Raw genomic sequence first — 230686 nt, forward strand, 5'->3', positions numbered from 1 at the left:
GGATATGGCTAGCGCAATAAAAAAAGCTGCTGCCCCATTTGCTTCCCAGCCAACTCGCCAATCACTACCATGAGCAATAACTTCACCGATTAATAGGCTTTTTAAGCCATATATGAAAATGATCAAACCCAATAGACCAACAAAAATAGTTTCCAACTTTTTATTCTTCGTTGATTTCATTTTGTTTTGATTGGTCTTGTTGGACGGTTTTTTGGATTTCGGTGTTCTCATTCATTTCCCTATGTGTTTTGTTAAGGATAATTTTATTGTTTCTTTCATCGCGGAGTGATTGAAAGCCTTCGCTTAACTCGCCGAACAGGTTGCGTTTCATTGGGCACCTCTGGCGCATCTTGAATATTTCAAAATATACGCGCGGTGCGTATACATGGCAAGGGTAGGTTGCGGCGGGCTGCGCAGGCTGAGGAACGAACCCCAACAGTGATTTTTCAGGGTGGCAATAAATTAAATTATTTATCCTTTGGTAGGTTGGGCGGTTATGCCCAACTTACGGACCTGTTCTTAAATTTCTTTTAATCCAAGAGCAATTGCGTTGAAATTAAAATAATTTTTCAACCAAGTTAGCTTCTGAACGATGGCCGTTTCAGAGGCTTTTCCAAGGTTTTGCATTAGCTCAGTTCTGCCATGTTCTAGGTTTATATGAGCATTAGGGTTGGATTGTCTCTCGTTCCAAGTTTGAATGAATTTTTTAACAGATGAATCAAATACATCTAAAAAGACTTGCCCGTCAAAATCAGTTTTTCGGGGGATGCTCATTTTAGAGTTGGATAGGTCTGAGTGAACGTTTTGAGCTAGTATTATGCGTGGATAAATAGCAACTTTTTGTTCCAAGGAATATGCTTGCACCAGTCCTTTGCCAAAAACAATATTATCACTGTGTGTTAAGAGGTCTTTTGTTATTGCTCCTCTAGCGTAAAAACCATAGGTAAATAAAATTCGGTAAATAAGTGCGCTTATTGCAGTAACAGCCATAAGGCCTATTGAGTTGCAGTTGGTAGAAATTACTATGCAGTCAGAAAATGCTTGAATTCGTAAGTCTTCTCTTTTTTCACGATCTTTAACAGCATTGGGGTCGCTCCTTTCAGAGCGGACTATTTGTGTTAGCTCGCGAATTGTGGATATGTTGGTCAGTGCGGTGACTATTTTTTCATATGAATCTGGTTCGTTTTTAATATTTAGAATTGATTTTTCAAATCCTAGTACATCGATAAACGCAATATATCTTTCTTTGTAATTTTGGTTGTTATCCATAAAAACCTCTAGAATTTATTGGGGCGGGTTGCAACGTGCGCAGCTAGCCCACCCAATAAAACTTCAAACTTACTCCCCAGCCCCCGGCTCATAAGCCAACACAGGACTCAACCATCTTTCCACTTCCTGCACACTCACACCCTTACGCTCGGCCAAGCTTTCTACCTGATCTTTTTCAATTTTATCGGTATTGAAATACACCGATTCAGGATGTGAGAAGTACCAACCGGATACAGCTGCCGTTGGCAGCATCGCAAAATGTTCGGTCAATGTAATCCCCGTATTTTTCTCGGCATCCAGCAATTTAAAGAGGGATGCTTTTTCGGTGTGATCCGGGCACGCGGGGTAGCCGGGGGCGGGGCGGATGCCTTTGTATTTTTCTTTGATGAGTTCTTCGTTATCCAAATTCTCATCGCGGTCGTAGCCCCAGAATTCTTTGCGCACGCGCAAATGCATATGCTCGGCAAAGGCTTCGGCTAAACGGTCGGCGAGTGCTTTGACCATAATGCTGTTGTAGTCATCGCCCGCGTTTTGATATTGCTTCGCTAATTCTTCTGCACCTATACCGGTAGTGACCGCAAAGCCGCCGATATAATCCTGCTTACCGGATTCTTTTGGCGCGACAAAATCTGCAAGTGAGTGGTGCGGTTTGCTTTCGTTGCCCTGTTTTAAGTGTTGTTGGCGAATGTGGTGCAGAGTGGAAATGTGTTTGCCGTCTGCGTTAAACACCGCTATGTCATCCGCATTCACAGTGTTGGCTGGCCAGAAACCGATCACACCATTGGCTCTAATTAATTTTTCATCGATCAATTTGCGCAGCATTTTTTGCGCATCGTCCCATAGCGCGCGCGCTGCTTCGCCGACGATTTCATCATCGAGGATACGTGGGAATTTTCCGGCGAGATCCCAACTGATAAAAAATGGAGTCCAATCGATAAAATCCACCAGCGTATTTAAATCATAATCTTCAAATACTTTTACGCCGGTAAACGCAGGCGTTGGCGGGGTGTAGTTTTCCCAATCCAGTTTTAGGCCTTTGGCGATGGCCTCAGGGTAAGTGCGCACAGTGCCGCGTGGTTTGCGGTTGGCGTTGCGTTCGCGAACCTCGATATATTCCTGCTTGAGATCTTCTACAAACTTGGGGCGCAACTCGTCAGAGAGCAGTGTGCTTGCCACACCAACTGCGCGCGAGGCATCGGCAACGTACACAACCTGGTTCAGTTTAAACACCGGGTCAATTTTTACTGCAGTGTGCGCTTTGGAGGTGGTTGCACCGCCAATCATCAATGGCTTGTTAATGCCACGGCGTTCCATTTCGCGCCCGACAAACACCATTTCATCCAGCGATGGCGTGATCAAACCCGAGAGGCCGATAATGTCGCAGTTTTGTTCGATGGCGGTATCGATAATTTTGTCGCAGGGCACCATTACGCCAAGATCAACCACTTCAAAGTTATTACATTGCAGTACCACGCCGACAATATTTTTACCGATGTCATGCACATCGCCTTTTACGGTGGCCATGAGAATTTTGCCGTTCGGTTTTGAGGCTTCGGTTTTTTCTGCTTCAATAAACGGCTGCAAATAAGCAACGGACTGTTTCATTACGCGCGCAGATTTCACTACTTGCGGCAAAAACATTTTGCCTGCGCCGAATAAATCACCTACCACGTTCATGCCATCCATGAGCGGGCCTTCAATCACATCGAGTGGGCGAGGGTAGTGTTTGCGCGCTTCTTCGGTGTCTTCCACAATGTGCGTGGAAATCCCTTTTACCAGTGCATGTTCAATGCGTTTTGCAATGGGCAGTGAACGCCATTCGGCATCTTCTTTTACTTCGCCGCCGCTGCCATCACCGCGATATTTTTCGGCGATGTCCAGCAGTGCTTCGGTGCCGCCTGCGTGACGGTTGAGAATCACGTCTTCCACTTTGTCTTTTAATTCTTGCGGTAAATCGTCATACACCGCCAACTGGCTGGCATTCACGATGCCCATGTTCATGCCCGCTTTAATCGCGTGATACAAAAATACCGAGTGGATGGCTTCACGCACCGGATTGTTGCCGCGGAACGAGAAAGATACGTTAGACACACCACCGCTCACACCTGCGTGCGGCAGGTTTTGGCGAATCCAGCGCGTGGCTTCAATAAAATCCACCGCGTAGTTGTTGTGCTCTTCAATACCGGTTGCGACTGCAAAAATATTCGGGTCGAAAATAATATCTTCCGGTGGAAAATTGAGTTTATCCACCAGTGTGCGATAAGAGCGCTCGCAAATTTCCTGTTTGCGTGCCATGGTGTCGGCTTGGCCGGTTTCATCAAATGCCATTACCACAACGGCAGCGCCGTAGCGCATACACAATTTTGCTTTTTGCAAAAACTCTTCTTCGCCTTCTTTGAGCGAAATGGAGTTCACAATCGGTTTGCCTTGAATGCATTTCAAACCGGCTTCAATCACTTCCCATTTGGAAGAGTCCACCATAATGGGTACGCGTGCGATGTCTGGCTCACCCGCGATTAAATTCAAAAACCGCACCATGGCTTTTTCGGCATCGAGCATGCCTTCGTCCATGTTGATGTCGATCACCTGCGCACCATTTTCAACTTGCTCTAACGCAACTTCCAATGCAGTGGAATAATCTTCTTCCACAATCAAACGTTTAAAGCGCGCAGAACCGGTCACGTTGCAGCGCTCGCCTACGTTTACGAATAACGAATCTTTGGTGATGTTAAATGGTTCAAGGCCAGACAAGCGACAGGCAGGTTCGATAACGGGAATTTGGCGCGGTGGGTATTTTGCCATTACATCGGCCAGCGCTTTAATGTGCGCCGGTGTAGTACCGCAGCAGCCGCCGATAATATTTAAAAATCCGCTCGCGGCAAATTCTTCAACAATCGCTACCATTTCTTGCGCGGTTTGGTCGTATTCACCAAATTCATTGGGCAAACCGGCGTTGGGGTGCGCGCTTACAAAACAGTTGGCCACGCGCGACATTTCTTGCACGTACTGGCGCAATTCTTTTGCACCCAGTGCGCAGTTCAAACCCATGCTCAGTGGGCGTGCGTGCGCAAGTGAATTGTAAAAAGCTTCTGTGGTTTGGCCGGAGAGTGTGCGGCCTGAGGCATCGGTAATGGTGCCGGAAATCATAATCGGCAATTCAAAACCGGCATCATCAAAATATTTTTGCACCGCAAATACTGCGGCTTTGGCGTTGAGTGTATCGAAAATAGTTTCGATCAAAATAATATCGGCACCGCCTTTCACCAGCGCATCTGTCGCTTCAACGTAATTTTCTACTAATTGATCAAAGGTCACATTGCGCGCGCCCGGATCATTTACATCGGGCGAAATAGAACAGGTGCGGCTGGTCGGCCCGAGCACACCGGCAACAAAGCGCGGTTTTGCAGGGTTGGCTGCGGTGAATTCATCGCAGAGTTCGCGCGCGAGTTTGGCGGCAGCGAAATTCAATTCCGGCACCAGATCTTCCATGTCGTAATCGGCCATGGAAATTCGCGTGGAGTTAAACGTATTGGTTTCAAGGATGTCTGCACCGGCTTCCAGATAGGCGCGTTGGATCTCGCGGATCACGTCCGGTTTGGTGATGCTGAGCAGGTCGTTATTGCCCGCGATATCCATGTGGTAATCCGCAAAGCGCGCACCGCGATAATCGGCCTCTTTGAGCTTGTAGCTCTGGATCATGGTGCCCATACCGCCATCGAGAATTAGGATGCGCTCTTTTATGGCTTGGTGGAGTGAGTCAATACGGGCTTGCAGGGCGGCGGGTGCAGTCATGGAAAACCTATCAGTGGAAATCTTGAGGGTGAAAATGAATGGCTATGCGATGCCAAAAATGGCGTGAATTCTAGCAGAAAAGCCTATCTGGAGGGCGCGTTATCGCCGTGCTGGGGTGATGCGTCTGAATAGTGGGCAATAAAAAGGGGATCTACTGATCCCCCTTTCCTGGTTGACGCTTGAGCGGTGGCTTACTGCTTTTCGGCTTCTTTAACGGTGATGGTAATCGTCTCTGAATACACCGGAGTGCTATGTGGACGGTGAAGGTGATCGCCCACTAACAGCTGCAATGTGTGTTTGCCCGGTGCCAGCTCCAGAGTGGTTTCGGTCTGGCCTTTACCAAAGTGCACATGCTGGGCATCGGCCGGAATAGGCAAACTCAGGTTGGCGGGCAGGGCGGTATCAATCAGCAAGTGATGATGGCCGCCATTAGGGTTTTCGGTGCCTGCAGGGGTGACTTCCATATTCTCCAGCCCGAACTTAACGGTCACCGGGCTGGTAACTGTGGCATTGTTGGCTGGTTCGATAATAAAGGCGCGTGGTGCTGCCTTGTCGTGATCATGAGCAAATGCCAATGAGCTGGTGATGGTGAGGGCTGCCAGTAGTAATGATGCTCTCATGTTTTACGTCTCCTTTTTAATAGTGCTTTGATGTAGTGGGTATAGCTACAGGTCTTACAAGCTATCAAATTGATTGTAAATTACTGATGCCATGGAACCCAGCTCTACAGTAGAATACCTGAGTGTTTTAATCAGGTATTGGGATCAATAGAAAGGTCATTATGGTTAACGTCGATATTACTGAGTCCGCCCAGACATATTTGAAAGAGCTGCTCGACAAGCAAAAAGACAATGAGGGGATCGGCATTCGTATGTTCGTCGCCAACCCCGGTACTCCAAACGCAGAGACTTGCATTGCCTATTGTCGCCCTGGCGAACAAAAAGAAGGTGATGTGGTTGTCCCGCTCAATGGTTTCAACGCCTATTTTGAAGAGCGCAGCCTGCCGTTTTTGGAAGATGCCAAAGTAGATTATTCGCCCGACCGCATGGGTGGCCAGCTCACCATTCGCGCTCCTAACTCCAAGATGCCACGTGTTACCGACGACAGCCCACTGGAAGACCGCATCAATTACGTCCTGTATAACGACGTAAATCCAAGCCTTGCCTCCCATGGCGGAAATGTGAGCTTGGTGGAAGTGACTGAGGATATGATCGCCGTACTCAAGTTTGGCGGCGGTTGCCAGGGTTGCGGTTCAGTCGCCATCACCCTGAAGCAGGGCATTGAAGTCCAGTTGCTGGATAAACTGCCGGAGCTGAAAGGTATCCGCGATGTGACTGACCATACGGATCGCTCCAACGCTTATATGTAATATCCTTTCTGCAACGCAAGGGCTCCTCCACATGTCCCACATTGGGGGAGCTTGTTGTGTGTATCGCAACATTTGTATGTGCTTATAACAATAAAAGTGCCCCGCCGTGTTAATGGCCAGAGTGAGGCACGTTTTCATACCACGCTTACAGCCTGTTTATTTATTGACAAGAGAACACAAGCTGCTCCGATCTTGGTCGGGGTGCCCTTTTCTTTGAATCATAATTAATCAGGACATTATCTATGAAAGGCATAGGATTAATTGCTGTAACTATGTTCCTGGGTGTTGTTTCATTCAATGCCCATGCAGTCAGTTGCGAGAATGTTCCCCAGTGGAACAGCAGTTCTGTTTACACCAGCGGCATGCAGGCTCAAGAAGCGCAAAAACTGTATAAAGCTAACTGGTGGTCACAAGGCCACAACCCTGCGAATTATTCCGGCCAATGGCAGGAATGGAGTTATCTGGGCGATTGCGATCCGGCAGGAAACCGCCCGCCGGTTGCGGTATTAACGGTTAGCCAGTCGTCTTCCAGTGGTTTTAGCTCATATCCCGTTAACTACACTTATACCTTCAATGGCTCTGGCTCTTATGACCTTGATGGCGATGCACTGACCTATTCTTTTGATGGCACCAACTTTTCCACTAATCCCGTCAAAACAATCAGCTTCGGTCAGTTTTATGATCTTTGCGAGGCTCGCTACACTACGGTGACCTTGACCGTTAAGGATTCAAACGGGGCAACGAGCACAGCATCCCAAACTGTGCGGGTTGGCGACCCTGCGCCGGGGAATCCGCGCTGCAGCTCCAGCGTGAGTTCTTACAGTTCTGTATCCAGCACAAGCTCCAGTGTGCGGAGTGTGTCTTCACGTTCAACCAGTTCACTTGGGCTGGATCCATGTATTCACCCTGCCTATGTTGCTGGCAGCACCTATAGTCAGAACTCAATCGTCACCAATGCGGGTAATGCGTATCGCTGTGATGTTCCGGGTTGGTGTAGCTCAACGGCTACCTGGGCTTACGCGCCCGGTACCGGTGCGCATTGGCAAATGGCGTGGACACCTATGGCAGTTTGTAGCGGTGGCAGCTCATCAGTGGCATCAACCAGCTCAAGCCGCTCATCCGTTTCAAGTGGTTCCTCGTCCTCTGTTGCGCCTGTGAACAACGGTTTGCCAAAGCATGCGTTGGTGGGCTACTGGCACAACTTCAATAATGGCAGCGGCGTAATCCGTCTGGCGGATGTGGATGCAGTGTGGGATGTGATCGTGATTGCATTTGCCGATGATGTCGGTAACGGCACGGTCGCGTTCAATCTTGACCCTGTACTGAACAAAGCCCAATTCATTGCCGATGTCGCGGCCAAACGCGCGCAAGGTAAGAAGGTGGTGCTGTCGTTCGGCGGCGAAAAAGGCACTGTCACCCTTAACAATGCCACCAACGTAACCAACTTTGTTAACAGCACCGCCGCGATCATCAATGAGTACGGCTTTGACGGTATTGATATCGATCTGGAAAGCGGTGCCAATGTTTCCTGGGGCGCGCCGGTGATCAACAATATGGTGACAGCGGTTAAACAACTGAAGCAGCAATTCCCGAACATGTACTTATCGATGGCACCTGAGCATCCTTACGTGCACGGCGGCATGATCGCTGCGACGGGCATTTGGGGCGCTTATTTGCCGATTATCGATGGCTTGCGCAATGACCTGGATCTGTTGCACGTGCAGTTGTACAACAACGGCAGTCTGGCGACCCCATACTCCAACCAACCGCTGCAAGCGGGCACGGTAGACTTTATGGTTGCATCGGTGAAAATGCTGGTAGAAGGCTTCCCGGTTGCTAACAACACTCAATTCGTCGGCCTGCGCCCTGATCAGGTAGCACTTGGTGTGCCTTCCGGTTCACGCTCTGCCGGTTCAGGGTTTGTAACCATCGCGAACTTGAATGCCGCAGTGAATTGCCTGGTCAAACTGCAAGGTTGCGGTTCCATCAAACCTAATCAGGCTTACCCTGATTTCCGCGGTGTAATGACCTGGTCGATCAACTGGGATGTCGCTGATGGCCGCCCATTCTCTATCCCGGTCAATGCCAATCTGGATGCGTTGCCCAAGTAATAGGCTTTACTTGAGTACTGCAGAGTTGTTCGCATAAAAAAATCCCCGGCAGTTATGAACTGCCGGGGATTTTTAATTTCAGTTACTGTTAAATCTCTTCACGCCAGGGTTTTTTGTTGGTGTAGCTGGCGAGTTGTTGCTCCAATATTGTGAGTGGTAGCTCCAGTTCAGATGCATCTTTCAATGCCTTTTTTTGCCATTGGATCGCTTTTTTGAAATCACCATTTTCGGCCGCGACGGCGGCTTGGGTTTTTAAGTAAGACTGTTGATCAAGATAATGTTCATCAATATTTGCAAGTTGTTTGCTGGCTAATTCTGCATTTCTACGCGATGCATCTGGGTGAGTAGCGAGTATCCATGCATAACGCAGTTGTGCAATTTGGCTGCTGGCTGCTGCCGTGGCTAACCAATAAAAACCTTTGTCCTGATTCTTTTCAAAACGCACGCCGCTGAACGACTCGATCGCCAACATATATTGCGCCTCTGCAATGCCTTCTCTGGCTGCTCTGAGTAACCAACCCATACTTTGGTTGTTGTCTTGCGCACACATATTGCCATACAAAATATTGCGCCCAAGAAAATAACTTGCTGCGCCGCTACCTTGAGTAGCTGCCTTTTCATACCACTCATTCGGGTTATCTTTCAGTTCATAGTCTTTAACAAACGAAGGAATTGATTCCAGAAAATAAGCAAAGCCGAGTTTATCGCTACCTGTACCTTTCTCCGCGGTCTCTCGTCGCTCTGTCACAATTTTTTCCAGTTTTTTGGTGTTGTATGTCGTGGTGCTCATTTCAAAAGTAAATCGGCGCTTAAAGCCGTTCACATCAACAGCAACCTGATTAACTTTGGTAGGCTCAAACTGAAACCGGCGCAGCACTTTCATGGTTTCGCGCGTAAATTCCGGAGACGATGAGTGGGTAACCACGTGATCGCGGGTAAGCCCATATTTATCGATGGTATAAATAACATCGACAAAACCAATTTTTCCTTGGCGAAGCATCGACGAGGGATATTTAGGTGGAGTCATTTTAAGCGGGCGTTGGTGCTGAGTGCCCATATTCGTTCCAGTGTAAATGGGCGTTAGTTTTTGGTTTATAGCCGCATCGCTGTATTGCGAGAGCAATTCTTTATAGGCGGCATCAGCGAGTTTTTTATCTGCATCGCTCATGCGTGAATACACTTTTTGATAAGGAGCGGGGGTACTGTCAGACTCCCCAGTATTAACGGTGGCCTGCGCAGCAAGTGCCATCCAAGCGTAAGCCGTCGGAATATTTTTTGGCACATGCTCACCGCGATAGTACATAACCCCTACATTATTTTGTGCGGCGTGATCACCGTATTGCGCTGCCTCAAAAAAAGCGTTGAACGCTTTTTCAAAATCCTTTTTTTCGTAATAGCTCATGCCCAACCCAAAATCTGCCAAGGCAGGTAGGGAAAGTAATCCGGTAATGATGGTTGCTACGAGTGATGATGTAAAAAAATTACGCATTACAGCTCCCTGTTTATTGTTGTGGTGTGTATTCAAAATGTTCGATAGTCATCGCCTCAAAGGAACTGGCGATCTTTAAGTGACGAAGTGTTGTAGGGGTATCAATGTGGATGATTTCCTCATTGAGGGTAATTGTCATTTTACGATCCGTGGTCCAGTTGAGCGTCAATGTATTGCTGTGATTCCACCGTGCCTCTTGTGAAAAATACTTAAACAGAAAATCTGATCCCTGCAGGTGGTTGACTGATACCAAATGCCCGAGCGTGCAATTTTCGTTATCCAGTGCGATACGAACGGGAGCCCCATACTTTATCCGTATGGGTTGGTCAGACAGATACAGTTCTGCAGCGGCCTGCTGCGGTAAGTTGAAAGTGATGTTCAGTGTGCCAGCGTAGCCGGAAAGGCGCGTCTCCCACTCAGATACTTGTGCCGGTGGGTGTGTGCTTTTGGGTGAGCTGCTTTTGGGCGAGGCACAGCCAAGTTGTAACAGGCAAATACAGCCAAGAAGGAAGAGGGTGGGCAAGCTGGTTTTCATCGTATGTCCTTGTTTGGGTGATGAATGAATATCCAAAGGTGGCGCATCATACCCCCGACTTTTCTTGCCAATCAATCTGCCCGTAAAAACAGCGATAAAAAACTATTTCATATGGATATGATAACTATTCTCATTGCAAATGATAATAATTCTCTTTAGTATGCCCTTCGCATTTTGAACCACTGCATCATCATTACAAGGGCTAGTTATGACCATACTGAAATCTTCCAAACACATTGTTTCCAAAAAGCGCGCAAGCTCGCTTGCGATGACAGCCACCGCGTTGTCGTCTGCGGTTCTGTTGGCGTCAACCGGCGTTATGGCGGCAGATGAAAGCCAGAGCACCAAAAAACTGAATACCGTTAAAGTCGAAGCTGACGCACTATCGGATTACAAAGCGGAAAAAGTCAGCTCGCCCAAATTTACCCAGCCATTGGTGGATACTCCGCAAACCATCGTGGTTGTGAAAAAAGAACTCTTTCAGCAGCAATCGGCCACTACTTTGAGTGAAGCGCTGCGCAATACTCCCGGCATCACCATGCTGATGGGCGAGAACGGCAACACCTCAACCGGTGACTCCATTTTTATGCGCGGCTTTGATACCCAAGGCAGTATTTATGTGGATGGTATCCGCGACCTTGGCAGTATCAGCCGCGATACCTTTAATACCGAGCAAGTGGAAATCGCCAAGGGCCCGGCGGGCGTGGATAACGGCCGCGGTGCGGCATCAGGTTATGTGAACCTCAGTTCCAAATTGGCCAATCAGGAAGATGCTATTTCAGGCACGGTGACCGGTGGCACCGCGGATTACAAACGTGCAACGGTCGATGTCAACCGCACCTTGGGTGAAAGCACCGCACTGCGCGTAAACCTGATGAAACAGGATGCCGGTGTGGATGGTCGCGATGAAGTAGAAAGTAATTTTCAGGGCCTTGCTGCATCGTTGGGTTTGGGCTTGGGTACCGATACCCGCACCTACATCAATATTTTGTCGATGGAGCAATCCGGCATTCCTGATGGTGGTATTCCCACGATCGGTCTGGATGGTTACTACAACGCGATTTTTGCAACGGGTGCGCTGAAAGGCCAAACACCGGAGCGCGTGGATAGCGAAAACTTCTACGGTTCCACCAGCGATTTCAACGATGTAAAAGCCAACATGGTGACCGTGCGTATCGAGCAGGATTTGGCAGAAGGCATCACCCTGCGCAACACTTCGCGTTACGGCCGTACCAATCAAGACCAGGTGTTGACGGGCGTTAACGCCATCACCTTTGCGACGCCTGCAAATTCCGAAAGCTGGACGATTTCGCGCTCGCGTCAAGGTAAAGACCAAACCAACCAAATCCTCACTAACCAAACCAATCTCACGGCCTCGTTTGATGCGGGTGGTGTGAAGCATGATCTGGTATCAGGCATCGAATTTATTTACGAAAGCCAATTGAATTACACCATGAGCATGCCGTTCACATCGTCAACCTCATCGACAACTGTGAGTCAGGTTAACGCCAATCTGTATAACCCGAGCACTCGCGATGTCTTCCAACCGGTGCGTCGCACTGGTGCAAAAACCGATGGTGAAACCACCACTTATGCATTCTATGCACAGGACACAATTACGCTGAACGACCAATGGGAATTGAGTGCGGGCGTGCGTGCAGACCGCTTCCATACCAAGACCGATGTTATTACTCGCCAAGCTGCTGTTACAGCGCCTGCTGTGCAAACCATTCCTGTGGGAACTTTGGTTGCGAGCGATGCGCAGCTCACCGATGAATTGTTCGGCTGGAAATTGGGTGGCGTGTACAAGCCAACGGCAAATGGATCGGTTTACGTCAGTTATGCAACGTCGGAATTACCACCGGGCGGCGCAAACTTCGCACTCAACACCACCAACGCCGCGAACAACATCAACAATCCGAATCTTGATCCGCAAAAAGGCACCAATGCCGAAGTGGGTACCAAGTGGAATGTATTGGACAATACATTATTCCTGACCGCAGCGTTATTCCGCAGCACTAATGAAAACGAAATTGCAACGAATCCAGATGGCTCTTCTGTCGCGATGGGTGAAAAACAAGTGGAAGGTTTGGAATTGGGCGCAGTGGGTTCATTAACCGACAAGTGGCAAATCAGTGCAGGTTTGGCATTTATGGATAATGAAATTACCCGCGGTAACCGCACGGTTGATGATCCAACTACTACAACCAATGAAGCATCAGGCAACAACGAAGGTGGTGCAATCCAATGGTCACCCGAGATGACATTTACGCTGTGGAATACCTACACCTTTGAGAGCGGTTTGCAAATTGGTGGCGGTGCGCGTTACGTCGATACCATGGTCAGTTCCAGCACTGTTAATCCGCTTGCGCAAAGCACACGCTCGATGTTGGAGTTTGGTGACTATTGGGTATTTGACGCAATGGCCTCCTACCCAATCAACAACAATCTGACTGTGCAGTTAAACGTGCTCAATATTACGGATGAAGATTATGTGGGCAGTTTGAATAACGGTGGTTCACGTTATTACCCAGGCCAGCCTTTGTCAGCGCGATTGGGAATTAATTTCTCTTTCTAAGCAGTTAAACCTTAGTAAAAAAAGCATAGAAAAAACAGGGCGCGATTTATCGCGCCCTTGTGCGTTGTGTCAATCAACAATTAAAAATCAGGGCAAAACCGTGTCAGCCCTTGTGAGGCAATATGTTAATTCACATACCCGAAATATTAACCAAACAGCAGGTTGCAGAATTTCGCGCACGTTTGCATCAAACCGATTGGGTTGATGGTAAAGCAACGGTAGGTGTGCAGGGAGCGCAGGTGAAACAAAATCGCCAGCTGCCTGTGGATGGTATTGTTGCCCGTGAGTTGGGTGAAATTATTTTAAAAGCGCTCTACAACAATCCGGTATTTATGTCGGCCGCCTTGCCTTTGCGAATTGTTCCGCCGCTGTTCAATGCCTACGCCGGGGGCGAGCATTACGGATTTCATGTTGATGGTGCGATCCGTTTGATTCCCGGTAGCAATTTGAGTTTGCGCACCGATGTGTCATCCACCTTATTTTTATCGGAACCGGAAGAATACGACGGTGGCGAATTAATCGTGCAAGACACCTACGGCAGCCACGAAGTGAAATTGCCCGCAGGTGATTTGATTTTATATCCCTCTACCAGTTTGCATCAGGTTCAACCCGTGACGCGTGGCGAACGCGTGTGCAGTTTTTTCTGGACGCAAAGCATGGTGCGTGACGATTGGCAGCGAAACCTGTTGTATGAATTGGATTGCAATATCCAATCGCTGCGCCAAAAAGTGGGTGATACCGAAGAGCTGGTTGGGCTTACTGGCCACTACCACAATTTATTGCGGCAATGGGCGCAGGTATAACCCTAAAAATAAAATGCCAGAAAAAAATTTGGTGAATAACTGTGTTGGCGGTGTGTGTTTTAAAAAGAGCAGATTGGTGAATTGTGAAAACATTATGCATTCATAATCGCTTAACTCATCCAAAAAATACGCTGGGATATACTTGCGCCCATAAAATCGTGGGCGAGAAAATATTATGCAATCAAGAAAAATCCGTTTCTTTTCATTAGCAAGACCACAGCGTCTTTTAATGGGTGTTTTTATATTGTTGGGCATTGTCGCACTCGTCTGGTTGTTTGTGATTCGCGAGGATGATAATCGCGTAATCTACACCACAGAAGCTGTCACTCGCGGCGATATTGAAAATTTGGTGACGGCGACAGGCACCTTGCAGCCGCAAGATTATGTCGATGTGGGTGCACAGGTGTCGGGGCAGTTAAAAAAATTACACGTAGATGTTGGCAGTGAAGTCAAAGCAGGTGATCTGCTCGCTGAAATTGATGCAACCGTGTATGCCGCACGTGTGGATGCAACGCGCGCATCCCTGCGCACCCAGCAGGCGCAATTGTTGGATCGCGAAGCACAGCTTACGCTGGCGAATATCCAATACGAACGTGAAAAAAATCTGTTTAAAGAGGAGGCGACCACGCGGGAGTCTGTGCAAACTGCTGAAGCCAGTTTGAAATCGGCGCAGGCGCAGCTTAAAGCCTTGCAAGCACAGATCGAACAAACGGAATCTACGCTGCGTGTGGAATCTGCCAATTTAAATTACGCAAAAATTTATGCGCCTATCGATGGCACTGTGGTGTCTATTACATCGCGTCAAGGACAAACGCTTAATACCAACCAGATGGCACCTACCATTATGCGCATTGCCGATTTGTCTACCATGACGGTGCAAACGCAAGTATCTGAAGCGGATATTGGAAAATTGCGCACGGGAATGGAAGTGTATTTCACCACACTAGGCAGTCAAGGTCGTCGCTGGTACAGCAAATTGAATCGTATCCAACCCACACCGGAAATTCTTAATAATGTGGTGTTGTATAACGCCTTGTTTGATGTGCCCAACGAACATCGCTTGCTCATGACACAAATGAGCACACAAGTCTTTTTTATTGAATCCCAAGCAAAAGATGTGTTGCTAGTGCCTATGTCGGCGGTCAGTTTTGCGCGTCCAACTGAAATGCGCCCACAAAACGATTCAGCCAACAGGACAGCACCGACAGAAGAGCAAAGAGCTGCATGGAAAAAACGCCGAAGTGAAATGAGCCAAGGAGATGATAAATCTTCACCCAGTGCGCGACCGGCAATCGTTAGAGTCATGAATGGTGATGGCGATATTGAAGAGCGAAAAGTATTGATAGGTGTTACCAATCGCGTACAAGCGCAAATTGTAGAAGGCTTGACTGAAGGTGAAAAAGTAGTGAGCGGAAGTTCGCGCTCGGGCCAGCAAAAACCGGTAGCAGGAATTGGCATGGGCGGCCCCGGTATGGGCATGGGTAGACGTTAATGAGCGCTGTCAATTCTATTCAGCCGTTGATCAAACTGGCGGGCGTTACCAAAACCTTTCGTAATGGTGAAATTACCACACAAGTGTTGCACGGAATTGATCTTGAAATTTACCCCGGTGAATTTGTAGCGATCATGGGGCAGTCAGGATCGGGCAAATCCACGTTAATGAATATTCTCGGTTGTCTTGATCGTGCCACAACGGGCGATTATTTTTTTAATGGAAAAAATGTAGCGCATTTGGATGCCGATGGCCTTGCGCAATTGCGCCGTGAAGCATTTGGTTTTGTGTTTCAAAGTTATAACTTGTTGGCGGGTGCGACTGCCTGCGAAAACGTGGAAATGCCCGCAACCTATTCAGGCATGACATCAGAGGCGCGCCGCGAGCGCTCTATTGAATTGTTGGGTTCGTTAGGTTTGCAGGAGCGATTGCATCATCGCCCTAATCAATTATCGGGCGGGCAACAGCAGCGTGTTTCTATTGCGCGGGCGCTGATGAACGGCGGCCAGATTATTTTGGCCGATGAGCCAACCGGTGCGCTGGATAGTCACAGCGGCAAAGAAGTGATGCGCTTGCTCAAGCAGTTATCAGAGCAAGGGCATACCATTATTCTGATTACCCACGATGCAGAAGTCGCGCAGCATGCTCATCGCTTAATTGAAATTCGCGATGGCAATATCATCGCTGACCCCGGTGCCATTGTTGCGGAAAAACGTTCACCGGAAAAACACGTATTACAGGGTGAGTCCCCGTTTAAAACAGAAATTTTTGAGGCGACCAAAACGGCATTTCGCTCGCTGCGCAGCAATGTGTTCCGCACTATTTTAACCTTGCTCGGCATTGTGATTGGTGTTGCATCGGTGATTGCGTTGATGGCTATTGGTGATGGTGCAAAAAAATCTGTTGTCGATAGCATCAGTGCGATGGGCAGTAATTTATTGTTGGTGCGGCCAGGTGGCCCCAATCAGCGTTGGCGTTGGGATTCTGTCACGCTAGTACCTGAAGATGTCGATGCGATTGCAAGCTTGCCGCATGTTGCCGCTGCACTGCCTGAACTCAACGGCAGCTTTACACTGCGCTACGGCAATGCGGATCACACGACTGAAATTAATGCCACCGCCGCACAATTTCCTATGGCTCGTAAATGGGATGTCGCGCAAGGCACGTTTTTTACCGATGAAGACAACACGCATTACGCCACTGTTGTGGTGTTGGGAAAAACCGTTGCGACCAAATTATTTTCCGATAAAAATCCAGTGGGCGAATTTATCATCATCAACAATGTGCTTTTTCAAGTAATTGGCGTGATGAGTGAGCGCGGTGCCGATCCGGGTGGGCAGGATCAGGACGATAAAGTGTTTGTGCCTTTTAATACCGGTAGTTTGCGTGTGATTGGTCAGCGCTTTTTGCGCAATATCACTATCTCTGTTGACGATGAAAAAAATATGGAAGAGGTGCAAACCCGCGTGCACGCCTTGTTGATGGAGCGTCACGGCACTGAAGATTTTCAAATCAGAAGCATGTCATCGTTAATCGATATGGTGTCTGAAACACAAAACACTATGACGTTCTTGCTGGGTTCTATCGCCGCGATTTCATTATTGGTGGGCGGTATAGGGGTAATGAATATTATGCTAGTGAGTGTGACCGAACGGACACGTGAAATTGGTGTGCGTATGGCGACGGGCGCACGCACGCGAAACATCATGCAACAATTTTTAATTGAGGCATTGGTAGTGTCAGCGCTTGGTGGAGTTATCGGTGTGGTTATAGGTCTTGGTACCGCGATGTTAATTGCGAATATTGGTACGCCCATCGCCTATTCATTTGGCCCGGTAGTGATGGCATTTAGCTGTGCATTTATGACGGGTTTGTTGTTTGGTTATTTACCTGCGCGCAAAGCGGCTCAGCTTGATCCCGTTACCGCTTTGGCGACGGAGTAACGATGATGAAAATACAAAAATGTGTGTCAGTAATAGGATTAATTTTCGTTATTACCGCCTGCACATCCGCGCCCGTACAACAACCGGATATCCATTATGCAGAACATTATTCGGTTGGGGCATCGCAGTCTGGTAGTGATAAAAATGTCGATGTAAAAAGTGTTGATGTAAATTGGTGGCAAGCATTTCAGTCGCCCGCATTAAATGAATTGATACTCGCTGCCCAGGTGCAAAGCCCTGATATATTAATGTCGGCCGAACGCGTCAAACAGGCTGAGTTACAAATGCAGATCGCAAATGCGAGTTTGTTTCCTTCACTAAGCGCCAGCGCATCCATCGGAGAGTCCCGTTCAAAACCGGATGGTGCCAATACTACGCGCAGTGAATCAACACGCGTGGGTGCGAGTATCAATTATGAGGTGGATTTGTGGGGCGGTATTGCGGCTGGGCGAGTGGCGGCAAAAGCAGGATATGACGCTATCCGATTTGATCAGGATGCTGCGCGCTTAAGCATCAAAGCGGCTATTGCTAGTGGTTGGTTCCAATGGTTGGCGCTGCAAGAGCGTATTGCGACAGCGAATAAAAATATTGCGATTGCCGAACGTGTGCAGAATATTGTCGATGCCCGTTATCAAAACGGTGTTGCAACAGCAGCCGATGTTGCGCAGCAAAAAACCAATTTATTAAATCAACAAGCTTCCCTTCTTCCTTTGCAATTGCAAGCGCGCCAAACACAATCAGCATTGGCAATTTTAGTGGGCAAAACGCCACAGGAATTTTCGCTCGCGGTTGAACAATTACTCGCGATACAGGTTCCGCAAATCGCGGCGGGCACACCGGCTGATGTGATCACGCGCAGGCCGGATCTGGCAGCGAGTGAGGCTGATTTACGTGCAGCCAGCGCGAACATTCAGGCTGCGCGCACAGCGCTATTGCCGGGTATTAGTCTGGGTGCCAACGCAGGAAAATCAGCGAGCGAATTATTGAGTATGAACCCGGTTACCCAGACCTCCGGCTGGACGCTATCACTTGCGCAATCGCTGTTTAATGGTGGGCGTTTAATCAATCAGAAAAAATTGAGCGAGGCGCGCCGCAGTGAATTGTTATTGCAGTATCACAAATCGATATTAATTGCGCTGCAAGAAGTGGATAACGCATTGGTTGCGGCCGATGTAAGCCAGCGCCAGGAAGTAAGCCAACAAAATATCGTTGCTAATGCCGAGCGCAGTTTGCGTCTGACGGAAGCGCGCTATCGTGCAGGCAGTGAAGATTTGCTATCGCTGCTGGATGCCCAACGCAGTTTTTTTCAAGCGCAGGATGCGTTGGTGCAACAGCGCCTCTCGCGTTTGAATGCTGCAGTGGATTTATATAAATCCTTGGGTGGCGGCTGGCAATTGGCGCAGCAAAGTAATCAATAAATTTTCTATAACAATATGACGGCCGTGTTGGATGTAAAAATCTATTCAACATTCACCTATTTTTTAACAGGCTTGGGGATATAAAGTGCGAAACGTGTTATTCCAGATTCACTGGTTTTTAGGTATTACTGCCGGTGTAGTATTAGCAGTTGTTGGTTTGACAGGCGCGTTGATGAGTTTTGAGCGGCCAATAATGGATGCTATTAGCCCGGATATTGTTTCAGTGCAGGTGGTAGGCGAACGGCTGACACCCGATGCCATTGCCGAACGTTTTCGCGCGCAGCGCGCAAATGCCCGCGTCGAACAAATCACACTATGGCCAGAAGCAGAGCGCAGCGCATTGGTTCGTGTTGCGCCGCCACCTGGCGAGCGCCGTGGCGATGCGGTATACATCAATCCTTACACTGGTGAGTTGCTCGGAAAAATCCGCGGCGAACAATTTTTTCGCACTGTGCGCTCGCTGCATCGCTGGTTATTAATTCCATCTGAACCCGATGGAATTAATATTGGCCGCCAAATTACCGGCTTCAGCGCGCTCGCACTGGTTTTTTTTGCGTTGTCTGGATTGTATTTACGCTGGCCGCGCCGCGCGTTGAATTGGCGCAATTGGTTTCGCATTGATTTTAGTTTAAAAGGGCGCAATTTTTATTGGGCATTGCACTCAGTCATTGGCACTTGGGTATTAGCCATTTATTTATTGTTGGCATTGACTGGCCTGACATGGTCGTACAGTTGGTTTAAAAATGGTGCATCGGTTTTATTAACCGGTGAGCCCGTGCAAGAGCGCCGTGGCTTTGGTGGGCCTGGTGGTGGTATGGGCGGGCGAGAAGGGCGCGGTGGCATGGGTGATTTGCATCAGGCGCATTCAACCCACATTGCTGTTGATGCTGTGTGGAAAAACTTTGCAATTAAGGCTGGCAGTAATTTTAAATTTGCGAGTATCAGCTTCCCCCGTTCGGAAAAAGAGCCAGTCACCATTAACTATGTCACGCCCGATGCAACTAATGACCGGCAGCGCAGTGTAATGAGTTTCAATGCGATAACAGGCGAATTGGTGAGCGATCAACCCTATACACCTCTTGAACCGCTCGGCAAGCGCATCATGCAGGGTATCTATGAATTGCATACGGGCGAGTGGTTTGGTACCACAGGATTAATCATTAATATGATTGCGTCGTTGTTGATGCCGTTGTTCACCATCACCGGATTCTTGCTGTATTTAGATCGTCGCAAAAAAAAGCGAAACAGTAAAAACGCTGCTGCAGGTGTTGGTGTTGTGCATACAGATGCCGACTACTGGATTGTGTATGCAAGCCAAACGGGCACTGCCGAACAGCTTGCATGGAATACGGCCACAATTTTGCAATCGGGCGGCATCAAAGCCAGTGTAAAAAATATTGCTGCGCTGGATAAAGCCACGCTTGAGTCGGCAAAGAAAATACTGTTTCTGGTTTCCACTTTTGGCGAAGGTGAAGCACCGGATGCTGCGCGAGCCTTTGCGCGAAAATTTCTGAAATCATCGTCACGATCATCATTGGCGTTATCGCAATTGCAGTTCGCGATTTTAGGGCTGGGCGACAAACGCTACAGGGATTATTGCGCATTCGCTGTACAAATCGAATCCTGGTTGTTATCAAATGGTGCAAGCCCGATTTTTGCGCGTATTGATGTTGATAACGGTAATGAACAGAGCATCTACCAATGGCAACAACAGATTGCTGATTTGAGCGGTGTGAAAAATGTTACGGCTTGGGCAGCGCCTGAATATGAACGCTGGCGATTGCAATCGCGCGAACTATTAAATGCAGGCAGTGTGGGTGCAGGCGTTTATCGCGTGAGTTTACAGCCATCCAAGCCGGGCAATACTCACTGGCAAGCGGGTGATATTTTGGAAATCAAACCTCACAACAATTTTGAATTGCCGCACCGTGAGTACTCCATTGCATCGCTTCCAACGGATGGTGTTGTTGATTTGGTTGTGCGTCAGGCGTTTAACGAGAAGGGTGAATTGGGTTTGGGTTCCGGCTGGTTAACAGCGCAGGCAGAAGAGGGTGGTGAGATTCTGGCGCGCATTCGTGTGAATCCATCGTTCCATGCACCACAATCCGATAGCCCTTTGAGCGATACCCCCATGATTTGCATCGGTGCGGGTACGGGCATCGCTGGATTGCGTGCACATCTGCATGAGCGCTACTTAAAAGACCAGCAACACAATTGGCTTATCTTTGGTGAGCGTCAACGCAACAACGACCGCCTTTTTGCGAATGAGTTGGATGTCTGGAAGGTGTCAGGTTTCCTCACCGAATTTGACGAGGTTTATTCGCGTGATGGTGAAGGTTATGTCCAGGATGTGCTGCGCACCAAGCAACAACAATTGAGCGAATGGTTGGATCGCGGTGCTGTCATTTATGTCTGCGGGAGCATGGCGATGGGTGCAGGTGTGCAGCAAGTATTGCTCGACATATTAGGTGAAACCGGATTGCAACAATTGATCGATAGCCGGCGTTACTGTCGCGATATTTATTAATTGGTTCGGGCGATCTCACGCTCAAGGTTGCCTCGGCTTCCCCAAGTCCCCTATACTCGCCAGCCGTTACAAGCCCCGCACACTCGTAAGTGCGGGCTTTTTTATTTGCGACTCCCGCTTTTTTATCACGTGACCTTTGGTAGGGGTCACCACTGACTGAGGTTTATCATGCCTGTAATTACGCTTCCCGACGGATCCAAACGTCCTTTCGAAAATCCTGTTACTGTCTATGAAGTTGCCACATCTATTGGCGCTGGTTTGGCCAAGGCGACTTTAGGTGGTCGCGTCTATTTAAGTGGTGATACCACAGGTCAACGTGTCGATGCGCATGACTTGATCACTGAAGATGCGAACCTGGTAATTTTTACCCCGAAAGACGAAGATGGTTTGGAAATCATCCGCCACTCTTGCGCGCACTTGCTCGGTCATGCAATTAAACAGCTGTTCCCCGATGTGAAAATGGCTATCGGCCCAACCATCGATAACGGCTTTTATTACGACATCGACCTTGAGCATAAGCTGACCGACGAGGATATCGCCCGTTTGGAAGCGCGCATGCTGGAATTGGCAAAAACTGAATACGATGTCGTGAAAAAGAAAGTCAGCTGGCAAGAAGCCTATGATGTTTTCACAGCGCGTGGCGAGACGTACAAGCTGGAAATCCTCGATCGCGATGTGCCGAAAGACGCAACGCCGGGTCTTTATCACCACGAAGAATATGTGGATATGTGCCGCGGCCCGCACGTGCCCAACATGCGTTTTTGCCTGAATTTTAAATTGATGCGCACCTCCGGCGCTTACTGGCGCGGCGACTCCAACAACAAAATGTTGCAGCGCATCTACGGCACTGCGTTTGCCGATGCCAAGCAGCTAAAAGCCTATTTAAATTTGCTCGAAGAAGCTGCCAAGCGCGACCATCGCAAACTGGCGAAGAAGTTTGATTTATTCCATCTGCAAGATGAAGCACCGGGCATGGTGTTCTGGCATCCGAAAGGCTGGACTCTGTGGCAACAGATCGAACAGTACATGCGTACCAAACAAAACGAGTGGGGTTATCAAGAGGTAAAAACCCCATTAATTATGGATCGCACTCTGTGGGAGAAGTCCGGTCACTGGGAAAACTATCGCGACAACATGTTTACCACTGAGTCAGAAAAACGCGATTTTGCGGTTAAGCCGATGAACTGCCCAGGCCATATCCAGATTTTTAATCACGGTTTACGTTCACACAAAGACTTGCCGTTGCGCTTGGCAGAATTTGGTTCGTGCCATCGCAATGAGGCGTCCGGTGCGTTGCACGGCATTATGCGTGTGCGCGGTTTTGTGCAGGACGATGCGCATATCTTCTGTACTGAGGAGCAAGTCGTTGCTGAGGTTGCTTCTTTTAACCAGATGCTCAAATCGATTTATGATGATTTTGGTTTTACCGATATCGCCGTAAAACTCTCGCTGCGCCCGGAAAAATATGCCGGTAGCCTGGAAACCTGGAATAAGGCGGAAGAAGGTTTGCGCACTGCGTTGCGCGCCGCTGGCTTGGAGTGGGAAGAGTTACCAGGCGAGGGTGCTTTCTATGGTCCCAAGATCGAATATCAAATTAAAGATGCACTTGGTCGTTCATGGCAATGTGGCACCATTCAGTTGGACTATGTACTGCCCGAGCGCCTGGATGCGGAATATGTTGCTGAAGATAACGTACGTAAGCGCCCGGTTATGCTGCATCGTGCTATCCTCGGCTCCTTCGAAAGGTTCCTCGGAATCCTGATCGAACATTACGAAGGTTCCTTTCCTGTATGGCTTGCACCTGCGCAAGTGGCGATCATGAATATCACAGATAGTCAGGCTGATTACGTCAAATTGGTTGAAAAAACCTTGCGTGATAAGGGTATCCGCGTAATTCCGGACTTGAGAAACGAGAAGATCGGCTTTAAAATCCGCGAGCACACAATTCAGCGGGTACCCTACCTGCTCGTCGTTGGCGATAAAGAGGTTGAAAATCAATCACTTGCGGTTCGCACACGGGACGGACAAGACTTGGGTGTAATGAGTCTGGAAGCTTTCATCGAGCACTTGACCGCCGATATAGCGCGTCGAGGCAGAAATATTTCTGCTTAAAAGTGAGTATTTGTACTCAGATGTAGAGAAAGTCAGAAAGATTCGTTCCTATTAATTATTTGGAGATACAACTATCAAACGAGATAACGCTCCCGCAGCCAAAGGCAACTCTAAAAAAGCGCGGATCAACGATCAGATCGAAGCCAAACAGGTTCGTTTAATTAATGCAGAAGGTGAGCAAGTTGGTATTGTTCCCCTGAGTGAAGCGCTTGCCCAAGCTCAGGCTGCCACGCTGGATTTGGTGGAGATCGTTGCTGATAGCGATCCAATAGTCTGTAAGATTATGGATTACGGCAAGCATCTGTTTGAGATCAAGAAAACCAAAGCGGCTGCTAAGAAAAAGCAAAAGCAGCAGCAAATCAAAGAAATGAAATTTCGCCCAGGGACGGAGGAAGCAGATTATCAGGTGAAGTTGAAAGCCGTAATCCGCTTCCTGGAGCATGGGGACAAGGCCAAGATAACGTTAAAGTTTCGTGGCCGCGAGCTTGCCCATCAAGAGTTAGGAATGGAAATGATGCAACGCATCGAGACCGACCTTACCGAGATAGGTACCGTAGAGCAGGCTGCCAAAATGGAAGGTAAGCAGCTCACCATGGTGCTCGCTCCCAAAAAGAGAAAATAGTCGGGCTTTTAGCTGCCTTGATTATTTATATTATTTACCTAAATGTGTGGAGTTCTATCACATGGCAACCAAAGCTAAAGTACACAGTGGCGCGTCAAAGCGCTTCAAAAAGACTGGCGCGGGCTTCAAGTTCAAGCACGCTAACAAAAGCCACATCCTGACCAAAATGACCACCAAACGTAAGCGCCAATTGCGCGGCACCAGCCTTGTTGATGCTGCCGATGTACCACGCGTAAAACGTTTGTTCCGTGCTAACTAATAGCGCTTTTTGAGAATTTTGTAGAGGATTGAATTATGGCCCGTGTTAAGCGTGGTGTAGAGGCGCGTCGTCGTCACAAGAAAGTTTTAAAAGCTGCTAAAGGTTACTACGGTGCACGTTCACGTGTGTTCCGTGTTGCTAAACAAGCGGTTATCAAGGCCGGTCAATATGCTTATCGCGATCGTCGCGTTAAAAAGCGTAATTTCCGCGCTCTGTGGATCACCCGTATCAACGCTCAATCTCGTGCTGAAGGTTTGACCTACAGCCAATTGATTGCCGGCTTGAAAAAGGCGAGCATCGTTCTCGACCGTCGTGTATTGGCTGATCTGGCTGTATACGATAAAGCAGCTTTTGCTGCTGTTGTTGCGAAGGCTAAATCAGCTCTGGCTGCTTAATCGTCCAGCAACCGGAAACCCGAAAGGGTTTTTTGTGACCGCGATGAAAGGGGAAGAGCTTTGTTCTTCCCCTTTTTTTATGCCCACAACTTTGTGTTCGCATATCGATATTTTTATTCATACCAAATTTAATTGGAAAAGCAGATGGAAAATCTCGCTGCGCTTACGCAAGAAGCGCTCAAATTGGTTAACGATGCCCAGGATCTTGCCGCGCTGGATTCTGTGCGTGTGGATTATCTCGGTAAAAATGGCAGCATTACTGCGCTGATGAAAACGCTTGGTAAATTATCACCAGAAGAAAGACCAGCGGCGGGTGCAGAAATCAATAAAGCGAAAGATGCAGTGCAAGAGGCACTGAATTTGCGCAAGCAGCTGCTGGAGCAAGCGGCGATTGATGCGAAACTCGCAAATGACGTGATTGATGTGACTTTGCCTGGTCGCGGTCAGCATACGGGCGGTTTACATCCCGTGACGCGCACTTTACAGCGCATTGAGGAAATTTTTGCTGCTGTTGGCTATAGCGTTGAAGTAGGTCCGGAGATTGAGGACGACTACCACAACTTTGAGGCACTCAATATTCCGTCTCATCATCCCGCACGTGCTATGCACGATACCTTTTATGTGGACGATACTCATGTTCTGCGTACGCACACATCGCCGGTGCAAGTGCGTACCATGGAAAACAAGCAGCCACCGATTCGTGTGATTTGCCCGGGCCGCGTGTATCGCTGCGATTCTGATGTAACCCATTCGCCAATGTTTCACCAGGTCGAAGGTCTGGTAGTTGATAAAAATATCAGCTTTGCCGATTTGAAAGGCACTATGGATCAATTCCTCAAAGCGTTCTTTGAAGCGGATGTTCCGGTGCGTTTCCGTCCATCCTATTTTCCTTTTACAGAGCCTTCAGCGGAAATGGATATTCAGTGTACCCAATGCCGCGGCAAAGGTTGCCGTATGTGTAAAAACACTGGCTGGCTTGAAGTAGGTGGCTGCGGCATGGTGCATCCGGAGGTATTTAAATCCAGTGGAGTTGATCCGGAAACCTATACCGGATTTGCGTTTGGCATGGGCGTAGAGCGCCTTGCGATGCTGCGCTACGGTGTTAACGATTTGCGCCTGTTTTTTGAAAACGATTTGCGCTTCTTAAAGCAATTCTAAAGTTTAATTTGATCGTAGCCCGACATGTAGCTAAGCGAAATGCGGGAATAAAAGTTTAAGCAGATCCAGTCCCGTATTGCGTTGCACTCCATACGGGCTACAGAGACAAGAATATGAAAATCAGTGAATCCTGGTTGCGTGAATGGGTTAATCCGGACGTTGGCACCGATGAATTGGTTGCCCAACTGACTATGGCGGGTTTGGAAGTTGATGCAGTTGAATCTGTCGCCGGTGATTTCACCGGCGTGATTGTGGGTGAGATTATTGGCTGTGAGCAGCATCCCGATGCTGACAAGTTGCGTGTATGCCAAGTAGCTGGCCTTGAAGGTCTCTCGCAAGTGGTTTGTGGTGCACCGAATGCACGCGTTGGTATAAAAGTTCCATTTGCAACCATTGGTGCCAAGCTGCCCGAATTCGATATCAAAAAGGCCAAACTACGTGGTGTTGAATCATTTGGCATGTTGTGTGGACAAACCGAATTAAAAGCCGGTGATGATGATTCCGGTGTATGGGAATTACCTGTAGATGCGCCTGTCGGTGCAAATTTGCGCGAGTATCTCAATCTGGCTGACAAACTCATCGAAGTCGATTTAACGCCTAATCGCAGCGACTGTTTGAGCGTGAAAGGGATTGCACGAGAAGTCGGAGTTTTGAATCGTGCGGTTGTGACTTCTCCTTCAATCCCCGCTGTGCCCGCATCAATTGGTGATGTTTTTCCGGTTTATTTAGATGCAGGTTCCGCATGTAGCCGTTACGTTGGCCGTGTGATTCGCAACATCGATATTACTCGTCCAAGTCCTGCATGGTTGCAGAATAAATTGGTCCGTTCGGGTTTACGCAGTATCGATGCTGTTGTTGATGTGACCAATTATGTATTGATCGAATTGGGTCAGCCAATGCACGCATTCGATTTGTCCACTTTAAATGGCGCGATTCATGTGCGACTGGCGCGTCAGGGCGAATCTTTGGTGTTGCTCGATGAACAGGAAGTTAAGCTTAACGCCGATACCATGGTTATCGCAGATGAGAAAGAAGCGCTTGCCATCGCCGGTGTTATGGGCGGTAAAGCAAGTGCAGTTTCTGCAAGTACACGCGATATTTTCCTCGAAAGTGCCTTTTTTAACCCGCTGGCAATCGCTGGGCGTGCACGCTCTTATGGCTTGCACACGGATTCTTCACACCGTTTTGAACGCGGTGTTGACTACAACCTGCAAGTCGAAGCCATTGAACGTGCAACGCAATTATTGTTGGATATTGTGGGTGGTGAAGCGGGCCCTCTCGTTCATGTCAGCAATGAGCATTTGCCGCAAGAACGCGAAGTGACGTTGCGCAAAGCGCGTATCGTAAGTGGTTTAAGTTTGGAGATGGCGGACGAAGAGGTCGTTGATATCCTGTCGCGCCTTGGATTAAAGCTTGTATCCCAATCTGTCGCTGGCTGGACTTTTGCTGTTCCAAGTTATCGTTTTGATATTTCTATAGAGGCAGATTTGTTGGAAGAGCTTGCGCGTGTTTACGGTTATAACCGTTTGCCTACGCGCAGCCTTGCTGCACCTTTGGATATTGAACCTCATCCAGAAGCAAAAATGGGATTGCCTGCATTACGCAAACACCTGATTGCACGCGGCTATCAAGAGGCGATTACTTACAGCTTTATCGAGCCAAAGCTCTCAGCGTTATTTGACCCAAAGATTGAGCCTGTCATCTTACGCAATCCAATCAGTGCAGATATGGCCGCTATGCGCACTAGCCTTATTCCTGGGTTGGTCAGTGTGTTGCGCCATAACCTCAATCGCCAACAGAACCGTGTCCGTTTGTTTGAATCCGGCCTGCGTTTTGTGCCACAAGCAGATGGATTGAAGCAGGAGCCTATGCTCGCTGGTCTAATTTACGGCAGTCGCGCGCCTGAATCCTGGGCTAATGTTGCTGATATTGTGGATTTCTTCGATCTCAAAGGCGATTTGGAGTCCTTGTTGTCTCTGTCGGGTGATGAAGCTGCGTTCAGTTTTTCGGCAGATACCAATCATGCCCTGCATCCAGGTCAAACAGCGGGTATTTATCGCAACGGTGAGTGGCAGGGCGTAATAGGAGCCTTGCACCCTAGCTTGCAACAGCAGTTGGATATCCCCCAGGCGGTGTATGTATTTGAAGTGCGGTTGGCTGCGCTGCTTGAGGCAAAGATTCCTGCGTTTAATCCGCTTTCCAAATTCCCTGAAGTTCGCCGTGATCTGGCGTTGTTAGTTGACCGTAATCTGGCTTCCGACAAGCTTTTGGCGGCGGTTAAAGAGCAAGCAGGAGAACACCTGAAAAACTTAAAGATCTTTGACGTTTATATGGGCAAAGGTATTGATCCACATAGAAAAAGTGTTGCTATGGGGTTGACCTTTCAGCATCCTTCACGCACTCTTAATGAAGATGAGATCAACGCCTCCATAGACTTGATTGTTCAGTATCTGGGGGCTAATTTTTCAGCCACCCTCAGATAGGGAATAATAATTATGTCGGACGGTGCTCTGACCAAAGCAGACTTGGCCGAGAAACTTTATGAAGATCTAGGCCTCAATAAACGTGAAGCCAAAGAGTTGGTGGAGCTCTTCTTTGAAGAGATCCGTCATGCTTTGGAAAACAACGAACAAGTCAAATTGTCTGGCTTCGGTAACTTTGAGTTGCGCGACAAAAGCCAGCGACCAGGCCGGAACCCCAAGACAGGTGAGGAAATTCCTATCAGCGCCCGTCGTGTAGTGACTTTCCGTCCAGGACAAAAACTTAAGGCACGAGTAGAAACTTATGTTGGAACCGAGTCATAACGACGAACTTCCCGTAATACCCGGAAAACGTTATTTCACTATTGGTGAAGTGAGTGAGCTTTGCGCTGTCAAACCGCACGTGTTGCGTTATTGGGAGCAGGAGTTTCCACAGCTTAATCCCGTGAAGCGCCGTGGAAATCGTCGTTATTATCAACGCCAGGATGTTCTGACTATTCGTCAGATCCGTAGCTTGCTGTACGATCAGGGGTTTACTATTGGTGGTGCTCGCTTGCAAATGTCTAGTGAGGCAAACACATCAGATTCCGGTCAGCTTAATCAGTTGGTAGTTAAAATGATTGATGACTTGGAACATCTACTTGATCTATTAAAAATCAAGTAAGTCATCTGGCACGGTTAATTCAGATTTGTCTGCATTAACCGCTGCTTCGCAGGCTCATCAGATCTTAATTCTTTGATTGCATTAGAAATAAATTAAGGTATTATGCCGAGCCTTCGCGATGCGGGTCGTTCCTGTGTCGATAAAGCAAATATCGGAGCGTAGCGCAGTCAGGTAGCGCACTATACTGGGGGTGTAGGGGTCGTGGGTTCAAATCCCGCCGTTCCGACCAAAACGAAAACAAAAAAGCCCGCATTCGTGCGGGCTTTTTTGTTTGTGTTGACTCGTCCTGAATAAAGTTGACACTTTTCTACTCTCTACTGAGGAAAGTGTTATGAATCCCGTTATTAAACGCACCCAGCGTGATTACTCTCTCGCCTTTAAATTGGCTCTTGTCGATCAAATCGAAAAAGGAGAGATGACTTATAAACAAGCCCAGTCTCGCTACGGTATACAAGGCAGATCTACAGTCTTGTGTTGGCTGCGCAAGCATGGTCAACTGGATTGGTCATTAGGTTTACCAGCAAAAGGCCTCCTCATGTCCGATAATCCTCGCCCTCAAACGCCAGAACAGCGCATCAAAGAACTGGAACAGCAGCTCGCTCTAACCCAACAAAAAGCGGATTTTTTCGAAGCGGTGGTTGATGTACTCAAGCGCGACTATGGAGTCAGCGTGGTAAAAAAGCCGCACGGAACATCATCCAAACGAAAACGTTAGCGGGTTTATCCGTTGTCCGTGGTTGCCAGCTACTCGGCATCAGTCGGCAAGCCTGGTATCAACAATGTAAGCGGGTGCGACAACGAGAAGTGCACACGCAGATACTCCTTGATGCGGTGCAGCGTGAACGTGCATTACAACCCTGCATCGGAACGCGCAAACTACAGCGCTTGTTACAACAATCCGCATTGGTTGTGGGGCGAGATCGACTGTTTGCTTTGCTGCGCGAACATCGCCTGCTGGTTCCCACCAAGCGGGCTTATCACAAAACAACGCACAGCCATCATCGCTTTCGCAAACATCCCAATCTTCTGAAGCCTGGTGAACATCAAGTGATTCCGCAACGACCAGAACATGTTTGGGTGGCTGACATTACCTATTTACCCGTGCATCAGGGCGAGGCCTATTTGAGTTTGGTGACCGATGCCTATTCGCGCAAGATTGTGGGGCATTGCGTCCATGACAATCTGAAGGCTGAGTCAGTAATCGGTGCGTATAAACAAGCACTACAGCAGCGACGCAGTGGTGATGAGCTCATCCACCATTCAGATCGGGGTATTCAGTATTGTTCAGCGCAATACCAGAAATTGCATTATCAATACGGTGTTCATTGTTCGATGACGGATGGTTACGACTGCTATCAAAATGCGCTGGCAGAGCGTGTGAATGGTATTTTGAAAAGTGAGTTTTTGATAAGGAAACCCAGGGATCTTGCAGAAGCAAAAGTGATGGTGGCCGAGTCGATTCGGATCTACAACGAACGTCGTCCGCATCTATCCCTAGAATACAAAACGCCTGATGAGGTGCATCGGGCGTTTGGATAAATCAGTGTCAACTTATTTCAGGACTGGACATGTCCGATCCTGAAATCAGTATTTCGTCTGCAAATAGTCGTTCATTCCCGATTAAGTTTGGCTTTTGCCAATAAGTATTTGAAGCATTCTTGCCACATACTTTTCCGCGTCACTAGACCCGCTTCTTCTTTGGGTTATTAGCTTGTCCTGTTTTCATTTTCTTTCCCTCTATGGCTCTTTCTCTTTTCAAATCCGTTTCTTTTTGATGTCACTTTTTGAGCATTTATTGGCTGGTGTGTTTTCAATTAAACAAAAAACCACCAGTAAATCAAAGTGTTAAAAAACGGCTCACTTTTCTGTTGAAACTGATCCGGCGCATTTTGTGTTTGCCGTCAAAGTGAAGCGACGGTTATTTATGGACGGGTAACTATTGCGTCACTGTCATCGAATACAGATGCCGCCGTAGCAACCTCATTGAAGAGTGCGCGCGGTTGATAGCGGTAAACAAGGAGTGTTTACAGAGCTGGATATTCGTAACGCCTACACTTGTCAGGTGACTGCCGAGCTGGCTCGAAGACTCCAAATACAAGACCACACAGCCAAAGAAAATATAACCAATTAAAAAAGCTACCCACTAGAAAAAGTCCGAGGAGGACGGAGTTATGTTTATTAAATCAAGAATGTCGTTGGCTGTGGTCGCGGCCATGACCTCGACATTAACGCTCGGTAGTGTGCATGCAGCAGAGTCGGATGATGCAAATTTGGAAGAGGTGGTTGTCACCGGTATTGCCGCCAGTTTGAGCCGTAGTATCGATAAAAAGCGTAATTCGGATCTGGTCGCCGACAGTATTACTGCAGAGGATTTGGGAAAATTCCCCGATAACAATATTGCCGATTCATTACAGCGCATTCCTGGAGTTGCGATTGATCGTGCCGGCGGAGAAGGGCGTTTTGTGAGTATTCGTGGCCTCGGTCCCGATTTCAGTGCGGTACTGATTAATGGCCGCTCACCTGCCAGTGAAAATGAAGAGCGCGCTTTCAGTTTCGATACGCTTGCTTCTGAACTGGTACGTACGGTGGATGTATTCAAAACGTCTAATCCAGGCCTGAAAGAAGGTGGTTTGGGCGGGACTATTAATATCGTCACTGCTCGCCCCTTTGATTTTGATGGTTTCCATGCTGCCGGCAGTATCAAGGGAATGTACGAAGAGAATAGTGAAGACACCAGTCCACAAGCGTCCTTCGTCGTCAGTAATACCTTCAACGACGAAAAATTCGGTGTACTGGCTTCGGTCACTTACCAGGAGCGTTCGAGTGCAAAATACACCGTCGAAAATGAGCATATTTCCAAAACGACAGAAGAGCCGTTTTTAACCTTCACCAATCCATCACAAGGATGGGGCGGCGGCTATGCCTATTCGGGCGATGGTTTGGAAGAGGATACCTATCGCATTCAAAGTTTGTACGCCGGTGTGACAAATGAAACGCGCGAGCGCATTGGTGGCAATCTTGTCCTGCAATTACAGGCAACGGATGATCTGGTATTAACAGCGGATATCATTCACTCAAAATACGACTCATCAACATCAAAATATTCCACTGGTTCCTACATGTGGGCACCGACTTTATCACCGCTGAATCAGGTTGATAAAAATGGTTTCTATAACGTCATCAACCACGGTTATGACGCGGGCTACAACATCACAGGTTACGCGCATTTATTGACGACGACTGAACGTCCAACAGAATCCAACGTGGGGGGGTTAAATGCAGCCTGGGATATTTCTGACGAATGGAAAATGATTGCTGATATTTCCATGTCCGATGCGATTTTGGATAACCGCGGTTTGGATCGGTTATACATCGTCGAATTTTTGGATCGCCCTGGCTACCTCATGACTTCCAATGGTGGCATTCCTACTCTGGAATACGCAGACCCTGCAGCCATCAAGCCGGAAATGGGTAGCGCCAACATGAAAGACTTACGTGCGCGCATCAACTCCAATGATGGTATTTATAACAAAGCCAATAATCATGAATTCAAATTGGATTTTGAATGGACGCCTGTTGACTCATTCCTCTCGCAAGTGAAATTCGGTGCAAATAATACTGTTGCAGAAAAATCGACAGAGTATTGGGCTACCCCCGATCTGATTCGTCGCATGTATCACGGGCTTGCAACGCAGCAAGTGATGGATACCGATTCGATTATAAAAGGTGTTTTAAAACAAGGTGATGTATTTGGCGGATTAAACGGCGATGTGTATATGATCGATCCAGTCGCCTATCGCAATTGGATGGCAGAAAACATTGACGGTCGTACACGCGCCAATACGCCAGCAGGTATCGCTTCAAAAGAGGCCTTTATCGCGAACGGAAATAGTTGGGATGCAGTGAAATCCAACGACTCTTACACGATTGAGGAAGATGTTACCTCGTTCTATTTGGAAGCGGCGGGTGAAACTGAAATATTCACTATGCCGTTACATTTATCAGGTGGTGTACGTTACACCGAAACTGAACTGACATCATCAGGAACATCACAAGTATTGATCGGGCTGGAACGTGAGGCCGCTGAACCGGGCAGGCCGCCATCACCCTGGTTGGTGCAACAATTTGCAGATGAAGCAGGAACTGCGATTGCGTTGAATAACGATTACGATAATTGGCTGCCGTCATTAAACGCACGCCTTGAAGTGACCGATGATTTTTATGTGCGTGCAGCGGTGAGTGAAACATTAACACGCCCAACGTTGACTGCGCTTGCACCATATACATCCTATGGAACTACTACTACCTCAACGCGTATGGCGCGCGGAAACAATCCTAATTTAAAACCATTCGTTTCACAAAATCTCGATTTATCATTTGAGTACTACTACGGTGATGCCAATTTGGTTGCGGTTGCACTGTACAAAAAAGAAATCGACGATTTTATTGTCACTATGAGTCTGCCTGAAACCTTTGAAAATATTGCTGTTGAAGACCCTGAGTGGCGAACCTTTATGGTGACGCGTCCACACAATGGCGAGTCAGCAACGATTGAAGGGGTTGAAATCAACTGGACACATATTTTTGAAAATGGTTTTGGTTTTGCAACCAACTACACCTTTGTAAACAGCAGTGCATCACTCAGTGCCGCTAATGCAACCGAAACCTTTGCGTTACCCGGGATTAGTGATACTGGAAATGCGACGGTCTTTTACGATAAAGATGGTGTGGAAGTACGTGTTGCTTACAACTATCGCACACCATTCCTCGGCCGTGTGTTTAATGGCCCCAGCAATGAACCTGTTCACTACGATGCTTACGGTGCATTTGACGTTAGCGCCAGTTACGACGTAACGGATCGTATTACGGTGTTTGTAGAAGGTAGTAATGTCACCGGTGAAACGGTTAATAAATACGGCCGTTACAAAAACCAGTTTATTGGTTTTGAAGATACTGGTGCTCTCTACACCTTTGGTTTGCGCGCCAAACTGTAATCAATTTTCACTTGTTGTTTATCCCGTTTGCCCGACTTAGGTCGGGCCTTTTTAGCTTTTTTCAAAAAAATGTTATTCCTGGAATTTGTTAAGTAATGGATCACATCTTTGCTGTAGATAACGGTAACTCTCACAATAATGTTGTTTATCCGATAAAGGTGTCTTATGAAAAATATATTTGTTCATCGGCTGTTAAAAATTTCAATTGTCTTTTTATTGTCATTAGTCTCAGCGCTTTCGGTTAACGCCCAATCAACATGTAATGCGTTTGTCGGCAACCTGTGCACTGAAATCAATGCGATGTATGTCAAACTCGATACTACACCGCGCATCGCCGGTGTGTTGGGCAATACTGCTGCTGAAAATGCGATGCTGAAATTCGCACGTGATAACGGCATCAATTACCTGATTATGTATGACTTGCAAGGGCTGGTTGCTAATTCGACACGCGCAAATCAACTGGCATCACTTATATCCCGAGCTAAAACACAATACGGTGTCCAGCAAGTGGGAGCTGCATTGGCAGAATCGCAATTTGCAGACAATATCGTAGCGTACAACAACAGTCGTGCAGAAAATGAACGCATAGATGTGTTGAATGTCGAACGTGAGTTCTGGCGTTCAACCACCAATCGCGCTGCAGAATTTGATGAAACAATCAATGTATTAAATTATTTTAAAAATGTTGGAACGGCAAATAATTTAATTACTGAGATTTATATTGGGTGGATTACAGCCAATGAAGGGGTACGTTTAGGGAATGCGGTAGATCGCGTGTTAGTCCATTACTATCGTCAAAACGATACAGATATCGTGAACTACGGTATTGAGCGTTTACAGTATCTTGCTGGAGCAAGCCGAAAAGTAAAAGTCATTCCTATTTTTTCCAATGAAGGCCCTACAACAACGGATGATGCTGAAACCTATTTTATGGGTAATTGGTTGGCAACAAACCCAAATGATAAAGCGTTTAAAAGTTGGATTGCCGGATACAATGCGCTTTCAGGTAGTTGGAAAAATAATATTGAAGTCATTGGTTCTAATTGGTTTCTCTATAATCACTTTCCTGAAATTTATGCAACAAAACCCAATCACATTACCACAAATCCGGTCAATCAAACGGCGTGTGCTGGCCAATCGCGCACATTTACCGTTGCAAGTTCAGCGAATAATAAATTTTATTGTTGGCTAAAAAACGGAAAGTGTTTGGTTAATGGTGGAAACATTTCCGGTGCCCGTACCGCTTCACTGACTATCTCTAATATCACATCGACTGATGTGGGTAACTATGCTGCCCGTGTTCTTAGTTACGACACCAGCAATCCTGCGAGCTTTACCTCAACCAACGCGAGTTTAACGCTTGGCACCAGCTGCGGTGGTTCCTCTACCAATCGCGCGTTGAATAAACCGGTAACTGCATCGTCATTTATTGCAGCGGGTTATGAACCTTTCAGAGTGGTTGATGGCAATACAACCAGCTCGCGTTGGGCGAGTGCGTATTCGGGTGCTCAATGGATTCAGGTGGATCTGGGTGCATCGACAAATGTAAGCCGGGTGAAATTAACCTGGGATCCCGCTTATGCCATTGATTATCAGATCCTGATTTCTACCAACGGTAGCAGCTGGACAACACTGCGTTCTATTACAGGAAACACCAGTCTTGTTAATGACAATACGGGATTAAATGGAACCGGGCGATACATCCGTATCAATGGCACGACCAAGGCATTGCCTGCGTGGGGATTTTCATTGTGCGAATTGGAAGTCTATTAACATTTTGTCGAGACAGACAAGGTGATCATGAGTTTTTACATCCCCCTGTATTAGCAGGGGGATGTAGTAGAGGTAAAAAATGCAGAAGAAAAATATCGTAACAAAAACGGCTTTGTGCTTTTGGTTGGCTGCAATAGCAGGGCATGCGTTTGCTAATTTATCCGCAAATGACTTAAAAAATTTTGGTGATAAAGCAGAATTGCGTTTTGCAACTGTAAGCAATTTTGGTCAAGAGGGAACTTTTGATGCGCGGGTAACAGTGAATAACCATTCGTTTGTCACCTTACCCAAAGGAAAAGCCAATTGGAAAATGTATATTCATTCGGTGAAGCGTATTCTTTCCACAAATTCCACTGAGTTGACATTTAAACGGCTGCAAGGCGATCTTTATGAATTAGCCCCAACCGATAAATTCCTGGGGCTTGAACCGGGTAAATCACTGCATTTTCCCTATAAAGCTCGCGGGCATATTGTGAGTTACAGTGATTTTATGCCGCGTGCATTTATTGCAAATACAGTGGGTGACTCTGCCGTATTTGCCAATACAGATACAGAGAATTTGGCACAATTTGTTGATCCCTTTACAAAGCCCGAGCAGTTTCTGCGTTTTGATGTTCCGCATGATCTTTATCCTGTCGTGACCACGACCAGTCGTTATCAATCCAACCTTGCATCGGCCTCAGGCGCTGCGTCAGAAAAAGCGACAGAAACAGCAACTATCATTCCTACACCCAAAACGGTTGCCTACAGTAAAGGCAGTGCGAATATTGACGGGCAGTGGAAAATAGTTGAGGTCGGCGGCCTCGCATTTGAATCGGATTACCTGCAGCAGCGTTTGCGTGATAACGGTCTTTTACTGGATAGAGGTGCGACCAATGGTTCATATAAAAGCCAGGTCATTCAACTCATTATCGACAAGAAAATTGCTAAACCTGAAGCCTATGAACTCAATATTACTAGCGAAAAAGTGATGGTTTCGGCAGCAAGCCCTGTGGGAATTTTTTACGGTGTGCAAAGCTTTTTGAGTTTGCTTCCTGCTGAAAAATCTTCCAATAAAACCATTCCTGCACTGCGTGTATTTGATGAACCCCGGGCTGGCTGGCGAGGGATGCATTATGATCTTGCGCGCAATTTTCATGGTAAAGAGGCCGTGCTTGAACTGATTGAGCAGATGGGCCGTTACAAACTGAATAAACTACATTTGCATTTAACCGAAGATGAAGGTTGGCGGATTGAAATTCCCGGGCTTTCGGAGTTAACAGACGTCGGTGCATTTCGTTGTTTTGATTTAACCGAAACACAATGCCTTATACCCCAGATAGGCAGTGGTCCAAACAGAACAGCAGCAGGCAATGGCTATTTAACCACAACGGATTTTACTGAAATTGTTAAATACGCCGCGCAGCGTCATATAGACGTTATTCCTGAAATCGATATGCCAGGGCATTCGCGTGCGGCGATTAAATCGATGGAAGCTCGCTATAAAAAATTACTTGCCGCTGGTAAAAAAGTAGAAGCTGAACAATATCTTCTCAGCGATCCGCAAGATAAATCGCAGTACCTGACTGTGCAAAGCTATTCCGATAATTCGGTCAATGTGTGCTTGCCATCCACCTATGCATTTATAGACAAAGTGACCTATGAATTGCAGCAGATGTACCGTAAAGCGGGGCAAAAACTCAGTGTGTTTCATATGGGCGGAGATGAAGTTGGCGTAGGTTCATGGACAGCATCGCCTGCGTGCAATCAACTGTTTACCAACGCTGATAATGGAGTATCCGGCGTTGCTGATCTGAAACCCTATTTTGTACAGCGCGTTTCTGAAATAACTCACAAACGCGGTTTGGATTTAATGGGTTGGGAAGACGGTTTGATGTATGACCCGAACAATACCTTTAATCGCGAACAACTCGTGAATAAACGCGTGATTGCCAATGCCTGGGACAACATTTGGGAGGCTGGTGTTGCTGATCGCGCGCATCGCCTTGCCAACAATGGTTATGACGTGGTGATTTCCGGTGCGACTCATTTGTATTTTGACCATCCGCATGAACCAAGTGCGGGTGAGCGCGGTTATCACTGGGCGACACGCTACACCGATCTGGCAAAAGTATTTGGTTTTATGCCGGATAACCTCTACGCCAATGCGGACCGAACATTCACCGGAGCAGAAATCACCAATTTAAATGCATTGGTCGGCCGCATTCTTCCTCCGCTTGAAAAGCCCAAGCATGTGTTGGGCATGCAAGGACAAGTCTGGACGGAAACAATCCGCACCAAAGAGCAATTGCAAACCATGATTTTTCCGCGCGTTATTGCGCTTGCCGAACGCGCCTGGTTTAAAGCGAATTGGGAAGGGGATGTGGTTGATGTACAAGCACGCAACACGCAATGGAATACATTTGCTGCAGCCTTGGTAAACAAAGAATTACCAAAACTTGAACAAGCGGGTGTGACGTTTTACTTGCCGCCGCCGGGTGCTATTCGGGTTAACAATAGCTTAAAAGCCAATACATCATTACCCGGTTTATTGATCGAGTTCAGTCGGGATGGCGGAAAGAATTGGTTGCCTTATCCGTCACATCATCAAAACGAAATACGCATTGATGATGGCGCAATACAGCTGCGCAGCCGTTTACATTCGGTTGTTAGCGCAACAGCCATTCTGGATTGATATTTGAAATTTCTTAGCCTGTGAGGTTATGCGTTGTGATACGACTATTCATTATTGTTAGTATATTGTTTTGCTTATCGGCCTGTGGTGGATCTGGCGCTGTAAAAAATAACAGCGGGCAATATGTTTCGGCCAGTGCATCATCCAAAGCCGTATCTGTCAGCAGTGTTGCATCGTCACATGCGGCCAGCTCATTATCGGCAAGTTCTGTCGCAAGTGTTAATGGCTTATATGGTCTTTATGTCTCCCTGCATATGGGGAGAGCCGACCAGCTTTTAGGTAATGCACAGCGTGAAGAGGTTTTTCTAAAATTTGTGCGCGACAATGGCTTTAACTATTTAATTTTTTATGAGTTGGAAGGTATGGCTCCAACGTCCGCCAAAGCACAACAGTTTGCGTCATTGGTCAGCCGTGCAAAATTATCTGCCGGTGTTACGCAAGTCGCAGCGGCATTGGGTGATGCAAGTGAAGCAGATACCGTAGTGGCTTATAACAATGGACGAACTGCATCGGAGCGTATTGATGTATTGAATGTGGAATATGAATTCTGGAATAAAAAAGACCGCAAAACAGAATTTGCTACTACGCTTTCAATGTTGGAGCGGTTTAATGCTGTTGCCAGCGAACACCAATTAATGACGGAAATTTATATTGGCTGGGTGGATGCAACCGAAGCCGTCAGCTTGGCGAATGTCACTGACCGTATACTGGTGCATTATTATCGGCAGAACGATATTGATATCGTTAACTTTGGTATAGAGCGGCTTGAATGGATGGCGGCCGCAAGCCGCAAGGTAAAAGTAGCGCCCATATTTTCAGCGGAAGGTCCTAAGAACACTTATGACGTTCCTTTTATGGGATGTTGGTTAGAAAAAAATGCTAATCAGCAAGCGTATAAATCCTGGAAAGCGCAATACGATGCATTGGATAAACCCTGGAAGGAAAATATTGAAATCGTTGGTGCAACATGGTTTGTCTACGATAAATTTCTGGATGTAGGCATAGGGCCTGAAAACGGTTGCCCTCAATAATCCAGTTTTACGGAATTAAAACCGGTAGTTAACGCAGTAGTTACAATCAGTAGTTAAAACCAGTTGTTGATGACTGCGATATGATTTTCAGAGATAGAGCATGAGTGAAGCAGGGCATTACTCCACACAAACAACAATAGAAGATGCAGCAAGGCTTGCTTTATTGCAAGGCAAACACCAGCAGGCGTATCAGCTATTGATGGATGCATTGAAAACCTACCCGCGGTTTGCGCGCGGGTATTTCCTGCTCAGCCGTATTGCCTATGATTTTAAAAACCATCTTAAAGAAGTTGAAATGCTGTTTGCTGCGCTCCATGTGGAGCCGGACAATGTTGAATTTATTGCCTACCTTGCCCGTGCGCAGGTGCTGGTTGGTAATAGCAGTGATGCGCATGAGTTGCTGATGCGGGCTGAAAAACGCCAAGGCCATACAGCAGAAATTTATGACCTAATGGGAGTTACCTATAACCGATTATCCATGTATCAAGAAGCTGCTGTGTGTTTTCAGCGCTCGATTGAATGCAACAGTGATAATGCAGGCGTATTTTTTAATTTGGCATCCACATTAAAATTTTGTGGCGATTTTCCTGCTGCACGTACAGCCTATGAACACGCTATTGCATTAAAGCCGGATTATTTTAAAGCACATGCTGCATTAACCAGTTTGGGTGGGATTAGTCATGAGCACAACCATGTTGCCCGTTTGCGCGAGTTGCTTGAAAAAACAGTTAACGCGGATGATAGCTTGTGCATTGCCCATGCATTGTCTAAAGAGTTGGAAGCGCTAAAAGATTGGAGCGGGTCTATAACTGTATTACAGCGCGCCAAACAAAAAAAACTGGCGCAGTTGCTCTATGATTTTTCACGAGACAAGGCCATTTTTGAAAAGCTGGAACAGTCTTATTCGGTAGTATCACGCAGTAAAAAATCCGGTTTTCATAATAATCGTCCGTTATTTGTAACGGGCATGCCGCGCACCGGAACCACCTTGGTTGAGCGCATTCTTTCCAGCCATAGCCAGGTTGCATCTGGTGGTGAGCTGTATAATTTTTCGATTGAGTTCAAGCGATTAATTGGCAGTGTTAGCGGTGAGTTTATAAGTGATGAATTCTTTGGGCATATTAACCGCGAGGGTCTTGATAAATTAGGGCGTGCTTATATTGATAGCACCGATTATCTACTGGGCAATAAACAGTTTCTGGTAGATAAATTGCCACTGAATATTCTATATGCAGGGTTGATTATCGATGCCTTGCCCGCTGCAAAAGTGGTGTGTCTTGACCGCAATCCGCTCGATACCATTGTCAGTAATTATCGCCAATTATTCAGCTTTCAGGATTCAACATTTGCCTACTCATTAAGCCTTGAGCATACCGCGCATTATTATGTTGCGTTTAAACAATGGACGGATCGTTTGCTGGCAATTTATCCGGATAATGTTTATCGGGTCAATTATGAAGCGCTGGTATCTAACCCTGAATTGGAAATACAAGCATTATTGAAATTTTGTGGTTTGCCGTGGCAAGACGATTGTTTGCATATCGAGCGCAATGCAAAACCCGTAGCCACGGCAAGTGCAGTTCAGGTGAGGCAGCCCATTACAGCAGCGGGTATTGGCCAGTGGAAGCATTATGCTGCGCATCTGGAGCCTGCAATAAATATTCTGGAAAACGCAGGCCTGGTGTTCGATTTATAAAATCCCAACACATCTAGCATACATTTATAGCAGCGCTTGCTGCCGTGAATATTGTGGTTACTCCTTTGGCATGTCTGCCGTTTTGTCATTCGCGAAATAGGCTGTACGTAACGCCTCCCGGCGAAATTCGGTAGGGGAGGTTCCGGTAAGGCGTTTGAAAAAGCGCTGGAATGCCGATTTACTGTTGAAGCCGGATTCCAGCAATATATCCATAATGGTCATGTCTTTGTATTTTTCATCTGCAAGATAACGCTTGGATTCTTCAATTCGATAAGAGTTAATAAACTCAAAAAAATTGGTGCCGAAGGTTTTGTTGATCGCATAAGACACATCGCGATAAGGCACACCGATTTTTGCAGAGAATTGTTCAACATTCAGGCTTTGGTTCAGATAAAGCTTTTGATTAACAATCCCGTCCATGATTTTGTCGATGGTGGAATCCAGCGGTTTGGTGCCTGCTGTGGGTATAGCGTCTTTTGGCAGCTCAAATTCTTCGTCTTCTTTAGTGGTTGTCAGGTTCTGCGCGTGCGAAATGCTGTAATAAAAAAGCGCAATCAACAGCACAAAATTCAGATAGTTATCGGTAACACCTAACGGCAAGCGATAAAAATAAGCCAGCAGGCTGAGGGCTAGTGTCCAAACGCCCGCAAACACAAAACCTAACGTCAGGTAATAAAGCCACCAGAGTGCGGTTTCGTTCACGTCTGAATGTTGTTGGCGCAGTACTGTGTGATAGCGCCACACGGTGACAGTCGCGGCGATGAAATACGCGAGCGGAATAATTTTTAACGAGTACCACAGGCAATCAATGACGGTATAGAGCACAGCATCCATACCAAAAGTATCCAGTTTTAGCCGGTTAATATCGATATCAAAAATAGCGATTATGGCAATAGCTACTAATGTGGGTAGTAAATGCAGTAAATGGATCCGTTTAAAACGGAAGTTTTCCTCGGTAATGCTACGCACATAAAAAATCAGCAGAGGGGCCTTTAGTAATAACGAACTGCTGTAAAAATAAGGCACCAGGCTTGCCGTTAATGGGGTTTGTGGAATGTATTCATTCCAAATCAACATGATCCCTACATCTGACAATGCAATACTGAGAAAAAAAGTGGTCAGCAAAATCCGGCTAACTTTTTTACGCGCGGGCAGTAACAACTGGAACAGCGCCAGAACCAGGCTTAAGCCAATGGCGAGAATAAGAATAATGTCATTGAGGTTGAAAATGGGCGTTGTCATTCGGGGGATGCCGCCTTTTTTGGAATGAGAGCGGATATTACAGCATCGTCACCCTGAATATGGCAATGCAGGTTTTGTATATATTTGCAGGCAATAAAAAAGCCCAAGGCTTTCACCTTGGGCTTGTTGATCTTGAGTCACCTGAGTATTAACGCGGTTTTACCCGTACCAACACTTGTTGCAGCGCGATAAAACAAAACAGCAATCCACCGATGACTATTTTGGTCCACCAGCTGCTTAAAGTACCGTCAAATGAAATGTAGGTTTGCACTACACCCATAATCAATACGCCCATCAGAGTGCCGAACATATAACCGTAGCCACCGGTCAGCAAGGTTCCACCGATGACGACGGCCGCAATCGCATCCAGCTCTACGCCAACCGCAGCGAGCGAATAACCGGAGAAGGTGTAGAAGGAGTAGACGATACCAGCAAGTGTTGCGAGAAAAGAACTGATCGCATAGATATGGATTGTGGTTGCTGCCAGTGGAATGCCCATGAGTGCAGATGAATTGGCATCGCCACCAATTGCATACACACGGCCGCCAAAGCGGGTGTAATGCGCGGCGATAATCGCAACGACCAACACCATCAAACAAATAATCGTTGAACTACCAATCCAGGCATCGCCCAGTATTTCAAAACCAAATGCGGATACATCGTTATAAAATTCGTGTTCGATTGGAATTGACTCTTCGCTGATTACACTCGCCAAACCGCGCGCGAAAAACATACCTGCCAGAGTGACAATAAACGGCTGCATTTTATAGTAGTGAATAATTGCACCCATGATTGCACCGAATAGCGTGCCGCCAATCAATACTACCGGAAACACCAGCAGCGGGTGCCATTGGTATTTACTGATCAATACGCTGCATACCACGCCGGTTAGTGCGATAACGGCTCCGACGGATAAATCAATACCACCGGACAAGATCACAAAGGTCATGCCAACAGCTGCAATAATCAAAAAGGCATTATCACTGAGCAAGTTGAAAAATACGCGTGGAGTACCAAAGCCTTCAAATTGTATTGAGCCAATGCCGAACAATAAAAAGAATAAACAGCAGGTGACGGCGAGTGGAATAAATTTGCGATTAAGCATTGTTAGCCTCCTTGTTGCTGCTGGTTGAGGCAGTGGTTTTGCGGAAATTTAATTTGGATAATTGTTGTTGGAAGCGCGGCGATTGCAGCAGTAGAACCACAATAATGGCGCTGGCTTTGATCAATAAATTAAATTTCGGTGGAATACCGCTGAGAATAATGGTGACGGTCAAGGTTTGGATGATGAGTGCACCGATAATCGCGAGCAGGATAGAAAAACGTCCACCCATTAACGATGCTCCACCAATTACTACAGCGAGAATCGCATCCAACTCCAACCACAAACCTGCATTATTGGCATCGGAACCGCGAATATCCGCGGCGGCAATCATGCCCGCCAGCGCAGCACAAAGCCCGGCTACGCAATACACACTCATCTTAATCGCTTTTGCATTTAGCCCCATGTAGTGGCTGGCTGATGGATTTGCACCAACAGCTTCAATATACAAACCCAATGCGGTGCGGCGTGTTAGCAGCTGCACTATGGCAAAAGTAATAATCACCAACACAATGGGGAAGGGCAGGCCAAGAAAACTACCCGTGCCTAAAAAAGCAAATCCGCTGTGATCAAAAGTGACAATCTGCCCCTCATTAATTAACTGCGCAATACCACGGCCTGCGACCATTAAAATCAAAGTTGCCACAATCGGCTGGATGCTCATATAACCCACGAGAAAACCGTTGATAATTCCCGCGATTAGTCCGGCAATTAACCCGGCACCGATGATGAGCGCGAGATTATCCACACCTTTGGTAATGTAATACGCACTCACTGCACCCGCGATGGCCATAATGGAACCAACAGATAAATCCACACCGGCAGTGGCAATCACCAGCGACATACCGATTGCTAACAACGCAACCGGTGCAGCGCGATTGAGCACATCAATTAGCGATCCGTAAAAACGACCATCTTTAAATTCAATATGAAAAAATTCCGGTGCGATTATCGCGTTGATCACCAGCAGCACCAGCAGGCCAGCGCAAGGCCAAAGATAGCGGCGCAGGTTTTGGTTTTTGGTCAGGTTCATAAATATCTCTTCACTAATGTATTTCTCGTTTCCAAATAGCGCGTTGGAGCAAGTGTGCGGAATAATTAACTGGCCGCAATTGCCTGCATAATGCGCTGTGGATTTATGTCATCGCCTTCAAGTTCTGCTACTTTCTGACGGTCGCGCAATACCAACACGCGGTTACTAAATGCAACCAACTCTTCCAATTCCGATGAGGCAACTACCAGAGCGAGCCCTTGGTCGCAGAGTTTGCGGATTAACCGGATAATTTCAGCGTGCGCGCCAATATCAATACCGCGGGTGGGTTCATCCAGAATCAATAGCGATGGATTGGCTGCAAGCCAGCGCGCAAGAATAACTTTTTGCTGGTTGCCTCCACTTAATTGCTCAATCGGTTTTTCAATATCCGATGTGGCGATGCTGAGCTCTTTCACATAATGGTTGGCGATATCTTCTTGTTCTTTACGCGAAATAAATTTCCACCAACCTTGTTTGATCTGGCGTGCAAGAATCATGTTTTCACGGATGGATAATTGGCCAAGAATGCCATCGTGTTTGCGATCTTCCGGGCACAAACCCATACCTGCGCTGATGGCATCGCGCGGTGAATTAAAATCCACTTTTTTGCCATCAAAGGTGACACTGCCGGCGTGTTTTTTATCAACACCAAAAATCAAACGGCACAGTTCGGTACGGCCAGAACCGAGCAAGCCTGCAAGACCAACCACTTCGCCTTTACGCACCTGAATGCTGGTGGCTGACAATGTGACCTTATGACCGATACCCTGCGCATCAAGTAATGATTCACCGCTGGCAGAATGGTTTTGCGGTTTGTGTTCGCCCAGCGCCGCCAATTCCTTGCCGAGCATATGGCTAATTAATTCACTGCGCGCCAAGCGGGCAGTTTCAAATTCGCCAACCAACTGTGCAGAGCGTAATACCGTAATGCGGTCACTCACAGCGTACACCTGATCGAGAAAGTGAGTGACAAACACAATGCCGATACCGCGTGCTTTTAACTCGCGCATAATGCGAAAAAGCGATTGCACTTCCTCGGCATCGAGGCTTGCGGTGGGTTCATCCAGAATCAATACTTTTGCTGACATGTCCACGCCGCGTGCAATTGCAATCAATTGTTGTACGGCGATGGAATAACTGGAGAGTGGTTGCGTTACATCGATATCCAGATCGTAGCCTTTTAATAAGGCTTGTGCATCGCGATTCACTTTGCTCCAGTTGATCAAACCAAAACGGCGCGGCTCGCGGCCGAGATAAATATTTTGCGCAACGGTTAAGTTGGGGAGCAGGTTCACTTCCTGATACACGGTGCTGATGCCAAGCGCTTGTGCATCGCCGGTATTGTTTGGGTGTATTGGTTGGCCTTCCAACACAATATCACCACCATCGCGTTGGTAAACACCGGTCATGACTTTAATCAGTGTGGATTTCCCTGCACCATTTTCACCGAGCAGTGCATGGATTTCACCAGCACGCAGCGTAAAGTCCACACCTTTTAATGCGTGAACACTGGGGAATATTTTATGAATTCCCTTGAGTTGTAATACTGGAGTTGAGTTCATTATGAAACCGCTTTTGATTTTTTGTGTAGCACCGATTGTGTGGGCTGACTTTGCATCATGGCATTCTCATTTAATCGACTGTCGTCATTCCCGCTTGCGGGAATCCAGTTTTACGTTAGGCTGTAAATGGATCCCCGCTGCGCGAGGATGACGACTCCCTACTAAATTATTTAGCCCCGCGCTTTGCTAATTCATCTGCTGCATTCTCTTGTGTGAACACAGCGCCACCCATCTTGATCCACTTATCAAACTCTTTTTTACCACCACGATATTCATTGATAACATCAAACGCAGGGCCACCAAGGTGCGGACTTAATTCCACTGATACGTTAATTTCACCCGCCACAATCGCTTTCAATGCATCATCTACCGCATCTACCGACACAATTAAAATATCCTTGCCTGGTTGCAAACCTGCTTCTTTAACCGCCTGGATTGCACCCAATGCCATTTCATCGTTATGTGCCCAAATTGCACAAATGCTTTTACCACCGCCTTCTGCTTTCAGCATGGTCTCCATGACTTCCTTGCCTTTAGCGCGAGTAAATTCAGCGGTTTGGCTGCGCACAATTTTGGTTTCAGGAAATTTTGCAATGGTTTCATTAAAGCCTTTCATACGCCCCAATGCCGCGCTTGAACCTACTGTACCTTGCAGCTCCAAAATACTGCATTTGCCTTGGGTTTTTTCAGTGAGCCAATTCGCTGCGCGTTGGCCTTCCACTTCAAAATCGGGCGCGATACGCGTGAGATATAAAGAGTGATCGCTCACCGATACATTGCGGTCCAGGATGACCACCGGAATACGTGCGCGTTTGGCTTCCATTAATACCGGCTGCCAACCGGTTTCTACCACCGGTGCAATTAAAATGGCATCCACGCGCTGTGCAATAAAACTGCGCACGGCTTTAATTTGGTTCTCTTGTTTTTGTTGTGCATCGGAAAACTTCAGTGTGATACCGCGTTTTTCTGCTTCGGCTTTAACCGATTCAGAAAAGCTGGTGCGCCAGCCAGATTCCGAACCAACTTGTGCAAAGCCCACGGTGATTGCGTTAGCAGTAGCGCTGATGCCGATAGCGGCCGTGAGCGTGAGCGTTTTGAATAACTTGTTCATGGTAAACCTCGCGTAGTAAATAGTTTTATATAGGTTATTGAATCTGTTTTATCGTAAATCGATTTATCAGCTCGTGTTTAGATCCAACCGCCATCCACAATAAAATGTTGGGCGGTGCACAAACGGCTATCGTCAGATGCCAAAAATAACGCCATCGCGCTGATGTCTTCCGGCATAACGGATTTTTTCAAACATTGGTTTTCCAAAATATTTTTGGCGGACTTTTCTTTGGTGAGCATCGCCAATTGCCGATCCGTCATCACCCAGCCGGGTACAAGCGTATTCACACGGATATTATCGCCGCCCATATCGCGTGCGAGTCCGCGGGTCATGCCTTCAATTGCTGCTTTGGAGCTGGTATAGCCGGGCATGCCGCCCTGGGTTGCGTACCAACTCATGGAACCTAAATTAATAATCGAGCCGCCGCCCAATTCCAGCATATGCTCGTATACGGCCTGCGCTGCAAAAAAATGGTGACGCAAATTAACCGCGAGCCGTTCGTTCCAGTAATCGACGGTGACTTCGCGGAAATCGTGGCGTGTGTCGTTGGCGGCGTTATTGACCAGCACATTCACTGGCCCGACATCGTTATAAATTTGTTTGATGGTCGCTTGCAGTTTGGGAATATTTAATAAGTTGCAGCGGTAATAGCGCGGTGGAATGTTATCGGCGCGATGACTTAATGTTTCTACTAATTTATGGGCGTCGTCATCGCGTATATCGATAAAACAAACTTGCGCGCCTTGATGGCAAAAGGCTTCTACCAAATTGGCACCTATGCCCGACGCACCACCGGTGATCAACACGATTTTATATTTCAAGCTTGGGTATTGGTTAGTGAGTGCCATTGTCATCACCACTAATGCGAGTGGCCGGGCACAGCAGCCCCGCGACAACCAACCAGAAAATCAAAATCACAACCTTCGTCGGCTTGCATGACGTGTTCGATATAAAGCTGTAAATAGCCACCGGTTTTTTTCTGGATTTTTTGTGCACGCAATTGATCGATACGCACAGCGATTTCGTCGGCGCTCACTTCTAATTCAAGTGAGCCTTTGTCGCTATCCAATGCAATCCAGTCGCCATCTTGCACGGCGGCGAGCGGGCCAAATTCCTGCGCTTCCGGTGCGACATGCAGCACTACTGTGCCAAAGGCAGTGCCACTCATACGCGCATCGGATATGCGCAACATATCGGTAATACCTTGCTTTAATAATTTTGGCGGCAAACCCATGTTGCCCACTTCTGGCATACCGGGGTAACCCTTGGGGCCACAATTTTTTAATACCAGAACGCTGTTAGCATCCACATCAAGTGCATCATCCATAATGCGTTCTTTGTAATGATCAAAACTGTCAAATACCACAGCCCGGCCGCGATGTTTCATTAAATGAGGCGATGCCGCACTGGGTTTTAATACCGCACCACGCGGTGCGAGATTGCCACGCAAAATACAAATGCCGCCGCTGGCACAGAGTGGGTTGTCCAGCGTGCGGATCACCGCATCGTTGTAGCAGGGCGCTTGTGAATTGTTTTCCCACAATGTTTTTCCGTTAGCGGTCAAACAGTCCTTGTGTAATAAATTTGCATCGCCCAATCGTTTGAGTACGGCGGGCAAACCACCGGCGTAATAAAAATCTTCCATCAAAAATTCACCGGCGGGTTGCAAATTTACCAGCGTGGGAATTTGTTGGCCGTAGGTTTGCCAATCATCCAGCGTGAGGGGAATATCCAAACGCGCGGCTATGGCTTTTAAATGAATCACTGCGTTAGTTGAACCGCCAATTGCAGCCGTAGTGCGAATAGCGTTGATGATGCTGTCGCGCGTCAGCAGCTGCGATATGCGTAAATCTTCATTCACCATATCGACAATGCGCATGCCCGACACATACGCGAGCGTTTTGCGGCGTGCATCTACAGCGGGAATCGCGGCATTTTGTGGGAGCGATAATCCGAGCGTTTCCACTATGCAGGCCATGGTGCTGGCGGTACCCATGGTGTTGCAGGTGCCGGTGGAGCGCGACATATCGGCTTCTGCATCCATAAATTCCTGCAGCGATATTTTCCCGGCTTTGTAATCTTCGCTCATGCGCCAGACGAGTGTGCCCGAGCCGACATCTTTGCCTTTGTGTTTGCCATTGAGCATAGGGCCGCCGGTCACGACGATGGTTGGCAGATCGCAACTGGCTGCGCCCATGACCAGAGCCGGGGTGGTTTTGTCGCAGCCGACCAACAGCACAACACCATCGATAGGGTTGCCGCGGATCGATTCTTCTACATCCATCGCCGCCAAATTGCGCGTGAGCATGGCCGTGGGGCGCAGGTTGGACTCGCCATTGGAAAACACCGGGAACTCTACCGGTACACCGCCTGCCTCCAAAATACCGCGCCGCACACTTTCCGCCAGTTCTCGGAAATGGCTGTTGCAGGGAGTCAGTTCTGACCAGGTATTGCAGATACCGATAATGGGTTTGCCTTGGAAGTGATGCTCGGGAATCCCCTGATTTTTCATCCAACTGCGGTACATAAAGCCGTTTTTGTCTTGTGTACCGAACCACTGGGCGCTGCGCAGAGGCTTCACAGAGTGTTTATTAGTCTTATTGTCGTGGTTCATAAATGACTACATCTGGGTTGGCCATTATTATTTAAGTCATACAATATCGGTTTGTGGCTTGAACGGGCAATCGCAAATCGGATGGTTTACGTATATTTGCCTGACAGTCACACGCCGATGGTAAAACTTTTCACGGTATTGCTTGATTTAATTGTATTATAATATCAATATAAATCAACCCCAGTATAAATACTGGGCAGGTACTTACCGATACATCGTAAAATATAATATAGTAAAAGAGACAATAAGAGAGGTTGAAATGCAGCGTTTAATTAAATCCCTGATGGTGGCTTCTGTCGCTGCGGCGGGTATCGCCCAAGCCGCCAACCCGATTTTTACCGACGTGTTTACCGCTGACCCTGCCGCCATAGTGCATGAAGGTAAGGTTTATCTGTATGCAGGGCACGACCAGGCCAAAGACAACACCAAATTTTTTGAGATGCACGACTGGCTGGTGTGGTCATCCGATGACATGGTCAATTGGCAGGCTCACGGGCCCTTGTTAAAAGTGAAGGATTTCAAATGGGCCAAGGGTGATGCCTGGGCGAGCCAGGTAATTGAACGCGATGGCAAGTTTTACTGGTATATCACCGCGCGCCACAATGACACCAAACCCGGATTTGCCATAGGCGTTGCGGTGGGCGACAGCCCTCTCGGTCCGTTTAAAGATGCGCTGGGTAAGGCGTTAATTACCAATGATATGACCACCGACACCAAAAACGACTGGGACGATATCGACCCTTCGGTGTTTATTGATGATGACGGTCAGGCCTACTTGTTTTGGGGAAATACCAAAGCCTATTACGCCAAGCTCAAGCCCAATATGATCGAGCTGGATGGCCCGATTGTGCCCATCAAAACCCTGCCGGAATTTACCGAGGCAATCTGGGTACACAAATATAAAGACAACTATTATTTGTCTTACGCCATGGGTTTCCCCGAGAAAATCGGCTATGCCATGAGCAAAAGTATTACCGGCCCCTGGGAGTACAAGGGGATATTGAATGAAGTGGCGGGCAATACGCCAACTAACCATCAGGCGATTATTGAGTTCAACAACAAGCATTACTTCATTTATCACACCGGTGCCGGCCGGCCGGATGGCGGTCAATATCGCCGTTCGGTGAGTATTGATGAGCTGTTCTACAACGCGGATGGCACCATCAAGCGCATCATCATGACCAGTGAAGGCGTGAGTGCCAACAAGGCCAAATAAAGCCTTGTGAAATAACGGAAAACTATCCCCCGATAGCGGTAAACCGATTGACAGGGGATAGGCTTATTGAGAATATATTGTCATACAATATTAATATCCTCTAGTGAGGCAATATTAATAAAATAAACAGATCGACGTTACAGGTGGAAAACATGACCTCTTATGCCTTGGGGTTGGATTACGGTTCTGATTCGGTCAGAGCACTTTTAGTAGATGCCCTTACCGGCAAAGAAGTCGCGAGCAACGTGGTGTATTACCCGCGTTGGAAAAAAGGGTTGTTTTGCGTGCCCGCTAAAGACCAATTCCGCCAGCACCCGCTGGATTATCTGGAAAGTCTTGAGCAGGTCGTGCAAGGGCTGTGGAAATTGGCACCTGCGGGCGCAGCCCAGGCGGTTGTCGGTATCAGTTTTGATACCACCGGTTCCACTCCTGTCGCTGTTGATAGCGAAGGCGTTGCGCTTGCACTGAAGCCGGAATTTGCCGAAAACCCGAATGCGATGTTCGTGCTCTGGAAAGACCACACCGCTATTAAAGAAGCGCAGGAAATTACTGCTGCGGCAAATGAATCTGCAACCAATTATTTGAAATACGAAGGGGGAATTTATTCCTCTGAGTGGTTCTGGGCAAAAGCGCTACACGTATTGCGTGAAGATGCTACGGTCGCCAAGGCGGCCTATTTATGGGTAGAGCATTGCGATTGGATGTCGGCTGTTTTGACCGATACCACCCACCCAAGCAAATTGCGCATGGGGCGCTGCGCCACCGGCCATAAATTAATGTGGCACGAGAGCTGGGGCGGTTATCCACCGAATGATTTTTTTGTTGGGATCGATCCGTTACTGAATGGCTTGCGCGATCGCCTGCCAGCAGAAACCTTTACCTCCGATCAAGTGTGCGGTGGCCTCACGGCGAAATGGGCTGACAAGCTCGGTATTCCCCAAAACACACCTGTTGGTTTCAGCGCATTTGATTGCCACATGGGTGCTGTTGCTGCACAAGTGAAACCGGGTGTGCTCACCAAAATTATGGGCACATCGACGTGCGACATTACTGTCGCCAGTTACGAAGCGGTTGGCAATAAATCGATCCGCGGTATTTGCGGCCAGGTAGATGGTTCAGTATTGCCGGGTTTTGTGGGTTTGGAAGCAGGGCAGTCTGCATTTGGCGATTTGTATGCGTGGTTTCGCAATCTGGTGAACTGGCCAGTGCAAAACCTGCTGGCGAATTCAGCGCTGCTTGATGACGCAACCAAACAAAAACTCGCTGAAGAAATTGAAAGCAATACGCTGGTTGCGTTGAGTAATGCCGCCAGTGCGTTACCCCTTGCCGATGCGAATATCACCGCGCTCGATTGGGTTAACGGACGCCGTACGCCCGATGCAGACCAAACCGTTTCCATGGCGATTGCCGGATTAAAAATGGGCAGCGAAGCGCCGCATATTTTCCGTGCATTAGTTGAAGCAACCGCGTTTGGTGCGCGCGCTATTATCGAACGCTTTAAAGACGAAGGCATTGCAGTCAATTCTGTTGTAGCGATTGGTGGTATTTCCAAAAAATCTGATTTCGTGATGCAAACCTGCGCCGATGTCTGGAATTGCCCCATCGAGGTATTGGAGAGCGAACAGAGTTGCGCATTGGGCGCGGCGATTTTCGCTGCGGTTTGCGGCGGTGTTTATCCTACCGTTGCCGATGCACAAAAAGTGATGGCATCGCGCACCTGCAAAACTTATACACCGAATGCACAAGCGGCTGTAATTTACGATGCGCGCTATCAGCAGTATCAAGCGTTAGGGAAGTTCGTCTCATCATCAACACTCTCCTCACCAGTAACAACAGGGGAGGCGTAACGCAATGAGTTATACCGAATTAAAACGCGAAGTGTATGAAGCCAACATGGAATTACAGCGCCGCAATTTGGTGGTGTATACCTGGGGCAATGTTTCGCAGATTGATCGCGCTAAAGGCGTAATCGCCATCAAGCCCAGTGGTGTCGCGTATGAAGTGATGACACCGGACGATATTGTGATTGTGGATTTGGAAAATAATATCGTGGAAGGGCGCATGCGTCCTTCATCCGATACCAAAACCCACACCCATTTGTATCGTCATTTCGACTCCATCGGTGGTGTGACTCACACGCACTCCACTTATGCAACGGCGTGGGCGCAAACCCAGCAGGCGATTCCCTGCTACGGAACGACGCACGCTGATTATGCCTATGGCGAAATTCCTTGCACGGCGGTGATGACTGACGAGCAAATCGAGCGCGATTACGAAGAGGAAACCGGTGTGCAAATTACGGATTGTTTTAAAGATCGCAGCCCGAAAGAAGTGCCAATGGTGATTGTTGCCGGTCACGCGCCTTTTACCTGGGGTAAAAACGGTGCGGATGCGGTTTACCACGCAGTAATTTTGGAAGAAATTGCACGCATGGCTTATCTGACCAAAACCTTGCAGCCAAATACGGCAGCGTTAAAGCAGGGCATTGTGGATAAGCACTATTTGCGCAAGCACGGTAAAAATGCTTATTACGGGCAGAAGTAATTATTTTGATTGTGAAGATCGCAAGGATTGCTTGGTTCATTTTTCGACACGCCGTGAATACATCCGTGTAGGCTCGTTGTCGACATCCATGTCGCCAAACGGTCGCAAAATAAACCAAGCAATCCTTGCTCAAAGAGAATGTGCATTGGATTTAGATATCCAAAAAAAAACGAAAGAATATAGGGCAGTAATGCCCAACAATTAAACAAAATTGAAAAGTGAAAAATTTTCTGAGGAAAACAACATGAAAATCTACGGCGATAAAGAAGTCTGGTTAGTTACCGGTTCACAACATTTATATGGCCCAGGCGTATTGAAACAAGTCGCCGAGAACAGCCAAAAAATTGCAGCGGGCTTAACTGAGTCAGCCAACATTTCTATCAAGATTGTTGCGCAAGAGACCGTTAAATCGCCAGCAGAAATTCTTGCGGTTGCGCAAGCAGCCAACAGCAACCCGAATTGTGTGGGTTTGATTTTGTGGATGCACACTTTCTCCCCTGCAAAAATGTGGATTGCCGGTTTAACCGCATTAAACAAGCCTTACATGCACTTGCATACCCAGTTCAATGCTGAGCTGCCGTTTGCCGACATCAACATGCACTTTATGAACCTCAACCAATCTGCGCACGGCGACCGCGAATTTGGTCACGTGAGCACTCGCTTGCGTCAGGAGCGCAAAGTGGTGGTAGGTCATTGGGCAACAGAATCCGTGCAAAAACAAATCGACAGCTGGTGCCGCGTGGCAATGGGCTGGCATGCAAGCCAAACATTAAAAGTAGCGCGTTTTGGCGACAACATGCGTCAAGTAGCGGTAACCGATGGCGACAAAGTTGCTGCACAAATTAAATTTGGTTACGAAGTTCACGCCTACGGTTTGGGCGATTTGCAAAAAGTAGTTGATGCTGTGACCGACGAACAAGTAGCGGCACAAATTGAAATCTACAAAAAAGAATACGATGTAAACCCGGCGATTTTTGATGATGAACATCAATTCCAAATGCTGAAAAACGAAGCGCGTTTGGAACTGGGTATGTTGAAGTTTTTAACCGAAGGCGGCTTCGGTGCATTCACCAACTGCTTTGAAAACCTGACCGGTTTGACCAACCTGCCTGGCCTTGCAACCCAACGTTTGATGCAACAAGGTTTTGGTTATGGCGGTGAAGGCGATTGGAAAACGGCAGCCATGGTGCACATTTGTAAAGTGATGTCCAAAGGCCGTGCTGGTGGTTCATCCTTTATGGAAGATTACACCTATCACTTTGGCGGTGTTCATGCCGGTGGTGTCGATCAAGTGCTGGGTGCGCACATGCTGGAAGTGTGTCCATCCATCGCTGCGGCAAAACCAAAATTGGAAGTTCACTTGCACACCATCGGTTGCCGCAATGACATCGCGCGTTTGATTTTTACCGGTAAATCGGGCCCTGCGTTGTGTATTTCGCTGATTGATATTGGCACTCGCTTCCGTGTGATCATCAACGAAGTAGATACTGTTAATCCACCGCAAGAATTGCCGAATTTGCCTGTTGCAAAAGCGCTGTGGGAACCGCGCCCCAACTTGGAAATTTCTGCTGCTGCCTGGATTCAAGCCGGTGGCGCACACCACAGTGCTTACACTCAAGGCGTGACTGCTGATGAAATTGTGGATTACGCAGAAATGGCTGGTGTTGAAGCGGTTGTGATCGGTGAAGACACCACTGTGCGTGCATTCAAAACCGAATTGCGCCACAACGCCGCTTACTTTCATCTGAAAGACGGTGTGTAAGTCATTTAAAGATTGTGTACGCCATTTGAAAGATGGTGTGTAAGCGTTTGAAATCCGCAGCAGTGCGGCTCTAAAAAAGAGTGTGTCGCCGATAGCGGTAAAGCTGTCGGTGATTTCACTCGCGATTTTCTTAATTACAACAATAACGATTGCCATTTTTGAGCGAGGAAATTCTGTGCGAACGATGAAAAATGTACTGGGATTGTTGGTTAGCGTTGCGCTCTTGTCCTCTTGCTCATCCAGCACGCAAACCGCTGCTGTAGAAAATGGTAATAGCTGTAGTCAGTTGACTGGCGACCAATCACACGATAATTCTGTGGTCATCAAAAGTGCGAGCATGGTGCCAGAAGGGCCGGTACCTGCAGTGCCTTATCAGCGCCCTTATGCGGGAACCCTTGCGAGTTATTGCCGTGTGGATGGCGTAATTGATGAGCGCATTGGCGAAGGCGGTAAGCCTTATGCGATTGGCTTTGCGATTGCCATGCCAGAAAAATGGAATGGCCGTTTTATGATGCAAGGTGGTGGCGGCTTGAATGGTTCTGTCGCAACCCCTTTAGGCAGCAACGCAGCCGGTGATATGACGGCACTGCAGCGCGGTTTTGCGGTAGTCACTACCGACACAGGACACCAAGGCACGCATGGATTTGATGCGAGTTTTTTTAGCGATCAGGAAGCAACACTGAATTTTTTGTATCAAGCAATTGGCAAAGTAGCGATCGCATCCAAACATATTGTTGCGCAGTATTACGCAAAACCGATCGAACATTCTTATTACATGGGGTGTTCAACCGGTGGCCGTGAAGCCATGATTATGTCGCAGCGTTACCCGCGTTTGTTTGATGGCATAGTGGCCGGTGCTCCTGCCATGCGCACCAGCTTTTCCAATCTCGCTGATAAGTGGGTGATGACTTCACTTGCCAAGGTTGCACCTAAAGATGCGCAGGGTCATCCGGATGTATCGCAAGCGTTAACCGCGCAAGATAAAACGATTGTGATGCAAGGTTTATTAAAACAGTGCGATGCAATAGACGGTGTTGCGGACAACATGATTTCCAATGTTGTCGGCTGCACGTTTGATCCTATGTCAGTGGCGTGCAGTGCAAATAAAACGCAAGCGTGCATCAGCCCCGAAAAAGCCAAAGCGATAAAAGCCGGGTTTGCCGGGCCAAAAAATTCACTCGGTGTGCAGGTGTATCCCGGTTTTTGGTTTGATACCGGCATCACCGAAACCCAGGGTATTCCCGGATTATTGAACCCGGGCTTTCATCCGATTGTGGGAAAAATTACCAGCACCGACATGAACGTCGATCAAGAAGCGATGGCTGCTTCTACACCGGCCGCGTTTGTGGGTGATTCAGCTTATTGGACACTGCTCAATACCTTTTCCAACAACGGCGGCAAATTACTGTTTTATCACGGTGTTAGCGACCCATGGTTTTCTGCACAGGAAACTGCGCGTTACTACGATCAATTAGTTGCAGATAACGGCGGCAAAGAAAAAGTTTCCCAATGGAGCCGTCTGTTTTTGGTTCCCGGTATGGGGCATTGCGGTGGCGGCGCAGCGGCGCTTGATCATTTGGATATGATTGACCCCATTGTTGAGTGGGTTGAGCAAAACAAGGCTCCTGCGCAAATACAGGTTACCGGGCAAGTATTCCCTGACCGCAGCCGTCCATTGTGCCCTTATCCCAGTTATGCCCATTACACAGGCACAGGCGATTCTGAAAAAGCAGAAAACTTTGTGTGTCGATATCCTGAGTGATAATTGAGCCAGACTTATGATTTATTCAAGCTAATAATTTACCAAGACGATGATTGCATTCGAACTTACTGTCGGTTTGTGCTCTAATTTCTGCCTCGCCAGTAAACAAGAGAACACACGATGTACGACCATTACGATGCACTGATTTTTGATATGGACGGCACGCTGGTTGATAGCGGCCAACTTCATGAGTTTGCATGGAGTGAAACACTGAACAAATACGGTATTCCAATCGACCGCCCGTTTATGCGTTCGCTTGCCGGAGTGCCCACCAAAGGGACGATTGAAATCCTGTTGGAAAAATTCAGCATTGAGGTGAGCGCCAGCCTCGATGAAATGAATGATTTTAAAGAGCAGGTTGTGCACGACAATATGCACAAATACGTAAAACCGACTGCCTTGTTGGAAGTGGCGCAGCGTTATCACGGTGTGAAGCCCATGGCAGTAGGAACCGGCGCTTACACGCAAGAAGCGCAAACCATTTTGAAAATCTGTGGGCTGGATAAATATGTCAGCGCCGTTGTTGGTGCAGACCAGGTGAAAAATCCAAAACCCGCACCGGATACGTTTTTGCTTTGTGCAGAATTATTAGGCATAGATCCAACCAAATGCGTGGTGTTTGAAGATTCAAAACTGGGTTTACAAGCTGCAGCAAGCGCGGGTATGGCTGGCATTGATGTGCTGCTGGTGCACGCTATAGAAAATGATTATTTTTTATAAGCGGAGTAGCAGGTAATAGAAAGTTCCTGCACTGGATGATCGATAAAGGAAGCGGCACTTACGGAGAACGTAATGCCGCTTTTTTTAACCGTAAGATAAATAGAAATATCAGGCATAAATAGAAATAGAAGCAGAAATAAAAATAGCAGTACCAATAATAGAAACACGAGGTCAACCAAAACAATGAAAACACAACCATCACCATCAGCTAATACAAATGCACAAACATCGACGATGACAGAAAAGTTATCGGTTGCAGAAAAAATTGGATTTGGCGCTGGCGATATGGCGCTAAACGTCGTGATCTCATCAATGATGCTGATCATCACCTTTTATTACACTGATATTTTCGGCCTAAGCCCAATTGACATGGGCATTCTGTTTTTCACCGTCAAAGTAGTGGGTGCAATTTCTGATCTGGTCATGGGGCAGATCACTGACCGTTACACCTTTTTACAAGGGCGCTATCGCCCCTGGTTGTTATGGCTGGCAATTCCCTACGCGGTCAGTGTGTTTTTTGTATTCACCACGCCAGACTGGGGATACGACGCTAAATTAATTTGGGCTTACTCCACCTACATCATGATGACGCTGATCACCTCCGGCGTTGGTATTCCTTATATCTCCCTGCCCAGCGCACTCACCAGTGATCCCAAAGAAAAACTGTCTGCAAATGGCTACCGTTTATTCCTCGCCAAAATTGGTGCCTTTATGGTGGCGATTGTGGTTCCTGTTGTAGCGGGCATGTGGGAAGACAAGGCATTGGGCTATCAGATTGCCATGGCGATTATGTCGGGCGTTGGTGCGGTAATGTTTTTATTTTGTTATTTCAAAACAACCGAACGCGTCACCCACGTTGTTGAGCATCAACCCTTGTGGATGCAATTTCTACAACTACTGAAAAATGACCAGTGGTTAATTCTGGTCGCTGTGTGTATCACAGGCACGATTGGATATGTGATTCGCGGTTCCGTTGCGATTTATTACGCTAAATATTATTTAGGCGGCGATGATGCCTTGGTGTCAGCATTTTTATCGACGGGCGTTGCAGCTGCCATTCTTGCCATGGTGGCATCCACCTGGATTACCAAGGTCTACTGCAAAATCAATTTATTCCGCTACACACAATTAGTCGTGGCGGCATTAAGTGTGGCGATTTATTTGTTTGTTGGCCGCGATGATGTGGTTCTTGCGTTTGTGTTGTATTTCCTGTTGTCGTTTGTAGTTGATCTTCATGCGCCCGTATTTTGGTCCATCATTTCCGAGACAATCGATTACGGCCAGGTGAAAAACGGTAAGCGCGTATCCGGTTTTGCGTACGGTGGAATTTCTGTAGGGCAAAAAGCCGGTATGGGCATTGCGGGTTTAATGGTTGGTTGGCTGTTGACTTATTTCCAGTATGTTCCCAACCAAGAGCAATCGGATTTTTCATTGATGGGAATTGCATTAATGCTGTCGATTATTCCCGGATTTTTTCATGCCTTGATGGGCCTATTAATGTTTTGGTATCGCATTAACGATGGTTATTACGCTGGTCTCAAAAATGAAATGCGCGCAAAAGGTTACATTGCAGAGCATTAAGAATTAGATAGAAAGTTTTATTAAGAATTAAATAGAAAATTTTATTAAGAATTAAATAGAAAGTTTGGAGAAAAATTGTGAGCGAATTATTAAAGCCGTTAATTCCACAGCGCGCAGATCCATTCGTGTATAAACACACCGATGGTTATTATTACTTCACTGCGTCTGTACCCAAGTATGACCGCATTGAATTGCGCCGTGCAAAAACCATCGCGGAATTGGCCACTGCACCAACCGTCGATGCATGGCATAAACCGGATACTGGCCCCTACAGTGAACTGGTTTGGGCACCGGAAATCCATTTCAACAAAGATCCCTCAACCGGCGAATATGCGTGGTACGTGTATTTTGCAGCAGCGCCCAGCCGTGAAATTAAATTCGATTTATTCCAGCACCGCATGTATGCAATCCGCAATAAAAATGCGAATCCCTTGGAAGGCGAATGGGAATTTTTAGGGCAGGTTGATTCTGGTATTGATACATTCTGTCTGGATGCGACCACATTCACCCATAATGATGTGCTCTATTACGTGTGGGCACAAAAAGATGTGGACATTCGCGGCAACTCCAATATCTATATCGCGCCAATGAAAACGCCGTGGGAATTGGCGAGTGCCCCCGTCATGCTCACCAAGCCGGAATTTGAATGGGAAATTCGGGGCTTCTGGGTAAATGAAGGGCCGTCTATTGTGAAGCGCAATGGCAAAATCTTTTTGAGCTACTCCGCAAGCGCCACCGATGAAAACTACGCAATGGGTTTACTGTGGGTAGATGAAAATGCGGATTTATTGAATCCACAAAACTGGACTAAATCCAAAGAGCCGGTGTTATGTTCCGACATTCCCAATAAAATTTTTGGCCCCGGCCACAACAGTTTCACTTACGCCGAAGATGGCGATACCGTGATGCTGGTTTACCATGCGCGCACCTACACTGAAATTGAAGGCGACCCCTTATGGAACCCCGACCGTCATACGTTTGTTAAACCACTGCGCTGGAATGACCAAGGTATGCCGGTATTTGGTAAGCCTTCAATGATTGATTAATGGTTATCCGTCAAAAATTAACCAACACACATATCGGTCAACATAAAAACCCGCTGTGAAAATGGCGGGTTTTTATTTTCTGCTTATCAAATGAATTGCTCTTCTGAATTGTTCTTCCCTCTGCAGTTAAAATTTAGTTGTGTTAATAAGTGTAATTATTTATTTGGGTGGATTATTTAAACACTTATCGGATAAATATTTTTAGAAATATCGTCAGTATCTGCTAAACCTATATTGTTTATACCTGAACCATTACAGGTGTTGTAAACACAATAAAAAAATTAAAAATCACTACTGCAAGAGACTAACAAATGACCATAGTTTTATTTTCCCTACGCAATCATTCCCGCTATTCCGATAATGCACGTCCTTCTTTTTCTGCCATCTGCATTGAGACTGGCGCAAGTTGATCCGTTATTTTTATTGAATGGTTTTTGATCAATTGTCCTGAGCAACAACGCATATATTCGCTGCTTGTAATTGGGTGATGATATTTTGACATTTCGTTGTTGCTTTTATTGGGCTTTATTTTTTCGTCAAATTATTTTCTTTTTTTGATGTTTATATAACGCAAATAAAAAGAAATATAAAAAATAGGCCTTAAAGTTCTATTGATTGGTATAAAAACTGATGCAATAAAAAAAATGTCTGCTAGCCTTACGCGCAAATTGTGATCAGCATCACAAATGCATTTTTGTTAAATCTTTGTTCAAGAATTTGAGGTGCGAGTGAAAAACTTATCGCTGAAATGGAAGATTTTGCTAAGCGTTACCCTGACCTGTATTGCTGCGGTTGTTGCTACTACCCTGGTTACTGTGCGTGAAGGTATTAATAGAACTGAGTCCGCCATTATTGAAGATATGCGCACCTTGTCGCAGGTATTGGGCGAGGCCAGTGTAGGGGCTATGACCTTTGATGATTCCGCAACGGTAACGGCATCACTGAATGGTTTGCGTGTTAGTCCGCGGGTATTGGCTGCTGTGGTTTACAGTAACCAAAAGCCATTTGCCTGGTATGAAAAAAACGTTACTGCCAAAGAAGTGCCTGCAGCATTTGCTGGTAGCCCGCGCGCATTGGGTACTGAAACCAAAGGGCATTTGCTGACGATTACGGAAGAAATCAAATCAGAAGGTGCCCGTATTGGCACTATCAGCTTGCACATCGATATGAGTGAGATTGATGACATTGTCAGTGCGGCGGTCATCAGTGCATTAATACTGATTGTGATTATTAGTCTGGTGGCTGCATCGCTCGCTTATGCCGTGCAATTAAGTATTGTTCGCCCTGTTAATGAAGTGGTTATTGCGCTGCGCGATATTGCACAAGGCGAGGGTGATTTGACTCGTCGTTTACCTGAAGTCGGTAATGATGAAGTTACAGAATTGTCGCGCCGTTTCAATCAGTTTGTAGAGCGTTTGCAATCGATCATTGCCAATGTTGCGCATACTGCACGTGAAGTAAGTGGAAGTGCATCAACGCTATCGCAATTATCGCGCGATAACGAAAATGAAATCCGCACACAGCAAAATGAAATCCAGCACATCGTCGGCGCAGTAAAAGAAATGGCAAGTGTGGTGCAGGATGTCACTGTGAGTGTGTCTGACACCGCCGATAAATCTTTGCAGGCCGATGACGCTGCTTCTGCAGGTAAAACCCTGGTGGTTAACACCATGGGACAAATTACCGAGCTTTCAACCGATATTAAAACCGCAGCAGAAGTGATTGATCGTTTGCGCAATGAAACCGTGAGTATTGGTTCTGTGTTGGATGTTATCCGCGGAATTGCAGACCAAACCAATTTGCTTGCACTCAATGCGGCGATTGAAGCGGCGCGTGCCGGTGAGCAAGGGCGCGGTTTTGCTGTGGTGGCTGATGAAGTGCGTACGCTTGCATCCAAAACACAAAGTTCTACCACTGAAATTCGCGAAATGATTGAGCGTTTGCAATCAGGCGCGCAACAAGCGGTAGAAATGATGACGGCGGGTACAAGCCAGGCGAGCAATGCGGTTGTGCAAGCGAGTGATGCCAGCAGTGCGTTGGAACATATTACGGAAATCGTAAGTGTGATTCGCGACAGGACTAACCAGATTGCCGCTGCATCAGAACAGCAAAGTGCGGCTACTCGCCAAATTGAAACCAATATTGATCGTATTTCTTCAGTAGCTACCCATACTGCTGAGAGTTCCAGCCGCATTACGTCCAGTACCGATAACCTGGCAGATGTGGCAGCGCGAATGGCGGAGTTAGTTGGCCGCTTCCGCGTATAAATTGTTTAGTTCTTGTTGTTCATTGAAGAGGAAAATCTATGAAACCGTTTGTTCTTGCGTTGACCTTTTGTGCATCTTCGTTGGTATCTACTGTGGCATTTGCGTGTGCAAAGCCAGCTGCAAAACCTGAAATTCCCGATGCGGCAACCGTAGTAACCGCACAAATGGTCAAGGCAAATAATGATGTAAAAGCCTACGTAAAAGCCGTGCAGGATTATGTGGGTTGTGCCGGTTTATCGCGTGCGGAAGAAAAGAAAGAAATGGATGAACTGCAAAAATTTGCAGAAGATTTCAACCAGGTCGTCCGCGCGTATAAAGCTCGCTCAGCGGGTTAATCCCTGACACCTTGTTTGCTAAAAACCCGCTCAGGCGGGTTTTTTTTCGGCTGTTGTTAATGAGTAAATGTATTGCTCATTAACATAGGTTAAGAAACACAGGCTAAAAAACACAAGTTAAGAAACACAGGTTAAGACATGCAGAACCTGCATCAAAATAAATGTTGCAGGTTCTGTTTAAAGTAGCGGGCGCTATCGGCTGCACTTTGTAGCGCGCTGTGCGTAAAATTTCCGCCTTGTTCTAGATAATAAAATTCCATTCCGGCGGCAACAGGGTCGGGGAGGATGCCGGGGTAATCAATTGAGCCATTGCCAAGTTCGGTATAGTCCCGCGTTTTTTTGTCCATATCTTTGATGTGCCACATCACGTAGCGCCCTGGCTGCGCTTTTACTAGCTCTTTAGGTGAGCGCTTGGATGAGTGCATAACCCAAAAAAGATCCATTTGTAGTTTTACCAGAGCGGGATCAGTTTCCTTCAAAATAATATCGTAACCATTCTGGCCGCGTTGATCTTCAAATTCAAAACCGTGGTTGTGGTAAGCAAAACCAAGCCCTGCTGCATTGACTCGCTCACCCATACGGTTCAATTTTTCACAGAGCGCTTTGTAATTCTCAATCGATCGCTGCTCCGGTGCCAACCAAGGCCAGGTGATGTATTTCATATTCAAGGTGCGAGCACCCTCTATACACTGATCCACAAAGCGCATCAGTGCAGCGTCAGACTTTTCTAACAGCGGCGCAAATTCAAAATGCCCACTGGAAACAGTGACATTGTGATCATCCAGCAGGGTTTTAAATGCAGCGGCTTTTTGCCCGTAAAAAGTTCCTTGCTCACCGTTAAAACCAAATATCTCAAAATCTTCATAGCCCATAGCCACCACCGCTTTTAGTGTGCCAATGGGGTCGCGGTTCATGTCCTGGTTAACGGAGAAAAGTTGAAAGCCAAATTTGTAGTTGTGTTTTTTAGTGTTCGCAAAAGCCGGTATAGGCAATGCCGCTGCCGCGCCCAATATGCCCATCGCTGTAATGAATTCTCTGCGGTCCATGTTTAAGCCTCAGTAATCGGTTTCTAATAGTTCATTATTTTTCTCGCAAACCCATCGGGTTCGCGCGTGAGGTTTACTGTATAAAAAGGATTTTCTAAAAGCGCTCCCCACAACCGATCTTTACATTGCCCGACAACAATTAACGGGCGGCGCACGTTTACTTTTCTCCTATTGCTGCTTTCGCTCCCTGTCGTTATTCGCTTTGTGCTTTCTCTCTTTGTGGTTTTTCTCTCGGTAGTTTTACCCCGCCACAGCGGTGGCCATACCCAAGATCTTACGGTCAAAAGACATATTGTATTACAATACAAATTAGATGTAATATTGTATGACATATATAAAAACCCTGAGTCCAGCTGCATGGCCGGAGCACAACAGGGATTTGACTGGAATCCACAGAAGGTTCTGGCGCTTTTAATAATCAATAACTACACGAGAGGTATATTCATGAAGCTATCAAGCCTGGTGCTTGCCATTGGCGGTCTGCTGTTATTGGGTGGCTGCGGTGGTGGCGGCGATGACAAATCCTACCCTGCGGTACCTGCTTCTTCCGCACCGTCTTACTCCAAGCCCTCACTCGCCAGCAGTATTCCGCTTACTGCAGAAGGTGCTGTCGCGTTTGAGGATATCGGTGTACATGACCCGTCTGTGGTGAAAGCCGGTAGCGATTACTACATTTTTGGTTCGCATTTGGCTGCGGCCAAATCCAGTGACTTGATTAACTGGGAATATATTTCTGTGCTTTCGGCGAACGACCGCGTGGACGAGAGCCGCTTGTTTAACACCTACTCAACCGAAATCGCCGAAGGCATTGCCTGGAGCGATGGTTTCAAAGGCAACTGGGCTGCTAATGTTATTCAGGCACCTAATGGCAAATACTGGTTCTATTACAACCATTGCGCACAGATTGAGGCTGACAATGGCGGCTGCTGGAACCGCTCGTACCTCGGCTTGGCTGAAGCTGATTCAGTTGAAGGCCCTTACGTGGATAAGGGCGTATTCCTGCGCAGCGGTTATCGCAACGCGAGTGAATTTGCGGCTTATCCACTGGATAACGGACAGACCACCTGGAATGGTGCGATTGACCCCAACGTTATCGACCCCACCGCTTTCTATGACAAATCAGGCGGAATGTGGATGGTTTACGGCTCTTATTCCGGCGGCATTTTTGTGTTGGAAATGGATAAAACCACCGGTAAACCCAAAGCAGGGCAGGGCTACGGTACACACTTGTTAGGTGGCGATTTCCGCGCGATTGAAGGCGCGTTTGTCATGTACAGCCCGGTAGCGGATTACTATTACTTGTTCTACTCGGTGGCCGGTTTCGCAGCGAACGATGGTTACAACATCCGTATCGCACGTTCAAAAACCCCGAAGGGACCTTATCTTGATCCGGCAGGTAATGACATCGCCAATGGCGCTGGCCTTGAAGTGGGCGGAAAGCTGTTAGGTGGTTTTGAATTTACCCAAGCCTTGGGTGAAGCTGCTCCATCCTGGGGTTATCAATCGCCCGGTCATAACTCGGCTTATTACGATGAGGCGAGCAAACGCCACCTGTTAGTGACTCATACTCGCTTCCCTGCATCGGCAACGGCTTATCCAAACAATATTGAAGCGCATGCTGTTCGCACGCACGAAATGTTTGTGAATAAAGAAGGTTGGCTGGTGGTTTCTCCACAGCGTTACGTTCCGTTAAATGGCGATAATGTGGTGGATGTTGCACAAGTGCCAGGCCATTACAAATTTGTAAATCAGGGCAAGGCGGTTAATAAAACCGCGATCAAATCCGGCTATATCACGCTGCATGAAAACCGCAGTGTCAGTGGTAGCGATAAAGGCTCGTGGATGATCATGGGCGACGACTCCATCAAACTGGTGTTGGATTCCGGCACTTATTTTGGTGTGCTCAAGTGGCAGTGGGATAACGGCAAAAAAGAATTGGTGCCAGTGTTCAGTGCAATGGCGCGCGATGGTGCCTCTGTATTCGGAACTCGCACCGATAGCATTGCCGCGACATCAACAGCGTTGAGCACAGTGGCAGATGCGCTGAATATCAAAACGGAATTAACACTGGCCGATGAAGGTTATTCATTGCCGACGGTGGGCAAAAGTGGCACCGCTATTAATTGGGTAAGCAGCAACGAATACTTTATCGATTCACAAGGCAATGTATTTATTCCTACGCCTGATTTGGGTGACCAAACCGTTACGCTCACCGCGAATTTATCGCTTGGCGGGCAAACTTTTAGCAAAACTTTCAATGTAACCCTAAGAGCACGCCCTGCATTCAAAAATGCGGTAGCGCATTATCGTTTTGAAAATGCGTTGACAGACTCAATGGGTAAATTCGCTGCTGCAAAAACCACTGACAATAATTTGTTTAATGTGGATGCCACTGCGCCAACATTTGCAGCAGGTTATGCCGGTGGACAGGCTTACGATTTCAACGGCGCTAACGGTGTTCGTTTGCCGGATGACATTATTAAATCCAGTGAATACACAGTGTCGTTCTGGATGAAAGCAGAAAACCTGACCACGCATACGTCAGCATTTTTTATGGCGACAGATGTTGATCACTGGTCAAGTTATATTCCGGGTAATGCGTGGTTCACTACGGGTTCATTGATTTGGAGTAACTACATGGGCAACTGGAATCAAGTTGTTCATTCGGCAACCGCTCCGTTAAACCAATGGCAACATGTGGCAATCACGTATTCAAACGGCATGATGAATTTATATATCGACGGTGCCTTTGCCGGCGCAATGCCACGCGATGATATTTTCAAAAATGGCGGGTTGTATGCATTGGGCGTTAACTTCGGTTGGGATTTACCATTTGTTGGGCAAATCGATGACTTGATTGTGTACGACTACGCATTGAGTAGTTTGGATATCAACGGTGCTGCAATTAATAACCTGACCGATCCTTCACAATTTGCCGGCTTCGTAAAAGATGCATTGGAATTGGGTGATATGTCAGCCGTGCGCGAAAATTTTGATTTGTTGCGCGTTGGTCCATTTGTATCCGGAATTCGTTGGACTTCAAGTGATGAAAAATATTTGAAACCAACCAACGGTGTTGCCGTGGTGATGCAACCGACTGCCGATGAAGGTGATAAAACCGTTACCTTGACTGCGCATATCAACTATCAAGGTTTTACCGATACCAAAGAATTCCAGGTAACGATTAAATCGCTTGCACCGGCTGAATACAGCTTCGAAAACAGCTTGGCATCACTGAACAATGTTGCACCAGCGGGCACGGTAACGGGCGATCGTATTGGCAACACCGGCGGGGCGGTTAGTTACGTGGAAGGTGTAAAAGGCCAAGCGGTCAATCTGAATGGCGCATCCGGTATTCGCTTACCCGATAATTTAATTACGACTAACAGCTACACCATTTCCCTGTGGTTAAAACCCACCACATTTACGGATTACACCACCGCATTTTTTGGTGGTGCTAATGCCAACTATTGGTTGAGTCTGGTTCCGTCTATGGCGGGCACTAGTAAAACCCGTGTGTGGGCAAACGGTCCGTCTTTCTACGACAACGCTGAATTGGCTAACCGTATTCCTGCGGGGCAATGGACGCATATTGTCATCATGGTGGATGGTGAAAATAACAACACCATCAAATTGTTTGTGAATGGCTCCTTGCAAGTGACATCAACGGATTTCCGCCGTGTGATGACGGTTGCGGGTGACACCAATGAATTTGCGCTGGGCGTGAATTATTGGGATACGCCATACAACGGTGCCATCGATGAGTTGAAAGTGTTCACTGGCACCATCAGCGCAGAAAAAATTAACTCACTTTATCAAGAAGGTTCAACTGCCCAGTAATGCGCAGCCGCGAGGGGTTTGTTCCCCTCGCACCTGAATGCTTTTTGATTGAGTTAATGCACTCACATTAACTCAAATTTATTAAAAAAATTTGGAGTTGAAAAATGTATAAGAAGACAGCTTTAGCCTCAGCGGTATTGGCCGCAATGATGGCGCAAATCAGCGTTGCACAAGCGCAACAACAAACACAACAGCAATCACAACAACAAGCGCAACCAGAAGAACAAATTGAAGAAGTGACAGTACAAGGTATTCGCAGCAGTTTGACCAAAGCATTGGATATCAAACGTGACAATACCCAAATTATTGATGCAATCGTTGCAGAAGATATTGGTAAATTTCCTGATAACAACGTCGTAGAAGCATTGCAACGCGTCACCGGTGTGCAAACGACCGGCCGCGGCGGCGGTGAAGTGACCGGTATTTCGATCCGCGGTTTGACTGACGTTCATACCACCGTGAATGGCCGCGATGTATTTACCGGTGCTGGTCGCGATGTTGCAATTTGGGATATTCCCGCCAGCTTGCTGAGCAGTGTGAATGTGTATAAAACGCGTTCTGCTGATCGCACCGAACGCGGTATCGCCGGTTCTATTGATGTAAAAACCAATCGCCCGTTTATGTTTGACGGTGAAAAAGTGGTGTTGGCCGCACGCGGTATTTATGCCGATCAGCCCGATAAAATTGATCCTAACGTAAGTGCGCTCTACAGCAATCGCTGGGAGTTGGAAAACGCTGGCGAAATCGGCGCGCTGATCAATATTGGTTACGCCGAAACACATTATCGCGATGACAGCATGACCGCCGGTGCGGTATTCCCGTTCTTTTCGGCAACGCCTGCATCTAACTACACGCCTTACCAGATGATCCCTAATAATTCGAGTGGCAAGCCGGTGTGGCAAGCGGGGTTGGAAAACGGTATTCCGTACAGTGCAGGTTCGACTTTGAATGTGGATGGTGAAACTGTCGATTACTTGATGATGCGCGATGCCGTTTTCGGCAGCGTTTTCTCAGGGTTCCGCAAGCGCCCGGCGGCCAGTTTTTCTTTGCAGTGGGCACCGAATGATGATTGGGAATTTTTGGCGGAAGGTTTTTACACGGGCTATCGCAATACCCAACAAAATGCCATGTGGTTTACCAATACGCTTGAGCATCAAAACGGCAACATTGCTATTCCGCTCGTATACGAAGGCACCAATGTTGTTAAAGAGCATCAAGGGCGCGACAACGGCGGTTTCCAAAGTGGTGACTATGCCGATGGCAAAACCGATAGCTACCTCTGGGCTCTGGGGGCGAAGTGGACTCCCACGGACAAGCTGACGCTGAATTCAGAGCTGGTGTTGCAAGACAGTGAATACACCAACAACTTCTTTGCGATGCGTTTTGATCGCACTGCCTATGGGTTGGATGTGGACTACAACGATCGCGATGGTGTGCCTTCGGTGGAGTTCTGGGACAACCCGGCGACATCGGTGGATGAGTCAGATATTTCTGCCGTTGCCAACTGGAACGCCGGTACTGTCTACGACAACGGCGGCAGCAGCACGGGTGATTCTGCCGCTTACAATCTGGATGCCGATTGGCAGCTCGACGGCAATTTCATCGACAGTATTAAAGTCGGTGGCCGCTATCAAATCCGCGGTGCGGAAACCATGTCGCGCGATCAAAGCGCAGGAATCGGCGGCACCAGTGTTAGTGAGTTAATGGATTTGTTGGTTGCAGCCGGTGCCTCTGGCGATGGCTCGGGAATAGTCTATACCGCGACTAATTATTTTGATGGCCGCGCCAATATTTTCGACCGTTTCATCACCGCCAATGGCTACTACATGCTGCAAAACAAAACAGCGGTACGCATGGTTTATGATTTGGAAATTAATCCGGTGCTGGAGAAAAGCTTCAGTGTTGATGAGGACGCGGCTGCGTTTTATGTCACCACGCAATTTCACCTGGGCGACAACCTGAGCGGTGAATTTGGCGTGCGCGCAGTGGACTATCAACAAGATCTGGAATTCTGGCAGGACGGTGTTCTGGTTCCCGGCACGTCTTCTGCGCAAGAGGTTTTACCCAGCCTGGTGTTGAACTGGGATATTACCGATGACGTTGTAGGCCGTGTTGCCTACACCGAAACCCTGCGTATGCCCGAGTATGGTTCTTTGAATCCCCATCAGGATTTCCAGGACCCGCTGACCAGCACGCCTTACGGCACCGGGGGCGGTGGCAACCCACAGCTCAAGCCGACCTACTCTAAAAACTACGATATGTCGCTAGAGTGGTATTTCGCTGAAGGTAGCTCGCTCTATGGTGCCTTGTTCAAGCGTGAAATCGATGGTTTGGTGATTAACGGTAAGAAGACGGTTGTGCGCGAAGGCGATGATGGCGTTACGCGCCCTTATGTGTTGAACGCGCCCGTGAATGCGGCAGACGGCGAGCTGTCGGGTATGGAAGTGGGTTTGGTGTACTTCCCGGATAATTTACCCGCTGTACTGGATGGTTTGGGCGTGCAGGCGAGCTACACCATGCTGGACTCCGAACAGTTGAACCCTGAGTTTGCTGAAGATGGCAGCATCAGTGGTTACAACAAATCCAAAATGAGTGGCGTGTCTGACTCATCCTACAGTCTGGTGTTGGCCTACGAGAAAGAAGGCTTTGGTGCGCGCTTGTCTTATGTATGGCGCGAGAAGTTCTACCAGGGCAACGAAGCGTCTATCTTCGCTAACCCCATCCAATTCTGGAGCCGACCTGAGCAGGATCTGTCATTCCAATTGAGTTACGACATCACCGACGAGTTGGCAATCACCTTTGATGGCACCAACCTGTTGGATGACGTTTACCAAAACTACTACGGTGAAGGGAACCAAAACCTGTTTAACTTTGGTAACGGCATCTATTCCAAAACCTATGCAGTGGGTGTGCGTTACTCGTTTTAATTCAACTGTACAGAGTTGCCACTACACAGTTGCTAAAAAGCCCTGCCATGCAGGGCTTTTTTATTGCTGTTGACTCGTCCTGAATAAAGTTGACACTTTTCTACTCTCTACTGAGGAAAGTGTTATGAATCCCGTTATTAAACGCACCCAGCGTGATTACTCTCTCGCCTTTAAATTGGCTCTTGTCGATCAAATCGAAAAAGGAGAGATGACTTATAAACAAGCCCAGTCTCGCTACGGTATACAAGGCAGATCTACAGTCTTGTGTTGGCTGCGCAAGCATGGTCAACTGGATTGGTCATTAGGTTTACCAGCAAAAGGCCTCCTCATGTCCGATAATCCTCGCCCTCAAACGCCAGAACAGCGCATCAAAGAACTGGAACAGCAGCTCGCTCTAACCCAACAAAAAGCGGATTTTTTCGAAGCGGTGGTTGATGTACTCAAGCGCGACTATGGAGTCAGCGTGGTAAAAAAGCCGCACGGAACATCATCCAAACGAAAACGTTAGCGGGTTTATCCGTTGTCCGTGGTTGCCAGCTACTCGGCATCAGTCGGCAAGCCTGGTATCAACAATGTAAGCGGGTGCGACAACGAGAAGTGCACACGCAGATACTCCTTGATGCGGTGCAGCGTGAACGTGCATTACAACCCTGCATCGGAACGCGCAAACTACAGCGCTTGTTACAACAATCCGCATTGGTTGTGGGGCGAGATCGACTGTTTGCTTTGCTGCGCGAACATCGCCTGCTGGTTCCCACCAAGCGGGCTTATCACAAAACAACGCACAGCCATCATCGCTTTCGCAAACATCCCAATCTTCTGAAGCCTGGTGAACATCAAGTGATTCCGCAACGACCAGAACATGTTTGGGTGGCTGACATTACCTATTTACCCGTGCATCAGGGCGAGGCCTATTTGAGTTTGGTGACCGATGCCTATTCGCGCAAGATTGTGGGGCATTGCGTCCATGACAATCTGAAGGCTGAGTCAGTAATCGGTGCGTATAAACAAGCACTACAGCAGCGACGCAGTGGTGATGAGCTCATCCACCATTCAGATCGGGGTATTCAGTATTGTTCAGCGCAATACCAGAAATTGCATTATCAATACGGTGTTCATTGTTCGATGACGGATGGTTACGACTGCTATCAAAATGCGCTGGCAGAGCGTGTGAATGGTATTTTGAAAAGTGAGTTTTTGATAAGGAAACCCAGGGATCTTGCAGAAGCAAAAGTGATGGTGGCCGAGTCGATTCGGATCTACAACGAACGTCGTCCGCATCTATCCCTAGAATACAAAACGCCCGATGAGGTGCATCGGGCGTTTGGATAAATCAGTGTCAACTTATTTCAGGACTGGACATGTTTTTTATTGTTGTTTCGCAAGAAGAAAATAATCGCAAATACACTGGACTTTAAGAATTATTAATATATTATATTACAAATAGAGTGTTTGATCGCCCGCATGACTGCACTCCTGTTGTACTCTGCTGTAAGAGTTATTTGTTCACTGGGCGCATAGCCTGAATGCAATCCTTTGTCGTTGGATGGTGTAACGCTGTTTGTTAACACCACTTTGTAACCGCTGCAGTATTCTGTGGCGGTTTTTTTTTTTCAGGATTCAGCCCTGCAAGCAACAAATCGTCAGGCCATAAATCGCCAAGCCATAAATTGAAAGACAATAAAAAAGCGGTGCCGATATCATCAGCACCGCTTTTTTTGAACCGGCAGGTGTTACCAAAAACGCCAATAAATAAACGCGGTAATCCCGACAATAATGCATGTGTGGATAATATCCCACTTGTCGATGCCCGCTTTGATTTCTGCTTTTTGCTCGGCACTGATAGAACCGTACGTCAGCCCTGCAAGCTGCGCTTCCGGTGCGGGCTTGGTGAAGAAACTGACGGCGATAACCAATACGCAAATCACGATAAACAACAGCGAGCAGTAGTACAGCCAATTCATATCGACCAGTGCGTAGAGCACGCCATCTGTTGCCAGATGTTCTTTAAAAATAGTGAGCACCAAACGCAACATACCCAATACAAAACCGCTGACTAATCCAATCAGCCCGGCTGCAGGCGTAATACGCTTGGAGAAAACGCCCAATAAAAATACCACTGCAATTCCCGGTGCAATTAACGCTTGTACCAATTGCAAGTATTCATAGAGCACATCGGACACCATTTGCATAACCGGTATCCACACCACACCTAATATCACCACCGCAATGGTGGCTTGGCGGCCAACACTGAGCAGTTTGGTTTCACTGGCATCGGGTTTGAATTTTTTATAAAAATCGATGGTGAACAACGTTGCCGATGAATTAAATAAAGAGGCGAGGGAGCTCATGAGTGCAGCAAGCAAACCTGCAATCACGATGCCTTTAATACCGGATGGCAATAATTCTGAAACCAACACCGCAAACGCCTGATCGGCACTTTCTATATGGATTTTTCCCTGCGAATGCAGCGCAAAAGCAATCATGCCCGGGAACAGAAAAATAAATACCGGCAGTAATTTTAAATAACCGGCAAAAATAGTACCGCGCCGTGCGGCCTGAATTCCTTTAGCGGAGAGCACACGCTGGACAATATATTGATCGGTACACCAGTACCAAAAACCGATAATAAAAGAACCAAAAATAACGCCCGGCCAAGGAAAGTTTTCGTCGTCCATTGGGCGCATCAGGCGCATATTTTCACCATTGATTCGCTCAAGTTCAGCAAAGCCGCCGACTTTATCCAAACCCACCACCAGAATGACTAATGAGCCAATAATAAGTACTGGTGTTTGTAAAACCGATGTCCACATGATGGCTTTCATTCCGCCCAGCACAGTGTAGATCCCGGTAATCACAACCAGCCCCAGCGCAGCAATCCAGAAAAAATCGATGCCCCATAGCGAATCAATTCCCAGCACGGTTTTTAATACAACCCCGCCGGCATACACCGTTACCGAGACTTTGGTGAGCACATAGCTGACGAGCGAAATAAACGATAAAAAAGTGCGTGAGCTAGACGAATAACGGCGCTCCATATACTCGGGCATGGTGTATACCTTGCTGCTCCAATAAAAGGGCGCAAACACCCAGCCGAGCAACAAAATAATCCAGGATTGCAATTCCCAATGCGCCATTGCCATACCCGATTGCATACCTGCACCGGATAAACCAACCAAATGCTCCGAACCAATATTGGACGCAAAAATGGATGAGCCAATCACCAGCCAGCCCGCGTTGCGCCCCGCAAGAAAATAATCCGATGTGTTTTTTTCTTTTTCGAACAGTGACCAGACCACAACGGCAACCAGCAGCAACATAAAGCCAGCCAGTACCATCCAATCCAGGGAGGAGAAATGAATCATCAGCGTTACCTTTTTATTATGTTTCAACGAGTCATTGGCGTTTAAGCCACAGCGGATCATACGTAAAACCAGATATTATTGTAAGATAATAATCGGGTGAAAATGCCTCAAAACCCCTTAATAACAGTGAAGTTGCGTGTGTTTTTGTCATCTTTGATGGCGGAATGACGTTATTTTTTTAGTTGGTGTGTAATGGTAAGAATGACTTTTAGTGCGGGAAATTCCATCTAAAAAAGTATTTTTATCTGTTGACGTAAATTGCTGGCGGGGATAGTATTTTATTTGTCTTACAATATGCATAATAAGTGGCGTGCTTCAGTCTAGGTTGGCTTGGTTGCCATCCTGCATTACCCGCACGAGGTAATGGCATTCACTTATCGTGTCCGTTCTAAGGCAGTTCATAAGACAAATAAAACACCGATTTAATAATAATGATTGTTGCAGCAAGAGAACTCATCCATGCAGCAATCACATACGGGAGATCCTCATGTTCCAGAAAAAAACACTCAGTATGGCGGTAGCCATGGTTGCAGCCTTCGGCGCTGGCCTGCCTGCATTTGCACAACAACAAGATGAACAGATCGAAGAAATCGTTGTTACCGGTATCCGCGGAAGCTTGACGCAAGCGTTGGATGTTAAGCGCAATAACACCCAAATCGTGGATGCGATTGTGGCGGAAGACATTGGTAAATTCCCCGACAACAACGTTATCGAAGCAATGCAACGTATTACCGGCGTGCAAGTCACTAACCGCGGTTCAGGTGAAGTTGCCGGTATTTCTATTCGTGGTTTGACCGATATTAATACCACCGTAAATGGTCGCAATATTTTTACTGCATCTGGTTTGGCGGTGGCTCTGCAAGATATTCCCGCCAGCTTGATCAAGCAGGTGGATGTCTACAAAACCCGTTCTGCATCGCAAATTGAAAATGGTATTGCCGGCTCTGTTGATATTAAAACCCAGCGTCCATTTGATTTTGACGGCAGCAAAATTGTTATCGCTGCACGCGCAATCAATCAAGAACAAGCAGATAAAACCGACCCTAATATCAGCGTCTTGGCCAGCGACCGTTGGGAGACCAGTTCAGGTGACTTCGGTGCATTGGTAAACCTTTCATTCGCTGAAACAAATTACCGCGATCAAAGTATTACTGCGGGTGCGATGGTGCCATTTGCAACCGATAACCCGGTTGCGCCTTTTGGCAATTACGAGCGTATTTTCCTGGATAAACCCGGCGTAGCTGAAAATCCCATCTGGACTCCAGGCTTGTTAAATGGTTTGCCTTCTGCGCCAGGTTCCACGCTGGATATCAATGGCCAGCCGATGGAATACATCCTTGGCCGCGATGCGGTATTCGCGAGTGATTTCACCGGTAAGCGTGAGCGCTCTGCAGCAAACGTCTCGTTACAATTTGCACCTAACGACACGTCTGAATATACCTTTGAAGCGTTTTACAACGGCTACCGCAACGATTCTTTCAACTCGCTGTTATTTACCTTTGCTGATTGGTGGGGTTCTTATGCCAACAGTCCAACAGCGGCTGCCGATGCAAACGTCGTATTGTTTGAAGGCACCAATATTGTTAAATCGCGCAGTGTAAAAGATAACTGGTCGTTCACCAGTGGCGATTTAACTACCGGCAAAACCGATAGTTTTGTGTATGCATTGGGCGGCGATTGGCAGCTGACTGATGATCTGAATGTGAAGTCAGAAGTGGTTTATCAGGAAAGTACATTTGAAACTGATTTTATTGCCGCGCGTTATGAAAATGCACGCTACGGTTTGAATGTAGACTTTAATGCAGGTGGTGGAATTCCTGCGTTCAGTTTTATCGATAACCCTGCCACTACCAATTTGAATGAAGCTGATGTTGCTGATGTTGCCAACTGGAAAACTGCCCAGCTGTACGACAACGCCAACAAAAACGAAGGCGATGCAGTCACCTTTACCACCGATGCTACTTACGATGCAGCGCTGGGTATTTTCACGCAAATTAATGCGGGTATCCGTATTGATCAACGCACTGCGGCAGAATCGTTTAGCCGTCAGGAAGGTTTTAACAACGCTGTCGCCATCACTGACGAACTGACCTACATCAACAGTGGTTTCTTTGATGGACAAGCCGATGTGCCAACAACCTGGGCTGTTGCCAATGGTTACTATCTGCGCTCCAATGCCGATCAAATGCGCAGCGTGTACGGTTTGCAAAAGAAGCGTATGGATGAAAGTTTTAACATTGATGAGTTGACTGCATCTGCCTATGTTACTGGCCAATATGAGTTTGAAGTTGCTGGCAGAAAATTGGATGGTGAAATTGGTGTTCGCTATACCGGTTCTGAAACGGATATGGAATTTACTGATACCGCTTCAGCTGGCAGAGATGTTTATGCCGATTCAACAGACACTTCCACGTTCTTGCCAAGCCTCTCATTACGCTATGAATTAGCAGATGATCTTTATGCACGTTTGGCTTACACCGAAACGTTGCGTCGCCCTAACTTTGCTGCACTCAACTCGCAAATTATTTATAACGAGGATGTGACCGGCATTGGTTATGGTACTGCAAGTGGCGGTAATGCAGACCTTAAACCAACTGAATCCAAAAACTACGATTTCTCATTGGAATGGTATTTTGCAGAATCAAGTTCCCTTTACGGCACCCTGTTCAAGCGTGAAGTAGAAGGTTTTGTTATTGATTTCCGTCGTCAGGTACAGCACACCAATGAAGATGGCGAAACGGGCACTTATGTGTTGAGCCAACCGTTCAATGCGTCTAATGGCGAATTGTCTGGCCTTGAATTGGGTGCAGTGTGGTTCCCGCAAAACTTGCCTTGGTATCTGGATGGCTTTGGTATCCAAGCAAGTTATACCGCGTTGGATTCATCGCAAACTACACCTATGACCAACTCAGCTGGTGAAATTACCGGAACCAAAGAAACTGATTTGTTCGGTGTTTCCGATGAGTCTTACAGTGTTGTGTTGGCGTACGATAAAGACAATCTTGGCATGCGTTTATCTTACGCATGGCGCAGTGAGTTCCTGAACAACTACGAAGCTGCACTGTTTGCAAACCCACTGGAAGTTTGGAGAAAACCAGAAGCCAGTATGGATTTACAAATCAGTTACCAAGTGACCGATAACCTGTCATTCACATTTGACGGTACCAACTTGACCGAAGAAATTTATCAAAGTTACTACGGTGAAAATGGTTCAACCACGAATAACTTCGGTTCTGCGTTATACAGCCGTACGTTTGCAGTGGGTGCGCGTATAACGTTCTAAGCATGCAATACTGGTAACAGGTAAATTGCACAAAGGGCAGCTCGCAAGAGTTGCCTTTTGCATTTCATAAGCCGATAAAAATAGAAAGGTAAACGTAATGAAACAATGGGTTGTTTTGCTGATCTTGTTGGGCTGCGTGACGAAAAGCTACGCCCTTGAACTTGTTCCCCTACGCGATGTGCAATTGTTGGATGGCCCCTTCCTGCAAGCGCAAAACACCAATAAAGAGTACGTCATGGCATTGGATGCCGAGAAGCTGCTTGCGCCGTTTCGGCGTGAGGCCGGGTTGCCGTATAAAGAAACTTACGGCAATTGGGAATCCACCGGGTTGGATGGCCATATGGGCGGCCATTATGTCTCGGCGTTGGCATTGTTATATGCATCCACTAAAGACCCTGCGGTGAAAAAGCGTTTGGATTATGTGATTGCTGAATTAAAAAAATGCCAGGATAAATTGGGCACTGGTTATATTGGTGGTATTCCCGACAGCAAAAAAATGTGGGAGGAAATCGCCAAAGGTGATATCCGCGCCGATAATTTTTCCACCAATGAGCGCTGGGTGCCTTGGTATAACATTCACAAAATGTATGCTGGCCTGCGCGATGCTTATTGGTATGCGGGGAGTAAAGATGCAAAAAACATGTTGGTGAAACTCTCCGATTGGACAATTGCACTGACTAACAATTTATCGCCTGAGCAAATGCAAACCATGCTGCGTACCGAGCATGGCGGCATGAATGAAATTTTTGTAGATGTAGCAGAGATTACCGGCGATAAAAAATACCTGAAACTGGCTGAAGCCTTTTCCCATCAGGCAATTTTACAGCCTTTGGAAAAACAACAAGACCATTTGACTGGCTTGCATGCCAATACCCAGATTCCCAAGGTGATTGGTTTTAAACGCTACGCAGATGCAACGAATAATGCGGACTGGAATCGTGCCGCAGAATTTTTTTGGCAAACAGTAATTGATAAACGCACAGTAGCGATTGGTGGTAACAGTGTGAAAGAGCACTTCCATAACACTGCCGATTTCGCGCCTATGGTGCATGAAGTAGAAGGGCCGGAAACCTGCAATACCTACAATATGCTTAAACTGACTGAGTTGTTGTACTTGTCTTCTGGTGATCCTTCAGGAAAAAAATCGTCTACTGGACAATCTGCGCAGCAATTGACCGTGCCTCAAACAAAATATGTGGATTACTACGAGCGCGCACTCTATAACCATATTTTGGGTTCGCAAAATCCGCGCACCGGTGGATTTGTCTATTTCACGCCTATGCGCCCCAATCATTACCGTGTTTATTCGCAGGTGCACGACGGCATGTGGTGTTGTGTAGGCTCTGGTTTGGAGAGCCATTCCAAATACGCGGAATTTATTTATGCGCGCGATAAAAAATCCAAACAAACGCCCGAAATATTTATCAACTTATTTATTCCATCGCGTATGGAATGGAAAGAGCAGGGCATCAAGCTCACACAAAACACCTTATTTCCCGATGCTGAAACTACATCGATAGTCATTGATAAAGCGGCGCGTTTCCGTTTGCAATTACGTTACCCAGGGTGGGTAAAAGCGGGTGCGCTCGGTTTGCGTGTTAATGGTAAAACGATTGATGTAACCCAACAGCCAGGCGACTTTATTGCGCTTGAACGCCGTTGGAAAAAAGGCGATAAAGTGGAGCTGACCCTGCCCATGCATACCGCGCTGGAAAAAATGCCCGATGGCTCAAATTACTATGCAATTTTGCATGGCCCCATAGTGCTGGCCGCAAAAACACAACCCTTCACAAACGAAACGCTCAATTATTTTAGCGATGACTCGCGCATGGGGCATATCGCACACGGGCAAATGTGTCCACTTGAAGCTGCACCATTTTTATTGGGCAATTCGCAGGATTTTATCCAGAAATTAAAACCCGTCGCAGGCAAGCCATTAACCTTTGATGCCACAGGGCTCATTAATGGCAAGCAAATGTCTCATGTTGAATTGATCCCATTTTTCCGCTTGCATGAATCGCGCTACAGTATTTATTGGCCTTACACAAACGCGAATGATCTGGAACAGGCTCGCGCAAAAGCCGCGGACGATGAACAGGTGCGGTTACTATTGCAGGCAAAAACAATTGATCAGGTTGCACCGGGTGAACAACAACCGGAATCAGATCATTTCTATAAGGGCGAGCAAAGTGAGACGGGTTTATACGAAGGCCGCCACTGGCGTCACAGCCGTGCCTGGTTTAGTTATGAACTGAATGATAAAAAGCAGGAGGCAAAAGCGCTTCAGATCACCTACGCAGGCATTGATTCCGGCCGCCGTTTTGATATTTATTTAAATGATGTAGTGATTGCCAAAGTAGAATCTACAGGCAATGCACAAGCATTTTTCACAGTGGATTATGCTATTCCAGATGATTTGGTAAAAAAATCCAAGGGCAAATACACACTCAAATTTGTTGCCGCGCCCGGCTCTATTGCGGGTGGTATTTATGGTGTCAGGTTATTGCGCAACTGAAGATGTTGTTGTTTTCTCTGAAGAATCTGCTGCAGATTGTTGCGGCAGGTTTTTCGTGAAGTTAATTAAAAAATGTTCATACGTGATTTCTGTTTCGATTTTCTTTAACGCACGCTCATAACGTTTTAAATAATATTTGGCAGAATTTTTGGAAAAAACAGTATAAATATCGATTGCATCTTGAGGGATTGTGATCGTACGTATATTCCCTGCGCGCCCACTTATATTTGCTTCATATTCAACTGCATAGCGATCCGGGCTATAAAACGCGTCAAAGCGGCCATTCACTGTCAGAGTAATTCCTCGTGCAGGAATATTATTCCCGCTCAGGGGGATGAGTTTATTGCTGCTTGTAGCCAGTGTGGTTGAGTGAAACCCACCTTCCCAGACAACAATATCCAGGTCTTTTTTCTGGCTGATGTCGTCTGCTGATTTCAGATCACTGGTATTGGGAACGACAAATACAGACTCTGTTGTGAAATAGGGGCTGGCGGGGTAGGCAAACATTTCGATGCGAGCATCAGTTTTAGCCAAAAAAAGCGCAGCATCCAATCGCTGGTGATCGAGCAAAAAAACCAGACGTGAAAGCGGATAATTAACGTATTCAACTTCAACCCCCATCGCCTGGGCAACCTTATCAAAATACGCAATAGCAGCGCTGGGCTGTGTTGAGTGTTGCGGGAAGGTATGAGGCGGCAAATCAAAGTAACCCACCTTCAGCGTTTCCGCCCAGGTGGTATATGACAGCGCCGCAAGAACGCTGAAAATAATGACAGAATGTTTCCGCATGACATGAGTGACACTAAAAGGAGTTTATTAGCCCTAGTCAGCCAACGGGCTTCGGTCAAATGTCTTCCTTTGGCATCCTGTACCAATAATCCCTTCAGCTCTAAATCTAACGGGTACTTGTTACTTTATATTATAAGATAATAATAAATTATTATTGAGTGTTGAATTGAGTCGTGACACACTAATCTGGCTATAAAAATAATGTTTTTATGCCGCTACAACCTGTTTTACCCCAATTTTTGTCCGCAAATCGCTTTTACCTGTCGAGGATCTATTCGCTGGGTGAGAGATTTATTGCCTGCGGATATTTAATTGTCAGACATAACTCAATAATCATAAGTAGGAGTAGAGAGAGATGAGTATCAAACAATCTGCATTGCGGTGGTTGGCTGCCCCCTTGGCTGCGTTGGCACTGGGCGCACAAGCCTTGAATACCCAGGCCCAAATATTGGCACCAACCGTACCCGGTTTTATCAATGCATCTGTACATGACCCTTCGGTGATCAAGGTAGGCAGCGAATACTATGTATTTGGTTCGCATTTAGCCGCAGCCAAGTCACCGGATTTGCTCAAGTGGTATTCGATTGCCGACGGCGTGAGCGAGACGAATCCGCTGTTCAATAACGTACTTACTGAATTAGCAGAAACCTTTTCCTGGGCGCAAAGCAATACGCTCTGGGCGGCCGATGTAATCCAACTGGCCGATGGCAAATTCTATATGTATTACAACGCCTGCAAAGGCGATTCACCTCGCTCTGCGCTTGGTGTTGCGGTGGCCGATAAAGTAGATGGACCTTACGTTAATAAAGGCATCATTTTGAAATCGGGTATGTGGGGACTAGCGAGTGAAGATGGTACGGTTTACGACGCGCGTAAACATCCAAACGCTGTTGATCCGGATACATTTTATGATGCAACCGGAAAGTTGTGGATGATGTACGGCTCCTATTCCGGTGGCATTTTTATTCTGCAATTGAATCCTGAAACCGGGATGCCATTGCCGGGGCAGGGCTACGGCAAACATTTGCTCGGTGGCAATCACAGCCGTATTGAAGGCGCGTATGTTTTGTATAGTCCTCAAACATCCTATTACTACATGTTCACGTCTTTTGGTGGTTTGGATGCAGTCGGTGGATACAACATCCGTGTGGCGCGCTCATTGAATCCCGATGGCCCTTATCTGGATGCGCAAGGCAATGACATGGCCAACGTAAAATCCAATGCTGCGTTACCTATTTTTGATGATGCCTCCATCGCACCCTACGGTGTGAAATTAATGGGCAATTTTTTGTTTGAACGCAAGTTGGGTGAAACCGGTAGCGGAATCGGAATGGGTTATGTATCGCCGGGCCACAATTCTGCGTATTACGATGCGGCAAGCGGAAAGCATTTTATTATTTTTCATTCACGTTTCCCCGAGCGCGGTGAAGCGCACGAAATCCGCGTGCACCAATTGCTGATGAATGCCGATGGCTGGCCGTTGGTTGCGCCTTATCGCTACGCAAATGAAACGCTGGCCAGTGTGCGCCGCGATTTTATTCCCGGTGATTTCCTGTTGGTCAATCATGGCAAAGATATTTCATCTGCAATTAAAAAATCACAACTGGTTAGCTTGAATTCATCAGGCGCTATTACCGGTGCCGCAACCGGCAGTTGGGCATTGGTTGGCGATAATCATATTGAAATTAATCTGGATGGCGCGCCCACCTATAAAGGGGTATTGCTCAATCAATGGGACGAAACCGCCAAAACCTATACGCTGACATTTACCGCGCTTTCCAATCAAGGCGTTGCTATTTTTGGCAGCAAGCTAGCTAAAAAAACCGATGCACAAATAGTGGCGGCGATCAAAACAGAATTAAGTTTGGGTGATACGTCTGCGGTAACTTCCAACTTAACCTTACCCGTGGAAGCTGCCCGCAATGCAACTATCAATTGGAGTTCATCCAACACTGCCGTTGTCAGTACTACAGGCATAGTAAAACGCCCCGTAAATGGCTCGGGTGATGCACTGGTGACCTTGGTTGCCACAATTAAAAAAGGCACAGCGACCACTACGAAAAGTTTTACCGTTGTAGTGCGTGAAGAAAGTGCCAGCGGTTTGATTGCCCACTACGCATTTGATAATAATTTGAATGATTCCACCGGTGTGTTGGCGGCGGGAACTGTCAGCGGCAATTTGATTGGCGCTGCAGGCGGCAGTGTTAGCTACACCAGTGGTGTTGCAGGTAGCGCAGCTGTGTTTAACGGCAACAGTGGTATTCGCTTGCCGAATGGAATTATCACGAAAAATACATATACCGTATCGCTTTGGTTAAACCCGGATCAACTCACCGCATTCTCCACCACATTTTTTGGAGCCCGCGATGGCAATTCCTGGGTGAGTTTATTGCCCATGGGGCACGGTTGGGTCAATGGGCATTCTATGTTGTGGTCAGGTACCGCTTGGTATGACGCAGGGTTAGGAATGAACATTCCGGTAGGCCAATGGAGCCATGTGGCATTTGCCGTAAATAATGGTGCAGTGAATGTCTACGTCAATGGCGTAAAAAAATTCAGCGGTGTGAATTTCCCTAACGTGTTTACCACCAACACGGGCGTGTTCTCATTGGGCGTTAATTGGTGGGATGTTCCCTACAAAGGGTTGATGGATGAGTTGCGCATTTATGAAACCGCGTTGACCGATACTCAGGTACAAGCGTTGGCTCAGTAATCGCAAAATTAAATATCACCTTAAGGGACACTTCTTAATGGAAGTGTCCTGAGTAACCTATCTGGTTTAACTTATTTTGGTTTAATTTATTTTGGTTTAACGTATCGTGGCTAATTAATGGAGTCAGTAATGAAAAAAATAATTGCAGGTTTTTGTCTATCTTTCTTTGCCAGCTTTTCTTCGGCAACAGTGATTAATTTTGATGACTTATCGGGCGATCCTTATGAATCACTAAGCGATGGATATCAGGGATTTAATTGGTTGACCTTGGCAAGTATCAATAAAAATGATTATCCCGATACCGGTTATGCTGCAGGAACAGTATCGGGAAATAATGCCGCGTTTAATCAATACGCGGCTGATGTCAGCATTAGCCTGTCTTCTGCTGGAACATTTGATTTTATTGGTGCGTTTTTTACCGCAGCCTGGATTGGCGATTATTTTCATGAAATCAGTTTTGAAGGCTTTTTAGATGGCGTATCTATTTATTCGCTGGATTCAGCTATCGCATTGGCCAATGATTCTCCGCTGTGGATTCAATTGGATTGGACAGGTATCGACCAGCTGAATATTTACAGCAATCTCGCCGGTTGGGATCAGTGGGTGATGGATGACTTTACCGTCGCTATCAACAGTACAAGCGTGCCAGAGCCATCCGCTTTGGTGCTCGTGTTGATGGGCGTGTTAGGGATAGGTGTATTGCGTTATCACCGCGCTACAAAAAAGCAGCATTAATCATCCGCTGTGAATAATGTAAATCGCTAAAACAAAAACCAAAACTAAAAACAAGATAAGAAAAATAAAAAGTTTAATAAAAAAGCCGATATCGGGGTTATTCGATATCGGCTTTTTTTGATGAGAGATTGGCGTTATATATTCATCAGCGCTACTGATGTTGCCGTGCAATAAGATCCGCAATAGGGTCAACGGAATTTAATTTTGCATCAATCACATCGGCTTGCGCGCGGGTTTGGTGGAGCAATGAAATAAGTAAGCGGACATCATCGTACATTTCACCGTGTGTTTCGTTGCTTAAACGCCTGCCCATTTCTTGCGCCAGACGCATTAATTCAGCTAGTTCGTGCGCGGTTTCACCTTGCTCTTCGCGCAATACATTGTCACGTAACACATCATTTCTGGACATGATATACCTCCGTTAAAAACCACATTCCCTTCAAGGGGATTGCTATGCCTTGTTACAGCCTAGCGTCATTGTGTGTTTAAAACAAAGAGTTAATGCTCATAAAATTAGCTGCTTATGATCAAAAAGTTATGAAAAATAGAAGCGATTTTTTTGTGATGTACTGCACTTATTCCTTTAAGTGCATTTTTTAACATCGATTAGCGGATTATTTTAGTCGTTTACTTTTGTAACTCTCTAATTCGTTTTCATTGACTAGCGGCCAGCCTTCTTTATCCCAGTGGATATTCAGGATTTTTAATTTCTGCAAATAGTTATCAGCAGTTTCATAAGCGTGCAATACCAAATAGTCTTTTCCGTCCCAGCTATAAGCACTGTTGTGACCAAGTCCAACCCATTGTTTATTGCCTTTGATCAACAGGCTGCCACCGCCATCATTCATATCTTTTCCTGCGCGATCCAAATAGGGGCCGGTTACGTTTTTAGAGCGGCCAACCACCACGTGATAGGTTGAGCCTGCACCTTTGCAGCACAATCCCCATGAAGCAAATAAATAATAGTACTCACCTTTTTTCATAATAAAGGGTGCTTCAATTTCGCCTGGCCCTGCGTTGCTGTTGATGTCGGCGGGTACTTGATCGCGCCGTGCAATACTGTGCCATTCTTGTGGTTCTGCCGGACGGGTCAAATCATCATTGAGTTTGAAAATTTTCAAGCCACTCCAGAACGAGCCAAAACTCATCCACGCAGTACCTTGTTCGTCCACAATCACAGCGGCGTCAATTGCATTCCACATGTCGCGGTTGGGCACGGATTGCAGCACTATGCCTTTATCTTCCCAGCGATAATCCGGTGATGCCGGATTCAAGGTTTTATTCACCGTCACGCCTATTGCTGAGGTGTTTTTACCAAAAGCAGAAACCGAGTAATACAAATAATACTGGTTGTTGTGGTGGATGATATCTGGTGCCCATAAATGGCCATTAAATCCCGGCGCGACTGATTTTGCCCAAGTGGGCTCAGTGGCAAATGCGCGATCCGATAGGGTCCAATTCACCCGATCTTTGGAGCTGTAGATGGTGATACCGGGGCCAGTACTAAACAGGTACCAGGTATCGCCCTCCCGCGCCATCACAGGGTCATGTACATCGACTTGTTTGGCGCTGGTAATAGAAGCCGTCAGTAGTAAAGCAGTTGCACAGAGGAGTCTGGCCAGATGTCGGGTTAGATTGAAGCGGGTAGAGTGGGTTGGTCGCATAAATCTCTCTCTATTGGTTTAATTTTTTGAATATGTAATATAATATTAATCTTTAAAGAATAATAGTTAACGAGCGTTAAGTCTGCTGGCAGATATTCTGTGCGGCTTACCTGTGAGGGGGTTTTATGAAGTATGCGTTGAGTTTTGCCATCCTGCTAATGACTGGGGTTCTGGCATCTTGTTCTGATACAAGCAAAAAAGAGGATAACGGGCAGCAGGATACAAAAGTATCCGGTGTATCTGCAGTATCGGACGTTCCGGTAGCGCTTATCCCACAGCGAGCGGATCCTTTTATCCATCGCACACCGCAAGGCCATTACTACTTTATTGCTACTGCGCCTGAATTTGACCGCATCGACATGCGCAGCGTTGATTCGCTCGCGGGGCTCAGCAGCGCAGAGGCCAAAACGGTGTGGCGTAAACATGCTAGTGGTGCCATGGGAGCCAACATTTGGGCACCGGAACTACATTATTTCGATAACACCTGGTACATCTATTTTGCTGCGGGCGATACTGAACAGCCTTGGTTAATCCGCATGTATGTACTTGCCAATCGCAATGCTGATCCACTGCAAGGTGAATGGGAGGAGTTAGGGCGGGTCAATACCGCGCGCGATTCTTTTGCGCTGGATGCAACCAGTTTTGAACACAAAGGCCAACGTTATTTGGTGTGGGCACAAAAAGATCCGGAGGAAAAATTAAACTCGGCTTTGTATATCGCGACGTTACTATCGCCTACGCAAGTCGGAGAGATAGAAACCGAAATTTCCCGCCCGGAATTGGATTGGGAAATTCAGGGTTACAAAGTCAATGAAGGCGCTGCTGTGATTGCACGCAACGGCAAAATTTTTATCAGCTATTCCGCGAGTGCAACTGATCACCGCTATGCAATGGGGTTGCTCTGGGCCGATGCCGATGCGGACCTGCTCAATCCCAGTTCATGGCACAAGCTGCCGCAGCCGGTATTCAGCACCAATGAGCATCTGAATCGTTACGGCCCCGGGCACAACAGTTTTACTGTGGCTGATGATGGTCAAACTGACATTATGGTATATCATGCGCGCGACTATCTGGAGCTACAGGGCACTCCGCTCACCGATCCTAACCGCCATACCTATATTCGTCGCCTCAACTGGACAAGCGAAGGTTTTCCGGATTTTGGGCAAGATAAAGCGGATTCGGAGTAATTCCATTAACGATCAAAATGAAAAAACCGAGAGTCTATTTTTAATGACAAGCACTACGGCAATTAGCCAAAAAATTTTTGGCACTACACCTGCAGGTGAAACAGTCACGGAATTTACCCTGACCAATAAACAAGGCAGCAGCGTAAAAATAATCACTTTGGGCGGCATCATCACCGAATGGCATATGCGCGATAAAAACGGCGAGCTTGCCGATGTCGTGTTGGGTTTTGATACCCTCAAGCCCTATTTGGATATTGGCCCTTATTTTGGAGCGCTTATTGGTCGTGTCGGCAACCGTATCGCCAATGCACAATTCACATTGGATGGCACAACCTATCTACTGGGCGCAAATAACGGCAGCAATAATTTGCACGGTGGCCCAATCGGTTTTGATAAAAAAGTATGGAGCGCAACGGCAGCAGATCATGAAAATGGCCCTGTGTTGACATTGCGTTTACTGAGTGAAGACGGCGATCAGGGCTTTCCTGGTAACCTCAATGTGATGGTGACTTATCAGTTCACACACAATGATGAAATCATCGTGGATTACTTCGCCACTACCGATAAAGCGACTCCGGTCAATTTAACCCAGCATACGTACTTCAACCTGGCGGGCAAAGGCGATATTTTAAATCACCAGATGCAAATTTTTGCCGACCACATTAATGCCGTAAACGACATTCAAATTCCCGTTGGCGAACCTATGCCAGTTGCCAATTCACCATTTGATTTTCGCAGCCCGCGTGCCATCGGTGAATGCATTAATGCCGATCATGAACAAATCAAAAATGGCTTTGGTTACGACCACAATTTTTTGATCAATCAAAACGCTTACAAAGAATTAACACTCGCTGCGCGCGTTGAAGAAGCAACCTCTGGTCGCGTACTGGAAGTGTTTACTGAAGAGCCCGGCGTTCAATTTTATTCCGGCAATTTTTTGGATGGTTCACTGACCGGCAAGGGTATTACCTATCAAAAACGCACCGGTTTTTGTTTGGAGCCACAACATGCGCCAGACTCTATTAACCAACCGCAATTTCCGTCGATAGTGTTGCGCCCCGGCGAGGAATATAAAACGCGGACGATTTTTAAACTGTCGGTTAAATAATTGTCTGTGTAGATTGCAGTAAAAAACGCCCTGCGCTTGAAGGTGCAGGGCGTTTTTTATTGGGGGGGTAATCGTTACTGCCTTAGTTGACGTCATCCGGTCTACTAAAGCTGCTGCCCAACATCCATACCTTTGTGCAAAATCCTTACGATAAAAATGCTGCCTGCAAGACCGTATTTGTAAAAAACAACATGACTACCTACCGGGAATTTTTTATAGCCAATACGGATATATTCACAGTCAGTGCCAATGTGGGCATTTTCAGCGAGCAACCTGAATGCATCGTCGAGTTGTTTCAGATATAGATTTCGTTGCGTTATGCCCCAGCGCTTTTCTGTGAATTGTGCGATTGAACGTAAATCGGATTTGGCTTCCTTACTCAGTTGAAATAATTCCATTTAGTTTTTTTGCTCATCCAGTTCGTTTAGGAAATCGCTGTAGTTGTATTCAGCTATGCCGCTTTCTTCACCTTGGATGAGCATTTGACGCAATGCCTGGAGTTTATTTTCAGAGTCCTCTAGTAAACGAAGACCTGCTCGAACTACTTCACTGGCTGAGCCATAGCGGCCAGACTCTAACTGTGAGCTTATAAAACTATCGAAATGTTCACCTAGCGTAATGCTGGTATTTTTTGCCATAAGAACCTCTGAAATACTGAATTATGGTATTTGTTGGTATCGTATGAGCTATTTTGAGTAAAAATCAAGCTGTTTGATATTACAAAAGCCTCTATCCCCCTATGTAAAGACACCCATTACCACCTTGGCTTCCCGGGTTTTTCTCGGTAAACTCAATTTGTCTTATAATATTAAGACAATAACAATCAACCCCTGCTAACAATAACGAACAGGTGACTACTATGTACAAGCGTTTTCTGGCCGGGCTCGGCCTTTTGCTCTGCAGTTTTACCGCCTCGGCGATTACCCTTTCCGGCCTTATCAATTCCCATGATCCGGGCACCATTACTAAAGATGGCAATACCTATTTTCATTTCACCACCGGAACGGGCATTTGGTATTCCACATCGATCAATCTGACTAGCTGGACGGGCGGGCCAAGCCCGGTGTTTAGCACTTACCCTGCGTGGATTTCTAACAAAATCCCGGGTTTTAGCGGTTCGTTTTGGGCACCGGATGTGATCCACATGAATGGCTATTACTACCTCTATTACTCGGTATCTACGTTTGGAACTTCAGTGTCGGCAATTGGTGTTGCGCGCTCCGCATCGCTTACGTCACCTGGCTGGCAAGATTTGGGCATAGTGGTGGAGTCGTTTGGCGGTAGTTCTGAAATTAATGCCATTGACCCAGCGCTATACCGCGATCACGACGGCAAGGTGTATATGAGCTACGGCTCATTTTTTGGTGGAATTGGTATCGCTGAAATTAATCAATCCACCGGAAAGTTAAATGGCAGCGTGACCAAAATTTACGGCGGCAATCACGCTGATATCGAAGCGCCTTACATTTCACGCAATGGCGATTACTACTATTTGTTTATCAATCGCGGTGCTTGTTGTAACGGTGCGAGCAGCACCTATTACGTGCAGGTTGCGCGCTCCACATCTATCTATGGTCCTTATACCGATGTACGCACACTGCTACCCAATACCGACGGCAAATATAAAGGTCCCGGTCATATTGGTGTGCTGAAGCAAGACGGCTGCAATTATGTATCCACCCACTATTACGATTTGAATGACAACGGCAATGCAAAACTCGATATTTTAAAAATGACCTACAGCAATGGTTGGCCAACATTGACGCGCAGTTTTTCGGTGGCGAGTTGCGGTGGTGTGAGTGATGGTTTGTATCGCCTTACTGCGCGTCATAGCAATAAGGATTTAATGCCCGCAGCAAAATCCAATTCAAATGGTGCAATGACCCAACAAGAAACCTGGAATTCATATCGCGCACAACAGTGGTATGTGATTAACCAAGGCACTGGTTATTACAGTTTGATCAACGCCGCGAGTTTAAAAAGTCTGGATGTGTACAACAACTCTACTGCAGCCGGCGCAAATATCGCGCAGTGGGATTATTGGGGTGGGGCAGGGCAAAAATGGAGCCTGACAAGCAGTAGTGGTTATTACACCATTAAATCACAGCTGAGTAATTTGCCGTTGGATGTGTTGAATTTGAGCACCGCAAACGGAGCACAAATTATTCAATGGAATGCAACCGGTGCAACCAACCAACAATTCAGTTTAACGCGTTTGAAATAAATCTGTTTTGCAAACATAACGCGGCTTCTGATGTTAATCGTGTTTCTGTACAGGGTTTGATATCGGAAGTCGTATTACTCTTTTAATCCGCGACAAAAAATACATAAGGAGAAAATTTATGAAAAAAATAGGCAGTTATTTCGTTATGTTGGGTTTGTGTGCGCTAGTTGGGTGCAGCAAGCCTGCGCCTGAATTGCTTACCAGTCCCGATCAACAGTTGCAGGTAAATGTATTTATTACTGAACAAAATACACTTGCCTATTCCGTTGAGCGTGCAGCACAGCCGGTTGTTCTCGAATCGGATCTTGGTTTGCAATTGACAACTGCCGATTTTACTCAAGGAATGATAATAGAATCACGCTCACCCATTACATCGATTGTAGATAATTACCGTTTGCGCGTTGGTAAAAAAAGTAACATTACTTATCGTGCTAATGAGCAACATTTTATTGTTAAAAATAAGCAGCAACAAACACTGACCGTCAGTTTTCGTGTATCCAATGACGGTGTCGCATTTCGTTATATAGTGACTGATCCGGCAGCTGCACAATTACAATTGGTAAAAGAAATCACCAGCTTTCAATTAGCATCCACAACAAAAGCCTGGTTGCAGCCTATGTCAGTGGCGCAGACCGGATGGAGTAATACTAATCCTTCATATGAAGAAACCTATCAAAATGATCTTGCTGTAGGCACTGCGGCAAGCCTTGGGCAAGGCTGGGTGTTTCCCGCGTTATTGAATACCGGTGAGCATTGGTTGGCGATTACAGAAAGTGGTATGGATGGCAGTTGGCACGGTTCCCATTTGCAACTGGGGGCAGCAACCGGTGAATACCAGATTGCGCCACCGCAACCAGCAGAAGTATTTATTTCAGCAACTGGAGAAAAAGGCGCATTACTTGCAAGTGCAACGACTAGCCTGCAATCACCCTGGCGCATTATTGCGATAGGTTCGCTCGCACAGTTAATGGAATCCACACTGGGTACTGACCTTGCCCATCCTGCAATTGTGATGGATGAACAATTTATTAAGCCCGGCCACTCTTCCTGGAGTTGGGCAATTTTAAAAGATGATTTCACCACCTTTGATGTGCAGAAAAAATTTATCGATTACGCTGCGGATATGCAGTGGGATTACACGTTGATTGATGCCGATTGGGATAAAAAAATCGGCTATGAAAAATTAAAAGAATTGGTTGACTACGCTGCGCAAAAAAACATTGGCATATTGGTTTGGTACAACTCATCGGGCGATTGGAATCAAACACCTTATAGCCCAAAAAGCCAATTAATCACACACGAGCAACGCATTGCAGAATTTTCTCGCTTACAAAAAATGGGTGTAAAGGGTGTGAAAATTGATTTCTTTGGTGGCGATGGGCAATCATTCATTCAGTATTACATTGATATTTTACAAGACGCTGCTGAGCACCAGTTGCTGGTAAATTTTCATGGTGCGACTTTACCTCGCGGTTGGCAGCGCACTTATCCCAACTTAATGACGATGGAGTCCATCAAGGGTTTTGAATTCACCACGTTTACGCAAGAGAATCAGGATGCTGCGCCTCCGCATATCGTAACGGCACTATTTGCACGCAACCTGTTTGATCCTATGGATTACACGCCCATGGCATTTGGCGATATTCCGAATATCAAACGCGTGACCGAAAATTCATTTGAATTGGCCGAAGCAGTATTAATGATTTCGGGTATACAACACTTTGCGGAAATTCCCGAAGGTATGGCGACAGCTCCGGATTACGTAAAAGACTTCCTGCGTGAATTGCCTCGCGAGTGGGACGATGTAAAGTTTGTGGAAGGCTACCCCGGGAAATATGCAGTGATCGCACGTAAAGCGGGTGATGCCTGGTATATCGCCGGTATTAATGCCGAGGCAGAAAGTAAAACGCTGACATTGGATTTGGGTTTTGTTGGTGACAAAAAAGGGCTTTTAATTGGCAGTGGTGAAACAGAACGCAGTTTTGAACAACAAGAAATCCATAGCAAAGCACCATCCACAATTACCCTGCGGTCTAAGGCCGGTTTTGTGATGATATTGAAATAAATTTTGCCGCTCGCTCCCAAGCTCCGCTTGGGAGTATATATCCCAAAGTAAAATTGATAGTGATCAGGCATATACGCTGCCAAGTAGAGCGTGGGAATAAGACAGAATTAAAAATAGATGTAACCTGTGAGAGAGATATTACAATGAAAAAATTATTAACCGGCGTGTTGCTATCCATTATCGTATTTGGTTGCACAAGCAAAGAATACGGAATGTCGCCTGATAAAACTGCAGCAGATCCCAATACGTTTACCAATCCTATTTATCCCAATGGCGCTGATCCCTGGCTTGAATATTTTCAAGGCAATTATTATCTAACCACTACCACCTGGACATCGCAATTAGTAATGCGAAAGTCGCCAACTTTAGCTGGTTTGGCAAGTGCAACACCCATTCATATTTGGTCAGAAAGTGAATTGGAGCGCTGCTGTAATTTCTGGGCGTTTGAATTCCATCGGTTAAAAACGGAAAAGGGTTATCGTTGGTATGTGATGTACACATCAGGTATCGCAGAAAATTTTGATCGCCAACATCTGAGTGTGATTGAAAGCGAAGGTGATGATCCGCTTGGGCCTTACACATATAAAGGTTCGCCCATGCCTGATAGCTGGAATATCGATGGCAATTATTTAGAGCACAACGGACAACTTTATTTATTGTGGTCTGAGTGGGTAAAAGACGAACAATCTATTTTCATTGCGAAGATGCTAAACCCATGGACAATTACGGGCGATAGAGTGCTGATTTCCAGGCCGGAACACGAATGGGAAAAGTCCGGTATGAAAGTGAATGAAGGGCCAGAAATTCTCAAGCGCGATGGCCGTACATTTATGGTGTATTCGGCAAGTTTTTGTAATACACCAGATTACAAATTGGGTTTGATTGAGCTGGTTGGCGATCCATTAAAGCCAGAGTCATGGAAAAAATCGCCCGAACCGGTATTCAGTAAAGCCAATGGTGTTTATGGGCCAGGGCACAATGGTTTCTTTAAATCGCCCGACGGTACTGAAGACTGGCTGATTTACCACGGCAATGCGAGCGAAAAAGAAGGTTGTAGTTCAACCCGCTCACTGCGCGCACAAAAATTTATGTGGAATGCGGATGGTACGCCACATTTTGGTGAGCCAGTTGCCGCAGGAAAACCAGTCGTTTCCCCGGCTGGTGAAAATGGCCCATTGGTAACACAGGTTCAGGGCACGCAGGTGCAGTTGGTTAGCAAAGTGAATCATCAATGTGTGGCAGTTGATGCAGATGGAAAAGTGGCACCAGCCGATTGTAATAATGAATCGTCCAACAGCTGGGCGCTGGATTACACCACTAATGGCCATTATCGCCTGGTCAACAAAGATGGAAAATTTTTGGGGCAGGAGAGTGCACATTGCTCTGCAGGTAACGCTGCCAACAAAGCGGCGGATTTAACTATTGCGCCATGGCATAACCAATTGTGCCAGCAATGGAAGTTGGTGCCGCATGATCAAGGTTGGCTTGGGTTGGTGAATGCCCAAACCCAACAGCCATTGCAATTTTCCGACTGCACTGAGCCTGCGCCTGTGAGTGAGAAGAAATCTGTCGAAGATGTGCCGCAATTTATTGAGCAAAAACCGGCATGCGCTTTATGGCGTATACAGCCATTACAAGAAGTTGCCATCACCAGTGTGCAAAGTGGTAAAGCAATCAGTTTCACTGGCGAGACAAAAGCAGGCGCTAATATTGAGCAGGATGAATGGAAAAATCGTGCAAGCCAGCGTTGGGTATTTGTGCATACTGAAAATGGTTTTTATCACATACGCTCTACCGCTAGCGATAATGTGTGTTTAAGCGTGGCTCATAAATCGATTGTACCGGGTGCGAATATAGAACTGGCTGCTTGTGGCGATAATCATACCCAATGGCAAGTGGACTTTTTAATGGATGGCACAGTTAAGTTGGCAAATCGTAAGAGTAATCTGGTTATCGATTTAGCGCATTGTGGTGTTGCGAATCACACCAATTTTGCACAAGGGCAATGGTTGAATTCCAACTGCCAGCGTTTTCAGATTAAACCCGTCCAATAGCTATGCTTAGCTGCCGGTTTTGACTGGCAGCTAAGAATATTGTTTATTTTCTGTAGTAGATAAAATTTGTTCTGAATAAAAAACGGCAGCCAAGTGGCTGCCGTTTTGTTTTTGCTGGTGACAGGAAAAGCTTATTTTTCCGCAGCGATTGCCTCTTCAATAAAATTCAATGCTTCATCGATCAGGGCCAGCATTGCTTGGCGTGCCCGCTCGGGATTGCGGTTTTTGATTGCATTAAATACTTTGGAGTGGTCTTCAACTACGCCTTCATGGTTCCCTTTAATCGGGTTGGTATGGCTGATGCTCACTCGCAGCGCGGTGGAAATGAAATCGCGCAAACGGATATAAAAACGGTTGTTGCTGGCATAGAGAATACTGACGTGGAAAGCGATGTCTGCTTCCAGATCTTCTTTGCTATTGCCTTCGGCTTTGCGCATACCTTCAAGTGCGCTTTCAATGGCAGCGAGTTTTGCATCATCGGCATAGCGAGCAGCGAGAGCCGCAGCTTCAGGTTCGATCGCAATGCGCACTTGCAAGAACTCTTTCAATACATGCAGAGAGGGTTTGCTTTCCAGTACCCAGCGCAACAAATCAGGATCAAAAATATTCCACTGGTCTTCAGGCTGGATGCGGATGCCCTGACGAGGTTTACTGGTGATTAATCCTTTGGCGGATAACATCTTTACTGCTTCACGCACAGCGCTGCGGCTAACGCCGAACTTGTCGCACAGTTCTGCTTCTGTTGGCAGGCTGTCATCAATAAATTCACCACAGATAATTGTGCGTCCCAGCTCTTGTACCATGCGCTGTGAAAGATTGAAGTTGCGATCGAGGATTGCCATTGGTGTGATTGCTCTATTGACCGAAAATATGGCAGCAGATTAACGATTTATTGTTAATAATACAATCTGAGGATTGTACAAAAATCACTCATTGAAAGGTGTGGCAGCCACGTCAGGTTGGTTAAATACTGATCCCGTTTTTCCTTGTTGAGCGCTCTATCGCACCTTATTCTGACGAGCTTTCCCACTGCTAATTCTTATGGCAGGTGCCCTTGAAAGTGCTACCATGCGCCCCTATTTTCAGCGTTCTTAATCGTTTCTATTGTGTTCAACCTTGGTCCGACAAAATAAATAGAGGTATAGCCTGTGGCAAAACAACTCATGATTTATGACAACATTCAACCTTTGTCATCAGATACCCATCGTAACTGGTCGGTACAAGTTGAAGATTACTCATTCGTTTCCCATTTGATCTCCGCACCGGTATTAGCGACAGAGATTCCATTCGCATCTGGCGAGTTTCCAATCGTATTCTCTGCAACTTCAAATGAAGGTGAATACATTCCTTTGGCCATTATGGGGCTGAAGGATGGCGAGAATTTGATGCTGAATGAAAAATCCCAATTCGTTACCCGTTATATTCCTGCATTTATCCGCCGTTATCCTTTTGTGTTGGGTGGTGATAAAGCAAATGACACTATGGCGCTTTGCATCGATGCTGATAGCAAGGCCATTGTGCAAGATGGCAGCAAAGGTCGTCGCTTGTTTGAAGAGAGTGGTGAGCAATCGTCACACCTCAAAGAGGTTGTTGAATTTCTGAAGGACTACCAATACCGCGCTGAAATGACCAAAGTCTTTTGCAAGCGTCTACATGAGCTGGATTTGCTTGAGCCAATGCAAGCCAACATTACGTTCAAAGGTCGCGAAGATGCAAATATGAACCTGACTGGCTTTTTTGTAGTCAAGCGTGAAAAACTGAAAGCGCTCAGCGATGCAGATGCGTTGGATCTGTTCAAGAAGGACGGCTTGGAATTGATTTACAGCCACATACAATCTCTGTCAAATTTGAATCATTTGATCAGCAAAAAATCAGAAAAATTGGGCATCACTCAATAGTATGTTCTGAATAGTTACGGTTGTTGGTTGCAGAAAACCGGAGTCAGAAATGACTCCGGTTTTTTCTTTTCAGGACAATGAAAATAGTGGGTTGATCCAACAATTTTAAATTCAGCGATGTATTTGCTAGCGGGTGCTACGTTGGCGAGCAGCGAGCTGCTTGACTTTACGTTCAGCACTTGAGAAAGCATCACGTACGGCCACGTGTATGGATTCATCGTTTTGGGTAATCGCAACGGGGTGTCCCACAATATCCAATTCAATAGAAGCCCGGTATTGTTTGCCTTTGTGTTTGTGGTGATGCGGGGTGTCCAGAACAACGCGGCTATGGACTATCTGGTCGGTGTAGCGGCTGAGCTTTTCAAGCTTTTTGGTAATGATGTCGTTCAGTGCAGCAGAAGAATCCAAATCACGATATACAACGTCGACAGCAGGTTTCATCATAAAGCTCCTTAACGTTTATGTTAGCGGGCCGGGATGTCTTGCCGGGCTTTGCAAAACTCCTAGCCCTATTAACTATATTGATTATCCCTTGGTAAATATCAAGTTTTTGATGGAAGTTATTAATAATATTTTGATCTCTGGATATATCTTTATGGCATTAGTGGGCATAACGATGTGAATCCCGGAAATAATGTTTCATTCTTGATCGGTTTTTGTAAGCAAACAGTAAATATGCACAAGAAAGAACCATTTAGCATGTGCATGATTTTTCGGATTATTGACGGCGGATGACGACTGTTGGGGCGTGAACATGAATGTGGCGGAAAATGTATTAATAACAGGCGGCTCGGGATTTATAGGCCGTCATCTCAGTTCATTTTTGTCGGAGAGTGGCTACTGTGTTTGGGTGTTGACGCGCAATCCTGAAAAGGCCAGGAAGGTATTAGGCAAAACAGTGCATATTATTGGTTCGCTGGATGAGGCGCTGGATGTCCGTTTTTCAGCGGTTATCAATCTCGCTGGAGAGTCACTTGCTTCCAGGCGTTGGAGCGAGTCGTCCAAAAAGGCTTTCCGGGAAAGTCGAATTGCCTTTACCGAGCGTCTTTACCAGTTTTTTGAGCGTACCGGGCGATTTCCTGATGTGTTGCTAAATGCGAGTGCAGTTGGTTTTTACGGCAATCGTTACGATCAATTGATTGATGAAACTGCAAGTAAAGGTGGTGATTTCGCAGCGCAATTGTGTGCTGATTGGGAACTGGCTGCCAGACAATTTGAGCGGCACAATGTAAGGGTGTGTTACGTGCGTCTGGGTGTGGTATTGGAGAGCGATGGCGGTGCGCTTAAGCAAATGTTGCCCGCATTCCGTTTAGGGCTTGGTGGGCGTTTGGGGGATGGTCAGCATTACATGCCCTGGATTCATCGGCTGGATGTATTGCGCTTATTTCTTTTTTTGCTCCGCAACGACCGCGCTTTCGGTGCAATCAATGCAGTAGCACCAGAGGCAGTAAATAATATTCATTTCACCAAAGCACTGGCTGACTGTCTGCGCCGCCCAGCGTTGTTGCCTATGCCAGGATTTGTGCTGCGCTTATTGTTGGGTGAAATGGCGGATGCTTTGTTGTTATCGAGCCAGCGAGCTATGCCAGCTGCCGCGCTGTCATTGGGTTTTGAGTTTGATTTTCCGCAGCTTCATCAAGCATTTTCTGCGATTTTTAAAAAATAATGCTGATGTCCTCTTGCAATATTATTTGGTGACCCTACTTAGTTATTGTGATTGCTCGAATGAGGATCGCAACTCTTTTCAGAAACTTAACTTAGTTAATGGCTTGATCGAATAGATAAGTCGCTCACTTTATATTGCTCACTTTGAGGATATTGATATGCGTAATTTTGATTTCACACCCCTTTATCGTTCTGCAATCGGTTTTGATCGCATGGCAAATTTGTTAGATAGCTTGTCGCGTGCAGAGCAAAATCAACCCAGCTATCCCCCTTACAATATTGAATTGACTGGCGAGGATAAATACCGAATCACTATGGCCGTAGCAGGTTTTGATCAATCGGAATTAACGATTGAAGTTAATCAAAATCATTTGACTGTTTCTGCTAATAAAACTGCAGATGAGCAACAGCGCACTTACTTGCATCAGGGAATTGCTGCGCGTAGTTTCGAGCGGCGCTTCCAGCTGGCCGACCATGTTCAGGTGAAATCAGCCAATTATGAAAATGGTTTGTTGCATATTGATCTGCAGCGAGTTATCCCTGAGTCTATGAAGCCGCGCACTATTCCAATTGGAGTGCAAACAACCGAGAAATTGACCGTTGTGCCTTCAAGTGTGCCTTCAAATGTTGATGCAGCGTAATATTAATGCCTTATTGATATGTAGGTAGATGTCCAGTCCTGAAATAAGTTGACACTGATTTATCCAAACGCCCGATGCACCTCATCGGGCGTTTTGTATTCTAGGGATAGATGCGGACGACGTTCGTTGTAGATCCGAATCGACTCGGCCACCATCACTTTTGCTTCTGCAAGATCCCTGGGTTTCCTTATCAAAAACTCACTTTTCAAAATACCATTCACACGCTCTGCCAGCGCATTTTGATAGCAGTCGTAACCATCCGTCATCGAACAATGAACACCGTATTGATAATGCAATTTCTGGTATTGCGCTGAACAATACTGAATACCCCGATCTGAATGGTGGATGAGCTCATCACCACTGCGTCGCTGCTGTAGTGCTTGTTTATACGCACCGATTACTGACTCAGCCTTCAGATTGTCATGGACGCAATGCCCCACAATCTTGCGCGAATAGGCATCGGTCACCAAACTCAAATAGGCCTCGCCCTGATGCACGGGTAAATAGGTAATGTCAGCCACCCAAACATGTTCTGGTCGTTGCGGAATCACTTGATGTTCACCAGGCTTCAGAAGATTGGGATGTTTGCGAAAGCGATGATGGCTGTGCGTTGTTTTGTGATAAGCCCGCTTGGTGGGAACCAGCAGGCGATGTTCGCGCAGCAAAGCAAACAGTCGATCTCGCCCCACAACCAATGCGGATTGTTGTAACAAGCGCTGTAGTTTGCGCGTTCCGATGCAGGGTTGTAATGCACGTTCACGCTGCACCGCATCAAGGAGTATCTGCGTGTGCACTTCTCGTTGTCGCACCCGCTTACATTGTTGATACCAGGCTTGCCGACTGATGCCGAGTAGCTGGCAACCACGGACAACGGATAAACCCGCTAACGTTTTCGTTTGGATGATGTTCCGTGCGGCTTTTTTACCACGCTGACTCCATAGTCGCGCTTGAGTACATCAACCACCGCTTCGAAAAAATCCGCTTTTTGTTGGGTTAGAGCGAGCTGCTGTTCCAGTTCTTTGATGCGCTGTTCTGGCGTTTGAGGGCGAGGATTATCGGACATGAGGAGGCCTTTTGCTGGTAAACCTAATGACCAATCCAGTTGACCATGCTTGCGCAGCCAACACAAGACTGTAGATCTGCCTTGTATACCGTAGCGAGACTGGGCTTGTTTATAAGTCATCTCTCCTTTTTCGATTTGATCGACAAGAGCCAATTTAAAGGCGAGAGAGTAATCACGCTGGGTGCGTTTAATAACGGGATTCATAACACTTTCCTCAGTAGAGAGTAGAAAAGTGTCAACTTTATTCAGGACGAGTCAAGATGATTAAAAAAGCCCTGGTATTTATGCCGGGGCTTTTTTATGTCCGGAATAATTTTGCCCTGACAGTTTCCCGGTAAGCATTGGGTGTAATCGCTAGTTTTCTTTTGAATAAAGTTGAGAAGTAAGCGGTATCTTGGTATCCGATTTTATCGGCAATTTCATTGATTGAGAGGTTGCTGGTTTTTAATAAATCCTTTGCGATGTTGATACGAATTTCCTGTAAATAATCCAGCGGCGTTTTTCCTAAGGCATTTTTAAATCGCCGGTTGAATGTTCGTACGCTCATGCCGAAGCGTTCGGCAATGGGTGGAAACACAATGTCACGAAAATAATTATCCTGCAGCCAGATTTGTATTTGCGTAATCTCCTCGTCAGGATGGGCATTTTCTACCGCTTCAAAAAAGCCGCTGCTTTCATATGCTTTTCGGATTTCATGCGAGAAGTGCCGTTCAACATGGCTGGCAATTGTTTTCCCAAAAAAACGCTGGATGAAATGGACAGTTAAATCTGCAAGTGAATTGACACTGGCTGCGCAGTAAAGGTTGCCTGCCTGGGTAATAAAATATTGCCGTTTTAATTGCACCTGCGGGTAGTCTTTTTGGAATTGATCAAAGTAATGCCAGTGTGTGGTTGCTGCTTTGTTGTCCAGCAATCCTGCTTCTGCCAGAAAGCAACAGCCTGTCCCCACCGCGCTGATAATTGCGCCGTTTTGATACTGTTCTCTAAGCCATCGCAGGGTTTCGCTATGTTGCTGAACAACAGGGCGAGGGTTGCGCCAGAGCCCTGGTATGTAAATCAGGTCACTGGCGGGGCGCTCGGCAATAGATTGATCCGGTTGCCAGCGAATACCTGTGCGGGTGCTAATCGGGTCATTAGTCAATGCAATGGTCTTGATATCCAAATGTCGTCGTTGGTCAATTGGTAGCATTGTATAAACAGCGCTTTCAGCTGCGAGCAGCATTTCCATGGGAAGCGTGCTACTGGTGGCGAGCATCCTCTCACATAATAAAAAATGAATGCGGATTTCGGGATTGGTATTCATGGTTTGATGCTCTTGGGGTAATCCTGGTATGGCTAATTTACCATGCAAAATGACCAATTTGGCCGAGACATGGCAAGTGTTTGCACATACACTTCTGGCCATATTGTGTTGTTGTTACTTCGGAGCTAGTTATGTCTCTTGCACGCCTGCCAATTATTGTGGGATTCGGTGGATTTAATGCGGCCGGCCGCAGCTCAGGTCATCATGCTTATCGCCGTATGGTGATCGAAAGTTTGCCTGAGCTTGATCGCCAGGAAACCATAGCGGGTTTGGCAGTTATGATGGGGTTGGTGGTATTTGCTGATGACGCTTATCGTGATTTGGAAGGGAATATCCTTAGTCTTGGTGAGATTGAAACCCGCTTCGGTGGTCAGGTTCTTGACGGCACCCTCATTCGTCGTATTGATAAAAGTTTTTTCGATGTGGATGCTGCCCACTGGCAAAAGTCGGCCACTTTGGGGGCGGGCGACTCTCCGCTTGTGTTTGAGATACGCAAGCGCGATTTGCCTGAGCCGGTACCTTCTGATTGGAAATTGGAGCCAATGGAAGACGGAGATCGTGTGCGAGTGACTGCACCTTCTGGTTTGGAGGTCAAGTTTGATAGTTATCGCGATCTTCCTGTGAAATCAGCGGGGCAGTTACCACGTGGGTTTAATCCCGGTTCACTTTATAACTCTCATTATCATCCGCGCGCATTGCAACTGGCAGTTATCGGGGCATCTGATGCAATCCAGTCTACAGGTTTGGACTGGCAGCAAGTAATGGACTCGGTTAGACCTGATCAGGTTGGGGTCTATGCGAGCAACGTGATGAGTCAAATGGATGAAAATGGCTTTGGTGGCCTGCTTCAATCGCGATTAAAAGGCTCCCGCGTAAGTGCAAAACAGTGTCCGCTTGGGCTCAACACCATGCCTGCTGATTTCGTAAATGCCTATATTCTTGGCAGTGTAGGGCAAACAGGTGCAATCACAGGTGCTTGCGCATCCTTTTTATACAACTTGCAGGCGGCGGCCGATGATATTGCATCGGGCAAGTGTCGCGTGGCTGTGGTCGGATGTGCGGAAGCGCCTATTGTTGCAGAAATTATTGATGGCTACGCCACAATGGGGGCGCTGGCGAGTGAAGAGAAATTGCGTAAGCTGGATGGGGTTGAGGAGGCTGATCCTCGTCGTACCAGTCGTCCTTTTGGTGAAAATGCCGGTTTTACAATGGCTGAGGCTAGCCAGTACGTTGTGTTGATGGATGATGCATTGGTTATCGAGCTTGGAGCTGATGTTCATGGTGCGATAGGCGATGTTTTCATCAACGCAGATGGGTTCAAAAAGTCAATTTCGGCACCAGGGCCAGGTAACTACATCACCATGGCCAAAGCTGTTGCATCGGCACGGGCAATCCTTGGGGATGAATCTGTTTGCAAGCGCTCGATGATTCAGGCTCATGGCTCCAGTACGCCGCAAAACAGGGTGACTGAATCGCAAATATTTGATCAGATCGCACAAGTTTTCGGTATCACGGGTTGGCCGGTCGCTGCGGTCAAGGCATATGTTGGGCATTCCCTCTCGGCAGCCAGTGGCGAGCAGCTGATCGCCAGTCTCGGCATATTCAAGTACGGAATAATTCCGGGTATTAAAACAATCGATAAAGTAGCGGATGATGTGTTCGCAGAGCGCTTGCAAATATCTACCAGTGATCAATTGTGCAGGCAGCCATTGGATGTTGCATTCCTGAACTCCAAGGGGTTTGGTGGAAATAATGCAACTGCGAGCGTGTTTGCACCGCATGTAGTTGAGTCAATGCTGCAGCGTCGTTATGGGGAGGCTGCGTATGCCAGCTATGATGACAAGCGGAAAGATGTCCGGACTGTGGCGACAGCTTATGATCGGGCTGCCTTGCAAGGTAATTTCTCCACCATATACCATTTTGGTGAAGGTTTGATTGATGAGAGCCTAATTAAGGTAGATTGTGAACATGTCAATTTGCCAGGCTTTGTGCAAGCGGTAGATCTTGTGTTTGCCAACCGTTATGCAGACATGTGCAATTAACTGCGTAGATTAGTGTGGTAATAACAGCCCCACCTTCTTTTCAGTTGTTGGGGCTATAGTTGGGTTTAAGAGTTTTCTAACTATACAAAGCGTTATCTTTCCCTTAGAATACCGCGCCTTTCGCATAGCTAATTATGCGACTCATAATTTTTTAACATGAAAGTCGATTTTCTAACTGGAAATGATGGCTTTCCCCATAAGTAAATACAGGAAGAAGACCTCAATGGTAACTATTCGTCTGTCACGTGGTGGCTCTAAAAAGCGCCCGTTCTATCATCTGACCGTAACCAACAGCCGCAGTGCCCGTAATGGCCGCTTCATCGAGCGTATCGGTTTCTTCAATCCAGTTGCTCGCGGTCAAGAAGAGCGCCTGCGTGTTGATACTGACCGTCTGCAACACTGGGTTGGTCAAGGTGCACAGTTGTCTGAGCGCGTTGAGCAACTGGTTAAAGAAAGCAAAAAAGCAGCTTAATTGTCTGTTTGAAACAGTAAAGGCGCCTGATGTCTGCGGAATCCAATTTAGTTAACGTCGGGCGAATTACCGCTGTTTATGGTGTGAAAGGATGGGTGAAAGTTCATTCCTACACCGATCCAGAAGAAAATTTATTTGAGTACCATCCTTGGTTCATCAAAACCAAGCATGGTGTCAAAAAAATTGAGATAGATGATGCTCGCCCGCACGGAGATGCATTTGTTGCGCACATCGTAGGTGTTGATGATCGCGACTTGGCTGCTCAGTACACTGCAGCTGATATTGCTGTTGAGCGCGAGCTGTTACCAGAATTGGATGACGGCGAATACTACTGGAGTCAACTTGAGGGCTTGGTTGTATTTACGCAGTTCGATGGCGGTGAGCGTCAACGTCTTGGTGTGATTTCTAAATTGATGGAAACTGGTGCAAATGACGTGCTTGTCGTTGCTGCGGATGCAGAAAGTATTGATCGGCGTGAGCGTTTAATACCTTATGTTCCTGAACAGTTTGTACTGTCAGTTGATCTCGACGCTGGTGAAATGCTGGTGGATTGGGATCCCGAGTTTTAAGCTTTAAAAATAAAAAGTTTAAAGCTCACTTATTTGGCGTAAGCGCTGTGAGGCGAGAGGAGTGATCGTCAATTGCTTAAAATTGCGGTTGTTTCCATTTTCCCTGACATGTTTAACGCGATTGCCGGTTTTGGGATAACCAGTCGTGCAATCAAACAAGGTTTGGTGGAGTTGAAAGCAATAACTCCGCGCGATTTTGCTCATGATCGTCATTCAACAGTAGATGACCGTCCCTTTGGTGGCGGCCCTGGGATGGTGATGATGGTGCAGCCGCTGCGCGATGCAATAGCAGAAGCTAAAGCATGGACGGGTAATGATGCAAAAGTTATTTATTTGTCCCCGCAAGGGCGAACACTGAATCAAGCGGGTGTTGGTGAATTAGCTACTTGTGGCAACATGGTGTTAGTAGCTGGTCGATACGAAGGAATTGATGAGCGCTTACTGCAAACTGTCATCGATGAAGAGTGGTCAATTGGTGATTACGTGTTAAGTGGCGGTGAGTTGCCAGCAATGGTGCTGATCGATGCGGTAACGCGGCTGATTCCGGGTGCTCTCGGGCACGCGTTGTCGGCAGAACAGGATTCATTTACGGATGGTTTGTTGGATTGTCCCCATTATACCCGTCCAGAGGATTTTGAAGGGATGCGCGTTCCGGATGTATTAATGTCCGGTAACCATGAACTTATTCGGCGCTGGCGCTTGAAACAAGCGTTAGGGCGAACCTGGCTTAGAAGGCCGGATTTATTGCAAGCGATAAATTTAACCGAGGAGCAGCAGAAGCTGTTGACGGAATATCGTCGTGACCTTGATACGACAAACTCTAGCTGTGAAGCTATAGACTCTTAGGAGATATCAATGACTAATCCAATTATTCAGGCGTTGGAAAACGAACAACTGAAAGCAAGCGTTACCGAATTTTCACCGGGCGACACTGTTATTGTAAACGTGAAGGTAAAAGAAGGTGATCGTGAGCGCGTACAGGCTTACGAAGGTGTTGTAATTGCTATTCGTAACCGTGGTTTGAATTCTGCTTTCACTGTGCGCAAGATTTCTCATGGTGTTGGTGTTGAGCGTACGTTTCAAACCCACAGCCCGCTGATCGAGAGCGTTGTTCTCAAGCGTCGTGGTGATGTGCGTCAAGCAAAACTTTACTACCTGCGTGACCTTACTGGTAAGGCTGCTCGTATTAAAGAAAAATTGGTATAAGGTTAGGCTAATAGCCTTGTTCTTTTCTGAAAAGCCGAAGTGGTTACCCACTTCGGCTTTTTGTATTTAAGCCCCTGCGTTTTAGTTGATATCAATGGTGCTAATGACTAAAGTCGAATATCTAATTTTGTCTTATTGATTTTTACCTTTTTATTTTTTGGTTCCCTGTATGTTGAATGCAAATCCTTCTTGTCTGGAGCCGTTGAGTGAAGATATTTTTTTAATAAACGAATATCTCGACAATATCTGGATGGAAAAGGGGTTGAGTGATAATACGCAGGAATCCTATCGTCGTGATTTAGAGCAATTTGCCGGGTGGGTCGCTGCACAGAAGCGAAAGCTAATTTCCGCAGATGCAGTATTACTGCAAACCTATCTTGATTTTCGGTTACAACAAAAGCTGTCCAGCCGAACATCTGCTCGTTTCCTTTCCTGTGTGCGTGGTTTTTACCGATATTTGTTGCGTGAGGGTCGTATTTCTGAAAGCCCTGTAGCACTTGTGGAAAATCCCAAATTATCGCGTTCTTTGCCGAAATCTTTGAGTGAGTTCGATGTCGAAGCTCTGCTTGCGGCACCGGATTTATCCGACCCGCTGGGGCTGCGTGACCGCACCATGTTAGAAGTTCTTTACGCCTGTGGTTTGCGTGTTTCGGAATTAGTTGAACTAAACATGCCCCAGATCAATTTACGGCAAAACGTGATTCGCGTGGTGGGGAAGGGTAGCAAGGAAAGATTGATTCCAATGGGCGAGGAGGCGGCAGCTTGGCTTGCACGCTATCTTCGTGAAGCGCGACCTGTATTGCTGAATAATCTTCCAGATGAGGTAGTATTTCCCAGCAATCGAGGCCAACCTATGACGCGACAGACATTTTGGTACCGTATCAAGCATTGGGCTATGGTAGCTGGTATAAAAAAACAATTGTCTCCCCACACATTGCGTCACGCCTTTGCGACGCATCTGTTGAATCATGGTGCAGATTTGCGTGTGGTACAGTTGTTGTTAGGGCATAGTGATTTATCGACAACCCAGATTTACACCCATGTAGCCAATCTACGGATGAAGCAGCAGCATCAGCTACATCATCCCCGCGGCTAGTTAATTAATGATTTCATTATCAACCTGCAAGAGATTAGATCATGATAAAAACACTAAAAGCACTTGGTTGCGTCACCTTTACAGGGTTCTTATTGGTGGCATCCCTGTCAGCGCCCCATGCATTTTCACAGTCGGGTGACTTGCTTAAGCGCAAATCAGTTGAAGATACTATCCTTGAAAACTTGCGCAAAGCCCGCCCCGATATTAATTTTGGTCAGCCTCGCCCTTCAGTGATTAAAGGGTTGTACCAAGTTCAAGTACCAGGCGGTCCTGTTCTGTTCGTCACTCCCGAGGGGGATAAATTTATTGCTGGTGAGATTTTTGGCATTGACTCTACCGGGTTTTCTAAAATTGAAGACCCTTACGTTGTAGAGGAGCGTAAAAAGGCGCTCGCTTCTCTGGATGGAAAAAGCAGTATTAATTTCAAGCCAAAAGGTAAAACCAAGGCGGTTGTCTACGTTTTCACCGATATCGATTGCGGTTACTGTCGCAAGCTTCACAGCCAAATGCATGCCTATGAAGAGGGCGGCCAAACCAAGCCTGGTTACAATGACTTGGGTATTGAGATCCGCTATTTGGCTTATCCTCGCGCAGGTATCCCCAGTCCATCAGCCGACAAATTGATCTCGACTTGGTGTGCCAAGGACAAACAAGATGCGATGACCAAGCTTAAATCTGACCAATCCGTTCCAAGCGCTACCTGCGAAAATCCAGTGGCAGCACAGTTCCAGTTGGGCGGCCAATTGGGGGTTAGCGGAACTCCGGCATTATTCTTGCCGGATGGTAAATTGGTACCCGGTTATATGCCTCCTGAGGATCTGGCAAAAAACTTGGGTATCTGATTTATAAGGCTATTTTCGGTGATGTTTTTTGATATTGGATAGCATCCCAATAGCGCAATTGACACTGACGGCCACCATGAGTATGGTGGCCGTCTTTTTTGGTATTGGCGTAAATTTCACTAGCATTTGACGAGGAATCCACCTTGAATCCGGTAAGAATTGGTATCTGCGGTCTGGGCACCGTAGGCAGCGGTACAGTTAATATTCTCACGCGCAACAAGGCGCTGATTGATGCCCGCGCCGGATGTGACATCACCATCGTGCAAATTGGTGCGCGTCGTGACAACCCCAATTGTGACACCTCACAATATAACGTTACCCGTGATGTGTTTGATGTTGCTAACAATCCTGAAGTTGATGTGTTGGTTGAAGTGATGGGCGGTACCACGGTTGCTAAAGATCTGATCCTTAAAGCCATTGAAAATGGCAAGCACATCATTACTGCCAACAAAGCGCTGATTGCCCACCACGGAAATGAAATTTTTGCTGCGGCAAAAGCGAAAGGCGTGACCGTCGCGTTTGAGGCAGCAGTTGCTGGCGGTATTCCTATTATTAAAGCGATTCGTGAGGGTTTGGCGGCCAATAAAATTGAGTGGCTGGCAGGTATTATCAATGGTACCGGTAACTTCATCCTTACCGAAATGCGTGATAAAGGTCGCTCATTCGAAGATGTTCTGGCAGAAGCCCAGGCTTTAGGGTATGCCGAAGCTGACCCAACATTTGATGTTGAGGGTATCGATGCTGCGCACAAACTGGTGATTCTTGCTTCATTGGCGTTTGGCATCCCACTTGAGATCAACAAAGTCTTTACTGAGGGCATTACCAAAATTGCCACAGAAGATGTGACTTATGCAGAAGAGCTGGGTTACCGCATCAAGAATTTGGGTATTGCGCGCCGTACCGAAAAAGGTATCGAGTTACGTGTCCATCCAACGCTCATTCCTGAGAAACGCTTGATAGCGAATGTTGATGGTGTGATGAATGCGGTATTGGTAAAAGGCGATGCCGTAGGTGCGACCATGTACTACGGTGCAGGTGCAGGTGCAGAGCCTACGGGTTCATCAATTGTAGGTGATATTGTTGATGTGGCACGAACGTTAACTGCATCGCCCGAGCATCGCGTTCCTTACTTAGGGTTTGGTGCGGATTTTGTTTCTGCACAACCGATTCTGTCGATTGAAGAGGTAGAGACTGCGAATTATTTACGTATGTCAGCGCAAGACAAGCCTGGTGTCCTGTCCAAAATTGCCACTATCTTGAGTGATTCCGGGATCAGTATTGAAGCGATGATCCAGAAAGAAGCGAACGAAGGCGAAACGACGGTTCCGTTGATTTTGTTAACTAATAAAGTTCAGGATAAAAAGCTGATCGCTGCAATCCGTAGTATTGAGGCTTTGGATTCAGTAACGGGTTCTGTGCAACGTATTCGTGTTGAAGCATTGAAATAATTGCGCGAGCAGAAACATTGCAACGACATTTTTTTTAAAGGTTAATTATTGTGAAATATATAAGTACTCGTGGCCAAGCGCCTGCGCTGAGTTTTGAAGAGGTCGTGCTCACAGGCCTCGCACCTGATGGTGGCTTGTACGTACCTGAAACCCTGCCGAGCTTTTCTAAAGAAGAAATTGCATCCTGGGCTGGGCTGTCATACCAAGAGCTCGCATTCAATGTGATGAAACCCTTTGTCGCTGGTGCAATCAGTGATGACGAGTTCAAAAAAATTATTGCAGATGCTTATTCAACGTTCCGTCATGATGCTATAGCGCCGCTGGTGCAAACTGCACACAACGAGTGGATTCTTGAGTTATTCCAGGGGCCAACGCTCGCGTTCAAAGATTTTGCGTTGCAGTTTCTTGGGCACTTGCTTGATCATTTGTTGAAAAAGCGCAATCAAAAAGTTGTTGTAATGGGAGCAACCTCTGGCGATACCGGCTCTGCAGCGATTGAAGGCTGCCGCCGCTGCGATAACATCGATATTTTCATCATGCACCCGAACAATCGCGTATCGAATGTGCAGCGTCGCCAAATGACAACAGTGCTTGCACCGAATGTATTTAATATCGCACTTGAAGGTAACTTTGATGATTGCCAAAACATGGTGAAGGCAAGCTTTGGTGATCAATCTTTCTTGCCCGAAGGTCGTCAATTGGTTGCAGTGAATTCGATTAACTGGGCGCGCATTATGGCTCAGATCGTTTATTATTTTTACGCTGGCTTGGCGTTGGGTGCTCCGCATCGTCCAATCGCATTTTCTGTTCCTACGGGCAATTTTGGTGATATTTTTGCGGGCTATCTTGCGAAGAAAATGGGGTTACCTGTTGACCAATTAGTAATTGCAACCAACAGCAATGACATTCTGCATCGCTGCATTAGCAGCAACGACCACAGCAAGCACCAGTTGCAACACACCTTGTCTCCGAGTATGGATATTATGGTATCCAGCAACTTTGAGCGTATGTTGTTCGATTTATATGATCGCGATGGTGCTGCTATTCGTCAGCTGATGGAGGATTTCAAGTCAGGTAGTATGACGTTGAAAGAGTCTGCGTTGGCGCGTGCGCGTGAGTTGTTCACCAGCCACGGTGTAAGTGATGAAGTCACTATTGATGTGATTCGTGAGGTATTTGATCGCACGGAATATTTACTTGACCCACATACTGCCATTGGCGTAGATGCCGCGCGTAAAACTCGCCGCCGTCAGGATATTCCGATGGTTGTGTTGGCTACAGCTCATCCGGCAAAATTCCCGGAAGCGGTGCGCAAAGCAGGGCAAGATGCTGATCCTGAGTTGCCTCATCACATGAAAGATTTGTTCGAGCGTGAAGAGCGCTACACTGTATTGCCGCAAGATTTGGTCAAAGTGCAGCAATTCGTTGCAGCTAATGTGCGCAAGTAAATTGTGGTGATATAAAAAAGCCGCATGGGTAATTCCAGTGCGGCTTTTTTTATTTTCCTGTTTTATACAGATATAACTATCGGTTAGAAAAATATATCTACTGTTGAAAAAATCGCGTCGGTTTTTTTGAAAACTTTACAGTTATAGACAACTATGCAAAAAACTATTCTTCGTCGCCAGCTCTCTGCACTCGTACAATTTGATCAGTCACTTCATCCATTGTTACAGAGGATTTACTCGGCGCGTGGGGTACAACACGGGCGTGAATTGCAGTATCAATTGGCACACTTGGCAAAACCCCATTTTAAAGGCTTGCCGGAAGCGGTGAGTTTGTTGGCTGATGCTGTAGTTGCACAAGCAAAGGTAATGATTGTTGGTGATTTTGATGCAGACGGCGCAACCAGCAGTGCGCTAGCCGTGTTGGCATTGCGTGCGATGGGATTATCTAATGTTGATTTTTTAGTGCCTAACCGGTTTGAGTATGGGTATGGATTAACACCGGAAATTGTCGCCGTCGCTGCCGCACAACAACCCGATATCATCATCACAGTCGATAATGGTATCTCAAGTATCGAAGGTGTGAATGCTGCGCGTGAATTAGGAATTGCTGTTGTTGTTACCGATCACCATTTACCTGGAGCAGAACTGCCTGATGCCGATGCGATAGTGAATCCCAACCAGCCCGGATGCGAGTTCCCCAGTAAAAATCTTGCGGGCGTTGGTGTGATTTTTTATGTGATGAATGCCCTGCGTGCCGAATTGCGTCAGATCGGTTGGTTCGAAGAAAACGGAATTCCGGAGCCAAATATGGCGAGCTTTCTTGACTTGGTTGCATTAGGCACGGTTGCCGATGTAGTGCCACTGGATCACAACAACCGCATTTTAGTTGCGCAAGGTTTGGAGCGTATTCGTGCAGGACGCTGTCGTCCTGGTATTAAAGCGATGTTGGAGGTTGCAGGTAAGCAAGCACATAAATTAGTGGCAAATGATTTTGGTTTTGCACTCGGGCCGCGTTTAAATGCAGCAGGACGATTGGATGATATGTCGCTCGGAATTCAGTGTCTGCTGTGTGAGAGTGAAAATCTCGCACGCGAAATGGCGGCACAACTGGATGATTTAAACCGTGATCGCAAAGCAATCGAATCCGGTATGCAGCAAGAAGCAATGTCGATGTTGCAAAAGACGTTGCAAGCCGATGAGGAAAGTTTACCCTGGGGCGTTTGTCTTTTTGATGAAACCTGGCATCAGGGGGTGATTGGTATTCTTGCATCGCGTATTAAAGATAAATATCACCGCCCCACGATTGTATTTGCTGATGTGGGTGATGGTGAGATTAAAGGTTCCGCTCGCTCTGTCCCTGGTTTTCATATCCGCGATGCACTGGATGCCATAGCGGCGCGATATCCTCATTTGCTACAAAAATTTGGTGGCCACGCCATGGCTGCTGGTATGAGTTTAATGCGTGACAATTTTGCTGCATTTGCGCAAGCGTTTGATGAAGAGGTGCGCCGCCAGTTAACCGCAACTGATTTACAAGCCGTGGTTATTAGTGATGGCGAATTAGCAGCACAAGAATTGTCATTGCAGTTGGCGGTACAATTGCGTGAGGCGGGCCCTTGGGGTCAGCATTTTCCAGAACCATTGTTTGATGGCGAGTTTTTTTTGTTGCAGCAGCGTAAAGTGGGAGAAAAACATTTAAAGATGACGCTTGCGATAGATGAAAAAGGACAGCAGCTTGTCGATGCCATTGCGTTTAATGTAGATACCGACGTGTGGCCTAATCCTAATATCCAGCGTGTACGTGTCGCTTATAAATTGGATGTTAATGAGTTTCGCGGTAATACCAATTTGCAATTAATGGTGGAGTATCTTGAGCCACTTAATTAAGCGGCTTGTTGATAAATCAAATTCAAGGCTGTAATGCCTTTTTAATTTCAGGTAACACGTTATTCACGATAAGGGACTGTGCTTCGGCGGTAGGATGGATTCCGTCGCGCTGCATAAGTTCAGATTTGCCTCCAATACCTTCCAGCAAAAAAGGAATTAATCCAGTCTGATTTTTTTCTGCCAAGCTTACGTATAAGGCTTTAAATTGATTGCTATAACGTGAGCCATAATTGGGCGGAATTTGCATGCCGGCTAGTATCACAGTTGCTCCGGCGGTTTTGCTGGCATCTATCATCGATTGTAAATTATTTTCCAGCAGCTTTAGAGGCTGACCCCTTAAGCCATCATTGCCGCCCAATTCCAGTACAACAATATCCGGTTTGTGTTCTTCAAGTAATGCGGGTAGGCGCGCTTTTCCGCCCGAACTGGTTTCACCACTGACGCTCGCATTAATCATTTTGATGTCGTAGTTTTTTTTCAATTCAGCTTCGAGCAAATTAACCCAACCTTGTTGAATATCAATCCCGTAACCTGCACTTAAGCTGTCCCCCATAATCAAAATTTTAGCGGGGGCTGTTTGTGCCAACACAACATTGGTGACAAACGTCAGGAGTAAAAACACGTAAATGTGCAATTTTTGCATGGTTAACAAAATCCTCTGCCAATAGAATGGTCTTCATCAATCTGCCACAGGTTAATCAAATATGTCTGCGCTTTCCAGTCAAGTCTCTTCGCCCGCCAGTCAAATCTCCCCATTGGGTAGTGCTTCATTAACCCTGATGGTAGAGGCTAATGCGGTTACAAAACGGGTTCCCACTCAGGAAGGGGAATTACTTATCCTGCACCCTATATCCCTGTCTGTTAATGCGGGGGAATCTTTGGCGATTACCGGTGCGTCAGGTTCTGGTAAATCCACCCTACTTGGAATACTTGCCGGTCTGGATGTTCCCTCAAGTGGTGATGTTATTTTAAATGGCACTAATTTGTCGCAGCTGGATGAAGAGGGGCGGGCGGCAGTGCGTGCACAGAATGTCGGTTTTATTTTCCAATCATTCCAATTGTTGCCTGGCCTGACTGCTTTGGAGAATGTCATGTTGCCATTGGAACTGCGTGGCAATAAAGCTGCCCAGCAGAAAGCAAAAGAATTTTTACAGCGTGTCGGGCTGGATGCGCGCTTGCATCATTATCCCCAGCAACTATCGGGTGGTGAGCAGCAGCGCGTAGCAATTGCCCGTGCCTTCGCGAGCGAGCCGCGAATTTTGTTTGCCGATGAACCAACCGGCAATCTGGATTCAACAACAGGTGCACGTATTATCGAATTATTATTTGAATTAAATCGCGCACAGGGCACGACGTTGATTTTGATTACGCATGAAGAACGTCTTGCGCAGTTATGTCAACGGCGTATTGAAATTGCAGCGGGCGCGATTGTATCGCGCAGGGAGTAATGCATGCTGGCAATCCAATTATTAAAACGCAATTGGCGCAGTGGTGAGTTAAGGCTGCTTGGGCTGTCACTTGTTTTGGCGGTATCAGTGCTGAGTGGAATAGCCATTTTTACCGGCAGACTGGAATCGACATTAATCAGTGAAAGTAACAGTGTATTGGGTGCGGATTATATTGTACGAGGTTCCCAGCCGCATAATAACGATTGGAGCATCGCTGCCGAGCAAGAACAAATACGCCAAACCCAGGCAGTACTTTTTTCTTCCATGGTGTTTGCTGGCGATGAAATGCATCTTGCATCCGTCAAAGCTGTTGATAATGGCTACCCCTTACGTGGGCAATTTGAAATCAGCCGTGTGCCATTTGCAATCAACACCAGCGATATCGAAATTGCTAAAGCGATTCCGGCCCCCGGAGAGGTATGGGTTGATTCACGACTTTTGCCGCTTTTAAGTGTCAAGTTAGGCGATAAGGTCGCAGTGGGTGAGTACGAATTAACAATCACACATGTATTGATTCGTGAACCAGACAGCGCGAGTCCATTTAGTATGACGGGCGCTCGTCTCATCATGAACATTGCAGATTTACTAAAAACCCAAGTAGTGCAACCGGGTAGCCGCGTTGATTACCAATGGTTGGTCGCAAGCGATAATACCCAGCAGCTAAAAGAATTTATTGAGCAGCTGAAGCCCCAGTTAAATAAGCATCAACGATTGGTGGATATCGATTCCGCACAAGAGCGTGTTGGGCGCACACTAAAAACCAGCAAACAATTTTTATTGTTATCGGCAGTGATAGCAGTTCTGTTATCGGGTGTTGCAATTGCAATTGCCGCGCGGCAGTTTTCTGGCCGTCATACCGATCAAGTAGCATTAATGAAAAGTTTGGGGGCAAGTGCTACCCGTATTCGCACTCTGTATTTCACACAGCTCTTTTTTCTCGGTGCGATTGCATCACTCTTGGGGTTAGTACTAGGTTATTTTTTGCAACAGATGATTGCAATCAGTTTGCAAGAGGCCTATCAAATCCGACTAGGTGCTGCGGGCATTTATCCTTACGCGTTGAGTTTTTTTAGTGGCCTGATGTGTCTGGTTTTTTTTGCGCTGCCAGCGCTTTGGTATTTGCCAACTGTCCCACCACTGAAAATTTTGCGTCGTGAACTGGCAGTCAATACAACCCATGTGTGGACACAAGCTTCACTTGCATTGTTTGCGGTACTAACGTTGGTTGTTTTATTTGGTCGCGATCTTGAACTTGCCCTTAGTATCAGCGGCGCGCTGCTGGCTGTTATTGCAACTACCTTTATTGTCGCATATGGGTTGTTGATGTTGAGCCGACGTTGGGCTGTAAACCTGGGGGGATTCTGGCGTTTGGCGTTTGCCAATTTGCAGCGTAATCGTGGTCAGAGCCTTATCCAGATTTTAGTATTTTCAATTGCCATCATGCTGCTATTTACGCTGACCATTGTTCGCACTTCATTAATCGAAGAGTGGAGAGTGCAGGTGCCTGATGATGCACCCAATCATTTTCTGGTAAATATTCCGCCTGATGAATTGCCACAAGTAAAAACACTGTTGCAGGATGCCAACATACGCCCTGAACCCATTTATCCGATGATGCGCGCCCGCTTGACACATATCAATGACGTAGAGACAACAGAGGAACAACGCACGACAAGTAACGCATTGCGTCGTGAGTTAAACGTAACCTGGGCAGAAAATTTGGCGGCCGATAATAAAATTCTGGAAGGTGTGTGGTGGGGCCAATGGCAACGCGGCGCAGCTGATCTTCCCGGCGTATCGGTAGAAGTGGAAACCGCGAAAGAAATTGGTTTGAAATTGGGTGACAAATTACAATTTTCATTCGGTGGATTGGAAATGCATGCCCAAGTTGCCAGCTTTCGCAGTTTGGACTGGCGCAGCATGAGACCTAATTTCTTTTTTATTTTCGAGCCGGGTTCTTTGGATGCCTACTCACCCACCTACATTACCAGCATCTATTTACCCGCTTCGCAAAAATCATTTATCAATACGTTGCTGCATGACCATCCAACGATTTTGCTAATGGAATTGGATCGAATTATTGAGCAAATACGCTCAATCGTGAATCAAGTAAGCGATGGTGTTTTACTGGTGTTGTGGCTTACGTTAATTGGCGGCTGTCTGGTGCTATTCGCCGCAGTAATGGGAAGTATTGCTGCTCGTAAGCAACAAGCAGGATTGTTGCGTGCGTTGGGAAGTTCTCGCCAGTTAATTGTGGGCAGCATTTGCGTGGAATTTGCGATTCTCGGTTTTCTGGCCGGACTAATCGCCATTATAGGAACTGAAATCCTGCTTATCAGCTTGCAAACCTTTGTACTTGAAACACCTATCCAACCACATTACCTATTTTGGATACTTTCCCCTGTGAGCGGCGCTATTTTTGTTTCTGCGCTAGGCTATATGGGTTGTCGGCATGTAGTGACTACTCCTCCTGCAGTAGTGCTACGCGAGGCAGCCTGATCTTGCCAATTCCTCGGGTGTGAATTCAGGTTTGAATTGGCACCCGATGGTTATCCCTTCTCTTTTCGCATTGCATATTTATGAGTTCAGTACGTAAACCGGTACCGCAAAGTCGTGTGCTTGATAAAGGGCTGTGGGGCATGAGCCGCCCTATGTTTCTTGATCAGGCAGTGACCTACACGATCCCTTTAGTTGATATGTATTTCCTCAGCCGCATTTCCGATAGTGCAGCTGCAGCGGTTGGTGCGATCACGCCATTGGTGTTTGTCGCCAACGCATTTTTGATTGTCAGTGCATTTGCAGGTGCCAGTATCGCGAGCCAGAGAATTGGTGCTAATGATTATGAGCGTGGAAACGCGACGATTGCGGCATATACGATTTTTGTTGTGATACTCGCGCTGATTGCGGCATTTGCCGTTAATTACGGCGGCCCGTCTATTGCTTCTGCTATGTCACTTAGTAGTGAAGTAGAACAGCATGCGCGTACCTATTTATCTGTTATTGGTTGGATGGTGGCGCTGTGGGGTTGCCGTGTTATTTATCAAACCATTTTGAATATTTATGGTGAGCCGCAATGGAACACCTATAGCAACATTATTTTGTTTGTCACGAATGTGATGGGTAATTTTATTGCCGTGTACGGGTTTATGGGTATTCCACCAACAGGCGTTGTTGGTGTTGCCATTGCCAGTATTATTTCAGCTGCAGCCAGTTTATTGTTTGTGATGACAGTGGTGCACTTTAAATTACATATCCATATTCCTTTACGCGAAGGATGGAAAAATTTTTCCCTGTTGATGACACCCATTATTATGATTGCGGCTCCCTCTATTCTAGAGCCAATGTCTTTTCAGGCTTATATGATTGCATTGAATTGGATTGCGGCAGAGGTGGGTGATCTTGCATTGAAGGTTAAAGTCTACGCATACAATACATTCTTGTTTTGTTTGATGATTTCGATTGCCATTGGGATGGCGACAGAAGCAATTATTGCCCAGCGTGTGGGTCGCAAAGAATTTGATCTGGTAAATGTGCAGCTTAAGCAAAGCTTAAAGACTTCACTAATAGGCACAACCGCTTTGGCATTGATGTGGTTGCTATTCAATCAGCAAATATTGGCATTATTCAGCAGTGATCCTGAGGTTATTGCGATCGGGCTATGGGCATTTTTATTGAGCTTTTTGGCTGAGCCTTGGCGCACCGTTAATATTATTGTCGGAAGCGCTTTACGGTGCACTGGTGATGCGGCGTTTACATCAATATCCAGCATCGGCGTAATTTGGCTTTTCTCTGTTCCTGTTGCCTATGTGCTGGCGATTCCTTTTGGCCTTGGTCTCTATGGGTTATTAATTGCAGCGGTAATGGATGAATTTATTCGTGCGTTGATAAAACGCTGGAGGTGGAAGCAAGGCAAATGGCTGTACACAGGAGTGGCCGCGCGCGAGGCGCGGGTTCCTGTTAATAAATGATTACTGTTAGTGAGTGACGACTCCAGTAATAAATAAAATACCAGACAAGGTAAACAACGCAGACATAGTCAGCCCTATGTTTGCCATGCGCGTTGCACCAGACTGTTGGAATTTAATAATACTCACCGCATAAAGTGCACAAAAAGTTATTAATATTGGCACTATGTAACGGAAATCGATATTGGCTGGGAATGTCATCCGCATATAGGTTACGCCCGCCCACAAAAAGAAACCGGACAGTAAAATGGGAGCCATCCGTTTAAAATCGTCTTTCAGCATGTAATAAATACCAGCGAGCATATAAATAAACATCAGCACAGCGAGGAAGCTACTCGCAACTGCAGTGTTGATTGATAATGGTGCCGGATATTTGAACTCGCCGAATAACCCTGTTTTGCCGAGATAATTCCAAAAAAATTGACGCCCCATGCGGTCATCATAAGGATCAGTAAACGGTTCAGTGATGAAAATTTTGGCATCAAACCAAAAATAATTAGAAGCGGTGTTGCCTACGAGATTGGCGTGTGAGAGTCCATCGATATTATCGATATACAACTTATCACGCTTGCCTTCCAGCTTGAGTATTAACGCAGGTCCAACGGTAATTCCGACAGCAGTAACCATGATGATGCAAGGAAGTATCGCCATCTTGGTGTACATTGCCCATTGCTGGCTTTTGATCATTTTATAGAGGCCAATAACACCCAATACAGCAATCAGGATTTCTCCGTTTGCTTTGGTAATAATAGCGGCTGCTCCGATAATACTGGCGATCATCAGATCACGCTTCTTATCGTGTCTATACCAGCGAATAATGTAGTAAAGACTCGCGGCATAGAGGCAGTAAAGTAGTGGATCGTTTCCAATCCGCACAGAATGAATAATAGCGACAGGCCAGAATGCGAAGAGTGCGCCGATAACCCACAGGAGTTTGTCGTTGATAAACGATTGATACGCACGGGATAAAAGACCAGATTTTTCTTGTACTTCTTGTACTTCTTGTACTTCTTGTACTTCTTGTACTTCTTGTACTTCTTGTACTTCTTGTACTTCTTGTACTTCTTGTACTTCTTGTACTTCTTGTGCTTCTTGTGCGTGCGTGTCTAATGAATCTTGTGGTCTGCGATAGAGATTTAATAATTCGTTAAGAATTAGCAATCCAAACAATACAAACCCCATTGAATAAACCAGAACAAGCACCTGTTGGATGCGATAAATAACGACTTTATTATTGGGTTCGAACAACTGTGTCGCTTTGTAAACAATAGCGCCCGTATAGTAGTAAAGTGGAGGGTGAAAAAATGCACCACCTACAGCGTAATCAACAGGCGGTGGAGCCCAGTGTTGGGTAAGATATTCAGTGAACCCGATATGATCTCCCAAATCATGTTCCCGCACATCAGCAGGTGTCACTGAGAAGTACGCCAACCGAATCAGCAATGCACCGATGAAAAGCACCTTAAGGGGTGTGCTCAATTTACAGAGGTTTGCAATTTTTATTGCTAATAATAATGCGATGACAGTAAACAAAATATAAGCAAACAGTGTGATGCGAGGGCTGGTTTCGGCACTGATGACTATTCCCATAAGGCCTCCCTGATCCATGTAATGAACTTCTATTTGGTTATCACCTGGCTGAAGAAAATCTTTCAGCTCGTAAGTAAAACCTTTGCTGTAATCGCGTCGCTCATGGAGCGGAATCATGCTGATATCTACTGGTCGTTGGTTAATTATCAGCGAGTAAATCTCATCATCAGGAATAATGCGCAGTAAAGTGCTGGTGTATGTACCTAAGGTCAGTGTTCCAGTTAGGCGATAAATCCCGCTCTCGTTGGATTGCATAAATCCAGGTTCCGCAATGGGCTGCACTTGTCCTGACGGAGTCGTCAACGAAAAGTTAGAAAAAGAGGGCTGTATGTTTTGTAAAAGAAATACTAAAAGACCTATGCTTACTACGAGCAAATACAACGTTTTTGATTTTACTAATCCTACTAGCAGGCGTTTCATTTTATTCTTTGTCCTTAGCTAAGGTTTGTAGTTTTTTAAGCTCGGCCTTGAGAATACCTACTTCCTGAATCAAATTTTTATTGCTTTCGGCGAGTTTTGATATAACGATTGAAAATTGGATGAGTATAAAAAACACGGAGATAACCAATAGCAACAATAGTGCAGCGGGTGCGTATAATATGCCAAGAATATCTGCCACCACTTCAAGTAATGGTTTAAAGAGAGACAATAAAATAAAAATAAAGCCGAAGCCGATCCATAACAACGAGTATTCTTCTTTTAACTTTTTGCGTTTTACTAACCGGAGTATAAATAAAAATAATATCAGGCTGCCGGTAATGGAAAAAAGCTGGATGCGGTTTTCGAGTAGGCTTGTCCATAAAGTATTAATCATAACGAACTCCTGCGAATTTTTTGCCGTTGGGATGTCATGACCATCGCCAAGATTACCTTGATCATATAGTGCGCTGATTTGAGCCCCGATATAGAAGATTCTCCACCTTGCCGCTCTACCATCTCTACAGACACTTCCTGAATGCGGAAATCATTTTTGCCTAGCAAAATAATAGTTTCGGGCTCGGGGTAATCAGTGGGATAGTTGGAGGCAAGAAATGCTATAGCTTGCTTGTTGTAAGCACGAAAACCAGATGTACTATCTGTAATTTTTTTTCGGATTAAAACTCTATTCATTAACTCAAAAATACGGATGCCCACGCGGCGCATAAATGTAGATTGGAATCCTTGTGTTTTTTCAACAAAGCGGGAGCCTATACAGGCATCACTTTGATTTTGTTGTAGCGGAGCTAAAATTTTAGGAATTTCACTGGCAAGGTGTTGTCCATCACCATCAAACTGAATAGCATAATCAAAATCCTTATAGAATGCGTACTTAAACCCTGTTTGCACTGCGCCACCGATGCCAAGATTGGCAGGCAGTTGAATAACAGTGGCTAATCCATTTGCTTCCGCTTCGCGCTGTGTATCATCTTTGGAACCATCATTGACAACCAGACATTCGTAGTCTGGATTCGCATTTTTCAATGACTGAATAACCTTGCGAATATTTTTTTCTTCGTTGTAAGCAGGGATAATTATTAAAATTCGCTCACGCATAAAATCTCACCTTTACTCGCTAACAGGTGCAGCTTGTTCTTGATTGGTTACTTTTGGGGTAATTGTAATCACAGTATTTACCCAGTTGGCATGGTCCCATTTGTCATCTTTAAGGGGGGCTACTTTTAGTGTTAGTTTCTGTACGTTCCGAACATCGATTGTGGTCACAGGAATAGTTCGCTCGTAACCAAAAATGGGCGGCGACTCCCACAGCAGTTTGTCATCACCCCATACAGAAAATTGAACATCGGATGTTCCCACCTCATCATCCAAGGCAGCGATAAAACTGAACTCTGCTGCATCTGGCGGTAGTTGATATTGAATGTCAGAGCTGGCATGTGTGCCTATGCCTTGGGCGTAACGACGGTTAGCGATAGAAAGATGGTTACCATCGAAGCTACGATTCAAGGCCATTGTGCCGTGATCTTGTCTGGCGTAAACCAACGGGAGCGCGGTCAAAAATATTTGATTTTCTGCCAGTTCGATCTCGTGAATATGGAATCGATCAAAAAAGCATTTAGTCATTAATACTGTGGTTAACAAAAAAAACCATAAAGAAACAATGGGAATTTTCAGTGTAAAAAGCGCTATTTTTTTAAGCCAATGAAATGCTTTTCCATTTATGAGGAGGTCGATAATTGCTATCAAAAGCAACGCCATTGTCCCCCATGCGAGTCCGAACCATATGTCCGAGCCGTTGATCTCAAGGATGATCAACATATTCAAGCTGCAGAGCAGGCTGATAACTATCGGATACAATAGCTTTTGTTGTGTTACTGCACTGTATGCAAGTGCCATCACGACAGCGGGGAAGAGATAGCGTTCGTGCATTGCAGGCAATAATGCAAAAAAAGCTAATGCACAAATCGTAGCTGAAAAAAATGCTTGCGATAACAATTGACGACCACTAATTTGCGATCCGTTTTTAATGAAAAAATGTATTCCTTGGAAAAACACAGCCAGAGCCGTTAAAGAAAACAATAACATGCCAAAATATTTGGCGGTAAATATTGTGGCAAATACAGAATCAGCTGCCACACCAAATAAGATGATGCTGTCTGGTGCAACATTTCCTGTTAATAATATCCAGATATTGGCAGCATTAAAGGTTGTCATCGGATATTGGCCAAGTGTGTCGATATAAGCTTGACTGACAGACTGCCAGAAGTGACCAGCTAAAATTGATGGCATAAAAACAAGAGCGCCAACCAATAAAGAAATAAAAATACCTAGAATATTTTTCCCGATATTACAGAAAAAAAGAAAACCAAATACAGGTGCAAATGCAATCATTTGAAATTTGGTCAATAACGACAACGCAAAAACAGGAATGGCAAGATATGCATAACGTTGATAAGTGGTGAGCAGGAGAGCACAGAACACCATTGTGGCAGGAATCAAATCAACCTGACCCCAAATAGGGCCATTCACCAAAATGGCAGGGTTAATCGCTGTAAATAATAAGATAGTGTGAGTGAGATGACGCGGGCTACGAAAGCGCTGTAATTGACTATGTACTAAAACAACCAGCAGGCAATGAAAAGCGTTAACTGGTAATTGGGTAAGAAACTTTAAAAAATTATTATGCTCAAGTGGTATGCCTGCAACGTTATAGAATTGCCCAACTATATATAGCCAATGAATGTAAAACGGAGGGTAGTTACCATTAAAACCATCGTAACCAGTGGTTGACAGCTGTCGAACCCAATCTTGCCAATAGCCAAGATCTTGGCTGTATCCTTTTAAAAATAACAACAAAAAATTGGCTGTAATGGCCAGAACGATATAGCTATGCAGGATATAACGGTTGCTATTGGCTTCACCTAATGCCAGCGGTTTGATTTCCGGAAACGTAATAGCAGGTTGTGGAGTTTCTGGTGTAAGTGCTGCTGTGGTATCAGCCAATTGCGAGTGTGTTTTGACTTCGTCAGTAGCATCAGTTGAATTATTCATTTTATTTTATGCAACCTTTTATTGGTAAATGTGGTCGTCTATTTATTACTTCGGTTAACAATATCGCTGATATGAAATTTAGGGCGACGCTTCACTTCTTCGTAAATTTTTGACAAATATTCGCCAATAATTCCCAAGCAAATCAATTGCACACTGCCGATAAATAATAAAGGAAGTAAAACAGAGGCCCAGCCAGGTGTTGCGTTATCGGTCAGTAGACGTACCGCCAAAACCCAAGCAATTAGCGCAAACGATGCAAATCCTGAAAGCAGACCTAACCATGTGATCATGCGAAGCGGAGCAGTAGAGAATGCAGTAATTCCTTTCCATGCAAAAGAGAGCATTTTTTTCAATGGATATTTGCTTTCTCCTGCTTCGCGCGCTTGGCGTTCGTATTCCACAATACTCGATGGGTAGCCAACTTCGCGCACAATTCCGCGCAAGAACAAATTGGATTCATCGTATTCTTTTAAAGACTCTAATGCGCGACGTGACAGTAGACGAAAGTCGGCATGGTTGAACACCAGATCGACTCCCATTTTTTTCATCACATGATAGTAACCTTCAGCGGTGAAGCGTTTGAAAAATGTATCTGTATGGCGTGCTGACCTGACTCCATATACAACATCGTTACCTTTGAGGTATTCATCGACCATTGCTTCAATATTCTGCGGGTCATCTTGTAGGTCTGCGTCGATACTTACTGTGATGTCTTCCGTAGTGGTGCAAAGACCGGCATAAAGCGCATTCTGATGACCTTTATTTCGCGACAGTTTAATCGCTACCAGTGCACTATTTTCAGCTGCTGCTTGGGCGAGAATTTTCCAGGTTTTATCTTTGCTACCATCATCGACCAAATAAATTTTGGATGCTTCATTAATTTTTCCTTTGGCTATCATGGATTCGCGCAGTGATAGCATGGTCGCCAATGTTTTGGGCAACATCTCTTCTTCGTTGTAACAGGGAATAACAACGGCAAGCGATGGAATTGTTGATGTCATTTTAATGACTCCTGTAAATCCAGAACTTATGCACCACAAAATTCAAGACCACGGTAATTCCAGTAGCGAGAAATTGGGCAACCAAATAGTGCTCGACCCAAGGGAGGGCGAGATAGTTATCGAATAACCATAAAAAAGCGGCAAACAACAATGTGTTTGTTGATAAGCCTATGCCAACCGCTAGCGCATACTTGGGAATAGTGTGCGCGTGGTTGCTAGTGCTCTGGAATGTATAGTGGTAGTTCGCCCAGTAGTTAAAAATTGAAGAAAGCACATAGCCTACAGCTGAGGCAAACACCTCCGGGAGCAGGCGGCTTTCTACAAACAAGATCAGTAATAAAAACTGAATCAGGGTGGAAATTCCACCAATACCTACAAATAAGGCGAAGCGTTTCATTGTTATTCTATTAAATAATGTTGCGACGGTTGGCCAACAACAGACTTTTTGTTGCTGGCTTTTACGGTTGATATCCCTGCTCAAATTCTGCTGCACATTACCACATTTTTGTGGCAATAGTGGTGTGAATTACAGTATTGACTGTGTATCAAAAGAGAGGGTGTGATTCAGGTTGTGATATTGATTTCAAGGGGGAAGGTTTCATCCTGATGACATCAGGCCCAACGCAATGCTGCTCCAGCGCGTTCGATGTACATGTACTCGGTTTTGTTGGTTATTGGATGACATGCATGACGTAAGTGGTGATGATCACTTGTGGAGCCCATATATTCCCAGCAGCTTCCTTCATGTACGCACAATGCGTCGCCATCATTGAGGCGATAGCTGGCCAGTTCGTCCCACATTCTTTGCCATTCAGGATGATTGAGATCAAGGTATTCCATATATTGTCCTTCAGGTGAAAAACCACATTGCAAGGATAAAATCTATTCAGTTATTCTGTATTATTAATTAAGTTTGTCAAATATAATTAATAAGTATTTGATTTTATTATCTTTATTGGTTTTTCAGCTGCATCAGCTGGCGCTTATTATATATATTTTTTATGAATTTGTGGCGCTTAAAGTTTCTTTTTTGTAATTAAATGTAGTAAAAAGAATGCTTTTCTGGCAAACGTTACATTTACAGTAAGGTTTTTTGTCGGAAATGTTCAAATAGGAGGGATGTATGAATATCAGCCAGGCTTCTGAAGCGTGTGGCTTGCCCGGTAAAACTATCCGTTACTATGAGGAAATTGGTTTGGTGGTGCCTAAGCGACAAGAGGGCAATGATTACCGGTTTTATTCTGGATATGAAATAGCGCAGTTGCGTCTCCTGCAGCAGGGTCGAATAGCGGGTTTTACGCTGGCGGAATGTCGGGAGCTGCTGGCGCTCTATAATAATCCCTCAGCATATAGTTCTGAGCATGCCAATCAGTTGGTTAATCAGAAGGTTTTACATATTGATCAGCAGCTTGCTGCTTTACAGGTCTTGCGTGCAACCCTACTTACAATCGGGCAGACTGGAGAGAGTAAGGGGGTAATTTCCGAGGCGCAAAAAGACACGGCTCAGCAGTTGACCTCATCAGGTTTAGGAATGGCGTTTAGGTTGGTGGACGAGTCCAGAGGGGCTAGTTAGCATTTGAGTACCGGTATTTTTCTACATCGAAAAACGCTATGATGCGCGCCATTTAATTATTTACCTCTGGGGTGACTATGAGCATCAAATCTGACAAGTGGATGCGCCGTATGGCTGAAGAGCATGGCATGATCGAGCCTTTCGAACCGGGGCAGATTCGTTACGATGCGGCGGGTCAAAGGATAGTTTCTTACGGCACGTCCAGCTATGGCTATGATGTTCGCTGTGCTGATGAATTTAAAATTTTTACAAATGTTCATTCAACAGTAGTCGATCCTAAAAATTTCGATGAAAAAAGTTTTGTCGATATTAAAAGTGATGTTTGCATCATTCCTCCAAATTCTTTTGCGCTAGCGCGAACTGTTGAATATTTTAGAATTCCTCGCAATATTCTGACCGTATGTTTGGGTAAATCGACGTATGCACGTTGTGGAATTATTGTTAATGTGACGCCGCTTGAGCCTGAATGGGAAGGGCATGTAACCCTTGAGTTCTCCAACACAACACCGCTTCCCGCTAAAATTTATGCCAATGAAGGTGTTGCGCAAATGTTGTTTTTTGAATCAGATGAAATTTGCGAAACATCCTACAAAGACCGTGGAGGGAAATATCAGGGTCAACGTGGCGTAACTTTGCCGCGCACGTGATTTGCGATGGGCGATGTCGTTCAGTTTAAAAAGCCGAGCCCTTTTGATAAGCATAAGGGTAAAACATTATGCCGCAGCGGCTTTCATAAGTGGGTTGTGATAAAAGATAATCAGTTTGATGTAAAGCAGGGAAAGTTAGTGACACTTTTCAAGTGTAGCCGCTGTGGCGAACAAAAAATGGAGCTGAAGTAAATCTTGTTATCGCTATTCGATTTGCATTAACTCTGGATTTACTGGATTGAACGCGTGTTTTGGCTGCTGGTGAGCATGTCATGTCACAGATAGGCAAAACCTGTTGTCGCTTATGTGTGCTCACACTATTTGCTGCGGACATCAGGCTTTGTTTTTTTAAAACTGCAGGGCTCTGCGCGTTAATTTCGATCCTTCGTGTAATGCTGGTAGTTAGCCTGCCAGCCCCACATAAACCTCATGTACATCGTCGTCGTTATCGATGGCAGCGAGGAAGGATTCCACCTCTTCCAGTGCTTCACCGGATAAGCTTACCGGGTTTTTCGGTTTGTAACCGAGCTTTGCAGATACTACGGTGAAGCCTTGTGCAGGTAGGGCTTTTTGAACCAAATCCAAATCAGTTAAATCGGTGTAAAAAGTTGCAGTACCGTCTTCATCGGCTTCGAAATCTTGCGCACCGGCTTCAATTGCCGCCATTTCCGGATCGGCATCTTTATTGGCTGGGCTGGCTTCAATAATACCCAAGTGATCAAAATCCCACGAAACAGAACCTGACGTACCCAACTGACCTTTGCGGAATAAACCACGAATGTTGGAGATGGTGCGATTTACGTTGTCGGTAAGGCATTCAACGATGACAGGAACCTGATGCGGTGCGTAACCTTCATAGACTACTTTTTCATAGTTGATGTTGCCATCGAGTTGGCCGGAGCCTTTTTTGATCGCGCGTTCTAATGTCTCGCGAGTCATCGATGCTTTTTTTGCTGCTTCAACCGCGAGGCGCAAGCGTGGGTTCATGTCCGGATCAGCGCCGTTGCGTGCAGCAACCATAATTTCTTTGGTGAGTTTGGTAAATAATTTACCTTTGGCATTCGCCGCTTCTTCTTTATGTTTGGCTTTCCACTGTGCGCCCATGATTCTCGCCTCTGTGATGCACATCAAGATGTGCGTGGTTATTAATTTATGTAGTTTATAAAATCGGGCGCAATTCATGCGCCCTTAAAAATGCTTTTCAGAACATTAATTCGCGTGCAATGCAGTATTTAATTGCAATGCGCTTTTGTTCGTAACAACTTCTACTCGGCCGGTTATAGAGTTGCGGCGGAATACCAAATCCGATACGCCTGCAAGTTCGCGGGCTTTAAGTGTTTTCACTTCGTTGCCTGCTTCGTCCAACACAACGACTTTGGTTCCAGCAGTGACGTAGAGGCCGGATTCTACTTTGCAGCGGTCGCCCAATGGAATACCAATTCCAGCATTAGCACCGATCAGGGATTCTTTACCCACGGAGATAACAATATTGCCACCGCCCGAGAGCGTGCCCATTGTTGAACTGCCGCCGCCCAAGTCTGAACCTGCGCCGACAAATACACCTGCAGAGATACGCCCTTCAATCATCGCAGGGCCTTCGGTGCCTGCGTTAAAGTTGACAAAACCTTCATGCATGATGGTGGTGCCTTCACCCAGATATGCTCCCAAACGCACGCGTGCAGTGTGCGCAACACGTACGCCTTTGGGTACGACATAGTTGGTCATTTTGGGGAATTTATCCACGCAGGATACTTCCAGTTCTTCGCCGTTCAGACGTGCTTGTAATTGGCGGGCAGGTAATTCGTTTACATCGATAGCGCCTTGGTTTGTCCATGCCACATTTGGCAGCACACCAAAAATACCCGCTAACACAGTGTTGTGTGGTTTTACCAAGCGGTGTGATAACAAATGTAATTTTAAATAACCTTCCGGTACGGACGCAGGATTGGTATCCGTTGCAAGCAGGGTTGCTACCAGAGGACGCTTGCTATTGGTCAATGCTTTGGCAATTTCTGCGTGTTCGGTATCGCCCGCAATCGTTAATGCCTGGGCGATTTCACTTGCTTGGTTGTTGCTGATGGCAATTGCCTGATTGCCTTCACTGTAGCCTACGATATTGGCAACAGCACGGGCACTTGCTTCAGACGGTGCGAGTATCGGTTTTGCATAAAATACTTCCAGCCATTCGCCTTTTGCGTTTTGCGTACCAATACCTAAACCGAGTGCATAAAGTTGAGTCATGATCATTCCTGCTGTATTTCAAAAAATTAATTAAAAAGAGTGCGGTATTCTGTTTCTTTGAAGCCGACATACTGTTGTTTGCCGGTATCCAGTAATGGGCGTTTTATCAAGGTTGGGTTCGCCAGAATTATATTGACTGCATCTGCGGTAAATTGTTGTTTGGTCGCATCATCCAGTTCTTTCCAGGTAGTGCTGCGTTTATTGACGAGCGCGTCCAACCCTAATGCATCAATCCAGTTTTTAATCTGTTGTGGTTCCAATCCATCTGCGCGAAAGTCATGAAATTGATAGGTGATAGCATTTTTTTCAAGCCAAGTGCGGGCTTTTTTTACTGTATCGCAATTTTTAATACCGTAGAGCGTAATCATAATCTTAAGGCTTCAGTACAATTTTGGGTTTTTTGCGGTTCGGATAACAGGTTGTGCATATTTCGCAAACAGTTCCATCGCATCCGCGCGCCGAACAATATTCGCGGCCGTAATAAATAATTTGCAGATGTAGCGCATTCCAGCTGGACATGGGAAACAGCCGTTTCAAATCTTTTTCCGTCTGTACCACGTTTTTGCCATTGGTCAGACCCCAGCGCTGCGCAAGCCGATGGATATGTGTGTCAACCGGAAATGCGGGATGGCCGAAACCCTGGCTCATCACAACGCTCGCAGTTTTGTGACCTACACCCGGCAATCGCTCCAGTGCATCCCAATCTTCTGGAACTTGCCCGCCATATTCCTCTACCAGCATACGTGATAACACAGAAATTGCTTTTGACTTTTGTGGCGATAATCCGCAAGGACGAATGATTTCCTGAATTTTTTCTACTGGCACTTTTGCCATGTCATACGGATTGTCAGCCAGTGCAAAAAGTGCAGGAGTAACAGTATTTACCCGCTCATCCGTGCATTGCGCTGACAGCAGTACAGCAATGAGTAATGTGTATGCATCTTTATGCTGCAACGGAATCGGTGGTTGCGGATACAACGCCTGCAACTTTTGTAAAATAAAGTCTACACGTTCAGCTTTGGATAAATTTTTTGTTGAATCCATAGACTGTGCCAAATAATTACAGTGATTTCACAAATTGTTTAATCCGTTGCGCTGCTTCGATGCATTCAGCTAGCGGCGCTACTAGTGCCATACGCACATAATCTTCGCCTGGATTAATACCCTGTGCTTCACGCGCTAAAAAACTACCGGGTAATACCGTTACTTTTTGCTGCGCAAATAATTGTTGTGCAAAAATTTCGCCCTTGATTGGTGTTTTAGGCCAGAGATAAAAACTCGCATCGGGCTTTGCTACGTCTAATACACCATCCAATATTTCCAATACGGCATCAAATTTCTGACGATAGGCATCACGGTTCTCGATCACATGGGTTTCATCCTCCCATGCAGCAATACTGGCAAGCTGTGTTGGCACAGGCATGGCACAGCCGTGATAAGTGCGGTATAGCAAAAATTTTTCCAGAATTTTTGCATCGCCACCGACAAAGCCGGAACGCAATCCAGGTAAGTTCGAACGCTTGGATAAACTATGGAAAACCACGCAGCGGGCAAAGTCATTGCGCCCCAATTCTGCGCAAGCTTGTAACAACCCCGCAGGGGGATTTTTTTCATCAAAGTAAAGCTCGGAATAGCATTCATCAGATGCGATGACAAAATCGTATTGATCCGCGAGAGAAATCAGTTCTTTTAGTTGGGCTGTGCTCATAACGGCACCCGTCGGGTTTCCGGGAGAGCAGATAAATAATAATTGACAGCGTTCCCATATAGTGGCGGGTACGGACGCAAAATCGGGAATAAAATTATTCTCAGGCGTGCAATTCAAAAAGTAGGGTTCAGCACCAGATAAAAGTGCCGCACCTTCGTATATTTGATAAAACGGATTGGGCGATACAATTAGTGCATCTGGTTTGCGGTGATCAATAACTGCTTGTGCAAACGCAAACAAAGCCTCGCGAGTACCATTAACAGGCAGTACATGATGTTCTGCAGTAAAAGTACCTGCTGTTAATTGGAAGCGCCTACTTGCCCAGTGAGCGATTGCGTTACGCAGCTCCGGCAGACCCTTTGTCGTTGGATAATTGGATAGTTTATTGAGATTTTTTACCAGCGTATCCAAAACAAATGCTGGTGGTTCATGTTTAGGCTCGCCAATCGACAGCATGATATCTTTTACATCACTCGGTGCAGAGACGGCAGCTTTGAGTGCAGCTAACTTTTCAAACGGGTAGGGGTGTAAGCGGTCAAGATCCGGATTCATAATCGTATATCAGTAGAATTAGTGTTTATCGACGCGTTTATCTAATTGCTCGCGGATTTCTTGTTGCAGTTTCTCGCAGAGATCCGGATCGCTTAATGGCTTTCCATTGCTATCAACAATAAAGAAAATATCTTCCACCCTTTCACCGAGCGTCGCAATTTTTGCATTGAGCAATTGAATATCGAAATCCATAAAAATACGCCCGATACAGGCAAGAAGGCCAGGGCGATCAGGGCTGATTACTTCCAATACGCTGCAGTTGCGGATCATGTCGGTATTGAGTGAAGTCCGCGTGGGTGATGCAAAATACTTAAGGCGGCGAGGCGTACGACGGCCAATAACTTCACGATAGTTGTCATTGACCAGGCTCAGTTCATCAATCAATGCTTGCTGAATTTTTTTGAGCAGTGTTGCATTGTTGCCCAATTGCTCACCATTTTCATTTAGCACAAAGAATGTATCGATGGTGTAGCCTGATTTTGAGCTGTAAATCTTTGCATCTTGAATGTTCAGGTTTAAATTGCTCAGTGCAGTAACAGCTGCCACAAAGACATTTTTCTGATTTTTACTGTAAATAAAAATCTGTGTTGCACCGGCAAGCTCTTTGTTAGTGGTTTTCTTGATAAGCACCAATGGTTTGTCATCAGTGCGTGCAGCAATCGCTTGTGTATGCCATGTGATATCTACAAAACTTTCACGCAGGAAATAATCATCACCCATGTCGCCCCATAGGGCGAGTACTTGCTCTTTATTTAGGCCTTTGCGCGCAAGTTTACGAATGGCTGCTTGCTGTGTTTCATCTATTAAGTCTTGCTTATCGACATTATTTTCCAAGCCGCGACGCAATGCGCGGCGGGTATCTAAATACAAATTGCGCATCAAGCTCGCGCGCCAGGTATTCCACAGTTCTTTGTTGGTTCCGTTAATATCCGCCACGGTTAAACAATACAAATAATCCAAATGCAATTGGTCACCAACCGTCAATGCAAAATTATGAATTACCTCAGGGTCGGAAATATCTTGCTTCTGTGATACTTGTGACATCAGTAGATGCTTTTCAACCAACCAGCAGATCAAGCGTGTTTCACGCGGTGAAATGCCGTGGCGCACACAGAATTCTTCTGCATCGACAGCGCCTAGTGTGGAATGGTCACCGCCGCGGCCTTTGCCGATGTCGTGATATAAGCCAGCGATATAAAGCAGTTCCAGTTTTGGCAGGCGATTCATAATAGTTGCTGCGACGGGAAACTCATCTTTTGCCGATGGCAGCAAAAAGTTACACATGTTCTGCACGACTTTTAATGTATGTGCATCCACTGTGTAGATGTGAAATAAATCGTGCTGCATTTGCCCTGTTACTTGGCCAAACTCGGGTAGATACAGCCCGAGAATGCCATAACGTGACATGCGCTTTAGTTGCTCTACTAACCCTGCAGGCTGTTGCAATAGTTTGATAAACAACTGGGTGTTTTTAGGATTGGTACGGAAGTTGTCATCGATTAAATGGCGGCTTTCGCGAATCCAGCGAATGGTAGATGCGCGTACACCTTGTATATCCGGGTTTTGTGCCATTAGCACAAACATCTCCAGCAATGCTGAAGGGTTTTCTTCAAAAACATAAGTGTGGGTCGCTTCAATAAAATTATCACGCAACTGGAATCGCTCATTGAGTGATACCACACTTTTGGTTTTGCCTTTTTGCAAGATAACTTCAGATAAAAATTGCAGTACGACATCATTCAATTCACGCAGTGCTAATACTGTGCGGTAATATTTATGCATGAATTGTTCTACTGCGAGTCCTTCGGGGCCATCTATATAACCGAAGGATTTTGCAATTTCGCGCTGGTAGTCAAACAATAATCTCTCTTCAGGGCGTTTTGCGGCCATATGCAGTGCATAGCGTACGCGCCATAAATATTCTTCGCCGGAGTTGAGTAGGGAAAACTCTTCGTCAGTAAAAAAACCTTTACCTTCCAACTGTTTTAATGTGCGCACACCAAAGTAGCGTTTGGTAACCCAGTTAATGGTTTGGATATCTCGCAACCCGCCTGGTGCATTTTTGATATTAGGCTCCAGGTTGTACTCGGTATCGTTATATTTTTTATGACGATCCAGCTGCTCTTGATATTTTGCGCGGAAAAATTCCTCGATCGGCCAAATCTTGTCGGGTGTTGATGCTTCTAATAACTCATGGCGCAGTGTTGGATCGCCCACCAAGGTGCGCGACTCCATAATGTTGGTGGCAACCGTAATGTCAGTGCGTGCAATTTCAATTGTCTGTTTGACGGTGCGTACGCTGCTGCCAATTTCAAGACCTATATCCCATAACAAGGTTAGAAACTTCTCGATGTTATCTTTGCAGTGTTCCAACACTTCGGGGCGATGCAAAATTAATAAATCAATGTCAGATGCCGGATGCAGCTCGCCGCGACCATAGCCGCCAACAGCTTCAAGGCTGATACTGTCAGGCCATTCGAATTGGTGCCATGCGTAATGTAAAACGCAATCGATAAACAGCGCTCGCTCATACACTAATGCGCGTATATCTTCACCTTCCGCAAAGCGACGATTTGCTTGAGTGCCTGCGGCGTTAATAGCGTCTTTAAAAACGGTGATAATGGGTTGTTCGTTTAATGCGCGGCGAAAACGGCTTTGGTCGAAGAAAAAAAGCGGCCGCTCAAAATAGGGAATAACTTTGGGCTCCTCGGGATTTTTGGTCTGCAGTGCAATACCGCTTTCTTGCGAGGGCTGATTGGAGTTTGTTGTGGTGTTTTCAGCTTGTGCGGGTTTATTGAAAACCCGCGAAAAAAAATTAGAGAGGCTCATTGATTAAAAAACTTCGCCAGTACGAGCAGTTAATACTTCCACACCATCTTTAGTCACCACCATAGTGTGTTCCCATTGTGCAGAAAGGCGGCCATCTTTTGTCTCTACTGTCCAGCCATCACTTTTCAATTTGGTTTGTGGCTTGCCCGCGTTGATCATGGGCTCGATAGTGAAAGCCATCCCTTCTTTTAACTCCATGCCCGTACCGGGGCGGCCGTAGTGAAGAATTTGCGGATCTTCGTGGAATACTTTGCCAATACCATGACCACAGTATTCACGTACTACAGAATAATAGTTGCCCTCTGCATGTTGCTGGATAACGTGACCAATGTCGCCCAAGCGGCAACCTGGCTTCACCAGTTTGATCGCTTTATACATGCATTCTTGAGTGATATTGACTAATCGCTCTGCGTGTGGTGCTGGCGTTCCTACAAAATACATAGCGCTGGTGTCGCCGTGATAGCCCTCATAAATCACCGTTACATCAATGTTGATGATGTCGCCAGCCTTCAGCACTTTTTTGTCGGAGGGAATACCGTGACACACGACCTGATTGACTGAAGTGCAAATCGACTTTGGGAATCCGCGGTATCCCAGGCAGGCTGGAATAGCTTTTTGCACATTAACGATATGGTCGTGACAAATTTTATCCAGTTCAGCGGTTGTGACACCGGGTTGGACGTATTGGCCGATCATTTCCAGTACTTCGGCTGCCATGCGGCCGGCAACACGCATTTTTTCGATTTCTTCAGGGGTTTTGATGGTAACTGACATGAATTCAGGCGATCTCGGGGGTGATTAAAAAAGATGCCGTATTCTAAACGATTTCGCGCTAATTTGCCCAAGATCATCCTCAATTGAGGCGATTGATAAAAGTGCAGCAGTATGAAAGCGATGAGCGAAGGGCTATGAATAGCCCTTGCGAAAGAGATGGTTGATGGGCTATCAGGCTGATCGACGACGCAAGCTCATCAAGGCATGAATGACGCCGCGCAACTCTGCCAAACCTTTCATGCGTCCGGCGTAAGAGTAGCCGGGATTGATACCTGACTTTCCAATTTCGTCGCCCATCAAATGGCCGTGATCCGGCCTCATTGCAATTGGTGGAAGCTCAATTCCGGCTTTTTTGCGGCGATCTTCTTCATCCAGCAGGGCTTCAATTAAGCCAACCATATCATTATCGCCATCAAGGTGATCGGATTCGAAGAATGAGCCGTCTTCCTCACGTTTGATATTGCGTAAATGAACGAAGTAGATGCGATCACCAAATTCACGCGCCATGGCTACCAAGTCGTTATCGCAGCGTGCGCCGTAGGAGCCAGCACACAGCGTGAGCCCATTGGATGGGCTGGGAACTGCATTGAGTAATGCGCGTGCATCATCAGCGGTAGAGACGACGCGAGGTAAGCCGAAGAGCGAGAAGGGTGGATCATCAGGGTGGATGGCCATGCGTACCCCCGCCTCTTCTGCCACTGGAATGACTTCGCGTAGGAAGGCAAACAGGTTGGCGCGCATGCCTTCATCTCCCATTTTGATGAACAGGTCGATGGCTGCCCGAATGCCTTCTCGATCATAGGAGCCTTCCCCTCCAGGGAGTCCGGCGATGATGTTTTTCTCTAGCAGAGTTTTTTCTTCTTCATTCATGGCATCCAGACGAGCTTTGGCTTTTGCAAGAACGTCGGGGCGATAAGCTTGTTCAGCACCTGGGCGCTGCAGGATGTAAGCATCGTAAGCGGCAAAGTCGCTCATCTCAAAGCGCAGGGCTCGGGCATTGTTTGGAAGTGTGTAATTGAGGTTGGTGCGGGTCCAATCAACAACAGGCATAAAGTTGTAACACACATCGCGGACACCGGCGGCACCTACGTTGCGCAGGGATTCTTTGTAGTTGTCGATGTATTGCTGGAAGTTGCCAGTGCGGGTTTTTATATCATTGTGAAGGGGGATGCTTTCTATCACAGCCCACTCAAGCCCATGATCTTCAATGAGTTTTTTGCGTTCAAGGATTTCTCTCAATGGCCATGCTGCGCCGGTAGGGATGTGGTGGAGTGAGGTTACAATACCGGTTGCACCGGCTTGGGCGATACTCTGCAGGTTGATGGTGTCTTTGGGGCCAAACCAGCGCCAGGTTTCTTTCATGGTGAGATCTCTGGAGTTTTTGATGAAGATTTTACTAGTATACAAGTAACCCGTGGTACGGCCTAGTGGTTAACTAGCTAGAAGCTAGGTAGTGTCCTGCAGTTACTGATTTTCGGCTGCCTATTTACTTTTCAGTATATTATGTTGCTCGTCTGTGGTATAAAGCGCGCCTCATTTTTCAGGTGAGAGTTCATTCATGCCAGAAATTGAGAATCCAAATCTATTTAATTAACAAACGTCACACATACATCGACACGCAAAACCTGGGTGCCTAATGACCGCGAGAGCGGGCATGCTGGTTGGTTAGCGGGGTGTATGGAGGCCTAACCCAGTAGGAATACTAAAATGCCACAAGTAAGCATGCGCGACATGTTGTCTGCCGGTGTCCATTTCGGTCACCAAACCCGTTACTGGAACCCAAAGATGGGCAAATACATCTTCGGTGCACGTAACAAGATTCATATCATTAACCTTGAGCACACTGTTCCTGCATTCAACGAAGCTTTGGCTCTGGTGCAGCAAATGGCGTCGCAAAAGAAAAAGATTCTATTTGTTGGTACCAAGCGCGCTGCGCAAAAGACCATCAAAGAACAAGCTGAGCGCGCTGGTCAGCCATTCGTAAGTCATCGTTGGTTGGGCGGTATGCTCACTAACTACAAAACCATCCGTGCTTCGATCCGTCGTTTGTCTGATCTGACTACCCAGAGCCAAGATGGTACCTTCCTGAAGTTGACCAAAAAAGAAGCTCTGATGCGTACCCGCGATATGGAAAAGCTGGAGCGTTCAATTGGTGGTATCAAGAACATTGCTGGCCTGCCTGATGCAATGTTTGTAATCGACGTTGATCATGAGCGCATTGCGATTCAAGAAGCTAACAAATTAGGGATTCCTGTAATTGGTATCGTTGATACTAATAGCAACCCTGAAGGTGTTGACTACGTAATTCCTGGCAACGATGACGCTATCCGTGCAATCAAACTGTACGTGACCGCAATTGCTGATGCTTGCTTGGAAGGTTCCAAGTCTGCTTCATCTGTACCAAACAAAGATGAGTACGTTGCTGCAGAAGGTGCTGCTGAATAATTTCAGTGGTTGCAGTTATCAAATGACATATAACCCTGCTAGCGTTGCTCGCAGGGTTGTCGGAAGAGGGGGCTAGGCCCCCTTTTTTCAAACTGAATTCGAACACTTTTATTTTGAGGAATTAACCATGAGCGCTGTTACTCCTGCACTGGTAAAAGAACTGCGTGACCGCACTGGTCTGGGCATGATGGAATGTAAAAAAGCCTTGGGTGAAGCCAATGGCGACATCGAGCTGGCGATTGAAAACTTGCGTAAAGTATCTGGCTTGAAAGCGGCCAAAAAAGAGGGTCGTACTGCTGCTGATGGCGTTGTTGCTGTTAAAGTTGCTGCAGATAACAGTTACGGTGTTGCGATCGAAGTTAACTCTGAAACTGACTTCGTTGCACGCGATGCCGGCTTCCTTGGCTTCGTAAATAGCGTGTTGGAAAAAGCATTCGCCACCAAGCAAACTGATGTTGCTGCAGTTATGGCAGGTGAGCTGGAAGCTGCACGTGAAGCGCTGGTACAAAAAATCGGTGAGAAAATCAGCGTGCGCCGCATCAGTTTGGTAGAGGGTGGTGTTGTGGGTGGTTATCTGCACTTGAACAACCGCATTGCTGTGTTGGTGCAGTTGGAAGGTGGTAGCGAAGAAGTCGCTAAAGACGTTGCTATGCACGTAGCGGCAGTTAACCCAACCGTAGTTAGCTCTGACCAAATGCCATCTGACGTCGTAGAGAAAGAAAAAGAAATTATCCGTGCTCAACCAGACATGGCTGGCAAGCCTGCCGAAATTGTTGAGAAGATGATTGTTGGTCGTATCAGCAAATTCCTTAAAGAGGCTAGCTTGGTTGATCAGCCTTTCGTTAAGAATCCAGAGCAGACCGTTGCCCAATTCGCCAAAGCTGGTGGTGCAACTGTGAAGAGCTTTGTGCGCTTGGAAGTAGGCGAGGGCATTGAGGTGACTGTTGTGGACTTCGCTGCTGAAGTTGCTGCTCAGGTGGCTGCTGCCAAAGCGTAAGCCATTGGGCGCCACAAGTGTGGCATCACAGTAATGAAAAAGAGGCCGGGTGGCGACACCCGGCCTCTTTTTTTCTGTTACACTGCACCGATTTTTTTGGCCCCCCGGTGTGGGTGGGTATTGGTGGCTAACTCATTGTTTTGGAGAGCATTTATGTCCAGCCCAAGAGATAAAAAGTACAAGCGTATTTTATTGAAGCTCAGCGGCGAAGAGCTGATGGGTACCGAAGGATTCGGTATTGATCCTAAGGTGCTCGACAAGATGGCACTGGAAATTGGCCAGCTGGTGGGGATAGGTGTTCAGGTTGGTTTGGTGATTGGTGGTGGCAACCTGTTTCGCGGTGCTGCGCTGAGTGCTGCTGGGCTTGATCGTGTGACTGGCGACCATATGGGCATGCTGGCTACTGTTATGAATGCGTTAGCCATGCGTGATGCTCTTGAACGTTCCAATATTTCTTCGCGCGTTATGTCTGCAATCCCGATGAGTGGTGTAGTTGAGCATTACGATCGTCGTCGCGCGATCCGCTTTTTAAACTCTGGTGAAGTTGTTATTTTCTCAGCTGGTACCGGTAATCCATTTTTTACGACTGACTCAGCTGCTTGTTTGCGCGGAATTGAAGTTGAAGCTGATATTGTTCTAAAAGCTACCAAGGTGGATGGCGTTTACACTGCTGATCCAAAGAAAGATCCAACGGCAACTAAATACGATCGCCTGTCTTATGATGAGGTCTTGGATAAAAAGTTGGGTGTGATGGATTTGACTGCGATTTGTCTGTGTCGCGAGCACGATATGCCTGTGCGTGTTTTCCGCATGAATAAAACGGGTGCGTTATTGAATATTGTTGTGGGTAGCAACGAAGGTACTTTGATTGAAGAGGATAAATCATGATTAATGACATCAAAAAAGATGCTGAAGCGCGCATGAAAAAGGCGATCGAAGCGCTAGGTAATAATTTCAATAAAATTCGTACCGGTCGTGCTCACCCAAGTTTGCTGGATGGTATTTCCGTAGATTATTACGGTACCCAAACACCATTGAGCCAAGTCGCCAATATTAATATCGAAGATGCGCGTACTCTGTCGGTAAGTCCGTGGGAGCGCAATCTGGTTCCTGCAATTGAAAAAGCGATTATGAAATCCGATTTGGGTTTAAACCCATCGACTAATAATGGCCTGATCCGTATTCCATTGCCGATGCTCACTGAAGAAACACGTAAAAACTTTATCAAGCAAGCGCGTGCAGAAGCAGAAAATGGCCGTGTTGCTGTGCGCAATGTGCGTCGTGATGTATTGGGTGATGTAAAAGCGTTATTAAAGGATAAAGCGATTGGCGAGGATGATGATCGTCGTGCGCAAGATGATATTCAAAAGATTACTGACAAATATATTGCTGAGGTTGATAAAGCCTTAGCTGCAAAAGAAGCGGACTTGATGGCTATTTAATCCATGTCTTTATCCGGTTTGGTATTGCCAAACCGGATGTCTTGCCTGTTATCGCAATAAGTTGCACTGCAAAAACAGTATTACAAAAAATGTAGAAAACAGGCTAATGCTTGTTGATGACTTCAGCCTGTCGTTGGGAGATGCGCGTGACTGACAATAGCCTTCGCCATGTGGCGATCATTATGGATGGCAACAATCGTTGGGCCAAGCAGCGCGGAATGGCTGGCGTATCTGGGCACAAAGTAGGTGTTGAGCGTATCCGCGATGTTATGTCTGCATGTCAGGATTTGGGTATAGAGGTATTGACGGTTTTTGCTTTCAGCAGTGAGAACTGGCGCCGTCCACCGGTCGAGGTTGAGGCCTTGATGTCATTGTTTTTGCTGTACCTCAAAAACGAAGCTAAAGCTCTTAAGAAAAAAGATGTTGCCTTGCGGGTGATTGGCAACCGCGAGCGTTTTACTCCTTCCATTCAAAAAGCAATCGTGGATGCTGAAGAGTTGACGCGCGGCGGTAAAACTACTTTGGTTATTGCTGCGGATTATGGTGGCCGCTGGGATATAGCGCAGGCCGCACAAAAAGTGACACAACAAGTTTTGGATGGGCAGTTGGCGTTGTCGGATATCAACGAAAATATTCTGCATACACATACTTGTCTCGCAGATTTACCTCCACTGGACTTATTGATTCGCACAGGCGGCGAAGTTCGGATTAGCAATTTTTTACTATGGCAATGTGCTTATGCTGAATTGTTTTTCAGCGATAAACTGTGGCCTGACTTTGATGGTGAAGAGCTAAAAAAAGCAGCATTGAGTTTTAATGATCGCCAGCGTCGTTTTGGGATGACAGGTGATCAAATCGAGGCAGGAGCACTCAATGCTTAAACAGCGTGTCATTACCGCATTGATACTCGCAGCTATTTTTTTGGCGGCTTTGTTTGCGTTGCCGGCGGGTTATTTCTCTTTTTTCATAGGGGCAGTTTTGTTGATTGGTGCTTGGGAGTGGGCTCACCTGTCAGGATTTACCGCAATTTGGCAGCGCCTGCTTTATTCAACTGTATTGTTGCTGTTGCTCATTGGAGCGGCAGCTTATTTTGGCTTTGCCAGTGAGGTTCGTCCGCGTCTTGCTGATGACGCGATACGTGATTTGTTGGTAATTGGTTGCATTTGGTGGACAATAGCTTTGCTGTTGGTACAAGGTTATCCCAGTAGTAATTTGCTATGGGGGCACCAATTATTGCGCTTGTGTATGGGAGTGTTGGTGTTGATCCCAACGTGGGTCGCATTGGTATATGTCCGTCAATTGCCTAATGGTGCTTGGTTGGTACTTCTTTTGATATTTGTGGTGGCGCTAGCTGATAGCGGTGGTTATTTTGCAGGGCGTCGTTTTGGAAAGCATAAATTAGCGCCAGCAGTAAGTCCTGGTAAAACGTGGGAAGGATTTGCGGGGGGATTTCTTGCCAACTGCCTATTGGCTTTGCTACTGGCGACAGTATTGGATGTCGGGTTGTTGTGGGCCTTGGTTGTGATTTTGCCCGCCAGTTTGGTGTCTGTGTTGGGGGATTTACTAGAGAGCATGGTCAAGCGTCATGCCGGTGTGAAAGATAGCGGTAATATTTTACCGGGCCACGGCGGTATTCTTGATCGTGTCGATGGTATCACTGCAAGTGCACCTGTTTTTGCATTGGCCTTGTTGGCTGCAGGTGCGTTTGCTCCGGTTACAGGTGGCTGATTTATGCAAACCAAGTTGCAACAAATCACCGTCTTGGGGGCGACTGGGTCTATTGGTGTTAGTACGTTAGATGTGATCGCGCGACACCCTGATCGCTATCAGGTTTTTGCGCTGACTGCTGATCGTCGTTGGCAATTACTAGCAATCCAATGTCTCACGCACAAGCCTCGCTATGCGGTGTTAAATGATCCTGCGGGTGTTTTGGAATTGGAGCGCGAGCTTCGTCTCCAGGGTTGTAACACTGAGGTACTACAAGGTGTTTCTGCATTAGAGATGGTGGCCAGCCATGAAGGTGTTGATACCGTCATGGCTGCGATTGTTGGTGCTGCGGGGCTGATTCCAACTTTGGCGGCGGTCAATGCAGGGAAAAAAGTATTGCTGGCGAATAAAGAGGCGCTGGTCATGGCGGGTGGATTATTTACCCGGGCAGTAGCAGAGTGCGGCGCTGTCTTATTGCCAATTGACAGCGAGCACAATGCTATTTACCAATGTTTACCCAATCACCGCCCCGATTATCTTGCCGCTGGATTGGATTCCTGCGGTGTACGAAAAATCCTTTTGACTGCATCAGGCGGCCCATTTCGTAATACGCCCATTAAGGAGCTTTCGCTTGTTACTCCTGAGCAGGCTTGTGCTCATCCAAATTGGAGTATGGGGCAGAAAATTTCCGTTGATTCTGCAACCATGCTGAATAAAGGGCTGGAGTTAATAGAGGCTTGCTGGCTATTTAATACTCGTCCACAGCAAGTGGAGGTAGTTATCCACCCTCAAAGCGTCATCCACTCAATGGTAGAGTACATTGACGGCTCGGTTTTGGCGCAATTGGGCAATCCAGATATGCGCACACCTATTGCGCATGCGTTGGCGTGGCCTGAGCGGATTGAGTCTGGTGTATCCAGTTTGGACTTGATCAGTATTTCGCGTTTGGATTTCAGTGCTCCAGACTATGATCGATTCCCCTGCTTGCGTTTGGCTCAATCAGCAGCGGAAGTATCAGGTACTGCGCCAACATTGTTGAATGCTTCGAATGAGGTGGCTGTTGCTGCATTTTTGCAGCGTAAAATCCGCTTTGATCAAATTGCTGTGGTTATTGATCATGTGTTGTCGAGAATGACATCCAGCGAGCCGAAATGCCTTGAGCAAATTCATAGTGCTGATACTGAAGCTCGCGCTCTTGCACGGCAGCTGATTGCAACCTGGTAATTATTGGTTCGAGGTTTTCCTGTGGAATTCATCCAGACTGTTTTGTCTTTTTTGGTTGCATTACTGATTCTTGTGTCCATTCACGAGTTTGGACATTTTTATGTTGCTCGTCGCTGTGGTGTAAAGGTCTTGCGGTTTTCAATTGGCTTTGGGCGGGTGCTTTGGTCTCGTCGTGATAACCAGGGTACTGAGTATGCTTTGGCTGCATTGCCGTTGGGCGGTTATGTCAAAATGCTGGATGAACGCGAAGCAACGGTTCTTCCCGAGGAGCGTCAGTTTGCCTTTAATAATAAGAATGTGTGGCAGCGTATTGCGATTGTAGCCGCAGGGCCGATTGCCAATTTTATTCTGGCGATTCTTTTGTTCTGGGTGCTGTTACTGCAAGGCCAAAAAGATCTTATACCAGTTATCGATCAGGTTACCCCGGGATCTATTGCTGCTCAGGCTGGTTTGGAAGCAGGGCAGGAAATTATCGCTGTCGATGGGACACCAACGCCTACTTGGCAAGCTTTGAACAGGGCTTTATTGAATCGATTGGGTGAGAGTGGGGCACTCAGTATTGTGGCTGCTTATCCTGATTCACATTTTCAATATGAGTCAGAAGTTCAGTTGGTTGATTGGATGCGGGATTCTATCGATCCTAATCCCGTCGCGGGGTTGGGGATTACCCTGCATCTTCCAATACCGCCGGTAGTAGGCGAAGTTGCACTTGGCGGTGCAGCAGAAAAAGCCGGACTTAAAACTGGCGATATTATTTTACAGGTCAATGGTATTGTTGTAGACAATTGGCCTGACTGGGTTGAGTTCATCCAGGAAAGTCCGGAAACCCCCCTCAATGTAAGTCTTGAGCGTGATGGCAGGATTGTGGATTTACAAGTAATTCCGGATGCAGTCGAAGAAGATGGGCACCGTATTGGTCGCATTGGTGCGGGAGTCCAAGCGTATACACTACCCGAGAATTTAATCCGTACTTATGAATACAATCTCGTCAGTGCTTTTGTTGCAGGCGTTAATAAAACCTGGGAAACCTCTGGATTTGTTCTTTTATCAATCAAAAAATTGATTCTTGGCGAAATTTCTACGAAAAACTTGAGTGGACCGATAAGCATTGCTAAGGTGGCGGGCTCTTCAGCCGAGAGTGGCCTGAAAAGTTTTATTGGTTTTGTCGCTCTGCTCAGCGTATTTCTAGCAGTTTTCAACCTTTTACCTATCCCGGTATTGGATGGTGGTCACTTATTTTATTACTTTATTGAAGTAATTAAGGGGAAACCGGTGTCCGACAGAGTGCAGATGCTAGGGTATCAGGTTGGACTCTTTTTGGTGATAAGCCTAAGTGTGCTAGCGCTGTATAACGACATACTGCGGCTTTAATTGGATCCCCCCAACCGCAACCAACATCCATTTATGATTAGAACAAATTCTATGAAGCGAGTTTTGATGCGATTTATTGGCTGTTTTTTGGTGCTCTTGCTGTCTTGTGCTGTGCAAGCGCAAACTTTCCGTGTCAGTGACATCCGTGTAGAAGGGCTGCAACGCGTTTCTGCAGGTACGGTCTTCAGTGCTCTGCCTATACGCGTCGGTGATGTGTTGAATCAGTCAGATATACAAAATGCAACCCGTGAACTGTTCAAGGTCGGTTACTTTTCGGATGTAGCGATTAAGCGTGATGGTGATGTATTGGTATTGGTCATCAAAGAGCGCCCAGCGATCAATAGTATTGAACTGAAAGGCAACAAAGCTATTAAGACTGAAAACCTGATGGATAGCCTTAAAGATAATAATTTATCAGAAGGTCAAATTTTCCAGCGTGCTACATTAGAAGGCATAACTCAGGCATTGCAGCGTGAGTACGTAAATCAGGGGCGCTATGGAGCAAGCGTCAATATTGAAATTGAAGATATGCCACGTAACCAGGTCAAAGTTCTGGTAAAAATCGACGAGGGTAGCCCATCCCGTATCAAGCAAATCAATATTGTCGGTAATCACAGCTATACCGAAGAAGAATTGGTAGATCTCTTCGAATTAAAAACTACAGGTATGTGGTCCTGGATTTCAGGTAACGACAAATACAACAAAGAAAAAATGAAAGGGGATTTGGAGCGGCTGGAATCCTGGTATATGGATAGAGGCTATTTGAATTTCAAAATTGATTCATCTCAAATCTCATTGAGTCCTGATAAAGCCAAAATTTTTATTACTATCAATGTCACAGAAGGCGACATCTATAAAGTTAGCGATATCGATTTGGCGGGTGATCCTGCTATCGATGAAGAAATTATCCGCAGCATGATTTTAATGCGTAAGGATCAGATTTTTTCTCAAATTCTCATGACAACCTCTGAGGAATACGTTACCAAACGCTTGGGCAATGAGGGGTATACATTTGCCAAAGTCGAGGGGATGCCTGAACGGAACGATGCTGATAAAACCGTAAAAATTACTTTCTTTATTGAGCCAGGCAAACGCGCATATGTGAATCGTATTAATTTCCGCGGCAACACTAAAACGATCGATGAGGTGTTGCGCCGTGAGATGCGTCAAATGGAAGGTGGTTCTGCAAACTCTGCACAAATCGAAAATTCAAAAGTGCGACTGGAACGTTTGGGCTTCTTTAAAGAGGTCAAAGTAGAAAATAAAGAAGTTCCGGGCACTTCAGATCAGATAGATGTTGAATACACTGTTGAAGAGCAGCCATCTGGAAGTATGGGATTACAAGTAGGCTACGCTCAATATTCCGGGCTATTGTTCTCAGCGAGTATTCAACAAAACAACTGGTTTGGAACAGGTAAGCAGGTAGGCTTTAGTTTTAGTCACAATCGTTATCAGACAGCCTATAATTTTAATTACAATGATCCTTACTTTACCCCCGATGGTGTAAGCCGTGGTGTGAATTTGTATTACACCAAGAGTGACTATGGCTCATATAACATTACTCCTTACAGCACAAACGTATATGGTGGAAAACTAAATTTTGGTTATCCTATTTCAGACATTGAGCGTATTGGCTTTGATATAGGTCTACGTAGTTTGGAAGTTGAACCTACAGGATATTCATCACAAGAAATTATTCGCAGTCCGTTTTGGAACGATAAAATTGGCTATATAACCCAGCAAGAAAATTATGACTTGATCCAAAGAGCGCAGCAGGGAATTGATTATCCCAACGGTAGCTATGAAATTAAAACGGTTACTGAGGATATGCTTGGAGCTCCCGGGTTTCTTGATATTTATGGCGATACATTTAATGATGCTCAATTGAGCATGTATTGGATGCGTTCAACTCTCAATCGTGGAGTTTTGGCAAATCGTGGTGCTTCGCAGCAATTAAGCTTTGAGCTTTCATTGCCTGGCGGCGACCTGCAATATTATAAGTTCGACTACAATGGTCAAATTTTTAAGCCGCTAACTCGTTCTCTAACATTGCGCTTACATACTCGCTTGGGCTACGCGGCTTCCTATGGAGATTTGGACGAGCTTCCATTTTTTGAACACTACTATGCGGGCGGTTTTGGATCGGTTCGTGGCTTTGAGCGCAATACTCTTGGTCCCCGTAGTTCACCACGCCGGAGTGCAGATGAGACGATAACAGCTACTGTATGGGATGACCTTAACGGTGACGGTATCGCCCAATCTAATGAGCGTGGCGGCTTAGCTTACGTGTTGTGTGAAGATTCAAATGCGCCCGGTATAGGAGCTAATAGCGATGGGTACCCACGCCTTTGTAATCCAGGTGAGCTGATAACCGATGTAATAGTGGGTAGTACATACACTAGCCGCACCCGTGGTGCATTTGGTGGTAATGTGTTGATTCAGGGTGGTGCGGAAATTTTATTCCCGCTGCCATTCATCAAAGATCAACGTTCTCTGCAAACGACATTCTTCGTAGATGCCGGTAACGTATTTGATACTGATTGCGGCGCAACCCAATTGAATTGCTATGGCATTGATATTGATCGTATTAACGCGTCAGTTGGGTTTGGTTTGACTTGGATATCCGGCTTTGGCCCTATGACATTTAGTATTGCTGAGCCGTTTAGGGAAAATGAATATGATCGTACAGAAGTGTTCCAGTTCTCCTTGGGGCAAACTTTCTAACAATAAATGTTTCATCTCATTAAAGAGGAATAGATTGTGAGCGTTACACAAAACATGTTGGCTGCTGTGGTGTTATCTTTGGTCTCGGCAGTATCTTGGGCGCAAGGTAAAATAGTTGTTCTTGATCCGACAGCTGCTGTGATGGGTACTGCTGCAGCCAAAGCAAAATTTGAAAAGTTGCAAAAAAGCGCTGAATTTGCAGCGGCAAAAGCAAAGCTTGATGGTTTGGCTGCGGATATCAAAGCATTACAAGCTGAGTATCAAAAAGATGGTATGACGTGGAGCGCTGAAAAGCGTGCAGAGAGCGAGAAAAAGTTGCAAAGCCTTGGACAAGATTATCAATTTCAGGGCAAAAAGCTGCAAACTGAACAACAAGCACTCATGCAGCAAATCATGCAAGAGCTGGGTCCGAAAATGGAATCAGTGGTAAAGCAATTGGTCGATTCAGAAAAAATTACTATGATTGTTGATGCCAAAGCAGTCATGATGGCAAAGCCTGAAAATGATCTGACGCCTAAAGTTACTGCCTTGCTTGATAAAGCTAAATAGCACAGGTTGTCGTGTTGTGAAGCGCTCTTATACATTGTCAGATCTGGCAATCAAGCTTAATGCTGAAGTTGTCGGTGATCCATCGCATGAAATAATGGCGCTTTCAACATTGCAGTCAGCAACACCCAAAGATTTAAGTTTTATTGCTAATCCCGCATATAAAAAATTTCTCGCATCTACGAAAGCTGGAGCCTTATTGGTTAACCCGGATTTTGCTAAAGAATACAGCGGGAACAAATTGATTGTAAAAAATCCATATCTTGCTTATGCACAGCTTTCTGCTGTTTTTGAAGTACTGCGTGCTCCCTATTCTGGAATTCATCCTACAGCGGTAGTTGGGGTTGATTGTCAGTTAGGTGAGGCGGTTTCTATTGGTGCCAATGCTGTTATTGGTGATGGCGTTATTCTTGGCGATGGTGTTGTTATTGGCCCTGGCAGTTATGTTGGTAATGACAGTGTGGTTGGTAAAAACACGCGTCTGGCTGCCAATGTGAGTATTTATCACGGGGTAATTATTGGTGCTGATTGCATGTTACACAGTGGTTGTGTGATCGGTGCAGATGGTTTTGGATTTGCTCCAGATGCAGGAGGGTGGGTTAAGATCCATCAGTTGGGTGGAGTAAAAATAGGTAATAAAGTAGAAGTCGGGGCATGTACTTGCATTGATCGTGGTGCTCTCGATGATACTGAAATTGCTGACGGTGCAATCATCGATAACCACGTGCAAATAGGCCACAATGTTCGCATTGGGCGCAATACTGCAATTGCTGCGCATACAGCAATTGCGGGCAGTACAATAATAGGTGCTAATTGCACGATAGCTGGTGCAGTTGCTATTGCCGGGCATTTAACTTTAGCTGATAAAGTTCATATCTCTGGCAAAAGTATGGTTTCTGCATCTATCAATGAACCTGGTTCTTATTCTTCCGGTACTCCTTTAGCACCAACAAAAGATTGGCGCAAAAATGCCGCGCGTTTTCGTCAATTGGATAACTTGGCTACACGCTTAATAAAACTCGAACGCACTCATGGTGCGGAATAAATTTTAATTGATTGCTTGGGGCTTGCACCATGATGGACGTTAACGAAATTCGCCAATACTTACCTCATCGTTATCCATTTTTGTTAGTGGATCGCGTTGTGGAGTTGATTGAGGGCGAATCAATTATCGCTTATAAAAATATTACCGTTAACGAAGAGGTTTTTAATGGGCATTTCCCTCAAAGTCCTGTTTTCCCCGGTGTAATGATTATTGAAGCTATGGCTCAGGCGTCGGGGATTCTGGGTTTCAAAACAATGAATAAAAAACCACAAGACGGTTCTATTTACTTGTTTGCCGGTGTTGATGATGTTCGTTTCAAACGTCAGGTTGTACCTGGTGATCGATTGCAGCTTGAATCACGTGTCATTTCAGAAAAGCGTGGTATTTGGAAATTCGAATGTAAAGCCAGTGTTGATGGCATATTAGCTGCCTCTGCAACCATCCTCTGTGCAGACCGCAAACTCTAATTGATCAAAAATAGTTGATCATCGATTGTTTTGAATAAGTGAGAGCCTACTTTGATAGATTCATCCGCAATTATTCATCCCGACGCCAAGCTTGCTGCTGATGTGAAGATTGGTCCTTGGACAATAATTGGTCCCGATGTGGAAATTGGGGAGGGTTGTGTCATAGCTTCCCATGTTGTGTTGAAAGGCCCAACTAAAATTGGCAGGCATAACCGTATATATCAGTTCTCTACTATTGGTGAAGATACCCCTGATTTAAAATATAAGGGCGAACCAACGCGTCTGGTTATTGGCGATAACAATATCATCAGAGAAGGTGTGACTATTCATCGTGGCACCATACAAGATCGCAGTGAAACTACAATTGGCGATAACAATCTATTAATGGCTTATGTTCACGTTGGCCATGACAGTGTTATTGGGAACAATTGTATCTTGGTAAATAACACTGCTCTGGCTGGGCATGTGCATATCGGTGATTGGGCAATTTTGAGTGGATTCACTCTTGTCCATCAGTTTTGCAAAATTGGCGCGCACAGTTTTTCAGGTATGGGCAGCGCGATTGGTAAGGATGTGCCTGCATATATAATGGTGAATGGAAGTCCTGCTGAAGCGAAGAATATTAACGTCGAGGGGTTGCGTCGCCGTGGTTTTAGCAAAGATGAAATTGCACTCTTGAGCAAGGCCTACAAAATTATTTATCGTCGCGGTTTGACATTAGATGAAGCTCTTGCAGAGTTGAATCCATTTGTTAATGATAGTCCTGCATTGCAAGTGCTAATCGATTCTCTTAATGCCTCGACGCGCGGTATTGTCCGTTAGTGTTGTTTTACGGCTACTCCACGATTGTTATAACATCTAAAAAACGGAGGGCTGCATGTCTGATCACATACATATAGGTATTGTTGTCGGAGAAGCCTCTGGCGATATTCTCGGTGCAGCTTTAATGCAAGAGCTGCGTAACCATTTCCCGAATGCTGAATTTTCTGGAATCGGCGGCCCTCGCATGTTGGCGCAAGGCTTTCATTCCTATTTTGCGCAAGACCGTCTCGCAGTGATGGGTTTGATTGAGCCACTCAAACGCTTGCCTGAATTATTGCGCATTCGTAAGTTTTTGCGCGATCACTTTATTGCAAATCCCCCAGCTGTATTTATTGGAATCGACTCACCTGATTTTACAATTTCTCTTGAGGCTGCGCTCAAGCAGAGTGGAATAAAAACTGTGCATTATGTGAGTCCATCGGTATGGGCTTGGCGACAAAAGCGTGTACTGAAAATCGCTCGTGCCGTGGACTTGATGCTCACTCTGCTCCCATTTGAGGCAAAGTTTTATCACAAACATAATGTCCCCGTAGAGTTTGTCGGACATCATCTGGCTGATGAAATTCCATTGGCTGTCGATAAAGTAGCAGCGCGCAAAGCTCTGGATTTACCTGAGGAGGGACGGATAGTTGCGCTTTTGCCGGGCAGTAGAGCCAGTGAGGTCGAGCGCATGGGTGAGTTGTTCATGCGTACTGCGGTTTATTGTCTTGAGCAAGATCCCAGTCTGCAATTTATTATCCCAGCCGCTAGCCCGGATCGTTATCGTCAGCTGCATATTGAGTTAAATGATTATGTTGATTTTCCCATTGAGCTTATTAATGGGCATTCTCATGAAGCTATGGCGGCAGCAGATGTCGTGCTACTTGCGTCGGGAACCGTAACGCTAGAAGCATTATTGTTGAAAAAGCCAATGGTTGTTGCTTATAAAATGGCACCGCTCACGTTTAAAATTTTATCCTGGTTGGTAAAAACTCCCTGGGTTTCACTGCCGAATTTGCTTGCGCAAAAAATGTTGGTGCCAGAGTTGCTGCAAGACAAAGCAACTCCTGAGGCGTTAAGTGCAGCGATAATGAACTACTTTGAAAACCCTGATGATGCTATTGAGTTGGCTCAAACATTTATGCAGATGCACGGCGAATTAAAGCGTGATGCCAGTGCCCGTGCCGCGGATGCTATTGCCAAACTAATCATTAAAAATTAATTCTCACTTATTCAATATTGTACAGGTGCTGCAGTGCTAGAGCCTTTCGTCAGTGTTTATCAAGGATTCCTTTGTGCAGGTTGTGATGAGGTGGGGCGAGGGCCTTTAGCTGGTGATGTTGTCGCCGCTGCCGTTATTCTTGATCCCGATAATCCAATTATTGGATTAGATGATTCAAAAAAACTGACTGAAAAAAAACGCGAACTGTTATTTGACGAGATACAACAAAAAGCAAAAAGTTGGTGTATTGCACGAGCTTCTGTTTCAGAAATCGATAAAATTAATATTTTACAAGCCAGTTTGTTAGCAATGACCCGTGCTGTTCAAGGTTTACATATTCAGCCTGAGCATGTTCTGGTTGATGGTAATAAATTACCTAAATGGCATTATCCTGCTGAGGCAGTTGTTAAGGGCGATAGTCGTGTTGCTGCGATTAGTGCTGCATCCATACTCGCCAAAGTAACGCGCGACCGTGAAATGATTGAACTGGATAAAATATATCCTGGATATGGTTTTGCCGATCATAAAGGATATCCCACCAAAGTTCATATGGAAGCGTTGGATCGTTTAGGTATTACGCCTATACATCGAACATCCTATGCTCCTGTGAAATCCAAAATTGAACAAATAGCATTGTTTTAGCCCATTTATTTTTAGAAGTTAATTATGCCAGCTGCTAATTTTGTCCATTTGCGCTTACACACCGAGTTCTCACTGAGCGATAGTTTGGTGCGAATAAAATCGTTAGTGAAACGTGTTGCTGAATTAAATATGCCTGCTTGCGCAATTACGGATCAGACAAATTTTTATGGGTTAATTAAGTTTTATAAGGCTGCACAAGGTGCAGGTATAAAACCCATTGCCGGGAGTGATTTTTGGATTGCCAGTAATGACTCAGAAGGAAAACCCACGCTGATTACTTTGTTGGCAATGAATGATAAGGGCTACAAAAATATCATTGAATTAATTTCCCTGGCATGGCGACAAGGGCAGCAACAGGGCATAGCGTATCTGCAGCGTGATTGGATCGGCCGGCACAGTGAAGGTGTTATCGCACTGTCAGGTGGGAAATTGGGTGATATAGGAATGGCATTGCTGGGAGGGCGTAGTGCACAAGCGGGAGAATTGTTGCAAGCGTGGATGCAAGAGTTTCCCAACCGCTTTTATTTGGAATTGCAACGCACTGGCCGGGAAAACGATGAAAATTATTTGCATGCAGCGGTAGCTCTTGCGGCTGAGTTCAATTGTGCAGTAGTTGCCACCAATGATGTGCGTTTTCTTAAGCAAAGCGAATTTGAAGTGCATGAAGCACGTGTTTGCATCGGCGAGGGGCGCACACTGGATGATCCCCGCCGTGAGCGTCGCTACAGCGACCAGCAATATTTGCGCTCTGCCGAAGAAATGGCAGAGCTTTTTAGTGATATCCCGGAAGCTATTGTCAACACAATTGAAATTGCCAAGCGCTGCACGATCAATATTCAAATGGGTAAATATTTTTTGCCTGAATATCCGGTGCCAGAAGGTTTAACTGAAGCAGAATTCTTTCGTCAAATTTCGCATAAAGGATTGGATGAACGGTTGGAGCGAATCCTTAATAAGTCCGCCGAGAATTATATGGAGCGGCGGAAGGTTTACGAAGACCGATTAAATTTTGAATTGGACATTATTAACCAGATGGGTTTTCCTGGTTACTTCCTGATCGTGATGGACTTTATCCAGTGGGCAAAAGATCATGATATTCCTGTAGGTCCAGGTCGTGGATCGGGCGCAGGATCATTAGTTGCATATTCGTTGAAAATTACTGATCTTGACCCTCTGCAATACGATTTACTCTTCGAACGTTTTCTAAATCCCGAGCGGGTTTCCATGCCCGACTTTGATATCGATTTCTGTATGGATAACCGCGATAAGGTTATTTCATACGTTGCTGATAACTACGGACGTGATGCGGTTAGCCAGATTATTACCTTCGGTACTATGGCCGCAAAAGCGGTAGTGCGCGATGTGGCACGTGTACAAGGAAAATCTTACGGACTCGCTGATAAATTATCAAAAATGATTCCTCCTACGCCGGGAATGACGCTTGCACAAGCATTGGAAGAAGAGCCGCAATTAAAAGAATTTATTGCAGTTGATGGCGATGCCGGTGAAATTTGGGAGATGGCAGTACAGCTCGAAGGTCTCACACGTAACGTTGGTAAACACGCCGGTGGTGTTGTTATTGCGCCGACAAAACTGACTGATTTTTCCCCACTGTATTGCGATGAAACCGGTAGTGGCCTTGTTACCCAATTTGATAAGGGTGATGTAGAAGAAGCGGGGCTTGTGAAATTTGACTTCCTCGGTTTACGCACCCTGACTATTATCGATTGGGCGCGTATCATGATCGATAAACAGCGCCTAAAAAAAGGTGAGCCTCTCCTCGATATCAGTGCGATTCCGCTCGATGATCCCGCTACATTCAAATTATTAAAACGTGCAGAGACTACTGCGGTATTCCAGTTGGAATCGCGCGGTATGAAAGATCTGATTAAGCGTTTGCAGCCTGACAATATCGAAGATCTGATTGCACTGGTGGCGCTATTTCGTCCCGGCCCCTTGGAGTCGGGAATGGTGGACGACTTTATTAACCGTAAACACGGCCGCGCACAAGTTGCTTATCCCGATGCAAAATTTCAACACCCAAGTTTAAAGCCGGTTTTGGAACCTACTTATGGTGTTATTGTTTATCAAGAACAAGTTATGCAAATTGCGCAGGTGCTCGCGGGTTATACCTTGGGTGGTGCAGATATGTTGCGCCGTGCGATGGGTAAGAAAAAACCGGAAGAGATGGCCAAGCAGCGTGCTGTATTTGAAGAAGGCGCAAAAAATCAGGGTGTTGATCCGGAATTGGCGATTAAAATTTTTGACTTGGTGGAAAAATTTGCCGGTTATGGTTTTAACAAATCCCACTCAGCTGCTTACGCAATTGTTTCTTATCAAACGGCTTGGCTAAAAGCCCATTATCCAGCACATTTTATGGCGGCGACTATGTCGTCGGACATGGACAAAACCGATAAGGTAGTTACCTTTATCGAAGAATGTCGCACCATGAAATTAAAATTGTTGCCGCCGGATGTTAACTCCGGCGAGTTTCATTTCACGGTGGATGATGCAGGGCGAATTATTTATGGCTTGGGTGCTATTAAAGGCTTGGGTGAAGGGCCGGTTGAATCGATTATTGCAGCACGCAATGAAGGCGGCCCGTTTAAAGATTTATTTGATTTCTGTGCGCGTGTTGATCCGCGCAAAGTAAACAAGCGTGCGTTGGAAGCGATTATTCGTTCTGGTGCAGCGGATAGCTTGGGGCCAACTTACAATTCTGCCAACCATTTAATTGATCATGACCGTGCCGTTATGTTTTCTTCAATGAGCGAGGCGGTTAAAACGGCAGAGCAAGCTGCTGCAAACTCCAATGCAGGCATGATGGACTTGTTTGGTGCTGTGATTGCAGAAGAGCAATCGAACAAAGATGTTTATGCAGATTTTCGTCGTACGCGTACGTGGACAATGAAAGAGCGTCTACATGCTGAAAAAGAAACATTGGGTTTGTATCTTACCGGTCATCCAATTGATGAATACGAAACTGAATTAACACATTTGGTGAGTTCACGTATCGCCAATTTGAAACCGGAAAAGTCAGCGCAAACAATTTCCGGATTGGTTATTTCACAGCGTATCGTTAAAACCAAACGCGGCGATAACATGGCGATTCTAACATTGGATGACCGCACTGGTCGCATGGATGTCACCTTGTTTGCAGAAACGTTTAATAATGCGCGCGATGTGTTGGCAAAAGATGGATTGCTGGTAATCAATGGACAAGTTAGGTATGACGATTTTAGTGGCATGTTGAAAATGAGCGCTGAATCGGTGCGCTTGTTGGAGGATGTGCGACAGGAAAAAGTACGGGAATTGTGGTTAGAGTTGGAGTCCGGCATCTTGCCTGCAAATTTTTCACGCGAACTGATGGATATGCTAGATCCTTATCGTCAATCACCTCAACAAGAAGCGCGTTGCGCCATTGTTGTTGATTATGTGCGTAGTGATGCGCGAGCGCAGTTGCGCTTCAGCAGTCAGTGGAATATCCGCCCGGAAGATGAATTGCTGCAGCGCTTGCGCGATAGTTATGGCAGGGCCAAAGTAAAATTGGTTTATTAACACATGTGATGTAATTGAAAAGGCCGCAATACGCGGCCTTTTTTATTGATCATTTGTTGGCTGTTGGTGACTGAGTGCTTGGCTTAGACATTGTTGATATAACTTTGCAGTGCTGAAAGATCTTTTCTGTCTCTTAAGGCTATTTTCAGCATCTACACTGTCATAGAAGGGTGTAAAAACTGAATGAGGAGTACAGTGATATGTCATCTATTCTCGTTAAAGATTTTATGCAGGCTAACGTACAGGCAATTAAGGCGGACGCGAGTGTTCGCGATGTAGTTGAGCATTTGTGTAAATGGAATATTACTGGTGCGCCTGTAGTGGATGAGTCTCTGTGTGTAATCGGGTTTGTATCTGAGCAGGATTGTATGAAGGAAATGCTAAATAGTGCATTTTATGCGGAGGAATCCGCACCGGTGACCAGCATTATGCGGCGCGATGTCCTTTGTGTGAGCCCTGAAGCCAGTATTCTGGAAGTTGCTGAGACCATGTTAGGGAATAAGCCCAAAAACTATCCTGTAGTAGAGCAGGGTAAGTTGGTGGGGTTAATTAACCGTCGTCATATTCTGGAAGCATTGAAATATCACAATGGTGCTTATTTCTCACCTGCCAGAGAGCGCCCCCAATTTTCATTGGTGCAGGATTCATTGCAATAACTACTGTGGATCCTGATACCCCTTAACCAGAACCGCATTGGTTCTGGCACCCCTCATTTTCACTGGAAAAGATCGACTAAATTGCTCTTTTCGCGTAAGGTAGCGACCCAATTGTGCTGCCTGTTAATATGGTCAGAAAAGCGCCAAATCAGGTGATTGCACTTACCCCATAAGTCAAAATGGTAGTTTCCTACCCGGATCAAGAGCTCGCTATGAATCTGAATTATCTGGATTTTGAACAGCCCATCGCCGAACTTGAAGGCAAGATTGAAGAGTTACAGCTGGTTGGTAACAGTTCCGATGTGAACATCGCTGATGAAGTTGCCAAACTGCGTGAAAAGAGCACCAAGCTCACTGAAACTATTTATTCCAAACTGACGGCTTGGGACATCGTAAAAGTAGCCCGTCACCCTTTGCGTCCTTATACCTCTGATTATATTTCCCGTGTGTTTACCGATTTTGACGAGTTGCACGGCGACCGTCATTTTGGCGATGATCGCGCGATTATTGGCGGTGTTGCCCGTTTGGATGGCAAACCAGTGATGGTGATCGGCGAAGAAAAAGGCCGCAGTGTGCATGAGAAAGTGATGCGCAACTTCGGGATGCCGAGACCTGAAGGTTATCGCAAGGCTCTGCGGTTGATGGAAATGGCTGAGCGTTTCAAGCTTCCGGTTCTGACCCTGATTGATACTCCCGGTGCATACCCCGGTATCGATTCGGAAGAGCGTGGTATTTCTGAATCGATTGCCCAAAACCTTGCCGTTATGTCTCGTTTGCGTACACCGATTATTTGTACTGTTATTGGCGAAGGCTCTTCAGGTGGTGCGCTGGCGATTGGTGTAGGCGACCACTTGAACATGCTGCAGTACTCTACTTATTTTGTGATCTCGCCAGAAGGTTGCGCCAACATCATTTGGAAAACCGTTGCCAAGGCGCCAGAAGCGGCTCAAGCAATGGGCGTTACCTCTAAAGTGCTTCAGGATTTGGGTATTGTGGATGAAACCATTCCTGAGCCATTGGGTGGTGCGCATCGTAATGTGGATGAGATGGCGAAAAAACTGCAGGAGCGTTTGGTGGCGCAAGTGGATCGTTTGAGTAAAGAGCCAATTGATGCACTATTGGAGCGTCGTTATCAACGTCTGATGAGTTATGGCAACTAAATCATAAAAACTACGCCAGAAAAAATTACGTCATAAAAACTGGCTCCATAAAAAAACCGCTGACATACATCAGCGGTTTTTTTATGGGCGATTCAATGCTAGCGAGTTTTTTTAGGGCTGCCTGAGTGGCTATTTTTACTTACTGTACTGCTCGCAGGTTTTGCTTTGGCTGCTACGTTGGGTGTGTTGCGCCCGTTCACTGGTTTAGCGGTTGGCTTGGCCGTTGTAGTTTGCTGCTGATTAAATTTCTTTGCACTTTCAAACTTATCGCCAAAGGCTTTTGCGGCTGGTTTTCCCTGAGGTTTTGCAACGCTACCTGCGCGCGGTTTTTGTTGCTGCGCGCGCGCATTAGGGTTGTGACCACTGCGCGGTTTATTGCGCGCTTCGGTTTGCTCATCCGGTATCAAGGCGGATGCACTACTACCAATCAAGTGCGGTTTACGCATCTTACGCAATGCTTCGCGAATAATTGGCCAATTCGCAGGGTCATGATAACGCAGTAATGCTTTTTGCAAACGACGTTGTTCCAAACCGCGTGGAATAGCAATTTTACTGCTCTTATAGGTTAATTTTTTCAGCGGATTGCGTTCACTCACATACATCGCTGTTGCTAACGACATCGGAGATGGATAAAAAGTTTGTACCTGATCTACTTCAAAATTATTTTTCTTCAGCCAGAGTGCAAGATTGAGCATATCTTCATCGCGTGTGCCCGGGTGCGCAGCGATAAAATACGGAATTAAAAATTGTTCTTTCCCAGCTTCTTTCGAGAATTTATCAAACATGCGTTTGAACTCGTAGTAGCTGCTCATTTTCGGTTTCATCATTTGCGAGAGCACACCTTCCTCTGTGTGTTCCGGTGCGATTTTTAAATAACCGCCCACATGATGGGTCACCAATTCTTTTACGTATTCGGGATCGAGCACCGCCAAGTCATAACGCAAACCCGATGCGACAGACACTTTATTGACACCGCGAATTTTGCGCGCTTCGCGATACAAATTGGTGGTGTGCTTATGACTGGTGGTTAAATTTTTACAAATCGTTGGATACACGCACGACAAGCGACGGCACTTGGAAAGCGTCGGCATATCTTTACAGGTAAGGCGATACATATTGGCGGTCGGGCCACCCAAGTCTGAAATATGGCCGGTAAAACCCGGCACTTTATCGCGTATATCTTCAATTTCTTTGAGGATCGATTCCTGCGAACGGCTTTGGATAATCCGGCCTTCGTGTTCAGTGATCGAGCAAAAAGTACAACCGCCGAAACAACCGCGCATGATGTTTACCGAGGTTTTAATCATGTCGTAGGCGGGGATTTTTTGTTTGCCGTAAATTGGGTGCGGCACGCGCGCATAAGGCAAATCAAATACACCATCCAACTCATCGGTTTCGAGTGGAATCGGTGGCGGGTTAATCCAGACTTCGCGGTTCTCGTGTTTTTGAATCATTGGGCGCGCGTTGTAAGGGTTAGCTTCCTGATGCAATACGCGTGAAGCATGTGCATACAGAATTGGGTCTTTGCGCACTTTGTCGAAAGAGGGCAGGCGAACGTACACCTTCTCTGCATCCATCATTTCACTGCGGTTTTGCAGCGGCATGGGAATGATACGAATCGGTTGCGGTTCATTGGGGTCGAACGCTTTTTCGCTCTCAATACCTTGCGCGGGGCAGCCTTGAGTTTTCAATTGTTCGGCAGCTTCCGGATTCAATGCCGCGATTTGCTCTGCCATTTTTTCTGGATCAAGTTGGCGCAAACCAATTTGCGAATTATTGATGTCAGTTTGCGCTGCATCCACAACAGATTTCGCGTTGTGTTGGTATTCGTAGGGGTTGGGTAATTTATCGATATTGCCCGGCCAATCGATGCGTGTGGAATCAATTTCCGTCCAGCCCGCAGGCGGTTCTTTTTTGATAACGGCGGTGCCGCGAATGCTATCTAGCTCTTTAATGCTTTTGCCAGCGGCGAGCGAGTGGGCGACCTCGGCAATCGCGCGCTCGGCGTTGCCATATAACAAAATATCCGCCGTCGCATCGATCAATACCGAGCGGCGCACTTCGTTGCTCCAATAATCGTACTGGGCGATACGGCGCAGGCTGGCCTCGATACCACCCAGCACAATCGGTACATCTTTGTAGGCTTCTTTGCAGCGCTGACTATAAACGGTGACGGCGCGGTCAGGACGTTTGCCGCCTTGTCCGCCGGGGGTATAGGCATCGTCCGAGCGCAAGCGTAAATCGGAGGTGTAGCGGTTAATCATGGAGTCCATGTTGCCCGCGCTCACACCAAAAAACAGGTTAGGTTTACCCAGCGCTTTGAAGGGCTCGGCGCTTTTCCAGTCCGGTTGGGCGATGATGCCTACGCGGAACCCTTGTGATTCCAAAAATCGCCCAATTACTGCCATCCCAAAACTGGGGTGATCTACATAGGCATCACCACAGACGATGATAATGTCGCAGGTATCCCAGCCCAGCTTGTCCATCTCTTGTCTGCTCATAGGCAGGAATGGCGCAGGCTTATAGGTTTTCGTCTGGGCATGAATATTGGGTTTGGCGTAGGAAAACAGGTGTTTGGCGGTATTCATAGGGACTGCAATCGAGGGAATTAAACCAGCCGCTATTGTCCCAGAATCGCGGCTGGTGAGACAGCATTAATTTGGGCGTTTATTGGCTTGCCTGTTTTTGTATAAGTGCTTCGTATCCACCTTCGTTTACGGCATTTTTAAAGCCCATTGCTTGCAGGGTTTGCAAGGCGATGCCCGACCGGTTACCTGAGCGGCAATAGAGACGGATGGTTGCATCTTTGTCTGATGTGACTTCGTTGATTCGCGCAGCAATTTCCTCATAAGGGATGTGTTTCGCCCCTTCAATGTGACCGGCATTAAATTCATCGATAGTGCGGACATCGATCCAAATATCATTGGCAAAGGTGAGGTTGGACATAATGAATAGTAAACCTGTGATGATGAGGTAAGGAAAGCGGCGCAGCATAACAATCTCCTCTGGCGGTGTTCCACTTTTTATAGCGCGTTTGACATTCGTAAACAACAACGCCCGCAAAAGCGGGCGTTGTAAGGTGAGTTGTCTAGTCGATTTATGCGCTGGCGAGCAGGCGGTCGTACTTGCGGCTTAGCATATCGTAAAACTGCTCGCGCACTTGGGTTATAGCATTCTTCAGCGCAGTGATCTGCTCCAGAGAGATGTCTTTGCGGCCAACATACACTTGCTTGCGGTATACAGCGATTTTAGCCCCATATAACCGCAAGCTGCGTTCCAGATTCTTTTCGCCCAGCATCAATAGTCTGGCTTCGGCTTCCGCCAATTTTTTGAACTCAGCGACCAATTCTGTATTGACGCTTTCCAGCTCGATGCGGCGAGCCTGTGGCCAGCGTTCACCGAACTGGATGGACTCTACGACCAGTGACGAATATTTGGCGAAAATATGGGTAACCGTACCCACCTGCGTTGAGACTTCTTCCAATATCTGCAAACGACGATTATCGCGCAGGCTGTTCGATTGCTGCGGTGCGCTGCGGCGCAGCACTACCCAAGCGGTAACGGCGGCAATCAGTGCGCCCAAACCAATTTTTAAGGAGGTGTCAGTAATTTGTAGAAAAAGCTCGCTATCCATTTGGTTTGCCCCTCTGTCAGAAAAACGGCGGTTTTAGTTCGATGACAGGGTTTTTGCAAAAAATAGGCCAGCGCGGTTGATTCTGACTTGCGTCGGTTTTCAGGGATGTCGTCATCCTCGCGTAGCGGGGATCCATAGGTTTTAAGACTAGCAGCTGGACTCCCGCGAGCGGGAGTGACGATGCGGAATTAACGCAGAGGCTTGAGTAACGGCTCCAAACCATTCAAGCGGATTTCATACATCAGTCCTAATAATTGGCCGAGTTTGCCTTTGGGGAACCCCTCTCGTCCCATCCACATTAAGTAGTGTTCGGGAATATCGGCGATCACATGGCCGGCATATTTGCCATAAGGCATGGGTGTTGTAACCAATTCTTTGAGCAGTTGGGGGTCAAAAGGAAACTCGTCCACGTTCAACCTCCTGCTAACTTCACTGTGAAGCCACGTTTTTCCAGTTCAGCTTTAATCTTGTCGCGCTGATCGCCCTGAATTTCAATGACCCCATCTTTCACTGAGCCGCCTACGCCACAAGAGACTTTCAGTGCTTTGGCAAGGTCTTTGAGTTTGGCTTCGTCGAGCGGTACACCAGTGACGGTGGTTACGCCTTTACCGTTTCGGCCAGCCGTCTCGCGACGGATGCGGACTATGCCGTCGCCCTGCGGAATGCTGGCCGCAGGCTTTTCTTCTTTGATGCGACCGGTATCGGTGGAGTAAACCAAACGGGAATTTTTGTTATTGCTCATCGCTAAATCCTCTCTCTACTTGCCGCCAATTCTAACTGCTGGGGCTGTTAGAATGCGCGACATATTTTGGCGAGGTCAACTTATGACAATTGAAATCAAAGGCCATTGGTTACCCATGTGGCAACCGGTGGTGGATGCGTTTATCGCAAACTTCGATCGTGGCGAAGAAGGCGCAGGCATAGCACTGGTGCATCGCGGTGAGTTGGCCGTGAATATCTGGTCTGGCCAACGCAGTAATAAGCTGGCGGGTGTAGAGAGAGCGGATTGGAGCGAGGACACGCTCGTCAATATTTTCTCTGCAGGTAAGGGCTTGGTTGCACTCTGTGTTTTGCAGTTGGTTGCCGACGGCAAGCTACAGTTGGATGAGCCTGTTGCAATTCTGTGGCCTGAGTTTGCCCAAGCTGATAAACACGCCGTTACTGTGCGCCAACTTCTGTGTCATCGCGCCGGGCTGTCGGCCTTTCATCAGCATATCGCCAATGACCAGATTTTTGATTGGGGTGTGATTACACAATTTGCTGCCGCAGAATCGCCTTGGTGGGAGCCGGGCACCGCGCAAGGCTATTCGCCATTTATGTTTGGCTGGATTCTTGGAGAGCTGGTTAAGCGCGCAAGTGGATACGCGAGTTTCAATGATTATTTCCAGGCTTGCATTGCCCAGCCTTTAGGTGTGAATTGCTATTTTGGTGTGCCCGAGCATCTCCTGGATAGCATTGCCGATACGGGGCCACTCAAGCGCCCATTGGGAGCGACAGCCAGCTCCACGGGGGCTGATAGCATTGCTCTGGGCAAACTGATGAAAGCTGACCCGCGCGGAGTAACCAATCGCGCGTTCTCCAACCCTATCAGCTTGATGACCGCGACTAATTCCCGCGAATGGCGACAGGCGCAAATTCCCGCAGCCGGTGCCCATGCAGATGCCCGTGCGTTGGCGACAATTTATGGGGAATTGGCCAAGGCAAAACAACACTTACTGAATGAATCATTTTTGCCGCTGTGTTGGGCTGAACAAACCTTCAGTGATGACCGCACTCTGGGTTTACCGTTGCGCTTTAGCCATGGATTTATGTTGTCACAGCATGATCGTGCGGATTGTCGTTATGGCCGTGGTCAGCGCGCTTTTGGTCATCCGGGCGCTGGCGGCTGTATCGGATTTGCCGATCCTGATTTTGAATTGGGATTTGGTTATGTGACCCATCGCATGGGGCAGGGGCTTTTAATTGACGAGCGTGCCGTGCATTTGATTGATGCGGCTTACCGTATTCTGGAGTAAATAATGTCAGACCTTGAAGAGCAATTGATTGATGTTCAAACCCGTGTTGCCTATCAGGAAGATACGCTGGCGCAATTAAATGAAGTGATCACCCGGCAGGACGCAGAAATTATTCAGCTGAAGCAGCAATTGCGTTTGCTTGCTCTGCGTATTGATGAGATCCAACGTAATCCTGCATCGGCAGGAGACGATATCAGTAACGAGCGACCGCCGCATTATTGACCCTTTTTTTAAGCTGTCATTACTCGCCCTTCAAAAGCCATTTATCCGGCGCAATTTGCGTTGGCAAATGGCGCACAGTTTCACATTTGTCACAATTGGTGTGACCTATTACCCACGGGGCGCGCATCAGGAAAATTCTTGGCTACACTGTGAGCTTGATAAGTCTTTTTTGGGTGCAGGGCAGTTTTATTCACTATGCAAGATTCCAGTTTTGCGGGAAATTCAATGGGATATTCGCCCGGCGACTTGGCTATTGACAAGGCGCTGGATGCATCGGGCATTGCTTCCTGGAACATGGATGTCATCAGTGGTGAGTTATGTCTCTGCCCTGAATTCGCAGAGTCTCTTTCTGTAACCCTGGCTGGGATTGAGCGGCTTCCTGATTTTTTAGCGCTGCTGTCCAAAACAGATAAATATCTATTTTTTCAAGCGTTTAATCTCGATCCTCAGGATCAGGATACTGAGCGTTTGCGTTCCTGTGATGTCAGATTGGCGGGTATCGAAGGCGAGCCGCGTGTACGCTTTATTGGGCGTTTGCAAACGGGAGCAGATATCTCCGGCCGCCGTTTTTCAGGATTGGTCGTCAGCGCTCGTCATTGGCTGGCAAGTCCGGGTGATGAATATGCATTGCAGTTATTATCCGGATTGTTTGCAGAAAGTCCTATCCCCAGTTTGATTACCGACAAGCACGGTATTCTTCTGCATATGAACCAGTCTATGGAGCGCCTGTTTCATCTGTCCCATAGGCAAGCTGAGAGTGCAGCTGGCTTTTATTCTATTTTGCGTGATAAACGCGTCTGTGCCGACACCGAACTGAGCGAGGCGATTCGAGCAGTTTATGACTCAGGCAAAATCCAAACCATTGAAATGAATTATTCGCTGGGGAACATCCATCGCAGCCGGTTTATTTGCGATAAAAATTTATACTTCCGCGCAAATTTTTTACCCATCCGTGACGCTCAAGGAAATACCGAGCGCGTACTGGTGCAGCTTCAAGATTTATCACGCGAAAAAAGCGCGCGTGATGCGTTGCAAGAAAGTGAGGCGAGCTACAAGGCATTTATCACCAACAGCTCCGAAGCTATATGGTGTTACGACATGCAGCCGCCAGTGCCAGTTACGTTGGAATTGGAAGAACAAGTCAAGCGGATTGCCCGCAGTGCGCGTTTGGTAGAAGCGAACAAAGTTCTGTTGAGTATGCTGGGTGCCCAATCATTGGACGATATTTTGGGTATGGGGTTGGTTGAAAGCGGCTCAACCAATTATGTGTTCGATATTGATTATTTTGTGAATAATCAATATGAAATGATTGATCACGATATAGTGCGCCAAGATCCACGCGGGAAAAATTTTTATTTTCAAATTTGCTGTACGGGTATTGTAGAAGAGGGCTTGCTCAAGCGTGTGTGGGGAACCACAAAAGATATTACCGCACGCCGACGTTACGAAGAAAAATTACGCTATCAATCCTTCCATGACTCGCTCACGTCGCTGCCTAATCGTGAAAAATTATATTTCGACATGGAAACCTGCTTTGAGCAGCGCAGCAGTGATCAAATCAGTGCGCTGTTATTGATTGATCTTGATCGTTTCAAAGAAATCAACGACACCCTAGGGCACAATGTGGGTGATCAATTGTTACGTTTGATTGGCCCGCGGTTAGCACATGAGATGGCAGAGGTTCCAGGTACTGTGGCGCGTTTGGGGGGCGATGAATTTGCGGTGTTTTTGCCGCGTATCCGCAGTACGCATCAAGCCGTTGTATTTGGCCATCGTTTGCTTGATGCACTTGCGCAGGAATTCGATCTTGATGGATTCACCACACAAATTTCTGCAAGTATCGGTATTGCAATATCGCCCCAGCAAGCACAGGATCATCATGGCCTTATGCGCTATGCGGATATCGCCATGTATTACGCCAAAAGCCAGATGCTTGGCTTGTCAATTTATAGCCCGGAATATGATCCTCACTCCGCCAAACGCCTTGCTATTGTGAGCGAATTAGGGCGCGCGATCCGCGAGAATCAATTGTGTTTGTATTACCAGCCAAAAGTTTGTTTGGATGAAAAACGTTGCTATGGGTTTGAAGCATTAATTCGCTGGATACATCCGGAGTTGGGCTTTGTGCCTCCCGGGGATTTTATTCCAATTGCAGAATTAACCAGCCTGATCCATCAACTCACTGCCTGGGTATTGGAAAAAGCCATAGAGCAATGCCGACGTTGGCAAGATCAGGGAATGACACTGAGTGTGGCAGTGAATTTATCGGCGCGTAATTTAATGGATGACAACATTCCCAAATTGGTTGAGCGCTTGTTAATAAAATATCAGTTACCCGCTGCGCGTTTGGAGTTGGAAATTACCGAAAGCTCTATCATGACTGATCCTACACGCGCACTACGAAATCTGGATGCGTTGCATGAATTGGGCGTGCATCTATCGATTGACGATTTTGGTACCGGGTATTCATCGCTGGCTTATCTCAAGCGTTTACCAGTACAAACGTTAAAGATCGATAACTCATTCGTGCGTAATATGCTGGAAGATTTGCAAGATGAGGTTATCGTCAATTCCACGATCAATCTCGCGCACAACCTTGGGTTAACCGTTGTGGCTGAAGGTGTGGAAAACGAAGCGTTATTAACTCGCTTGAGTGAAATGGGGTGCGATGAGGCGCAGGGATATTTCATCGGCCGCCCTATGGCTGCGTTAAATGCCGATGAATGGATTGTTGAATCGGGTTGGATCAAGCAGCCGTCTTGATAAATTAAAAACCGCCGTTGCGCATGTGTTCTTCTACATACTTCAAACGCTCTTCCAATAACGCTGTGCGGTACTGATTCCCCTGGGTTAATTTCAATGCATTGCGCAATTGGATTTGGGCACGGTCATAAACACCATTCAAAATAAAGTATTCGGCACGTGCTTCGTGCACTCCCAGGATATTTCCGGCCAAACCGTTTACCTCTGCCAGTAAATACCACACGTAATCATCGTTGCTGCGCTTGCGCGAATAGCGATCCAGAATGTCAGCGCATTGTTGGTAAATACCTGCTTTCATCAGCGCTTCAGCGTGGCGAATGATCAGTGGATAACTATCGGGATGTTGTTTCAATTGCGCTTCAATAATATCCAGGCCAGCTTTGTAACGCTCGGCGGCAATTTCGATGTCGGCACGCATGATTTGATAGGTAATGCGAGTTGGGTCTTTTTCCAATAGCGGCGCAAGAGCATCGCGTGCAGCATCAAATTGGCTGGACTCCATCAATGCCAATGCCCAGCCGTACCGACTCGCATCAGGATATGCGCTCTCTTTATCCAGCTCACTTTTAAACATGCGCGCAGCAATTTGGGGGGTTTCTTCTGCATCCACCCGGACGCGGCTTCGCATCAATTGAAACTCAAGGTTGTCTTCCACTGGTTTGCGCTCATATTGCATGGCGCGGTTGCGGGCATCAGCCACGCGGGTTTCACTCACCGGGTGGGTTAGTAAGTATTCGGGTGGTCTGCGATTAAGCCTATTGGCGCGTACCATTTCTTCAAACATATCTGCTGCAGCATGAGGGTCAAGTCCAGCCTGCACCATGGTTTGCATACCAATACGATCCGCTTCTTGCTCATTTTGACGGCTAAATGCCAGAGACGCTTGCTGAGCTGCAGCCTGGGTTCCCATGATTGCTGCCATGCCCGCATCACTATCGCTGTTAGCTGCCAGAACCAGTCCGGCCAGCATGCCAGCGAGCATCGGCATCATCATTTTCTTTTGTTGCTCAAGTCGGCGTGCATAGTGGCGTTGGCTCAAGTGCCCCATTTCATGGCTTAGCACGGCTGCAAGCTGGTTTTCGGTCTTTGCGTACATCAACAGGCCTGTATGTACACCAATCACGTTGCCGGGTACCGCAAAAGCGTTAAGCGTGTTATTTTCGACGACAACCAGATCTATCCGTTTATCGTCAAGCTGGCTATACGGTAACAAGCGCCCGAATAGTTGCTCCAGATAGTCGATGATCAGCGGATCTGATGATGTCGGGACTTGGCTCCGGTAGGCTCTGAGCCAGCGCTGCCCCAGGATTTTCTCCTGCACGGGTGAAATCATCACCGAACTTGTATCGCCCAAATTGGGCAGCTCTATTTCAGCCTGACTCTTGTATGGATTGGTAGCCAACAGGGCAATCAGTAATAGGGTAAAGCCAGCAGCTGCTAGAAACTGGAGATTAAAGAGGAAGAATCGACGGTAAAAAAGCTTGGGCACGGTACTCAATGACTCCTGCTGGAACCCGCATATGACCTGCGTATTAAGTGGTAGGCGGCAAAAAAATAGGGCATCACTCTAGCCTTTTTGACGCTTAAAGACTAGGTTAGCAACTTTTTATGACCACAAGCACTGGTCTCAGTTCTGTCTCCGTACGAATAAACTCTGTGCTGAAAGGTCAACCTATCGGATTTTTGAGTGAAATCCATTGTTGAGTGCCAGGAAAAACTTTGAGTGAAATAATCGATTGCTTCACCTACGTCGCCGCACGCGAGCTGGATGCTTGTGGCTTACGCTGCCCGTTACCCTTATTAAAAGCAAAGCTGGTATTGCGCGATATGAACCCCGAGGAAGTGTTGCGTGTATTGACGACGGATGCGGGTTCGGTGCGTGATTTTCAGGCCTATGCCCAATTGAGCGGACATTCATTGTTGGCCTTCGCCGAGAAGGGCGGCACTTACTGTTATTTGCTCAAAAAACCGGCGGCAAACCCGGCGTAACGTTTAATCAATTTGCGTTTTTTGCAATCTGCGTTTTTTACAGGACGCTGATAGCTAAGTGAGTGTGTTATGGTGAAATTGGGTTGCAGATTACATCTGGATTTACATGTGTGCTGGCTGGCCGCAGTCTTTTTGCTATTCGCAAGTCCCTTATTGTCCGCCCAGGATAATCCTTCAACTATCGACACGAATTCTATCTTCAACGCAACAATTGACCTGCATACCAATAATGGTGTGATCAAAAGTGAAAATGACAAGCGAAATTATCGTTATTTAACATTAGAAAATCAGCTTGGAGTGCTGCTTATTTCTGATCCGTCTACTGAAAAATCGGCTGCTGCATTAGATGTTAATGTTGGCGCTAACCAAAATCCGGTAGATCGCGCCGGTCTCGCTCATTTTCTTGAGCATATGTTGTTTTTAGGTACAGAAAAATATCCACAAGCAGGTGAGTATCAAAAGTTTATTTCCCAGCACGGGGGTAAATTTAATGCTTATACCGCTGCCGAAAATACCAATTATTTTTTTGAAATTGACAATGATCAACTTGATGTTGCACTGGATCGTTTTGCTCAATTTTTCATTTCACCTTTATTTAATCCGGAATATGTTGAACGCGAACGTAATGCGGTGCATTCAGAATATCTGGCCAAATTGAAAGATGATGGTCGGAGAGAGAAAGACGTCTATCGCGAATTGTTTAATCCTGATCATCCAAGCGCTAAATTTTCGGTTGGTAATTTAATGACATTGGCTGATCGAGAAGGGCGTCCAGTTCGCGAGGATATGGTTGCTTTTTATCAGCAATACTACTCATCGCATTTGATGAACGTGGTGATAATGGGGCGTGATAGTTTAGATAGTCTTGAAGCCAGTGCACGTAAACATTTTTCAGCTATTCCCCGGCGTGATATTAATATTCCATCAAGTTACCCTTCTTTATTCGCAGGGAAAAGCTTGCCCGTTAGTGTAGAAATCAAACCAGAAAAAGAGCTTCGCAAGCTGACTTTTAATTTTCCTATTCCAAACCCTGAGCAGTTTTATCAGAAAAAACCCTATGCCTTTATTGCTCATATGCTTGGGCATGAAGGTGAGGGCAGTTTGCTGTCCTTGTTAAAGCGGCTGGGGTGGGCGGAGAATATTTATGCGGGTACTGGTTTTCAAAGTCGTAACGATGCTCTTTTTCAGCTGTCGATCCAATTGACTCCACAAGGTGTGCGTGCACGCAACCAAATTGTGTCATTGGTGTTTTATTGTCTGGGACAGATTGAAAGCCGTGGCTTAAATGTGTGGCGTTACACAGAGCTGCAACAACTCGGTGATTTGGGGTTTCGGTTTCTCGAAAAAAATGCACCTATGCAAACTGTCAGTATGCTGGCGCAGTCAATGAAATTTTATGCACCAAAAGATATTTTGCGCGGTCCCTATTTGTATAGCGCTTACGATGAGCGCTTGATAAAAAAAGCGTTATCTCATTTGAACAGTGAAAATATGTTGTTAGTACTTACGGCGCCAGAAGCTGAGCCGTATCGAATAAGCACACTTTACTCTGTTCCATTTAGTGTCAGAGCAAGCATCCCTGAATTGCTGGATTTGAAGCCTGCGGTAAGAAAAGAACTCTTTCTGCCTGGAAAAAATGTATTTATTCCAAAGCGATTAATAGTTAAATCGGGATCGTTGTTAGATGAAGAAATCACGCTTGGTTCCAAGCCTCAACTCATTCTTGCCAATAAAAATATGCGTGCCTGGTTTGCACAAGATCAACAGTTTGCGCAGCCTCGTGCACTTGTGAATTTTCGCATTCAATCTCCTTTAATTGCCGCCAGTGCAGAGGGGGCTGCACAGGCACAATTGTTTGCTGCTTTACTTGGTGATCAAATGAATGAGTTTTCGTATTCTGCTCGCTTGGCTGGAATTGATCATTCTATTGTTGCCAATGCGCGTGGTTACGAAATCAGTGTCTTCGGTTATTCCAGTAGGCAAGGATTGTTGTTAAACAAGTTGATGGAGGGTATGCGCGTTAGCCGTTTTAAAGAAGAGCGATTTAATCTGCTCAAGGAAAATCTATTGCGTGGTTGGCGCAACCAAAATAAAAACCTGCCCTATCAAGTGCTCGCGAGCCAGGTTGCTGTGCTGCAATCTGATCCTGCATGGAGCAATGCGCAGTTAATTGATGCATTAAAGAATAAAACCTTCGATCAATTCCATCAATTTGTTGTACGACAATTAATTGATGCAAAAATAGATGCGCTATTTTATGGTAATTATTTTCGTGCAGAAGCTTTAAAGCTTGCAGTGCTGGTCGAACACGAATTATTAAATCGTCAGACTGGGCGTAATCTCCCGGCCTCAAAAGTGTTATTGTTGCCTCAAGGGTCTGAAAAACCTTGGCTTTATAGGCATTCTTTAATGCATGATGATAGTGCGGTGGAATTATTAATTATGAATCCATCTGTTTCGATTGATGCTGCCGCTCATATGATGTTGGCGCGGCAGTTGTTACAGCCAGCGTTTTATCATCAGTTGCGCACAGAAAAACAGTTGGGGTATGTAACGGCGGTAATCGCATCGCCTATCGCACAACTTGAGGGTACATTGTTTGTGGTGCAGTCACCAACCGCAAATGAAGGTGCTCTCATTCATGAAATCGACTTATTTTTAGATGAAGCGTTGCCAGCGTTAAATGAAAATTTCGTAAATAATCAACAGTCATTAATTAAAAAATTACGCGAACCTGCACGTTCCTTAAAAGAACAAGGTGAACGTTATTGGAGCTCGATTGTGGATTATAATGAACATTTTTCCCGCCGGTTGGATTTGGCGGAGGCGGTTGCGCGCATTACACCTGAGTCTCTCCATGATTATTTTCGCGAAGTCTTCATGAATAAAAATCGCCGCTTATGGTTGACATCTGACACTTATGAAAAAAGTGAAAATTTTTTTCATGTTGATGATTTGTTGGTTCATAAACAGCAAATGCAGGTCGTAATATCGCCTTGAGTTAACTTCTTTTTAGTTAAATGAATCGCGTGTACTTCAGTAAGTAAATTTCTGCTATTTTTTGGTGCAAAGAAAAAGAAAATTATCAGTTTTTTTACTGATATTTGCTTGGTGAATAGTAAAAGTTTGGGTAATAATGCCAACCCTGTTGCGACCAGACCTCTTTGATAAGCACGCATGCAATTAAGGCGCTTTGTCCGACAATTTTCGCACTAAAACTGTGCCCCTCCAGAGTGTTACCGTATTGGCTAGGGCTGGTAAAAAATTCCCATTTATGCAAGAATTCGGGGATTTTTTACACAAGTAAAAGGAATATTCCTCCTGTAACTCCATGAAAATTCTGCACATTTACCCGGTGTGCGCAAATTTTGTGCGAAGCCAGATCCAAATTCCTGTATTTAGAGACTACTGCTACGTGATGTGCGCCTTGCGCATAGCTGAGGAGATTTGAATGCTACAAGATATCGATGCCATTGAAACCAAAGAGTGGCTGGACGCCCTTAAGTCCGTCGTTCGCCACGCTGGCAAAGACCGCGCAGCCGAGCTGCTAAAAGCCCTGTCCGAGTCTGCCGTTAACCATGGCATTGAACAGCCTTCATCTATCCAGACCCCCTATCGAAATTCTATCCCTACCGATAAAGAAATCACCTCTCCTGGTGATGTGGCGCTTGAGCGCAAAATCCGCTCAATCATCCGTTGGAATGCTATGGCAATGGTGATGAAAGCTAATGACAACGACGAAGGTCTCGGTGGTCATATCGCGTCGTTTGCATCTTCTGCCACCTTGTATGATGTGGGTTTTAACCACTTTTTCCGCGGTAATGATGGCGACACTCCTGGTGACCTGATTTACTTTCAGGGGCATGTCTCTCCAGGTATGTATGCTCGCTCTTATGTAGAGGGGCGTTTAAATGAGTCACACCTCGACAACTTCCGTCGCGAAGTGAATGGCGGTGGCTTGTCTTCTTATCCGCATCCTTGGTTAATGCCTGATTACTGGCAATTCCCGACTGTATCTATGGGCTTGGGGCCAATCAAATCCATCTATCAAGCGCGTTTCAACCGTTATATGGAAGCGCGTGGTTTGATTCCCGTAACTGATCGGAAAGTATGGGCGTTCCTGGGTGATGGTGAATGTGACGAACCAGAAAGCTTGGGTGCTATTTCCTTGGCTGCTCGCGAAAAGCTGGACAATCTGATTTTTGTGATCAACTGTAACTTGCAGCGCTTGGATGGTCCGGTGCGTGGTAATGGCAAAATTGTCCAGGAACTGGAAGGTGTTTTCCGTGGCGCAGGCTGGAACGTGATCAAAGTTCTGTGGGGCCGTGGCTGGGACAAGTTACTTGCCAAAGACAAAACTGGCCTTCTGCAAAAGCGGATGGATGAAGTAGTTGATGGCGAAATGCAAAATTATAAAGCCAACGGTGGTGCCTACACCCGAGAACACTTCTTTGGTAAATATCCTGAGTTGCTTGAGTTAGTGAGTGACATGAGTGATGACGATATCATGGCGCTGGCGCGTGGTGGTCACGATTCACATAAAGTGTACAACGCCTATTACCAAGCCACTAATACCAAGGGCAAACCAACGGTTATTCTTGCCCAGACCGTCAAAGGTTATGGTATGGGATCATCAGGTGAGGCAATCAATAAGACTCACTCGGTTAAAAGTCTGGTAATTGAAGATCTTAAAAAGTTCCGCGACCGTTTCGAGTTGCCGATAAGTGATGAAGACCTGCCCAATTTGCCCTATTACCGTCCGGCAGAAGATAGTCCGGAAATGCAATATATGAGGGCGCGCCGCCAGGTATTGAAAGGGTACCTACCTTCGCGTAATGCGAGTTTTGATCCTTTGTTGGTACCTGCTCTGGATGCCTTTGCAGCCCAATTGAAGAGCACAGGTGAGCGTGAAATCTCTACTACCATGAGTTTCGTACGTATCCTGTCTTCCTTGGTAAAAGATAAAAACATCGGCAAGCAAATTGTACCGATTGTTCCCGACGAAGCTCGTACCTTCGGTATGGAAGGGATGTTTAAAACTGTAGGCATCTATTCTTCCGAAGGCCAGAAATATGTGCCTCACGATGCCGGCCAGATGATGTCCTATCATGAATCTGCCACTGGCCAGATCCTTGAGGAGGGCATTAATGAAGCGGGCTCCATGGCTTCCTGGATTGCAGCGGCTACGGCTTACAGCAATTACAGAAAACCGATGATTCCTTTCTACATCTACTACTCCATGTTCGGGTTCCAGCGTATTGGTGACTTGGCATGGGCTGCAGGCGATTCGCAAGCACGTGGTTTCCTGATGGGCGCTACGGCTGGACGTACCACATTAAATGGGGAAGGTTTGCAGCATCAGGATGGTCACAGCCATGTATTTGCCAATACCATTCCGAACTGTCGCTCTTATGATCCAACTTATGCTTACGAGTTGGCTGTAATCATTCAAGACGGTATTAAACGCATGTATCACGACAATGAAAACGTGTTCTATTACGTTTCATTGATGAACGAAAACTATCAGCATCCAGACATGCCTGAAGGTGCCGAGGAAGGCATCATCAAGGGCATCTACCAATTGGAGAAAGGTACTGGCAAAGCCAAAAACCGTGTTCAGTTGATGGGGGCTGGTACTATTCTGCGCGAAGTGCGTTTTGCTGCAGAAATTCTGCGCAGCGAATTTGATGTTGAAGCGGATGTATGGAGCGTAACCAGTGTGAATGAACTGACCCGCGATGGTCAGCGCGCTACTCGCTGGAATATGCTGAACCCAACAGCAGCTCCGCGTAAGCCTTACATTACTCAAGTGCTGGAAGCAGCAGAAGGTCCGTTCATCATCTCTACTGACAACCTCAAAACATACTCAGAACAGCTGCGCGCTTATATTCCCGGCGATTACACTGTATTGGGAACAGAAGGTTTCGGTCGCAGTGATACCCGTACCCAGTTGCGTCATTTCTTCGAAGTAAACCGTTACTTCGTGGTAATTGCAGCACTCAAATCTTTGGCAGACCAAGGCAAAATCAAAGCCGATGTGGTTGCCAAAGCCATCAAGAAGTTTGGTATTGATCCGGAAAAAGCGGATCCAATGAGCGTATAAAACCATCGCCCTCTCACAAAGAGGGCGATGTTGTTTGTACTCTTCAAAACATTTATCAAATGTAGAAATAACCGATTAGCGAGGAACTACAGTGGCAATTCAAACTATTAAAGTGCCTGATATTGGCGGCGCAGAAGGCGTTGAAGTAATTGAAATCTCCGTAAAAGTGGGCGATGTCATTGCCGAAGGCGATTCAATTGTCGTACTTGAAACTGACAAGGCTTCAATGGAAATCCCCGCCGATAAAGCAGGTAAAGTTGTCGCTATTAAAGTGAATGTAGGTGACAAAGTCTCTCAGGATGCTTTGTTGTTGGAGGTAGAGGCGGAAGGTGCAGCTGCGCCAGAGCCAGTGGCTGCACCTCAAGTTGCAGCTCCGGCAGCTTCAGCGCCTGTTGCTGCGGCTCCTGCGGCCAGTACTGAAATCAATATGGTAGTTCCTGATATCGGTGGTGCAGAAGGCGTTGAAGTCATCGAGATTTCCGTGAAAGTTGGCGATGAAATTGCCGCTGGTGATTCGTTAATTGTACTGGAAACTGATAAAGCTTCGATGGAAATCCCCGCGGAAGCGGCCGGTAAAATTATTAGCTTGGCAGTAAAAGTAGGTGACAAGTTATCCCAAGGTTCTGTCATCGGTGTATTGGCTACCGCTGGTGGTGCCGCACCAGCCGCCGTACCTGCAAAAACTGAAGCAGCCTCAGCGCAAAAAGTTGAAGCAGCACCCGCACCCAAAGCAGAAGCTCCGAAAGCTGCTCCTGCACCTGCTGCAGAAGTCGAACAAACTGGTGATGTGTACGCTGGCCCCGCAGTGCGTAAACTTGCTCGTCAACTCGGTGTTGATATGGGCAAAGTGTCTGGCACTGGCCCGCGTGGTCGTCTGCAAAAAGATGACATCCGCTCTTATGTGAAACCTATCGTACAAGCTGCACAATCTGGTGCTTCTGTTGGTGGTTCTGGTATTCCAGCTCTGCCAGTGATCGATTACTCCAAGTTTGGTGAAATCGAAATAGTTAAGATGAGCAAAATCAAGAAGCTGACTGCCGAAGCAATGACGCGCAGCTGGTTGAATGTTCCTCGTATTACCCAATTTGATGATGCCGATATCACTGATCTTGAAGCTTTCCGTAACAGCATGAAAGCAGAAGCGGAAAAGCGTGGCAGCAAATTGACTCCATTGCCTTTTATCGTAAAAGCAGTTGCTGCAGCTTTGGTTGCTGAACCTTCGTTTAATGTATCTATGCATCAAGATGGCGAAAGCATTGTGCACAAGAAATTTGTACACATTGGTATAGCGGTAGATACACCAAATGGTCTGTTGGTTCCTGTTGTGCGTAATGCCGATAAGAAAGGTTTATTCGAGCTAGCCGATGAAATTAATGTGCTCGCTAAAAAAGCGCGTGATGGCAAATTAACACCAGCAGAAATGCAGGGCGGTTGCTTCACGATTTCCAGTTTGGGCGCTATGGGTGGTAACGGCTTTACACCAATGGTATCTGCACCAACTGAAGTGGGTATTTTGGGTGTATCACGCGCGCAAATGAAACCGGTATGGAATGGTAAGGAATTTATTCCGCGTAACATGTTGCCCTTGTCACTGTCATACGATCACCGTGCTGTAAATGGCGCGGATGCTGGTCGCTTTATGACATATTTGGTTTCTGTGATTGGCGATTTACGCCGTTTATTGTTGTAATGTTTGTGGTGTGTTAATCAAAAAGGCCAGCAATTGCTGGCCTTTTTGTTTTGATTATTTTTTCGCTTACCACTAATAAAACTAATAAAAGTGATTTTTCAAAGCGGCACAAATTTCGGTAACCTCAATTTACCGCTGAGTGGTTATCTATGCGTATTATTAGTTATTTTTTGCGTGTGGCTTGTTGTCTTTTATTGGCCCTCACTGTTGCCGGGTGCCAATCAGTTACCACGTTTGATGATCCTTCCAACACCTACACACCTGAAGCTACTTATCAAAAGCTGATTGGTCAGTATCCGTTTATTAGTATCGCTAATCGTAATGTTCCTGCATCAGTGCGTGAGATAAAAAACATTACCTATGTGCGATATGGACAGCGCGCGTTGCAACTGGATATGTATTTGCCCAAACGCATACAGCAACAAAATCTTCCCGCTGTATTATTTGTTCATGGCGGAGGGTGGCGCGCGGGATATCGAACAAATTTCACAGCATTCGCTATTGCGATGGCTGATCGGGGATATGTGGCTGCAACGATGAGTTATCGCTTGTCGCCAGAGGCGAAATATCCTGCGGCTATTCACGATACAAAAGCGGCAATTCGCTGGCTGCGAACCTATGCTAAAAAATATGGTGTGCATCCAGAGCAAATTGCAATCGCAGGTGGGTCTGCTGGAGGCCAAATTGCCAGTCTGACAGGGGTTACAGGTGATCTTGTCACATTTGACCCACAAGCGAAGTCGTCGCGTATTTCCAGTTCTGTACAAGCCATTATTAATATTGATGGGCTATCCGATTTCACTTCAGAAACGGCGCGTTTCTATGAAGATGATCCACGCAAAAATCCTTCCGCCGCCGGAGCATGGTTTGGTGGACGATATGCAGAAAAAATGGAGTTGTGGCATGAGGCATCGCCAATTTTTTACGTGAATAAAAATACGCCCCCCATTTTATTTTTGATCAGTGCCCAAGCGCGTTTTAGTGTTGGGCATAAAGAAAAGACTGCAAAAATGAAACCACTAGGGATTCCTTATCAGATTGTACAAATTCCTGACACGCCGCATTCTTTCTGGTTATTCGATCCTTGGTTGCAACCATCAGTTGATGCGGTTGTTCATTTTTTGGATGAACAATTCAAGGTGGTGCGTAGCGATAGTGACCGGTAATTGGATAGCTAAATAACATGTCTTCAAGTTGTGGGCCGGCACCAATGTTATGAATAATTAATCTACGGCCCTCGGCGGATAATTGATTGCTCACTATGCCTATGTGCGGCAGGTTGCCAGGGAGCATCCAGGTAACAAGATCTCCGGGGTGATAATCAATAGGATTGTTGGATGTAGTGAGTTTTTTGCCGTGACGGGTAAAAAATGTTTGTAAGTTAGGTACGCGGCGGTGATCAATATTCCTGTCTGTTTTGGTTTGGCCCCAATTGCGTTTAGCGGGGTATGCTGAAAAATAATCGCGCATGTCTTCATGTACCCGCTGCTGCAAATCGATGCCTATTTGACGATAAGCTCGTATGATCACATCAGTACAAACGCCATATTCAGCGGGTATGTCACCCATTGGGTAGGCAATTTTAAAGTAAGCCCCGTTATAGGTAACTGCTGTTTTGGTCTGCGCTAAAGCGGCATCAATGAATGCCTGCTGTTTTTGCTGGGTAATATCATCTGCGTGTGCAAAGTTGATTGCAAAAGCGAATAACAATGTTGGCCGTAAAAAAATAATTCTCCTCATCACCAATAGTCCTTTTTGATTGCATTAATTTTTCACTAAGGGTGTATTCCAATAAAGAAGTTTGGAAAAAACGGGTACATATTTTTGCAACACCAAAACAATTACCAAGCCTACAAGTACACCGCCACTGTTGGCTAGCATGTCGCTCAGGCTGAAAGTGCGTGGTGGATTAAAATATTGGCCGATTTCAATAGCAAAAGAGTAGGCAATCAGCAGTACAGCGCGTTGCCAGATTGGCCATAGTGGACGAGCAAAGCTAATTGAAATGCCTGCAATAACATAACCTGCAAAATGCATGAGTAAATCATTGAAGACAGGTACTGAGTTTTCAGGGTGAGGGGTTAAACCAAGGTAGGTATATATGGCAAGCAAACAATAAAACTGCGCAACACACAACAATCGCCAAAACATAGTGGGCTCCTTAAATATTGGATGGGAGCATAACAGCTTGATGTTAAATGGGCGATGTGTCGCGCTGCAGGTTATTTGATTTGTGCTGCCAAAGGTTCCGCTGCGTATAAATCCTGCGGTGTGTTGATATTAAAAAACGGATCGTAAGCCTCTGCTTCAAAATCGACTTCAACCATTTTTTGTTGCGCAATCCAATCCTGTAGACGAGGGATACTCCCTTGCTCTAATTGCCCTGCAATTTTGCTGATTAAAGAAGCATGCCAGAGTGCAAAAATAGGATGGCTACGCCCTTTGGCTGTCGCTACCGCCAATTGTGCATGGTGGGTATTCGCAGCTGTAAATAAACGCTCAACCAGATCGGTGGGAAAGAATGGTGTGTCTGAGGCAAAACTTACCAGCCATTCGGCGTCGGGGTTATCGTTTTGCATCCAGCACAGCCCGGCGTGGATACCGGCTAAAGGCCCGAGGTTATTCGGGAATAGATCGGGGATTACCGGTAAACGGGTGCGGGCAAAGCGCAAGCTGCTGCCATTGGCATTGAGTAAGAGTTTGCTTACCTGGGGTTGGGCGCGTTCAATCGTCCTTTGCAGCAATGTCTTGCCTGCCAGAGGGAGCAAGCATTTGTCGCCTCCCCCCATACGGCGCGCCAATCCTCCGGCCAAAATAACGCCGACAACAGATTCGGAAATACTCATAAATGTTTACTACGTCAGGATCTGGTTGGATTAATACGCCGTTTGATCCTTATTTGGCGCATTAATCATCTTAAGTGCATGGTGACTAGTTTAACTGCTGGACAGTTGCATCACCACTACCTCTTTGTGAAACAAGGTTAGATTTTCATCAGAGCCTATCCCTTGGCGCGATTTATCGCTAGGATTCGCGGTGCTTGTCTGCGGGATAGACTATGGATTACCGCGGCAACATACCTAAAAATTACAAATGAATAAGGATAATGGATGATGCAAGTTTCCCCTACCCATCGATTGCTATCCTGGCAGTCTCCGTTGTTTTGGACAGTGTTTTTAGCCGCGTCACTTATCGCAGCAATTGCTGCAATTAAATTGATGTTTGTCGCAGCACCGGGTCTGAGTGTTGATATCCAATTTTCACGTGACCAGGCTGTATCTTCAGCCAGGCAATTCCAGCAGCACCAATTTCCCGATTTAAAAACTGAGCGTTCTGCCGTCATTTTTGTGAGCGATCGCGGTTTGCAAAACTATGTCGAATTAGAAGCGGGTGGTGCCGATAAGGTTCAAGAGCTTATTCCGCAATTGGATGCAGTGACGCACTACTGGAAGGTCCGCAGTTTTGCGCCGGGGCAAGAAGAGGAGCTGATTACCGCCTTTAGCCCGCGCGGCGAGCCTATTTCGTTTGCTTATTTGATTGCAGAGAAAACACCCGGTGCAGCTTTGGATGAAACTGCAGCACGGGCATTGGCAGAGGAGGGGGCCCGTGCCTTTATGGGCGAGCGCTTTGATCTTTATAAAACCTTCGAAACCAAGCAAAAACGTCAGGCATCTGGCCGTGTGGATTACAGCTTCACCTACGAACATTCCACGTTAATGGTGGGCGAGGCGCGTTTTCGGCTGGAGTTAAAAGTCGCGGGTGATCGGCTGGTTGCGGTGGATACTTTCAAGCATATCCCCCAGGCATTCGACCAGCGCTTTGGTGAGATGCGTGCGTTAAACACCCAGATCAGCCAGATTTCCGCCTACATCATGGCGGTACTGTTCGGTTTGGGCGGATTGGTTGGCGGTGGTATTTGGTTGTTTCGCCGCCATCAATTGCAATGGGTCAAAGCCTTTTGGCCTGCCTTGGTAGTGGGTGCCGGTTTGGGAGCAGCGACCTTGGCCAATATGCCAATGGCGTGGATGGGCTACCAAACAACCAGCTCGGCGCAGACCTTTCTATTTCAACAGCTAGCGCAGGCGGGTGGGGTGATATTCGTCGCCAGTTTGGCCTTTGCGACCATTTATGCTGTGGCCGAGGGTTTGACCCGTATGGCGTTTGCCGATCACCCTCGCCTGTGGGATATGTTCCGCAAAGAGACGTTATCGCCCGATATTTTAGGCCGAGTGTTGGGTGGCTTCGCATGGACAGGGTTCTTTCTGTTGTATGCGATGGTGTTTTATTGGTTCAGCACCAAAGTGTTGGGATGGTGGCAACCAACAGGGATGGATTCCGACCCCAATATCCTCGCCAGTTGGCGGCCAGCTTTAGCACCTATTTTTACTGCCTTGCAGGCTGGAACTTGGGAGGAGTGTTTATTCCGGGCGATTCCTCTGGCGCTGGCCGTACTGATTGGCAACCACTACGGCATCCGCAACAAGTTGGTCATCGTCACCTTGATAGTGCAGGCGCTGGTATTTGCCGGTGTCCATGCAAACTATCCCAATCTTCCTGGTTATAGTCGCTTGATCGAACTGTTTATTCCCGCCATCGTGTTTGGTTTGGTGTACCTGCGTTTTGGTCTGGCGATCTGCATGATTACCCACTTTGAATACGATCTGGTGCTCATGAGTCTGCCGATTTTTATCGCTGAAGACTCCAGTCTCTGGATCGACCGTGCGCTGGTGATTGGTGCAGGCATCGCACCGCTTGCTGCATTACTCTGGGCGAAAGTGCGCGGCGGACAATGGCAAGCCTTGGGTAGTGAATGGCGTAATGGTGTGCCTGTTGCCGTGGTGCCCGTCAACGTGGAAGAGGTTGCCCCTGAGCCACAAGCAGCAGGTTCAGCATTGGTCATCAAGCCCTTGTGGATTGGGTTAATTGCGGTAGTGGCTATTGGGTTGTTCGCGGCAAATCTGACCAAAACCCCTCGCTTGGATTGGCCAGCTTATGAAATCCATCGTGCACAAGCACAAGAAAAGGCCGAGGCGTATCTGGCGGAACGCGGTGTGAAACTGGAAGGCGAATGGCATCGTACTGCAACGACCTATGGTGGGTGGTCGCAGCCGCTGGAGTTTGTCTGGCGCGAATCCGGAAAAGAAAAAACGCAGGGGCTGATTGGCCAATATCTGGATACGCCCTTCTGGGTTATCACCTGGCGCAAGTTTGATGGCCCGGTTGAAGAGCGCTCCGAGCAGTGGCAGGCCTGGCTTTATCCCGACGGCCGCTTGCATGAATTGGTACATCAATTACCGGAAGGGCGCGCAGGAGCGAAGCTCAGCCGTGAACAGGCGGTTAGCAAAGCCATGGAATGGATTATTCAAAAGGGCTGGGGAGATCTCTCCTCGCTGGAAGAAAAATCAGTCGAGGAAACACTGCGCCCGGCGCGCAGCGATTGGGTGGTCACTTATCTCGATAAGGGCGCTTACGATCACGAAGGTGCGCGCGCAGCCATTATCATCAAGCTGGCTGGCGATGAGGTCACCAGCTATGTGCGCACAATTGATATTCCTGAAGAATGGAAACGCACAGAGAGCGAAGAATCATCGCGCCAGCAGCCTTACAACATCGTTTCCAAAGTGGCGTTGTTAGTGCTAATAGGCATGGCGTTGATCTGCTTTTTCCGCCGCGCAGCGGGCAGCAAGTTCAGCTTTATGGCGGCTTTACCGTGGATATTGGTTGTCTCCATTGCCAATATGAGCGTCACTCTTTTATGGAGCGATCCGGCGTTTGCCAGCTTCCAAACGACCATGGGTTGGTGGATGCAGGTGGGCATGCTGCTATTCGGGGTCGGTATTGCCACCAGCGTACTTGCGGTATTGGTGTTTTTGGTTGCCCAGGTTATCCACGGCGAGCGCCCAAGGGTTGGGGCAAATTTGAACAGCGATTTTATACTTGGCAGTCTTCTGGCTTTGGGGCTGATGGGATGTAAATCGCTTATCGATCTTGTCGTGCCCGCAAGTTGGACACCAACGCCTTATTCAGCGGATTGGGCGACCGTCATGCCTTGGCTCACCGCGATACTCAATGGGTTCAAAGGTGTTTTCCCGAAATTATTGCTGATTATTGTGGCGGTTGGTTTTGCGCGTTATCTCACCAAAACCTGGCGTTGGGCACTGGTGATGGCAACGGTGTTGGTGTGGCTATTGTGTTCATCTATGGCGAGCCGCACATTCATCAATACCTTCGCCGAGCAGCTTTTTACTGCTGCAACTGTGTGGTTGGCATTTATCCTGATCCGTCGGCAACAGATGGGCGTAGTGCTTGCGCTAATGGGCGGCCTTATTGCCTTACAACAGCTGTGGGTGACAACAGCCATCTACCCCGGCGCTTTATGGCATGGCTTACTAAGCTGCGCCGTTTGCGTTGGTTTATCTTATGTTTTGCTCCGGCATTGGTATCGTCGTGGGTTAGAATAAGCTGATTGCAGCGGTTGATAAAAAAGGCACTGCATTCAGTGCCTTTTTTATTTTTGAGCGCGCGTGGGCGTTTATATAACGCAGATCGATAAATCTGGTGGAGATATTTTATGGAATTAAAACTGGAGGATTTTCGCCGGGAATATACGCAAGGCGGATTGGATATTACCGATGTTGCAGCGAGTCCTTTTGAGCAATTCCAGCGCTGGATGGAGCAGACTATTGAATCCGGAATTCCTGATCCGAATGCGATGACGGTTGCGACAGTTGATGAAACCGGCCAGCCATCACAGCGAATTGTATTGCTCAAGCATATGGATGAAAAAGGCTTTGTGTTTTACACCAATTTAAACAGCCGTAAAGCGCAGGATTTAAAACAAAATCCTAAAATCAGTTTGCATTTTCCCTGGTATTTTTTGGAGCGACAGGTGAAAGTGTGTGGCGTTGCCGAGCAATTATCCAAAACAGAAGTGTTGAAATATTTTGTCACCCGCCCGCGCGATAGCCAATTAGGTGCTTGGGCATCCCAACAGAGCCGTCCTATTTCATCGCGCGCGCTATTGATGCAGCAATTTGAATCGATGAAAAATAAATTTGCCAAAGGCGAAATTCCGGTGCCGGATTTTTGGGGTGGTTTTCGTGTTAGACCACATCAGATTGAATTTTGGCAGGGCGGTGCAGCGCGCTTGCACGACCGCATGCAATACAGTTTGCAAACAGATGGCTCATGGAAAATCCAGCGTTTGGAACCCTGATGAAATTTATCGCCTTAAAAAATTCCGGTGACGCCTCGCAGTTGTTTGTTAGCCAAGGCGAAATGCCAACACCCAAAAAAGATGAAGTATTGATTCGCGTATACGCTGCAGGTATCAATCGGCCGGATATTTTGCAGCGTCAGGGGTTGTATCCTCCGCCTGCTGATGCATCGCCTATTTTGGGGTTGGAAGTGGCGGGTGAAGTGGTTGCATGCGGTGCTGACGTAAAAAAATGGCAGGTTGGCGACCGCGTGTGTGCGTTGGTAAATGGCGGTGGTTATGCTGAATACGTTTCAGCCCCAGTTGGGCAATGCCTACCTATACCTGATCAATTTTCTTACGTTCAAGCGGCTGCTTTACCGGAAACTTTTTTCACGGTGTGGCACAACCTGATTCAACGTGCACATGTGCAAGCCGGTGAAACCTTGTTGGTTCATGGTGGTGCCAGCGGCATTGGTACCTGCGCAATCCAACTCGCAAAGGCGATGGGGGTGAACGTATTTGCTACCGCAGGATCATCGGAAAAATGTGCGGCGATTACTGCGCTTGGTGCAGTCGCTATTCATTATCGTGAACAGGATTTTGTTACGGTTGTTAAAGAGCAAACGAATGGGCAGGGCGCAAATGTCATTTTGGATATGGTGGGTGGCGATTATATCCAACGCAATTTTTCAGCTGCTGAGAAAGAGGGGCGTATTGTGAATATTGCTTTTTTGCAGGGCAGTAAAGCAACAATCGATTTTATGCCGCTAATGTTAAAACGCTTAACCTTGACCGGCTCAACGCTGCGCGCGCAATCCGTGCAGGCAAAAGCGAACATTGCCGCTGAGCTGGAAGCACAGGTATGGCCATTATTGAATGCACAAAAAATAAAACCGATTATTGATTCGGTGTTTCCATTTGAGCAGGTTGCAGTGGCTCATGCGCGAATGGAGTCGAATCTGCATATTGGGAAAATTATTCTTAATTTACAGTGAAAGCCCATTCGATTGCATTCACTATGCAAGACACGCCGTAAATACGTTTCTGTAGGCTAGATTCGGCATTTATGCCTCATACGGTCTTTATATAGTGCATTCAATTGAATGAGCTAAGTGCTTCGTAAGGAAATTAAAAATGACAAATATTTCACAAACCCGTCGTCCTCTCGACGGTATTCGCGTTATCGAAATTGGCCAATTGCTTGCAGGCCCTTTTGCTGGATGCATGCTGGGTTATTTCGGTGCAGAGGTAATTAAGATCGAACCGCTGGAAGGCGACCCTATTCGCGGTTGGCGTGTATTGGAAAATGGGACATCGCATTGGTGGCGCAGTATCGGGCGCAATAAAAAAAGCATTACGCTGGATTTAAAAAAAACCGAAGCCCAACAAATCGCACGACAATTAATTGATAGTGCGGATGTCGTTATTGAAAACTTTCGTCCGGGAGTAATGGAAGCATGGGGGCTCGGACCAGAGGAAATAAAAAAAACCAACCCTGATATTGTCTACGCGCGTATTTCCGGTTACGGGCAAACAGGACCTTATGCAAGTAAGCCGGGGTTTGCATCAGTCTGCGAAGGTATGAGTGGATTCCGTTACGTAAATGGTTTTCCAGATCAGGCACCTGTGCGGCCTAATCTGAGTATTGGCGATACGATTTCCGGTATTCACGCTGCACTGGGAATTGCATTGGCATTATTGGAGCGCGAAAGAAACCCCGAAGGTAAAGGCCAGGTGGTCGATGTTGCCTTGTATGAGTCCATGTTTAATTTAATGGAAGCTGTGGTGCCGGAATTTTCTGGCGCTGGTGTTATACGTGAACCTTCGGGAACAACGGTTACGGGCATAGTGCCTACAAATACCTATCGTTGTAAAAATGGAAAATACGTTGTGATTGGTGGTAACGGCGATTCAATCTTTCAGCGGTTGATGGAAGTGGCGGGGCATCCGGAAATGGCATCTGATCCGCGCATGGCAAACAATGCGGGTCGCGTGCAACATGATTTGGAAATTGACAATGCACTCGCTGCATGGTGTATGAGTAAAGACGCGGATGATATTTTGCAATTGTTGGAAGCCGCGCGTGTTCCTGCGGGACCTATCTACAATGTGAAGGATATGTTTGCTGATCCACACTTTAATCAGCGTGGAATGTTTGAGCAGGTGGAAATTAATGGCAAGCCGTTAAAAATTCCCGCTATCTTGCCAAAGTTGGAAAATACACCGGGTCGTACTGAGTGGCCGGGTGGCGATGTGGGCAGTCACACGCAAGAAATTTTACAATCGGTGTTGAACTTATCGTCTGAAAAAATTCACGCATTAAAATCAGCGGGTGTAATTTAAATGTCATTGATGCAAGATGTGTTAAAGAGTGGATTGTATCGTCATTACAAAGGTAATGATTATTTTGTTTTTCAGGTCGCGCATCACAGTGAAACGCGCGAGCCGTTAGTGTTTTATCGCTGTTTGTATGGCGATTACTCATGGTGGGTTCGTCCACTGGAGATGTTCACTGAAACTGTTGAACTCGCGGGTGAAACCATTCCTCGCTTTCGTTTTGTGCGGGAATTGACGGCGGCAGAACAATTCAATTACTTGTCGGAAACGGTAGAGAAATAACTTGTGACTGATCATCAAGCTGAAAATAATGCAGCGGAACTTGATGCATTATCTGCGGACGATATTCGCTGGATGGATTACGCCATTGGTTTGGCTGCGCAAGGTGAAGTATTGGGCGAGGTTCCTGTGGGAGCAGTCATAGTGGCCGATAACCAGATCATCGGGGAAGGTTTTAATCAACCCATTTCCCTGCACGATGCAACCGCACACGCGGAAATTGTTGCGTTGCGCCAAGCATCGGCGAAGATCCAGAATTATCGCGTAGTGGGCGCTACGCTTTACGTTACTCTGGAGCCTTGCACAATGTGTGTTGGCGCGTTGGTTCATGCGCGTATCAAGCGGCTGGTGTTTGGTACCACTGAGCCCAAAGCTGGCGCTGTGGTGAGTAAGGCAAGGTTATTGGATAACGAGCACTTCAATCATCGTATTGAGTATGCCGGGGGGGCTTTGGCCGATAAGTGCCAGCATCAGCTCAGCCAGTTTTTTGCTTATCGCCGTGAGGAAAAACGTAAACAAAAACTGGCCAAACCGGAGTCATAACCTCCATCGCAATTTCCGCGTCATTCAAGAGTGCAGGCTCATGCGCTCAACGACTTCGTCTTATTATCGATTGATAGCTCACTGTTATTGTATTTTTATTTTGAGGGTGAGCTATTGATAGTATTTATTGATTCTTCGTCCTGTTCCTCTCTCATTCTGTGCTTCACTAGAGTCAAATATTAGCCTTCCAGGAAAATTTCTTATTATTTGGCTAGAAAGATATTTTCAATTTGGTATACAATTTTTGAAATATAAGAAAATTATTTACAATAATAAAGTATTGCCGTTAGCGCCATGCAATAGCAGGTGCTGCAACCACTAGTGCCGCAGAAGAGAACGCAAGATCAAGGGTTACTTTTTGCAACTATTGCAACAAGTCCGCCCTTCATTCCTATTACCCAGTTGTTATTCGATGTTTTGTATCGCTCCGATGTTCAGGATGAGGTGTACACCTATACCTGTTCAGTGGTGCGATTACGGGTAAAGCGTTTTATAAGACAACAAAAAGGCGCGAATGACGATGATAAAAACACTGATTGTATATGCTCATCTATTGGCCGCCTGTGTAGCGGTAGGTGTCCTGCTAGTCCAAGATATGGCATTAGCCAAAACAAGAGGGAAAAGTCTTTCGGCCGACGTCATAAACGATTTGGTAAAAGCCGCCAATCTGGTGTCTATCGCGTTGGTAGTCTTATGGGTTTCTGGCTTGGCACTTGTGCTGGTCGGGTACATGGAGGATCCGCAGCAGTATCTGCAAAATGAAAAGCTCTGGGCCAAATTTACCGTGGTAATGATTCTGACACTCAACGGCATAGCTCTACATTACTTCAGTTTCCCTCGTGTTATCTCAGCTCACGGATTGCTCGGGCAGCCCTCGTTAACACAGGTATTAGTCGTGCTGACGGGAGCCATCTCATCGGTGTCCTGGTTGTTTTCTTGTTACCTGGGGATCGCGCGCCCTTGGAATTACACCGCCAACTATGGTTTTGTGATGGCGATATATGGATTGGTATTGGTCGGTGCTTTTATTGTGGCGGGGGAGGTGTTGCGCAGCATGCGTAAAACAATGGATTTTTCGTGTTCCCTAAATGAGTAGGGGGCGCATAAGCGCCCCCGTACAAATACTATCCCTAAGTAGAAGTAGTCAATTAGCGTCGATTTTCCTTTCGAATCCCTGACCGCCTTTCCTCCTGCGCTAGTGCAGTCCCTTGATGTCGTCCGACATCGCGTCCCTAACAGGTGGGCGCATCCATTGACCTTGCCTGGCCAGATCACATCATTGTCTACTTCCTTGATGTAGCCATTATGCGTCTGGAGCTGGCGGCGGAATAGTCGCAAAAGTCGCTACTTTTTGTGAGACATTGACTACAACCTATAGCTGAATAATCTATGTAATAGATTACTTTATAACCTTGTAACAGGGGATATAGGCTCTACCTGGTAATTTCATCCGGTTTTGACGTGCAAAGGATTCAAGCAGTTCGTCTACAGGATGCATAATTTCGTAATCGCCATGCAATTCAAAATGGCCGTATTTTTCAATTGCGCAAATACCTTCCTCTTTTACATTACCGGCTACGATGCCTGAAAACGCACGGCGTAAATTGGCTGCCAACTGGTTGACAGGTTGATTTTTGTGAAGCTCCAGATTTCGCATGTTCTCGTGAGTAGGGATAAACGGTTGCTGTAAATCCGGGCTGATTTTTAATTGCCAATTGAAATAGTAGGCATCATCACTTTGTTTGCGGAATTCGCGTACTTTTTTAATGCCTTCTTTCATTTCTTGTGCAACAGCTTCGGGATCATTAACAATGATTTTGTAATGTGCTTGCGCTTCACTGCCCAAGGTATCGCCAATAAATTTGTCGATGCGTGAGAAATATTCAGCCGAGTTCTCGGGGCCGGTAAATATCAGTGGAAACGGAATATTTTTGTTGTCAGGATGTAACAGCAATCCAAGGATATAAAGAATTTCTTCTGCAGTTCCTGCTCCGCCCGGGAATACAATAATGCCGTGCCCTAACCTTACAAATGCTTCAAGCCGTTTTTCAATGTCGGGCATGATTGCTAATTGATTCACAATAGGGTTTGGCGCTTCAGCGGCAATAATGCCGGGCTCTGTAATACCTATGTAGCGACCATTATTGATGCGTTGTTTTGCATGCCCGATGGTTGCCCCTTTCATTGGGCCTTTCATTGCACCTGGACCGCAGCCAGTACATATATCCAAACCGCGTAACCCCAATTGATAGCCCACTTCCTTGGTGTAGTCGTACTCAATACGGTTAATAGAGTGACCACCCCAACAAACGACTAGATTGGGATCTAATCCCGCTTTCAATAAATTGGCATTGCGCAGCATATGGAAAACGGCATCGGTAATTCCTTCCGATGTGTGCATACTGAATTTGGGATTGCCATTTAGCTCATCATTGTTATAAATCACATCGCGCAGCACGGTGAATAAATGCTCGCTAATACCGCGGATCATTTTGTCATCAACAAATGCATTTGCAGGTGCATTTTTTACAGCGAGTTTTATACCGCGCTCTTCTTGCACAATACTGATATCAAAATCTTTGTAACGCTCCAAAAGTTCTTTGCCATCATCCAGGTCATTACCTGTGTTAAGTACGGCAAGTGAACAGTTACGGAATAGCTTATAAAGGCCGCTTTGGCTGGAGTCGAGTAATTTGGCGACTTCAACTTTGGAAAGTACATTTAATTGGTCGAGCGGAGAAATCAGTGCGTTGACTGTTTTATATGCGCCCGATTCATGAAAGATAGGTGCATTGGGATTCAAGTTGCTCATATTGGTCCTTAGCATCGTCGATGCAGTGATTCTGTTAGCGAGGTTTTTAGCTGTTTATGCAAGTGTAGTGTTATTTTGGCTGTTATGCCTGAGCAGAGACTTGCCCAAATGTGTAATTGCTATCAAGATGACAAATAGGCTAATGATTTGCACAAAAATTAAACAAAATCTGTGCCGTAGAAGTGTGTATCGTTTTACATAATCACACATGGCCGCACATATTCGCGAGAGAGTTGTTATGAAATATTTACCTTGTGTTGAAAAGGTCACCCAGCCTCAATTACCTGTTACCGCGAGCGTGATTTGGTTGCATGGCTTGGGCGCAGATGGCAATGATTTCGCGCCTTTGGTGCCTGAGTTGCATTTGCCCGATACGCTATCAATACGCTTTATATTTCCTCATGCCCCGAGCATGCCAGTGACCATCAATGGTGGTTACGTTATGCCTGCCTGGTACGATATTTTGGAAATGAATCTCGATCGCCGTGTAGATGAAAAGCAATTAATCGCGAGCGCAGATGCAGTGAAGTTGTTGATTGATCGCGAAATTGAACGCGGTGTTGCAAGTGAAAATATTATTCTAGTGGGGTTTTCCCAAGGTGGTGCCGTCGCCTACCATGCAGGGCTGACTAGCGATAAGCCGCTCGCTGGGTTGTTAATCCTATCGAGTTATTTTGCGACATCTTCCTGTGTGGAAATTCAGTCTGCAAATAAAAATATTCCAATTTTGATTCAACACGGCAGCGCAGATCCTGTGGTCCCTGAAGTGTTGGGGCAGCGTGCATATCACTTTTTACAAGAGCGTGGTTGCAATGTGCAATTCGAATCTTATCCAATGGAACATACCGTATGCTTCCCGCAAATTGCTGCCATGTCGCGTTGGTTTCAGACGGTATTGATTAAATAATTAATCCGTAAGGCATGCAGGGTCAAATTCATATTTTCCATCTAACCAGTCGATAATTTCTTGCGCGTAATGATTATTAGTAAATTGCTGATAGCGTGCGCGCAGCTCTATTTTTTCATTATCTGTTAACTTTTTTAAGCCTTGATCCTGGAGCAAATGAAGATCTTGTTCCAGTTGTTGCGCTAATTTTTCCCCACACAATGTTGTTGTAATCTGCGTAAATGCCAGCGTTGGGTTGTATGTATGCGGGTTTTCGTAGGCAAGCGGCAAGCTGGCAAGAGGTAATTGTGAAAGCCAAGGTTGATTCATTGGGTTAACCGCATGGCCGGCTAATTTTCCGTTGAGTAGGCGATGGCTTTGATCGAATGCGCGCAGCTGCAATAAATTGGATTTTACGGCGCTGTCGTTAACTGGATAGTTGTCCCATAAAAATGGTTTTCTGCCGAGTAATTCTGCCACGGTGTCCAAGTGCGAAGTAGGGTAATTGGATGAGCAGACCTTTTCTCCGGTCCAAAACATATCAATGCTTTTATCCAAATGCCGGGAAAATGATTGCCAGTAATGCTCAGGCATTTGACCAAATACTTTTTCCAAAACAGGATCAAAACTGTAGTAAGTCGGACAAAAAATAATTTTTTTAGCTGTACTTGCATCGGCTGCTTGATGGGCGATGTCAATCTGGATTTGGGCGAGATGTGGGATGTCACCGCGCATATCATCAAATAATATGCACAGTATGTCGGGCTCCAGCTGATTGATCTCTTTAATACGTGTTACGAGTTGGTTGCGTTGGTCGTGTGAATTATCCAGATAAATTTCATGCGGACTTAAACCGATACCAAAACTGATCTGTTGATCACGGTAAACCTCCCGCAACTCCCGAAGATGCACTTTGGTTTCTTCCGGCCAGTCTGTTTGCCATTCGCGCCGTAAATTTTTGTCACTTTTTGGTGCGTAGATGTAAAAGTCATACTGATGCTGCGCAAGAAATTGTGCGTAATTTTTGCGGTCTTCCCAGCTCCAGGTGCGACCAAAAAAACCTTCGATTATGCCGCACGATGTTGAATGGTTTTTATACATAGAGGGTTGTTTCTGTGGCGTTAATTGGATTCGGTAGGGCGCAGCACGTGAATTGACACCAAAAACCCATCTGCCTATCATAGCGGCCTTTTTGTGCTGGGCAAATTCGCATTATTTACACTATTTTTTGCGTATCTGGAGAGAGAAAGGTCTGGCATATCTTTCGAGTGCGTTTATTTGCAGTCGTTCATTTCAAGCTTGAATTGCGCGTAATTAATAAAATCTAGGATGGTCTCGCGCAACTTGGAAATGTTGTAGGAAGGTTATCCTTCCTTTTTCATGGTGTCCAGTTTTCAGTAATGTAAAAGATGCGAGCAGGTCGGGCAGGCCTTTGTTTGGGCTCTCGTCTCTTGCCAAGGTCGCAATAACCCGAACGGTAATGGCATTTTGCGGATGGCTTCACCGCAGTTGTTAATTAAAAGGCGCAGACCTGACAACAAAAAAGAAGCTGAAATAGGAATCAACCACCTGTTTAGGTGCATCGTCTCATAGAGGAATAGCACCTAATGCATTTTTGTTTGTGGAGTAGAAATGACTAACCCTGTTGTGCGTCCTACCGACTTGCCTACCTGGAAAACCCTTGAAGCCCATGCGGCGCAAATGAAGCCCCAACATCTGAAAGATTTGTTTGCAGCCGATGATGCGCGGTTTGATAAATTTTCCCTGCAGCTTCCTTCTTTTCTGTTCGACTACTCCAAAAATCTGATTGCCGATGAAACCAAAGCAGCGCTTTTGGCGTTGGCGAAAGAATCTGATGTTGAAGGTTGGCGCAGCAAGATGTTTGCGGCTGAGCATATCAATGCAACGGAAGATCGCGCTGTTATGCACGTTGCCTTGCGCGATAAGTCTGACAAGCCAATTATCATCGATGGTTCTGATGCGCGTCCGGCCATTAATGCCGAGCTGGAACGCATGCGCAAGTTGAGCGAGAAGTTGCGCTCGGGCGCTTGGACTGGCTATACCGGTAAAACGATTACTGACATTGTTAGTATTGGTATCGGGGGGTCCAATCTCGGCCCGCTCATGGTGTGTGAAGCGCTCAAAGATTACAGCGATAAACGTTTTAACATGCATTTTGTATCCAATATCGATGGCGTGCAGATTGCTGAAGTGTTGGCCGGTTTGAATCCGGAAACGACGCTGTTTGTTATCTCCTCCAAAACTTTTACCACTCAGGAAACTATGACCAATGCCCGCACTGCCGAGCAATGGTTTATGGCGGCAGCGGGCGACAAGGCTGCGATTGCCAAACACTTTGTAGCAGTCTCCACCAACCGCAAACTGGTAACTGCATTTGGAATTGCAGAAGAAAATATCTTCGATATGTGGGATTGGGTAGGTGGGCGCTTCTCATTGTGGTCCGCAATTGGTTTGCCAATTGTGTTGTTCCTCGGTTATGCGTTATTCGATGAGCTGTTACAAGGCGCTTATGAGATGGATCAACATTTCCAAACAGCGCCGTTGGCTGAAAATGCTCCGGTGATGTTGGCGTTAGTAGGGGTCTGGAATCGCAATTTCCTTGGTTATCCTGCTCATGCGTTGCTGCCATATGACCAATGCTTGCATCGTTTCCCTGCCTACATGCAGCAGGCGGAAATGGAAAGTAATGGTAAGTCCGTTAATTGGGCCGGTGAGCAAATTACTTATGGTAGCGTGCCGTTGGTCTGGGGTGAGGTGGGTATCAACGGACAGCATGCTTTCTATCAAATGTTGCATCAGGGTACGGATATTATTCCGGCTGATTTCATTGGTTCGATTGCGCCGACTGTGTCAGTTGAAGGGCATCATGATGCGCTAATGGCTAATTTCTTTGCGCAGACCCAAGCCTTGATGTTGGGTATTGATGCGGATCAGGTGCGCCGTGAGCTTTCAGCTAAAGGTGTCAGTGCCGAGCGTATCGAAGAGATTGTTGAGCACAAAGTGCATCGCGGTAATCGCCCCACCAATACCTTTCTGCTAAACAAAGTAGATGCCCGCTCACTGGGGGCATTGATTGCGCTTTATGAGCACAAAATTTTTGTACAAGGTATCATTTGGCGTATTCACTCCTTCGATCAATGGGGGGTTGAGTTAGGCAAAGTACTTGCTGCGGGTATACAGCCTGAGTTGGATACCGGCAAAGCGACTAATGCCAAGCACGATGCCTCAACGCGTAACTTGATTGATTTTTATAAGCGCGCGAAAAGCGTGTAACTGTTTCGAGGCAGGTCGTTGCCTCAGACAGTTAGATTAACTGATTAGAAGTTGAAAGCGTCGGGCAATGAACCCGGCGCAGGATGCACAACCGCTGTGGGCAACTTTGCCTGCTACAGGCTTAAAATCCTGTTTCGGTTGGTGTACGAAGTTGAGCACCTCGGTTGCAAATCTATGGTTTGCGGTAGGTTATAGCCCTAAGAGCAATGGTATTCACATGACAGACGTTTCAGCTGTAAAGCCCAATACAGATCCAAGACTTGTTGCTATCACCGAGCGAATTATCGCCCGTAGCCGCGATACTCGTGCCGCCTATCTTGCGCGCGTTAATAAATTTCGTAGCAAAGGTCCTGCTCGCCATCATTTGGGTTGTGCCAACCTCGCGCACGGTTTTGCTGCCTGTAATAGTGCGGATAAAGAAGCTTTGGCGGAGGGGCAGGCCCCTAATTTGGGTGTTGTAAGTGCGTATAACGAAATGTTATCGGCTCATGTTCCCTATGGCGAATATCTGGAACCTATCAAAGCTGCAGCCAAAGAAATGGGTATGACTGCGCAGATGGCGGGTGGTGTACCTGCGATGTGTGATGGCGTGACCCAGGGGTTTCCGGGGATGGAGATGTCGCTGTTTAGTCGCGATGTGATCGCCATGAGTACAGCAATTGCACTTTCGCACGATATGTTTGATGGTGCTATCTGTTTGGGGGTGTGTGACAAAATCGTCCCCGGCCTGATGATGGGCGCGCTCTCTTTCGGCCAGCTGCCTATTATTTTTATCCCGGCAGGGCCAATGACTCCAGGATTGCCGAATGCTGAAAAAGCCAAGGCGCGCCAGTTGTTTGCTGAAGGTAAAGTGGGGCGTAAAGAGCTATTGGCTGCTGAGAGTGCCTCTTACCACAGTGCAGGTACTTGTACTTTTTACGGTACAGCCAATACGAATCAGATGCTGATGGAGATTATGGGGGTTCATTTACCCGGAAGTACATTCATTAATCCCTATACTCCGCTGCGGGATGCCTTAACTCGCGCTTCTGTCCATCAATTGGCACGTATCACTCGTGATGAGGTTGTTTCGCTCTCGGACATAGTCACTGAAAAGTCTATTGTTAACGGTATCGTAGGTTTAATGGCAACCGGCGGCTCAACCAACCATGCGATGCATATTGTTGCGATTGCCAGAGCCGCTGGTGTGCAAATTAACTGGCAGGATTTGTCTGACATTTCAGATATAATTCCACTTATGTGCCGCATTTACCCGAATGGTCTTGCTGACATTAATCGCTTCCAGGCTGTTGGTGGTATGGGCTTTTTGATGCGTGAACTGCGCAACGCCGGTTTGTTACACGATGATGTCAAAACAGTCATGGGCGGTACTGGATTGGCGGCTTACACCAAAGAGCCTTTTTTGGAAAATGGCGAAGTGGTATGGCGCGAAGCTGTGCAGGAAAGTCTGGATGATGCAGTTCTGCGCCCGGTTGCCAAACCCTTTGCTCCTGAAGGTGGAATGAAATTATTGAAAGGTAATATAGGTCGCTCAGTGATCAAGATATCTGCAGTTAAGCCGGATCATCGTAAAGTCACTGCACCGGCAATCGTATTTCATAGTCAGGAAGAGTTGCAGGCTGCATTTAAACGCGGTGAATTGGAAAAAGATTTTGTTGCTGTCGTTCGTTTCCAGGGGCCTAAAGCCTGTGGAATGCCCGAGTTACATAAGCTGACTCCACCTCTGGGGGTACTGCAAGATCGTGGTTTCAAGGTTGCACTCTTGACTGATGGCCGCATGTCGGGAGCGTCTGGTAAAATTCCAGCAGCAATTCATATGACACCGGAGGCTCTGGATAATGGGCCGATAGGTTTGATCCGTGATGGCGACATGATTGAATTGGATGCTGAGGCGGGTACGCTTCAGGTTTTGGTGAGTGAAGATGAGTTGAAATCCCGCCAACCAGCGCAATGTGATTTATCGGCTGTCCACTACGGTATGGGGCGTGAATTATTTGCTCCGTTACGTGCCACTGTGGGCTTGGCCGAAGAAGGAGCTACTGTATTTAATTGGTGATACACCGTTAAATCTCGACCCCGGACCTGTGTTCGGGGTCTTCGTTTCTAAACAACTAAAACCACTATCAAGATTCACGAACAGGATTACTCCTCATGCTCGACGCATTTGATTTTGTCATCTTTGGTGGCGCAGGCGACTTGGCTCTGCGCAAATTGATTCCCGGCTTGTATCGGGCTCATCGCGAAGGCTCCCTGCATGTTGGTGCTCGTATTATCCCGACTTGCCGCAATACCCAAATGGTCACCGAGTACAAAGATAAAGTGCGCGCAGCGGCTGAAAAACATCTGAATGCTGATGAGTTTGTAGCAGCTGATTGGGATGAGTTTGCCAAACGTTTATTTCCGGTATTCGTTGATATCGGTACCAAAGATGAGCATTGGGACGCACTGGCAAAACTGTTGAACAATGGTGGCAATAGCGAGCGTGTTTTCTATCTATCAACTCCTCCGTCTGTATTCAGTATTTGCTGCAAACACTTGCATGAATGTAATTTGATTACCGACAAAGCGCGAGTTGTTGTTGAAAAGCCCCTGGGTTACGACGCGAAAACGGCAGAAGAAATCAACAGTCAGATTGCTGAATATTTCCGTGAAGAAGCTATTTTCCGCATTGACCACTATTTGGGTAAAGAGACCGTTCAAAATCTGCTGGCATTGCGATTTGCCAATGGCATGTTCGAGCATTTGTGGGATGCAAAATCAATCGATCACGTTCAGATCAGCATATCAGAAACAGTTGGGCTGGAAGGTCGTGCCAGCTTCTATGATGGTGCTGGGGCACTGCGTGACATGGTGCAAAACCACATCCTCCAGTTGTTGTGTCTGGTGGCGATGGAATCACCTAACAAAATGACTGCTGAGCGTATTCGCGCTGAAAAATTAAAAGTGCTGGAGAATTTGCGTCCTCTGACGGGCAATACCGTTAAATACAATACTGTGCGTGGACAATACGTTGCCGGCGAGATGGATGGCAAACAAGTGCCAGGTTATCTGGAAGAATTGGGGCAGGCGAGCAACACGGAAACCTTCGTTGCAATCCGTGCGTACATCGATAATTCCCGCTGGGCAAACGTACCTTTTTACCTGCGCACAGGTAAGCGCATGAAGCAGCGTTTTGCAGAAATCGTTATTCAATATAAAGATGTTGCCCACCGCGTGTACCCTGAGTCGGCAGGCGCTGCTACACCTAATCGCCTCATCATCCGCCTGCAGCCGGAAGAGAGCATCAAAATTATCATGGTTTCCAAAGATCTTGAAAAACATGAAACCCATTTGCGTCCGGTTGTGCTGAATTTAAATTTCGCTGACACCTACAAAGATTTCTACTCAGATGCATACAAGCGTTTGATGCTTGATGCCGCCGCAGGTGATGCAAGTTTATTTATCCATCGTGCTGAGGTTGATGCTGCATGGGCTTGGATTGATCCGATTATTGAAGCATGGCAGCGCCCTGAAAATAAACCGCACGGTTACATGGCAGGTAGTTGGGGTCCGCAAGCATCTGCACAATTGATGGCAAGTGATCGTCGTCGCTGGTTCTCGATTGATGAAGTTTTATCGGGAGCTGATCAGGAATGGTAACCGAGCATTTATTCGATAATCGCGCAGATATGATTGCGGCGTTGCAAGCGGAATGTGAAACGGCGCTGCGTCAGTCGATTGAAGAGCGTGGCGAAGCTACGTTCTTGGTGTCTGGCGGTAGTACGCCAGAACCTTTGTATAAAGCATTGAGTCACTCTGATCTGGATTGGGAATCTATTTATGTTGCTTTGGTTGACGAGCGTTGGGTTGATTTTGGTCATGATAAAAGCAACGAAGCGTTCACCGTAAAACATCTGATACAGAACAAAGCAGCAGTAGCGAATTTAGTGGGTATGAAAAACTCTGCTGAAACTGCGGCAGAAGGTTTGGTTGATTGTGAAGCGGCCTATCAGCAATTGGCTCAGCCATTTGACATCACAATTTTGGGTATGGGATCTGATGGGCACACAGCATCATTATTTCCTCATGCGCAAGGCTTGGATGAGGCGCTTAATCCGGATTCCGCTCAACTTTGCGCAGCGATTATTGCAAAACAAAGCGAAGTAACCGGTGCTATCGTGGAGCGTATGACCTTGTCTTTGGCTGGACTATTGCGCTCCAAATCACTGGTGTTGTTAATCACTGGTGATGAGAAGCTTGCCGTATTGCGTGCTGCCCAGGCTGGAACCGATGTAAAAGAAATGCCTATCCGTGCGGTGTTACAGCAGCAACTGGTTCCGGTAAGCATTTACTGGGCACCTTGATTGTTACCAAATTATTGAGCGAACCTTTATTTTTTTCAGGTGAAGGTTTTTTACGAACCTCTTTTATGAACGAGGGACATACAGTGGCTTTAACTATTGATCAAATTGTAAAAGTAGCACCAGTTGTACCGGTGATGGTGGTAGAGCGCATTGAGGATGCTGTGCCTCTGGCGACAGCACTTTATAACGGTGGTTTGAAAGTATTGGAAATTACTCTGCGCACCCCTTGTGCGCTAGATGCCATTACTGCAATGGTAGAAGCTTTACCGGACGATGCTGTTATCGGTGCCGGTACCATTATTACTCCAGCAGATCTGGAGAAAGCAGTAAAAGCAGGCTCTACCTTTTTGGTAAGTCCAGGTACTACACCGGCATTGATTGAAGCGGCGAAAGCCTCGCCTGTACCTTTACTGGCTGGTGTTGCAACGCCGACGGAAGCGATGAATCTGTACACTCAAGGCTTCACTCACCAGAAGTTTTTCCCTGCAGAAGCCGCCGGTGGTGTGCCAATGTTGAAGTCAATCGCCGGTCCATTGCCGCAAATTACTTTCTGCCCAACTGGCGGTATTGATCTGGCCAAGGCACCAAGTTATCTAGCGCTGCCTAACGTACATTGCGTAGGTGGTACTTGGATGGCACCAAAAGAATTGATGAAAGCAGGGCGCTGGGATGAAATTGAGCGTCTTGCCCGCGAAGCAGCCAGCCTGCCGCGCTAACTAGGTCCAGCAGGGGCGCAATTATTGCGCCCCTGTGTTTTTAACTTACAAGGGCACAGCATTGTGCCTATACAGCAAAAGAATCAGCGAAAGTTTACTTAGGAGAATGTAATGACTATCAGAGTGGCAATTAACGGTTACGGTCGTATCGGTCGCAATGTACTGCGTGCACTATATGAATCAGGCAAGCGCAGCCAAATTCAAATCGTTGGTATCAACGATCTTGGAGATGCCCACCTCAATGCGCATCTCACCAAATACGACTCTGTTCACGGTCAATTTAATGGCACTGTGAAATTCGAAGGCGACACAATGTTCGTTAATGGTGATGCGATTCGTATTACCGCTGAGCGCGATCCATCCAAATTGCCTTGGGCGGAATTAAATGTTGATGTGGTTTACGAATGTACCGGTATTTTTACCAGCAAAGAAAAAGCGGGCGCACATTTAACTGCAGGTGCTAAAAAAGTCATTATCTCTGCTCCTGGTACCGATGTGGATGCAACCGTTGTTTTCGGTGTGAATCACAATGTGTTGAAAGCCACTGACACCATTATTTCAAATGCATCTTGCACCACTAACTGCTTGGCTCCTGTTGCTAAAGTATTGAACGATAAGTTCGGCATTGTGCAAGGCTCTATGACAACTATCCACGCATACACCAATGATCAAGTGCTGTCCGATGTATTCCACAAAGATATCTATCGTGCGCGTTCAGCTACCCAATCAATGATCCCGACCACCACAGGTGCTGCTAAAGCAGTAGGTCTGGTATTGCCAGAATTGAAAGGCAAAATGGACGGTATTTCTGTGCGCGTTCCAACCATCAACGTATCTCTGGTTGATTTGAACGTGTTGGTAGAAAAGGATGTCTCTGTTGAGGCAATCAACGCAGCAATGAAAGAAGCCGCTGAAAAAGAAATGCCGGGTGTATTGGCATATGTTGATGAGCCGTTGGTATCAGTCGATTTCAATCACAACCCTCACTCATCTAACTACGACTCATTGCAAACCAAAGTGTACGGCAAGTGGGTAAAAGTATTGAGCTGGTATGACAACGAGTGGGGTTTCTCTAACCGTATGTTGGACAACACCATTGCCCTGATGAATGCTAAATAAGAGAGCCCATCATGTTAAGACGTACCAAGATCGTCAGTACTTTAGGGCCTGCTTCTGAATCACCGGAAGTGCTTGAGCGTTTGATTCTCGCAGGCGTTAACGTTGTGCGCTTGAATTTTTCCCACGGCTCACCGGAAGATCACAAGCGTCGTGCAGAAACCGTACGCGCACTTGCTGCCAAACATAATCGTTTTGTAGCAGTGTTGGGTGATTTGCAAGGGCCAAAAATTCGTGTTGCACGTTTTGCTGAAGGCAAAATTCATTTAAAAGTAGGCGACAAATTTATTTTGGATGCTGCTTTGGGGCGCGATGAAGGCAACCAGCATCAAGTAGGTATTGATTACAAAGAATTGCCGAACGATTGTAAAGCCGGTGATGTTTTGTTGCTCGATGACGGTCGTGTTGTACTGACTGTCGACAAAATCGAAGGCACTCGTATTTACACTACCACTAAAGTGGCTGGTCCTTTGTCAAACAACAAAGGCATCAACCGTCAAGGTGGTGGTTTGACTGCGCCTGCACTGACTGAAAAAGATATTGCTGATATTAAAACTGCAGCAGAAATTGATGTGGATTATTTGGCTGTATCTTTCCCTCGCTCAGCAGAAGATATGAACTATGCGCGCAAACTGATGCAAGAAGCTGGTGGGCGTGCAGGTTTGGTATCCAAAGTTGAACGTGCCGAAGCAGTAGCAGATGATGAGACGTTGGATAGCATCATCATGGCCAGCGATGCGGTGATGGTTGCTCGCGGTGATTTGGGCGTAGAGATTGGTGATGCAGCATTGATTGGTGTACAAAAGCGCATCATTGCTCGCTCACGCGCGCTGAACAAAGTTGTGATCACCGCAACCCAGATGATGGAGTCGATGATCAACAGCCCGTTGCCAACACGTGCGGAAGTATTCGACGTTGCTAACGCTGTGCTGGATGGTACTGATGCGGTAATGCTGTCTGCAGAGACTGCAGCGGGTAGCTTCCCAGTTGAAACGGTTGAGGCAATGGTGCGTATTATTCTCGGTGCTGAAAAACATCCTACGGCGAGTTTTGATAACTATCGCATGGATCAAGCATTCAGTTCCGTTGATGAGTCTATCGCATTGGCATCTATGTTCACTGCCAATCACTTGGACGGTGTTAAAGCCATTATTTGCTTTACTGAATCTGGTAGTACGCCGCGCTTGATGTCGCGCGTTGGATCACAGTTGCCGATTTTTGCATTCTCCCGTCATGTGAGCACTCAGCGTAAAGTGGCTATGTATCGCGGAGTGCAGCCTATTGCATTTGATACTAACAGCGCACCTTGCGCAGATGATTTTGTGCGTGCAATCGCGATGCTCAAGGCACAAGGCACCTTGGCGAATGGCGATTTGGTAATTGTGTCCAGCGGCGATACCACATTGCTGGGTGGTACAAATACCATGAAGATTTTGCGCGTTGATGAAACGATGAAATAATCGTGGCGAAAAAGAAAAAACGGCAGCTTGTCTGCCGTTTTTTTTGTCCAAAAATTACCTTTTTCAGGAGCTAATTGTGAAGCTGCCACAAATTGCTATATGTCTCTTTTCCATGCTAGTAAGTATGGGCTCCACTGCTTTGGAAGTAACTGGCGAATGGCAGCAGGGAGGTGTGATTATCGGTAAAGTCCCACAGGGTATGTCAGTGGAGTATCGCAATAAACTATTGCGCATTTCGCCAACGGGTGAATTTGTGATTGGGCTAGGTCGCGACGCAGACAAAATAGCAACTCTCATTACTATTGATAGCGCAGGCGTTCGTCGTGAACATCGGTTTACAGTGAAGTCACGTACTTACCGAACTCAAAAAGTGACAGGTGTTCCGCAGCAGACGGTAGAACCAGATCCAGCTCAAGTTGAACGTGCAAAACGCGAGGCGCAAATGGCAGCTGATGCGCGCAAAAGTGATTTGCCTCTTATGTTTTTTACGCAGAAATTTGAATGGCCACTTATTGGGCCTGTTACAGGCGTTTATGGGAGCCAGCGATTTTACAATGGTGTTCCTAACTCTCCACATTATGGTGTTGATATTGCCAAACCTGTAGGCACTCTTGTGAAAGCACCCGCAGGTGGCGTGGTGACATTGGTTCATCCCGATATGTTTTTTTCAGGGGGGACATTAATTATTGATCATGGTCATGGTCTTTCATCAACGTTTATTCATCTCAGCAAAATTTTGGTTAAAAAAGGCGATGCAATTATACAGGGTCAACCAATCGCCAAAGTCGGTAAAACCGGGCGCGCTACGGGGCCGCATTTAGATTGGCGGATGAACTGGTTTGAGGAGCGCATTGACCCGCAGTTGCTCGTACCGCCTATGCCGGCAGAATAAAAATAGTTGCTGTTGGTATGTAAATTTTAATGAGTGTTGATAATGGATTTTATATGAAACGCATGGTTCTACTTGCCTTTTCTTTTTGCACGGGTGTTGTGTTAACACTGATGGCGACACAAGGAACATTTCGTGACTTGCGATTTGCGTTTTCTCCCGTTCTTAATTTTGCAGATGGAGCAACCTATGTTGGCGACCTAAATACACAAGGTCAGTTGGAGGGACAAGGTCGCATGCGTTGGAGTAATGGCGATGAATACGATGGGGAGTTTTTAGCGGGATTGATGCATGGTAAGGGCACATTTACATCGGCTCATTCCGGTATTTACACAGGGGATTATGTGCGCGGGCAAATGGAAGGGCATGGTCTGCTGATTTATCCGGACGGCAGCCGTTATGAAGGCGGGTTTGTTGCAAATCAATTCCATGGCAGGGGCGTTCTCAAATATATTCGTGGTGACAGATATGAAGGTGAATTTGAAAAAAATAAGATGCATGGACACGGCAAATGGGTGTTTGCGGATAAGTCTATTTATATCGGCCAGATAGCTGAAGGAATTATTCAAGGTAAAGGCGAGTTAAGCCGCGTTACGGGTGAAAAGTACACCGGTGATTTTTTCGCTGGAAAAATGCACGGCCAAGGTCTTTTTAATGATGGACAAGGAAACCAATATAGTGGTGATTTTGTTACAGATAGTTTTACTGGTTCAGGCTCTCACACCAGTAGTGATGGGTTCACATATGTTGGTGAATTCAAAGACTGGTTGCTCAATGGTGAAGGAGTGCAAACCGATGCTGAAGGTAATCACTGGCAGGGAATGTATCAAGACGGTCAGCTGGAAGGTAAAGGCAACTACATAGCGAAAAACGGCGAACAATACACGGGTGAATTTCAAGGTGGAAAATACAGTGGGCACGGAAAATTAATTGCTAGCAATGGCGATGTTTATGAGGGAGAGTTTTCTTATGGCAGAAAACATGGCAAAGGTATATTGATTTACCAAACTCCAATAGATGGCGTTGGTCGCATCGATGGACGTTGGGAATATGATCGTTTGGTTGATGGCGGTGATGCAGTTAAAATTTTTACTCCGGAAGAAGTTGCCGAGTACGCTCTGTATAAAGAGGCTGATGAATTGTCGCTTGCATTGAATTCATTGCAGGCATCTAATCCGGAAAAAATCGAGTTATACAGTTTGGTTGTTGCGGGTTATGGAACTGAAGAGGTGTTTCGTCGCGAGAGTAAAATAATTGAAAATTTATTCAGTGCTCAATATGGAAATCGTGCAACAGCCATTTATCTGGTCAATAGCCAACGCTCATTAAATGAAAGGCCTATGGCGACCTTAACGAGTATTGGCGCATCTATTGCGCGTATTGCCGAGCGCATGGATAAAGAGAATGATATTTTTTTCTTGTATATCACTAGCCATGGTTCAAAAGATAAAAAAATTTCACTTCATCACAATGGGTTGCAGCTGGCAGATATTGATTCGCAATGGTTGGCTGGTCAGTTGAAAGCAACCGGAATCAAACATCGAGTGGTAGTACTTTCTGCTTGTTATTCAGGAGGGTTTATCGATGACTTGAAGGATGAAAACTCACTCATCATGACTGCTGCATCAGCCGATAAAACCTCTTTTGGTTGTGCGGATGATAGTCTGTCAACCTATTTCGGTCGGGCATATTTTCAAGAATCCCTTAAGCCGGGAGTTGATTTTGAGCAAGCTTTTTATCAGGCTAAATCTTTGGTTGAATCCTGGGAAAAAGAACAAAAAATAATCGCATCCGAGCCGCAAATCGTGCCCAATCCGAGTGTTCTTGCTCAGGTAAAACTGTGGCAGCAGGGTCTGGATACCCCTGTTTCTGTCGATTTAAAACCCTAATTGTCACTATAGATTTGTGGTTCTAGAGACAGGGCTGTAACTGGCAGTGTAAGATACCGCCCCCGGCTTAACTAACCGCGACTTAATATCATGATCGATAAAAAACTACTGAGTATTCTGGTGTGTCCGGTCAGCAAAGGTGAACTGGATTATCGCCCTGAGCAACAGGAATTAGTGTGTTGGGAAAGTGGTTTGGCTTACCCGATTCGCGACGGCATCCCGGTGATGCTGGAGCATGAAGCGCGCAAACTGAGCGTGGAAGAACAGGAACAGCATCACGCCTGAGTGCGGATACCCAAGATTCGAAGACGAGTTGAATAAATGATGAAAAGCGCTGAAATTCGCGATGCTTTTTTAAAGTACTTTGAGAGCAAAGGCCACACTATAGTGTCGAGTAGCTCGCTTATTCCCGGCAATGATCCTACCTTGTTATTCACCAATGCGGGTATGAATCAATTCAAGGATTGTTTTTTGGGGGCTGATAAACGCTCTTATAATCGAGCAGTCAGCTCCCAACGCTGTGTTCGTGCTGGTGGTAAACACAATGATTTGGAGAATGTGGGATATACCGCACGTCACCATACTTTTTTTGAAATGTTGGGTAATTTCAGCTTCGGTGATTATTTCAAGCACGATGCTATCCGTTTTGCTTGGGAGTTTTTGACATCCAAAGACTGGCTTGCTATTCCCACGGAAAAATTGTGGGTGACTGTCTATGCATCAGATGACGAAGCCTACGATATATGGAATAAAGAGGTCGGTGTTCCTGCTGAACGTATTATCCGCATAGGCGACAACAAAGGTGCGCCCTACGCATCTGATAACTTTTGGGCCATGGGTGATACAGGTCCCTGTGGACCCTGTACTGAAATTTTCTATGATCACGGTGCTGATATTTGGGGCGGGCCACCGGGGTCGCCAGAAGAAGATGGTGATCGTTACATAGAAATCTGGAATAACGTATTCATGCAGTTCAATCGTACAGCTGATGGTGTTTTACACCCTTTGCCTGCACCTTCTGTCGATACTGGTATGGGATTAGAGCGCATTTCTGCGGTTATGCAGCATGTTCATTCCAACTATGAAATTGACCTGTTCCAGCATTTGTTGAGCGCAGCGGCTGATGCTACTGGTAACCACGATATGGAAAACAAATCACTGCGAGTGATTGCTGACCATATTCGCTCCTGTTCTTTCCTCATCAGTGATGGTGTTTTACCGTCCAACGAGGGGCGTGGTTATGTGTTGCGTCGTATTATTCGCCGCGCAATTCGCCATGGTAATCAGCTGGGGCAAAAACAACCTTTCTTCCACAAGCTGGTGAAAGCGTTGACCGAAGTGATGGGGGATGCTTATCCCGAGTTGCACAAGAACCAAGCGCATATCGAGAAAGTTTTGCTGCAGGAAGAAGAGCAGTTTGAAAAGACACTCGATAAAGGTATTGCTGTTCTTGAAGATGCTTTGAGCAAAATTTCCGGCACTGAAATCCCGGGAAAAGTGGTTTTCACCCTTTATGACACCTATGGATTCCCTGTTGATTTGACTGCGGATATTGCGCGTGAGCGCGGTTTGACGATCGATCAGGAAGGTTATGAAGCCGCAATGGCTGAACAGCGCGCACGTGCTCGTGCCGCTGGCAGTTTTAAAGTCGATTATTCGGCGGCTGGGCTTGATTTGCCGGCGAGTGAATTCCTTGGTTATAGCTCTTTGGCTGAATCGGGCAAGGTGCTTGCGCTGGTTAAAGACGGCAAAAAAGTGGATCGTCTTGTGGAAGGAGAGGATGGTGCTGTAGTGCTTGATCGCACACCTTTCTATGCAGAATCTGGTGGCCAGGCCGGTGATTGTGGTTATCTTGAGCTGGGCGGCAATCGTGTAGAAGTACGTGATTGCCAGAAGCAGGGATTATCTAATCTTCATATTGTGCGCGTACTCCAAGGAGCGATTTCGGTCGGTGATATTTTTTCCGCCAAGGTAGACGCCGGTGTGCGTCAGGCAACAGCTCTCAATCATTCGGCAACCCATCTGGTGCATGCTGCCTTGCGCAAAGTTCTTGGGGAGCATGTTACCCAAAAAGGCTCTTTGGTTGATTCAGAGCGTTTGCGCTTTGATTTTTCTCACTTCGAGGCCGTCTCCGCAGAGCAATTAAAGGCGATAGAAACGCTCGTTAATGATCAAATTCGTGCCAACTCTGCCGTTGCAACTGAGTTGTGCAATATGGATGAAGCAAAGGCCAAAGGTGCTATGGCTTTGTTCGGTGAAAAATACGGTGATACCGTCCGAGTACTCACCATGGGTGATGGGTTCTCTGTTGAGTTATGTGGTGGCACGCATGTCAAACGTACCGGAGATATAGGGTTGTTCCGGATTGTTTCAGAATCAGGCGTGGCTGCGGGCGTAAGGCGCATAGAGGCGATTACCGGGAGCAAGGCGCTTGTTCACTTTGATTATGTTGAGTCGTTGCTTGATGCAGCGGGTCGTAGCCTTAAAGCCAATCGCGATTCATTGATTGAAAAACTGGATGCCTTGGTTCTCCAAAACCGCAAATTGGAAAAAGACCTTGCTGCGTTAAAAACAAAATTGGCTACCGCTGGTAGTGGTGATGTTTTGTCGCAAGCGGTTGATATTGCGGGTATTAAAGTGTTGGCCTTGAATTTGGAAGGGGCAGACGCCAAGTCCCTGCGAGATACAGTGGATCAATTTAAAAACAAGTTGGGCTCGGCAGTAGTATTGCTGGCAGCAGTCGAAGATGAAAAGGTTGCTTTGGTTGCAGGTGTCACCCAGGATGTCACCAATAGGGTTAAAGCGGGTGATTTAATGGGATTTGTCGCTGGGCAATTAGGCGGCAAAGGTGGCGGTCGCCCTGATATGGCGCAAGGTGGTGGTGCAAATATCGCTGCCTTGGATGATGCACTTGCTTCTGTTGTACCTTGGGTAAAAAATCAGCTTGGCTAACAGGCTATTAATGGGATCGAAAGCATCATAATCTGCTTTTTGTCACTTGCTTGGGTTAACTTTTTTTGCGATCTGGTGTTTAATTGACGCCTTTTTGTGATCTGGTTAGTAAGTGTTGGCACTTTTTACATATATAGAAGGATAGGCTGTAATGAGCTTATTGGTTCAAAAATACGGTGGTACCTCAGTCGGTTCGATTGAGCGAATAGAGCAAGTTGCCGATAAGGTAGCCAGTTTTCGTGCCCAAGGGCACGATATGGTAGTTGTGTTATCTGCAATGAGTGGCGAGACCAATCGTTTGATTGGTTTGGCTCAGCAGATTCAGACAACTCCTGATCCGCGCGAGCTGGATGTTTTGGTGTCTACCGGAGAACAAGTCACCATTGCGCTGTTGTGCATGGCGTTGAAAAAACGTGGTGTTGATGCCCGCTCCTACACGGGTGGGCAGGTGCGCATTTTGACTGATAACGCCTATACCAAGGCTCGTATTCAGTCTATCGATGAAGCCAACATGCGGGCGGACCTCAAAGCGGGGCGTGTAGTCGTTGTTGCTGGATTCCAGGGGGTTGATGAGCAAGGCAATATCACTACCCTTGGTCGTGGCGGCTCAGATACTACAGGTGTTGCATTGGCGGCTGCGCTCAAAGCTGATGAATGTCAGATCTACACTGATGTTGATGGCGTATATACCACCGATCCACGTGTTTGTGAGCGTGCGCGTCGTCTGGAAAAAATTACCTTTGAAGAAATGCTGGAAATGGCTAGCCAGGGCTCTAAAGTTTTGCAAATCCGCTCTGTAGAATTTGCTGGTAAATATAAGGTGCCTTTGCGTGTGTTACACAGTTTCAAAGAAGGTCCTGGAACCCTGATTACCCTCGACGAGGAAGATTCAACTATGGAACAACCTATTGTTTCCGGTATCGCATTTAATCGCGATGAAGCTAAAGTCACTGTTGCTGGTGTACCTGATACCCCCGGCGTAGCCGCAAAAATTCTGGCACCAATTGGTGCAGCCAACATAGAAGTCGATGTTATTGTGCAAAACGTGTCAGCCGATGGCACTACTGACCTGACATTTACTGTTCATAAAAATGATATGAGCAAAGCTGTTGCTGTGTTGCAAGCAGTAGCACAAGAGATAGGTGCACGCGAAGTGCGTAGCGATGATAAGGTAGCTAAAGTGTCTATCGTGGGTGTTGGTATGCGTTCCCATGCAGGCGTTGCATCGCGTATGTTCACTGCATTGGCGGAAGATCGTATCAATATTCAAATGATCACCACCTCAGAAATTAAAATTTCGGTGATTATTGATGAACGTTACTTGGAGTTGGCTGTGCGTAGTCTGCACACCGCTTTTGGTTTGGATGCCGAGCCGTCAGAAAGCCGTGTGAGGGGCTAGGTTTTCTAGAAGGGCGGTTTAGTTAAGGTGTTTGAGCTGCATTACTGTCTATAACGTAAATAGATAGAAAAATGCTGGAGGTTTCTTCCCTTTCGTGAAAAGTAGACGATACTTAAGCCAGACATTCAGTTGTCAGGAAGCGACAAGGGGCTATTGGGGGTCGATGGTGGCAAGGGGTGTCTAGTCGTACTCTTACAGGATGAGTGAAGGAGATTAAAGATGTTAATTTTGACTCGCCGTATTGGCGAAACCTTGATGGTTGGTGACGAGGTGACCGTTACCGTATTAGGTGTAAAAGGCAACCAGGTTCGTATAGGTGTCAATGCTCCTAAAGATATTGCTGTGCACCGTGAAGAGATATATCAGCGTATCCAACGCGAGAAGCAAAATCAGGAAGAGCAAGACAATTAATTTTAATTAAATGTTTTGTTGTTCAATGCTTTTCAACTACGCGGCGATATGAGTGATCATTCGCCGCGTAGGCGTTTATGGCAGTGCCTTTTTTAAAACAATTTTTGAATTGTATGGAAATCATGCAGTATTAAAATAATTACCATTTTAATCGGTAAATTTATCTTCAAGACTTTGATTTTTAGAGAATTATGGTATTATGCCGCACCTGTTGAAACGGAGCCTGCTTTGTTTAAACAGATGTGGAGAAGTGGCCGAGTGGCCGAAGGCACTCCCCTGCTAAGGGAGCATACCCCAAAAGGGTATCGGGGGTTCGACTCCCCCCTTCTCCGCCATTGAATATCAACAAAAAGCCCAATCGAAAGATTGGGCTTTTTGTTTTTTTACCTTTCAAATTTTTCGCCATGCTTATGGATTGAGCCACGCCGTGCAGGCTGAGTGCAGTGGTGCCTAACGTAAAAGTCGCAACACCTAAATTTAATCGATAAAAATCTAATAACTTAATCTCCGTGCAAATAAAAAAGGCCAGTGTATAAACGCTGGCCTTTGAAATTTTATAGCAACACTAAAAAGTTACAGAGCACTAATTTTTTGAATTTGCTCGCGCAACTTTTCTACCGCAATTTTATTTTCCGCAACACGGTTGCGCTCGTTGGCAACAACGTCTGCTGGAGCTTTTGAGACAAACGCTTCATTGCTTAGTTTGGCTTCTGTGCGTTCGATATCTTGCTGTAATTTGTTGCTCTCTTTGGTTAGGCGAGCGATTTCAGCATTCTTATCGATAATCCCTGCCATAGGTACCAAAATTTCCATTTTGCCCACCAGTGCAGTCGCAGACATGGGTTCTGCATCGCCAGCATTTAACCAGGTAACGCTTTCAAGAGAGGCAAGCTTCTTGAGGAATTGTTGGTTTGCGTGCAATCGCTTCTGATCGTCTGTGCTTCCATTTTTAAACAGTACGTTCAGATCTTTCGCTGGAGATATGTTCATCTCGCCGCGAATATTGCGCACCCCCAAAATTACTGATTGCAACCACTCAACATCTTTCAATGCTTGCTGATCGATTTTACTTTCATCGGCGATAGGGTAGTTGGCTTGCATAATGGTTTCGCCGGTTGCGCCTGCGAGTGGTTTGATTTTTTGCCAGATTTCTTCAGTAATGAATGGCATTAATGGATGAGTTAAACGCAAAATAGTTTCGAGCACGCGAATCAATGTGCGGCGAGTACCTTTTTTACGCGCATCACTGCCTTCAGACTTATCAAACAAAATCGGCTTGGATAGTTCCAAATACCAGTCGCAATATTCGTTCCAAATAAACTCATAAATTGCTTGGGTTGCCAAATCCAAGCGATAGGTATCAAGTGCTTCAGCAACAGCTTTTTCAGCTAATTGCAGTTTGCTGATAATCCAGCGATCGGCAACTGACAATTCGTAATCAGTTGAGCCATCTTGCGCGCAATCTTGACCTTCGCATTGCATTAATACATAGCGAGTGGCATTCCAGATTTTGTTGCAGAAATTTCTGTAACCTTCTACGCGGCCCATATCGAATTTGATATCGCGACCAGTTGATGCAAGTGAACAGAAGGTAAAGCGCAGCGCATCGGTCCCATAGGCTTGAATGCCTTCAGGAAACTCTTTGCGAGTTTGCTTTTCGATTTTTGCAGCATCTTTTGGATTCATTAATCCTGTGGTACGTTTTTGTACCAATGTTTCCAAATCGATACCGTCAATAATGTCGAGTGGATCGAGCACATTTCCTTTTGATTTTGACATTTTTTGGCCTTGGCTATCGCGTACCAAGCCATGCACATAAACCGTTTTGAACGGAATTTGCGGTGTGCCGTCTTCATGCTTCACCAAATGCATGGTGAGCATAATCATACGCGCAACCCAGAAGAAAATAATGTCGAAGCCGGTTACCAACAAATCGGTTGGATGGAATTTTTTCAGGAATTCAGTTTGCTCTGGCCAACCGAGTGTTGAGAAAGTCCATAAGCCTGAACTGAACCAGGTATCCAGCACATCTTCGTCTTGATTCAAGGCAACATCGGTAGCGAGATTGTATTTGCTGCGCACTTCCGCTTCATTGCGGCCCACGTACACTTTACCGCTTGCGTCATACCATGCAGGAATACGATGTCCCCACCACAATTGACGGCTGATACACCAATCCTGAATATCGCGCATCCAGGAGAAGTACATGTTTTCATATTGCTTTGGTACGAATTGGATACGGCCATCTTCAACCGCAGCAATGGCTGGCTCAGCTAAAGGTTTGGTGCTCACATACCATTGATCGGTTAACCAAGGCTCAATAACAACACCAGAGCGATCGCCGCGCGGTACTTTCAAGCCATGATCGTCGATTTTTTCGAGTAATTCCGCTGACTCGAAATCAGCAACAATGCGTTTGCGCGCTTCGTAGCGATCAAGCCCTGCATATTGAGCGGGTAGGGTGCCGTCAAGTTGAGTATTGAGGCTGCCGTCCAAATTAAAAATCTGTGCGGCTCCGAGAATAGCAGCATTTTTATCGAGCACATTAATTAGCGATAAATTGTGGCGCTTGCCAACTTCATAGTCATTGAAATCGTGTGCTGGTGTAATTTTTACGCAACCAGTACCAAATTCACGATCGACATAATCATCGGCGATGATGGGAATCAAGCGATTAACCAGAGGAAGGAGTACATATTTTCCGATTAGTGATTTGTAACGCTCATCTTCCGGGTGTACTGCTACAGCGCTATCGCCCAACATAGTTTCGGGGCGCGTGGTGGCGACGACCAGATAGTTTTTACCTTCTGCGGTCGTTGCTCCATCGGCTAGCGGATAACGCAGATTCCACAAGAAACCTTTTTCATCGTGGTTTTCCACTTCCAGATCAGAAATGGCGGTGTGTAATTTAGGGTCCCAATTGACGAGGCGTTTGCCGCGATAAATCAATCCATCTTCATACAAGCGGACAAAGGCTTCTTGAACTGCAGTTGAAAGTCCATCGTCCATAGTGAAACGTTCGCGGCTCCAATCTACGGAGGAGCCCAAGCGGCGAATCTGACGGGTAATAGTGCCGCCAGATTGCTCTTTCCATTCCCACACTTTCTCAAGAAATTTTTCACGGCCGAGATCGTGGCGGCTTATACCTTGCGCTGCGAGCTGGCGTTCAACCACCATTTGAGTTGCGATGCCCGCATGGTCAGTACCCACTTGCCATAACGTTGTGTCGCCCTTCATGCGGCGATAGCGAATGACTGTGTCCATCACCGCATTATTAAACCCGTGCCCCATATGCAGGCTGCCGGTAACGTTAGGTGGTGGGATCATCATGCTGTAAGGCGTACCGTCGCCTGCAGGCTTGAAATAGCCCTTATCTTCCCAGGTTTGGTACCACTGGCGTTCAATAGCATGGGGTTCGTAGGTTTTTTCCATAGCGATAACAGGCTCTTTTTTGGGCTTGGCGCTGCGCCCGGAATATGGCCGGACGAGTGCGGGAATGGTCTAAAAATTGGGTTAGCGATTATACAGTCTGTGGTTGATATGGCCTAGGTTGGATTACCATTTGTTTCATTCGGTTAAGGGATTATTCCAAGTGAAATGTTAAGATGCAGGCTTAATCTTTAACGGTATCGTTTGGGTTGTTTAATTGTAGGATGTTGTAATGAAACTAAAAGAACTGCCGTTATCCTGGTGGACTGCGCGTAAATTGGCGGCTGTAAAAGTCAGTGAGCTGGAGCGAAAAGAGGCACTTGTTTTGCCGGTAATAGTTTCACTTACATCCATTCCCAGTCGATTGGATATTATTCATCTGACCGTCCGCAGTTTGTTGTTGCAATCGAAGCGACCCGAAAAAATAATTTTATGGCTCAATGAGAAGTTGCGGGAATATTTGCCAGCTTCTTTAAGTCAGCTGCAAAATTCAGTATTTGAAATCCGCTATGTTGAGTTGACTTGTTCGCATCGCAAATTGATCCATTCTTTGGAGGCCTTTCCAGAAAAAATTATTGTCACTTGCGATGATGATTTGATGTACAACGTCACCTGGTTGGAGCGTTTGTACAATGATCATCTGCGTTACCCACGTTCGGTTATTGCGCATGAGTGCCGTCTCATTGCTTTTTCAGGGCCAGGGGTGCCTGCACCTTATGATCAATGGAAAACCGAGTCGCGCACAGATTTTTCAGCGCCTTGGTTAATGCCGATCGGTTATGGCGGTGTTCTATACCCACCGCACTCATTGCATGAAGATGTACAAAATCGTGAGTTGTTCTTGCAGTTAACACCGAGAGCAGATGATTTGTGGTTCAAAGCAATGTCGTATCGTGCGGGAACAGAAACTCGTCGTTCAAGTAATCCGGAAAACAAACCTATCCCTATTATTGCATCACAAAAAGAATCGCTGAAAAAAACAAACGTAAAACAAGATGGCAACTACCAGCAGTGGTTGGCTTTATGTGAATACTATAAATTCCAATAGCGACAGGAAAAGCTAGCACATGGCAACAATTGTTGAACAAGAACCTGTTGATGCAGTTATTACTTGGGTGGATGGGGCTGATCCCAAGCATAAAGCCAAGTTAGATAAGTATTTGGCTCAAATAGGCGGGGCGCGCCCGCGAGCAGCTAATCCATCGCGTTTTCATAATTCAAACGAAATTGAATATTGTGTTGTGTCGCTTTTGCGTTTTGCTCCATGGGTTAGAACGATATTTATTGTTGCCGATGAACAACAGCCAGAGTTTGTTGCTCGTCTGCAGGGAACTGTATATGAGTCGCGTATTAAGGTGGTCGATCACAAAGATATTTTTGGTGGTTACGAAGACTCGCTTCCAACTTTCAATATTCGTTCAATTATGACGCTTTTATGGCGTATTCCAGGTTTGTCTGAAAATTTTATATTTTTAAATGATGACTTTGCCCTGATTCGACCTGTTGAGAAAACAGATTTTTTCAGAGATGGGAAAGTGGTGGTTAGGGGGCGTTGGGTTAAATTTTCTGAGCGTAAATTTGCTCGTAAAATTGTGGCTTGGTGGCGTAATTTTAGTGGTGCAAGTCAGCAGAAGAAATCCCAAATGCGCGTTAGGCATTTGGCAGCGCAGGAATACAGTGCAAAACTGGCAGGCATGAAAACACATTATTACCAGTTACAGCATAACCCTCATCCTTGGCGGCGATCTACCTTTGAAGCTTTTTTCTTTGCCAATCTACCTCTCTGTGAAGAAAACCTTAAGCATAGATTTCGCTCGGCAGACCAATTTATTGGTGAGTGTCTGGCCGCGCATTTAGAAATTAGTCGTGGAGAGGCAATACTTGAAAATACGTTGGAGACCTTGCAGTTAAAGCCTGCGGAGCAAAGCCTTGTTCGATTGAAGCAAAAACTGTCAGCAGCAGACGTTGGTGATAAATATGCTTTTGTTTGTGTGCAAAGCTTGGAGGATGCATCACCAGAAGCAGTTAATTTGGTGAAAGAATGGCTTAACCGAAAGGTAGGGGATTTAACTGGGTTATTAAAAGCACAAAAAAGCGTTGATCAATAATTGAATTTTTGTGCTTTTCTTTGAGTGATTAAAGTGATGTTTTTTTGACAATCCCATTCTCTGCCCAAAACCTTCCTGTGCGTTTCACTTCATTACGAATCGCGTAATTCTTTTTCCAGGTTTCCGGATTATCGTAAGCGCGCGGGTGATCCAGGTGCAAACAATTGACGCTGTAGCGAACTTGTTTTCCTTTCAGGCCGTGGTTGTATAAACGTTCACCCAATTCGCGATCCAAGCCGCCGTATTGCATATCTTCATTAAAACCATTGCAGGCTTTGATGTCGCTTGTCCATGTCGAACTGTTCATGCCATTCCAGGTGGCCTTGGTGGGAGTGATAGCATTAAGTAAGGCTTTGAGTGTTTTGTTTTTGAGTAACTTCCATAGTTTATGGCTTGCAGGTTGGCCTGCTTTTTTGAGCCAGTCGATATTGAAAATAATGCCGCTTGCGATATCTGCTTCTGTAATTTTTTCTGATACTGGTGTCGTGAGTTTTACATATCCGCCCGATAAAAAATAACCCGGTTGTGCGAGTGACTGATGAATGCTGATGAAGTCGGGTTCGGGGATGCAATCACCATCAGTGAAGATTAAATAATCACAATCGGTTTGCGCGATAGCTTTATTAAGGATTTGGCATTTTTGGAAGCCTTTATCTTCATGCCATATATGTTGGATATTTAATTTCCCGCGCGCCTGAAAAAATTCAATGACATCTCGTGTAGGCTGGCCTGATCCATCGTCGGCAATAATCACAGTAAAATTATTGTGACGTTGCGCTTCGTAGCCGAAGAGCACATTTTTGAGCCACTTGGGTTGGTTGTAAGTGGTAATGACTACGCCCATTTTTTGCGGTGTCATAAATAATTCCTGAATAATTTCGTTAGCTTGAATGCGTCAGTGGGTATATTCACCAAATATTTTTTGCTGTAACGCCTGCCACACTTCGTTTGCTTTGATGCCGCTCATACATTGGGGAGTTGATGTACTGTTCTCTGGCAGCCATTTGCAATGGCGCTTGTGGCAGGGCATGCAATCCAAAGGCGTGTTGAGCTGTAAATTTTGTGTGTGTTCACCAATGAGACCTACTTTAATAGGCGAGGTTGCGCCATAAAGTGCAATAGTCGGTGTTTCCAGCGCACCTGCAAGATGTGAAAATCCTGTATCCAAACCTACAACCCCGGCAGCGCCCACCAATTTTTCAGCAATAGTGGTGATAGATAAGCGCTGATCAGGGCGCGTCGCTTGTGGGCAAAATGCAATAATTTGATCTGCGATCGCACGCTCTTCGAGGCTGCCCCACATGATTTCAACACTGTAACCTTCATCAACTGCAATTTTGGTCAGCGTTTGCCACTCACTGGTAGACCACAGTTTGGTTATCCAGCTGGTGCCAATAATAAAAATAAGTTTGTGTGTGTCTTTTTGCACATGAGTGAAATTTTGGTTGATTCCAAAATTTAATTTTTTTACAGGTGTATAGCCCAATACCTTTCCCAGTAATTGGCGTGTTCGCTCTACCGCATGCTGGTTTTTATCTATGTTATGGGAACGCTTGTAAAACCAATGCGAAATAGGCTCACGTACCGAATCCTTATCATAGCCATCAATACTCCTTCCCGATGCGCATTTGGCGACCAAGGCACTTTTAAGCAAACCTTGGGCATCAATAATGTAATCGTAGTTTTCGGTACGCAATTCACTTCGCCAGGATTTAAATTCTTGCCAGGATTTTTTATTGCGCTGTTTTACCCAGCGGCGCAGGTGAATCGGAATAACCTTATGAATGGCGGGGTGCCAATCCACAATTTCTTTAAAGCCGTCCTCTACTACCCAATCAATTTGGGCATCAAGAAAATTTCTTTTGATGTCACTGATCGCAGGAAAAGTATGGAAAATATCGCCCATCGAGGACATTTTAATAAGGAGAATCTTCATGGACGATATCGTTCTGGCTGTGAGTACAATGACGTTTGAGCAATGGGATTACTGATAATCTTTGTAAGATTTTTCTTCGATTAATTCAGATCCAAAGGCGAGGTTGATATCTTTTTTCACTTTGGCGCGTTTGTCGTTAGTCACGTAAACTGCGCGTGCGAGTTGGATAAATTTATCGCTAAAATCTTTTGCGTATTCGCAATCGCGAATATCGTCTTCAATAATCCACAATTCCTGATTGATATCTTTGAGCGCTTGTTTGAGCGGTGCCAGTTTGGCTTGGCCAGCAGCATCCAGTAACTGCGCAACCTTTGCATTAAGAATATTCAGCTCGTGGGTCACATTTTTGAGTTTGGTTTCATCGCCAATGTTCACGGCTTTGATTTCCAGAATAGTGATCTTGTCGATCAATTCGCCAAGGGAAATAGGGGCTTCAATCAGCATGGTTGTGCTCTCTCAGAGGATTTTTTTGTGGCGGGGATTCTAACAAATCAAGGTGACGCTGGCGAATGAACAAATCCCTCCAGCCCTGCATTTAATAAGGAAATGCAGTCATTTAGCTTCTCTCATCTGAAAAGGGGGAGACTGGAGGGGATTCCGGTTTTAGCTCCCCCTCTGAAAAAGGAAGAGCCCGGGAGGATTTCTGGTTCTAGCGCCTCCCCTTTGAAAAAGGGGAGGTTGGGAGGGGATTATTTGTAGTGATAAGCGTAATACACCACCGGAATCACCACTAAAGTGAGTATGGTAGACACCAGCAGACCAAAAATCAGGCTCACCGCAAGCCCACCAAAAATCGGGTCGTCGAGGATAAAAAAGCCGCCCATCATGGCTGCCAGCGCGGTCAGGCCAATGGGCAGGGCGCGCACGGCGGCGGCGCTGATGGTGGCGTCCTCCAGCGTTTTTCCGCTGCGCACTTCCTGCTGGATAAAGTCCACCAGTAGTATGGAATTGCGCACAATAATGCCGGCGAGGGCAATCATGCCGATCATGCTCGGTGCGGTGAATTGCTGCCCGAGCAGAGCGTGGCCGGGCATGATGCCAATTAGCGTGAGCGGGATCGGCGCCATAATAATCAGCGGCACCGAGTAGCTTTTAAACATGCCCACCACCAGCAAATAAATCATCACTAGGCCAACCGAGTAAGCGATGCCCATATCGCGGAAGGTATCCAGCGTGACTTGCAATTCGCCATCCCACTTCAGGCTCCAGTTAACCGGATTCTCGGGTTGTGAATTCAGGAATTGGTCAATGACTTGCCCATCAATTGGGGTTTCGGCGATGCGTTGATAAATCGCGGCCAAGCCGTAAAGCGGGCTGTCGGTTTCACCCGCTACATCGCCCAGCACATAGACTACGGGCAGCAAATCTTTGTGATGAATCGTTTGCTGGCGCTGGCTTTCAATCACCTGCGTCAGTTCCGCGAGTGCGATCAGTTTGCCGTTTTGGGCGCGCACTTTTATTGCGAGCACTCGCTCAAGGCTGTCTTTTTCACCGGCGGGCAACTCCAGGCGCAGCGGCAGGGCGACCTTGGCACTGGCGCTGTGCAGGTAGGCGGCATCCTCACCGGCGAGGGCGGTGCGAATGGCGTTGGCGATGCTGGTTTGATCCACACCCAAGCGCGCAGCGCGGGCGCGATCCACCGCGATTAACCAGCGGGTTTGCGGCGCCTCGATGGAATCGTCCACATCCACCACATCGGGCGTGGCCTCAAACGCCGCGCGCACCTGTTTGGCGACATCGAGCTGGCGGGTGTAATTCAAGCCGTAAACCTCGGCCACCAGTGGCGATAACACCGGCGGGCCGGGCGGAACCTCTACCACTTTGACACTGGCATTCATCGCCTTGGCGGTTTCCGCCAAGAGTTCGCGCGCGGCCAGGGCAATCTCGTGGCTTTTGCGCTGGCGCAGGTGTTTATCCAGTAGGTTGACTTGAATCTCGCCCATGTAGGGCGCACGGCGCAAATAATTTTGCCGCACCAAGCCATTAAAATTAATCGGCGCGGCGGTGCCGGCGTAGAGTTGGTAGTCGGTCACTTCGGGAATGGTTTCCAATTTATCCGCGAGTGCCTGCAATACGGTTTGGGTGTTTTCCAGCGGTGTGCCTTCGGGCATATCCACCACAATCTGGAATTCACTTTTGTTGTCGAAGGGCAGCATTTTTAACATCACCGCTTGCACAACGACCAAACCAATCGACGCTGCAATTAAACCGAGAATGCCGCCCAGCAACCACAGGCGCGCTTTTTTTCCAGCTTCGCGATTTAACAGCGGCGTCATAATGCGGGTAAAAAACGGCAAGAATTTATTGCCGTTGGATTCATGTGCATTCGCACTGGCGTTAACACTGCCGTGATCAACATGCGCAAATAAACGGCGATACAACCAAGGCGTAAACATAAAAGCCACGGCAAGGGAAATCAGCATGCCGGTGGAGGCGTTAATCGGAATGGGCAACATATAAGGGCCCATCAAACCACTCACAAACGCCATAGGCAAAAGTGCAGCAATCACCGTGAAGGTTGCGAGAATGGTTGGGCCGCCCACCTCATCCACCGCGAGTGGAATCGCTTCATTGAGCGATAACTTTCCCTGACTCATGTGGCGATGAATATTTTCCACCACGACTATGGCGTCATCCACCAAAATACCGATGGAAAAAATCAGCGCAAACAGCGATACGCGGTTGAGCGTAAAACCCCAAGCCCAGGAAGCAAACAGAGTGATGGCGAGAGTCACAATCACCGCCGCGCCCACCACCAGAGCTTCGCGTTTGCCCAAGGCAATCAGCACCAGAATAATGACTGAGAGTGTGGCAAAAATTAATTTTTTAATTAGCGTTTGCGCTTTGTCTTCGGCCGTCGCGCCGTAGTTGCGAGTCACATCTACATTCATTGCATCCGGCAGGCTCACACCGCGCAGTTGTTCAACGCGCGCGATGACTTGCTCAGCAACATCCACCGCATTTTCGCCGGGTTTTTTAGCGATGGATAAGGTAATAGCGGGGTAGCGACCGCTGTTGCTTTCGTTGTTATCAGCGACTGCAGAACCAAAGCCGTGGGTGACATAGTGTGTGGGTTGATCGGCACCCAAACTGACGCTGGCTACATCGCGTAAAAAGACTGGCGCACCTTGGTAAACACCTACCACCAGATCAGCTACTTCTTCAGCCGTTGATAAAAAAGTGCCTGCTTGCACTAACATCTCGCGGTTGTCGCTCACTATAGTGCCAGCGGCTTGTGAGCTGTTGGCGCTGCCCAGTGCGCGGCGTAAATCGTCCAGTGCCAAACCAAAAGCGGCCATGCGTTCAGGGTCAAACAAAACGCGCAGGGCTTTATCGCCACCGCCAATAATTTCTATATCGCGGGTGCCGGGCACGCGTTGTAATTGGGTTTGTAATTCGCGCGCAACACTGAGCAAATCGCTGTTGGTTGTCGCTGCGTTTTTGCTCCACAGGGTTAAGGCAACTATAGGCACATCGTCTATGCCTTTGGGTTTAATGAGCGGCTGGCCGACGCCCAAATTTTGTGGCAGCCAATCGCTGTTCGCATAAAACGCGTTGTATAAACGCACTATGGCATCGGTGCGCGGTTCACCCACTTTGAAACGCACCGTGAGGCTAGACATACCGGGTGATGAGGTGGAATAAATATGTTCAACCCCTTCAATTTCAGAAACGATTTGTTCAGCAGGGTTAGTCACCAGCGCTTCCACTTCTTCTGGCGTAGCGCCGGGGAAGGGAATAAACACGTTGGCAAAGGTCACATTAATTTGCGGCTCTTCTTCGCGCGGTGTAATCAGCACCGCAAAAATACCGAGCAGTAATCCGGTCAGTGCTAACAGTGGTGTAATTTCCGTGGTTAAAAACGCGCGGGCGATACGGCCGGAAATCCCCAAGTTTGAATGATGGGATGAATCTTGCGGAGCGCTCATGGTTTATTGCTCCCCGCTGTGGATTTTTTTATAGGCATTGGCCGCCGCGATGGGATCGAGCGCGATGGTTTCACCCGCGTTAAGTCCCGCCAGCACCGGGTAATGTTTAGCGCTGTTGAGCGAGCCGAGATTGACTTGGCGAAATTCCAGCGAGGTCTCTTTGATCACATAGACACCGCTAACTTCACCGCGCTGGCTAATGCTGCTCGCCGGGATTAATAATTGCTCCTTCTCGCCGGTGACAAAAGCGATTTTTACAAAAGTGCCGGGGAATAAATCGTGATTGCCCTCGGGCAAATTCACCAGCACACTAAACGAATGGGTTTGCGGGTCGGCGCTGGGGGGAATGCGCAGCTCGCTGCTGTGCAATACCTCGCCACTGTCTAAATAAATTTGTGCTTGTTTGTATTTGCGCACCGGGCCTATGTGTTGTTGCGGAATATTCACTTGCGCGCGCAATTGCTCCAGCGACAAACCAGTCATTAGCGGTTTGCCCGGTGCCACGGTTTCACCCACATTGACTGCGCGGCTCACCACAATGCCGGAGTAGGGCGCATATATACTTGTGTAAGCAAGGTTTTGTTCGGCCTCGCGCAGTGCCGCTTCAGCAGCTTTAAACGCGGCTTGGCTTTTATCAAAATCCGCTTGCGCAATTAATTTTTTGCTGAGCATTTCCTGCATGCGCGTGAACTGCGCTTGGGTTTCATTAAATTGCGCTTGCGCACTGGCGGCGCGCGCTTTTTGTTCGGTGTCGGTAAAGCGAATAATTAAATCGCCCTTGGCCACAAAATCGCCTACATCCACCGGCATTTCCACAATGCGACCAGAGGTTTGCGCCGAGACGGTGGCTTGGTTAATCGCTTCAATTACGCCGTCGTATGTCACCGTTTGCGGGCTGGTTTGTGCTTGCAGTGTGAGTCTTTCCAGATCGGGAATACCTTTTGCCGCTGCAGGCACAGGGGATTCTTTGCTGCAGGCGGATAACAACATTACCGCGCCGATCATTGCCAAAAATTTGCTGTTCATTGCTATTCCTTGTTGAGGGCTTGGTTTAATTTTTACCGCAAGCGCGATTGGCGGGCACGGCTATGTCCATGAGTTTTGGATTGGGCAATTTCAGGTTGTTCATTAGCTCTACATAAGCTGCGACATCTTTTACTTGCAAGCGTGGGTTGTGGTTTTTTTCTTCGCCAAGGGTGCTGCGTGTCCAGCCTTTGTAATCGTGGCCGGGGTAAACCCAGGTGGTTGCAGGCAAGGTTAATAATTTGCCAAAAATACTGTCGTATTGATCACGCGCATTACCGTTTTGGAAATCGGTGCGGCCGGTGCCGCGAATTAATAAGGTATCGCCAGTAAATAAATACTGCTCATCGCCATCGATTAAATGATAAGTGTAGGAGTCATCGGTGTGACCGGGGGTGTGAATCGCAGTGAGCGTTAATTCACCCACTTGAATTTTTTCACCATCGCGCAATGCGTGGGAAACACAAGCGGAATTGGCTTCTTCACCCAAAAGCGTGGTGCAGTCAGTTAAATCGCGTAGCGCACCAGCGGCGGTAATGTGGTCAGCGTGGGTGTGCGTATCCAGCGCGTAAACCAGCGTTAAATCCAACTCTTGCAGCAGTTGTACATATTTAGGCAGCTCTTCTTTGACTGTATCAATCAACGCCGCTTTGCGGGTTTTTTCGCAGGCGATGAGATAGGTGTAAGTGCTGGATTCGCGCTCAAAGAGTTGACGGAAAATCATAAGTACCTCGCAAGAGTAATCAGTGCAACCGCTAACAAACCAATCGCAAATAATTTTTGTAACCACACATTGGCAATTTTGTGGCTGACGGCTTGGCCGATCATCATGCCCACCAAACCGCCTGCGGCTACCAATAACAACCAATTCCAATGTTGGTTTTCACTCAGTGCCACATGGCTAATAAAACCTGAGCTGCTAATCAACGCGATAATAAATAGCGATGTGCTCACCGCCTGCGCCATGCTCACCGCGCTTAAGGCCAACAGCAGCGGCACAATTAAAAAACCGCCGCCCACACCAAATAAACCCGATAACAGCCCAACCACTAAACCGCCAATTAATAAACCGGTTACGCAGCGCGGGCGCAGTTCAAATTGGCCGGTGGGATTCAAATTGCATAAATGATCGGGGCTGGGTGTTGCCGCAAAATTACCGGCGCGCACTACACTCGCAGCCTGCGGATTGTTGCGTGCACTCATCCACATGCGCAGGGCGATGATCGCCGCCAACAGACTAAAACCACTGACTAACCACAGCTCATCCAACTGCATGCCCAACCATTTACCCAGTGGTGCGGTAAGAGCGCCGCTCAAGGCCAGAATCAAACCCGGCTCCCACAAGAGCGGCACTTGTTTACGCGAAACACTGTTGCGCAGGCTGGCGTAAATGGTGGTGGCGGCAACTGCACCCAGGGAGATGCCTGTAGCATCTGCCATAGACATACCTCCGAGTAGTAATAACAACGGCACCGCAAACACCGAGCCGCCAGCGCCGGTCAGGCCAAGAATTAATCCGATGAATAAACCAATCAGCAGCAACACGTTTTATTCCTCAGGTGAGGTGATCAACAGCTCGCGCTATTTATTCCACGGCATCTATTTATTCCAGGGTGCCTTGGCAATCAGCATTCCCATGGGGCAAATATCGGTGACGCCGGCAAAAACCAGTCCTGCGCCCACAAAGGCGGATAAACCGTAAAACGCCGGGTTAAACCAGGTGCCTAATACCGCGCCGGTAATCACTAGCAAACCGGCGACGATGCGCACCTGACGCTCCAGCGGAATCACTTTTTTACCGGTGGCCGCAAGCGGAATGTTGGATTGTTTAACCGCGTTCATGCCGCCTTCAATCACCACTAGCTCGGCGTTGATCTGGCCTTTCAGTTGATCGGCCGCCATTTCCGCGCGCTTGCCGCCTTGGCAGAGCAAATACACCGCACTGCCGTTTTTGCCGCTCTTGGCGATTTCTTCCTGCAGGCGCGCTGGCGTTAATTCATGCAGAGGGATGTGCAAGCAATCGGGCAGGCCGGCAGCTTTCACTTCGGCAGCGGTACGCACGTCCAAAATGCACAGATCGGCGCTTTTGTTGGCCATTAAATCAACGGGGTGGATGCGTTTGTGGCTCATGGTTTTACCTCTTGGTTAAAAATGGTGAGTCAGGTTTTAAACAGTTAATGCGATCCATCAGCCCGGTGGGCAGTAAATGGATTGCAGCAGTGCAATCACTTTGGGAGCTTCATCGCCCTGCACCCGGTAAAACACCGTCTGCGCCTCTTTGCGCGTTGCCACCAAACCCGCCTCGCGCAAACTCGCCAAATGCTGGGAGAGGGCGGACTGGCTCAGCGGCACTTGTTCGTTTAACTCGCCCACCGACATTTCACCCGCCATCAGGGTGCACAAAATCATCAGCCGGTTTTCGTTGGCCAAGGCTTTGAGCAGTGCGGCGGCGGCTTGGGCGTGTTGCTGTAGTTCGGATAGTGGCATCGGGTTAATTGCTGTGGCGGTCATGGGTTGTATCCTCTGTGTTCATGAATTTATTGTATTAGAGTTTATTAAATTAGCAATATCTAATTTAGATTGTTTTAATGAATTAAGTAATGTTTATCCATCGATCAACCTGATCTGTTTGTTGTGTTGGCGCGTAAAGCATTCCCAACTCATTAAAAGGTGGCTCTGATGGAAGGTACTTACAATTGGATACTGGTGTTTGCGTCTTATTGCGTTGCAGTGATCGCTTCCTACACGGCGATCTATTTCGGCACACGGGTATTCTCGTTAAGCGGACAGTCGCGCCGGTTCTGGCTGGCAGCGGGTGCGCTTAGCCTTGGCAGCGGTATCTGGTCAATGCACTTTGTTGGCATGAGCGCCTATACCATGCCCATGCATATGCACATGAGCTTCAACGCCACCCTCACATTGCTCTCCTGGGTTCCCGCCGTGTTTGCATCGGCACTGGCGCTGTATGTCATCACCTTGCCAAAAGTGTCGTTCAAAACGATTTCTGCCAGTGCATTCATCATGGGTGCAGGTATTTTTGCGATGCATTACGGCGGTATGTATGCAATGCAAATGCACCCAGGTATTGAGTACGACACCTTGCTAGTGATCTTGTCTGGTGTGATTGCGGTAGTCGCTTCGGGTGCGGCATTGGTGATTTGTCGCAATGTGCGCGATGTGCCTCCGCAATACGCGCTTGCAATTAAAGTGGCGGCGGCTTTAGTGATGGGAGCCGCCATTTGCGGTATGCATTACACCGGAATGGCAGCCGCGAGCTATCCGATGGGCGCACAGAGTAACCCCGACAATATATTGCGCGGCGATTGGATGGGCATTCCTACGGCGGTTGCGGCAAGTGTGTTGTTATTGCTTGCTCTTTATTCTGCGTACACCGATTTTCGGGCGATGGAGCGTGCGCGTCAGGCGGAAAGAGCGCGCAATGAATCTGCGCGCCAAGCTGCTTTTTATGATGCTCACACCGGGTTGGCTAACCGCAGTTTGTTGGAGGCGCGTGTATTGGAAAAACTCACTGTGACCGATACCAACAAAGCCCCGCCTGCCTTTATGCTCGCGTATTTCGAGTTGAGTGATTATCGTGACATTTTGCAGGAGCAGGGTGATGTTTATGCGCAGGCATTGATCAATTATTTTGTCGCTGAACTGCGTGAAAAATCACCTACAGCAGAATTAATTGCGCGTTACAGTGCCAACAGTTTTATGCTGCTCATTCCATCTTGCGATTCATCAATATTGCAAAAGCTGGTGCAGAAAATGACCGATGCGTTTAAAAGTCCAGCGGCAATTAGTGGTAAGCAGACGCTGTGCAAATGGGGCTTTGGTTTTAGTGAGTATCCTAAATCCGGCACCAATAGCCGCAATCTCATCCGCGCAGCACAGCGCATTCGTTTTGCCTCTGTCGATGAAAGCAAGCAACCCGAATTACAGTTGGTGTAACGCACGAATGTTTGCTTGCTTGATTCGGGTTCGAGTTTTTTATATCAATGTCCCACATGCCACTTTTACACAGTGGCACTGGGGGGGAATGACTTTCAAAAAGGTTAATAGCGAGAAAAAAATCACGTTTTTTTGCCGCAAGTGTTTCTTATAAACCCAAAATATCTATTGGGTTCACATTTGTAATGCTCACTTCACATTGATCTGCTAGTGGGACGACACTCTTGTCCCATCTCCGTAATATTTTCTCCCGACCACTACACAAATGCCATCGCACTGCTTGATACAGCGCAGTGCATTAACCGCAATCGGTGTTTGTGTTTCGCAACAGCAGTGAAGCTGGCTCTAATTCAAATGGATGCAGGGTTATCAAACCGTTGCTCCCGTCTCGCTGTCCGCAGGGCAACCTCTCAATAATAAATTTAACGCAGAGGCACATCACATGCGAATACTACCGCTCAATTCCAGAGCTACTTGGTCTAGAGCAGTTTGGTTATTTGCCGCATTAACCAGCTTGGGTTTATGTGTGCAAACGACAAACGCGCAAACGATCAATATTAATCCGGTCAGTGCGACCGGCAGCACCAACTTGCAGCCCGCCAATTTGGCGATCGACAACAACGGCAGCACCCGTTGGGAATCCAATCACGGTGTTTCACCCAGCTCGCTCACACTCGATTTAGGCCAGGCTTATGCGCTTAACCAAGTGGTGATTTTGTGGGAGGCCGCAAACGCCGCGAGCTATGAAATTCTTGGCTCCAATAACAATTCCACCTGGACCCAACTCAGCCTGCGCACCGGCGGCACTTTTGGCAACCGCACCGACACAGTGCCGCTTGCCGGAACCTACCGCTACGTGCGCATGAATGCATTAACCCGCAGTGCCGGCAACAACTGGGGCTACTCCATTTTTGAAATGGATGTGTTTGGTTCATTGCCTGCGTCTTCATCCAGCTCGGCAGCAGGCAACTGCAATTCCGGTTGTGTGACCACGCTCAATAGCAGCACCTTGCGCGCAACCGTTACACAAGCGGATATCGTGGATATTCACTATCGCGTCAACAACGGCGCGCAACAAAATGTGCGCATGAATCTGGCGAATGGCGTATGGACTTACGATATTCCCGGCCTGAATGCGAGCAGTGTGGTGAGCATCAACTTCACCATTATCCGCAATGGTGTAGGGCAGGATACGCCTTGGCAAAATTACACACTGGGTACGCCTGCATCGAGTGTTGCACCATCAAGTTCGTCGCGCAGTTCGGTTGCGCCATCGAGCACGCCGCCTTCAAGCTCATCGCGCAGCTCAACACCGGTCACACCATCCAGCTCATCAGTGGCGAGCCTTGGTAGCATAGTGCCGCTTTACAACAACACTACGGCGCTTGAGCCGGTGATCAAGTTTGACCGTGGTGATGCTCTTGTTACCCGCATTGCCGACCGTGCCCGCGACCGCCATGCCAAGGAAAACCATTTCCAGGCTTACGATCACTACCTCACCTTCTATTGGGAGCAGCGTACCGCCACTATCGAGATAGTGGATTACGTCGCCAAAGGCGGTACCACTGTGCGTATGAACGTGGTCACTCAAGGCCGTTTGGATGACCTGCAAGCGGAAAACCGTTGGTTCTATATCGGCATGAACACTCTGGCCGAGTACTGTGGCAACGGGGTGATGAACCGCATCAACGACTTCAATTACTGGAAAGAAGCCAGCTGGAATTGCCGCGAAAATCGCCCGATTCAGATTGGCGATCGCCTTGAGTTTGAACTCAGCCAGTTCCTGGATAAAAACGCGGTAATTCGCGGCCGCGACAATTACTACGGCACTACCTATTTATATATAGTCGGGCAGGGCATAGTGCCGTGGGATGTCACCGATAAGGTTCCTTTTGTCGGTGGTGTATTCAAACAGCGCGATTCCATGCCTATGCCGGTCAATGCCCGTTTGGGTGGCGATACCAGTTTGCACGTACAAATGACCGCCGAACCCGACGGCCACTTCCAGCAAATGGCGACTAACCTGAGCGCGGTCAATGGGCAGGCATTTGTGCTCGGCCGTCGCGTACACCACACCTCCTTTGTGGATGGCGGTCATGACGAAAATCCTGAAAATGGCATTTTCAATGAAATGGTGGGCAAATCCGGTACCCGTTATGTGAGTGATCGCTGCTCGCACTGCCACGAGCGCAACGGTCGTGCACCTGTCGCTGCGGTCGGCGAGGCGTTGGATCGCTGGGTATTCAAAGTGGGCAACGCACAGGGCAATCCGCATCCGCAAATGGGGCGCGTGCTGCAACCTAAAGCCAATGGTGGTGCTACCAGTGAAGGCAATGCCTCTATCGCCTTCTGGACTGAATCTGGCGGTTTGCGTTCACCTAACTACCAATTTACCGGTTTGCGTCCAGAAACCTTCTCCGCCCGTTTGGCTCCGCAGCTAGTCGGTATTGGCTTACTGGAAGCGATTCCTGAATCGACCATTCTTGCCCGTGAAGACATCAACGATGCAAATGGTGATGGCATTTCCGGCCGTGCCCAACGCATCGTGGATCCGGTGACCGGTCAAACCCGTTTGGGTCGGTTTGGTTACAAAGCGGCTACCACCAGTGTTAAGCATCAGGTGGCATCGGCCTTCAATACCGACATGGGCGTGATGACGGCTATGTTGCCTAACCCTGATTGCGGCAGCAGCCAAACCAACTGTGGTGCAAGCGGTGCTGAAATCTCGGAGCAGCAAGTGAACAACCTGGTGAAATACGTTGCGCTGCTGGGTGTTCGTCCACAACGTGATTACAACAATGCCCAGGTGATCAATGGCCGCACGGTATTTAATAACATCGGTTGTAACGGGTGCCATGTGGAGAGCATGACTACCAGCCAATACCATCCATTCGCTGAATTGCGCTCGCAAACCATTCGCCCCTACACCGACATGCTATTGCACGACATGGGTCCCGGCCTTGCCGACAATTTGGGTGAAGGCCAAGCCAGCGGCGCTGAATGGCGTACCGCACCGCTGTGGGGCTTGGGTGTTTCTGCCTGCGTTACCGGCGGTGTGACAGGACAACGTGGTGGCGTGCCCTTTGGTGTGGATGGCAACGAAGTTTGTGTGCCTAAAGCCAGCTATTTGCACGATGGCCGCGCACGCACGATTGAAGAAGCCATCCTTTGGCACGGTGGTGAAGGGCAGAACGCTAAAAACAATTACTCGGCACTTTCTGCCAGCCAAAAACAGGATCTGCTGCGCTTCCTGCAATCGCTTTAATAAAAACACCTTCTCTCTGGCAACTAGCACAACTAGTTGGCTGGTGTTCTCCTTGCCCCGGTTAATCACCGGGGCTTTTTTTTGCATTTTTTTCGCGTGTGAATTTCTACTGACAACATTTGGTGAGTGACAAGACTAGGCTAGGAATTCCATCAACCACAAGGAAAAATGTATGAGCACGCAAAACCCCAGCATCATGTCCCACGTATCCATCGGTACCAATGATTTTGAAAAAGCTCGCGCGTTTTACCAAAAAGTGTTGGCCGCGCTGGATATTCACATCCTGATGGATTTCCCCGGCGCGACGGCATTTGGTCGCTACTATCCAGAGTTTTGGGTACAAACACCTATCGATGGAAAACTCGCAGCAGTAGGTAACGGCACTCACTTCGCTTTTGTTGCAGAAAACAAACAACAAGTGCACGCGTTTTACGATGCCGCAATCGCTGCTGGCGCAATCTGCGATGGCCCACCCGGCCCGCGCCCACTGTATAGCGATGCGTATTATGGTTGTTTTGTGCGTGATCTGGATGGCCACAAAATTGAAGCAACGTTTTGGGATGAATCGCTCGCACCGGCGGCTGCGCATTAACAGCTGTGCTATTTAATGAATATCTACGTTATTTAATTAACATTTGCGCTACTTAATTAATATCTGCGCTGCTCAGTAAATATTCCCGCATTAATGTCCTTGCACGGTGCAGGCGGCTTTTGATGGCGGGAATATTTTCATTTAATCGCGCTGCAATTTCCGCGATGCTGAGCTCTTCAAAATCGCGCAATAAAATGATTTCCAAATAATGTGGCGGGAGCGATTCCAGCGCGGCAATTAATTCAGTTTTTAAACTGTGCGTGGGGGTGCGTTCAATAAATTCACTCCACTCGGCATCGGTTAAATGTACGTTGATATTAAAGGCGCGGAATAAATAGTGGCATTGTCTTTTTAAAATCGTCACTAACCACGCGAGCCATGAATGCAATTGGCGCAGGCTGCGAATGTTGCGCGTTGCAATCAACAGCGTCTCTTGAATTGCATCTTCTGCGTGGCTGGCGTGGCAATGTTTTTGTGCGTAGCGGCGTAAATCCGGATAGCTGTTGCTAATCAATTGCTCCAGCGCAAACGGATCGCCCGTTTGCGCTGCGCTAATTAATGATGCCGGTGCTTTCATGCAACTTCATTCTCTGTGCGGGCGAGCGTTAATAATTCGTCAACCGACCATTGGTCATTCGCGTGTTTACCGTAATGCGCAGCGACTATCTTGCCATCGCTGCGGATCAGGAAATCGGCAGGCAAACCAAGGCTGGTTTCATCATCGCGTGGTACTTGTACGCCAAATTGCATCGCCCCACGCAATGCAGGCAACCACACAGCCGGGTTCAATACTGCCATCACCGATTGGTCTACGCCAAACTCAGCATATAAAGACCTGTGCGGGTCAGCAATCAATGTAAATGGGCAATCAGGCAGATCAGCCAGAATCCGTTCGCGGGTTGAATTGAAAATAATCATTTCCTGTATGCCTGCATCGCGTATTTCGTTTTGGCGGGCGATGAAACTGTGCAGATGTAAATTGCACACCGCGCAACCGGAATAACGCCGGAATTGCAGATGTGTCCAGCCGTCAGCGGCTGGGATACTGACTTCTCGCCCATTGGCATTTTGCCAAACCCGCTTGGAGATTATGCTGCCGGGTTTCAGTTTGGTGCTGGTTAGCATGTGCATAGAGTTTTCCTTTTGGCTATGGTGAAAGAACGTTTTAAATGTTCTTGAAGTCTTCTATCCACTAGTGGGAGTGGTGAGCCAAATGGATTCGCCATGATAAAAATAAATTGCTTCTCATTTGTGAGAAGCAATAGCGGAGATTTAATGATGAGTTTGAGTTTCGGTGTCTATCTAGGAGGTGGAAATAGGTTTAAGCAATATTAACGTTAACGATCAGTTCGACCTTAATGTGTGGCGGTCACAACAGTTTTGCGCCTTCACCCCGTAAATAACATTTTGATATTACGTTGGCTGCTGTTGTCGTTGAGTTTTTTTAAGGCCCAATTATTAACTATCCAAACTTGTACCCAGGTCAATAGACAAGCGGCGCTCAGCACTAGTAGATATCTAACATGAAAAGGGCCCGTGGCTACTTTTACAAAGGGAATATGCCATAGGTAAATCCAGATACTATTTTGCGCGATAAATAATGTAACCACTTTGAGTAAAGTCACTTTGTCCAGCAAGCGTTGCACGGTTTCGCTTAGCACCCAGGCTATTAACGCTATACCCAATGCGTAAGAAAAATAATAAAGAGTCGGTGGATATTTGTGTTTTTGGGTAGCAACAAAGCCTCCGGTTTGTATAAACGAATATAGCGCTACTGAGACAAAGAGTAAGAGGCACATGGCGGCGATCCATAGAACTTCATTTCTTTGGAGCGATGGTAGACGTAGGCCAATAGCGAAAACTAACGAATAAGGAATCAAATAGTGGCTGATGGCTTCAATGATTTTACCTGGTTCGGTGTTAAAAAAATCTTGTGAGAGCAATCTTGTTATTTCATAGCCGAAAAAAGCAAAGCTAATGTATGAAAAGTAGAGTTTGTTGCTGGGTATCGTTTTGTGAAAGCGATAAATCAGTGGTGATACCAGTGCCACTAGCAGGAAGACTTTAATAATCCAAACATAGCCAATCCCATCGATCAATAAATAGGAGCGAATAATTTTTTCGGCGGACAATGTCTCAATTTTCAGATCCAACAGCGCTAAGGTAACAAAGTAGCCGGTAAGGAAAATCCATACCGGGAATACCAGTCGTTTTATTCGTTTCCAGAGATAGTGGCTGTAGGCTTCCTGTTTGAACGAGAGTCCGAACGCCATGCCAGATATCAATACCATTAAGGGTACGTCAAAATTGCGTAGTTGATGGATAACCGCAGGTGGTGAAATGTGTGCAAGGATGATCATCGCCAGTCCCAAGGCACGTACTATGTCTATTTGTATGTTTCTCATAACTTCCTGTTTTGACTTGCTACGGGTATTAATGAAGAGAAAAGGCGCTTACGGGCGGGTGGCGATTGTAGAGGTGGGATGTTAAGTTTGCAAAAGAAAAGCGTGAGATATGCACGATCCGGGCGAATATTAATCGCGACTGGTGATAGTGATGGCGCTGGCGGTGAAGTGCTCGGCGCTCAGTGCAATCTCCTTTATAATGGCGGCCTTTTACCGATTCTCAGAGAAAGGCTCAAATGACCATCCGCACCCGTATTGCCCCATCGCCCACTGGCGACCCGCACGTAGGCACCGCTTATATCGCTTTGTTCAACCTGTGTTTTGCCCGTCAGCACGGCGGCAAATTCCTGTTGCGCATTGAAGATACCGACCAAACCCGCAGCACCCCCGAATCCGAACAGGCGATTCTGGACAGCCTGCGCTGGTTAGGTTTGGAATGGGACGAAGGCCCGGACGTAGGCGGCCCGCACGGCCCTTATCGCCAAAGCGAGCGCATGGATATCTACGGCAAATACGCCATGGAGTTGGTCGAAAAAGGCCACGCTTTTTATTGCTTCGCCACTGCCGAAGAGCTGGACGATATGCGCCGCGAACAACAAGCGCGCGGTGAAACGCCCAAGTACGATGGTCGCGGTTTGAAATTATCGCCCGCTGAAGTGCAAGCGAAACTCGATGCAGGTGAGCCTTACGTGATCCGCATGAAAATCCCGGAAGAGGGCGTGTGTGAAATCGACGATATGCTGCGCGGCAAGATCGAGATCGAATGGTCGCAAGTGGACATGCAAGTGCTGCTCAAAGCCGACGGCATGCCCACCTATCACCTCGCCAACGTTGTGGACGATCACCTGATGCAAATCACCCACGTGATTCGCGGTGAGGAGTGGATCAACTCCGCGCCCAAACATTTAAAACTCTACGAATACTTCGGCTGGCAAGCGCCCGTGCTGTGCCACTTGCCGCTGCTGCGCAATCCGGATAAATCCAAACTCAGCAAACGCAAAAACCCCACCAGCATTCTCTATTACAAGCGCATGGGTTATTTGCCCGAGGCGATGCTCAACTATTTAGGTCGCATGGGCTGGTCAATGCCGGACGAGCGCGAGAAATT

At 46.7% G+C, this 230686-nt stretch carries 180 protein-coding genes and 2 tRNA genes (2 of these 182 only partly in view); 118 read left to right on the forward strand and 64 right to left on the reverse strand.

All coding sequences use genetic code 11. From position 1 onward, the window contains the following. The 4 genes from VC28_RS01900 to VC28_RS01915 form a co-directional block, all read right to left on the reverse strand. Positions 1–231, reverse strand: partial view of a hypothetical protein gene (locus VC28_RS01900; protein WP_156184264.1) — the 5' portion only. The gene continues 51 nt to the left of window position 1, outside the view; only the first 231 of its 282 coding nucleotides appear in the window; it begins with the start codon at positions 229–231; the stop codon falls past the left edge of the window. 288 nt (positions 232–519) lie between these two features. Next, the gene (locus tag VC28_RS01905) at positions 520–1269 is read right to left on the reverse strand and encodes a hypothetical protein (protein WP_049629165.1); all 750 of its coding nucleotides are present in this window, start codon (positions 1267–1269) and stop codon (positions 520–522) included. 69 nt (positions 1270–1338) lie between these two features. Next, positions 1339–5061 carry a methionine synthase gene (gene metH, locus VC28_RS01910; protein ID WP_049629166.1) on the reverse strand — a complete coding sequence of 1241 codons (3723 nt, stop codon included), beginning with the start codon at positions 5059–5061 and terminating at the stop codon, positions 1339–1341. A gap of 191 nt (positions 5062–5252) precedes the next feature. Next, complete coding sequence (locus VC28_RS01915) at positions 5253–5681, reverse strand: DUF4399 domain-containing protein (protein ID WP_049629167.1); 429 nt, start codon at positions 5679–5681, stop codon at positions 5253–5255. A gap of 161 nt (positions 5682–5842) precedes the next feature. On the opposite strand from VC28_RS01915, the gene nfuA reads away from it, so the two are divergent. Both nfuA and VC28_RS01925 read left to right on the forward strand, forming a co-directional pair. Further along, entirely contained in the window at positions 5843–6430 is a 588-nt protein-coding gene (gene nfuA, locus VC28_RS01920; RefSeq protein ID WP_049629168.1) for a Fe-S biogenesis protein NfuA, read from the forward strand. Positions 6431–6672: 242 nt separating this feature from the next. Continuing rightward, entirely contained in the window at positions 6673–8541 is a 1869-nt protein-coding gene (locus VC28_RS01925; RefSeq protein ID WP_053094142.1) for a glycosyl hydrolase family 18 protein, read from the forward strand. Between the two features lie 88 nt (positions 8542–8629). Here VC28_RS01925 and VC28_RS01930 read toward each other — a convergent pair whose 3' ends face one another. Together VC28_RS01930 and VC28_RS01935 are read right to left on the reverse strand one after the other, a co-directional pair. Then, positions 8630–10030, reverse strand: coding sequence for an SEL1-like repeat protein (locus VC28_RS01930; protein ID WP_049629169.1), 1401 nt, complete (start codon positions 10028–10030; stop codon positions 8630–8632). A gap of 13 nt (positions 10031–10043) precedes the next feature. Next, on the reverse strand, positions 10044–10565 hold the full coding sequence (locus tag VC28_RS01935) for a hypothetical protein (protein ID WP_049629170.1): 522 nt from the start codon (positions 10563–10565) through the stop codon (positions 10044–10046). 208 nt (positions 10566–10773) lie between these two features. On the opposite strand from VC28_RS01935, the gene VC28_RS01940 reads away from it, so the two are divergent. From VC28_RS01940 to VC28_RS02045, 21 genes are all read left to right on the forward strand, one after another. Then, positions 10774–13143 carry a catecholate siderophore receptor Fiu gene (locus tag VC28_RS01940; RefSeq protein ID WP_049629171.1) on the forward strand — a complete coding sequence of 790 codons (2370 nt, stop codon included), beginning with the start codon at positions 10774–10776 and terminating at the stop codon, positions 13141–13143. A gap of 122 nt (positions 13144–13265) precedes the next feature. Continuing rightward, a complete protein-coding gene (locus VC28_RS01945; protein WP_049629172.1) occupies positions 13266–13946 on the forward strand; it encodes a Fe2+-dependent dioxygenase in 681 nt (226 codons plus the stop codon). Positions 13947–14121: 175 nt separating this feature from the next. After that, a complete protein-coding gene (locus VC28_RS01950; RefSeq protein WP_049629173.1) occupies positions 14122–15438 on the forward strand; it encodes an efflux RND transporter periplasmic adaptor subunit in 1317 nt (438 codons plus the stop codon). After that, entirely contained in the window at positions 15438–17381 is a 1944-nt protein-coding gene (locus VC28_RS01955; RefSeq protein ID WP_049629174.1) for a MacB family efflux pump subunit, read from the forward strand. Before VC28_RS01950 ends, VC28_RS01955 begins: the two co-directional genes overlap by 1 nt. A 2-nt stretch (positions 17382–17383) precedes the next feature. Beyond that, a complete protein-coding gene (locus VC28_RS01960) occupies positions 17384–18799 on the forward strand; it encodes an efflux transporter outer membrane subunit (RefSeq protein WP_049629175.1) in 1416 nt (471 codons plus the stop codon). Between the two features lie 85 nt (positions 18800–18884). After that, positions 18885–21326, forward strand: coding sequence for a PepSY domain-containing protein (locus VC28_RS01965; protein WP_082191363.1), 2442 nt, complete (start codon positions 18885–18887; stop codon positions 21324–21326). A gap of 168 nt (positions 21327–21494) precedes the next feature. Continuing rightward, entirely contained in the window at positions 21495–23438 is a 1944-nt protein-coding gene (thrS, locus tag VC28_RS01970) for a threonine--tRNA ligase (RefSeq protein ID WP_049629177.1), read from the forward strand. Between the two features lie 73 nt (positions 23439–23511). After that, complete coding sequence (gene infC, locus VC28_RS01975) at positions 23512–24060, forward strand: translation initiation factor IF-3 (RefSeq protein ID WP_082191364.1); 549 nt, start codon at positions 23512–23514, stop codon at positions 24058–24060. Positions 24061–24121: 61 nt separating this feature from the next. After that, a complete protein-coding gene (gene rpmI / locus VC28_RS01980; protein WP_049629179.1) occupies positions 24122–24319 on the forward strand; it encodes a 50S ribosomal protein L35 in 198 nt (65 codons plus the stop codon). Positions 24320–24354: 35 nt separating this feature from the next. Next, positions 24355–24714 (forward strand): 50S ribosomal protein L20, encoded by a 360-nt coding sequence (rplT, locus tag VC28_RS01985; RefSeq protein WP_012488123.1) that lies wholly within the window; start codon positions 24355–24357, stop codon positions 24712–24714. Between the two features lie 144 nt (positions 24715–24858). Further along, a complete protein-coding gene (gene pheS / locus VC28_RS01990) occupies positions 24859–25872 on the forward strand; it encodes a phenylalanine--tRNA ligase subunit alpha (protein ID WP_049629180.1) in 1014 nt (337 codons plus the stop codon). 113 nt (positions 25873–25985) lie between these two features. After that, a complete protein-coding gene (pheT, locus tag VC28_RS01995; RefSeq protein ID WP_049629181.1) occupies positions 25986–28355 on the forward strand; it encodes a phenylalanine--tRNA ligase subunit beta in 2370 nt (789 codons plus the stop codon). Positions 28356–28367: 12 nt separating this feature from the next. Next, entirely contained in the window at positions 28368–28676 is a 309-nt protein-coding gene (ihfA, locus tag VC28_RS02000) for an integration host factor subunit alpha (protein ID WP_049629182.1), read from the forward strand. Further along, positions 28657–29016, forward strand: a complete 360-nt coding sequence (locus tag VC28_RS02005) for a MerR family transcriptional regulator (protein WP_049629183.1) — start codon at positions 28657–28659, stop codon at positions 29014–29016. The genes ihfA and VC28_RS02005 overlap by 20 nt, the downstream gene beginning before the upstream one ends. 152 nt (positions 29017–29168) lie before the next feature. Further along, a tRNA-Pro gene (locus VC28_RS02010) sits at positions 29169–29245 on the forward strand. Positions 29246–29347: 102 nt separating this feature from the next. Next, positions 29348–30555, forward strand: a protein-coding gene (locus VC28_RS19450) for an IS3 family transposase (RefSeq protein WP_156184249.1) whose coding sequence is annotated in 2 segments (ribosomal slippage) — positions 29348–29690 and positions 29690–30555 — 1209 coding nt in all. Because the reading frame shifts where the segments join, the coding sequence is not laid out codon by codon here. Between the two features lie 632 nt (positions 30556–31187). Beyond that, the gene (locus tag VC28_RS02025; protein ID WP_049629184.1) at positions 31188–34010 is read left to right on the forward strand and encodes a TonB-dependent receptor; all 2823 of its coding nucleotides are present in this window, start codon (positions 31188–31190) and stop codon (positions 34008–34010) included. 165 nt (positions 34011–34175) lie between these two features. After that, positions 34176–35783: a discoidin domain-containing protein gene (locus tag VC28_RS02030; RefSeq protein WP_049629185.1), complete on the forward strand. Its 1608-nt coding sequence runs from the start codon at positions 34176–34178 to the stop codon at positions 35781–35783. A 79-nt stretch (positions 35784–35862) separates the two neighbouring features. Continuing rightward, a complete protein-coding gene (locus tag VC28_RS02035) occupies positions 35863–38457 on the forward strand; it encodes a family 20 glycosylhydrolase (RefSeq protein ID WP_082191365.1) in 2595 nt (864 codons plus the stop codon). Between the two features lie 35 nt (positions 38458–38492). Beyond that, positions 38493–39488, forward strand: a complete 996-nt coding sequence (locus VC28_RS02040; RefSeq protein ID WP_049629186.1) for a hypothetical protein — start codon at positions 38493–38495, stop codon at positions 39486–39488. Between the two features lie 100 nt (positions 39489–39588). Next, the gene (locus tag VC28_RS02045; protein ID WP_049629187.1) at positions 39589–41184 is read left to right on the forward strand and encodes a tetratricopeptide repeat-containing sulfotransferase family protein; all 1596 of its coding nucleotides are present in this window, start codon (positions 39589–39591) and stop codon (positions 41182–41184) included. A 57-nt stretch (positions 41185–41241) separates the two neighbouring features. Here the strand turns inward: VC28_RS02045 and VC28_RS02050 are convergent, their stop codons facing one another. The 7 genes from VC28_RS02050 to VC28_RS02080 all read right to left on the reverse strand — a co-directional run bounded on the left by VC28_RS02050 (position 41242) and on the right by VC28_RS02080 (position 49848). Further along, a complete protein-coding gene (locus tag VC28_RS02050) occupies positions 41242–42426 on the reverse strand; it encodes a helix-turn-helix domain-containing protein (RefSeq protein WP_049629188.1) in 1185 nt (394 codons plus the stop codon). 148 nt (positions 42427–42574) lie between these two features. Continuing rightward, positions 42575–43531: a galactofuranose ABC transporter, permease protein YjfF gene (gene yjfF / locus VC28_RS02055; RefSeq protein WP_049629189.1), complete on the reverse strand. Its 957-nt coding sequence runs from the start codon at positions 43529–43531 to the stop codon at positions 42575–42577. Further along, positions 43524–44561, reverse strand: a complete 1038-nt coding sequence (locus tag VC28_RS02060; protein WP_049629190.1) for an ABC transporter permease — start codon at positions 44559–44561, stop codon at positions 43524–43526. The genes yjfF and VC28_RS02060 overlap by 8 nt, the downstream gene beginning before the upstream one ends. 65 nt (positions 44562–44626) lie before the next feature. Continuing rightward, positions 44627–46123, reverse strand: coding sequence for a sugar ABC transporter ATP-binding protein (locus VC28_RS02065; RefSeq protein WP_049629191.1), 1497 nt, complete (start codon positions 46121–46123; stop codon positions 44627–44629). Positions 46124–46289: 166 nt separating this feature from the next. Beyond that, on the reverse strand, positions 46290–47234 hold the full coding sequence (locus tag VC28_RS02070) for an ABC transporter substrate-binding protein (RefSeq protein ID WP_049629192.1): 945 nt from the start codon (positions 47232–47234) through the stop codon (positions 46290–46292). Between the two features lie 77 nt (positions 47235–47311). Continuing rightward, a complete protein-coding gene (locus VC28_RS02075) occupies positions 47312–48082 on the reverse strand; it encodes an SDR family NAD(P)-dependent oxidoreductase (RefSeq protein ID WP_082191366.1) in 771 nt (256 codons plus the stop codon). Between the two features lie 11 nt (positions 48083–48093). Next, a complete protein-coding gene (locus VC28_RS02080) occupies positions 48094–49848 on the reverse strand; it encodes an IlvD/Edd family dehydratase (protein WP_049629194.1) in 1755 nt (584 codons plus the stop codon). A gap of 259 nt (positions 49849–50107) precedes the next feature. Here VC28_RS02080 and VC28_RS02085 point away from each other — a divergent pair, with 259 nt between their 5' ends. The 10 genes from VC28_RS02085 to VC28_RS02130 all read left to right on the forward strand — a co-directional run bounded on the left by VC28_RS02085 (position 50108) and on the right by VC28_RS02130 (position 63081). Further along, entirely contained in the window at positions 50108–51064 is a 957-nt protein-coding gene (locus VC28_RS02085; protein WP_049629195.1) for a glycoside hydrolase family 43 protein, read from the forward strand. A 152-nt stretch (positions 51065–51216) separates the two neighbouring features. Continuing rightward, positions 51217–52911: a ribulokinase gene (locus tag VC28_RS02090; RefSeq protein WP_082191367.1), complete on the forward strand. Its 1695-nt coding sequence runs from the start codon at positions 51217–51219 to the stop codon at positions 52909–52911. 4 nt (positions 52912–52915) lie between these two features. Beyond that, positions 52916–53608 carry an L-ribulose-5-phosphate 4-epimerase gene (locus VC28_RS02095; protein ID WP_049629197.1) on the forward strand — a complete coding sequence of 231 codons (693 nt, stop codon included), beginning with the start codon at positions 52916–52918 and terminating at the stop codon, positions 53606–53608. Between the two features lie 244 nt (positions 53609–53852). Further along, positions 53853–55370 (forward strand): L-arabinose isomerase, encoded by a 1518-nt coding sequence (gene araA, locus VC28_RS02100; protein ID WP_049629198.1) that lies wholly within the window; start codon positions 53853–53855, stop codon positions 55368–55370. Positions 55371–55554: 184 nt separating this feature from the next. Further along, positions 55555–57132, forward strand: a complete 1578-nt coding sequence (locus VC28_RS02105) for a DUF6351 family protein (RefSeq protein ID WP_049629199.1) — start codon at positions 55555–55557, stop codon at positions 57130–57132. Positions 57133–57252: 120 nt separating this feature from the next. Continuing rightward, complete coding sequence (locus tag VC28_RS02110; protein ID WP_049629200.1) at positions 57253–57852, forward strand: beta-phosphoglucomutase family hydrolase; 600 nt, start codon at positions 57253–57255, stop codon at positions 57850–57852. 183 nt (positions 57853–58035) lie between these two features. Further along, positions 58036–59433 (forward strand): MFS transporter, encoded by a 1398-nt coding sequence (locus VC28_RS02115; protein WP_082191368.1) that lies wholly within the window; start codon positions 58036–58038, stop codon positions 59431–59433. Between the two features lie 77 nt (positions 59434–59510). After that, the gene (locus VC28_RS02120; RefSeq protein WP_049629201.1) at positions 59511–60479 is read left to right on the forward strand and encodes a glycoside hydrolase family 43 protein; all 969 of its coding nucleotides are present in this window, start codon (positions 59511–59513) and stop codon (positions 60477–60479) included. A gap of 728 nt (positions 60480–61207) precedes the next feature. Continuing rightward, entirely contained in the window at positions 61208–62746 is a 1539-nt protein-coding gene (locus VC28_RS02125; RefSeq protein WP_049629202.1) for a methyl-accepting chemotaxis protein, read from the forward strand. A 38-nt stretch (positions 62747–62784) separates the two neighbouring features. Then, entirely contained in the window at positions 62785–63081 is a 297-nt protein-coding gene (locus VC28_RS02130; protein WP_049629203.1) for a hypothetical protein, read from the forward strand. A 152-nt stretch (positions 63082–63233) separates the two neighbouring features. Here VC28_RS02130 and VC28_RS02135 read toward each other — a convergent pair whose 3' ends face one another. Beyond that, positions 63234–64127: a sugar phosphate isomerase/epimerase family protein gene (locus tag VC28_RS02135; protein ID WP_082191369.1), complete on the reverse strand. Its 894-nt coding sequence runs from the start codon at positions 64125–64127 to the stop codon at positions 63234–63236. A 444-nt stretch (positions 64128–64571) separates the two neighbouring features. On the opposite strand from VC28_RS02135, the gene VC28_RS02140 reads away from it, so the two are divergent. The 3 genes from VC28_RS02140 (at position 64572) to VC28_RS19455 (ending at position 72226) form a co-directional block, all read left to right on the forward strand. Next, the gene (locus VC28_RS02140) at positions 64572–67967 is read left to right on the forward strand and encodes a LamG-like jellyroll fold domain-containing protein (protein WP_049629204.1); all 3396 of its coding nucleotides are present in this window, start codon (positions 64572–64574) and stop codon (positions 67965–67967) included. A gap of 104 nt (positions 67968–68071) precedes the next feature. Continuing rightward, positions 68072–70894 carry a TonB-dependent receptor gene (locus VC28_RS02145; RefSeq protein ID WP_049629205.1) on the forward strand — a complete coding sequence of 941 codons (2823 nt, stop codon included), beginning with the start codon at positions 68072–68074 and terminating at the stop codon, positions 70892–70894. Positions 70895–71018: 124 nt separating this feature from the next. Continuing rightward, positions 71019–72226, forward strand: a protein-coding gene (locus VC28_RS19455; RefSeq protein WP_156184249.1) for an IS3 family transposase whose coding sequence is annotated in 2 segments (ribosomal slippage) — positions 71019–71361 and positions 71361–72226 — 1209 coding nt in all. Because the reading frame shifts where the segments join, the coding sequence is not laid out codon by codon here. Between the two features lie 401 nt (positions 72227–72627). Here VC28_RS19455 and VC28_RS02165 read toward each other — a convergent pair. Beyond that, on the reverse strand, positions 72628–74259 hold the full coding sequence (locus VC28_RS02165) for a sodium:solute symporter (RefSeq protein ID WP_049632097.1): 1632 nt from the start codon (positions 74257–74259) through the stop codon (positions 72628–72630). A gap of 487 nt (positions 74260–74746) precedes the next feature. Between VC28_RS02165 and VC28_RS02170 the strand changes: the two genes are divergently transcribed. Beyond that, positions 74747–77542 carry a TonB-dependent receptor gene (locus VC28_RS02170; protein ID WP_049629207.1) on the forward strand — a complete coding sequence of 932 codons (2796 nt, stop codon included), beginning with the start codon at positions 74747–74749 and terminating at the stop codon, positions 77540–77542. Positions 77543–77639: 97 nt separating this feature from the next. Continuing rightward, positions 77640–80057: a glycoside hydrolase family 127 protein gene (locus tag VC28_RS02175; RefSeq protein WP_049629208.1), complete on the forward strand. Its 2418-nt coding sequence runs from the start codon at positions 77640–77642 to the stop codon at positions 80055–80057. On the opposite strand, the gene VC28_RS02180 is transcribed toward VC28_RS02175, so the two are convergent. Continuing rightward, the gene (locus VC28_RS02180) at positions 80043–80846 is read right to left on the reverse strand and encodes a substrate-binding periplasmic protein (RefSeq protein ID WP_049629209.1); all 804 of its coding nucleotides are present in this window, start codon (positions 80844–80846) and stop codon (positions 80043–80045) included. The genes VC28_RS02175 and VC28_RS02180 overlap by 15 nt on opposite strands. A gap of 355 nt (positions 80847–81201) precedes the next feature. On the opposite strand from VC28_RS02180, the gene VC28_RS20055 reads away from it, so the two are divergent. Together VC28_RS20055 and VC28_RS02190 are read left to right on the forward strand one after the other, a co-directional pair. Then, positions 81202–83559 carry a LamG-like jellyroll fold domain-containing protein gene (locus VC28_RS20055; protein ID WP_049629210.1) on the forward strand — a complete coding sequence of 786 codons (2358 nt, stop codon included), beginning with the start codon at positions 81202–81204 and terminating at the stop codon, positions 83557–83559. A 129-nt stretch (positions 83560–83688) separates the two neighbouring features. Then, on the forward strand, positions 83689–84294 hold the full coding sequence (locus tag VC28_RS02190) for a PEP-CTERM sorting domain-containing protein (protein WP_049629211.1): 606 nt from the start codon (positions 83689–83691) through the stop codon (positions 84292–84294). Positions 84295–84445: 151 nt separating this feature from the next. Here the strand turns inward: VC28_RS02190 and VC28_RS02195 are convergent, their stop codons facing one another. Next, positions 84446–84703 carry a hypothetical protein gene (locus tag VC28_RS02195; protein WP_049629212.1) on the reverse strand — a complete coding sequence of 86 codons (258 nt, stop codon included), beginning with the start codon at positions 84701–84703 and terminating at the stop codon, positions 84446–84448. A gap of 205 nt (positions 84704–84908) precedes the next feature. Then, positions 84909–85958 (reverse strand): arabinan endo-1,5-alpha-L-arabinosidase, encoded by a 1050-nt coding sequence (locus VC28_RS02200; protein WP_049629213.1) that lies wholly within the window; start codon positions 85956–85958, stop codon positions 84909–84911. A 125-nt stretch (positions 85959–86083) separates the two neighbouring features. Between VC28_RS02200 and VC28_RS02205 the strand changes: the two genes are divergently transcribed. Further along, a complete protein-coding gene (locus tag VC28_RS02205) occupies positions 86084–87145 on the forward strand; it encodes a glycoside hydrolase family 43 protein (protein WP_049629214.1) in 1062 nt (353 codons plus the stop codon). A 43-nt stretch (positions 87146–87188) separates the two neighbouring features. Beyond that, positions 87189–88253, forward strand: coding sequence for an aldose epimerase family protein (locus tag VC28_RS02210; RefSeq protein WP_053094143.1), 1065 nt, complete (start codon positions 87189–87191; stop codon positions 88251–88253). 104 nt (positions 88254–88357) lie between these two features. Here the strand turns inward: VC28_RS02210 and VC28_RS02215 are convergent, their stop codons facing one another. Together VC28_RS02215 and VC28_RS02220 are read right to left on the reverse strand one after the other, a co-directional pair. Then, the gene (locus tag VC28_RS02215; RefSeq protein ID WP_049629215.1) at positions 88358–88651 is read right to left on the reverse strand and encodes a type II toxin-antitoxin system RelE/ParE family toxin; all 294 of its coding nucleotides are present in this window, start codon (positions 88649–88651) and stop codon (positions 88358–88360) included. Further along, positions 88652–88891: a type II toxin-antitoxin system ParD family antitoxin gene (locus tag VC28_RS02220; RefSeq protein ID WP_049629216.1), complete on the reverse strand. Its 240-nt coding sequence runs from the start codon at positions 88889–88891 to the stop codon at positions 88652–88654. It lies immediately after the preceding gene. Between the two features lie 221 nt (positions 88892–89112). Between VC28_RS02220 and VC28_RS02225 the strand changes: the two genes are divergently transcribed. The 3 genes from VC28_RS02225 (at position 89113) to VC28_RS02235 (ending at position 94596) form a co-directional block, all read left to right on the forward strand. Beyond that, a complete protein-coding gene (locus tag VC28_RS02225; RefSeq protein ID WP_049629217.1) occupies positions 89113–90477 on the forward strand; it encodes a family 43 glycosylhydrolase in 1365 nt (454 codons plus the stop codon). 118 nt (positions 90478–90595) lie between these two features. Beyond that, on the forward strand, positions 90596–92542 hold the full coding sequence (locus VC28_RS02230; RefSeq protein ID WP_082191370.1) for a glycoside hydrolase family 97 protein: 1947 nt from the start codon (positions 90596–90598) through the stop codon (positions 92540–92542). Positions 92543–92685: 143 nt separating this feature from the next. Beyond that, the gene (locus VC28_RS02235; protein WP_049629218.1) at positions 92686–94596 is read left to right on the forward strand and encodes a family 43 glycosylhydrolase; all 1911 of its coding nucleotides are present in this window, start codon (positions 92686–92688) and stop codon (positions 94594–94596) included. Positions 94597–94727: 131 nt separating this feature from the next. On the opposite strand, the gene VC28_RS02240 is transcribed toward VC28_RS02235, so the two are convergent. After that, positions 94728–95438: a FadR/GntR family transcriptional regulator gene (locus VC28_RS02240; protein ID WP_049629219.1), complete on the reverse strand. Its 711-nt coding sequence runs from the start codon at positions 95436–95438 to the stop codon at positions 94728–94730. Between the two features lie 306 nt (positions 95439–95744). Here VC28_RS02240 and VC28_RS02245 point away from each other — a divergent pair, with 306 nt between their 5' ends. Beyond that, entirely contained in the window at positions 95745–96494 is a 750-nt protein-coding gene (locus VC28_RS02245; RefSeq protein WP_049629220.1) for a SapC family protein, read from the forward strand. A gap of 126 nt (positions 96495–96620) precedes the next feature. Here VC28_RS02245 and VC28_RS02250 read toward each other — a convergent pair whose 3' ends face one another. Continuing rightward, on the reverse strand, positions 96621–96935 hold the full coding sequence (locus VC28_RS02250; protein ID WP_049629221.1) for an HPF/RaiA family ribosome-associated protein: 315 nt from the start codon (positions 96933–96935) through the stop codon (positions 96621–96623). Between the two features lie 313 nt (positions 96936–97248). On the opposite strand from VC28_RS02250, the gene VC28_RS02255 reads away from it, so the two are divergent. Next, positions 97249–98160, forward strand: coding sequence for a TIGR01777 family oxidoreductase (locus VC28_RS02255; RefSeq protein ID WP_049629222.1), 912 nt, complete (start codon positions 97249–97251; stop codon positions 98158–98160). Positions 98161–98317: 157 nt separating this feature from the next. Further along, entirely contained in the window at positions 98318–98800 is a 483-nt protein-coding gene (locus tag VC28_RS02260) for an Hsp20 family protein (protein ID WP_049629223.1), read from the forward strand. Positions 98801–98859: 59 nt separating this feature from the next. On the opposite strand, the gene VC28_RS19460 is transcribed toward VC28_RS02260, so the two are convergent. Beyond that, a protein-coding gene (locus tag VC28_RS19460; RefSeq protein ID WP_156184249.1) for an IS3 family transposase occupies positions 98860–100067 on the reverse strand; the annotation gives its coding sequence in 2 pieces (ribosomal slippage) (positions 98860–99725 and positions 99725–100067; 1209 coding nt in all). A 94-nt stretch (positions 100068–100161) separates the two neighbouring features. Beyond that, a complete protein-coding gene (locus tag VC28_RS02275; protein ID WP_049632100.1) occupies positions 100162–101166 on the reverse strand; it encodes a GlxA family transcriptional regulator in 1005 nt (334 codons plus the stop codon). A 131-nt stretch (positions 101167–101297) separates the two neighbouring features. Between VC28_RS02275 and VC28_RS02280 the strand changes: the two genes are divergently transcribed. From VC28_RS02280 to recJ, 10 genes are all read left to right on the forward strand, one after another. Next, positions 101298–103208 (forward strand): beta-ketoacyl synthase, encoded by a 1911-nt coding sequence (locus VC28_RS02280; protein WP_049629224.1) that lies wholly within the window; start codon positions 101298–101300, stop codon positions 103206–103208. Between the two features lie 223 nt (positions 103209–103431). Beyond that, entirely contained in the window at positions 103432–103680 is a 249-nt protein-coding gene (gene rpsP, locus VC28_RS02285; protein ID WP_049629225.1) for a 30S ribosomal protein S16, read from the forward strand. Positions 103681–103709: 29 nt separating this feature from the next. Further along, entirely contained in the window at positions 103710–104249 is a 540-nt protein-coding gene (gene rimM, locus VC28_RS02290) for a ribosome maturation factor RimM (protein WP_082191371.1), read from the forward strand. 72 nt (positions 104250–104321) lie between these two features. Continuing rightward, on the forward strand, positions 104322–105095 hold the full coding sequence (trmD, locus tag VC28_RS02295; protein ID WP_197085474.1) for a tRNA (guanosine(37)-N1)-methyltransferase TrmD: 774 nt from the start codon (positions 104322–104324) through the stop codon (positions 105093–105095). A gap of 9 nt (positions 105096–105104) precedes the next feature. Beyond that, entirely contained in the window at positions 105105–105455 is a 351-nt protein-coding gene (gene rplS, locus VC28_RS02300; protein ID WP_049629227.1) for a 50S ribosomal protein L19, read from the forward strand. Positions 105456–105624: 169 nt separating this feature from the next. Further along, entirely contained in the window at positions 105625–106551 is a 927-nt protein-coding gene (xerD, locus tag VC28_RS02305; RefSeq protein WP_049629228.1) for a site-specific tyrosine recombinase XerD, read from the forward strand. 41 nt (positions 106552–106592) lie between these two features. Beyond that, the gene (locus VC28_RS02310; protein ID WP_049629229.1) at positions 106593–107393 is read left to right on the forward strand and encodes a DsbC family protein; all 801 of its coding nucleotides are present in this window, start codon (positions 106593–106595) and stop codon (positions 107391–107393) included. A 143-nt stretch (positions 107394–107536) separates the two neighbouring features. Beyond that, the gene (locus VC28_RS02315) at positions 107537–108841 is read left to right on the forward strand and encodes a homoserine dehydrogenase (RefSeq protein ID WP_049629230.1); all 1305 of its coding nucleotides are present in this window, start codon (positions 107537–107539) and stop codon (positions 108839–108841) included. A 50-nt stretch (positions 108842–108891) separates the two neighbouring features. After that, positions 108892–110289 carry a threonine synthase gene (gene thrC, locus VC28_RS02320; protein ID WP_049629231.1) on the forward strand — a complete coding sequence of 466 codons (1398 nt, stop codon included), beginning with the start codon at positions 108892–108894 and terminating at the stop codon, positions 110287–110289. Positions 110290–110442: 153 nt separating this feature from the next. Next, entirely contained in the window at positions 110443–112176 is a 1734-nt protein-coding gene (gene recJ, locus VC28_RS02325) for a single-stranded-DNA-specific exonuclease RecJ (RefSeq protein ID WP_049629232.1), read from the forward strand. Between the two features lie 22 nt (positions 112177–112198). Here the strand turns inward: recJ and VC28_RS02330 are convergent, their stop codons facing one another. After that, positions 112199–112819, reverse strand: a complete 621-nt coding sequence (locus VC28_RS02330) for an arylesterase (RefSeq protein WP_082191372.1) — start codon at positions 112817–112819, stop codon at positions 112199–112201. 112 nt (positions 112820–112931) lie between these two features. On the opposite strand from VC28_RS02330, the gene VC28_RS02335 reads away from it, so the two are divergent. The 3 genes from VC28_RS02335 (at position 112932) to VC28_RS02345 (ending at position 117592) form a co-directional block, all read left to right on the forward strand. Continuing rightward, positions 112932–113624, forward strand: coding sequence for an ABC transporter ATP-binding protein (locus VC28_RS02335; protein ID WP_304413530.1), 693 nt, complete (start codon positions 112932–112934; stop codon positions 113622–113624). 3 nt (positions 113625–113627) lie between these two features. Further along, positions 113628–116123, forward strand: a complete 2496-nt coding sequence (locus VC28_RS02340; RefSeq protein WP_049629233.1) for an ABC transporter permease — start codon at positions 113628–113630, stop codon at positions 116121–116123. An 80-nt stretch (positions 116124–116203) separates the two neighbouring features. Next, on the forward strand, positions 116204–117592 hold the full coding sequence (locus VC28_RS02345) for an MATE family efflux transporter (RefSeq protein ID WP_049629234.1): 1389 nt from the start codon (positions 116204–116206) through the stop codon (positions 117590–117592). 6 nt (positions 117593–117598) lie between these two features. On the opposite strand, the gene VC28_RS02350 is transcribed toward VC28_RS02345, so the two are convergent. The 7 genes from VC28_RS02350 to VC28_RS02380 all read right to left on the reverse strand — a co-directional run bounded on the left by VC28_RS02350 (position 117599) and on the right by VC28_RS02380 (position 124506). After that, a complete protein-coding gene (locus VC28_RS02350) occupies positions 117599–119434 on the reverse strand; it encodes a hypothetical protein (protein ID WP_049629235.1) in 1836 nt (611 codons plus the stop codon). A 166-nt stretch (positions 119435–119600) separates the two neighbouring features. Further along, positions 119601–119993: a DUF2304 domain-containing protein gene (locus VC28_RS02355; RefSeq protein ID WP_049629236.1), complete on the reverse strand. Its 393-nt coding sequence runs from the start codon at positions 119991–119993 to the stop codon at positions 119601–119603. Next, complete coding sequence (locus VC28_RS02360) at positions 119990–120712, reverse strand: glycosyltransferase family 2 protein (RefSeq protein WP_049629237.1); 723 nt, start codon at positions 120710–120712, stop codon at positions 119990–119992. Before VC28_RS02360 ends, VC28_RS02355 begins: the two co-directional genes overlap by 4 nt. Before the next feature lie 12 nt (positions 120713–120724). Then, complete coding sequence (locus VC28_RS02365) at positions 120725–122665, reverse strand: NPCBM/NEW2 domain-containing protein (protein WP_049629238.1); 1941 nt, start codon at positions 122663–122665, stop codon at positions 120725–120727. Positions 122666–122703: 38 nt separating this feature from the next. Further along, positions 122704–123666 (reverse strand): glycosyltransferase family 2 protein, encoded by a 963-nt coding sequence (locus VC28_RS02370; RefSeq protein ID WP_049629239.1) that lies wholly within the window; start codon positions 123664–123666, stop codon positions 122704–122706. Between the two features lies 1 nt (position 123667). Beyond that, a complete protein-coding gene (locus tag VC28_RS02375; RefSeq protein ID WP_049629240.1) occupies positions 123668–124063 on the reverse strand; it encodes a GtrA family protein in 396 nt (131 codons plus the stop codon). Between the two features lie 215 nt (positions 124064–124278). Continuing rightward, the gene (locus VC28_RS02380; protein WP_049629241.1) at positions 124279–124506 is read right to left on the reverse strand and encodes a hypothetical protein; all 228 of its coding nucleotides are present in this window, start codon (positions 124504–124506) and stop codon (positions 124279–124281) included. A gap of 283 nt (positions 124507–124789) precedes the next feature. Here VC28_RS02380 and VC28_RS02385 point away from each other — a divergent pair, with 283 nt between their 5' ends. The 3 genes from VC28_RS02385 to VC28_RS19935 all read left to right on the forward strand — a co-directional run bounded on the left by VC28_RS02385 (position 124790) and on the right by VC28_RS19935 (position 126078). Beyond that, positions 124790–125239: a MerR family transcriptional regulator gene (locus VC28_RS02385; protein WP_053094144.1), complete on the forward strand. Its 450-nt coding sequence runs from the start codon at positions 124790–124792 to the stop codon at positions 125237–125239. 77 nt (positions 125240–125316) lie between these two features. Then, positions 125317–125886 carry a dCTP deaminase gene (dcd, locus tag VC28_RS02390; protein WP_049629242.1) on the forward strand — a complete coding sequence of 190 codons (570 nt, stop codon included), beginning with the start codon at positions 125317–125319 and terminating at the stop codon, positions 125884–125886. A gap of 6 nt (positions 125887–125892) precedes the next feature. Further along, positions 125893–126078 carry a hypothetical protein gene (locus VC28_RS19935; RefSeq protein WP_049629243.1) on the forward strand — a complete coding sequence of 62 codons (186 nt, stop codon included), beginning with the start codon at positions 125893–125895 and terminating at the stop codon, positions 126076–126078. A gap of 210 nt (positions 126079–126288) precedes the next feature. Here VC28_RS19935 and VC28_RS02400 read toward each other — a convergent pair whose 3' ends face one another. From VC28_RS02400 to uxuA, 8 genes are all read right to left on the reverse strand, one after another. Then, positions 126289–126990, reverse strand: a complete 702-nt coding sequence (locus VC28_RS02400) for a YebC/PmpR family DNA-binding transcriptional regulator (RefSeq protein WP_049629244.1) — start codon at positions 126988–126990, stop codon at positions 126289–126291. 105 nt (positions 126991–127095) lie between these two features. Beyond that, positions 127096–128127, reverse strand: a complete 1032-nt coding sequence (gene dapD / locus VC28_RS02405; RefSeq protein ID WP_049629245.1) for a 2,3,4,5-tetrahydropyridine-2,6-dicarboxylate N-succinyltransferase — start codon at positions 128125–128127, stop codon at positions 127096–127098. A 26-nt stretch (positions 128128–128153) separates the two neighbouring features. Then, positions 128154–128495, reverse strand: coding sequence for an ArsC family reductase (locus VC28_RS02410; RefSeq protein ID WP_049629246.1), 342 nt, complete (start codon positions 128493–128495; stop codon positions 128154–128156). A 4-nt stretch (positions 128496–128499) separates the two neighbouring features. Beyond that, entirely contained in the window at positions 128500–129171 is a 672-nt protein-coding gene (gene nth / locus VC28_RS02415; RefSeq protein WP_049629247.1) for an endonuclease III, read from the reverse strand. Between the two features lie 16 nt (positions 129172–129187). Further along, entirely contained in the window at positions 129188–130387 is a 1200-nt protein-coding gene (dapC, locus tag VC28_RS02420; RefSeq protein ID WP_049629248.1) for a succinyldiaminopimelate transaminase, read from the reverse strand. Between the two features lie 18 nt (positions 130388–130405). Next, positions 130406–133216, reverse strand: coding sequence for a [protein-PII] uridylyltransferase (locus tag VC28_RS02425; protein ID WP_082191373.1), 2811 nt, complete (start codon positions 133214–133216; stop codon positions 130406–130408). A 3-nt stretch (positions 133217–133219) separates the two neighbouring features. Further along, entirely contained in the window at positions 133220–133990 is a 771-nt protein-coding gene (map, locus tag VC28_RS02430) for a type I methionyl aminopeptidase (protein WP_049629249.1), read from the reverse strand. 171 nt (positions 133991–134161) lie between these two features. After that, positions 134162–135352 (reverse strand): mannonate dehydratase, encoded by a 1191-nt coding sequence (uxuA, locus tag VC28_RS02435; protein ID WP_049629250.1) that lies wholly within the window; start codon positions 135350–135352, stop codon positions 134162–134164. 345 nt (positions 135353–135697) lie between these two features. On the opposite strand from uxuA, the gene rpsB reads away from it, so the two are divergent. The 18 genes from rpsB to VC28_RS02525 all read left to right on the forward strand — a co-directional run bounded on the left by rpsB (position 135698) and on the right by VC28_RS02525 (position 155997). Then, entirely contained in the window at positions 135698–136435 is a 738-nt protein-coding gene (rpsB, locus tag VC28_RS02440) for a 30S ribosomal protein S2 (RefSeq protein ID WP_049629251.1), read from the forward strand. Positions 136436–136562: 127 nt separating this feature from the next. Then, positions 136563–137432 (forward strand): translation elongation factor Ts, encoded by an 870-nt coding sequence (tsf, locus tag VC28_RS02445; RefSeq protein WP_049629252.1) that lies wholly within the window; start codon positions 136563–136565, stop codon positions 137430–137432. 153 nt (positions 137433–137585) lie between these two features. Next, positions 137586–138320, forward strand: coding sequence for a UMP kinase (gene pyrH, locus VC28_RS02450; RefSeq protein WP_049629253.1), 735 nt, complete (start codon positions 137586–137588; stop codon positions 138318–138320). Continuing rightward, positions 138317–138874: a ribosome recycling factor gene (frr, locus tag VC28_RS02455; protein WP_049629254.1), complete on the forward strand. Its 558-nt coding sequence runs from the start codon at positions 138317–138319 to the stop codon at positions 138872–138874. The genes pyrH and frr overlap by 4 nt, the downstream gene beginning before the upstream one ends. Positions 138875–139014: 140 nt before the next feature. Beyond that, on the forward strand, positions 139015–139755 hold the full coding sequence (gene uppS / locus VC28_RS02460) for a polyprenyl diphosphate synthase (protein ID WP_049632106.1): 741 nt from the start codon (positions 139015–139017) through the stop codon (positions 139753–139755). Continuing rightward, positions 139748–140602 carry a phosphatidate cytidylyltransferase gene (locus VC28_RS02465; RefSeq protein ID WP_049629255.1) on the forward strand — a complete coding sequence of 285 codons (855 nt, stop codon included), beginning with the start codon at positions 139748–139750 and terminating at the stop codon, positions 140600–140602. The genes uppS and VC28_RS02465 overlap by 8 nt, the downstream gene beginning before the upstream one ends. A gap of 3 nt (positions 140603–140605) precedes the next feature. Continuing rightward, positions 140606–141805 (forward strand): 1-deoxy-D-xylulose-5-phosphate reductoisomerase, encoded by a 1200-nt coding sequence (gene ispC / locus VC28_RS02470; RefSeq protein WP_049629256.1) that lies wholly within the window; start codon positions 140606–140608, stop codon positions 141803–141805. Between the two features lie 21 nt (positions 141806–141826). Further along, positions 141827–143176 carry an RIP metalloprotease RseP gene (gene rseP, locus VC28_RS02475; RefSeq protein WP_049629257.1) on the forward strand — a complete coding sequence of 450 codons (1350 nt, stop codon included), beginning with the start codon at positions 141827–141829 and terminating at the stop codon, positions 143174–143176. Between the two features lie 51 nt (positions 143177–143227). After that, positions 143228–145900, forward strand: coding sequence for an outer membrane protein assembly factor BamA (bamA, locus tag VC28_RS02480; protein ID WP_049629258.1), 2673 nt, complete (start codon positions 143228–143230; stop codon positions 145898–145900). Positions 145901–145954: 54 nt separating this feature from the next. Further along, complete coding sequence (locus tag VC28_RS02485) at positions 145955–146449, forward strand: OmpH/Skp family outer membrane protein (protein ID WP_049632107.1); 495 nt, start codon at positions 145955–145957, stop codon at positions 146447–146449. Positions 146450–146465: 16 nt separating this feature from the next. Next, on the forward strand, positions 146466–147491 hold the full coding sequence (gene lpxD, locus VC28_RS02490; protein WP_049629259.1) for a UDP-3-O-(3-hydroxymyristoyl)glucosamine N-acyltransferase: 1026 nt from the start codon (positions 146466–146468) through the stop codon (positions 147489–147491). A 29-nt stretch (positions 147492–147520) separates the two neighbouring features. Further along, entirely contained in the window at positions 147521–147958 is a 438-nt protein-coding gene (fabZ, locus tag VC28_RS02495) for a 3-hydroxyacyl-ACP dehydratase FabZ (RefSeq protein WP_049629260.1), read from the forward strand. Between the two features lie 51 nt (positions 147959–148009). Beyond that, positions 148010–148780 carry an acyl-ACP--UDP-N-acetylglucosamine O-acyltransferase gene (gene lpxA, locus VC28_RS02500; protein WP_049629261.1) on the forward strand — a complete coding sequence of 257 codons (771 nt, stop codon included), beginning with the start codon at positions 148010–148012 and terminating at the stop codon, positions 148778–148780. 55 nt (positions 148781–148835) lie between these two features. Continuing rightward, complete coding sequence (lpxB, locus tag VC28_RS02505; protein ID WP_049629262.1) at positions 148836–149981, forward strand: lipid-A-disaccharide synthase; 1146 nt, start codon at positions 148836–148838, stop codon at positions 149979–149981. Between the two features lie 33 nt (positions 149982–150014). Continuing rightward, positions 150015–150623 (forward strand): ribonuclease HII, encoded by a 609-nt coding sequence (gene rnhB, locus VC28_RS02510; RefSeq protein ID WP_049629263.1) that lies wholly within the window; start codon positions 150015–150017, stop codon positions 150621–150623. Positions 150624–150647: 24 nt separating this feature from the next. Continuing rightward, positions 150648–154181 (forward strand): DNA polymerase III subunit alpha, encoded by a 3534-nt coding sequence (dnaE, locus tag VC28_RS02515; protein ID WP_049629264.1) that lies wholly within the window; start codon positions 150648–150650, stop codon positions 154179–154181. 200 nt (positions 154182–154381) lie between these two features. Further along, positions 154382–154837 carry a CBS domain-containing protein gene (locus tag VC28_RS02520; protein ID WP_049629265.1) on the forward strand — a complete coding sequence of 152 codons (456 nt, stop codon included), beginning with the start codon at positions 154382–154384 and terminating at the stop codon, positions 154835–154837. Between the two features lie 212 nt (positions 154838–155049). Then, entirely contained in the window at positions 155050–155997 is a 948-nt protein-coding gene (locus tag VC28_RS02525; protein ID WP_049629266.1) for an acetyl-CoA carboxylase carboxyltransferase subunit alpha, read from the forward strand. A 98-nt stretch (positions 155998–156095) separates the two neighbouring features. Here VC28_RS02525 and VC28_RS02530 read toward each other — a convergent pair whose 3' ends face one another. From VC28_RS02530 to yciH, 5 genes are all read right to left on the reverse strand, one after another. Further along, a complete protein-coding gene (locus tag VC28_RS02530; RefSeq protein ID WP_049629267.1) occupies positions 156096–158585 on the reverse strand; it encodes a YgiQ family radical SAM protein in 2490 nt (829 codons plus the stop codon). A gap of 79 nt (positions 158586–158664) precedes the next feature. Beyond that, positions 158665–158991, reverse strand: coding sequence for a rhodanese-like domain-containing protein (locus VC28_RS02535; RefSeq protein ID WP_049629268.1), 327 nt, complete (start codon positions 158989–158991; stop codon positions 158665–158667). Positions 158992–159094: 103 nt separating this feature from the next. Next, positions 159095–159631: a hypothetical protein gene (locus VC28_RS02540; protein WP_049629269.1), complete on the reverse strand. Its 537-nt coding sequence runs from the start codon at positions 159629–159631 to the stop codon at positions 159095–159097. Positions 159632–159819: 188 nt separating this feature from the next. After that, positions 159820–160041 carry a DUF3820 family protein gene (locus VC28_RS02545; protein ID WP_049629270.1) on the reverse strand — a complete coding sequence of 74 codons (222 nt, stop codon included), beginning with the start codon at positions 160039–160041 and terminating at the stop codon, positions 159820–159822. Between the two features lie 2 nt (positions 160042–160043). Next, positions 160044–160373 carry a stress response translation initiation inhibitor YciH gene (gene yciH / locus VC28_RS02550; RefSeq protein WP_049629271.1) on the reverse strand — a complete coding sequence of 110 codons (330 nt, stop codon included), beginning with the start codon at positions 160371–160373 and terminating at the stop codon, positions 160044–160046. 82 nt (positions 160374–160455) lie between these two features. On the opposite strand from yciH, the gene VC28_RS02555 reads away from it, so the two are divergent. The 3 genes from VC28_RS02555 (at position 160456) to VC28_RS02565 (ending at position 164631) form a co-directional block, all read left to right on the forward strand. Continuing rightward, positions 160456–161646: a serine hydrolase domain-containing protein gene (locus VC28_RS02555; RefSeq protein ID WP_231591621.1), complete on the forward strand. Its 1191-nt coding sequence runs from the start codon at positions 160456–160458 to the stop codon at positions 161644–161646. A 3-nt stretch (positions 161647–161649) separates the two neighbouring features. Next, positions 161650–161868, forward strand: a complete 219-nt coding sequence (locus VC28_RS02560) for a SlyX family protein (RefSeq protein WP_049629272.1) — start codon at positions 161650–161652, stop codon at positions 161866–161868. A gap of 195 nt (positions 161869–162063) precedes the next feature. Further along, entirely contained in the window at positions 162064–164631 is a 2568-nt protein-coding gene (locus VC28_RS02565) for a sensor domain-containing protein (protein ID WP_082191376.1), read from the forward strand. Between the two features lie 4 nt (positions 164632–164635). Here the strand turns inward: VC28_RS02565 and VC28_RS02570 are convergent, their stop codons facing one another. Then, positions 164636–166120, reverse strand: a complete 1485-nt coding sequence (locus VC28_RS02570; protein WP_053094145.1) for a M48 family metalloprotease — start codon at positions 166118–166120, stop codon at positions 164636–164638. A 230-nt stretch (positions 166121–166350) separates the two neighbouring features. On the opposite strand from VC28_RS02570, the gene VC28_RS02575 reads away from it, so the two are divergent. The 5 genes from VC28_RS02575 (at position 166351) to VC28_RS02595 (ending at position 175579) form a co-directional block, all read left to right on the forward strand. Further along, positions 166351–166620, forward strand: a complete 270-nt coding sequence (locus VC28_RS02575) for a sulfurtransferase TusA family protein (protein ID WP_082191377.1) — start codon at positions 166351–166353, stop codon at positions 166618–166620. 69 nt (positions 166621–166689) lie between these two features. After that, positions 166690–169620: an insulinase family protein gene (locus tag VC28_RS02580; RefSeq protein ID WP_053094146.1), complete on the forward strand. Its 2931-nt coding sequence runs from the start codon at positions 166690–166692 to the stop codon at positions 169618–169620. A 451-nt stretch (positions 169621–170071) separates the two neighbouring features. Further along, positions 170072–172723, forward strand: a complete 2652-nt coding sequence (gene aceE, locus VC28_RS02585) for a pyruvate dehydrogenase (acetyl-transferring), homodimeric type (protein ID WP_049629273.1) — start codon at positions 170072–170074, stop codon at positions 172721–172723. Between the two features lie 91 nt (positions 172724–172814). Next, the gene (aceF, locus tag VC28_RS02590) at positions 172815–174413 is read left to right on the forward strand and encodes a dihydrolipoyllysine-residue acetyltransferase (protein ID WP_049629274.1); all 1599 of its coding nucleotides are present in this window, start codon (positions 172815–172817) and stop codon (positions 174411–174413) included. Between the two features lie 149 nt (positions 174414–174562). Beyond that, positions 174563–175579: an alpha/beta hydrolase gene (locus VC28_RS02595; RefSeq protein ID WP_049629275.1), complete on the forward strand. Its 1017-nt coding sequence runs from the start codon at positions 174563–174565 to the stop codon at positions 175577–175579. Here VC28_RS02595 and VC28_RS02600 read toward each other — a convergent pair. The 3 genes from VC28_RS02600 to mobA form a co-directional block, all read right to left on the reverse strand. Further along, a complete protein-coding gene (locus VC28_RS02600; protein ID WP_049629276.1) occupies positions 175548–176153 on the reverse strand; it encodes a DUF1287 domain-containing protein in 606 nt (201 codons plus the stop codon). The two genes, VC28_RS02595 and VC28_RS02600, sit on opposite strands and share 32 nt — an antisense overlap. A gap of 24 nt (positions 176154–176177) precedes the next feature. Then, complete coding sequence (locus VC28_RS02605) at positions 176178–176564, reverse strand: VanZ family protein (protein ID WP_049629277.1); 387 nt, start codon at positions 176562–176564, stop codon at positions 176178–176180. A 71-nt stretch (positions 176565–176635) separates the two neighbouring features. After that, on the reverse strand, positions 176636–177259 hold the full coding sequence (gene mobA, locus VC28_RS02610; protein ID WP_049629278.1) for a molybdenum cofactor guanylyltransferase MobA: 624 nt from the start codon (positions 177257–177259) through the stop codon (positions 176636–176638). A 264-nt stretch (positions 177260–177523) separates the two neighbouring features. Here mobA and VC28_RS02615 point away from each other — a divergent pair, with 264 nt between their 5' ends. From VC28_RS02615 to VC28_RS02645, 7 genes are all read left to right on the forward strand, one after another. Next, complete coding sequence (locus VC28_RS02615; RefSeq protein WP_049629279.1) at positions 177524–180874, forward strand: CPBP family intramembrane glutamic endopeptidase; 3351 nt, start codon at positions 177524–177526, stop codon at positions 180872–180874. Between the two features lie 110 nt (positions 180875–180984). Further along, positions 180985–181629, forward strand: coding sequence for a pyridoxamine 5'-phosphate oxidase (gene pdxH, locus VC28_RS02620; protein ID WP_049629280.1), 645 nt, complete (start codon positions 180985–180987; stop codon positions 181627–181629). Then, positions 181629–182606 (forward strand): NAD(P)H-quinone oxidoreductase, encoded by a 978-nt coding sequence (locus VC28_RS02625; RefSeq protein WP_049629281.1) that lies wholly within the window; start codon positions 181629–181631, stop codon positions 182604–182606. The genes pdxH and VC28_RS02625 overlap by 1 nt, the downstream gene beginning before the upstream one ends. A gap of 139 nt (positions 182607–182745) precedes the next feature. Further along, on the forward strand, positions 182746–183954 hold the full coding sequence (locus VC28_RS02630) for a CaiB/BaiF CoA transferase family protein (RefSeq protein ID WP_049629282.1): 1209 nt from the start codon (positions 182746–182748) through the stop codon (positions 183952–183954). After that, positions 183955–184230 (forward strand): DUF1653 domain-containing protein, encoded by a 276-nt coding sequence (locus VC28_RS02635; RefSeq protein ID WP_049629283.1) that lies wholly within the window; start codon positions 183955–183957, stop codon positions 184228–184230. 3 nt (positions 184231–184233) lie between these two features. Continuing rightward, positions 184234–184770 carry a tRNA adenosine(34) deaminase TadA gene (gene tadA / locus VC28_RS02640; RefSeq protein ID WP_255355997.1) on the forward strand — a complete coding sequence of 179 codons (537 nt, stop codon included), beginning with the start codon at positions 184234–184236 and terminating at the stop codon, positions 184768–184770. Positions 184771–185284: 514 nt separating this feature from the next. After that, complete coding sequence (locus VC28_RS02645; RefSeq protein ID WP_231591622.1) at positions 185285–185866, forward strand: DUF2214 family protein; 582 nt, start codon at positions 185285–185287, stop codon at positions 185864–185866. Positions 185867–186169: 303 nt separating this feature from the next. Here the strand turns inward: VC28_RS02645 and ppnN are convergent, their stop codons facing one another. After that, positions 186170–187582 (reverse strand): nucleotide 5'-monophosphate nucleosidase PpnN, encoded by a 1413-nt coding sequence (gene ppnN / locus VC28_RS02650; RefSeq protein WP_049629284.1) that lies wholly within the window; start codon positions 187580–187582, stop codon positions 186170–186172. A 238-nt stretch (positions 187583–187820) separates the two neighbouring features. On the opposite strand from ppnN, the gene VC28_RS02655 reads away from it, so the two are divergent. Further along, positions 187821–188489 carry an alpha/beta hydrolase gene (locus VC28_RS02655; protein WP_049629285.1) on the forward strand — a complete coding sequence of 223 codons (669 nt, stop codon included), beginning with the start codon at positions 187821–187823 and terminating at the stop codon, positions 188487–188489. On the opposite strand, the gene VC28_RS02660 is transcribed toward VC28_RS02655, so the two are convergent. Further along, positions 188490–189569: a beta-N-acetylglucosaminidase domain-containing protein gene (locus VC28_RS02660; protein WP_049629286.1), complete on the reverse strand. Its 1080-nt coding sequence runs from the start codon at positions 189567–189569 to the stop codon at positions 188490–188492. A gap of 531 nt (positions 189570–190100) precedes the next feature. On the opposite strand from VC28_RS02660, the gene pgi reads away from it, so the two are divergent. From pgi to VC28_RS02730, 14 genes are all read left to right on the forward strand, one after another. Further along, complete coding sequence (gene pgi / locus VC28_RS02665; protein ID WP_049629287.1) at positions 190101–191762, forward strand: glucose-6-phosphate isomerase; 1662 nt, start codon at positions 190101–190103, stop codon at positions 191760–191762. A 217-nt stretch (positions 191763–191979) separates the two neighbouring features. Next, positions 191980–193818, forward strand: coding sequence for a phosphogluconate dehydratase (edd, locus tag VC28_RS02670; protein WP_049632115.1), 1839 nt, complete (start codon positions 191980–191982; stop codon positions 193816–193818). Positions 193819–193913: 95 nt separating this feature from the next. Then, entirely contained in the window at positions 193914–195401 is a 1488-nt protein-coding gene (zwf, locus tag VC28_RS02675) for a glucose-6-phosphate dehydrogenase (protein WP_049629288.1), read from the forward strand. Beyond that, entirely contained in the window at positions 195395–196105 is a 711-nt protein-coding gene (gene pgl / locus VC28_RS02680; protein ID WP_049629289.1) for a 6-phosphogluconolactonase, read from the forward strand. Before zwf ends, pgl begins: the two co-directional genes overlap by 7 nt. An 83-nt stretch (positions 196106–196188) precedes the next feature. After that, complete coding sequence (gene eda / locus VC28_RS02685; protein ID WP_049632116.1) at positions 196189–196821, forward strand: bifunctional 4-hydroxy-2-oxoglutarate aldolase/2-dehydro-3-deoxy-phosphogluconate aldolase; 633 nt, start codon at positions 196189–196191, stop codon at positions 196819–196821. 111 nt (positions 196822–196932) lie between these two features. Then, a complete protein-coding gene (gene gap, locus VC28_RS02690) occupies positions 196933–197940 on the forward strand; it encodes a type I glyceraldehyde-3-phosphate dehydrogenase (RefSeq protein ID WP_049629290.1) in 1008 nt (335 codons plus the stop codon). An 11-nt stretch (positions 197941–197951) separates the two neighbouring features. Continuing rightward, positions 197952–199397, forward strand: coding sequence for a pyruvate kinase (pyk, locus tag VC28_RS02695; RefSeq protein WP_049629291.1), 1446 nt, complete (start codon positions 197952–197954; stop codon positions 199395–199397). 76 nt (positions 199398–199473) lie between these two features. After that, a complete protein-coding gene (locus tag VC28_RS02700; RefSeq protein ID WP_231591623.1) occupies positions 199474–200289 on the forward strand; it encodes a M23 family metallopeptidase in 816 nt (271 codons plus the stop codon). Between the two features lie 29 nt (positions 200290–200318). Then, a complete protein-coding gene (locus VC28_RS02705) occupies positions 200319–202175 on the forward strand; it encodes a C13 family peptidase (protein WP_082191378.1) in 1857 nt (618 codons plus the stop codon). Positions 202176–202265: 90 nt separating this feature from the next. Further along, the gene (locus VC28_RS02710; protein WP_049629293.1) at positions 202266–202460 is read left to right on the forward strand and encodes a Trm112 family protein; all 195 of its coding nucleotides are present in this window, start codon (positions 202266–202268) and stop codon (positions 202458–202460) included. A 39-nt stretch (positions 202461–202499) separates the two neighbouring features. After that, a complete protein-coding gene (gene alaS / locus VC28_RS02715) occupies positions 202500–205127 on the forward strand; it encodes an alanine--tRNA ligase (protein WP_049632118.1) in 2628 nt (875 codons plus the stop codon). 151 nt (positions 205128–205278) lie between these two features. Next, complete coding sequence (locus tag VC28_RS02720; RefSeq protein ID WP_049629294.1) at positions 205279–206526, forward strand: aspartate kinase; 1248 nt, start codon at positions 205279–205281, stop codon at positions 206524–206526. A 219-nt stretch (positions 206527–206745) separates the two neighbouring features. After that, positions 206746–206937, forward strand: coding sequence for a carbon storage regulator CsrA (gene csrA, locus VC28_RS02725; protein ID WP_012486997.1), 192 nt, complete (start codon positions 206746–206748; stop codon positions 206935–206937). Between the two features lie 244 nt (positions 206938–207181). Further along, positions 207182–207272: transfer RNA gene (locus tag VC28_RS02730), tRNA-Ser, on the forward strand. 238 nt (positions 207273–207510) lie between these two features. On the opposite strand, the gene VC28_RS02735 is transcribed toward VC28_RS02730, so the two are convergent. Then, positions 207511–210369, reverse strand: coding sequence for a valine--tRNA ligase (locus VC28_RS02735; RefSeq protein ID WP_049629295.1), 2859 nt, complete (start codon positions 210367–210369; stop codon positions 207511–207513). 229 nt (positions 210370–210598) lie between these two features. Between VC28_RS02735 and VC28_RS02740 the strand changes: the two genes are divergently transcribed. Further along, on the forward strand, positions 210599–211414 hold the full coding sequence (locus VC28_RS02740) for a glycosyltransferase family protein (protein WP_049629296.1): 816 nt from the start codon (positions 210599–210601) through the stop codon (positions 211412–211414). Positions 211415–211433: 19 nt separating this feature from the next. Beyond that, positions 211434–212474 carry a Stealth CR1 domain-containing protein gene (locus tag VC28_RS02745; protein WP_049629297.1) on the forward strand — a complete coding sequence of 347 codons (1041 nt, stop codon included), beginning with the start codon at positions 211434–211436 and terminating at the stop codon, positions 212472–212474. Positions 212475–212502: 28 nt separating this feature from the next. Here the strand turns inward: VC28_RS02745 and VC28_RS02750 are convergent, their stop codons facing one another. From VC28_RS02750 to VC28_RS02790, 9 genes are all read right to left on the reverse strand, one after another. Then, positions 212503–213333, reverse strand: coding sequence for a glycosyltransferase family 2 protein (locus tag VC28_RS02750; RefSeq protein ID WP_049629298.1), 831 nt, complete (start codon positions 213331–213333; stop codon positions 212503–212505). Positions 213334–213369: 36 nt separating this feature from the next. Continuing rightward, positions 213370–214410 (reverse strand): lipopolysaccharide heptosyltransferase I, encoded by a 1041-nt coding sequence (gene waaC / locus VC28_RS02755; protein ID WP_082191379.1) that lies wholly within the window; start codon positions 214408–214410, stop codon positions 213370–213372. Between the two features lie 48 nt (positions 214411–214458). Beyond that, positions 214459–214854 carry a DUF6165 family protein gene (locus VC28_RS02760; RefSeq protein ID WP_049629299.1) on the reverse strand — a complete coding sequence of 132 codons (396 nt, stop codon included), beginning with the start codon at positions 214852–214854 and terminating at the stop codon, positions 214459–214461. A gap of 245 nt (positions 214855–215099) precedes the next feature. After that, entirely contained in the window at positions 215100–218339 is a 3240-nt protein-coding gene (locus VC28_RS02765; RefSeq protein WP_049629300.1) for an efflux RND transporter permease subunit, read from the reverse strand. 3 nt (positions 218340–218342) lie between these two features. Then, a complete protein-coding gene (locus VC28_RS02770) occupies positions 218343–219365 on the reverse strand; it encodes an efflux RND transporter periplasmic adaptor subunit (RefSeq protein ID WP_049629301.1) in 1023 nt (340 codons plus the stop codon). 25 nt (positions 219366–219390) lie between these two features. Beyond that, positions 219391–220086 carry an MBL fold metallo-hydrolase gene (locus tag VC28_RS02775; RefSeq protein WP_049629302.1) on the reverse strand — a complete coding sequence of 232 codons (696 nt, stop codon included), beginning with the start codon at positions 220084–220086 and terminating at the stop codon, positions 219391–219393. Continuing rightward, positions 220083–220907, reverse strand: coding sequence for a sulfite exporter TauE/SafE family protein (locus tag VC28_RS02780; RefSeq protein WP_049629303.1), 825 nt, complete (start codon positions 220905–220907; stop codon positions 220083–220085). The genes VC28_RS02775 and VC28_RS02780 overlap by 4 nt, the downstream gene beginning before the upstream one ends. 54 nt (positions 220908–220961) lie before the next feature. Further along, on the reverse strand, positions 220962–221492 hold the full coding sequence (locus tag VC28_RS02785) for a rhodanese-like domain-containing protein (RefSeq protein WP_049629304.1): 531 nt from the start codon (positions 221490–221492) through the stop codon (positions 220962–220964). Positions 221493–221549: 57 nt separating this feature from the next. Beyond that, entirely contained in the window at positions 221550–221873 is a 324-nt protein-coding gene (locus tag VC28_RS02790; protein ID WP_082191380.1) for an ArsR/SmtB family transcription factor, read from the reverse strand. Positions 221874–222041: 168 nt separating this feature from the next. On the opposite strand from VC28_RS02790, the gene VC28_RS02795 reads away from it, so the two are divergent. The 3 genes from VC28_RS02795 (at position 222042) to VC28_RS02805 (ending at position 227173) form a co-directional block, all read left to right on the forward strand. Next, positions 222042–223316, forward strand: a complete 1275-nt coding sequence (locus VC28_RS02795) for a sensor domain-containing diguanylate cyclase (protein ID WP_049629305.1) — start codon at positions 222042–222044, stop codon at positions 223314–223316. 526 nt (positions 223317–223842) lie between these two features. Beyond that, a complete protein-coding gene (locus tag VC28_RS02800; RefSeq protein WP_231591624.1) occupies positions 223843–226581 on the forward strand; it encodes a di-heme oxidoredictase family protein in 2739 nt (912 codons plus the stop codon). 172 nt (positions 226582–226753) lie between these two features. Then, positions 226754–227173 (forward strand): VOC family protein, encoded by a 420-nt coding sequence (locus tag VC28_RS02805; RefSeq protein WP_049629306.1) that lies wholly within the window; start codon positions 226754–226756, stop codon positions 227171–227173. Positions 227174–227225: 52 nt separating this feature from the next. On the opposite strand, the gene VC28_RS02810 is transcribed toward VC28_RS02805, so the two are convergent. The 3 genes from VC28_RS02810 to VC28_RS02820 form a co-directional block, all read right to left on the reverse strand. Further along, positions 227226–227750, reverse strand: a complete 525-nt coding sequence (locus VC28_RS02810) for an RNA polymerase sigma factor (protein ID WP_049629307.1) — start codon at positions 227748–227750, stop codon at positions 227226–227228. Next, positions 227747–228304 (reverse strand): peroxiredoxin-like family protein, encoded by a 558-nt coding sequence (locus tag VC28_RS02815; RefSeq protein ID WP_049629308.1) that lies wholly within the window; start codon positions 228302–228304, stop codon positions 227747–227749. The genes VC28_RS02810 and VC28_RS02815 overlap by 4 nt, the downstream gene beginning before the upstream one ends. A gap of 257 nt (positions 228305–228561) precedes the next feature. After that, positions 228562–229578, reverse strand: coding sequence for an acyltransferase family protein (locus VC28_RS02820; RefSeq protein ID WP_049629309.1), 1017 nt, complete (start codon positions 229576–229578; stop codon positions 228562–228564). Positions 229579–229814: 236 nt separating this feature from the next. Here VC28_RS02820 and gltX point away from each other — a divergent pair, with 236 nt between their 5' ends. Next, positions 229815–230686 carry the 5' portion of a glutamate--tRNA ligase gene (gene gltX / locus VC28_RS02825; protein WP_049629310.1) on the forward strand. 634 nt of this gene lie beyond the right edge of the window, so only the first 872 of its 1506 coding nucleotides appear in the window; its start codon is at positions 229815–229817; the stop codon falls past the right edge of the window.

Origin of the sequence: Cellvibrio sp. pealriver, assembly GCF_001183545.1 — a bacterium.
Taxonomy (GTDB): Bacteria; Pseudomonadota; Gammaproteobacteria; order Pseudomonadales; family Cellvibrionaceae; genus Cellvibrio.

Bases quoted from the DNA above. Each gene is read 5' to 3' on its own strand.
- VC28_RS02375 (WP_049629240.1), bottom strand. From the start codon at position 124,063: ATGAAACGCTTCGCCTTATTTGTAGGTATTGGTGGAATTTCCACCCTG.
- VC28_RS02740 (WP_049629296.1), top strand. From the start codon at position 210,599: ATGAAACTAAAAGAACTGCCGTTATCCTGGTGGACTGCGCGTAAATTG.
- VC28_RS02355 (WP_049629236.1), bottom strand. From the start codon at position 119,993: ATGATTAATACTTTATGGACAAGCCTACTCGAAAACCGCATCCAGCTT.
- lpxB (WP_049629262.1), top strand. From the start codon at position 148,836: ATGTCTGATCACATACATATAGGTATTGTTGTCGGAGAAGCCTCTGGC.
- VC28_RS02165 (WP_049632097.1), bottom strand. From the start codon at position 74,259: ATGATTCATTTCTCCTCCCTGGATTGGATGGTACTGGCTGGCTTTATG.
- ispC (WP_049629256.1), top strand. From the start codon at position 140,606: ATGCAAACCAAGTTGCAACAAATCACCGTCTTGGGGGCGACTGGGTCT.
- VC28_RS02230 (WP_082191370.1), top strand. From the start codon at position 90,596: ATGAAAAAAATAGGCAGTTATTTCGTTATGTTGGGTTTGTGTGCGCTA.
- VC28_RS02360 (WP_049629237.1), bottom strand. From the start codon at position 120,712: ATGCGTGAGCGAATTTTAATAATTATCCCTGCTTACAACGAAGAAAAA.
- VC28_RS01905 (WP_049629165.1), bottom strand. From the start codon at position 1,269: ATGGATAACAACCAAAATTACAAAGAAAGATATATTGCGTTTATCGAT.
- VC28_RS02235 (WP_049629218.1), top strand. From the start codon at position 92,686: ATGAAAAAATTATTAACCGGCGTGTTGCTATCCATTATCGTATTTGGT.
- recJ (WP_049629232.1), top strand. From the start codon at position 110,443: ATGCAAAAAACTATTCTTCGTCGCCAGCTCTCTGCACTCGTACAATTT.
- VC28_RS02145 (WP_049629205.1), top strand. From the start codon at position 68,072: ATGTATAAGAAGACAGCTTTAGCCTCAGCGGTATTGGCCGCAATGATG.
- VC28_RS02050 (WP_049629188.1), bottom strand. From the start codon at position 42,426: ATGACAACGCCCATTTTCAACCTCAATGACATTATTCTTATTCTCGCC.
- VC28_RS02030 (WP_049629185.1), top strand. From the start codon at position 34,176: ATGAAAAATATATTTGTTCATCGGCTGTTAAAAATTTCAATTGTCTTT.
- ppnN (WP_049629284.1), bottom strand. From the start codon at position 187,582: ATGAGCAACTTGAATCCCAATGCACCTATCTTTCATGAATCGGGCGCA.
- VC28_RS02770 (WP_049629301.1), bottom strand. From the start codon at position 219,365: ATGAACAGCAAATTTTTGGCAATGATCGGCGCGGTAATGTTGTTATCC.
- araA (WP_049629198.1), top strand. From the start codon at position 53,853: ATGAAAATCTACGGCGATAAAGAAGTCTGGTTAGTTACCGGTTCACAA.
- VC28_RS02790 (WP_082191380.1), bottom strand. From the start codon at position 221,873: ATGACCGCCACAGCAATTAACCCGATGCCACTATCCGAACTACAGCAA.
- VC28_RS01960 (WP_049629175.1), top strand. From the start codon at position 17,384: ATGATGAAAATACAAAAATGTGTGTCAGTAATAGGATTAATTTTCGTT.
- VC28_RS02190 (WP_049629211.1), top strand. From the start codon at position 83,689: ATGAAAAAAATAATTGCAGGTTTTTGTCTATCTTTCTTTGCCAGCTTT.
- VC28_RS02765 (WP_049629300.1), bottom strand. From the start codon at position 218,339: ATGAGCGCTCCGCAAGATTCATCCCATCATTCAAACTTGGGGATTTCC.
- VC28_RS02775 (WP_049629302.1), bottom strand. From the start codon at position 220,086: ATGATTTTCCGTCAACTCTTTGAGCGCGAATCCAGCACTTACACCTAT.
- uppS (WP_049632106.1), top strand. From the start codon at position 139,015: ATGCGCGTGACTGACAATAGCCTTCGCCATGTGGCGATCATTATGGAT.
- VC28_RS02380 (WP_049629241.1), bottom strand. From the start codon at position 124,506: ATGGAATACCTTGATCTCAATCATCCTGAATGGCAAAGAATGTGGGAC.
- VC28_RS02600 (WP_049629276.1), bottom strand. From the start codon at position 176,153: ATGAGGAGAATTATTTTTTTACGGCCAACATTGTTATTCGCTTTTGCA.
- VC28_RS02705 (WP_082191378.1), top strand. From the start codon at position 200,319: ATGAGTGTTGATAATGGATTTTATATGAAACGCATGGTTCTACTTGCC.
- VC28_RS02710 (WP_049629293.1), top strand. From the start codon at position 202,266: ATGATCGATAAAAAACTACTGAGTATTCTGGTGTGTCCGGTCAGCAAA.
- VC28_RS02180 (WP_049629209.1), bottom strand. From the start codon at position 80,846: ATGCGGAAACATTCTGTCATTATTTTCAGCGTTCTTGCGGCGCTGTCA.
- yjfF (WP_049629189.1), bottom strand. From the start codon at position 43,531: ATGCTTAATCGCAAATTTATTCCACTCGCCGTCACCTGCTGTTTATTC.
- VC28_RS02025 (WP_049629184.1), top strand. From the start codon at position 31,188: ATGTTTATTAAATCAAGAATGTCGTTGGCTGTGGTCGCGGCCATGACC.
- dapD (WP_049629245.1), bottom strand. From the start codon at position 128,127: ATGACTCAACTTTATGCACTCGGTTTAGGTATTGGTACGCAAAACGCA.
- VC28_RS20055 (WP_049629210.1), top strand. From the start codon at position 81,202: ATGAGTATCAAACAATCTGCATTGCGGTGGTTGGCTGCCCCCTTGGCT.
- VC28_RS02785 (WP_049629304.1), bottom strand. From the start codon at position 221,492: ATGAGCCACAAACGCATCCACCCCGTTGATTTAATGGCCAACAAAAGC.
- pheT (WP_049629181.1), top strand. From the start codon at position 25,986: ATGAAAATCAGTGAATCCTGGTTGCGTGAATGGGTTAATCCGGACGTT.
- rpsB (WP_049629251.1), top strand. From the start codon at position 135,698: ATGCCACAAGTAAGCATGCGCGACATGTTGTCTGCCGGTGTCCATTTC.
- VC28_RS01940 (WP_049629171.1), top strand. From the start codon at position 10,774: ATGACCATACTGAAATCTTCCAAACACATTGTTTCCAAAAAGCGCGCA.
- VC28_RS02530 (WP_049629267.1), bottom strand. From the start codon at position 158,585: ATGAATACCGCCAAACACCTGTTTTCCTACGCCAAACCCAATATTCAT.
- rimM (WP_082191371.1), top strand. From the start codon at position 103,710: ATGTCTGCGGAATCCAATTTAGTTAACGTCGGGCGAATTACCGCTGTT.
- VC28_RS02410 (WP_049629246.1), bottom strand. From the start codon at position 128,495: ATGATTACGCTCTACGGTATTAAAAATTGCGATACAGTAAAAAAAGCC.
- VC28_RS01950 (WP_049629173.1), top strand. From the start codon at position 14,122: ATGCAATCAAGAAAAATCCGTTTCTTTTCATTAGCAAGACCACAGCGT.
- VC28_RS02260 (WP_049629223.1), top strand. From the start codon at position 98,318: ATGCGTAATTTTGATTTCACACCCCTTTATCGTTCTGCAATCGGTTTT.
- pyk (WP_049629291.1), top strand. From the start codon at position 197,952: ATGTTAAGACGTACCAAGATCGTCAGTACTTTAGGGCCTGCTTCTGAA.
- VC28_RS02220 (WP_049629216.1), bottom strand. From the start codon at position 88,891: ATGGCAAAAAATACCAGCATTACGCTAGGTGAACATTTCGATAGTTTT.
- VC28_RS02090 (WP_082191367.1), top strand. From the start codon at position 51,217: ATGACCTCTTATGCCTTGGGGTTGGATTACGGTTCTGATTCGGTCAGA.
- VC28_RS02070 (WP_049629192.1), bottom strand. From the start codon at position 47,234: ATGAACAAGTTATTCAAAACGCTCACGCTCACGGCCGCTATCGGCATC.
- VC28_RS02095 (WP_049629197.1), top strand. From the start codon at position 52,916: ATGAGTTATACCGAATTAAAACGCGAAGTGTATGAAGCCAACATGGAA.
- pdxH (WP_049629280.1), top strand. From the start codon at position 180,985: ATGGAATTAAAACTGGAGGATTTTCGCCGGGAATATACGCAAGGCGGA.
- dcd (WP_049629242.1), top strand. From the start codon at position 125,317: ATGAGCATCAAATCTGACAAGTGGATGCGCCGTATGGCTGAAGAGCAT.
- tsf (WP_049629252.1), top strand. From the start codon at position 136,563: ATGAGCGCTGTTACTCCTGCACTGGTAAAAGAACTGCGTGACCGCACT.
- VC28_RS02330 (WP_082191372.1), bottom strand. From the start codon at position 112,819: ATGCAAAAATTGCACATTTACGTGTTTTTACTCCTGACGTTTGTCACC.
- VC28_RS02645 (WP_231591622.1), top strand. From the start codon at position 185,285: ATGACGATGATAAAAACACTGATTGTATATGCTCATCTATTGGCCGCC.
- nth (WP_049629247.1), bottom strand. From the start codon at position 129,171: ATGGATTCAACAAAAAATTTATCCAAAGCTGAACGTGTAGACTTTATT.
- VC28_RS02820 (WP_049629309.1), bottom strand. From the start codon at position 229,578: ATGAGAAACATACAAATAGACATAGTACGTGCCTTGGGACTGGCGATG.
- pgi (WP_049629287.1), top strand. From the start codon at position 190,101: ATGACTAACCCTGTTGTGCGTCCTACCGACTTGCCTACCTGGAAAACC.
- xerD (WP_049629228.1), top strand. From the start codon at position 105,625: ATGTTGAATGCAAATCCTTCTTGTCTGGAGCCGTTGAGTGAAGATATT.
- VC28_RS02540 (WP_049629269.1), bottom strand. From the start codon at position 159,631: ATGGATAGCGAGCTTTTTCTACAAATTACTGACACCTCCTTAAAAATT.
- VC28_RS02560 (WP_049629272.1), top strand. From the start codon at position 161,650: ATGTCAGACCTTGAAGAGCAATTGATTGATGTTCAAACCCGTGTTGCC.
- VC28_RS02205 (WP_049629214.1), top strand. From the start codon at position 86,084: ATGAAGTATGCGTTGAGTTTTGCCATCCTGCTAATGACTGGGGTTCTG.
- dapC (WP_049629248.1), bottom strand. From the start codon at position 130,387: ATGAATCCGGATCTTGACCGCTTACACCCCTACCCGTTTGAAAAGTTA.
- VC28_RS02595 (WP_049629275.1), top strand. From the start codon at position 174,563: ATGCGTATTATTAGTTATTTTTTGCGTGTGGCTTGTTGTCTTTTATTG.
- map (WP_049629249.1), bottom strand. From the start codon at position 133,990: ATGTCAGTTACCATCAAAACCCCTGAAGAAATCGAAAAAATGCGTGTT.
- VC28_RS02340 (WP_049629233.1), top strand. From the start codon at position 113,628: ATGCTGGCAATCCAATTATTAAAACGCAATTGGCGCAGTGGTGAGTTA.
- VC28_RS02105 (WP_049629199.1), top strand. From the start codon at position 55,555: ATGAAAAATGTACTGGGATTGTTGGTTAGCGTTGCGCTCTTGTCCTCT.
- frr (WP_049629254.1), top strand. From the start codon at position 138,317: ATGATTAATGACATCAAAAAAGATGCTGAAGCGCGCATGAAAAAGGCG.
- VC28_RS01930 (WP_049629169.1), bottom strand. From the start codon at position 10,030: ATGCGTAATTTTTTTACATCATCACTCGTAGCAACCATCATTACCGGA.
- fabZ (WP_049629260.1), top strand. From the start codon at position 147,521: ATGATGGACGTTAACGAAATTCGCCAATACTTACCTCATCGTTATCCA.
- dnaE (WP_049629264.1), top strand. From the start codon at position 150,648: ATGCCAGCTGCTAATTTTGTCCATTTGCGCTTACACACCGAGTTCTCA.
- VC28_RS02060 (WP_049629190.1), bottom strand. From the start codon at position 44,561: ATGAACCTGACCAAAAACCAAAACCTGCGCCGCTATCTTTGGCCTTGC.
- VC28_RS01925 (WP_053094142.1), top strand. From the start codon at position 6,673: ATGAAAGGCATAGGATTAATTGCTGTAACTATGTTCCTGGGTGTTGTT.
- VC28_RS02400 (WP_049629244.1), bottom strand. From the start codon at position 126,990: ATGGGCGCACAGTGGAAAGCCAAACATAAAGAAGAAGCGGCGAATGCC.
- VC28_RS02140 (WP_049629204.1), top strand. From the start codon at position 64,572: ATGAAGCTATCAAGCCTGGTGCTTGCCATTGGCGGTCTGCTGTTATTG.
- VC28_RS02045 (WP_049629187.1), top strand. From the start codon at position 39,589: ATGAGTGAAGCAGGGCATTACTCCACACAAACAACAATAGAAGATGCA.
- VC28_RS02065 (WP_049629191.1), bottom strand. From the start codon at position 46,123: ATGAACTCAACTCCAGTATTACAACTCAAGGGAATTCATAAAATATTC.
- rpsP (WP_049629225.1), top strand. From the start codon at position 103,432: ATGGTAACTATTCGTCTGTCACGTGGTGGCTCTAAAAAGCGCCCGTTC.
- aceE (WP_049629273.1), top strand. From the start codon at position 170,072: ATGCTACAAGATATCGATGCCATTGAAACCAAAGAGTGGCTGGACGCC.
- yciH (WP_049629271.1), bottom strand. From the start codon at position 160,373: ATGAGCAATAACAAAAATTCCCGTTTGGTTTACTCCACCGATACCGGT.
- mobA (WP_049629278.1), bottom strand. From the start codon at position 177,259: ATGAGTATTTCCGAATCTGTTGTCGGCGTTATTTTGGCCGGAGGATTG.
- csrA (WP_012486997.1), top strand. From the start codon at position 206,746: ATGTTAATTTTGACTCGCCGTATTGGCGAAACCTTGATGGTTGGTGAC.
- metH (WP_049629166.1), bottom strand. From the start codon at position 5,061: ATGACTGCACCCGCCGCCCTGCAAGCCCGTATTGACTCACTCCACCAA.
- VC28_RS02720 (WP_049629294.1), top strand. From the start codon at position 205,279: ATGAGCTTATTGGTTCAAAAATACGGTGGTACCTCAGTCGGTTCGATT.
- VC28_RS02615 (WP_049629279.1), top strand. From the start codon at position 177,524: ATGATGCAAGTTTCCCCTACCCATCGATTGCTATCCTGGCAGTCTCCG.
- waaC (WP_082191379.1), bottom strand. From the start codon at position 214,410: ATGAAGATTCTCCTTATTAAAATGTCCTCGATGGGCGATATTTTCCAT.
- VC28_RS02580 (WP_053094146.1), top strand. From the start codon at position 166,690: ATGGTGAAATTGGGTTGCAGATTACATCTGGATTTACATGTGTGCTGG.
- VC28_RS02350 (WP_049629235.1), bottom strand. From the start codon at position 119,434: ATGCAATCCAACGAGAGCGGGATTTATCGCCTAACTGGAACACTGACC.
- VC28_RS01945 (WP_049629172.1), top strand. From the start codon at position 13,266: ATGTTAATTCACATACCCGAAATATTAACCAAACAGCAGGTTGCAGAA.
- rpmI (WP_049629179.1), top strand. From the start codon at position 24,122: ATGGCAACCAAAGCTAAAGTACACAGTGGCGCGTCAAAGCGCTTCAAA.
- VC28_RS01955 (WP_049629174.1), top strand. From the start codon at position 15,438: ATGAGCGCTGTCAATTCTATTCAGCCGTTGATCAAACTGGCGGGCGTT.
- VC28_RS02075 (WP_082191366.1), bottom strand. From the start codon at position 48,082: ATGGCACTCACTAACCAATACCCAAGCTTGAAATATAAAATCGTGTTG.
- VC28_RS02115 (WP_082191368.1), top strand. From the start codon at position 58,036: ATGAAAACACAACCATCACCATCAGCTAATACAAATGCACAAACATCG.
- rplS (WP_049629227.1), top strand. From the start codon at position 105,105: ATGACTAATCCAATTATTCAGGCGTTGGAAAACGAACAACTGAAAGCA.
- edd (WP_049632115.1), top strand. From the start codon at position 191,980: ATGACAGACGTTTCAGCTGTAAAGCCCAATACAGATCCAAGACTTGTT.
- VC28_RS02660 (WP_049629286.1), bottom strand. From the start codon at position 189,569: ATGTATAAAAACCATTCAACATCGTGCGGCATAATCGAAGGTTTTTTT.
- rplT (WP_012488123.1), top strand. From the start codon at position 24,355: ATGGCCCGTGTTAAGCGTGGTGTAGAGGCGCGTCGTCGTCACAAGAAA.
- VC28_RS02745 (WP_049629297.1), top strand. From the start codon at position 211,434: ATGGCAACAATTGTTGAACAAGAACCTGTTGATGCAGTTATTACTTGG.
- VC28_RS02735 (WP_049629295.1), bottom strand. From the start codon at position 210,369: ATGGAAAAAACCTACGAACCCCATGCTATTGAACGCCAGTGGTACCAA.
- VC28_RS02805 (WP_049629306.1), top strand. From the start codon at position 226,754: ATGAGCACGCAAAACCCCAGCATCATGTCCCACGTATCCATCGGTACC.
- VC28_RS01915 (WP_049629167.1), bottom strand. From the start codon at position 5,681: ATGAGAGCATCATTACTACTGGCAGCCCTCACCATCACCAGCTCATTG.
- VC28_RS02130 (WP_049629203.1), top strand. From the start codon at position 62,785: ATGAAACCGTTTGTTCTTGCGTTGACCTTTTGTGCATCTTCGTTGGTA.
- VC28_RS02345 (WP_049629234.1), top strand. From the start codon at position 116,204: ATGAGTTCAGTACGTAAACCGGTACCGCAAAGTCGTGTGCTTGATAAA.
- ihfA (WP_049629182.1), top strand. From the start codon at position 28,368: ATGTCGGACGGTGCTCTGACCAAAGCAGACTTGGCCGAGAAACTTTAT.
- VC28_RS02520 (WP_049629265.1), top strand. From the start codon at position 154,382: ATGTCATCTATTCTCGTTAAAGATTTTATGCAGGCTAACGTACAGGCA.
- alaS (WP_049632118.1), top strand. From the start codon at position 202,500: ATGAAAAGCGCTGAAATTCGCGATGCTTTTTTAAAGTACTTTGAGAGC.
- VC28_RS02630 (WP_049629282.1), top strand. From the start codon at position 182,746: ATGACAAATATTTCACAAACCCGTCGTCCTCTCGACGGTATTCGCGTT.
- VC28_RS02635 (WP_049629283.1), top strand. From the start codon at position 183,955: ATGTCATTGATGCAAGATGTGTTAAAGAGTGGATTGTATCGTCATTAC.
- VC28_RS02810 (WP_049629307.1), bottom strand. From the start codon at position 227,750: ATGAAAGCACCGGCATCATTAATTAGCGCAGCGCAAACGGGCGATCCG.
- VC28_RS02370 (WP_049629239.1), bottom strand. From the start codon at position 123,666: ATGACATCAACAATTCCATCGCTTGCCGTTGTTATTCCCTGTTACAAC.
- VC28_RS02110 (WP_049629200.1), top strand. From the start codon at position 57,253: ATGTACGACCATTACGATGCACTGATTTTTGATATGGACGGCACGCTG.
- VC28_RS02625 (WP_049629281.1), top strand. From the start codon at position 181,629: ATGAAATTTATCGCCTTAAAAAATTCCGGTGACGCCTCGCAGTTGTTT.
- VC28_RS02035 (WP_082191365.1), top strand. From the start codon at position 35,863: ATGCAGAAGAAAAATATCGTAACAAAAACGGCTTTGTGCTTTTGGTTG.
- thrS (WP_049629177.1), top strand. From the start codon at position 21,495: ATGCCTGTAATTACGCTTCCCGACGGATCCAAACGTCCTTTCGAAAAT.
- VC28_RS02310 (WP_049629229.1), top strand. From the start codon at position 106,593: ATGATAAAAACACTAAAAGCACTTGGTTGCGTCACCTTTACAGGGTTC.
- VC28_RS02080 (WP_049629194.1), bottom strand. From the start codon at position 49,848: ATGAACCACGACAATAAGACTAATAAACACTCTGTGAAGCCTCTGCGC.
- pheS (WP_049629180.1), top strand. From the start codon at position 24,859: ATGGAAAATCTCGCTGCGCTTACGCAAGAAGCGCTCAAATTGGTTAAC.
- VC28_RS02750 (WP_049629298.1), bottom strand. From the start codon at position 213,333: ATGACACCGCAAAAAATGGGCGTAGTCATTACCACTTACAACCAACCC.
- zwf (WP_049629288.1), top strand. From the start codon at position 193,914: ATGCTCGACGCATTTGATTTTGTCATCTTTGGTGGCGCAGGCGACTTG.
- pyrH (WP_049629253.1), top strand. From the start codon at position 137,586: ATGTCCAGCCCAAGAGATAAAAAGTACAAGCGTATTTTATTGAAGCTC.
- VC28_RS01935 (WP_049629170.1), bottom strand. From the start codon at position 10,565: ATGAAAACCAGCTTGCCCACCCTCTTCCTTCTTGGCTGTATTTGCCTG.
- VC28_RS02200 (WP_049629213.1), bottom strand. From the start codon at position 85,958: ATGCGACCAACCCACTCTACCCGCTTCAATCTAACCCGACATCTGGCC.
- VC28_RS02815 (WP_049629308.1), bottom strand. From the start codon at position 228,304: ATGCACATGCTAACCAGCACCAAACTGAAACCCGGCAGCATAATCTCC.
- bamA (WP_049629258.1), top strand. From the start codon at position 143,228: ATGAAGCGAGTTTTGATGCGATTTATTGGCTGTTTTTTGGTGCTCTTG.
- VC28_RS02175 (WP_049629208.1), top strand. From the start codon at position 77,640: ATGAAACAATGGGTTGTTTTGCTGATCTTGTTGGGCTGCGTGACGAAA.
- pgl (WP_049629289.1), top strand. From the start codon at position 195,395: ATGGTAACCGAGCATTTATTCGATAATCGCGCAGATATGATTGCGGCG.
- VC28_RS02465 (WP_049629255.1), top strand. From the start codon at position 139,748: ATGCTTAAACAGCGTGTCATTACCGCATTGATACTCGCAGCTATTTTT.
- VC28_RS02605 (WP_049629277.1), bottom strand. From the start codon at position 176,564: ATGTTTTGGCGATTGTTGTGTGTTGCGCAGTTTTATTGTTTGCTTGCC.
- VC28_RS02655 (WP_049629285.1), top strand. From the start codon at position 187,821: ATGAAATATTTACCTTGTGTTGAAAAGGTCACCCAGCCTCAATTACCT.
- gap (WP_049629290.1), top strand. From the start codon at position 196,933: ATGACTATCAGAGTGGCAATTAACGGTTACGGTCGTATCGGTCGCAAT.
- VC28_RS02525 (WP_049629266.1), top strand. From the start codon at position 155,050: ATGAATCTGAATTATCTGGATTTTGAACAGCCCATCGCCGAACTTGAA.
- VC28_RS02385 (WP_053094144.1), top strand. From the start codon at position 124,790: ATGAATATCAGCCAGGCTTCTGAAGCGTGTGGCTTGCCCGGTAAAACT.
- VC28_RS02760 (WP_049629299.1), bottom strand. From the start codon at position 214,854: ATGCTGATTGAAGCCCCTATTTCCCTTGGCGAATTGATCGACAAGATC.
- VC28_RS02210 (WP_053094143.1), top strand. From the start codon at position 87,189: ATGACAAGCACTACGGCAATTAGCCAAAAAATTTTTGGCACTACACCT.
- VC28_RS02240 (WP_049629219.1), bottom strand. From the start codon at position 95,438: ATGGCAATCCTCGATCGCAACTTCAATCTTTCACAGCGCATGGTACAA.
- VC28_RS02135 (WP_082191369.1), bottom strand. From the start codon at position 64,127: ATGGACCGCAGAGAATTCATTACAGCGATGGGCATATTGGGCGCGGCA.
- VC28_RS02280 (WP_049629224.1), top strand. From the start codon at position 101,298: ATGTCTCTTGCACGCCTGCCAATTATTGTGGGATTCGGTGGATTTAAT.
- VC28_RS02255 (WP_049629222.1), top strand. From the start codon at position 97,249: ATGAATGTGGCGGAAAATGTATTAATAACAGGCGGCTCGGGATTTATA.
- VC28_RS02795 (WP_049629305.1), top strand. From the start codon at position 222,042: ATGGAAGGTACTTACAATTGGATACTGGTGTTTGCGTCTTATTGCGTT.
- VC28_RS02170 (WP_049629207.1), top strand. From the start codon at position 74,747: ATGTTCCAGAAAAAAACACTCAGTATGGCGGTAGCCATGGTTGCAGCC.
- uxuA (WP_049629250.1), bottom strand. From the start codon at position 135,352: ATGAAAGAAACCTGGCGCTGGTTTGGCCCCAAAGACACCATCAACCTG.
- VC28_RS02365 (WP_049629238.1), bottom strand. From the start codon at position 122,665: ATGAATAATTCAACTGATGCTACTGACGAAGTCAAAACACACTCGCAA.
- VC28_RS02085 (WP_049629195.1), top strand. From the start codon at position 50,108: ATGCAGCGTTTAATTAAATCCCTGATGGTGGCTTCTGTCGCTGCGGCG.
- VC28_RS02225 (WP_049629217.1), top strand. From the start codon at position 89,113: ATGTACAAGCGTTTTCTGGCCGGGCTCGGCCTTTTGCTCTGCAGTTTT.
- VC28_RS19935 (WP_049629243.1), top strand. From the start codon at position 125,893: ATGGGCGATGTCGTTCAGTTTAAAAAGCCGAGCCCTTTTGATAAGCAT.
- VC28_RS02565 (WP_082191376.1), top strand. From the start codon at position 162,064: ATGCAAGATTCCAGTTTTGCGGGAAATTCAATGGGATATTCGCCCGGC.
- VC28_RS02195 (WP_049629212.1), bottom strand. From the start codon at position 84,703: ATGTCCAGAAATGATGTGTTACGTGACAATGTATTGCGCGAAGAGCAA.
- VC28_RS02555 (WP_231591621.1), top strand. From the start codon at position 160,456: ATGACAATTGAAATCAAAGGCCATTGGTTACCCATGTGGCAACCGGTG.
- VC28_RS02215 (WP_049629215.1), bottom strand. From the start codon at position 88,651: ATGGAATTATTTCAACTGAGTAAGGAAGCCAAATCCGATTTACGTTCA.
- VC28_RS02485 (WP_049632107.1), top strand. From the start codon at position 145,955: ATGTTGGCTGCTGTGGTGTTATCTTTGGTCTCGGCAGTATCTTGGGCG.
- VC28_RS02535 (WP_049629268.1), bottom strand. From the start codon at position 158,991: ATGCTGCGCCGCTTTCCTTACCTCATCATCACAGGTTTACTATTCATT.
- VC28_RS02275 (WP_049632100.1), bottom strand. From the start codon at position 101,166: ATGAATACCAATCCCGAAATCCGCATTCATTTTTTATTATGTGAGAGG.
- VC28_RS02005 (WP_049629183.1), top strand. From the start codon at position 28,657: ATGTTGGAACCGAGTCATAACGACGAACTTCCCGTAATACCCGGAAAA.
- VC28_RS02250 (WP_049629221.1), bottom strand. From the start codon at position 96,935: ATGAAACCTGCTGTCGACGTTGTATATCGTGATTTGGATTCTTCTGCT.
- nfuA (WP_049629168.1), top strand. From the start codon at position 5,843: ATGGTTAACGTCGATATTACTGAGTCCGCCCAGACATATTTGAAAGAG.
- VC28_RS02425 (WP_082191373.1), bottom strand. From the start codon at position 133,216: ATGAGCCTCTCTAATTTTTTTTCGCGGGTTTTCAATAAACCCGCACAA.